The organism is Polyangium sp. 6x1 (genome assembly GCF_029946515.1).
Lineage (GTDB): Bacteria > Myxococcota_A > Polyangia > Polyangiales > Polyangiaceae > Polyangium.
In genome coordinates this window covers 57,672-223,526 of record NZ_JARZHH010000009.1, presented here as the reverse complement: position 1 = coordinate 223,526, position 165,855 = coordinate 57,672, and the positions used below count along the sequence as shown (strand labels likewise).

The window sequence follows — 165,855 nt, the reverse complement described above, 5'->3', positions numbered from 1 at the left end:
CGTTCGATGAACTGCGCATCGCGCAGTTCATCGAACCTCGGTCCAGGCCGCGCCTGGTCCGGGTCCAGGGGTGGACAACCCCTGGTCGGGTCCGGGGTGAAACCCCGGCGCTACGCTGTGGAGGGCCGACCGGGGCCCCCCACCGCGAGCGGCGCGATGATGTCCGCGACGCTCTTCGCGAGCAGCGGCGCCCCTGCCCCGCTCCGCGTCGATGCCTCGCGCAGCACCGGCTCCGCGATGAAGATCGCGAACGACACGTAGTCGTAGAGCCACTGCGCGAGCATCGGCTCCGCCTGGTCCGGGCCGACCAGCATCGCCACGTTCTCGATGATCTGCGCGTCGTCGAGCGTCCCGTCCGGCCGCGGCCCCGCGCGCATGAAGAGCGCGTCGTAGATGCCTGCGCCCGTTGCGAACGAGGCGAGGTGCTGCCGGACCTCGTCGCCTCGCTTCACGGCGTCGACCTCGTGCATCACCATCGACATCGCCTCGTTGAAGAGCGCCACGATCGCGGCCGGCCCTGTGGGCCGCGGCGCGCGCACCGTCACGCAGCCAGCTTGCACGAGCTGAAAGACCTGCCGCGTGACCTCGAACTCCCCCTGCCCCACCGCGCGGCAGATGTCGGCGACGGAGCGCACGCCGTCGATCGCCTCGTAGATCTGCACGACATCCCCCTCGCTCGGCGAAGGCCGATCCGGCACGCGATCCGGCACGTGCTCGGCGGATGGGATGCGCTCGCGGAAGTAGCGCATCTCGTCCATGCGCCGCACCGCTTCCATCAAGAGGCCGCTCACGCCCAGGTTCTGCCGCGACGTCAGCCGCGCCTCGTCGAAGCGATCGAGGAAGTAGAACATCCCGCTCTCGGCGCGCATCACCGCGTAGACGATCTCCTCGACCTGCCGGCCCATGAGCTGGAACAACGTCTCGCGCGAGATGTGCCCCATGCGCACTGCCATCTCGCCGAAGCGCACGTCGCCCGTCACGGCTTTCGCCACCTCTTGGAGCTGCTCGAGCGAGAGCGCGCCGTAGCGGTAGAGCATCTCGCCGAGCCGTTCTCCTTCGGCGCTCGAGTGCGCGCCCACGACGGCGCCGTGCTCGAAGAAGATGCTCCGGTTCGTCGCGCCGTCGTAGATCGCGAGCTCGCCGGTCCACGCGCTCTGGCCGATCATCGACACGATGTCGCAGAGCGCGCTCGCGCTCGTGATCTCGCCGCAGAGCCGCAAGCTCCCGGCCTCGGCCGCCTCCGCGCGACGCATGACGACCACGTGCGCGGGCGCCGGCATCAGTCGGAACGCGCCTTGTCGCGCGCGCATTCGCTGGCTCGCCAGCTTGCCGACTGGGTGCGCCGTACCCGTGCCGTCCACGCGCACGAGATCGTGGCCGTCCTCGCCCATCTGCTCGGTTTATAGCAGGACACGAGCGGGACATGCCTCGGCATTCCGCGGGGATGGCCATGCTACCGTGCTCCCCGTGACCGCCTCCCCCGATCCGATCGCCTCTCCCCAGGCGCTCACGGCTGCCCTGGGCGGGGCCCGCTACCTCAGCGACCCCGCCACGGCCCTCTCCCTCTGGCTCGCCCTGCGCATGGGGCGCCCGCTCATGCTCGAAGGGCCCGCGGGGGTCGGCAAGACCGACCTCGCCCGCGCCGCCGCCCAGGCGCTCGGCCGTCCGCTCGTCCGGCTGCAGTGTTACGAGGGCCTCGACGAGGCCAAGGCCCTCTACGAGTGGGATTACGCCAAGCAGATGCTCTACACGCAGCTCCTCCGCGACGCGATCGCCGCGGAGACGCACGGCGCGTCCATCGCGAACGCCGCGCAGATCGTGGCCAGGAGCGAGGCGTCCTTCTTCACCGAGCACTTCCTCCTCTCCCGCCCGCTGCTCGCCGCGATCCGCAGCGAGGCGCCCGTCGTCCTGCTCATCGACGAGGTCGATCGCGCCGATCCCGAGTTCGAGGCGTTCCTCCTCGAAATCCTCTCCGAGTTGCAAGTCACGATCCCCGAGCTCGGCACCTTCCGCGCCAAGCACCCTCCGCTCGTGCTGCTCACGACGAACGCCACGCGCGAGATGACCGAGGCGCTCCGCAGGCGATGCCTGCACGCCTTCCTCGACTACCCGTCGTCCTCGCGCGAGCTCGCGATCCTGGAGCTCGTCGTTCCGGGCATCGATCACACGCTCGCTGCGCACCTCGTCGCGTTCATCGGCGAGCTGCGCAAGATGGACCTCCGCAAGGCGCCGGCCGTGAGCGAGACCCTCGACTGGGCGCGCGCGCTCGTCCTGCTCGGCAAGAGCAAGCTCGATCCGGACCTCGCGCGCGACACGCTCGGCCTCTTGCTCAAGCACCAGGAAGACAAAGTCTCGGTCGAGCCGCGCCTCGACACGATGGTGAAGTCCACGGCTTCGTCGAGCTAGCGCAGCTCCGCGACCTTCTCCCCGAAGAGCTTCTCCAGGCGCGCCAGCATCTCGTCGCTCGGCGTCACCGTGAGATCACGCCCGAGCGCGAGCACCGCCTCGGCCCCGTCGTCGAGCTGGATCAAGAGGTGCACCGGGCAAACGCCGCGGCTCGACGCAAGCACGTCCCGCAGCTTGCCGATGTGATCGCGCGTCGCCTTCCGGGCCTGCACGCGGATGCGCACGCTCTTCGTTTCGGCGCGGATCGCGTCCGCGAGCGGCACGACCTCGTCGAGCATCAGCGTCGGCTCCCGCGGCGCGGCCTGCTCGTCCTCGGCGCCCTCCTCCACCTGCGGAAAGCTCACCTTGCCCGAGACGAGCACCGGCTCGTTGCCCTGCAGGATCGTGCCGTACGTCTCGATCTGCTTGTCGCGCACCTTCACCTCGACACGACCGCTCGTGTCTTCGAGGTGGAAAAACGCGATCTTGCCGCCGCCGCCCTTGAAGATGCGCTCGCGGTACCCCTCGACCATCCCGGCGACGCGCACCTTCGACCACGGATCTTTATGTGGCAGCGCGCTCGCCGCGATCACCTCGAAGCGACTGAGCTCCGTGCCGTACCGATCGAGCGGGTGCCCCGAGACGTAGAAGCCGAGCGACTGCTTCTCGCGCACCAGCATCTCGCGCAGATCCCACGGCTCGCACTGCGGGTACTCGTCGAGCTTCTGCTCGGCCTCGGGCGCCGCCTTCGCGAAGAGGCTGAACAGAGATCCTTGCCCGCGCTCGCGATCCTTGCTCGCGCTTCGCGCGCGTTCGAGCGCCTGATCCAGCGCGGCGAACGCGCGCGCCCGCGTGACCCCGCGTGGCAAGAGCGTCGCGTCGAACGCCCCCGATTGCGTGAGCGCTTCGAGCACGCCCTTGTTCACACGCCGCGCATCGACGCGCTGGGCGAAGTCGAACAGATCGGCGAACGCGCCGCCCGAGGTGCGCGCTTCGAGCACCGCCTCCAGCGCCGACTCGCCCACGCCGCGGATCGCGCCGAGGCCGAAGCGGATCTTCGGATCGTACGGGTCGGCGTCCTTGATCTTGCTCGGCGCCTTCCGGCCGACCTTCTTCGTGGCCTTGCCCGGCTCGCTGTAGACGACCGAGAAGTCGATGTTCGACTCGTTGATGTCGGGCGGGAGGATGTCGACGCCCCAGGCGCGGCCCTCCGCGATGATCCGCACGACCTTCTCGATCTTGTCGCGGTCCGCGGTCATCAGCGCGCAGAGGAACTCCACCGGATAATGCCGCTTGAGGTACGCCGTCTGGTACGTGATGAGCGCGTACGCGGCCGAGTGGCTCTTGTTGAAGCCGTACCCCGCGAAGAACTCGAGCAGCCCGAAGATGGTATCGGCGTCCTTCTCGGACACCCCTTTCTTCAAGGAGCCCTCGACGAAGATGGACTTCTGCTTGGCCATCTCCTCGGGCTTTTTCTTGCCCATCGCGCGGCGGAGCAGGTCGGCGCCGCCGAGCGTGTAGCCGGCGAGCTGCTGCGCGATCTGCATGACCTGCTCCTGGTAGACGATGACGCCGTAGGTCGGCTTGAGCAGATCGTCGACGAGGTCGTGCATCTTCGCGATGGGCTTGCGCCCGTGCTTGCAGTCGACGAAGTCCTTCACCATGCCCGTGCCGAGCGGGCCGGGGCGGTAGAGCGCGACGGCGGCGACGATGTCTTCGAAGTTCGTCGGGCGCAGGTCCTTGAAGAGCTGCTGCATGCCGCTCGATTCGAGCTGGAACACGCCCGTCGTCTCGCCCGACTGCAGGAGGTGGAACGTCTCCTCGTCCTCCAGCGAGACCGCGTTGATGTCGAACGCCTTGGCCGGTGTTGTCCCCTTCTGATCGGGCCGCGCGCGGATGAGCCGCACCGCGATGTCGATCACGGTGAGCGTCTTCAGGCCGAGGAAGTCGAACTTGACGAGGCCCGCCTGCTCGACGTCGTCCTTGTAGTACTGCGTGACGAGCGCCTCGCCGTTCCGGAAGCACGGCACGTGGTCCCAGAGCGGGCCCTCGCTGATCACGATGCCGGCCGCGTGCATGCCGGCGTGCCGCGTCAGACCCTCGAGCTTCTGCGCCTGCGTGAGCAACTCGCGCACGGAGGGATCGCTCTCCATGTGCGCCTTGAGCTTCGGCTCGATCTCGATCGACTCGGGGATCGTGTACGTCTGCCCCGGCCCCTTCTGCGGGATCAGGTTCGCGATCTTCTGCGCCTCGGCGGGCGGGAAGCTCATCGCGCGGGCGACGTCCTTGATGACGCTCTTCGCCTTGAGCTCGTGGAACGTCGCGATCTGCCCGACGCTATCCTTGCCGTACTTCTCGGCGACGTACCGGATCACCTCGTCGCGCCGATCCATGCAGAAGTCGACGTCGAAGTCCGGCATGCTCACGCGCTCCGGGTTCAGGAAGCGCTCGAAGAGCAGGTTGTACGGGATCGGATCGAGATCCGTGATGCGCAGCGCGTACGCCACGAGCGAGCCCGCGCCCGAGCCGCGGCCCGGTCCCACCGGGATCCCCATCTCCTTCGCCTGCCGGATGAAGTCCCAGACGATCAGGAAGTAGCCGGGGAACTTCATCCCGATGATGACGTCGAGCTCCATGTCGAGGCGCTTGCGGTACGCCTCCTGGTCGACGGTCTTGCCCCCGCGTTGGAACTCCTCGAAGCGCTTCGTCAGCCCCTCGTGCGAGACGTGCCGGAAGTACGAGTTCGTATCGAACCCCTCCGGCAGCGCGAACGTCGGCAGCATCGGCTGCCCGAGCTTCAGCTTGAGCCCCGCGCACCGCTCGGCGATCTCGAGCGTGCTCTTGATGGCCTCCGGGTGGTCGCGGAAGACGTGCGCCATCTCGTCCGGCGACTTGAGGAACATCTCGAAGCTCTGGTGATGCGCCGCGAACGCGTCCGCATACGAGCGGTTCGCCGCGATGCACGACAGGTAGAGATGCCCCTCGCCGTCGTCGCGGCTGCCAAAGTGCGCGTCGTTCGTCGCCACGATCGGCAGGCCACGATCCTTCGCGAGCCGCGTCAGGATCCCGTTCAGCACTGGCTGCTCGACGAGCCCGTGATCCTGCAGCTCCACGTACAGGCTGCCCGGCTCGAACGCCTCGACGAGCCGACCCATCGCGGCGCGCCCTTCCTCCTCGCCCTCCTCCAGCACGCGCTGCGCGAGCACGCCGCCCATGCAACCGGAGAGGCCGATCAGGCCCTTGTTGTTCTGCGCGATGAAGTCGAGCGACACGCTCGGCGCAGCTCCGCTCATGGGCGTCACGTGCCCCTCGGACACGATTCGAACGAGGCTCTTGTAGCCTTCGAGGTTCGACGCGAGCAGCACGAGGTGATCGACCGGCGCGTCGTCGTTCTTGCCGCTCGGGACCTCGCTGCGCGTGGTCCGAGGCCGCGCGACGTTCACCTCGCAGCCGAGAATGGCGCCGACCTGCGCGTCCTTGCACGCCTTGTAGAGCTGGATCGCGCCGAACATGTTGCCGTGATCGGTCAGGGCAACGGCGCGCATCCCGAGCGCCTTCGTCTTGCTGACGAGGTCCTTGATCTTGAGGGCCCCGTCGAGCAGCGAGTACTGCGAGTGGACGTGGAGATGAACGAACTCGGCTGCCACGATCGATCTTGCCTCGGAGTTTCAACGGCTCGGGCGAGCTCGCTTCAGGATAGGCGCGCGTCACGAAACGAGGCGCGTCTTCGTGATGCTTTGCGTCGCTCGTGAAGCTGCATCGTACGGCTTCACTCCTGTCGTGTGCGCTGCGCTGCGCTCTGTGACGCTCTTGTGAAGCGGCTGCGCCCTGGCTAGCATGCGCCACATCCACGGGCACTCGACTAGCTGCCGTGCGCTTGACGACCCTCGCTCGGGTCCGGGAAAGTGAGTCAGGTTTCTATGCTTCGCACTCGTCTTCTCACAGCCGCGTTCGCGGCGACTTCTCTCGCGGTCCTTGGCTGCGGTTCCGATTCTGGCAACGGGAACCAAAATCCCCCGCCTCCGCCTCCCGAGGATCCCGTGGGTCTCGCGCCCCCGGAAGAGACCGCTGGTGCGGCGGCCTGCGAGGGGCCGGGCAAGGTGATGGCGATGAGCCAGATCTTCCTCGGTGACACGAAGCGTGACGGTACGTCCGATCCCACGAACGGCTGGAAGAGCTTCGGCTACGATCTCGACGGTCGTGCCACGACGAAGGCGTCGGTCGGCCTGTGTAAGCCGCGCGCGGGCGGCTCGCCCGCGGCCGTGTATCCGGACGGCGAGGAAGGCCGGGACAACTCGTTCGGCAAGAACATCCTGCCCGTCATCCTCGGCCTCTCGAACGACCTCAGCGTGCAGGCGAACCAGGCGATCGCGGACGGTGAGTTCACGATCATGCTCGACATGTCGACGCTCGGCACGTCGGCGGACTGCAACAGCCTGTCGACGAAGCTCTACGGCGGCGCGAACCTCGGCGCGACGCCGAAGTGGGACGGCACCGACCCGTGGCCGCTCCTGCCCGAGCTCCTGAACGACACGTCGGATCCGACGTCGGCGAAGATCGTCTTCCCGAAGAGCTACGTCGTGAAGAACACGTGGGTCTCGGGCACGAAGGGCACGGTCAAGCTCTCGCTCTCGATCAGCGGCTTCACGATCGCGCTCGACATCAACAGCGCGGTCATCACCGTGGACCTCGACGCCGATCGCAACGGCGGGACGAACGGCACGATCGCCGGCGTCATCGAGACCGAGGCGCTCATCAGCGAGATCTCGAAGGTCGCGGCGGCGTTCGACGAGTCGTTCTGCGATCCGATGTCGCCGACGCTGCAGAGCATCTTGAACCAGATCCGCCAGGCGTCCGACATCATGAAGGACGGCACGCAGGATCCGGCCGTCGAGTGTGACGGCATCTCGATCGGCCTCGGCTTCAACGCGAAGACCGTGCAGCTCGGCCCGGTGGCGATGCCCGGCGAGCCCCCGCCGGATCCCTGCGCCCCGATGCCGTGAAAGCTCGCGTCGGACACGAGGGGCCGGCCCACCGCACGGCCCCTCGTCGCCCGAAGTGACCGTTGGAGATCGAAAGAGTCGAGAGCAGAGGGCGCATCCGGCGCACGCCAGCGGGGGGAAGGGCGTGTGAAACGGCTGCGCCCTCTGGTTTGTCAGGGGGGTTCGTCGAGGAAGGGGGGACCGGGAGCGTCAGCGGCGGGAACGTGCCCGGGTGAGCCGTTCGGCCCGCGTAAAACGTCGAGGAGCAGGAAGCACGACGCGTAAGGCGTACGCGCGCTCCGACGTTGGGTGGGGGGTCGAGAGGCGAAAGAAAAACTCCAAACCGCCTGAAGAAACCTGATAGAAGCGCGTCCAAGACCCCGTTCGGCTCGACGGCTGCCTGCACGCCGGTGAACCATGGCTTGGCCGCGGCCCGTGCTTCTCGGAGGAGATCAATCTCTATGCAAAAGTTCCTGGCTCCCGTTCTTTGCACCGTGCTGATGGTTGGCGCCCTCGGCGCGATGACTGGCTGCACGGCCTCTGCGTCCGTGGGTGGTGGTGCGGAGACGCCGCCCCCGCCCCCGCCGCCCCCGCCGCCTCCGCCGCCCCCGCCGCCCCCGCCGGCCGCGGCGCCCGCGCCCGAGGTCAAGATGGAGGGCAACAAGCTCCTCCTCCCGGGTGCCATCGTCTACAAGACGGGCAGCGCCGAGCTCGATCCGGTCAGCTTCCCGATCCTCGATCAGGTGAAGTCGTACCTCGACGCGAAGGCGAACGTGACGCTGCTCCGCATCGAGGGCCATACGGACTCGGACGGCGACGCGGCGAAGAACCTCGACCTCTCCGCGCGCCGCGCCCAGTCGGCCGCGAAGTACCTCGTCGGCAAGGGCGTCGATTGCAAGCGCCTCATCGCGGTCGGGTTCGGCGTGACGAAGCCCGTCGCCGACAACAAGACGGCCGAGGGCAAGGCCCAGAACCGCCGCACCGACTTCATCAACGCGGCGATCAACGGCAAGCCCATCATGAAGATGCCGGTCGACGGCGGCGCGCCCAAGGTCCTCGACGCCTGCGCGCCCTGACGCTCCCGCGTCTCCCCTCGCCCGCGCTCCCGCCTTCCTGACGCCCTCCTTCTCGCTCCCAACCCGGACCCCGGGGTGAGGCGAAACCAGCCGCCGAAAACGCTGGCCAACCCGCCCCGGGCCCATCATCCCTTCATGGCCATGCGCCCGCTCGTCCTCACGTCGCTGCTCCTCGGCTCGTCGCTCATCTTCGCGACGGGGTGTGATCGCTCCTCGCACGACGTGCGCGAGTGGAAGGCGACGGATCACGATCAGCCCCTCGGTCAGCAACCCGGGCAGGTCGCCGCGCGTCCGCAGGGCTCAGCCGCGCAGGGGCCCGATCAGAGCCTCGTGGAGATCGCCTGGCAGCGCAACTGCGCGAGCTGCCACGGCCAGCGCGGCAAGGGCGACGGGCCACAAGGCCCGATGATGCGCGCCCCCGATCTCACGCGCTCGGACTGGCAGGCGCAGGTGACGGACGAGCAGGTGGCCGAGGTCATCCGCAAGGGCCGCAACAAGATGCCGCCGTTCGGTAACCTGCCCGATCAAGTCATCACGGGCCTCGTCGGCCGCATCCGCGCGAACCGCTCGCCTTGATCCGCGCCGCGCGTTGACTTCCCCTCTCCCGCTCGTCACGTTGCGCCCGATGCAGCCGCAAACGACGACGGACGAGGAGACGCAAGCCGAAGCCGAAGGCGCGGCCAAGCCCCTGTTCGCGCCTTCGCCGCGGAGGCGGCAGCTCCTGTCGTTGCTCCTGCTCGCGGGCGCCGGCGCGGCGGTCCTGTCGCTCGCGCCGCACTGGCCCAAGGAGCGCTCGATCGATTTTCGTCTCGACGGCGAAGTCGGCACGGTCGTCGGCTTCGACGTGACGTGGTCGCGGTCCGGCGCGGAGGCGGAGCCCGTCAGCGGCAGCTCCTTCCGCTTCGAGCCCGGGCGCGCGCCAAAAATCGTCCACACGACCGTACACTTGCCGGACGGTTCGTATGCACTGGACATCCGCGTCGACCGGGCGGATCGCAGCGACTCGATGCAGCGCACGCTGAAGCTCGGCGACGGCGATCGGATCACCGTGCCGCTTCGCTGAGGCAGGCCGCGTCCTTCAAGCATCGCCTGCGTCTTCCGGGACACGGTTCGCCGGTCTAGAAACGACCTACAAAGCCGACGTCAACCGCACGAATCCGTTCGGTATTTCAACGTTTGTACCCGTGGTGCTTCGTGCGGGAACGGAACGTGTGACGAATTCGCTTGATGCGGCGCCCCAGACACCGCTACTTCTTGGCCCGTTGGCTTGGGGTGTGGCAGCTTATCCTACATGCTCTTATCTGTCGCTGATGAGCGCACCCTGTCGTTTCTGGACAGGGGCAGCGCCGCAGCGCCGGAGGGCGATCCGAGGGACGGGTCGCCTGCACTGATGGAGGACCGATGAAGATCACGCCCTGGTACCTGGCCGCTCTCGCCCCCTTCGCCGCGATCGGGTGCAGTGGTGCATATCTCGGGCACGCGGCCGTCGTCGTCCTGACGATCGGCATCTTCTTTGGCACGCTCTCGCTCGGCCGGACGCCGAACGCGCCGCCCCCCTCCCCGCCAAACGCGCGTGCATGAACGCCGCTCGCTTCGGCGCTGTTAACCTCGGGTCATGACGTACGACACCGTCGGCTCCCTCAAGGGCCTCGACGAGTTCTCCTTGATGGATCTCGAGGCGGTGCGTCTCATCCTGCGAGGCGACTCCGTCGTCGACTGGCACCGGCTCCACGTTCGCGACGAGGAAGAGGCGCGCTCGCTCCTGCGAGCACAAGAGTTCCGACCCGAAGAGCCCGCCGATCGCGCACGACTCGAGGCGATCAAAAACGAAGCGATCGCCTATCTCCGGCGGCACTTCGAATTCCCCATCCCCAAGCCCGTCGCCCGATGCTCCGTGGAGGAGCTCCTGGTGCTCGCCTCGGGCAAGGGTCACAGGCAGCTCTGCGCCTGCACGATCCTGAAGGCGATGCACATCATCCATCACCTCGAAGGGCGTGAGCTGCTCTTCTCGATCCCGATGTCCGACCAGGATGTCTTCCACCTGGTGGAGGAGAAGGTCTACCGGATCGTGGGCGGGATGCTCGCAGCCGGCTTCCCCATCACGGAGTTCATCGGCGGGCGGAAAAACAAGGACTCGCTCTACACGAAGCTGCTCTCGAAGACCGACACGACAGCAGCAGCGATCTACGACAAGCTGCGGTTCCGGATCGTGACGCGGGAGGCAGACGACATCCTGCCCATCCTGCTCTACCTGTCGGAGCGGCTGTTCCCGTTCAACTACGTCGTGCCTGGGCAGAGCACGAACACAATCTTTCACTTCCGTAGTTACTGCGAGCGTCACCCGTTCCTACGCATGCTGCTCCGAGAGCTGCAAGCAGGCGTGGAGGACGGCCTGACGCTCAGCAACAACACGTTCAGCGATCAGAGCTATCGCGTGATCCACTTCGTGGTTGATCTCCCGGTGCGGCTACCCCCCGAGATCATGGAGCTCGCGCCGCCAGCCGCGTGGGCACTCGGCCCAATCGTGTTCGTGTTGTGCGAGTTCCAGCTGATCGATCGCGAGACGGAAGCAGCCAACGAGCTCGGAGACGCGAGCCACGCCAAGTACAAGGAACGGCAGAAGGTCGCCGTGATGCGTCGGTTGAAGCTCGGCGGGCGAGCTCCCACGCGCGTTCCTGTGAAGCGGAATCGCTAGGGAAGCGTAGCGCCGGGGTTTCACCCCGGACCCGACCAGGGGTTGTCCACCCCTGGACCCGGACCAGGGCCAGCCCTGGACCTCTGGGCATCGACTGCGCGAAGCGCAGTCGATGCAGGGAAATTTTGCTAGGTGTCCGCCCCCTTTGCAGGGCTAGCCCTGGACATGCAAAAACCGCGCGATGCGCGGTTTTTGCCACGGGCCGCGTCAAGACCAGCGACGATCTTGCCCGTCAAGGCGGCAGCGTTGGCGTGTCTGCTGGAGGGGCCGCGTCGCCGTCTTGGCTGGCAACGCTCGGTTCGGGTCTTGCCACGGGCCCGTCGTAGAAACCGCGCATCGCGCGGTTTCTACGCCCCCGGTCCAGGCCGCGCTTGGTCCGGGGTGCCGGGGGTGGACAGCCCCCGGCTGGGGTTTGGGGCAAAGCCCCAAATCTCCCGCCAGGGGCCGAGAACGCGTGATCAGGTACGGGTCTTGAGGCCCTCGCGATCGAGCACCACGATGCGGCGGCGGTCGACCTCGATGATGCCTTTGCGGCGAAGCTCGCCCAGGGTGAGCGTGACGGTCTCGCGGGTGGAGCCGATCATGCTGGCCATCTCCTGGTGCGTGAAGGGCGCCGAGATCAGGACGCCGCGCGGATCGGGGATGCCCCAGCGCTGGGCGGCCTTGAGCAGGAACTCGGCCAGGCGCGCTTCCACGTTGCGGAAGAGCATCGAGGCGAGACGCTCTTCCGTCTCGGCGTTGCGCTCCACGAGCGCGCCGACCAGCGCGTTCGCGAAGGCCTGATCCGAGGACATGAGCCCGCGGATCGTCGCGATCGGCACGACGAGCGCTTCCACGTCCTCCGTGGCGATCGCGCTCTCGCGGTGGTTCGGCACGCCGCCGAGCGCGGCCTCGCCGAGGAGGTCGCCCGCGCCGCGGTAGCCGAGCGAGAGCGTGTGGCCTTCGTTCAGCGCCCGGACCAGGCGGACGCGTCCGCTGCCGAGCATCACCACCGAGTTCGCGGGGTCGCCCTGGGTCACCAGGGGCCGGCCGCGCGTCACTCGCTGGATCGTACCAGCGTCGGCCAGGAGGGTCTGCGACGCGGGCGAAGCCGCGCTACCGACCGCACCACGCCGCAAAATCCGCCGCTTGCGTGCGTCCGGATCGAGCCCCCCGTCGTTGCCAACCGCGCCGGAACGAGCCGGGACGTTCGGTGCCATCGCATCCTTACCCATCATATCGAGACTGCTCCTCTAGGTGCGTTTTTCGCCGTGCGGGCCCAGAAAAAGAACGCGGCGTGCGTTGACATCTCCGAAGTACGGCCCGTACCTTTCGGGGGCCGAAGCCCCAGCCGAAGAACCCAAGTCGGCGGGGATCCGGTGCCCCGCTCCCCTGAAGCTACGGATCGTTGGATGCGCCTCTTTAGCGGTAAAATTGCCCCTCTCAGCGAAGAAATCGTCAAAACCCTGGCGGACAACGGGGAGATCGAGTGTGAGGACCGAAAAGAGGTGGTCCGAGACCTGGAGTCCGTCTTTTCTCAGTACCTCGCGACCGAAAAGGAAGTGATGGACAAGTCGAAGGCCACGCTCGAGTCGCGCGGCCTGCCTCCCTCGGAGCTCGGGCGGATCCGGAAGATCATCGCCGAGCAAAAAGGGATCAAGATCGGCGAAGACATCCTCGACTACTTGCTAGACCAGTGCATCGAGATGCTCATGCACTCGGGCAACGTCGACGAGGTCTACGGCCAGGATCACGACCTCCGGCGTCGCATGCGGCCTGTGCTGAAGAAGTACCTCGCGGCCGACGATGAGCTCGACGCCGAGGTCCGGAACAAGATGAAGAACCTGCAGGAAGGGACTCGGACCTGGGAGGTCGAGTACCAGAAGATCAAGAACGAGATCCAGCGCCGCAAGGGCCTCGTTTGAGGGGAGAGTAGAGACCGATGGGCTGGATTCCGAAGGTCGAGCAGAAGCGCCACTTCTGCCACAAGTGCAAGAACGAGCTCGTCTTCGAGGTGAAGCTCCAGCGCGCCGACACGTGTCCCCACTGCGGCGTCGACATGCACTGCTGCAAGAACTGCGAGTACTGGGATCCGTCCGCGCACAACCAGTGCAAGGAGCGGATCGCCGAGTACATCCCTGATCGGGAGAAGGCGAACTTCTGCACGTTCTTCACGTTCAAGAACGGCGTCCCGGAAGATACGTCCGCGCAGATCGCCAAGTCGAAGTCCCGCCTCGACGATCTGTTCAAGAAGAAGTAACTCGCGAGCGCCCGCGCGTTCGAGCATCGAATCGGGCATGTCCACGCCTCGTTACCTGGTCACCGGCGGCGCCGGCTTCATCGGCAGCAACATCGTCGCGGCGCTCGTCGCCGCGGGCGAGCGCGTCCGCGTGCTCGACAACCTCGCCACGGGGATGTGGGAGAACCTCGACGGGATCTCCCCTTCCTCCGCGATCGAGCGCATCGAGGGCGACATCCGCGACCCCGAGGCCGTCGCCAAGGCCGCCGCGGGCGTCGAGGTCGTCTTCCACGAGGCCGCGCTCGGGTCGGTGCCGCGCAGCGTCGAGGACCCGGTCACGAGCGACGCCGTGAACGTCGGCGGCACCGTCACCGTGCTCGACGTGTCGCGCCGCGTCGGGGTTCGCCGCGTCGTGTTCGCCGCGTCGTCCTCGGCCTACGGCGAGACGCCCGTGCTGCCGAAGCGCGAGGACATGCAGCCGATGCCGCTCTCGCCGTACGCCGTGACGAAGCTCGCGTGCGAGAGCTATTGCCGCGTCTTCTCCTCGATCTACGGCCTGGAGACGATGTGCCTGCGGTACTTCAACGTCTTCGGTCCGCACCAGACGCCCGAGGGGCCGTACGCCGCGGCGATCCCGCGCTTCGTCGACGCCGCGCTCGCAGAAAAGCCCATCCGGATCTTCGGCGACGGCGAGCAGACGCGCGACTTCTGCTTCGTCGACAATGCCGTGCGGGCGAATCTGCTCGCGGCCGGATCGCCCCGGAAGCTCGCCGGCGAGGTCGTCAACATCGCGGGCGAGCGGCGCGTGTCGCTGAACGCGCTCTGCGTCGAGATCGGCCGTGTCCTCGGACGGACGCTCGCCGTCGAGCACGGCCCGCCGCGGCCGGGCGACGTGCGGCATTCGCTCGCGGACGTGAGCCTCGCGCGGGAGATCCTCGGGTACGAGCCTTCCGTGCGGTGGGAGGACGGCATCGCGCCGACCGTCGCGTACCTGGAGGCCCTGCGGGCTTCCGGTCCGGCCGAGGCGGCTCGGCGGGCGGCCGAAAGACGCGCGCAAAGTGCGCAAGAGAATGCCGTTCGTACGGGTGCTGCAACTAACGTTGTTGCACTCTTTCGGTGAGCGACGTATCCGGCAGAGCCATGCGGAGCATGACGGGGTTCGGGATCGGCGAGGTGAGCCTCGGAGAGGGCCGAGTGCTCGCCGAGATCCGCTCCGTCAACCAGCGCTTCCTCGACGTTCGGACGCGGCTGCCGCGAGAGCTCGCCGAGATCGCGCTCTTCGCCGAGCAGGTGGTGCGCGAGCGGCTGCGTCGCGGACGTGTCGAGCTCGTCGTGCGCACGGAGGGGCCGGTGCTGACGGCGGCGACGCTCGACGTGGCGCGCGCGCGCTCGGCGTTCCGTCAGCTCCTCGCGCTGCGTGACGAGCTCGCGCCGGGCGCGGAGCTGCCGCTCGCGTTGCTCTCGGCCGTGCCGGATCTGTTCATCCCGCCGGCGGGGCCGGAGCTCGCCGCGGTGCGCGACGCGGTTCGCCGCGCGATCGAGGCCGCGATCTCGGCGATGGACACGATGTGCCGGGCAGAAGGCGAAGCGCTGCTCGCGGATCTCTCGGGGCGTTGTCAGGCCTTGCGGCGCCTCATCGAGGCGATCGCTTCGCAGGCGGACGGTCTGCGCGAGGCGGCGCAGCGGCGCATGCACGAGCGGCTCGAGCGGCTGCTCGCGAGCGCGGAGCTCACGGTGGATCGAGGCAGGCTCGAGCTCGAGCTCGCGATCCTCGTCGACAAGAGTGATTTCACCGAGGAGCTCACGCGCTTGCGGAGCCACCTCGATCAGCTCGAAGGCGTGCTCGCGGCGAGCGGGGGCGAGCCTGTGGGGCGGCGGCTCGACTTCCTTCTGCAGGAAATGGTACGCGAGGCCAACACGCTCGGCGCGAAGGCCCAGGACGCCTCGGTCAGCCAGATCGTCGTCGGCATCAAGGTCGAGCTCGAGCGCCTCCGCGAGCAGGTGCAGAACGTCGAGTGACGCGCGCACGCGCCAAGGCCCCAACACCCCAGCACGAGACCGAAACGAATGGTGAGCGACTTCCTCCTCCTCATCGTCTCCTCCCCTTCCGGGGCGGGCAAGACGACGCTCTGCAACCGGCTGCGCGCGGAGTTTCCCGACCTGCGTTTCTCGGTCTCGCACACGACGCGCAAGCCGCGCCCGAACGAGGTGGACGGGCGCGAGTACCACTTCATCGACAAGGACGCGTTCGATCGGATGATCGGCGAGCACGCCTTCGCCGAGTGGGCGCCGGTGCACGGCAACTCCTACGGCACGAGTGTCGCCGAGATCGAGATCGCCAAGCGCGAGGCGCGCGGCGTGCTCTTCGACATCGACTACCAGGGCGCGCGGCAGATCAAGGCGCGCATGCCCGAGGCCGCGTCCGTGTTCATCCTGCCGCCTTCCCTCGCCGAGCTCGAGCGCAGGCTGCGCGGCCGCGGCACCGAGGACGAGCCGACCACGCTGCGCCGTCTCCGGGCGGCGAAGGGCGAGATCGAGCACTACGGGTTCTTCGACTACGTGATCGTCAACGACGACCTCGAGCGCGCGTACGACCAGCTTCGTTCGGTCGTGTTCGCCGAGCGCTGCCGTCGCGGCCGGCACGCGCTGCTCTGCGAGCAGATGCTCGCCGAGGGGAAGGTCGGGGCGCCCGCGTGAGCCACGTCCTCGGGGTGATCGGCGGCAGCGGCGTCTACGCGCTCGAGGACCTCGAGGACGTCGAAGAGGTCGACGTCGAGACGCCGTACGGCCCGCCGAGCGACGTCGTGTTCCGCGGCCGCGATCGTGAGTCCGGGACGACGCTCCTCTTCTTGCCGCGTCACGGCCGCGGCCATCGACTCTCGCCGACGGAGATCAACTACCGGGCGAACGTGTGCGCGCTGAAGAAGCTCGGCGCCACGCACCTCGTCAGCGTGAGCGCGGTCGGATCGATGCGCGAGGAGATCCCGCCGGGAGATCTCGTGATCGTCGATCAGTTCATCGACCTGACGAAGCGCCGCACGAGCACGTTCTTCGAGGGCGGCGTCGTGGCGCACGTGGCCTTCGCCGATCCGGTTTGCCCGCACCTCTCGGCCGCGCTCGCGGATGCCGCGGCGCAGGCGATCGAAGGCACGCAGAAGAAGGTCCACCGCGGCGGCACGTACGTCTGCATGGAGGGGCCGCAGTTCTCGACCCGCGCGGAGAGCCATCTCTATCGGAGCTGGGGCGTGCACGTGATCGGCATGACGGCGATGCCCGAGGCCAAGCTCGCGCGCGAGGCGGAGCTGCCTTACGCGCTGCTCGCGATGTCGACCGACTACGACTGCTGGCACGCGACCGAAGAGGTCGTGACGGTGGAGGCGGTGATCGCGGTGCTTCGGGAGAACGTGGCGTATGCGCGACGCGCCCTGCGAGGTCTCTCGCGTACGCTCCCCGATCCCACGACGAGCCCTGCGCACGGCGCGCTCACGAACGCGGTCATGACCCGACGTGATCTCGTACCCGAGCAGACGCGGGCGCGGCTGTCGTGGCTTTTGCCGGATCTCTCATGCTAGAAGGGGCCGCCGTGAGCACGTCTTCGCCGATTCTCATCGTTGGATCCATGGCCTTCGACGATCTCGACCTGCCCTCGGGCAAGGCGCGCGACGTCGTGGGCGGCTCGGCCACGTACGCCGCCATGACCGCGTCGGTGTTCGCGCCGGTGCGTGTCGTCGCCGTCGTCGGGGACGACTTTCCGGAGCACGTGCTCATCGCCATGCAGGCGCGCGGCATCGACACGCGCGGCATCGAGCGGGCGAGCGGAAAGACGTTCCGCTGGGCGGGCCGGTACGATCAGGATCTCGTCCACCGCACCACGCTCGACACGCAGCTCAACGTCTTCGCCGACTTCCGCCCGCGCCTGCCCGACGCGTACCGCGACACGCCGTTCCTCCTGCTCGGCAACATCCATCCGGCGCTCCAGCTCGACGTGCTCGAGCAGGTGCGCGCGCCGCGCCTCGTCGTGGCCGACACGATGAACTTCTGGATCACGGGCGAGCCTGCGCTGCTCGCGTCGATGCTGAAGCGCATCGACGTGCTCATCGTGAACGACGAGGAGGCGCGGCAGCTCTCGGGCATCCACAACATCCGGCGCGCGGCGCGCGACATCCTCGCGCGCGGCCCGAAGCGCCTCGTCATCAAGCGCGGCGAGCACGGCGCGCTCCTCTTCGACGAGGAGGGCGTGTTCGCGGCCCACGGCTTCCCGCTCGAAGACGAGGTCGATCCGACGGGCGCGGGCGACTCGTTCGCGGGCGGCTTCCTCGGCTACCTCGCGACGCAGCCCGAGGTCACGCCGCTCGCGCTCCGGCGCGCGATGGTGCACGCGACGGCGACGGCGTCGTTTTGCGTCGAGGCGGTAGGCACGGGGAAGGTCGGCGCGCTCGTGCGCGACGAGGTCTCCGGGCGCGTCGCCGAGATCCAGAAGCTTTACGAGTTCGGCGCCAGCACGATGTGATCCGCCCGCTCCGCCCCGCGCGGAGCGGGTGCCGTCCGTGGTACTCTGCGCGCTCCTTTTTGCGTGGAGGAAACACGGATGCGCTTTTCGAACGTGGCCGCGTCGCTCGCGGCCTTCGGGCTTTTGTCTCTCGGTGTCCTCGGCAGCGGCTGCGGCGGCGATGAAAATCCGCCTTCTCAGCCGCCTCCTTCGGGCGCGAACTGCGCGCTCACGGCCGAGTGCGTCACGGCCGATCCGACGTGTATCGCGAACGTCGACAACGCGGGCAAGACGGAGTTTGGCCTGCGCATGTCGCAGATCATCATCAGCAAGCCTGCGACGCTCGCGGCCGCGAGCTTCATCGGCAAGACCGTCGCGAGCGGCGTCGCGCTGGCCGACAACAAGTGCAACCTGGGTGGCACGGGCACGTTCTCGTGGCTGCTCCACTTCGACGCGATGTCGAACACCGTCTGCACGGGCGGCGCGAAGCCCGTCGCGAACCCCGCGGACGGTTATACGTTCGTGAACGAAATGATCAGCGGCTTCAACATCACGCCGATCAAGTTCTCGAGTGATCTGTCCCAGGGCTCGTTCGAGGTGGCTGAGGGGCAGGACATCATCGTCCCCGTGTACACGGCCGAGGGCGGCGAACCGATCCTCCTGCCGCTCAAGAAGGCGCGGATCCTGGACGGAAAGCTCTCGTCCAACAACAACTGCGTCGGCAGCTACAACGCCGAGGGCCTCGATCCGCTGAACCTCTGCAAGCCGTACCCCGAAGAAAATCAGTTCACGTTCAACAACGCGGGCAAGATCGAGGGGTACATCACGCTCGAGGACGCGGATGCCGTCGAGGTCGATCTCGCGAAGAAGTCGCTCTGCGCGCTGCTCACGGGCAAGGACGACGGCGCCGCGCCGATCGCGAAGTGCGTGCGCGATGCGGGCGGAAAAATCGATTACAAGGGCGACTGGTGCCACGCCACGAACGCGGCCGCGGACGCGATGTGTGCCGACGCGGTGCAGCTCGGGGCGGAGTTCGCGGCGAGCGCGGTGAAGATCAACGGCGGCTGTCCGCTCTGACGCGGGAACGTCCCGTCCGTCACGCTTGCGGCGTGCGCGGTAGGACGCGTACGATCGTGCATATCCGGTGAAAAACGGCCTCTCGTGCGTGCGAGAGGCCGCCATCGGTGGCGCTTTCGGAGGTCTTCGCCATGCCTCGCTTTCTAAGACATCTCATCGGGATCATGGTCGTGATCCTCATCGCCGGCTGTGCCGGTGGTGGTTGCTCGAGCGGATGCTCGGGCTGCGGAATGACGCCGCTCCCCGGCGGTTTCGATCCCCAGGCACGGATCGAAAACGCTGGCTCGGTGCGGCTGACGGATTCTGGGCTCACGTTCCTCGAACAGAACCTCGGGCCTCTGGCCAAGAGTCTCCTTGGCGGTAGCGGGAACGGCGGCATCGTCACCTTCCCCATCCCCTCGACGAGCGGCTCGACCGCGGGCATCGGCTACGACGTTTGCCCCGACGGCCCCAACGAGAACTCGAACCCGCCGAAGTGCGTCGCCGAGATCGACGTCGGCAACGCCCAGCTCAACATCGACACGGCGAACCCGCACAACATCAAGATCACGGGCCCGCTGCCGATCCGGCTGCAGGACTTGCCGCTCGACATCTCGTACTTCGGCATCCCCGACAGCGCCACCGGGCGCCTGACCGGCAACGGCTGCACCACGCCGTCCGCGTTCGCGAACATCGATCTGAACGTCGACATCTCGATCGAGGTCGACACGAACGCGGCGCACTCGCGCCACGGCTACTCGCGCGTCAAGGTCAACGCGCTCGAGGTCAACGAGACCCAGCTCCAGGACTCGCTCGAGTTCTGCGGCGGCGGGTTCTCGAACTTCATCCTCAACACGATGAAGGGCGTCATCTTCGATCTGCTCGTCGGCGAGCTCATCGGCACGCTCTCCGAGACCATCGAGCAGCAGCTCTGCCAGCAGGCGAACCCGGATCTCAACCCCTCCTGCCCGCTCGGCACGAACGACGTGGGCGGCGTTTGTCGTTATGGAACGGCCGAGAGCGATGAGTGCGCCTCGATCATCCTCGGCACCGACGGCCACCTGGACCTCGGCAGCGCGCTCGCGAGCATCTCGCCGGGCACGAAGGGCGGCCTCGACATCCTCTTCGCCGTCGGCGGCGCGGGCCAGCGGACGGACAACAGCGGCTACGCGTGGGGTGATCTCAACCCGGTCGCGGGCGGCGCGACGCTCGGCATGTACGGCGGCGCGGAGCCCACGCCCATCTCGCAGTGCGTGAAGTTCTCGAACATGGACGTGCCGACGGGCATCCCGGTTCCGGACGAGCTCGTGGGCAACACGGTGAGCGACTGGCCCGCGGGGCTCGCGGGCCCGCACGTCGGGATCGCGCTCTCCGAGCGGTTCGCGAACTACGCGCTGAACGGCATGTACAACAGCGGCTTCCTCTGCCTCGGCATCTCCACCGAGACGGTGCCGCAGCTCGCCTCGGGCACGCTCTCGCTGCTCGCGTCCTCGCTCAGGGACCTCGGCCTCCAACGTGACCCGCAGCAGGTCGCGCTCGTCGTCCGGCCGGGCCGTCCGCCGACGGCGACGTTCGGCAACGGCACGGACATCAACACGGATCCGCTCATCCGCGTGAAGCTCGAGCAGGCCTCGTTCGACTTCTACATCTGGTCGACCGATCGCTTCATCCGCTTCATGACGGCGACGTTCGATCTCGACGTGCCCGTGAACCTCACGGTCACGCCGGACGGCCTCTTGCCTGTGCTCGACAAGATCGGCGTGTCGAACGGCGTGGTCACGAACTCCGAGCTCCTCAAGGAGGATCCGGCGGTCATCGCGGGCGCGCTCCAGGGCCTCCTCGGCAGCCTCGGCTCGCAGTTCCTCGGCGGCATCAGCGCGATCGATCTCGCGGACGCGCTGAGCTCGGTCGGCCTCACGCTGACGATCCCCGAGACGGTGGAAGGCAAGGGATCGGCAGGCCTGCGCAAGCTCTCGAAGGGCAGCGACAGCTTCCTCGGCATCTTCGCGACGCTCGGCGTGGGCCAGGCGTCGCCGATCGCGCCGAACCCGGGCTCGGCGGCGAAGGCCGAGCCGATCGAGACGGCCGTGCGCGTGATCGAGAAGAAGCTCGATCGCGAGGGCTTCCGCCTCGGCACGGTCGACGAGGAGAACGCGCCGATCGTGACGCTGCAGCTCTCGTCGCCGAGCGACACGGGCGCGGTGCCCGTCGAGTACTCGTACCGCGTCGATCACGGCATGTGGAAGCCGTTCACGCGTGAGCGGACCGTCGACGTGCGCGACGAGTGGCTACGTCTGCAGGGCAAGCACACGGTGAGCGTGCGTTCGCGCATCGTGGGCAAACCGGAGACGCTCGACGCGACGCCGGCCGAGATCGACGTCGTGATCGACGCCGAGCCGCCCGTGATCGCGGTCGGCGAGGTGCAGGAAGGCAACCGCGTCTCCGTGGACGTCCGCGACATCGTGGGCGGCGGCGGCGAGTCGCGCGTGCGCTACCGTCTCGACGGCGGCGCGTGGTCTTCGTGGAAGCCTGCCACCGAGCTCGGGATGGTCGATGTGGGCGAGTCGGCCGAGATCGACGTCGAGGCCGAGGACGCCGAGGGTAACGTGGCCGAGGCATCGCAGGCGCTCATCCGTGGTCGCGCGCTCGTCACGGGCGAGGGCTGCGGCTGCGCTGTCGTCGGCGACGATCGCGCGCAGGGCAAGCCGATGTGGATCGTCGGCCTCGCGCTTCTCGGCGCGGTGATCCGGTTCGGCCGTCGCCGCTCGCCGAAGGCCGCGGCTGCGAAGCCCGCGCCGGCTGCTGCTCCTTCGCGTCGCGCTTCGTCGCGCCGCACGATCCGCGCGCTCTCCGGGCTCGCGTTCATCGGCGCGGCGGGCTCGTTCGCCGGCTGCAGCTGCGGCGGCGACGACAGCGCGATCGCGGGGAGCGGATATACCTGCGTCGCGCCGGCCTGCACGACGCTCGACCCCGGGCTCATCGGCGCCTACACGTCGGTCGCGATCTCGGGCAAGTCGATCTGGGTCGCCGGGTACGTCGAGGCGGACTGGGCGAACGAAAACAGCTGGGGTGATCTCGTCGTCGGCACGTGGAACGGCGAGAGCGGGAGCGTCGGCTGGTCCGCGATCGACGGTGTCCCCGCCGAGCCTGCGGTCGATCCGGCGAAGTTCAACAAGAACGGCTTCCGCGGCGGCCAGCTCGAGTCGGGCGACGACGTTGGCACGTGGACGAGCATCGCCACGGCCAGCGATGGCAACCCCGCCGTCGCCTACTACGACCGGACGAACAAGGCTCTCAAGTTCGCCCAGCGCGTGGGCGGCGCCTGGAACGTCATCACGGTCGAGCAGAAGAAGCAGGCGGACATCGGGCGGTACGCGAAGCTCATCATGGCGGGCGGCGACAAACCCACCATCGCGTACCTCTCGATCGAGCCTGGCAAGGACGGCGCGGTCTCGTCGAAGGTCCGCCTCGCGACGTCGACGAGCGCGACGCCGACAGCCGCGGACTGGACGTTCGAGGACGTGGCCGTCGACGAGGCCACGCCCTGCCGTGCGTACAACTGCGCGAGCGGCGACGTCTGCGTGCTGGAGACCGCTCGGTGCCAGGCGAAGCTCTCGGACTGCGATCCGAAGTGCGGATCGGGCTCGGCGTGCGTGGACGTCGGCGGCACGGTGCAGTGCTCGGACACATTGGATCCGGCGAAGATCGACACCTACCCCGAGGCGGTGGGCGACTACATCTCGCTCGCGCAGGATCCCGCGGGTGGCCTCGGCATCGCGTTCTACGATCGCATCCGGGGCAACCTCGTGATCGCCTCGAAGAACGCGGGCATGTGGCAGACGACGATCGTCGACGGGCAAGCGGCCGACGGCACCGACACGGGTGACATGGGCATCGGCGCTTCGCTCTTCATCGACGACAAGGGCGACTGGCACCTCTCCTACGTCGACGGTTTGTCCGAAGGCCTTCGCTACGCGCAGGTCACGAAGGGCACGACCGTCAAGTTCACGGCCCTCGTGGACGACGGCCTCACGGTCGACGGGACGACGAAGTTCGACGACGGCCAGCACCTGGTCGGCGACGACTCGGCGATCTACGTCGGCGCGAGCGGCGCGATCCACATCAGCTACCAGGACGCGACGGCCGGCAAGCTCCGGTACGCCGTGGGCACCCCGACGGGGGATCAGGTCGACTGGAAGCTGCGCGCCTTCGATCAGGACGGCTTCGCCGGCGCGTTCTCGCGTCCGATCGAGGTCGACGGCAAGCTGATGCTCGTCAACTGGTGGCGTCGCCTCGACGAGGCGGGGCCGCGCGGCGACGTCGCGATCGTCTCGCCCTGAACGACGACGAGGGCGCGCTCTTCGGGGCGCGCCCTCGCGTTCCATGCTTGGGGCTTCGAGTCGCCTTCGGCGCCCTACGCCCCAAACCCCGTTACGCCGCAGCGATCTCCGCGGCCGTCTCCAGCAGCATCTCGCGCGTCGCCGGGCCGTTCACCCGCGCGCGCTCCGAGGCGACGAGCTCGAGCAGCTCCTGCTTCGTGGCGACGCCGGAGTCGAGCAGCGCACGCATGTATCCGTCGACCGCGCCCTGCGCCTTGGCGAGCTTCGTGTAGCTCGCGCCCGCGCTCTGCGCGCGGAGGGCCTCGTTCAACATCTGCTTGAGCTCCGCCAGCATCTCGCCCTTGCGTCGCATGAGACACCTCTCCCGATCCGGCAGGCTGCCGCCTCGGCCGCGCACCACGCGCAGAGGCCTTTGGGGTCGGTCGTCGCCCACCCGGCCGCGCCACGCGCGCCGGATCGCCGGTACACGACGTCCCCTATCCGAGGCGCGCGCGTCGGGCCAAATTCGTGATCGTTTTTCCGAGGAGGGTCGGCGCAGCCGTCAGGACGACGAGCTGCTCTGCAAGAGACGGCCGAGCGCGCTGTCGGCGAGCGTCGGGTCGAGGCGGCCGAGCGCGACCGCCGGGCCCTTCTGCGGCACGAGCACGACGCGGCAGCGCCCGCGCGAAGCGGGCATCAGGTTCGTGAGGGCGAAGTCGATCGCGATGGAGACGGCCACGAGCAGCGCGCCCATGCCGAGCAGATCCGGCGAGCCGGCGCGCGCGCCGTCGACGAAGAGCGAGATGCCCACGTAGCTGCCGATCGCCAGCGCGAAGAGGCCCGCGTACATGGCGAGCCGCGGATACCGCACCTCGCGGGCCACGCGCGTGAGCCCCTCGACCGGGAAGACCATCTCCCGCTCTCGCACCGTCCGTCCGAGCAGCTCCGTCTTCGCCAGCACCGTGATCGAGCGCGGCGAGACCCGCATCTCCGCGGGGCAGCGGTACCGGAGCACGAAACGCCCGAGCAGGCGGGCGAGCGGCACGAGGAAGAGCAGCCCCGTCACGGCGAGCAGCACGAGCGCGACCGGGCCTCGCGGCGGCGGGACGAGCTCGCCGGCGGCCGCGGCGGCGCCGGGGCTCCGCGCCTCCTGGAGGAGCGCGCGCACCACGGGATCACGCGCCTCGGCGGCGAGCGTCCGGGCCTCGTCCCGCGCGGCCGACGACGAGCTCGCGCCGAGCGCCGCGGCCACGACGAGTGCCCCTGCGCGCCCCACGAGCGCCGCGGCGCCTTCGTCCGCCCTGCGCACGAGCGCTGCGGCTTCTCGCCAGAGCCCGTCTGCCTTCGGCCCGAGCGCAGCATCTACAGCGGAGAGCGCGTCGAGCGGCGTGTGCGCGGCGATCCACGCGAGCGCTTCGACCACGCGCCGCTCGGCCTCGACGCCTTCGGGCGGGGCGAGCGCGATGCCGCGGGCGAGCAGGGCCGACAGGAGGGTGCGCGTCGCGGGCCCCGTGGGCTCGTTCGGGCTCCTTTCGAGCGCGGCGAGCACGTTGCCGAAGGGGGTCTCGGCGTCCTCGGTGGAGAGCCCGAGCCGGGAGGCGGCGTCGCGGGCCCCGTCGGGCAGCGAGGTCCTTCGCTCGTCGGCGCAGGCGAACGCGATGGCGTGGACGAGGCGGGCCAGATCGTCGCCGCGCGGATGGCCGGCGAGCTCGGCGAGGACTTCGTGAGGCTTTTGGTCGGCGGGCATGGCAGGGCGTGCTCTGTCGCGCGTCGCGCGCGGGTCGACTTAACCGAACGCGCGCGCCCTGGCTAGTCTTCCGGGCTCTTTCGAAGGCGCGTCTGTGGGGCGAGCGTGCGTCAGGGCGCCTTTTTCCCCGCCTCTTCCGCGGCTTTCGCTTGTTTCGCGAGCTGCTGCTCGACCGCGCTCATGATGTATTTGAGCTGCTTGTTCGTCACGTGCGTGGTGGCCCGGACCAGGTCCCCCTCGGCGACGAACGGCGTCGGCCCGAGGACCTCGAACCGGCCGATGAACGGGATCTCGACCTTCCGGAACCCCTCGACGACCGGCCCGAGCTCCCCGGCGTGCTTCTCGGCCGAGGCTGCGTCCTTGTCTTGCGCTTCGAGGAGCACGTCCGCGCCGCCGTCGTCCGTGGGCGTCACGGAGAGCCGCATCCACTTGAAGGTGTCGGGGATCTGGAAGGGCAGGCCTTTGAACGCCCGGTGCGGCGTGACGATCGAGAGCGCGATCCCCACGCCGCTCGACTTGTTGAAGCCCTTCGTCGACTTCACCTTGGCGAGCTCGCCCTTCGCGTCGGCGGGCATCACCACGAGGATCCGTTTGCCCGGGACGAGCGCGAAGATGCGCTCGCCCTTGTCGGCCTTCGCGATCGCCGCGGGCACGGGCGAATCGTCGAGCCAGTGGCCCGGCGGATCGCTGCGCTTCACGATGGAATCAACCGCGCCGCGGATCTTCGGCTCGGGCACGTTGAAGTCCATCACGGCGACGACCTTGCGCGAGTCGCGGAACTGCGGCCCTGCGATGAGCAGGTGATCGAGGTCGCGGATCGGATCGATGGGCGTGTCCTTGAAGAAGGACTGCCACTGCGGGATCCCCACGAGGATCCGGCTGAACCAGGTCCCGAGCTCGTGCTTGCGGATCCTGTCGCCGGCGATGAGCACCTGGACGTTCGGATTTTTCGAAGCGAGATCCGCGGGCGAACCCGCCGCCGCGAGCGGATCCTTGAGCTTCGGGCCTCCGGCATCCGCGCCCGCGTCGGGCATCTCGGCGACGGGCACCGGTGCCGCTGCATCCGCGCCTGCGTCCGGCTCTGCTTTCGCGACGGCCTCCGCGTCGACGCCCGCGTCGGGCAGCTCCGCGATCGGCGCGCCTGCGTCGTGCGCCTCCATTCCACCATCCGTGGCGAGCGGCTCCGCATCGGCAACCCCTGCGTCCTCTGGGCCTGCGTCGCTTACGCCTGCGTCCTCGGCCTCTGCGTCGGGGCCTGCGTCGGGCGCTTCTGCGTCCGGACCTGCGTCGGCCGGCTCCGTTTTTTTCTTGGGCTTCGGCTCGGCTTGCTTCGTGGGTTCGGCGGCGGGATCGGGCTCCGCGGCGGCGGGCTCGGGGTCTGACGCGGGCGCGGGCGCTCGGGTTTCTCCGGGCACGAGATCGAGATCGATCGGGATCACGACCTCGCCCTCCATGTCGACCATCTCCACCGGATCGCCGAGGAGCAGCGAGAGCCAAGCGAACAGACGCGTCGGGAGCAGCGGCAAATGCAGGAGCAGCGCGATCGTCAGGGCAACCACGAAGGCGCGTCGCGTGGTCGCACGAAGCCGCGAGAGGGCCGTGGCCGGCGCTTCTTTCGTGTCTGTACGGCCACGGGGCTGCGTCCGCTGCTCCACGGCCCCTACGGTAGCAGCGCTGCGCCGGGCGTCATCGGGCCGAGCGCTTCGTGGCACGTTCCTTTCAAGCGGCTTTCATCTCCCTTTTGCAGAGAACTGGATCGACGATGCAGGACCGGGTACGAAGACCCCCGAGCCCGTCTGTTCGAGAAGACGAGGCGCAATTTTCGGCGATGGGAAGCTCTCCAGTGGATCGGCCTCGGCGTGAACAAGATCGGCCCCGCGTGGCGATGAACTCCCGCGTGCCGGCGGGTCGCGAGCCTGCGCCTCCTCCTCCCGAGGGGAAGGCGCCCTCCACGCTCGCGGCGAGCGCGCTCGGCTTCGCGGTGGCGGCGGGCCTCGCGGGCGCCGTCGCGTGGGCAAGCGGCTGCCATGGCGATGCGCCGCCTGGCGCGTCCGTCGACAAGCCCACGCGCACGAGCCAGCTCCCCGCCCCTCCCCCGACGACGCCCCCGGCCCCGAAGGGATCCGCGCGTGTCGCGACGGCCGTCCCGGCCGACACCCGCGACGCGGGCGCCGACGCCGCTGCGGACGCGAGCGCGGAGGTCGCGGAGGCCGAGAAGCCGTACACCGGCCCGCTCCTCGGGGCGCTGGCGGTGCAGACGCCGGTCTTCCCGACGATGGAGTCGGGCAAGAAGCGGCTCGGTTACATCCGGCTCGGCGGCAAGGTCCCGGTCGATCCGAACCCCACGAAGAACGCCTCGTGCCAGCAGGGCTGGTACCGCTTGCTCGACGGCGGCTACGTCTGCGGCAAGTACGGGACGACGGATCTGGCGAACCCGCAGGTTCGCATGGGCATCACGTCGCCCAACCTCGAAGAGGTGCTCCCGTACCGCTACGCCTACAACACGGCGCACGGCACGCCGCTCTACCGATCGGTCCCCTCGAAGGAGGACATGATCAAGTACGAGCCGTACCTCGAGATGGCGAAGAAGGCGCGCCGCAAGAAGAAGGCCGACGAGGAGGCCGAGAGCGCGAAGGACGAGGCGGCGAAGGATCAGACGGCGTCGGCCGCGGCGACGCCTTCGGCGAGCGCGTCTGCGGCGGGCGACACGGCGGCTGCGCCGGCGGGTACGGAGGGCGCACCGAGCGCGCCTGCGCCCATGCCTTCGGCCGAGGTCGCGGCGATGCTCGACGCGGGCGCTGCGGTCGAGGAGCCGGCGAAGCCCTGGTGGCAGCAGCTCGAGCCGGGCAAGCCCGTCAACGTCACGCTGAAGGAGCTCGAGAGCGAGGCCGACGGCACCGTCGCCAAGCGCATGGTGAGGGGCTTCTTCGTCGCGGTGGACAAGACGTTCGGGTGGAACGGGCGGCTCTGGTACAAGACCACGGCGGGCCTCGTCGCGCCGAGCGACCGCATGTACATCGTCAAGCCGCCGACCTCGCAGGGCATCGACGTGCCCGAGGGGGCCAAGCAGGTCGGCTTCATCCTCGCGACGAAGTCTTCGAAGTTCGAGATCGACGACGAGCACAAGAACGTGAAGGTGAAGGGGCCGGCGCCTCGGTTCACGGCGGTCGGTCTCACGGGCGTGACGGCGACGGTGAAGTCGGTCGTCTACCGGCAGACCACCGAGGGCTGGTGGATGAAGGGCGTCGACGCCACGTACACCGAGCCTGGTCCGCCGCCGGCGGATCTCGCGCCGGGCGAGAAGTGGCTCGACGTGAACCTCACGCGGAAGACGATCGTCGCGATCGAGGGCGACAAGCCCGTGTACGCGGCGCTCGTGTCGCCGGGGCGCAAGTCGACGAACAAGGCGAAGGATCACTCGACGATCAAGGGCACGTTCCGGATCCGCGAGAAGCACATCGCCACGACCATGGATGGCGACGGCACGGTGGCGGGCGATCTCCCGTACAGCATCGAGGATGTCCCGTACGTCGCGTACTTCGAGGGCTCGTATGCGCTGCACGGCGCGTTCTGGCACTCGAACTTCGGCCGGGAGATGAGCCACGGCTGCGTGAACCTCTCCCCGCTCGACGCCAAGAAGATCTTCTTCTGGGCCGAGCCTCGCCTCCCCCGTGGCTGGCACGCGGTCTGGTCCACGCCCGAAAATCGCGGCACGCTCGTGGTCGTCCACGAATAACCCCCGAAAAACACAAACCCCGGCCTCCCTGGTCCCCCTGGACGTATCTCCCGAGCCAGCAGCCGAGACGCCGGGTAGGCCCGAACGAAGCGAAGCGGAGTTGAGGGCCGTAGGGTGTGGGCCATCGAGCCCACACCCTCCTTAACAACTTGACTTGGGGCGGAGTGTCGAACAGTTGTTGAGGCCGTCATGGACCAGTTCTCGGCCCACCTCGATCGCGGGTGGGATCTCGTACAGCGTGGGGATACCCGCGGCGCCGAGGCTTCGGCGCGCCGAGCGCTGGAGCTCGATCCCAACTCCCCCGAGGCTCACAACCTCCTCGGTTACGTCGCGGCCCTCGAAGGGGACGGCGAGGAGGCGATCGAGAATTACCGGCAGGCCATCGCCCTCGACGATACGTACCTGGAGGCGATGCTCAACGCCGCCGAGGTCTACATCCACCCGCTCGGCGAGTACGACCAGGCGATCGAGATGTGCGACCAGGCCCTCGATCTCGCCGAGGTCGACGAGGAGATCATCGACGCGCTCCTCCTCAAGTTCGATGCCCTCCTCGCGAAGGGGGACACGGACGAGGCGGCGCGGGTCGTCGAGCGGATTCCGAGCGGGCCTTATGACAACCCGAACCACACGTTCCTCGTCGGGCGCGCGCTTTACGAGATCGGGCAGACGGAGCGGGCCGCGCGGCTCGTGGAAGAGGCGGCGATGAAGGATCCGCGGCACGTCGAGGCGTACTACTACCTCGGGCTCGTACGGGACGAACGCGGCGACATGCGCGGCGCGACGCAGGCTTTTTTGCATGCGCGCGAGCTCGACATCGAGATGGGCCTGCCGCCGTGGGCGCCGGGACGCGAGGCGTTCGCCGGGCTCGCGCAGAAGGCGATCGCCGGGCTGAATCCGGTCCTGCGTCGTTACGTGGACGCGGCCGACGTGTACGTCTCCGATGTCCCCGGCATGGAGCTCGTGGCGGAGGGCGTCGATCCGCGGGCGCTCGTCCTGCTCGATGGGCTCGTCTCCGACGAGCTCTCGCGCGGCGGACGCGCGGACGCGCCTTGTGCGCGGATCTTCGTGTATGCCATCAACGTCGCCCGGCTCGCGGGCAGCGTCGAGGGCATCGAGCGGGAGATCAGCTTGGCGCTCGAACGCGAGATCACCGCGACGTTCCTCGAGGCCGAGCAGGCCGAACGCCCGGAGAGCGAGCTCAACTGACGGGCGGGGATCGTTCGCGATGAATGCCCCCGCCGAGAGGCCCAAGAGGCCCGTTTCCGCCCGAAGGCGCGGCCGCACGGTCGCCGGGGCGATTTATTACGGCATCATCGGCGCCACCTGCCTCGCGGGCACCATCCAGATCTCCGTCCAGGTGTTCTTCACGGACCACCCCCCTTCCCCGTACGGCGGCTGTCACGAGGGGCTCCGGGCCCTCGTCGGGTCCGTCGATCGGGCGCGGGCGGCGGCGCCCGGTACGGACGGCGAGGACGGGGCGATCGCGCGCTTTCGGGCGGCGCTCGAGCCCGAGTGGCAGTACTTCGACGGCGTCTCGACCTCCTGCAAGGGGTCGGCGAAGGACGAAGGCGCTCTCGACGCCATCGAACGGCTCCGCTATGCGGAGGAACATGCAGCGCGGCGGGAGGCTTCGGACCTGGCCCCGCTGCGGCGCCAGGTACAGGAGATCGTGAACACGGATCTCGCCCAGGCCGGCGCACCCCCCAAAGGCCCCTGATATCCAGAGCGGCGACGAATGACAGACCAGAATCCCACCTCCCAGGGCGCGAACGCCTCCGAGGCTCGCACGAGTGATCCCACAGCGGCCGGCCAGGCAGCCGCGACCGCGCCGACCTTCGACGTCCTGCCCCTCTCGGCCGAGCTGCGCGAGACGCTGGCCGAGATCGGCTACGTGAACCCCACGCCGGTGCAGGTCGCCGTGTGGGAGCCCGCGACGCGCGGGCGCGACGCCGTGGTGCAAGCGCGCACCGGCACCGGCAAGACGGCGGCCTTCGGGCTTCCGATCGTCGATCACCTCGTCAAGCGCTCGGCCGCGAACGTGCAGGTCCTGGCGCTCTGCCCCACGCGCGAGCTCGCGCTGCAGGTGACGGCCGAGATCGAGCGGCTCGGCAAGCGCAAGGGCGTGCGTGTCGTGCCCGTGTACGGCGGCGCGCCGATGCCGCGCCAGATCGACGCCATCGCCGCGGGCGCGCAGGTCATCGTGGGCACGCCCGGCCGCGTGCTCGATCACCTGCGCCGCGGCACGCTCGATCCGAAGACCATCCGCCTGCTCGTGCTGGACGAGTGCGACGAGATGCTCTCGATGGGCTTCGAGCGCGAGCTCAGCGCGATCCTCGAGCGTTTGCCCGAGAACCGCCAGACGCTCCTCTTCTCGGCCACCTTGCCGCCCGACATCGAGCGGATGGCGAAGAGCAAGCTCAAGAACCCCGAGTTCGTCACGCTCTCGGGTGATCACATCGGCGCGCTCTCCATCGATCACTTCGTGTACATGGTCGCGGGCGACAAGCTCGGCGCGCTCATCCGCGTGATCGAGGTCGAGAACCCGGAGAGCGCGGTCGTCTTCTGCAACACGCGCGACGAGACCGAGCGCGTGGCGAACGCGCTGCAGCGCCAGGGCTTCGACGCGGACTGGCTCAACGGCGACCTGCCGCAGTCCGATCGCGAGAAGGTCATGAGCGCGACGCGCGAGGGCCGGCTCCGGTTCCTCGTCGCGACGGACGTGGCCGCGCGCGGGATCGACATCTCGCTGCTCACGCACGTCATCAACTACGACTTCCCGCAGGACGCCGAGGCGTACGTCCACCGCACGGGCCGCACCGGGCGCGCGGGCCGCACGGGCACCGCGATCTCGCTCATCGCGCCGCAGGACATCGGCGGGCTCTACCTCGTCCGGCTCACGTACAAGATCCGCCCGATCGAGCGGCAGATCCCGACCGAGGGCGAGCTCAAGACGCGCGCCGAGGCCGACCTCGTCAGCATGCTCGCCGAGGCGTTCGCACCGAAAGGTACGCACCCGGACGATCTCTCCCTCGCGCGGCGCATTCTCTCGCACGACGGTTCCGAGCGGATCCTCGCGGGGCTCTTGCGCGATCACCTGGGCGCGCGGCCCACGGCCAAGGACGAAGCGGCCGCCGCGCGGCGCGCCGGTCCCGCGCCGAAGCGCGTCGAGGCGGCCCCTGCCCCGGCGAAGGCCGAGACGAAGCCCGCGCGCGAGCCGCGTGAAGAGAGGCCGCGCCGCGAGGAGCGTGAGCCGCGTGAAGAGAAGCCGCGCCGCGAAGAGCGCGAGCCGCGCGCGTCGAGCGAAGAGCGCGCGCGCCGCGAGGAGCGCGAGGAGCGGCCGCGTCGGGAGGAGCGTGAAGAGCGCGCCGCCGGCGAGGAGCGTGAGCCGCGGGAGTCGGGTCGTCGTACGCGAGGGCGTCGCGAAGGTCGGCCCGAGATGCCGCGGCCGGTTCGCGCGCGCGGCGGGGAAGAGGTCGCGCCGACGCCCGTCAGCGCGGCTGATCCCTTGCCGCCGCCGAAGGCGCGCGCGGCGGCTCCGGTGCGTCACGCCGACTTCACGAGCTGGCAGCCGCCGGAGGAGGAGGGCGACGACGAGCCGATCCTCGGCGACGCGGCGGTCTCGGGCCCGCGTGACGTGGCGCGCGAGGTCACGCGCGAGATTGGTCCGGACGAGACGGATCCGGGGCGCCCGCAGGAGGGTTCGTCCGGGGACTACGCCGAGGTCTTCGTCAGCGTGGGCCGCCGCGACGGCGTCCGCGCGGCCGACCTCCAGGCGCTCTTGCTCGACCAGATCGGCCTCGACAAGTCCGATGTCAAGCGGATCCGCGTCCGCGAGCGCAACGCGTTCGTCAGCGTCCGGCGCACCGAGCTCTCGCGCGCCGTGGCCGGCTTGTCGGGAGCGACGCTTGCCGGTCGCACCGTGAGCGCCGAACCGGCGCGGGAGCGCGGCGGCGCGGGCGGCGAAATCGACGCGGACGCTGCGGGCGCTGTCGAGCCCTGAGCAAAATTCGCGGCGATCTCCGCCCTTGGTCGACACTCGGGACGCCGGATCACCACCGGCGTCCTGCTCTCCAAATACCCCGCTGGCGGAGCGCGCGCGAAGGTCGTATCCCCTTGGATATGGCGCGGCGCGGATGGGAGGACGAGGTCGGGCGGCTCCGGCAAGAGGTCGACGGCGCGATCGCCGAAGGCCTCGGCGTCGAAGACATCCTCCCTCTGCTCGCGCGCATCACGCGCATCGCCGAGCCGGGCAGCGTGCCGTGGGTCGCGGCGCATCGGCAGCTCGCCGAGCTCGGCGTCGAGCACGACCCTTGGCGCGCGGCGCTCTTTGCTCGCAAGGTCCTCGCGCATGACGGCCGGGACGACGGCGCGTGGGCGGTCATGGGCCTGGCGCAGTCGCTCTTGCGAAACTTTCGGTATGCGGCGCGCGCCTACGAGCGGGCCCTCGCGCTCTCGCCGGACAACCCCTGGTACGCGCACAACCTCGGCCACCTCTACGACGTGGCCCTGGGCCGTCCGCACGACGCGCTCCCCTTGCTCGCGAAGGCCAGCGAGGCGCAGCCCGAGGAGGCGGACATCGCCGCGAGTTACGCGCACGCCCTCGCGCGCTCTGGCAAGCTCGTGGCCGCCAAGCGTGTGCTGAAGCGCGCCATCCGGCGCGGGGCCACGGCCGATCAGATGGCGCTCTGGCGCTGGCTCGACGCAGGCGCGCCGGAGACCGCGGAGGCCTCGGGCCGCGAGCGGCGCGGCAAACCGAAGAAGCAGCGGGCGCGCCAGCGGCCTTCCGCGCGCGACTGACTGCTGCTTCGACCTCGCTTCCTTCTTGTCGTCGCGCGCGTGGTGGTACATCGATGCCCCCATGCGTCCAGGCCGAGCCCGCGTCTCTCTCCTCTTGCCGTTGCTCTCTCTCGTGGCGCTCTCGACCGCCGTCCCGGTCGCGGCGCAACAGCCCGATCCACGTGCGCCGGCCGCGCCACAGGCGCCGGCCGCGCCGCAAGCCCCGGCGACGCCGCCTCCGCTCACGGTCGAGGATCCGCTGCTCGCGGCGATCCCGCCCGCGCCGAAGACGCTGAACACGTGGCGCGAAGCGGTCACGTTGATCGAGACGCGCGCGCCGGATCTGCGCATCGCGGAGGCCGAGGTCGCGCGCGCGGAAGGAGCGAGCCGCGTGGCGCTCGGGCGCGCGCTGCCGACCTTGACGGGGAACGGCTCGTTCACGCACCACATGGTCCGCACGACGCGGGAGTCGGTCTCTTGCAACATCTCTATCCCGGTGGGCGGCGGGCAACCGCTCACCCTCGGCGTGCCCGTGACCTCGGCGGCGGATTGCCCTGGCGGGCCGGCCAGCGCCAGCGTCACGGAGATCGTCACGCCGCCGAGCCCTGTCTTGAACTTGCAGCTCACCGGGCGCGTCCCGATCCTGTCGCTGCGCAACTGGTACGCCATGGGCACGGCGAACCTCGGCGTGGACGCGGCGCGGGCGAGCTTGTCGGATCGGCGGCGGCTCCTGCTCGCCAACATCGCGAGCGCGATCGTGAACATCGTGACGGCGGAGCGCACGAGCGAGATCAACCGAAGTGGACTGCGCACCTCGCTCGAACGACTCGAGCTCACGAAGCGCAGGGCGCGCCTCGGCACGGGCACGCAGCTCGACGTTGTGCGCGCCGAGCAGGACGCGAACCTCGCGCGGAGCCAGATCGTGCAGAGCGACGAGTCCCTCAAGCGCGCGCGTGAAGCGCTCGGCCTCGCGCTCGGCGACACGGTCCCCTACGGCGTGCCGCCGACCATCACGCTCGACGACATCCAGCAGAGCGTGCGCTCCACGTGCAGCGCGGGCAAACCCGAGGATCGCCCCGACGTCATCGCCGCGCGGACCCAGCTCAAGGTGGCCGAGCGTCAGGTGAACGAGTCGCGCCTCGGCTTCCTGCCCACGATGGACGCGACGACGCAGTTGACCTGGACGAACCAGCAGCAGCTCCAGCTCAACATCCCCCGGTACACGTGGACGATCGGCGCCGTTCTCACGGTCCCGATCTACGAGGGCACGCGCTACGGCGAGGTGAAGACCAACCGGGCCGCGGTCGAGAGCCAGAAGGCGCGCGTCGAGGCGGCCGAGCGCCAGGCCCGGCTCGACGTGCAGCAGGCGATGCGTTCCGTCGAGGTGCAGGAGCAGGCCCTTGCGATCTCTGCGAAGGCCCGCGAGCTCGCGCAGGAGACCGCGCGGCTCACGCAGGTCGCGTACGAGGCCGGCACGGCCACGAGCTTCGAGCTTGTCGACTCGGCGCAGCGCCTTCGCCAGGCGGAGCTCGATCTGGCCGTCCGCGAGCTCGAGCTCATCCGGGCCAAGATCTCCGCCCTGCTCTCGGCGGCCGTTTGCGACGGCTGACAGGGGCGCCCGCGGTTTTCCTCTTTGCCCGAGACAGCCGATTCGGATCGCTCCTATCATCGCGTCGCCCGCTCGCAGGGGGGTGCGCGCTCGCGTGACGCGGCGCGACGACGGCTCGTTTTGAAGGAGAATCCGCCATGGCCAACATGCCGCCCTCGGGTGGGGGGTATCCCCCGGGAGGTCCGCCCGGCTATCCGCCGCAAGGCTATCCTCAGCAGGGAGGCGCTTACGGCCCTCCGCAGCAGCCGCAGGCGGGGTATGGCCCGCCGCAGCAGCCCGGGTACGGTCCGCCGCAGCAAGGAGGCTACGACCCGCAGCAGCAGCAGGCCGGGTATGGCCCGCCGCAGCAGCAGCAGGCGGGGTATGGCCCGCCGCAGCAGCCGCAGGCCGGGTATGGTCCGCCGCAACAAGGAGGCTACGACCCGCAGCAGCAGGCGGGGTATGGCCCGCCGCAGCAGCCCGGGTATGGCCCGCAGCCGGGGATGGGTGGACCTCCGATGGGCGGGGATCCGCAGCAGGGATATGGGGGTCCGCCGGGGATGGGGTACGGCCCGCAGCCCGGGATGCCGATGGGCGCGCCGCCGATGGGCGCTCCGATGGGCGCGCCGCCGATGGGCGTTCCGATGGGCGCGCCGCCGATGGGCGCTCCGATGGGCGCGCCGCCGATGGGCGTTCCGATGGGCGCGCCGCCGATGGGCGTTCCGATGGGCGCGCCCATGCCGCAGCACACGCAGGGCGGCGGCTTCCAGATGAACATGCTCAAGGTCGTGGGCATCGGTGTCGCCGTGGTCGTGGGCATCATCGGTCTCGGCGGGTTCGCTTGGTACGGCGCCACGCACCCTTCGGTCCGCATCATCAACGTCACGGGCAAGGACGGCGTGACCGTCACGCTCGACGGTGAGGAGCTCGCCAAGGACCTGAAGAACGCGCCCACGGAGAACGCGGCGGTCGTCGTCACGAAGAACGTGGCGAGCGGCCCCCACAAGCTCGAAGCGAAGGACGCGAGCGGCAAGGTCCTCGAGAGCTTCACCTTCGAGTTCAAGTCGGGCACGAACGGCTACGTCTACGCCCCCGGCCGCACGGCCGACTCGAACACGTGCTTCATCGTCCAGACGGACGAGTACAAGACGATCAACGTCGGGCTCGGCAACAACAACCGCTTCAAGGCCCTCGACCGGACGAAGAACATCTGGGAGCTGCCCACCACGATCGAGTTCTGGTTCCAGGACACGCCCGACAGCGTCGAGATCAAGACGAAGAAGGGCCAATCCTCGAACAAGACCGTCACGAAGCGCGCCCTCCGCCAGGCCGCCTGCGACGACCCCGACTTCATGGATTGATCAAGAGGGGGCCGGCTCGGGCCGGCCCCCTACGCGCGCCGCGCGGGCGGCGCGCTACCCCAGCGTATGGCTGCTGGTTCGGTGGCTGCGCTCCCGGGTTCCGCGTGGCGCGTGTCCGCGGTATAGAGCGCGGACCGATGGAACGACTTGCCAGTTACGTGTCAGGCGCCTGGGTTCACGGCTCCGGCAAGGCCGCCGCGCTCGTCAATCCGACGACCGAAGAGCCGATCGCGGAGGCCAGCACCGAGGGCATCGACTTCGCACGAGCTCTCTCGTTTGCCCGCGACGTCGGCGGCCCTGCGCTCCGCGCCCTCTCGTTCGCGCAGCGCGGCGAGCTGCTCCTCGCCTTGTCCCGCGCCATCCACGCGAACCGCGACGCCCTGATCGAGGTCGCCATCCAGAACGGTGGCAACACCCGCAGCGACGCGAAGTTCGACATCGACGGCGCCTCCGGCACGCTCGCGTATTACGCCGAGCTCGGCAAGCAGCTCGGCGACGCTCGTTTCCTCGTCGACGGCGAGGGCGAGAAGCTCGGCCGGAGCCCTCGTTTCTTCGGCTACCACGTCCTCGTCCCCCGCGCGGGCGTCGCGGTGCACATCAACGCCTTCAACTTCCCCGCCTGGGGCCTCGCCGAGAAGGCCGCTTGCGCGCTGCTCGCCGGCATGCCCGTCGTCTCCAAGCCGGCGACGAGCACCGCGCTCCTCGCGTACCGGATCGCTCGCCTGTTCGTCGATGCGAACATCCTCCCCGCGGGCGCCTTCTCCTTCATCGCGGGCGCGCCCGGCGACATGCTCGATCACCTCGGCGGCCAGGACGTCCTCGCCTTCACCGGCTCCGCGGACACCGGCGCGCGCCTCCGCGCCATGCCTGCCGTCGTGCATGGCTCGGTGCGCCTCAACATCGAGGCCGACAGCCTCAACACGGCTGTCCTCGGGCCCGACGTCGCCTCGGGCTCCGACACGTACCGCATGTTCCTGCGCGAGGTCTCCCGCGACATCACGCAGAAGGCTGGGCAGAAGTGCACCGCCATCCGCCGCATCCTCGTCCCTTCGGCGATCGAGGCCGAGATCAAGGACGAGCTCGTCAGCTTGCTGCGCGACATCAAGGTCGGCGACCCTGCCCTCGAAGGCGTCACCGTCGGCCCGCTCGCGACGGCCGCGCAGCTCCGCGACATCCGCGCCGGCATCCAGAAGCTCTCTGCGGAGGCCTCGATCGTCCTCGGCGAAGGCGCGTTCGAGCGCGTCGGCGCGCAGGACGGTAAGGGCTACTTCGTCCCGCCCACGCTGCTCCACTGCAAGGATCCCGATGCGGCGCGTGACGTCCACCAGCACGAGGTCTTTGGCCCCTGCGCCACGATCGTCCCCTACGACGGCTCCTCGGCTCGCGCGACGGACCTCGTCCGCCGCGGCGGCGGCATGCTCGTCGGCTCGGTGTACAGCGACGATCGGGCCTTCGTCACCGACATGATCTTCGGTTTGTCCCCGTACCACGGTCGCCTGTACTTCGGCAGCGAGAAGATCGCCGACCAGACGCCGGGCCCGGGCACGGTCTTGCCGCAGAGCGTGCACGGCGGCCCTGGCCGCGCGGGCGGCGGCGAGGAGCTCGGCGGACGCCGCGGCCTCGCGTTCTACTCGCACCGCGCGGCGATCCAGGGCGCGCGGCCCATCCTCGAAGCCGCGCTCGATCTGAAGAGCTGACAGCGCCTGCTACGGCGCCGCGTCGTCACAGCTCGGATCGTCCGCCGCTGCGAGATCGAGCGTCCAGACTGCCGTCTCTCCGCCCATCGATCGCCCCACCCCGACCGTCAAAAAATCCCCGTTCACGAGGACCGGCTGCGTCCCTGTGTCCGCGGCCCACTGGTCGAGCGTCGCCGAGGCCACGGCGTTTCCCTTCGCCAGGAGCTCGGCCATCCCGATGCTCCCGTCGCACGCCACGGAGAATCCGGCCTCACAAGCGCGCGTCACCGCCGTGGATCCGTCCGGCCCGATGTCCTTGAGGTAACCCTTGTCCCGCATGTCGTCGCTGTGCGCCGACGCGGACTGGTTCAGCGTCGCGCAGACCTTCAAGATCGGCACGCCTGCCTTCGTGCGCATGTCGTTCAGCCGGCCGACGAGATCGCTCTCGATGGCGTCCAGCGGATTCGCCTGGCTCACGCTGTCGGCGTACTCGACCGTCGAGCAACCCAGCGTCCATGGGGCGAGGCCGAGCGCTGCGAGGACGGGCAGGATGGGCCAAACGGACCCGCGGAACGAAGCCAAGCGGCACATTTTCACCATGCGGGGCATCTTATCGCGATAGGCTGCCGGATGTTCCCGTTCGTATGAGCACCGCCGCGGCCCTCATCGGAAGCACCCTGGCAGGTCGGTTCCGGATCACCTCGTTCCTCGGCGAGGGAGCCATGGCGACCGTGTACCGCGGCGTGCAGGACGCCGACCCGCGCGAGGTCGCGGTCAAGGTCATGCACCCGGAGCTCGCGCGCGACACCACGTTCGCCAAGCGCTTCCGCCGCGAGGCCAAGGCCGCCTCGCGCTTGAACCACCGGAACACCGTCCAGATCATCGATTACGGCGTCGACGGGAACGTCGCCTACATCGCGATGGAGCTGCTCCAGGGCCGCGATCTCTTCGAGATCCTCTCGATCGAGCGGCGCCTGTCCGAGGCGAGGGCCGCGCGGATCTTGATGGAGGTCTGCGACGTGCTCACGGTCGCGCACGAGCAGGGCGTCGTGCACCGCGACTTGAAGCCCGAGAACATCATGATCCTCGGCCAGCCCGACGCCGCCGGCCGCGAGCGCATCAAGGTCCTCGACTTCGGCATCGCCAAGATCCTCGACAAGGAGCTCAAGGAGCCGAAGGAGGGGGAAAGCGCAGACGCGGCGCCCATCAGCGCCGCGCCGAGCTCCGCGATCACCACCGTCGGCGTCATCGTCGGCACGCCCGAGTACATGTCGCCCGAGCAGTGCCGCGGCGAGTCCGTCGACCCGCGCAGCGACATCTACGCGTGCGGCGTGCTCCTCTATCAGCTCGTCACCGGCCAGATCCCCTTCAGCGGCGACTCCATCATCGACATCGCCTTGAAGCACATCCGCCAGCCGCCGCCGCGGCCGAGCCACGCCACGCCCTTCATGCACAAGGGGCTCGAGGCGATCATCCTCACGGCGCTCGAAAAGTGGCCCGCGCAGCGGCAGCAGAACGCTGCCGAGCTCAAGGCCGCGCTCGAAAAGGTCCTGCCGGAGCTACGCACCACGCCGCATCGGCTCGGCGGCACCGCGCGCGACGAGGCCGGGCCGCTTCCTCCCTCGCGCCGCAACATCGCGGAGGTCCCGGTCGAGTCGGTCCGCGTCGCGCACGCCACGATCCCCGAGCAATCGACGCTCCCCTCCGAGCAGCTCACGGTCAAGCGCAAGGCCCTCAAGCCCATCGCCCCGGCCGACGCCGATCACGACACCGATCCCGAGGGCGGCAAGACCTCGAAGGAAGGCGTCATCATCCGCGTCCCGGCTGACGCCGAGCCCGTCCTCGGCTCCTCGCCCACGATCCCCGCCGCGCCGTCGGTCACGGACACGCTCGCGACGGGCCGCGAGCCTCCGCCGGGCGCGAAAAAGCCCTCGTCGCCGAAGCCGCCGATGGTCGTGACCGTGAAGGCCGACGACCGGACGAAAAAGCCCGCGGCGGCCCCGCTCGCCACCGACAAACCTCGCGCGGCGTCACGCAAGAAGAAGGGCGGCACGAGCTTCTGGCTCCTCGTCCCGATCGCGGTCCTCGTGGGGATCACGGTGGGCGCCGTCGTGTTTTTTCTGACGCAGTGAACGCCTCGACGTCGGCCCCATGTCGGGCTTCGACAGCGACAAACTCGATCGCGCGTCCTTCCCCGACGGCTGCCACGCCTCGAACTTCCTCGTGAGGCCTGCACGATTCTCTGACGCGCTCTTTACGCGCTGCGTTCTTCCTGGATACACTGGAGACAGTGGCTGAAGAACCGCACCCGTCGAGCCTCTTCTCCGGGTACCCGAGCGCGCCCGGCACCTACGACGAGCTGCTCGAACCGGGCGGGCACCTGCGCCTCCCCTTTCGACGCGCGCTCGCTCCCCTCGCCTCCACCTCGCCCGACGCGATCACGCGCTGGCAGGGCCTCGCCGAACGCGCCCTCCTCAACCAGGGCGTGACCTTCTCCGTCTACGCGGACTCGCGCGGCACCGAGAAGATCTTCCCGTTTTGCCTCATCCCGCGCCTCGTCTCGGCCGAGGATTTTTCCCACGTCGAGCGCGGCCTCGAGCAGCGCGTGCGCGCGCTCGGCATGTTCCTCGACGACGTCTACGGCGAGCAGCGCATCCTCGCCGAAGACCCGCTCCTCCGCGACCTCGTCCTCGGCGCCAAGCACCACCTGCCGATGCTGCGGGGCCTCCGTCCGCCGGGCGGCGTGCGCATCCACGTCGCGGGCATCGACCTCGTGCGTGGCCCTGACGGCGTCTTCCGCGTCCTCGAAGACAACCTCCGCACGCCCTCCGGCGTCTCGTACGTCCTCGAAAACCGCATCGTCTCGAAGCGCGTCTTGCCGAAGGTTTTTGAAGAGGCCCGCGTGCATCCGGTGGAGCACTACCCTGCGCGCCTCTCCGAGGTCTTGCGTTCGGTCTCCCCTGCCCCGCACGACGACACGCACGCCGTCGTGCTCACGCCTGGCCCTTACAACTCCGCGTACTTCGAGCACAGCTTCCTCGCCCGCACGATGGGCCTCGAGCTCGTCGAGCCCGCGGACCTCTACGTCGACGACGATCGCGTCTTCCTCCGCACCACGCGCGGACCACGCCGTGTGCATGTCATCTACCGCCGCATCGACGACGCCTTCCTCGACCCCGAGGCCTTCCGCCCCGACAGCCTCCTCGGCGTCCGCGGCCTCGTCCGCGCCTACGCGAAGGGCAACATCGCGCTCGCGAACGCCCTCGGCAACGGCGTCGCCGACGACAAGGCCGTCTACGCCTTCGTGCCGCAGATGATCCGCTTCTACCTCGCCGAGGAGCCGATCCTCGCCCAGGTCCACACCTTCGTCTGCGCCCGCGACGAGGATCTCCGATACGTCAGAGACCACCTCGATCGATTGGTGGTCAAATCGGTCGACGAGGCAGGCGGCTACGGCATGCTCATGGGCCCCACCGCCTCGGCCGCCGAGCGCGACGCGTTCCGCCGCCGCATCGAGGCCGATCCGCGCCGCTTCATCGCGCAGGAGCGCCTCGAGCTGAGCACCTGCCCGACGAGGGACAGCGCGACGGGCGCGCTCGTGCCACGCCGCGTCGACCTCCGCCCGTACGTCCTCACCTCGCCCGCGGGCCCGTGGGTCTTGCCCGGCGGCCTCTCGCGCGTCGCGCTCGTGCCGGGATCGTACGTCGTCAACTCGAGCCAGGGCGGCGGCTCGAAAGATACGTGGGTGCTCAAAGCAAGAGATTCGGGGAGGAACGACCCATGATCGCCCGCGTCGCCGACCACTGCTTCTGGCTCGGTCGTTACCTCGAACGCGTCGACTGCACCGCGCGTGTCCTCCACGTGACGCTGCACCTCTCGCTCGACGCCGAGCTCGGCCCCCGGCAGTGCTGGCTGCCCGTCGTGATCGTCTCCGGCGAGCGCGAAGCCTTCTTCGCCAAGCACGGCGAGGAAGCCGCGGCCGACGGCGAGCTCGTCCAGAGCTACATGACCTGGGACGAGCAGAACTCCGTCTCGCTCGTCCGCTCGATCGCCGCGGCGCGCGACAACGCCCGCTCGATCCGCGAGGTCGTGAGCCTCGAAGTCTGGGAGACGCTGAACGAGCTCTACCTCTGGTCGCAGAGCCCCGCCGCGCGCGACGAGTACGCGACGAACCGTTACGCCTTCTACCGGACCATCCGCCGCGCCATCGAGCTTTGCCGGGGCCTCTTGCAGAGCACGATGCTCCACGACGACCCGCTCGACTTCCTCTCGCTCGGCCTCTTGCTCGAACGCGCCGGCCACTCGGCCCGCATCGTCGACGTGCACCACCACGCGCTCAGCAAGAACGAGGCGCGCCTCGAGGTCGTCGAGACCGGCGTCTGGCTCTCGATCCTGCGCTCGTGCTCCGGCAAGGAGCCTTTCATGAAGCGACACCAGGGCCGCGTGACGGGCCCCGCGGTCGCCGCGTTCCTGATCCTCGAACCCCTCTTCCCCCGCTCCGTCCGGCACGCCGTCGCCGAGGCCCACGCCCGGCTCCTCTCGATCCGTCCCGCAGGCGCGCGTGATCTCCCCGGCGAGCGCACCCTCGCCCGCCTTGGTGCGCTCGACGCGTGGCTCGCGTCGCAGACGCCCGAGACGATCCTGCCGATCCACGACCTCGCGACGTACGTCGTCTCGGAGACGGCCGGCATCTGCGAGGAGATCGGCCGCGAGCTGCTCGGCTACGGGGGCGGTTCCGCCGTATCCTGACCGCATGCCGAACCTCCTCGCCATGTCGTTCGAGGGCGAGCTCGCGCCTTGTTTCGACCTGCGCTGCCTCCACCCGGGCTCGACGCGCCCGCCCGATGGCTGGGGCCTCGGCTACTACCCGGGCGGTGAGCCCAGCGCCTCCGTCCTCAAGGAGCCCGCGCCCCCGCACGGATCCATCCGCAGCGAGCTCGTCAAAGCCTGGGAGCACCTCGAAGCCTCGCTCTTCGTCCTCCACATCCGCACCGCCACGTGGGGCGCGATCAGCGACGCCAACACCCAGCCCTTCTGCCGCAGCTACGCCGGCCGTGACTGGCTCTTTTCCCACAGCGGCAGCCTCCGCCACCGCCTCGAACGTTCGAACACCAAAGGCCTCTTCGAACCCACCGGCTCCACCGACAGCGAGCTCGTGTTCTGCGAGCTCCTCGCCTTCTTCGCGCAGAACGGCTGGCGCAGCATCGGCGACGCCGATCCCTCCGCCGTCCGCGCCTTCTTCGAGCGCATGGCCGAACACGGCAGCATGAGCTCCGTCCTCACCGACGGCCGTGATCTCCTCGCCTACGCCGACGCCCACGGCGAGGGACGCCTGCACCTCGGCACCGTCCGCCCGCCCTACGAAAAACTCGTCCTCGAAGACGCCGATCTCCTCCTCGATTTCGGCCGTCGCGGTGTGAGCGCGCAGAAGGGCGTCCTCGTCGCCTCGAACCCCCTCGAAGGCACCGGCGCCACCTGGCAGGCCATGTCCCCGGGGCAGCTCCTCGTCGTGCGGCAAGGCGCCCTCCTCGTCGACATGCCGCCCGGCGCCGCCCCTGCTCCGCGCGCCGCCGGCCGCGAGCTCCAGCGCCCCGCGCCCGCCGAGCCGCGCCGCTTGTCCATCGTCCACCGCACCTCGTACCACTACGACAAACCCGTCGGGCGCAGCTCGCATCTCCTCCGCCTCACGCCGATCCACGACCGCCTGCAGACGCTCCACGGCTCCACCATCACGCTCTCCGTCGACGGCAAGCAGCGCGACTACGACGACGTCTTCGGCAACCGTGCGCGAAAGATCGTGATCGAGCAGAGCTACACCGAGCTCGTGATCGAGGCGCGCTCCGAGGTCAGCCTGCTCGACACCGAGCCCTTCGGCCTGCGCCCCTTCCACGCGCGCAGCACCATCCCGCTCGTGTGGATGCCCTGGCAGCGGCAGGTTTTGCAGCCCTACCTCCTGCCGCCCGAGCTACCCGAGAGCCAGCTCGAAGTCCTCGCCCGCTACGCGATGACCTTCGTCGAGCGCAACGACTACGACCTCGTCGACACGCTCATCGACCTGAACCAGACGATCCACCGCGACTACCTCTACCAGAAGGGATCGACGAGCCTCTCGACGACGCCCTACGAGGTCTACACGCGGCGCACCGGCGTCTGTCAGGACTTCGCGAACCTCTTCATCTGCCTCGCCCGCCTGCTCAGCGTCCCGGCGCGTTACGTCTGCGGCTACCTTTATACGGGCCCGAAACAACCGAACCACGTCATGGCCGAGGAGTCACACGCCTGGGTGCAGGTCTACCTGCCCGAGGTCGGCTGGAAAGGCTTCGACCCCACGAGCGGCGTCGTCACGCAGACCGATCACGTGCGCCTCGCCGTCGGCCGCAACTACGTCGACGCGACCCCCACCTCGGGCACGATCTACGTGAGCGGCGTCCGCGAGACGCTCGACGTCGCCGTCCACGTCACGCCCGTCGACTAACCAGCGACCGGAAACATCAGCCGCAGCCGCGTCCCGCGCCCCGGCGCGCTCTCCACGTCGATCCGCCCGCCGTGCGCCGACACGATGCTCTCGCTGAGCGAGAGCCCCGCCTCCGCGCCCGGCTCCGCGCCGCGCCCGCTCCCGGACACCTCCAAGCAGACCATGTCCTCGCCCGCGGGCGCGAGCACGACACGCACCTCGTTCGCCTTCGGATCGCCCTCGGGCAGCGCGCGCACCGTCCGCAGCAAGACGTCCACGAGCGCGAGCGCGACGCGCGCCGGCTCCCCCGCGACGAGCGGCACATCGGCCACCTCGGACGAGAGCCGCGCGCGCGTCTCGATCGCGCCGCTCGTGAGCAGCACCGCGGCCTCCACCACGCGCTTGATGTTCGTCCGCGCCGGCGTCCCCCGCGACGCCTCGCCGAGGATCCGCATGTCGCGCACGATCGTCGCGATCCGCTTCGCCCCGCTCGCGGCCTCCTCGAGCGCCTTCGCCACGTCCGCGCTCTTCGTCGCGCCGAGCGCCTCGGCCACGAACTTGATGTTGCCGATCAAGTACGAGAGCGGATTGTTGATCTCGTGCGACACCCCCGCGGAGAGCGCCGCCGCCGTGGCGAGCCGCGCCTCGGCCTCGCGTTGCCGCTGCTCGGTGATGTCGCGCAAGACCGACACGAGCAGCCGCTCCTCCTTGCGCACCGCGAGCAGCGCCCGCTTCTCGGCGAGCACACGCCGCGAGCCATCGGGCGCCGTCAGCGTCACCTCGCGCTCGTCCCCCGTCTGCGGCCACCGATCCGGCCTCCCGCCCTTCGGCGCAGGCTTGAGCGCATCCGCCGACTGCCCCAGGACCTCCTCGCGCGATCGCCCGAGCAGCGCGCAGAAAGCGCGGTTCGCGATGGTGATCCGCCCCGTGTCGTCCTCGACGGACAGCGGATCGGGGATCGCATCGATCACCGCGAGCCGCGCCTCGGCCTCGAGCTTCTCCTGCTCGGCGTGGATCATCTGCGTGATGTCACGCGAGACCGTGACGAGCTCCTCGATCACGTCGGTGCGAGGATCCCGCACGGGCCGGCTGATCGTCTCCAGCCACGCGTACTCGCCATCCTTGCGTTGCAGCCGGATGATTGCGCCCGCGACCTGCGCGCCCGCGTCGAGCGCGCCGAGCGCCTCGAGCAGCTTCGAGACATCCGACGGATGCAGGATGTCGAGGATGCTCGACCCGAGCAGCTCATCGGGCTCGTAGCCGAGGACGGTGCGACAAGCCGGCGAGATGTAGAGCCGGACGCCGCCGGGCGAGAAGCGCGCGAGGATCTCGGTCGAGCTCTCCGCGAGGTGCCGAAACCGCTGCTCGCTGCGCTCGGCATGCCGAAGAGCATCCCCGAGCATCGCGGCCCGCACCGCATCCTTCTTCCGCTGCGCGACACGCCGAAAGAGCAGCCCCACGCGCGACGTGAACAGGCTCTCGTTGCCCGGCCAGAGCATGAAATCATCGACGCCCTCGTCGCAGAGCACCTCGACGTGCTCGGGCGTCGCGGCCAGCGCGAGGACGACGGGCCCGCCGTCCGCGGCGCTCCGGAGCGCACGACAAGCGGCCATGATCGAAGCGAAGTCCTGCTCGTCCTCGGACGAGACGAGCACGGCGATCCCGGTCCCCGCGCTCGAAGCCGCCGCGACCTCCAAGGCAGGAACGACGGTCACGTCACTGCACTGATCCCGAAGCAACCGTTCGATCGGCTGCGGATCAGCCTTGGAAGAACCGACGAGCAAAGCCTTCATACGCGAAAACCCCGCCCATCCTGCCACACTTTTGGGGAGGGTGTCGCCCTCGATGGGGCGACACCCTACGGCCCTCACTTCACTGCGTTTCGTTCGGGCCTACCCGGCGGTATGGCTGCTGGCTCGCTGGGCAGGGTTGCGAGGGGGTTGGGGGCGTCGTGTTGGGAGGGGTGGGCGTTTTTCGGGGTCAGGGGGCGGTTTGGCGGCTGGCTCGTTCGGCGAGAGCGGCGACGACTTGACGGATCGCATCCGTGCCGGAGGTGGCGGGGATCACGTAATCGTCGGTTGTGTCCGGGAATCGTTGTCTGTCGTCGATTCGCAGCCCTGCGAGCTCACCGCTCCAGCCTGCGATCTCCACCGCCACGACGATTCGATCGTGGATCCAGCCCATGGCGATTTCGGAGAGCGTGCCCGCGCCCCCGCCAACGGCGACGATGGCATCCGCGTGCGCGACGAGCGCATTCCGCAAATGCCCGAGCCCGGTCGGAATCGCGATATCGACGTACGTATTGGCAGCACGCGGGTCGTGCCCCGGAAGGATCCCCACGGTATCCCCCTCCCGATACCGACTCGACGCCCGCGCGCCCCGACAAGCCGCCTCCATGACGCCCCCGAGGCCGCCCGTGAGGACCCGAAAGCCCACCTCGACAGCCGCACGACCGGCCTCGAAAGCAGCTTCATACGCAGGAGACCCAGGGAGCGCGGTGCCGTCACCGATGATGGCAAGGAGGGGGCGGGGCATGGTCAAAACCCGTGCGTTTCGAGGTAGCAGCCGCACATCGAGGAAAAGGGTGCGTCCGGCTGCGCGAAGCTACGCAAGAGCGAAAGCTCTTCGCTCGTCAGCGTCTTCCGGCCGGACTCTATCATCCTGTCCTTGATGGCGTCGACGACCTTGAGCAGCGATTGGAGCCGCCGGATGCGCTTGAGGTCCAGAGTTTCACGGCTCAGGCCGTATTTCTGGATTGTCCGGAGTCCCGTTGCAGACTCGTTTTTCGCACGGATGATCTCGTCGTCGAACGCCAGGTGTTCCTCGGGGCGAACGCCTTCGCGGCATGGATCGACGCAATCGTGGGGAGGAATATGCCGCGCCCGGTTCCACTTCCCCTTGTGCTTCTGGAGCACTTCGGGCTCCGCGGCGCGCTTGATCGCGATCAAGAGGCCTTCTCACGCAGCGCGGCGAGCCGCTCGTTGATGTCGAGGTACGAGAAGTAGTCGGGGTTTCGCCTCTTCAGCTCCGCCTCGATCTCTCGCCTTCGTTCCTCGTCCCCCGTCTCCACGGCCTGCTTCCGCACCTCGATGAGCTCCGTCATGTCCGGCCCGAAGGGCTGCGTCTCTTCGAAGGCCGAGGAGAGCAGGATCTCCTCGATGGGCTTGTTCTCGTAGTGCCGGGACTCGTCCTCGACGACGCAGGTCTTGCGGTCGCGATCATACCGGCAGACGAAGACCTTCGCGCCCGGGACCGAGGCCACGATGAAGGGCGAGTGCGTGGTGGCGATGATTTGCAGATTGGGGAAGATGCGAAGCACGTCGCGCAGGAAACGCTTTTGCCAGCGCGGATGCAGGTGGTTCTCGGCCTCGTCGATGAGGAGGAGGCCCGGCGTCTTGCAGAGGTCCTCGGCGTGGGTCTCGCGGAGGACGTGGACCGCGTACATCTTGCCGAGTAGCGAGATGAGGTGCTGGACCAGGTAGGCGTTGCCGCTGCTCAGGTTGGCGAGGGGGACGAGCTGGCCGCTCTGGCGGACCATGGGGGTGAAGTCGCGGCGGGCGACATGGCTGAGCTCGCCATCGAGCAGGCTGACGCGAAAGATGTAGCGCATCGTCTCGTAGAGGAGATCGCCATCCGCTTTCTCCTTGGGATCATCGCTGCTGCGCAGGTAATCGAAGTGGCAGATCAGCTCGGTAACGGTGGCGTTGCGCTGAATTCCGTTCAATGACCCAATGAGAAAGCTTTTGGGGTCTTGTCGTGCGAGTTGCTGAATGGCGAACCCGTCGCTTGGCTGAGATGAGCGCCAAAAGTCGACGACCCAATTCGGGGCCGGACGGTTGCCGTTAACTTGTGTAGGGAGGTGCGCTAAGTCGGCGTCGTTTGTATGAAGGGCAAAGTGTTGCGGACCCACCATGACCTGGGTCGTGGAGGTGACGACTCGTCGACGCTCCTCCGCGGTGACGGTCATCCCTAGCCGAAATGGTATTCCCGGTCGAGTGAGCGAGCGTTCGAGCGCCGCGTAGCCCATACCGTACAACCCGCGTATCGCATCCACAAGGATCGTCTTCCCCGTCCCATTCTCGCCGGTGATGATCGCTACCGGCACCTCCCCCTCCTCGCCCGTCAAAAACTCGAGCTTGGCATCATCGAAGGGGCCGATGTTCTGCAGGGACAGGTCGAACAGTCGCATGGCGCTCCGCCTGGGAGCCTAGCACCCTGCCGGGTCGTCCTGGCAAGCATGCGGCGCGCCAGCTTCCACCCGTCTCCGGTTGTCAACCGATGTGTGGTCACACACCGGATCCGTTGCGTGCGGGGCGCAAACGGAGGTCTGAACGACCGGAAGAGTGTCGTCGCCCGGTCCAAAGAGCCGAAAGGACGCCCCGAACCCCGTCTGCACGCGTTGCAAACGCCGATCGGAGCGCCCCGAACCCCGCCTGCACGCGTTGCAAGCGCCGATCGGAGCGCCCCGAAACCCGCCTGCAAGCGTTGCAAGCGCCGAGCGGAACGCCCCGAACCCCGCCTGCAAGCGTTGCAAACACCGATCGGAACGCCCCGAAACCCGTCTGCAAGCGTTGCAAGCACCACTCGGACCGTTCGGATCAGCCTTTGCACGCGTTGCAAGCGCCTCCTGGCGCGTCTGAACGCCGCTTGGCCGCCTACGCCGTGTCCCGCCCCACGGTCCAGGCCAGCGCCCGCTCCCGGAGCCCCCGCAAGAACACGTCCTTCGCCTGCGAATACGACGAAAACATCGTCGCCCCGGCCTCCACGGCCTCCCGCTTGTGCCGCGCGTACGCCTCCACCTCCGCCGGATGGCTCCGCAGATAATCGCGCACCGCGAGATTCGTCTCCCAGAACGGCCCCCCGTACGCCGTCACCGCCACGTTGAAATGCGGCGGCGTCCCACGTTTTCGCAGGTAGATCCGCTCGGCAACGAAGATCTGGCCAAAGTCCTCGTACCCGATCGCGACGAGCTTCGCGACGTGCGGCTTCGCTTCCTGTAAATCGGCCACGCCGACCAGGATGTCGACGATCGGCTTCGACACGAGCCCCGGCACCGCCGCGCTCCCGAACGGCTCGATCGCCCGCACGACCGGCCCGAGCGCCGCCCGCACCCGCAGAGATTCCGCCTCGTAGTCGAGGGGCCAGCGCGGATCGTAGGCGACGATCGAGATCGGCTCGTCGATGTCCCCGCGCATGGCCCCTCCCCTCTTTTGGCTACCCCTTCGCCGGCGGCGCGGCCGGCACGAGCCCGACCTTCTTGTACACCTTCGACAAGGTCTTCCACGCCCGCGCCCGCGCCTTCTCCGCGCCTCGCGCGAGGATCTGCTCGAGCCCGGCCTTGTCTGCCATGACCTCTTGATAGCGCTTCTGGAACGGCTCCAGCGTCGCCACCACCACGTCGGCGACCTCCGACTTCAGATCGCCGTATCCCTTCCCTGCGAAATGCGCCTCCACCGCCTCCACCGGCTGGCCCGTCAGCGCCGCTTGAATGGTCAGGAGGTTCGACACGCCCGGCTTCTTCTCGACGTCGTAGCGGATCTCCGTCTCCGAGTCCGTCACCGCGCGCTTGAACTTCCGGCGAATCACGTCCGGCGTATCGAGCACCGCGATGTAGTTGTCCGGGTTCGGATCGCTCTTCGACATCTTCTTCGTCGGTTCCTGCAGGCTCATGATCCGCGCGCCGACCTTGGGCACGAAGATGTCCGGCGTCACGAACGTCTCCGAATATCGATGGTTGAAGCGCTGCGCCACGTCCCGCGCGAGCTCGAGGTGCTGCTTCTGATCGGCCCCGACCGGCACCAGGTTCGCCTGGTAGATCAGGATGTCCGCCGCCATCAAGACCGGGTACGTGAACAGACCCGCATTGATGTTCTCCTCGTGCCGGGCCGACTTGTCCTTGAATTGCGTCATGCGCGACAGCTCGCCCGTGTACGTCATCGTCCCGAGCACCCACGCGAGCTCGGCGTGCTGCGGCACGTGCGATTGAATCACGATCGTCGACGCGTCCGGATCGATCCCGCACGCAATGTATTGCGCTGCGAACGACAGGCAGCGGTTCCGGAGCTCTGCCGGCACCTGCGTCACCGTCAGCGCGTGCAGATCGACGACCAGGAAGATGCAGTCGTACTGCTGCTGCAGCTCGACCCAGTTCTTCAGGGCGCCCACGTAGTTGCCGAGCGCGAGCTGGCCGCTCGGCTGGATCCCCGACAAGATGACTGGCTTCTTGGGCTGCTGGGTCGACTCGCTCACGCGTGCCCTTTATCGCCGGCTGCCCCGCGCGTCAACCCCTCGCCGTCCCGCTTATCCGGCGATCCCGCCATTCGCCCTTGCTCCCTGCGGGTGGCCCCTCTACCCTCCGGGCGGACGACGATGCGCGCTCGGGATTTGCTCGAATCCAAGGCAAAAGACGAGGTCTCGCGGGCCATTCGGGCGCTCGAAGCGAAGACCTCCGCCGAGGTCGTCGTCGTCGTCCGCGCCGTCTCCGGCCACTACCGGCATACCGATTGGCTCGTCGGTTTCGTGCTCTCGCTCGTGGCGCTTTGCGTGTTTCTTTTTCACCCCGCGCCGTTCGACGACGACCTCCTGCCTGTCGAGATCCTCCTCGTTTTCGCCCTCGGCGGATCCCTCTCGGCGAACGTCCCGCCGCTCCGGCGCGCGCTCACGTCGCGTCGGCTCATGGCCGAAAACGTCCGGCGCGCGGCCTGCGCCTCGTTCGTGGAGCGCGCCATTTCCCGCACCCGCGGGCGCACGGGGCTCTTGGTCTACGTCTCCACGTTCGAGCAGCGCGTCGAGCTCGTCGGGGACATCGGCCTCGATTTCGAGGCGCTCGGCGACGATTTCGCCGCCGCGCGGCGGCGCATCGAGGCATCGGTCGAGCAAACGGGCGGGCTCCCGGCGTTCCTCGCGGCGCTGGCGGAGCTCGGCGACGCGCTCGGGCGAACGCTCCCGCGCGCCGAGGACGACGAAAACGAGCTCGCGGACGAGGTGAGCGCATGAAACGAACCAAGCGTTTCGCGGCGCTCGTCCTCGCGGCCGGCATTGGCCTCGCCGCGCCGTTTATCGTCGACGACGCGGCCGCGCGCCCAGGCGGAGGGCAAACCTTCAGCGGCCGAAGCAGCTCGTCGTCCTCGTCATCGTCCTCCTCTTCGAGCTCGAGCCGCTCCTCGTCCTCGTCGCCGTGGAGTGGCTCGTCCGGGAGCCGCTCGTCCTCGTCCTCATCGCCGTCATCGTCCTCGGGATCGAGCTCGTCCAGCGGCGAGCCCGCGGGCTTTTCGGGCCCATTCGCGCTCGTCGTGCTCGTCATGACGGTCATTTTCGTCATCGCGAGCAACATCCTCCAGAAGCAACGCGAGGCCGAGCGCGGCTGGGAATCGAGCCGGCCGGATCCCGACGAAGAGCGCCCGCGCCCGGCCCGACAGCGCGAGCGCGAACGAAAACAGGCAAAAGCGGAGAAGGCGCGCCGGCGAAAGAACCATCCCGCCATCGAATCCGCGCTGCTCGCCCTCGGCAGCAAGGACACGAATTTCTCGCGTGTCCTCTTCGAAGATTTTCTCTACGCGCTCTACGCCGAAGTCCAGGCCGCGCGTGGCAAGGGCACGCTCGACGCGCTCGGCAGCTACCTCGCCGAGGGCGCGATCGCCGCCTATTCGCCCTACCCTGCGTCCGAGGTCCGCGACGTCGTCATCGGCGCGATGCGCTTCGAGGCGGTCGTCGCGCAGAGCGAGCCCGTCCGTCGGATCGAGCTCGTGGTCGGCTTCGAGGTCAACTACACGGAGGTCTCGGCCGACGGCGAACCGCAGAGCTACTGGATCTCCGAGAAATGGCGCCTCGTCCGGGATCCCGACGTGAAATCACGTCCCCCCGAGAAAACGAAGCTCTTCGGCTGCCCGAACTGCGGCGCGCCGCAGGACAAGGCCATCGGCGCGAAATGCCCCTACTGCGGCGTGGTCGCCTCCACGGGCGAGCACGACTGGACGGTTTTCTCGATCGACATCGAGGCCCGCGAGCCCCGCGGCCCCATGCTCACAGGCACGACCGAGGAAGTCGGGACGGACCTACCGACCGTCGTCGCGCCAGACATGAAATCAAAATGGTCCGCGCTCAAAAAGAAGGACCCAGAGCTCCGCTGGTCCTCCTGGAAATCGCGCGTGGAAGCCATCTTCCAAGCCTTTCACGAGGGCTGGTCGAGCCAGAACCTCGCCATCGTCCGCCCGTACCTCTCGGACAACCTCTTTCAATCGCAGCGATACTGGATCGACACCTACCGCAACCAGAAGCTGCGCAACATCACAGAGGACGCGCGCATCGTCTCGATCGACCTCGCCCGCGTCCTCTCCGACACGTATTACGACGCCGTCACAGTACGCGTCTTCGCCTCATGTCGCGATTTCACGCTCGACGAGGACGACAAGGTCGTTGCCGGCAGCAAAACAAAGGAGCGCGTCTACAGCGAATACTGGACGCTCCTTCGCGGCGCCGAGCGACGCGGCGCCCCGCGTGTCGATCCCGTCTGCCCGAACTGCGGCGCCCCGAACGCCGAAATCAACATGAGCGGCGCATGCACCCATTGCAGCGCGCACGTCACCGCCGGCGAATTCGACTGGGTGCTCTCGCGAATCGAGCAGGACGAGGTCTATCGAGGGTGAAGGCGCCGCGCTGGGGCGTTGCCCCAGGCCCCAGCAGGGGCTGTCCGCCCCTGCACCCGGACCAGCGCCCGCGCTGGACTGAGGGTCGATGAACTGCGCTCCGCGCAGTTCATCGAACAGGCCGAATCAAGACGGGCAACGACCCTGCCAGGCAAGACAGCGGCGCTGACGGTTCAGCCGGCGATGCGGTCCCACCGGCCTGTGGGAAGAACTGCGCATCGCGCAGTTCTTCCCCCTGAGGTCCAGGGCTGTGCCCTGGTTCGGGTCGAGGGGCGAACAGCCCCCGCGGGGCCCGGGGCAGAGCCCCGGCGTGGCGTTTCCAGGATCAATTGATCCCGCAGATCACCTTCCCGTTTGCCTCGTCTTTGTTGTTGCCGTCGTTGCACTCTTGCACTGTGTTTTGCGGATCGACCACGGCGTAGATGAGGACGAGCAGGTTGGGCGGGAAGTTCGACATCTTCGAGGTCAGCATCACGCTTTGGCCGGGGTCGAGCGGGCCTGCGATGGTTTCCTCGTGGATGGGCGTGCCGCCCTGGTTGGGATCACCTGCGTAGAATCGCACGAGGATGTTGCTCGCGGGCGCTGAACCCTCGTTGTAGACCGTCGCGGAGACCGTCGGGGCCGGGCATGAGCCCTCGTTGGCTGCTCCGACGTCGATGCGCAGATCCGGCTGCACTTGGCCCGGCGCTACCATCGATTCCAGGGTGTTGTTGTCCTCGATGCATTCGCGCTCCTGATTCGTGTCGTCCACGACCACGCGCACCTTTTCGGGCAGCGTACCCGGCGAGTTGTTCGTCGCGTCGTAGCTCACCGTCACCAGGATCGACTGCCCCGGCTCCAGGCTCGTCCCGAGCACCGCCGTCAGCGGCGTCTGCGCCGCGTCCGCATAAAGCGGCTCGCTTGGCATTCCGTTCATCCATTCGCCGTAGAAGCCGACCACCACGCCTGGGCCTACGCGTACGTCGCCGTCGTTGCGAATCTCGACGGTGATGTCGAGTTTTTTCGAGAGCTGCCCGCAGGCGGCGTCCGGCGACGACATCTGGATGCCCGGGATGTGCAGGTCCGGCGCCACGCCGAACGAGCGCGGGTTCGAGCGGTAGGTGTTGTATTCGCGACCATTGTAGAGCTTCCAGCTCTCCGGCTCGAGGGCCGGGATGGCGCCGCTCTCCAGCACGTTCGTCACGTGGTAGGCGTGCTGGTTCCAGATGCGCCGCGCGGGCACCCACGTGTCGCTCGTGTCGCCCCAGACGGCGATGCCGTTCGGATAGTTGAAGCCTACCGAGCACGAGCTCGAATCGTTGTTCGAGCAGAAGACGATCTCCGCGTTGCCGTCGTTGTCCACGTCGGCGATGACCGGGTTTTCCGTGCGCGTGCGGCTCGGCGAGTGCTCCTTGAAGAGCACGGCCGACGTCGTGCCGTCGTAGATGCGGAACCAGCACTCGTCGTTGTAGATGACCTCGGCTGCGCCGTCGCCGTTGAAATCGAAGACGCTGGAGGCCGTCACGCGGCTCGAGTCGTCCTCCGTGATCCGCTGCCAGCCGTTGTGCAGGCACACGCACGAGCCCTTCGCCGTGTTGCAGACGGCGCCTGCGCTGCATTCGGCGTCCATCGTGCAGGCTGCGCCGGGGGCGCGGGCGGGGTTCGGGTTCGCGGCGGCGTCGCTGATTCCGGTTGGCCACGCCGGGCAGCTCGCCGACGTCGCTTGCAGATCGATCATCATGTACCGCGTGCCGAATGCGGTGCCGATCTCGGGGAAGCCGTCGCCGTCGAAATCGTCGACGTTCGGCGCGCCGCCGTTGTCGCCCGCGCCGAGGTTCGTGAAGCGCCGCTGCGTGCCGGTCTCGCCGTTGTAGATCGCGAGGTAGCCGCGCGAGATCAGGATGACCTCGGGCTTGCCGTCGGGCGCATTGCCGGGGCCCGGCGCCGCGGCCTCGTCTGCGCCGAGGATGTCGGCCACGGCGCAGAAACCCTCGCGTTGCGTGTTCGGCACGGCCACGGCGCCGTTCACCGCCTGCGCGTCCCAGACGACCTCGAGCTGGCCGAGGCAAAATGCGCTCATGTCGCCCGCCGCGCAATCCGCGCGCTTCGTCACGCCGTTCGGCGGCGTGGGGAACTTGTAGACCGTGCTGCCCGCGACGATCTCCTGCCTGTTATCCCCGACGAGGTTCGCCACGCAGGAAATCGCGCCCTGCCCGTTGTTGCCGTTGATCGTGAGCGTGCCGGCGAACCTGTCGACGAACACGAGCTTGTTCGTCACCGGATCCTTGCCGAGCGTGAAGACGAACCGGCCCACGACGATCTCGGCGAACCCCTTGCCGTCCACGTTCGCGAGCGTGATCGCGGGGACGTTGTACCCGGCCGAGGGCAATTGATTCACGGCCGTCTGCGCGATGATGTCGCCCTTGTTGTCGAGGATGGCGACGCCGCCCGTCGACACGCCGGCCACGACCTCCGTGGGCATCACGATCTCGGGCACGCCGTCGTTGTCGAGATCGCCGGCCGCGAGCGAGCCCGTCGAGTTCGCGATGCCTTGCGTGTTCACCCACGCCTTGTTCAGCGGATCGCCCTCGTGCCAGACGTTCGTCCCGGCGTTGGCGAAATAATCTTTGCCCTTGTTCGGGCCGCCGCCGTGGATCGCGCGGACCACGCCGTCCTCGTCGGCCAGCGTGCTGTGGTACGTGGTGAACACGATCTCCGGGAAATCGAGCTCGTTGATGAGGCCGTCGCCGTTGTCGTCGTCGAGGTTCACGACGAGCGGCGTCATGCTCACCTGCGCCGAGCCTGCGAACGGCGCATTGACGGCCACGTTGTTCGGCGTGACGCCGGTGCCGCCCCACTGGATCTCCTTCTTCGGCAGGACCTCCGAGAACGGCACGGGCGGCAGCGTGCAGGTCGCGGGTTTGCCCGTGCCGACGCATTGACCGACCTCGCAGGCCGTGTTCGGCGGGCAATCCCAGTCGTCCTCGCAGGGGCACGACGCGTCGCCCATGCCGGGGTCGGTGCACATGCTCATGTAATACGAGGTGCTTCCGCAGGTGAATTGCGCCGTCGTCCCGCTGCCGTTCGCGTCGCAGGCGTAGAGCTCGTTCCCCATGCACGTCGTCGTGCCGGGGACGCAGGCGTCGTCGACGCAGATCGTGCCATTGCAATACTGGCTCGCCGGGCATTGCACGTCCTGCGTGCAGGAGATGTCCTTGCAGAACGCGCCGCCGCCGGGCGTGATCTCGCAGATCTCGGTCGCCGAGCAGTTCAGCATGCCGCAGTCGTTGTTCACGCAGCCGGGCATTCCGTCGGGCAGCACCTCGCAGTGCTGATCCGGCGAGCACTGGATGCCGACGCACAGGTCGGGGCCGCCGCCCTGGCCGCCCTGGCCGCCGGCGCCGCCGGGGCCGGCGAGGATGATGCCGCCGTCGCCGCCGTCGCCGCCAGAGCCGCCGAGGCCGCCCTGGCCGCCGGAGCCGCCGCTGCCGGAGGGAGTTCCCGTGGTTTGCTGCGTGGCCTCGCCGCCGCAACCGGCGGACAGCAAGGCGAGCAGCGGGAGCGCTGTCAGGAGAAAGGTGCTCGATCGTCGCATGACCGAGCAGGATATCGGAACGAAGCGTCCGCGGAAATCGAGAAGAGGCCGCGTACAGCGTGACGCGGCGCCCGTGGCTCAAGGTACGGGCACGATGCTCATCCAGTTCAGCATGGTGTATTCGTCCTGTTGCCCGGCCTCCATCGTGACGTTGCCGTCGTTCACCTCGACGACGATCGACGCGACCCGGTAGGGCTCGGCCGGCGTCGTGGCCACGGAGTCGAAGAGCGGCTGCCCCTCCACGATGACACGATTTTTCTCGTACGTGCCATCCTGCCAGCCGATGGAGACCGTGACCTCGTATTTGCCCTTCGCGATGTCCCAGTTGAACGTGTCGGTGCGGCCGTAATCGTTGTAGATCACGCTTTTCTGGAGCTCGGAGACGGGGGCGTCCGCGAGGTATTTGTAAAGCATGATCCCGGGATCGCCGATGTACGGGCCGGACCAGCCGTAGCCTTTTTTCGCGTCGTAGCCCTCCCAGCCGATCTTGAGCCATTCGTGGCCGTCCACCACGAGCGGATTTGCGGTGGGCTCGCCGTTCGGGTCCTGGAAGTTGATGTAATAGGCGGCGCGCGGGTGGGCGCCTTCGGGCGTGGAGTCGAGCGTCGGGCAGCCGTTGACCTTGCCTTCGAGGTAAAGGCCGAGCTCGTCGCGCAGGTGCGCGAGTGCGGACGCATCGCGCGTGAACGAGGTCGGCGACGACACCACGCTCGCGGCCGAGAGGTCGCAGCCCGCGGCTTCATCCGGCGTCTTTGGCATCGCGCCGCCGGCCGCGAGGAGCAGGTATTCGAAGTCCTCGGCGCCCTCCCGCAGGAGCTCCCACCGAATGCTGCTCACGAGCGCGCCGTCCTCGGGCGGATAGAGGAGAAACCCGTCGCCGTTCTGGTTCGTGCCTTCCGGCCGCGGATTCTCGTAGGGATCGCTCCCCCAGCCCGTGACCGAGTAATAAGCGAACCCGCGGATCCGGTACTTCCAGGCGGCCCAGTGGGCGATGCGCGTCTCGATGCCGGGATGGTCGATCGTGATGGGGTTGAAATGCGGCGGGAGGTCGCCGTAGAGGAAATACCACCACACGGTCTCGCCGAGCGCCTGACGTGTCTTGGCGTAGTCGGGATCGAACTCCGAGAGGTTGGCCCACCAGAGGTCGTAATGACCATTCCCGATCGAGGCGTGCTCGGCGATCTCGGGCTTCGGCTCCTCGCTGACCGCGATTCGCAGGTTCGGCGCGGCCTCCTTGGCGAGGTTCGCGAGGAACGCGGCGATGTCGTAATCGTCCGGGCCCTGGGGCTCGTTCTGCACGTAATAATACCCCTTGTCCTGCCAGCCCTTCGCCACGAGGTAGGCGTCGATCGCGGCGAGCAGCTTCTGCCACTCGGCGTTGTACTCGGGCGTGCCGAAAGGGTCGCTCCCGCGGTCCTTGCCGCAGAACGTCTGCGGCCGCGGCGTGGAGTTGTTCACGAACTGCATGATCTCGAACGAGGGGAACCCGACCCCGTTCCACCCCGTGCCGTCGATGTACGCCGGGCCGAGCTGGGAGAAGTCGTACGCATTGTTCTCCTCCACGAAAGATCCGGTCGCGCAGTCGTAATTGATGCCGCCGTTGTAATTGAGCCCGGCCGGCCAGGCGACGCTGCTCGGGACGAGGCGGTGCTCGTAGAAGAAGTCCTTCAGCGCGCGGACCTTCTCCAGGCTCTCGCTGCCGCCGAGCGACTCGAAGCTCGCGTTCCAGTTGCCGTCGAAGCCGATCTCCTTCGGCAGCTCGAAATCGTAGACGTGGAGCGTGACGGGGATGTCCTCGGCGCCGCCGGCGGTCGTGACGGTGAGGGTCGCGGTGTAATCGCCCGCCGCGGCCCCGGGCGGGACGCGGACGGTGATCCAGAACGGCTGGTTTTCGCCCGCGGAGAGCTCGTGCGAGGCGCCGAACGTCGTCGGGTGGAGCGGATCCGGGACGTAGGGGCTCACGATCGACGAGGGATCCGAGGGTTCGGTGATGCGGACGTAGCCGACGCGGTGAATGCGGACGTCGTCGAGGGTGCCGGGGCCCGTGAAGGATGTGAGCTTCAGCGACGCGGGGCCGGCGGCGTCCGGGCGGACGATGATCTGAAAAGGTTCGAGCTCGTTCTTGGCCGCGGAGATGCGGATGCCGTCCCCCGTGCTGGAGGGCGGCGTGGCCTCGCGGAGGATCTTGTCCATGGGCGTCGCGGTCCAGAGCGTCGCGCCCGCGGGCGAGGGCAGGACGAAGGCGCGATCGCCGGACGGCGTACAATCGCTGCAAGGCGGGAGCGGGGGCGGCTTTTCATTGCCGCCGGGCGGGCCATCGGGCGAGCCACAAGCGAGGAGCGGGAGCGCGAGCCAGGCGAAGCGAAGACGGGGCATCGGGACCTCCGCCCCGATGGTACGGCGGACTCGCGGGAAAACGCGAGGGATCGCGCTCCCCCGCCCGATCACGTTCCGCCCTCTGCGCGTCTCTGCTATCACTCGGCCCGCTCGCCCTGCCCGCCCCCTCAGAGCGCCGTGCGTTTCACCTTGAAAAACCTTTTTTCCCTGGCGCTCGCCCTCCTCGGCGGCGCGGGGCTCCCCGCTTGCGGCGATTCCGCCTCGGCCCCCGCGGATCTCGCGGCCGCCGCGCGTCCCGCCGAGCCGCTCCCTCCCCTGCCCTCGCTGCCCGACGGCCTCACCGTGCGGCTGACGCCGCGGCCCGATCGTGGCGCGCTCGACGTCGAGGTCCACCTCGTCGGCCCCGAGGCCGCGCGCGCGAAGGAGCTCGCCATCGCCCGCTCGTGGGCCGGCATCGACGGCATGGCCGCGCTGCGAGGGATCCGCGTCCGCGACGGCGAGGGCCTCATCCCGACGCAGCCCGGCCCGGACGAAGGCCCCGATCGCACGCTCGTGCTCGGCCGCGCCCCGACCTCGCACCTCGCGATTACCTACGGCGTCGCCTCCGCGCCGAAAGACGCCGCGCGCTTCGCCTTGCACCTCGATCGCGAGCGCCTCTCCGGCGTCGGCCACACGTTCCTGCTCCTGCCCCGCACGAGCGATCCGCTCGACGTGCACGTGCAGATCCGGCCCGGCGCCCTCGCCCCCGGCGCTTCGGGCGCGAGCTCGTTCGGCGTCGGCGACGACGTCGAGGATCACCGCGCGCCCGCCGATCTCGCGAATGCGGTGTTCCTCGCGGGCCGGCTCCGCACGCTCGACGCGTCCGAGAAAGAGCGCCTCGTCCTGCTCGGACGACCGGCCTTCGAACCCGAGGCGACGCTCGCGACGATCTCCCGCGCCCACGCCGCGCTCGCGCGCCTCTTCGGCGGCGCGCCGCGATCCGGCGGCGAGGCGAGCGACGATTTTTCCTACCTCCTCGTCGCCGAGCCCGGGCTCGGAAAGGGCCACGACGGCGCGTTGCTCGGCCGCTCGTTCGGGCTCTGGATCGGCGAAGAGCGGCCCTTCGACGCCGTCGTCACGATCGCCGCGGCCCACGAGCTCTCGCACCGCTGGATCGGCGGCGCCGTGCGTCTCGTCGCGGACGGCCGCGAGCAAGTCTGGTTCTCGGAAGGGTTTTCCGTCCATTACGCGCGGAAGATCGCGCTCGCGGAGAAGCTCATCGGCGGCCGTGATTTCGCGGCGGATCTCGAGCGCACGCTCGTGAGCGCGGAGGCGGATCTGCCGGCGCACGCGCGCTCGCGGAAGGACTATCAGCGCGGCGCGCTCTACGCCGCGGCCCTCGACGCGGCGCTGCGAAAAACGTCGGGCGGGGAGCGGTCCCTCGACGATCTCGTGCGCGCCTTGCTCGATCGCGCCGCCGCCGAGAAGACGTCCGAGCTACCGGTCTCGGCGCTCGGAGAGCTCGTCGCGCGCGAGCTCGGCGCGGCGCGCGGCGAGGAGCTCGATTGGGTCATGGTCCGCGGCCACGGCGAGATCACCCTGGACGAAAGCGCCTTCGGTCCGTGTTTCCACCGCGCCCGTACGAAAGCGAAGGTCTACGAGCTCGGCTTCGACGAGGCGAGCCTGCGCCGCACGCCCGCGATGATCCGCAACCTCGTCGCAGGCTCGGCCGCCGCGCGCGCGGGTCTCGAAGAAGGCGCGCTCGTGCTCTCGTCGAAGGTGCCGGCCGGGCGCGACGACGACACGGACGAGCCCGTGGAGATCGTCGTCGCCGACCGCGGCCGGGGTCGCAAGATTCGTTATCTGCCCGTGGCCGAGCGTCAGGTCGTCCGCTGGGCAGAAAAACCGCGCTGCCGCGATTGAAGCGCCCATCGACGGAGAGCCCGGACCGGGCGTACCATCGCCCTGCCATGACAAACCCGGCCCCCGACGCGCCGCCTCCGGAGGCGAACGCGTATGCTCCCCCCACGGCCCCGCTCGGCGAACCGCCCGTCCTGCGCGCGCCGGACGCCGTGACGCCCGCCCAGCGAATCGCCGGCGGCCTGCTCATCGTGAACGCCGCGCTCGTGCTCATCGAAGCGGCATTCCTGCCATCCGATCCGGACCCGACGCCCCTCACCTCGCCCGGCCGAAGCATCCTGCCCGCGATCATCGACATCGTGATCGGGATCTCTTTGCTCTCCAACAATCGGAAGTTCTTGCCGTGGGCGATCGTGCGCGTCGCGTTCGGGCTCGTCGTGCTGACGGCCCTGCTCGCGTTCAAGGATCCGTTCCTCGCAGTGATGCAGGTCGTGGTGAGCGGCTCCTTCCTGCTCCTGCTCATCGGGGACGCGGGCAAACCCCGCATGGCCGTAGGTGGCGCGCTCTTCGGCCTGTACGCGCTCATCAGCGTGCTCGGCCTGTCGGCAACGCTCACCGGCACGAACCCGATCGCCGGGCTCATCTGGACCGCGCGCGGCGACATCGAGACAGCACCCGCAGGCGTGGTCACGGGCAACGCGTCGCACTATCGCCTCCGCGCGCCCTCGGATCGCTGGCACCTGCGCAAGCCCGAGGCAGCGAAGAAGGACAACCCGCTCGCCGATCGCTGGATCTCGCGGCCCGATCTCGACGCGCACGTGATCGTCATCGCCGAGAAGGTGCCAGGCATGCTGGTGCTGCCAGAAGCGCTCGCCGACGCAGTGATCAAGAACGCGAAGCTCGCCGCGACGACCTTCGAGCTCGTCGGCCGCGCGCCCCTGCGCACGCACCCGGAGAACGGGCGCATGGTGCACACGCGGTCGAAGACGAGCGGCATCGAGATCGAGTCGCTCACAGGCGTGGTAGCGACGTACGAGCACGGCTACCAGATCCTCGCATTCGCGCCGAAGAAGGCATTCGCCGAGGCCGAGCCCGATCTCCGCGCATTCGTGGAGTCCTTCGAGCTGCCGACGGACGAGAAGCCGGGCCTTCCCGCCGACGCCGAAGCACTCCCCCCCGGCAAGCTCAAGGGCGTGGCCGCAGACTACACGCTGACGCCGCCAAGCGAGGTCTGGGCCCTACGCAAGCCCGAGGCCGCGAAGAAGGACAACCCGCTCGCGGATCGCTGGCTGGTTCGTCCGGACAAGGACGCGCACATCTTCGTGGTAGCCGAGCACGCCCCCGGCGCCGTGGTCGACCTGGAGAAGTACGTGGACGCCGTGGCAAGCTCGGTCCTCGACCGCATGCACGGGACAATCGACGCACGCGAGCCCTTGCGCACGGACCCGAAGAACGCACGCCTGCTCCACGTCCGCGCCGACACGGAAGAAATGAAGCTCGAGTACTACTACGGCCTCTTCGCCCGAGGCGATCGAGCATTCCAGGTGATCGCATTCGCCCGCGCCGAGGTCTTCCCAAGCGTGAAAGACGAGCTCCTGAAGGCGATCGAGGCGTTCGAGATGCCGCCCGAGAACACGGCCGCGAGCACCAAGCGCTGAGGTAGCATCGCGGGCGCGATGACCAAGCCTGCTCCGGATGCGCCCTCGCCCGACGACGAAAATGTGTACGCCCCGCCGGTCGCGCCCGCGGCGCAGCCGGCCGCGGGTCGGAGCGCCGCGCGGGCGACGCTGGGGCAGCGGCTCGCGGGGGCGTGCCTCATCGTCAGCGCTGCCCTCTGGCTCCTCGAATCGCTCCTCGGGGGGCGTGGGCTCTTCGCGGGCCCGTTCACGACGCCCCTGATGCGCGCGTTTCCGGTCCTCCTGGACGTCAGCCTCGGCGGCGCGTTGGTCCTCGGACTTCGCCGGGTGGCGTGGCTCGCCGGCGCGCGTGTCGTGCTCGTGCTCGCCTCGTGGACGTTCGTGCTCGTCGTGCGGGATCGCATGACGGCGGTCCCCGGGATCGTGCTCGGGATCGCCTACCTGCTGCTGCTCGTGCGCGACGCGGGCAAACCACGGATGGTGGTGGGCAGCGTGTTTTGGGCGCTCTGCATGCTCCTCGACGTCATCGGGCTTCGCGCGGCCGTGACCGGGAGAAACCCGATCGCCGCGTTCGTGCAGATCCGCGCGGGGGAGATCGAGCCCGAGCCGGTGACGGTCGTGACGGGCGAGCAGTCGCATTACCGGCTGCGCCTGCCGTCCGGGGATTGGTTCCTCCACACGCGCGCGTCGACGCAGCAGGAGGGGCCCCGAGCCGACCGCTTCCTCTCGCGACCCGACGTCGACGCGCATCTGCTCGTCCTCGTCGAGAAGGTCCCCGGCACGCTCCTCGCGCCGAACGGGCTCGTGCAGGAAGTCGGGCAGATGGAGAGGCGTGATGCGGCGAGCGAGCTCGTGCGTTCCAAGGCCATGCGGGCCCATCCGGAGGAGGGCGTGCTTCTCTGGGTCCGCAAGACGAAGGCGGGGGTCGAGACCGCCAGGCTGATCGCCGTGGTGGCGACCTACGAGTGGTCCTTCAAGCTCATCGCGACCGCGCCGAGCCGGATCTTCCCCGAGATCGAGGCCGAGCTGGAGGGCATCCTGGAGTCGTTCGAGCTGCCGACCGACGAGAAACACGGCCTGCCGCCCGAGGTGGAGCCGCAGCCCGTCGACGTGGTCGAAGGCGTGGCGGCGAAGTACAGGCTGAAGGCGCCGGGCGCGCGCTGGTTCCTCCGCAAGGACGAGGCCGTGAAGAAGGACAGCTCGCTGGCCGATCGCTGGCTCGTGCGTCCGGACAAGGACGCGCACGTGCTCGTCATCATCGAGGACCTGCAGGGCAAGGACGTGGATGTCGATGCCTACACCGACGCGGCCGTTGAGCTCATCGAGAAGGAGCTCAAAGGCACGGTCAAATCACGCATGCCCGTCCTCACGCACCCGGAGAACGGGCGCGTCCTCCGCGTGAGCAGGGAGGAGCAGGGAGAGCACGAGATCGAGTCTTACTACGGGCTCTTCACACAAGCGGGACGCGGGTTCACGGTGATCGCCTCCGCGACGAGCGAGCGCTTCCCGAGCGCCGCGCCGGATCTCGTCCGGTTGATCGAGTCGTTCGAGCTGCCGCGCGAAGGCATGGTCGAAACGCGCTGACCTCTCACTTCGGCGCTGTCGTCACCACGACGCGGTGCCCACGCGCGAGCGTCTTGCGCAGCGTCGTTCGCATCGTCTGCACGCTCATCTTGTCGAGCTCCTCGATCAGCGCCTCTGCGGCGCCGGGCGCGAGGGCCTCGCGGATGCGCGCGCTGTTCGCGAACTTGGGCGCGTTTTCCACGACGGGCCCGCGCTGGCTCGCGATCTCCTTCTTGAGCCCGGCCTTCAGGTGCGCGACGGCGTAGGCGATCTCCACGCTGGTCGGACCTGCCTGGACGAAGGCGTCGATCTCCGCGTCGAGCCGCGGCTCCACGGCCGTGAGATCGTGCGGCACGGCGGGCACGACCTCCACCACGGCCACGCTTGCGCGGCTTCCTGCGTCGAGCATCGCGCGCACCTCGGAGGCGTAACCTTTTTCGACGAGCGCGCGATCGAGCCGGCCTCCTTTGGAGCTCGAAAGGATCCACATCGCCACGCGCATCGCGGCGTGCTCCTTCACGTCTTGCTCGCCAGGCGCGATCCAGCCGTAGAGTGCCCGCGTCGCGGGGACGTTTTGCTCCACGGTGAGCCGCTCTTCGCGCGGGTGCGGGCCGATGGGCAGTGCGTCGGGGGCCGCCGTGGGCAGCGTGGCGAACACGCGCTTTGCGAGGTCCTCGATCCTTGCGCGGGTCACGTCGCCGATCACCGTGACCGACGCGCGTGTCGGGTTGCGCTCGGCGGCCATCGACTCTGCGAGCAGGAGATCCCGCGCCACCGCTGCGTCTTCGCGGGCGCCGAGCACGTAGCCTTCGAGCGCGTGGCCGGTCGGGAAGAGCGCGTCGCCGAGCGCGAGCCATGCAGGGCCGTACGCCTGCGATTCGAGCGCGCGCCGCCGCGGCAGCGCCGAGAACCGACGCAGGCTCGCGAGCTGCGCGCCTGACGTCTCGCCGAGAAGCAGCCGGAGGCGCCCTGCCGTGAGCTCGAGGCCGAGGTCGAGATCCCGCTTGCCCACCGTGATCGTGTGCCGCGTCTCGCCTGCTCCTGCCTCGCCTGCGGGTTCGCTCGTGCCCGCGATCTTGCCTTCGTCCGGCGCGATGCGGATCGTGATCGCCACGCGCGGCGCCGAGGCGTCTTCGCGCACGCGCACGGCCACGCCGTTCGGCAGGACGAACCGCTGGAAGGGATCCGGCGGCGGCTCGAGCCGCGCGGCCGGGATGAAGCCGAGCTGTTTTTCGAGGGCTGCGCCGCCGAGGCCCTTCGCGGAGGCCGAGGGCGCGCGCCGCTCCTCGGCGGCGAAGACCGCGAGCGGATCGTCGGGTCGGTTCGGCTGCCATCCGACGCCGCCGCCGATCGAGACGAACGGCAGTTTCGCGCCCATCGGGCCGAGGCTCGCCATGCTCAGCGCGGGCGGGCCCTGCCCCGGGAGGCCGAACTCGGGCAGGCGGTTTTTCCCGATCGGCGACGGGCGCGGCGGCAGCGGACCGTCGTCGTCGTCGCCCTCGTCCACGCCGGGGATCGTGGGCGCGCGCATCGCGCTCGCGTGCTCCGCGACGGGATCGGCGCTCGGATCGTCGACGCGCTCGTGCTCCAGGTAGGCCGGGAACGCCGCGAGCGTTTGCTGCACGCGCTCGGCGGGCAGGTGGATGATGTAATCGCCGCCGAACGGCGGGGTCCGATCGCGCAGGAGCTCGGGGTTGTACTCGCGGAGCAGGCGCGTGGGGATGCCGGCGGAGCGCGCGATCGTGCGCAGGCGCGTGCCTTCGGGCACGGCGATCTCGCCCATCTCCAGCGACGGATCGGCGTGGAAGCCGTCGAGCCCGAAGCGCGCGCGGTTGTTCGCGACGATCGCGAAGGCCACGATCTGCGGCACGTAATTCGCGGTCTCCTCGGGCAAGAGCTTCTGCTGCGCGAGCTCGGCGAAGCCGACGGGCGTCTGCGGGGCGCCGGGCGGGCGCGTCTCCGCGACGCGCGCCATGCCGCGGAGGACGGTCTCGATCCCTGCGTTGTAGGCCGCGAGCGCGAGATCCCAGCGGCCGAAGCGCTCGTAGAGGTCCCGCAGGTGCGCGACGGCGGCGACCGTGGAGCGCCGGAGGCTGCGGCGCTCGTCGACCCACTGCGATTGATCGAGGCCGTAGAGCGCGCCCGTCTCGGGCATGAACTGAAAGAGCCCGGCCGCGCCCGCGGGCGAGACGGCGCGCGGATCGAAGCCACTCTCGACCGCCGCGAGCCACACGAGATCCTCGGGCAAACCCGACTCGCGCAGGGAGTGCTCGATCATCGGGCGGTAGCGGCCGCTCCGCTGGTAACGATCCCCGAAGATCGCGCGGCCGCCGTCGGTCTTCGCGAAGAAGCGCACGAAGCGCATGGTGCGGCGCGTGACGGGGATCTTCAGATCCGGCATCGCCAGCGTGGCGAGCGCCGCGCCTTCGGGATCGTCGAGGTCGCTGTCCTGCGCCTTCTCGAAGTCCTTGGCGATGGCCGCGTCGAGCAGCCGGCTCTCCTCCTCGCCGGGCATGCGTCGGAGGGCCGGAGCGACCGGGTCCTCGGTCACGGGTTTGTCGAGGAGCGTGGGATCCCGGAAGGCGCGGTAGCCTGCGGAGAGCGAGGCGCGCATCGAGGGCGAGGCGAGCGCGCCGAGGACCCCGGCCACGCCGAGCAGGGCCCCGGAAAGCAAAAGCGCTCGCCTGACGCGCGGCTTCATCGCGGACATTGTTCGACAAGTCCGCGCGGGGGGAAAGATCGTTTCGTGGAGCCGGCCTGGTCGCGTGTTCTGGGCTCGGTTCGTATCACCCCTCGTCGAGCGAGGCTTCCAGCCCCTCCCCGCGTTTCGTCGTCTCCGCCGCCTCCCTCGCGCGCCGCCCGTCCGGCACGCCTGCGCGCGTGATGCATCGACGACGTATCTCGTGCATGGGGCGGAACGTGGAAGGCGTCGTTCCGGGGCAAACGCGCGCGCGCCGAGACGCCCTGGTCGGCCGTGCGCTTTGCCGCCGATCGACGCGCTTGCCCGGGTTGCGACGCGGCGCGCCCGGAGTACAGATTTCCCTCCGCAACGCGTCACGTCGGAGGGGGGCATGGCGTACCGGATGGAGGACCTGATCCGCGGGTCCATGCGTGGTGGGCTCATTTTCGGGTACATCCCCGCGTCGCCGGATCACGCGTCGCCCGTGATGTACAAGTCCGCCCTGCTCGCCGAGATGGCGCGCATGCAGGCGTCCGGGCTCGTGGCCGAGACGTGCATTTCGAGCGAGCTCGACGACCTCGACGAGGCGCGGATGGCGCCCGGCATCACGCTCTGCGGCCTCGTCCCCGATCGCGTCGGGCCGCAGGATCTCGAGCGGATCCTGCGCTGCGTGAAGAGCGACGACCGTCCCTTCTTCTCGAAGCGCTTCCGCGCCGATCCCGGCAAGCACCGGAAGAAGCCGCCCTCGCTCGCTCCCCAGCAGCGGTCGAGCCTGTTCGAGCTCTTCCCCGAAGTGCACCAGGATTTCGTGCTCTTCATCGCGCACGAGCCGCGCGTCGCCGATCTCTTGCGGCTCTCCGCGCACGCGAGCTCGCCGCTCTTCGACTACCGATACCACTACCGGATCGTCGATCTGGCCTGAACGTTCAGCGGATCATGCAGGTCTCGTTCGCGGCGATGCAGGTGCCGAGCTTTCCGCTGCTCGCGCCACAACAGTTGCCAGTCAAACAATCGTCGTAGGTGAGGCAGCCGGAGCCCTTCGGGCACTTGAGGCCGAGCATGCCGCAGGTCGGGCCGCCGCAATCGACGCCGGTCTCGTCGCCGTTGAGGACGCCGTCCGCGCAGTCGGGCGCCGCGCCGCCGCTGCCGCCGGTGTTACCGTCGCCGCCGCTGCCGCCAGTGTTTCCGCCGCCGCTCGCGCTTCCGCTGCCGCTTCCGCTCCCGGCTCCGCCGCCGCTTCCGACGTCGTCTCCGTCCGCCGTGCATGCGGCCGCAGTGACGAGGAGCGCTGCGAGGCCCCACCCGAACGCCTTGCCCATTCCCCGTACTCTCCCGTGGTGATCGCCGCGGACGGAAACGCGCGGACGAGCCTACCATGAGGCTCTCTGCGCGAGCCGTTTTCATGAGAGAATCGAGCGATGGACGAAACGTTCCGCCTGCACGTCCGCGCGCTCGCGGCCGAAGGCAAGGGCGAGGCTCTCGCGGGGCGCACGTTCCTTCCGCTCGTGACGCTCGACTCGGGCGCGCGCGTGGGGATCGACGGCGAAGGGACGTTCGTGCTGGCGAGCGCCGAAGGCGACGCGATCACTCCGTACAGCGCGGAAGATGCGCATGTTTTCCACGAGGTGCTGGAGTGGAAACGCGACGCCTTCGATGACAAACTCGAAGAAGCCGGACGCGCGCTCGGGTTGCCGGAGCTCTCGGTTTCCCTCGCCTTCCCGGCGTTCGGCATCGTTCGCGCCGTGCTCGCGAAGAACATGCACTACACGACCCGCCTGGCGCTCGCGTGGCTCCTGCCCTCGGAGCTGCGCCAGATGCAGGACGACATCCGCCGCGTGACCGAGGACAAGCAATTGCCTACGCCCCTGCGGGATTTCGCGCGAAGGCTGCTCGTCTCGCCCTGACGCGCTTTTCGTCCCGAACTGCGCGAGGCCGCGCTACTAAGGTTCAGCGTTCGTGAAGGAAAGGAATCCCATGCCCGAGCCGTCTACGCCCCCGCCTCCGGGCCTGATCAGCGAGCAGGACGTGGAGCAGGAAATCCAGCGCCTGTTCCTCGCCCAGGCCGGATCGGGCCTCGTCATCCGCGTCTACGGCGAGGAGGGCGGGACGGCCGAGAACATCGAAGCCTTCCGCGAGATGCTCACGTCGCTCCGCATGTACGACTACGGCTCCGCAGCCGGCGACGTGCTGGTCGACGCGCCGAACCGCCAGATCCTGACGCGCGCGCTCTCCGTGCTCGCCCGCGAGCAACACCAGAAGCGCATCCTCGATCACGTCCTCACGACGTTCGGCCGGCACCTCATCGATCCGCTCGCGCTCATCCTGGACACGACGCCCGAAGGCACGCTCATCTCGCGCCTCAGCGTCCTCCGTGACGTGTTCCTCGCGCAGATCGTGGAGCTCAAGCTCACGCAGGAGTCGCAGAGCATGCTCTCGGAGGACCTCCGGCGGCTGCTCACGGACGACTACCTCGCGATGGTCGCCGAGCACGAGGAGCGAGTGCAAAGGCCGCGCGTCCGGCGCCTGGCGCAGCAGATTTTGCGCCTCGTCGGCTCGACGTTCCACAAGGCGCTCCGCGGCTGGCCCGAACACGCCGAGCGGATCGCCTCGATGGTTTCGCGCCGCATGCACGGCAAGGTGCAGCTCCGCGAGGTCCCGACGCTGATCCGCGATCAGATCTGCCACGCGATCGAAGAGTTCCTGTGGGTCGAGACGGCGAACGAGATCGAAGGCGCGCTGTTCTCGCTGTTCACCGAGCACCAGGGCGTGATGAACGAGCCGCCACGCGAGCTCGATCGCGCGCTCTACCAAGAGTTCGCCCAAGCCTGTTGGGAGATCATCGCCGAGTACTGCTGAGCGGTGAGCCGTTCGGGTCTGACGCCTCGGCACGGCGTTCGCATAGCGCCCGACTGCGAGCGTGCTGTCGATGCGCGCTCGTCCGCTCGACGTCGAGGTGCCCGTGATCCGCAGTTGTCCGTCTTGCCAGACGAAAAATCGCATTCCCCCCGATCACCTGAGCGACACGGGTCGCTGCGGCGCCTGCAAATCCCCGCTCCCGCCGCTCGCCGAGCCCCTAGAGGTCGACGCCCGGGAGTTCGGGGACATCGTTCGAAGCGCGAAGGTGCCGGTCCTCGTGGACTTTTGGGCCCCCTGGTGCGGCCCCTGCCGCATGGCCACGCCCGAGGTCACACGCGCCGCCTCCCAGCGCGCCGGCAAAGCGATCGTGCTGAAGGTGAACACCGACGAGCACCCCGAGCTCGCCACCCGCTACGGTGTCCGCGGCATCCCGCATTTCGTGGTCCTCCGCGGCGGCGAGGTGCTCGTCTCGCAAGCCGGGCTCGTCCGCGCCGCACAACTCGTCGCCTGGATCGACCGCGCGAGCGGAGCAGGACCCCGGCGCGCGCACGTGGCCTAGCGCAGATTTCTGCCTAGACTCCGCCGCATGAGTGGAGCCCTCCTCGACGGGAAAGCCCTGGCGCAAAAAGTGCGTGACGAGGTGCGCGCCGACGTCGCGCAGTTCGTCGAAAAGCACGGTCGTCCGCCCGGCCTCGACGTCATCCTCGTAGGCGAGGACGCAGCAAGCGTGGTCTACACGCGCAACAAGGAAAAAGCCTCGAACGAGGTCGGAATGCGCGGGCGGCTGCACCGGCTGCCCGCAGAGACGAGCGAAGCAGAGCTGCTCGACCGAATCGCCGCGCTGAACGAAGACGAGACCGTCGACGGCATCCTCGTGCAACTCCCGCTGCCAAAGCACATCCGCGAAGATCGCGTGATCGACGCCGTCTCCCCGGCAAAAGACGTGGACGGCTTCCACCCGATCAACGCCGGTCGTCTGGCCACGGGCAAGTCCTCCCTCGTGCCGTGCACCCCAACAGGATGCATGCGGCTGATCGCAGAGGCGGGGCGCTCCCTCGAAGGAACACGCGCCGTCGTCGTCGGCCGAAGCAACATCGTGGGCAAACCCATGGCAATGCTCCTGCTCGGAGCAAACGCAACCGTGACGATGGCGCACTCACGCACGAAGGATCTACCCGCCGTATGCCGCGAGGCCGACGTGCTGGTCGTCGCCGTGGGGCGCGCGCGCATGGTGAAAGGCGACTGGATCAAGGAAGGCGCCGTCGTCATCGACGTGGGCATGAACCGCGACGAAGCCGGCAAGCTCTGCGGCGACGTCGACACAGACAGCGCGCGGGCACGCGCCTCCTTCATCACCCCCGTGCCCGGAGGCGTCGGCCCGATGACGATCGCGTGTCTGCTCCAGAACACGGCGCGCGCGGCGTGGGCGCGGAAGGCGGCGGCTGGCTGAGGGCGTGGCGCCGGGGTTTCACCCCGGACCCGACGAGGGGCTGTCCGCCCCTCGACCCGGACCAGGGCCAGCCCTGGACCTCTGGGCATCGACTGCGCGAAGCGCAGTCGATGCGGGGAAAGTTATTCAAGCTGTCCGCCCCCCCTTTGCAGGGCCAGCCCTGGACCCTTTGGGGAAGAACTGCGCGATGCGCAGTTCTTCCCACAGGCCGGTGGCAAGACCGTGGAGGTTGGTCGCACGCAGGGCACGTCGCCAGTCGAGATACGAACGCTGCCGTTTTGGCTGGCAAGGTCGTTCGTGGTCTTGCCACGGGCCCGTCGTTGAAACCGCGCATCGCGCGGTTTCAACGCCCCCGGTCCAGGCCGCGCCTGGTCCGGGTCCAGGGGTGGACAACCCCTGGTCGGGTCCGGGGTGAAACCCCGGCGCTACGCTGCCCAGCAGCTAGAGCCTCTGCGCGTACGTCATCACGAGGTACATGACCGTGTCGCTCGCGTCTGGGTTTCGGTACACGTGCGGCACGTCTGCTTCGAAGACGATGGCGTCGCCGGTCCCGAGCATTCGTTTTTCTGCGCCGATCGTCATCTCGCAGCGGCCTGCGTTCACCACGAGGTTTTCGACCGTCCCTGGCGGGTGTGGATCGGCGCGTTCTTCGGCGTGGGGCGCGAGGCGTAGCTCGTAGAACTCCACGCTGCGTGGCCGGTCCATGGGGAAGAGCGCGCGGGACTGGAAGGAGCCGTCGATGCTGCGCAGCACGCGGGCGCGTGCGGCGGGCAGGACCATCGCTCCGGGGCCGGATTCGGGGTTGATGAGGGCGGAGAAGGGCACGTCGAGTGCTCGTGCGATCTTCCAGAGCACGCTGATCGTTGGTGTGCTCTGGCCGAGCTCGATTTGTCCGAGCATCGCGCGGCTCACGCCTGAGGCGCGGGCGAGTTTCTCCAGGGAGAGCCCGCGCTCGGTGCGTAGCCGCTTCAGGTTGCCGCTGACCACGGGCGCGATGTCGGCCGCGGCTTCTCCTGGCGGAGGAGCGGCGCTCTCTTCGGGCGTCTCCTCGGCTGGCTTTGCGGGCGTTTCCTCGTCGAGGACGTCTTCTGCTGGCCGCGCCTTGCCCTTCGTCGCTTTCATCGGGGCGCGTACTTTCGGGGATGGCCCTGATCCCGTCAAGGATACGTCTACAACACGAACGCCCCGACCGTCGCTGCGCCTGCTTGGATCGGGAGCTGAATGGTGAAGCCTTGCTGGGCTGCGTCCGTGAGCGTGAGCGTGCGTTGCTCGGCCGTCTGGGGCGCATCGACGTCGAAGACCAGGATCACGCCGGCCGTGCCCGTCAGGTTCGTCTGGTTCGAGTAGAGCCCGACGCCGGTGTCGTAGACGATCTCCGCGCCTGGCAGCGGCGTCGTGAGCGTCACGCCGGAGAGCGGTTGTCCGTTGCGCGAGAGCTTGATGATCAGGTGCGCGCGCGCGGTGTCGATGACGAGCGGCGCGGGGAGCGTCCCTGCGATCGACGAGAGCACGTTGCGATCGACGACGGGCAGGGTCACGGGCCCCGAGGAGGGCACGCGCACCGCCGAGTGCGTGGACAGGATGCCTGTTGCTCCGATGGTTTCGTCGCGAACGAAGATCCACGGCGTCCCGCTGATCACGGAGGGCAGGCTGAAGCTCGTCACCATGTCCCCGTAGGGCGCTTCGAGGGGCATGCCCGTGCTCGACGTGGCGAAGATCGTCGAGGCGCCCGCGTAGGGGCCGATCTGCGAGAAGCTCGGCTCGTTCAGCACGCCCACGTTACCGGTGACGTCGTTCGAGAGCGTCCCGCCTTCGCCCCCCTGCCCGCCTGAGCCGCCGCCGCCGCCGGTGGCGCTGCTGCCGCCGCTCGGGTTCACGCAGCCTGTGCCGGTGCAAGGAGGCCGCGGGTCGAGATCGGTCTCCGAGGACCCGCACGCCGCGGCGACGAACACGAGGCTCCCGAACATGGAGGCCCGGAGAGCGAGGGAAAGCGAAGAGGGCTTCGTCATGGGGCCAGGATAAGCGCTTCCCGGGCGCGGCAAAATGCCTCGCGGGGCGAGCGCTTGGATCCAGCGAGGACGATCAGCTCGCGGTCGCCGTCTTGGCGGCCGGGGGGGCCGGAGGCGGGGTCGCGGAGGCGCGGCTGCGCTGCTTGTGGAGGGCGAAGGCGAGCCCGCAGAGCGCGAGGCCGATGAGCTGGGAGGTCGAGAGGTTGAGCAGACCGCCGCGATCGTCGGCGCGCAAGAACTCGAGCAGGAACCGGCCGATGGCGTAGAGCGCGAGGAACGCGACGAAGACCTGGCCGTCGTAGCGCTTCCGGCCGTGGACGTAGAGCAGGCAGAAGGCTGCGATCGCGAACGAGACGGCCGACTCGTAGATCTGCGTCGGGTGCACGGGGTGCGAGACGTGGTTCATCCCGGGCAGCTCGTGCAGCTTCCACTGCGCTTCGCTCGCGGGGCTGTTCGCGGGGAACGAGAGGCCGAGCGGGCCGTCCGTGCGCACGCCGAAGCAGCAGCCCGCGAGCAGGCATCCCATGCGCCCGAAGCCGAGCCCGAGCGGCACGGCGAACCCGGCCATGTCCGCGGCTTTCCAGAACGGGAAACGATCACGCTTCAGCAGGTAGAGCGCCATCAGCGTCGAGCCGATGAACCCGCCGTAATACGCGAGCCCGCCCTGCCAGAACTTCGCCCACGCAAAGCAATCGGCCGCGGGCGGATGACAGACGCCGCGCGCCGCGTCCCAGACCCCGCGTGCGACGCGCTCTTCCGCGCCGAATGGGTACCAGCCGAAGAGGTTGAATCCCGAGCCGCGCGGGACGAGCTGCGCGCATTGCGCCTCGTTGTACGGCCAGTCGACCTTCGTCGGGTCCGTGCAGAGGTGCACGTAGTCCCAGAAGTAGCCGTCCGCGATGACGTGCAGCAGGCGCCCGCCGACGACGCCCATGAGCAGACACGCGAGCCCGAGATCGACGACGACATCGGGATCCTGCCCGATTCGCCGCGCCCACATGGATCCGAGCGCCGTGGCGAACAGGAAGCCTGCGAGCAGCAGGCCGAAATAGGCCGGGAACCCGATGTCGAGGTAGAAGACGCGGAAGAGCTCGGGTCGCATGGCTCCTTCAGGAAGAGGCTTCTTCGGCCTTCTTCGGCGGCGCGCTCTTCTTGCGCGACGTGAACATGTCGACGCCCATCAGGATGACGCCGGCCACGATCGCGATGTCGGCGATGTTGTAGGTCGGCCAGTGGTACTCGCGCATCGGACCCGAGATCTTCTCGACCAGCTTGTCGAGGCCGGTGCCGTTGCCGATGTACATGTCGATGAAGTCGATGACGTGCCCGTAACGGATGCGGTCGACGAGGTTGCCGAGCGCTCCGCCGAGCACGAGCGGCAGGCCCCATCGGAGTGCCGTCTGGTTCGGGGCGAGCTTGCGGTAGAGCGAGACGATGAAGGCGATCGCCACGATCGACACGAGCACGAAGAACGGCCTGCGCACGTTCTCGCTCTCGTTCTGGAGCAGGCCCCACGCGCCGCCGCGGTTGTGCGCGAGCGCGAGCGAGAGGTAGCCCTTGATGAGGTCGACGCGGGCGAACGGCTTGTCGAGGTTCTGGACCGCCCACCACTTGCTGCCCAGATCGAGCGCCAGCGTGACGACCGCGACCACGGCGAGGAAGACGTACGAGGCGCGGTACGGCGGCGCGGCCTTGGGGGCCTCACCCGCCCCGGTCTCCGGGGCCTCCGCGCTCGGCTCGTTCGCCCCCTCGCCCGCGGCCCCGGCGGCCTCTAGCTCCTCGGATTTCTCTTCCGTCATGGTCTTCGCAATGGTGCGCCAGGGGGCGCGCCGATCTTTCCGTAGCGTGTTCGGCGGTACCCCGAGGCGTGTCGGCTGTCCAGTGTCGAATTGCCTCTACGCCTCTCCTGGAGGCAGGGGCGCGTCGGGTGCGGGGCCCGCGGTCAAGGGCTCGGCCGGCGGCACGGGCTCGCCCGATCCACCGCGCGTCTTGCGCGACAGGAACGTATCGAGGGCCATGAGCGCGACGCCGGCGACGATGGCGATGTCGGCGACGTTGAACGTCGGCCAGTGCGTCTCGCGGCCGTTCCGGATGATGTAGAAGTCGATGAAGTCGATGACCGAGCCGTAGCGGATGCGGTCGACGAGGTTGCCGATCGCGCCGCCGAGCGCGAGGGGCAGGCCCCAGCGCATCGCCCACTGATCGCGGTGGATCCGGCGGTAGACCGAGACGATGAAGACGATGGCGGCCGAGGAGACGAAGAGGAAAAACGGGCGCCTTAGGTTCTCCGGCAAGCTGCGGAGGAAGCTCCAGGCTCCGCCCGGGTTCAGCGTGTAGATGAAGTCGAAGTGATCCTTGATCACCTCGATGCTCTTCGAGCGGCCCTTGTCTGCCCCGGACAACGCGGCCTTCGCCCATCCCTTCGAGGCGAGATCCGCCGCGGCGGACACGACCGTGATCACGGCCAGGAAAAGCATGGAGGGACGGTAGGCGTCGTTCGGGGGCGCCTCCGCGCGCTTTTCCTCGGCGTCGTGTCCGGTCATGGGGTCGCCCATGTGTACGCGATGGGCCATGGACCTGCAAAGCAGCCCAGAGGGGCTCCTTGTTCCTTGGGGCGTGGTGGCGCACCGCGGTACATCCGTTTAGTATGCGCGCCATGCCGCTGCCGCCGTGGAAGCAGCCCGTGGGCGTCGATGCCGTGATCGAAGGCTGGCTCGCCTCCGGGTACGTGCGCCCTTGCCTCACCGCCGATCGGGCCCTGCCCGCGTCCGAGGGCGACTACCGCGAGATCCCCGCCGATTTGCCCGACGCGCTGCGCCGCGCCCTCGCCTCCCGCGGGATCACGCGGCTCTACGCGCACCAGGCCGAGGCGCTCACGGCCGCGAAGGAGCGCAAGCACGTGGTGGTCGCGACGCCGACGGCGAGCGGCAAGAGCATGTGCTTCCACCTGCCCGTGCTCTCGGCGCTCATGGCCGATCCCGACGCGAGCGCGATCTACCTCTACCCGACGAAGGCGCTCTCCCGGGACCAGGAGGCCGGGGTGCAGAAGCTCATCCGCGACGCGGGGCTCACGATCCCGGCCATCGTCTACGACGGCGACACGCCGGGCGACGCGCGGCGCGCGGCCCGCGAGCGGAGCCCGATCGTCATGACGAACCCCGACATGCTGCACGCGGGGATCCTGCCGCATCACGCGCACTGGGCGCGGACGTTCCAGCGGCTCAAGTACGTGGTGCTCGACGAGCTGCACACCTACCGCGGCGTCTTCGGATCGCACGTGGCGCACGTGCTCGCGCGCGTGCGGCGCGTCGCGCAGTTCCACGGATCGGATCCGATCTTCCTCTGCGCGACGGCGACGATCGGCAACCCCGGCGAGCACGCGTCGCGGCTGCTCGGCGTGCCGGAGGATCGGATCCGCGTGGTCGGCGAATCGGGCGCGCCGCGGGGCGCGCGGCGGCTCTTCGTCTACAACCCGCCTGTCGTGAACGCCGAGCTCGGCGTGCGCGCGAGCACGCTGAAGGCGTCCGTGCGCCTCGCGGTGGATCTCATCCGGGCGCGCGTGCCGACGATCGTGTTCGGCCAGTCGCGCAACTCCGTCGAGATCATGCTGAAGTACCTGCGTGATCGCGTGGGCGACGAGGTCGGGCCCGATGCGATCATGGCGTACCGCGGCGGCTACCTGCCGGAGACGCGGCGGCGCGTGGAGCACGGTCTACGGGAAGGAGAGATCCTCTGCGTCGTGGCCACGAACGCGCTCGAGCTCGGGATCGACATCGGCGAGCTCGACGCGGTCGTCTGCGCTGGCTACCCGGGCAGCATCGCGGCGACGTGGCAGCGGTTTGGTCGCGCAGGACGGCGCGGCGGCACGAGCATCGCCGTGATGGTTGCGAACTCCACGGCGCTCGATCAGTACCTCGCGACGAACCCCGAGTACCTGCTGCGCGGCGAGATCGAGCAGGCGCGGATCGATCCGGAGAACACCGAGATCCTGATCCAGCACCTCAAGTGCGCGGCGTTCGAGATGCCGTTTTTGCGCGGCGAAGACTATCGCGGCATGGACCCCGAGAACACGGAGGCGGCGCTGCGTTTCCTCGCCGGGCACGGCGTGGTGCACGAGTCCGAGGATCGATTCCATTGGTCGACGGACGCGTACCCGGCGAACCACGTCAGCCTGCGGACCGTGGGCTGGGACAACTTCGTCATCATCGATCGCGCGCAGGGCAAGGTCCTCGCCGAGCTCGACTTCCGCTCGACGCACACGATGCTGCACGAGCAGGCGATCTATCAGCACGACGGCGAGCAGTACCAAGTGGAAAAACTCGACTACGAGAACCACAAGGCGTTCGTCACGAAGGTCGAGCCCGACTACTTCACGACCGCGATGACGAAGCGAAAGGTGGCCGTCATCGAGGAGAGCGCGCGCGCGCCGCTCGGCAGGGCTCTGACGGGCTGGGGCGAGGTGAGCGTCGTGGAGAAGATCGTCGGGTACAAGAAGATCAAGTTCCACACGCACGAAAACACGGGCTACGGCGACGTGCGGCTGCCCGACATGCAGATGCACACGACGAGCTTCTGGCTGACGGTGCCGGAGGAGGTGTGCATGGAGCTCGGGCTCGGGCGCGCCGCCGCGATCGAGGGGATGCGCGGGATCGCGGTCGCGCTGGAGACGGTCTCGACGCTCGCGCTCATGTGCGATCCGCGGGACATCGGGCAGACGCTCGGCGACGGCGGCGACGACGAGAACCTGCCACCGCAGGCGTCGGGCGGCCCGCATGCCGGGTTCGATCCGACGATCTTCCTCTTCGACAACGTGCCGGGCGGCGTGGGTTTGGCGGAGCGGATCTACGAGGCGGCGCACGAGCTCGTGGCGCGGACGCGGCAGCTCGTCTCACGGTGCACGTGTCAGTCGGGGTGCCCGATGTGCGTGGGCGCGACGAGCGGAGACGGGATCCGGAAGAAGGCGGCGCTGGGGCTACTCGCCTCGATCTTTCACTGAGTCAATCGTCGCGCCCCGTCGCGTCGTCGTCGTCGTCTCCGACGTCGGCGACGCGCGAGCGGTCCTTCGTGAGCGGCGGGTAGAGGTTGTCCACGAAGGCCTCCGAGACGACCCCGGCGATGCGCGTGTCCATCTCGGACAGGTGTGCGCGTAGCTCCGCGATCGCGAGCTCCAGCGCGGCCTTCAACGTGCGCTGACGCGGCAGCGCTTCCCGTTGCATCGTGGCTTCGGCGGCCTCGACGGCTTCGAGCCCGCCGGCCCTCGCGGGCTGCGAGAAGCGCGCCGCGCGGATCGCGCCGCGGTAGCGAACGCGCTCGCGCTCCAGGAAATCGCGGTAGCCCTTCACCGCGCCGGAGAGCTCCTGGATGCAGTTGTCGAGCCGCGTGAGCTCCTTGCGCAGCGCCTTCTTCGACTCGCCGTCGAGCCCGCTGTGCTCCACGTGCGCGGCCAGCGTCGCGTAGATCTCGCGCGCCCACCGGAGATGACGGAGCCCCGAAGCGCCTCGCGTGAGTTTGTCCACGGCCCGTCGCTCCCTTCCCTCAGCAGGGCTTCTTCTTGTTCTTACCCTTCAGCTTCTCGCGCATCTTCGGACAAACGTCCTTGATCGTGCCGCTCTTGTCCTTGTACGCGGCCTTCATCTTCTCGAACTCGTCCGCGTTCTTCTTCTTGAGATCCACCTTCTCGGCCGGATCGTCCTTCAGGTTGAAGAAGCGGTAGCCCGCGTCGTCGCCCTCGGAGATGAGCTTCCAGTCGCCGCGCACGAAGGCCCGGCGGCGATCGTTGTCGCTCGTGCGCGGAAGATCCTGGATCACGTCGCGCTTCTCGGGATCCTTGCCGTAGAGCTCCGGCACGAGGCTCGTGCCCTGCATGGCCGGATCCTTCGGCTGGCCGAACATCTCGAGGATCGTGGGCGCGAGGTCGACGCCGCTGCGCGGCTCGTCGATCTGGCGCGCCGTGATGCCCGGGGCGCGGATGATGAGCGGCACGTGCGTGAGCACGTCCCAGAGCTCGAAGCCGTGGCGGTACATGCCGTGCTCGCCGAACGCGTCGCCGTGATCACTCGACACGATGATCGCCGTGCGCTTGCCCCACTCCTGCGAATCGACGAACTCGAAGAGCTTGCCGAGGTTCTGATCGGTGAACGTGACCTCGGCGTCGTACTTGTCCCGCGTCGACTTGCCGTACGGGCCGATGCCGTCGTGCGGCATGTACTGATCGTGCGGATCGAGGAAGTGGAACCAGGCGAAGAAGCGGCCGCCCGTGTTCGCCTTCTCCGAGAGGATCTTCTTCGCGAGATCGACGTGCTGCGGGCTCGTGACGTTCTTGTCCGTCGTGTTGTCCACGGACAACCCCGGGATGATCTCGTAGACGTCGAACCCCTGCCGGAAGCCGGCCTTCTGGTCGAAGTAGAAGTGCGCGTGCGCGGTCAACGTGCGCACGCCGGCCTTCTGCAGGAGCTCGGGGAACATGAGCACGCTGTCGGGGTAGTTGCCGAAGAAGTAGCCGCTGCGCTCGAGCTCGCTCGGATACCGGCCCGAGAGGAAGCCGCCGAGGCTCATCGCCGTGTACGAGGAGACGGCATAGAAGCGCGAGTACGAGACCGCGCTCTTCGCGAACTTCGTGAGCACCGGCGCGATGTCGCGCGGGTAGCCGAGCCAGGGCATGTCGGCCCGCAAGCTGTCGACCGTGACCACGAGGACGTTGAGGTCCTTGGGCAGCCCCGTCGCCTTCGCGTCGGCCGGCGCGTCCTTCGGAGCCTCGGCGGCGCTCGCAGCAGCCGGCGCCGCGCTCGCAGCGGGCGCGATCGAGACGGCCGGCGCAGCAGCGCTCGTGGTCTCGGCGGCAGGCGTCGCGGCGGGCTTCGGAGGCTGGGATTCGCCGTTCTGGGTGCAGGCAGCGGAGGCCCCGAGCAGGGCCAGGAACGCGGTACTTCGCAGAGCAGAGGGCATGGCGCCGGCTACTTACCCCCGTTCGTGCCGGACGGCCGCGAAAACCGCACATTTTGGTGTAAGGCCACGTATCCTCGCGCGTTCGAGGCAACGAATGAGCCGCTTTTCTCACTTTCGACTGGGCGCTGTGGGTGGGTTTCTCCTTCTGGCCTCCGCACTCCCCCTCGCGGGATGTGCGCGGGGGCCGGATGTCGCCAGCGGTCTCGCGCTCCGGCGCGTGGTCATCTACCGCAACGGCGTCGGGTACTACGAGCGCGCGGGCCACGTGGACGAGGCCGAGGTCGCGTTCAAGGTCCGGACCGAGCGCATCGGCGACTTCCTCGCCACGCTCGCCGTGATGGAGCAAGGCGGGAGCAGCGTGCGCAGCGCGTCGTTCCCGGTCGAGCTCGACAAGGACAAGGACGACGGCGACAGCGAAGAGGAGGGCGAGGACAGCGAGGCCGAGCCGCCGATGCCCGAGCCTCGGTACGGCATGCCGATGCCGCCGCAGCCGCCGAAGCCGCCGAAGAAGAAGAAGGGCGACGGGCGCGAGACAGTGCGGCTGACGCTCGACGGCGAGGAGCACGATCTCGTGGTCGGCTACGTCGCGGAGACGCCGGTCTGGCGGCCCTCGTATCGTCTGGTGATCGGCAAGGCCGAGAGCGCCGGTTCAGGGAAGGCGGACCTGCAGGCCTGGGGCATCGTGCAGAACCAGTCGGGCGAGGACTGGAAGGGCGTGCGGCTCTCGCTCGTCGCAGGCGCCCCGCTCGCATTCCAGGCGACCCTCGACAAACCCGTGGTGCCGCCGCGCCCCGTGGTGACGGATCAAGGCGAGGTGATTGCATCCGTGCCCGTGGGCGAGACGAGCCTGCCCACGATGGCGCCCGCACCTCCGCCTCCGCCTCCGCCAATGGGCGCGTCGCGAACCGAAGAGCCGGGCGACAGCCTCGAAGGGCTGCTCGCCGAGGCCGAGTCCGCGAAGGAAGAAGCGGCGATGGACGGCGATTTCGGCGGCGAGGGCCGCGGATATGCGGCGCCGCGCTCATCGGCGACGCGCGCGGCGCCCACGAAGAAGGGCCGCGTGGCGGCGAACTACGGCGGCGGATATCCGGCCACCGGCCAGGCAGCCGCGCCCGCGCCGTACCAGCAGGAGATGCCGCCCCCGGTGACGCCCTCGAACCCGCGCAACGTGAACGCACTCGCGGCCGTGGCGATGGAAGGCGGCACGACGCGCTACGATCTCCCCTTCGCCGTCGACATCCCGAACAAGAGCGCGACGATGGTCCTCTTGCTCGCGCAGAGCGTGCCCGGCGAGGCGATCTTCCTGTTCTCGCCGGACGGCGGCGTGCGCGACTCGTTCTCGCATCCGTTCCGCGTCGCGCGCTTCACGAACAACACGAAGGGCATCCTCGAAAAGGGCCCGATCGCCGTGTTCGACGGCGGCGCGTTCCTCGGCCAAGGCATGGTCGATCCGCTGCCGCCCGGAGCCGTCGCGACCGTGCCGTTCGCCCTCGAACGAGGCCTCGCCGTGACGACAGATCGCACGGAAGACGAGCTCAGCGCGCGCCTCGCGAAGATCGAGGCGGGGCAGCTCTACATCGAGCGCGACTGGGTCTACCACACGAAGTACACGATCAAGAACGGCACGGACTTCGACGCAAAGACCCTCGTGAAGCACGCGCGGATGCCCGGCACGCGACTCGAAAACCCGCCCAAGGGCACCGAGGACAACGTCGGCACGGGCAGCGCGCTCGTCCCGCAGGCGACGCCGAAGCGCGGGACGAACGTGCTCGACGTGGAGGAACGTCGCAGCTTCACGCGCCAGGTCGACGTGCTGTCGCAGCTCGCCGACGACGCCGTGAAGGCCTACATGAACGACGCGCGCGCCGACAAGCTCGTGGTGGCAGAGCTGAAAAAGACGTGGGAAGCGCGCGGCAAGCTGCGGACGGCACTCGACGAGCGAAACAAGCTCACCTCCGAGCAAAACACGCTGGAGCGCGAGAGCGAGCAGCTCCGAAGAAACCTGAAGGCGATCGAGAAGATCAAGGACGACCCGCGAGACACGGTGTCGCGGCAAAACACCGAGAAGATGCGCCAGGACTTCACGGACCGTCTCGGCAAGGCCTCGACGCGCCTCGGCGAGATCACGAAGCGTCTGACGATCCTCGAGATCGAGGTGAACGAGCAGTCCGTGCGTCTGCGCGATCTGCTCGCCTCGATCAAGCTGGAGAAGGCGCTGCCGACCCCGTGACGCGCGCGTGAGCGGGGCGCGCGCGGCAAGCGCCGTGTGTCGCCCCCTTCCCTTCTCAGTTTCGTTCCACAGCGTAGCGCCGGGGTTTCACCCCGGGCCCGACCAGGGGCTCTTCGCCCCTGGACCCGAACCAGGGCACAGCCCTGGACCTCAGGTGGATCGACCGCAATGCGGTCGATCCAAAGGTTGGGATTGCCTTTTCAGGCCTTCGAGGCCTTCGACGAGCCCGGCGCGCGCGACGTGCCCGCGTGCGTCCAGGTCCGCTCCGCGCCGAGCGCAAGCCAGGTCATCTCGATCGTTTGCTCTCCAACGACCGCGCCAACCTTGTCCCCCCACGCCGCAGGCTCGGGCAAGGAGAGGCTCTTCTGCCCCTTCAAGCCGTCGAGCGACGCAGGCGGCACCTCGAACGTCGCGATACCTTCACTCGCCAGCGCAGCGACCGCCGTGCTCGGCACGAAGGGAGCAACGACAGCACGAAGCGCAGGCAGATCGATCGTCTTCTCGACGACCGCGCGGACCTCGTCGAGGGAGCGGAGCACGACCACGACTCCACCCGCGATGGGCGGACCGCCGGGCGTCGCCTGTACCTCCGCAGGTTTGCCGTTCGAGGCCTGCCGCGACGCACCTTCGATCACGTCGAGGACGAGCGACCCCTTCCACGACGCCGGCGGCGGCAACGCAGGAGACTTGCCCGCCGCCGCGCCCTCGCCCTTCTTGTCACGCAGCACGAGCACGTCGTCCGTCGGCAGCGCGCGCGGCACCGTCACGCGCACAGGGCGCTTGAACGAGCGCGGATCCCCGACGGTCCCCGTGGCCACCGCATACGCGAGCGTCTCGGCCGAGGCCACGACGAACGACGGCACGCCCGGGACGCGCGGCGCAGGCTCCGCCGTGCGCAACGAGATCGTCCCCGCCGGCGGCGGATAAAGCTCGCCCGTCACGACACGCCGATCAGGCTCGATGATGCGCGCGCCCGTAGCCACGAGATCCACGAGCGCGCCCGACTGCGCGAGGACCTCGAGCACCTGGCGTGACGGCGGCGCCACGAGCAGATCGAGCCGCGAAGGAACGCGCTTCGACTTGAGGAGGAGCGCAGCCGCGAGCATGTCGCGAAGGGTCACGCCCGAGTCGCCGCCAAGCACGACCTGACCCACGGGTTTGCCCGCGAGATCCCGCACCGGACGCACGACGCCCGCCTCATCCATGAGCAGCGGATCCACAGTGCTGAGATCGAGCGAGACGACCTCCTCGCACGGCGCGCCCGGATCGGGGACGAGAGCGCGATGCGCCTTGGAGCGGCGCTGATCCCGGAGGAACACCTCGGTCTTCTCGTCACTCACGAACAAGGCCGCAGCAGCGCCGACCTGCGGCGCGATGCCGCAGAGCACCGCGCGCTCCGCGACCGAGAGCAGGCGCGCGCTCGGGCCCGCGAACTCCAGCACGACGGGCGCGTGATGCTCGGCCTCGATGCGCCGAACGATCTCGTCGATGCCCCGGCGCAAGAGCTCGAGCGCCACGTCGCGCGCGCACACGAACGGGCGCACGCGGCCCGAGAGGTGGATCTGCACGCTGCGCGGCGGGCGCACCCAGGTCGAGCCCGTCGCGAGGGCCTGGCCGAGCTGGCTCGGAGAGACCACGAGCGTCAGCATCCCGACCCCGCCGACAGGGGCGAGGCGCGCGTCGTCCGTGAGCGCGAGCCTCGCCGGCGCGGCGAATCGCTCGAGGTGCACGGGCGCGGGGAAGCCGATGCCGCCGCGGGCGATGGGCACGTTGTGCGCCGGCAACTCCGGGGAGACGGCTTGCGGCGCGCCAGCGGCCACGTCGGCGAGCGCGCGCGCGTCGGTCACGCACGTACCGTCGTAGGCCACGGCCATCTCGACCGGCGTCTTCTTCATCCCGGCCGAGAGCGCCTCGCCGAGCGCCCGGTTGGGCGATCGCGAGAGGATGATCTGATCGACCTTGACCTGGACCAGATCTCCTCGGAGCTGCGGATCGGCGGCGCGTCCCGCGAGGATCTTCTGGGGCATCGTGCGGGGGGGATCCCCGGCTCGTGCGCGCATTTCTTTGGGCCGTCCTTCTCGTTCGGATACGTGGGGACAAACCAGGTGCCACCGCGATGGGTCGGTGAACACGTAGCCGCGACGCACGTTAGCCGCTCGGCGGGACGAGGGTCAAGCGCCGGTGAGGGCGGGCCCGTAGGTGCGGGAATGGCCCGGTTGGGTTCGGGATGCAAGAGGCAAAAGAGGCTCCCCCGAGACTGTCAGGACGATCGGAGGACGGAAAGAGCGGCCGGACGGACGGATGTCCCTGGGTGCCAGGCCGCAAATTCGAGGCTCTTCGAACGAACCTCCCCTTTCTTTTTCCCGTCCGCCTCGGGTTTCGCTAAGGTTTCAGCCCATGTTCCAGAGCGTCCTCAAGGAGGTCGTCGAAGGCACGGAGGGTGGCATCGCCAGCCTCCTCATGGATTTCGAGGGCATCCCGGTCGACAGCTACTCGAAGCCCGACGCCCCCTTCGACATCAACACGATCGGCGCGGAGTTCAGCGTCGTCATCAAGTCGATCCAGCGCGCGGCCCAGATGCTCGAAGCCGGCGATACCGCCGAGATCGCCATCCAGGCCGCGAAGGTGACGACGGTCATCCGCGTGCTGAACGAAAGGCATTTCGTCGCCGTGTCCGTGCGGCCGGACGGCAACGTCGGCAAGGCGCGGTACATGCTGCGCGTCAAAGCGCCGGTGCTGCTCAAGGACATGTGAGCAGCTCGCCAAAGCGCGTCCTCGTGGTCTCGGGGCCGAACCTCGACAGGCTCGGCAAGCGAGAGCCTTCCATCTACGGCACGACCACCCTCGACGACATCCACAAGGCCGTCGAGGAGGTCGCCCGGAGCGAAGGCGTCGACGTTTCGTTCCTGCAGTCGAACCACGAGGGCGAGCTCGTGACGGCCATCGGCCGCGCCGCGGACGAGGGCTTTCACGGCATCGTCATGAACGGAGCCGGACTCACCCACACGTCGGTCGTCCTGCACGACGCCATCCGCGCGAGCGGTCTACCCGTGGTCGAAGTGCACATCACGAACACCGCGGCGCGCGAGCCGTTCCGTCACCACTCGATCACCGCCGGTGCGTGTCTAGGCACCGTCGCGGGCTTCGGCCCTGCGTCGTACGTGCTGGGGTTGCTGGGCCTCGTCTACCACCTGCAGCAAAGCGGTCGTTGACGTCCAGCGTCACGCCGTCGACACCTCGAAATCTCCTTCCTTTTTGCCATCCTTCCGCTAGAAAGCACCCGACTCCGGCGGGTCGCTTTCACGGCAGAGGGACCCCCACCGCGCGGGAACGGATTGGCATGAACATCGACCTCAAGCAGCTCCGGACGCTGCTTCGCGTCCTCGAGAAGCGCAACGTCACCGAGTTCGAGTTCGAGGACGAACACGTGCGCATTCGGCTCGCGCGCGGCGTGGGCGGCCACGCGCGCGTCGTCGCCTACGAAGAGCGCCCCGAGGTCGTGCCCGGCGCCCCGCCGCCCCGCGCGGCCGAGCCGCCGAAGGCCGAGAGCGACGAGAAGGTCGAGTACGTCACCTCGCCCTTCGTCGGCTCGTTCTACCGCTCCCCTTCCCCCGACGCGCCGCCCTTCGTCGAGGTCGGCAGCGCGATCCGGAAAGGCCAGGCGCTCTGCATCGTCGAGGCGATGAAGCTGATGAACGAGATCGAGGCCGACTGCGACGGCACGCTCGTCGAGATCCTCGTCGAGAACGGCAAGCCCGTCGAGTTCGGTCAGAGGCTCTTCAAGATCCGGCGAGCATGAAGGCCGCCGCAGGGAGGTAGGCGTCTTGTTCGGCAAGATCCTCATCGCCAACCGCGGCGAGATCGCGATGCGCGTCCTGCGGGCATGCCGCACGCTCGGGATTCGCGCGGTCGCCATCCACTCGGACGTCGACGCGAGCGCGCCGCACGTCCGCTTCGCCGACGAGGCCGTGTGCGTGGGCCCGGCCGATCCGCGGCGGAGCTACCTGAACATCCCGCAGATCATCGCCGCGGCCGAGATCACGGGCGCGGACGCGGTCCACCCGGGCTACGGATTCCTCTCGGAGAACGCCGAGTTCGCCGAGCTCTGCCGGCGCTGCGGCCTGACCTTCATCGGCCCCACGCCCGAGGCGATGCGCCTCTGGGGCGACAAGGTCCGCGCGCGGGAAGCCGCGAAGAGGTTCGGTTTGCCCCTGCTGCCGGGCACGACCGTGCTCCGTGACGGCGAGGACGCCGCGGTGCAGGCCGCGCGCATCGGCTACCCCGTGATCCTCAAGGCCGCGGGCGGCGGTGGTGGTCGTGGCATGCGCGTCGTGCGCGACGACAGCGAGATTCGCCGCGCCTTCGAGACGGCGACGAGCGAGGCGCAGGCGGGCTTCAAGAACCCGGACGTCTACCTGGAGAAGTTCGTCGAGGAACCACGGCACATCGAGCTGCAGGTGCTCGGCGACGGTCATGGCCACATCTTCACGTTCGGCGAGCGCGAGTGTTCCTTGCAGCGCCGGCACCAGAAGATCATCGAGGAGGCGCCGAGCCCGGTCATGACGCCGGACAAACGCGCCGAGCTCTCCGAGGTGTGCACGCACGCGCTCAAGGAGACTGGCTACACCTCGCTCGGGACGCTCGAGTTTTTGATGGATGAGCGCGGGAATCTCTACTTCATGGAGATGAACACCCGCGTGCAGGTCGAGCACCCGGTCACGGAGATGGTGACGGGCATCGATCTCGTGGAGAGCCAGATCCGCGCCGCCGCGGGTGAAGCGCTCACGCTCCCGAGCGGCCGCTCGCTCGGCCTCCGCGGGCACGCCATGGAGTGTCGGATCAACGCGGAGGATCCGCGCACGTTCGTCCCCTGGCCGGGCCTCATCACCGAGTACCTGCCGCCCGGCGGCGGTGGCGTGCGCGTCGACTCCGGCGTCTACGGCGGCTTCCGCGTGCCGAACAACTACGACCCCATGCTCGCCAAGGTGATCACGCACGGCGCGACCCGCGCCGACGCGATCGCTCGCATGCGCTCGGCGCTCGACGAGTTCATCATCGGCGGCATCCGCACGAACATCCCGCTCCACCAGGCTCTTCTGCGGGATCCCGACGTGGTCGCCGGCAAGATGTCTACACGCACGATCGAACGACTCCGATTCTAGGGAAAGCACGGACGAGCCGGACAGGCGTGAACGAATCTCGACGAGTCCCCTTCAATCGTCGGGGTGGCTCCCCCATATTTCATCGCTAAAGACAGCTGTCACGACAGGAACGCTGGTGATGCAAGACGGTCTGCAAGTCGACTTCTCCTCCTGGGTGAACGCCACCTCCGAACCCTCCGAGCTCGTGCTCGGCGAGCCTGGGTTCGTGTACGCCGATCTCTTCGACGCGGGTCGTCTGGCCGAGCTGACGGGGCGGTTTTACGCGTACTTCGAGGCCGCGGATCCCACGGGGTACGAGCGGTTCTCGAAGTACCGCGCGTGCCAGGGGAACGGCATGAGCGCCGAGGAGCTTTCGGAGGCCTTGCTCGCCGGCGCGCCGCACCTGTCCCGCTTCGTCGCGCGCCTGTTCGGCGTGGAGCGCGAAGTGGAAGCGCTCGCCGCGGGCGCCGAGGAGCGCTCGCCGCTCTGGGCGTTCAAGAAGGATTTTGCGAAGAAGCGCCTCTTCAAGGCGGGCGCGGGCAAGGCCTGGAAAGGCACGGCCGTCGAGGCCGCGCACGCGGCGCGGCGCGCGCTCGCGGCGGTCGGCGCAGAGTCGAGCCGGCTCGAGTGCGGCTCCGAGGTGGAGGAGCTCGCGGTCGCGTCGGCGACGCTCGCGCTCGTCGCGATCGACGAGGTCGCGCGCAAGGCCGCGAAGGCGGGCGGCGCCTCGTGGACGCCCGAGCTCCACGAGAAGGCCGCGAAGGTGCGGGCCGCGCTCGTCGCGGATCCGATGCTCGTGCAGGTCGCCGCGGGCGCCGTCGCGGTCGCGGGCGACGCGCCCACGGACGCGGAGGACGGCGCGGTCGTCGCGTTCGCGCTCGACGCGGTGGAGGCCTGGCTCGCGGCGCGGCGCGCCGATCATCACGATCCGGCGCGGCGCTGGTCCTCGCTCAAGGCCCCGGCGAACCTCGATCACAACCAGCTCGTCCAGCTCCGCCGCGCCGACGACAAGCTGCCCGAGCTCTTCGTCGGCCCCGAGCACGAGCGGCGGCACCGCGACGGCTTCGTCCTCACCGATCGGCGCGGCAGCGCGCGCGAGGTCGAGAGCGAGGTCGACTACTGCCTCTACTGCCACGACCGCGACAAGGACTCGTGCTCGAAGGGCCTGCGCGACAACAAGACCGGCGCGATCAAGCCGAACCCGATCGGCGTGGCGCTGAACGGCTGCCCGCTGCACGAGAAGATCAGCGAGATGCACGTGATGCGGCGGAGCGGTGACTCCATCGCGTCGCTCGCGCTCGTCTGCATCGACAACCCGATGCTGCCCGGCACCGGTCACCGCATCTGCAACGACTGCATGAAGGCGTGCGTCTACCAGAAGCAGGAGCCGGTCAACATCCCGCAGATCGAGACGAGCGTGCTCACGGACGTGCTCGGTTTGCCCTGGGGCTTCGAGATCTACGGCCTGCTCTCGCGCTGGAACCCGCTCAACGTGAAGCGGCCGCATCCGCGCCCGTACATCGGCAAGAACGTGCTCGTCGTGGGCCTCGGGCCCGCGGGCTACACGCTCTCGCACCACCTCGCGCTCGAAGGGTTTGCCGTCGCGGCGGTCGACGGCCTCAAGATCGAGCCGCTCCCCGTCGAGCTGACGGGAGATGCCACGCGTCCTCCGCGGCCGGTCAAAGAGTACAAAAAACTCTACACCGAGCTCGACGAGCGCATCCTGCTCGGGTTCGGCGGCGTGAGCGAGTACGGCATCACGGTTCGTTGGGACAAGAACTTCCTGACGGTCCTCTACGTCACGCTCGCCCGGCACCAGAACTTCCGCGCCTACGGCGGCGTGCGGTTCGGTGGGACGCTCGATCTCGACGACGCGTGGAAGCTCGGCTTCGACCACGTCGCGATCGCCGCGGGCGCGGGCCGCCCGACGATCATCCCGCTCAAGAACAACGTCGCGCGCGGCATCCGCAAGGCGAGCGACTTCCTCATGGCCCTGCAGCTCACGGGCGCCTACAAGCGCTCGTCGCTCGCGAACCTCCAGGTGCGGCTGCCCGCGGTCGTGATCGGCGGCGGCCTCACGGCGATCGACACCGCGACCGAGCTCATCGCCTACTACATGATCCAGGCGGAGAAGACGGACGCGCGCGTGGCGAAGCTCATCGCCGAGCGCGGCGAGGCGCAGGTGATGGCCTCCTTCGACGAGGAGGAGCGCGAGTTCGTCCTGGAGCAGCGCGCGCACGCCGCGCAGATCCGCGAGGAGCGCGAGAAGGCGCAGCGCGAGGGCCGCGCGCCGAACCTGCAGAAGCTGCTCGACGCGTGGGGCGGCGTCTCGCTCGTCTACCGCAAGCGCGTGATCGACTCGCCGGCGTATCGCCTGAACCACGAGGAGGTCGCCAAATCGCTCGAGGAGGGCGTGCGCTACATCGAGAACATGGCGCCTGTCGAGGCGGTGCTCGACGAGCGCGGGCACGTGCGCGCCATGATCTTCGAGCGCCAGAAGGTCGACGAGGCCGGCAAGTGGACGGCGAGCGGCGAGATGGTGGAGCTCCCGGCACGGAGCGTCTGCGTCGCGGCGGGCACGAGCCCGAACGTGATGTACGAGAAGGAAAAACCCGGCACGTTCGCCTTCGACAAGAAGAAGCAGTACTTCCAGCCGCACAAGGCGTTCATCAACGACGCAGGCAAGCTCGAGGTCGAGGCCGTCGCGGATCCGCGCGAAGGGTTCTTCACGAGCTACAGCGACGGCGCGCACGCGGTGAGCTTCTACGGCGACAACCACCCGCACTACGCGGGCAGCGTCGTGAAGGCGATGGCGAGCGCGAAGGACGCGTACCCGCATGTGGTCTCGCTCTTCGCGAAGGACATCGATCGCCTCGGCGAGGAGCCGCAAGCCGCGCGGGACGAGCGGCGGCGCGCGCTCTACGCGAAGCTCGACGACGACTTCAAGGCCGTCGTGGTGAAGGTCGAGCGCCTGACGCCGACGATCATCGACGTGATCGTGCGCGCGCCCGCCGCGGCGCGGAAGTTCGAGCCCGGCCAGTTCTACCGGCTGCAGAACTACGAGGCGTTCTCGAAGATCGTCGACGACACGCGCCTCGCCATGGAAGGCATCGCGCTCACGGGCGCGTGGGTCGACAAGGAGAAGGGCCTGCTCTCGCTCATCGCGCTGGAGATGGGTACCTCGACGCGCCTGCTCTCGTCGCTCCGGCCGGGCGACGAGGTCGTCGTCATGGGTCCGACCGGCACGCCGACCGAGATCCCCACGGGTGAGACCGTGCTGCTCGCGGGCGGCGGCCTCGGCAACGCCGTGCTCTTCTCGATCGCGAAGGCGCTCAAGGCGAGTGGCGCGAACGTCGTGTACTTCGCGGGCTACAAGAACGGCGAGGATCTCTTCAAGCAGGAGGAGATCGAGACCGCGACGGATCAGGTCGTGTGGTGCACGGACGCCGGCGTGGAGATCGCGCCGCGCAGGCCCGCGGATCGTCACTTCCGCGGCAACATCGTGCAGGCGATGAAGGCCTACGCGGAGGGCGCTCTCGGCGGCGAGATGTTCAAGCTCGCGCAGGTGAGCCGCATCATCGCGATCGGATCCGATCGCATGATGAACGCGGTGCGCGAGGCGCGGCACGGCGTGCTCGCGCCGCACTTGAACCCGAAGCACGTGGGCATCGTGAGCATCAACTCGCCGATGCAGTGCATGATGAAAGAGGTCTGCGCGCAGTGCTTGCAGCGCTGGGTGGATCCGGAGACGGGCAAGGAGCAGTTCGTTTTCACCTGCTACAACCAGGACCAACCCATCGATCGCGTCGACTTCAAGAACCTGTCGGCGCGCCTCCGCGCGAACAGCGCGCAGGAGAAGCTCACGAACATGTGGCTCGATCGGCTCCTCGCGAAGAAGCCCGATCTCAAGCGGATCTAGGAGCCAGCGCGCCGTGCACACGCTCGCCGAGAAGGTGCTCGCCCGGGACATGCGTGGCACGGCCCGGGCTTGCCGTCTGGCCGACGATCGCTCCGGGGATTATCTTACGGTCCTGAAGGATCTGTTCCCGCACACGGGCCGCGCCTGGACCATCGGCGTGACGGGCAACCCCGGCGCGGGCAAGAGCACGCTGACCGATCGGCTCATCGCCGTCTTCCGCAAGCAAAGCAAGCGCGTCGCCGTGGTCGCGATCGATCCGACGAGCCCGTTCTCCGGCGGCGCGATCCTCGGCGATCGCATCCGGATGCAGGCGCATTTCAGCGACCCGGAGGTGTTCATCCGATCGCTCGCGACACGCGGCGCGCTCGGCGGTTTGTCGCGCTCGGCCGCCGACGTGATCCGCGTGCTCGACGCGTGGGGCGCGGACGTGATCCTCGTGGAGACCGTCGGTGTCGGTCAGGACGAGCTCGAGATCACGCGCACCGCGGACACGACACTCGTGGTGATGGCGCCCGGGCTCGGCGACGACGTGCAGGCGATCAAGGCAGGGCTGCTCGAATGCGCGGACGTGTTCGCCGTGAACAAGGCGGATCGCGAAGGCGCGGACGCGGCGGTGCGGGACCTCGAGCTCATGATCGCGCTCGGCGGTGAGGTCGTGAAGGCGGGCGTGCACAGCCGAGGGCACGCGGCGGGCACGCTCGACATCCAGAAGCAGGTGGTGCGGCACGACGCGCACAAGTGGGTGCCGCCCGTGGCGCGGACCGTGTCGACGCGCGACGAGGGCGTGGCCACGCTCGTAACGCAGCTCGAAGCGCACCACGCGTGGCTCACGGGCACGGAGGCCGGCGCGGCGCGGCGGTTCGAGCGGTTGCGCGAGGCGATGCGCACGCAGCTCCGCGAAGCGCTGCTCGACGCAGCCATGGTCGAGCTCGGCAGCGCGCTCGACGAGGCTGCGCTGGCCGTCGCAGAGCGGCAGACCGATCCGTACACCGCGGCCGAGCGGCTCGTGACCGCGTTCCGCGGCCGTTAACCCCGCCCGCTCCCCTTCCCTTTCGCAGCCGCTTTCTTCGGCGCGATCCGCGTCGCTCCGCCGCGCTTCACGACGACGGTATTCGCGGCCGTCTTCTTCGGCGTTGCCTTCTTGGTCGCCTTCTTCGCCGCGGCCTTCTTCTTCGGCGCTGGCTCGATGACCACGGCCGTCCGCTTCCTCGGCGGCTTGCGCCCCACGTTCTCCGCCGCGAACGCGCTCGGGCACACGTCGTTCACCCCGCACGCGGCACACGCGGGCTTCTTCGCGAAGCAGACCCGCCGCCCGTGGAAGATCAGGACGAGCGACAGCATGTTCCAGTCTTCCGGCGGGAACAGCGCGCAGAGCGCCTTCTCGATCGTTTCGGGCTTTTGCTCCGTGGTCCAGCCGAGCCGCTGCGAAAGCCGCTGCACGTGCGTGTCCACCACGACACCCTCGGGCCGGCCAAACGCGACGCCGAGCACCACGTTCGCCGTTTTTCGCCCGACGCCCGGCAGCTCCACGAGCTCGGCGAGCGTGCGCGGCACCTCGCCCCCGTGCTTCTCCACGAGCTTTTTCGCGAGCCCGACGATGTTCTTCCCCTTCTGGTTGAACATCCCGAGCCGCTCGCGCAGGAGCGCCGCGACCTCGGCGACCGGCGCGCTCGCGAGCGCGCGCGCGTCGGGCCAGCGGGCGAACAGCCTCGGCGTGATCTGATTGACCAGCACGTCCGTCGTCTGTGCGCTCAGCACCGTGGCGACGAGGAGCTGGAAGGGGTCCACATGGTCGAGCTCGCAGTGCGCGTCCGGGTGGATCACGCGCAGGCGCCTGAAGGTCTCCTGCGCGCGCGCGCGCGGCTGGTTCGTCGCGGTCATGCCTCGGGTCCCGGTTGAAATGGCCATCGCCCCGCGATCTCGCTCGGTACGAGCGCATCGGCGGGGCGATGGTTTTACCTTCTGGAACCCCTTGTGGAAAGGGGTCGCGTTTGTCCAGGGACTAGCTCACGAACGCGCGCTTGCGGGTCTCGTACTCGTCGAGGAGCTTCTCCACGCTGGAGAGGGCGTTCTCGACCGCCTCCTGCACCATCTGGAGCACGGTGGTGGCCGAGCCCTTGAGCGCCTCGTAATAGCGCTGGCGCTCGGTCGAGTGGATGATCGACGGCGGCAGGCCCGAGCGGATGAGCAAGAGGTTCATGAACAGCCGCGCGACCTTGCCGCTGTCCGACTGGAAGGGATAGACGCGCAGGAGGTCGTAGTGGGCGCGGGCCGCGATGCGCAGGCCATTGCGGGTCTTGCGCGTCTCGGGATCGTTCAGCCAATCCACGATTTGCCGCACCTTGTAGGCGATCTTGTCCGGCGGCGCATACTCGTGGAAATACAGCCGGTGCTGCGGGATGTCCTTGCGATACTTGACGGTCTTGATGTCTCCCTCTTCCGGATGGAGGATGAGGTAGATCTTCTTGATCACGTCGATCGTAATGGGCAGCTTCTTCTTGCCGTAATCACGGACGAACTCGATCGCCTCCTTGTGGCGGCGAATGTCGTCGTAGGTCGGCTGAAGGTTCGTGTCCGAGACCGGCGGCGCATACCCGGAGAGCGCCGTCCGTAGCTCCTCGAACGTGTACACGACGCCCTCGAGCGCGCTGTCGTGGAAGATCCACGACATGTCGAAGCGGTCCGTGTAGTTTTTCTGGAACTCCTCGCTTTGCGAGGTCAAGCGCTTTTCGATGACCTCGGAGCGCTCCTCGATGCTCGCGCGGCGCTGCGGAGGAAGGAGCGGCAAGGGAAGCGCCACGACCCGGGGCGCAGGCTCGCGCACCGCGATGAGGCGGCCCTCGCGCGGCTTGTCGGCCTTGAGGAGCTTGCCCTCCTTGCCCTTCTTCTTTTCCTTGGCGCCCTTTTCCTTGGCGCCCTTTTCCTTGGCGCCCTTCTCCTTGGCGCCCTTCTCCTTGGCGACCGGCTCACGCTCCTCCGCCGGCCTCTCCTTGGCGGCCTTGCCCTTCTCCTTGAGCGGGAGGGCCTTGGCCTTCTCCTTCGGCGTCGGGGCCTTCTCGGCCTCCTTCTCCTTGCGGGCCTCTTTGTCCTTCTTCGCCGCCTTCGCCTTCCGGAGGGCTTCCTTCGCGGCGAGCCGCTCGGCCTCCTCCGCCTCACGCGCGGCGCGGGCCTTGGCGGCGGCCTCGGACTTCTTGGCCTCCCTCGCCTCCCTCGCCTCGCGCGCCTCCCGGAGCTCGGCCTTCTTGCGGGCCTTCTCGACGGGGCGGGCCTTCGGGGCGGGACGTGCCGGGCGCTTCGGGCGGGCCGGCTTGGCGACGCGCTTCGCCGGGCGAGCCTTCGCGACCGGGCGCGCAGCGCGTTTGACCTTCGGGAGCGCGGCCTTCTTCTTGCGCGAAATCGCGCGGGCCTTTTGACGCTCGACCGCGCGGGCGGGTTTGCGCGCGACCTTCTTCGACTTCTTCTTCGCGATCGCGCGCTTGACCCTCTTCTTCGCCGGGCTCTGCGCTTTCCGGACCGGCGCGCGTTTGGCCCGGACGACCGCCGCCTTTTTCCTCGGCTTTGCCGCCGCCTTGGCCTTCTTGGCGGCCGCGCGTTTCTTCACCACCGCCACGCGTTTCGTCGCGCGCGCGGCAGCGGCCTTGCGGACGGCCTTCTTCGCAGCTGGCTTCGCTCGCTTGGGGGCCTGCGCTCGCGGCTTCTTTTTGAGCTTCGCCGCCGCGGTTTTTCGGGGCGGGGCCGCGCGCCGACTCGCCTTGGCTCGGGAAGCTGCCTTCTTCTTGGTGTTTTTGGCCAATTTACGGGTCTTTTTAGCCGCCATGGAGCGTGATTCCAGCGGTCGCTCGGAGATCCCCCCGCGGCGACACGGCACGATGAGTCTGTCGGGCCCCTCGAGGCCCGTGCGACGGGGCGTGAGGGTAGCAACCAAGGATTTTGCCCGTCAACCGCTGTTCTTGCACGAACGGCGCGGCCGCGTCGCCTCAATTCGTACGCCCGGGCCCGAGAACGCGCGAAAGGGCCGCCCCGAACCCCGGGATCGGCCCCTTCGCGCAGCCTGGACGATGTCGTTTCAGCCGTCGATGTTGATGCCGAGCTTACGACGGATGGCGAAATAGTCCTCGCTGACCGAGAACAGGACGAGCTCCTTGAGGCGCTCCTTCTGGGGCACGGCGCTCGAGGCGTCGTCGGTGGCCTTGATGAGTTCCTGAGCCATCTCGAGGTCGTTCGCCACGATGAAGCCCGCGCGGTCGGCCGTGAGGTCGACGCCCGCGACCCACTTCTTGAGGTCGATCGCGCCGGCCTGGAGGAGCTTCGTGACGGCGCTCGCGAGCTCGTCGCGCCGCGGGCCCGTGATCACGGCCTCGATGACCGCGAGGTTCTCCTTCACCGGACCCTCGATGTCCTTGGAGATCGGGAAGTTCGGGGAGATGAGCTTGATCGCCGCGAAGAGCCACGCCCGGAGCCCCGTGCCCGTGGGGACGAGGTACCGGAGGTACATGCCGGGCCGGTAGTACGTGAGGTGGCGGCTCGCGATGAACGCGCCCATCTGCGGGGGGACCTCCGTGGCGAGCGCGGCGGCGCCGAGCACGATCGCGGGGGTGTGCGCGTGGAGGAACGAGAGTCCTCCAGGATCCATGGGATTCTGGAAGCAGATGGGCAACTCGAGGCCGAGCACGCCGGCCGCGAAGACGATCGTCTGCGAGAGCGGGTACGGGTGCCGCATGAGGTCGATGGCGTAGGCCATCTGGTAGCCGAGCGCCTCGAGCGGCTGGCCGTTCTTCATGATCACCGCCGGCTGGATGACGGCGAAGACGTTCGTCAGCAGCGGGTCGGCGTCCGCGTGCGTGAGGTTCGCGAACCAGTCCTCCTCACCGAGCGGGACCTGCGCCGCGGCGGCCGTGTCCGAGCGCATGCGCTTGAAGAAGCGCTCCTCGTCGGGCTCGGCGAAGCTCATCAGTGTGAGCGCCTGGCAGAGGCAGTACGCGGAGTCGGCTTTTTTCGACTCGGTGTAGAGCTTGCGCAGGAGCTTGTAGGGCTCGGGGCGGTAGGGGTTGCGACGGAGCAGGATCGCCTGCGCCGCCACGGCCTTGTCGAGGTACTGCGCGGGGTCGCTCGCGTAGAGCTTGGCGAGCAGCTCCTCGCGATCGTGGTTCTCGGGATCGAGCGTCTGCGCCGCTTCGTACGCGTCGATCGCGTCCGCGATGGCGCCGAGCTTGTCCTTGTAGAGCGCGCCGAGCTTCTCCATCGTGGAGAGCACCTTCGCCGTGTCGTTGCGCTCGGTCGCTCGCTCGAGGTCGACGCGCACGAGGCGCTCGACGCCTTCCCAGTCGCTCTTCTGCTCGCGGACCTCGATCGCCTCGGCGAGGGCCTTGTCGAGCGTGGGATCGAGCTCGAGGACCTGGTCGTAGTACTCGATCGCCTTGTCCGCGTCGCCGAGCTGACGCCAGCTCACGATCGCGGCGGTGTGCATGTACTTCGCCTTCTGCCGCTTGTCGTCGATCTTGCCCGCGAGCTTGATCACGACCTCGATGAGCTTCGACCAGTCCTTCTCCTCGCTGTAGAGCTGCATCAGCTTGGTCAGGATTTTCCGATCGTCCGGGCGCTCGTCGAGCGCGGCGACGTAGCTCTTCGCAGCGCGGGTGCGATCGCCGAGCTGCGCCGCCATGATGTCGCCGACGTCGAGGAGCAGCGCGACGCGCTCGTCGCCGCTGACGACGTCGATGCGGCGCATCTTGAGGCGGATGACCTCCTCCCAGTCCTTCTTCGCCTCGTAGAGGCGCACGAGCGCCGCGATCGGCTCGGGGGCCTCGGGCATGAGGTCGGCCGCGTCGAGCAGCGGCAGCACCGCCTCCTCAACCTCGCCGAGCGAGAGCCGCGCCTGGCCGAGGTAGAGCATCGCCTCGGCGCGATCGACCGGATCGAGCTTGTCGGCAAAGCGGTTCGTGAGATCGACGTAGAGCGCGGCGCTCTCCTTGTACTGCTTGGCGTCGTAGCGGACCTTCGCCGCGCGGCGGATCGCCTGCGGGACGTCAGGCGCGAGCCCGAGCAGCGTCGGCAGGACGGAGACGGCCTTCTCGGTCGATCCGATCTTGCTGAGCGCGTCGATGTAGTGGCTGAGCACGTCGAGCGCGAGGTCCTTCGGCATCGCGTCGGAGCGGTTCGCCAGCGACTCGAAGTGCTTGGCCGCCTCGACGAAGCGAGACGCGCCGAAGGCGATCTCGCCCGAGACGTAGAGCGCCTTCATGTTCGTCGGATCGAGGTCGATCGCCTTCGTCGCGGCGACCTGCGCGCGCTCGGTGTCCTTGAGCTTCTCGTGCAGGAGGAAGGCCATCTCGCCGTAGTGGCGCGCCTTCGCGAGGTTGCCCTCGGCGGCCTCGATCTCGCGGCCGAGGAGCTCGACGGCGCTGGTCGCGTCGCCGCGCGCGAGGTAAGCGGCGCGGAGCGCGGTGGAGGCCGCGACGTTGCCAGGCTGGGCGTCGAGGGCCTTCTTGTAACGCTCGATCGCGCCGTCGCGATCGCCCTTGTCGTCGAGCAGCTTGGCGGCGCGGATCCAGAGATCGGCGCGCGTCTCGGGCGTCGTGGCCTTCACGGCGAGCGACTCGATCGCGGAGAGCGCGGCGAGCGCGTCGCCGGTCGCGGCGCGGACGTTCGCGAGCGATTCGAGCGCGCCGCCGTGCTGCGGATCGATCTCGATGACCTTCTCGTACGCCTTGGAGGCGCGCTCGGGCGAGCCGACCTGCTCGACGAGGACGCGGCCCATCGCGAGGAGCAGCTCGATCAGGCGCTTGTCCTCGGTGACGATGCGGAGGAGGCGCTCGTAGAGCGAGACGACGTCCTCCCAGCGCTCGAGCGCTCGGTAGTGGCGCATGAGCGCGGTGAGCGTGCCCTCGTGGGCCGGGTCGATCTGGAGGATCGCCTCGTACGCCTCGGCGGCCTTGCCGTGATCGAGGAACTGCTCGTCGTGGATGCCGGCGAGCCGCTCGTAGAGGTTGATCTTCTGGCGCGGCGTCGCGCTGATCGCGATCTGCTTCTCCAGGTTGCCGACGAGCTCCTTGTAGCGGCCCGTGCGGTTGTAGATGCGATCGAGGCCGCGCAGCGCGGTGAGGCTGTGCGGGTCGACGTCGAGCGCGGCCTCGTAGCGGCGCGTGGCCTCGCCGAGGTCGTTCAGCTGATCTTCGTAGAGCTCGGCGACCTTGCAGATCGCCTCGACGCGGGCCTCACCGCGGAGCGCGTCGGCGCGGCGCTCGAGGATCTTCGCGTAGCCGGCCCAGTCCTCCAGGCGGTGGTAGATGCGGCCGAGCGCGTCGGCGGCTTTGTCGTTGCTCGGATCTTCCTGGAAGATGTGCTCGAAGAGATCACGGGCGCGCGAGGCGTCGTTGAGCCGCGTCTCGAGGACGTCGGCGGCCTCGGCGCGGATCTCGCGGGAGCGCTCGGGCGTGGCGGCGCGATCGGCGCGGGTCTGGAGGATCTGGCAGAGCTCCTGCCACTGCTGCGCGCGGCGGTAGAGCTGCGCCATGCCGTCGAGCGCGCCGTCGTGCCCAGGCTCGGCCGAGAGCACGGCCTGGAAGCAGGGCAAGCCCATGTCGGGCCGCGCGATCTTCTCGGAGTACCAGCGGCCGAGCAGGTTGAAGAGCGCGATCTTGGCCTCGGTCGACATCTCGGCGCTGGTCGTCGCCGTGCTGAGGATCTGGAGCGCCTCGGCCCAGACCTTCATGTCGCTGCCGGCCGCGCGCTCGAGATCCTTCGCGTAGTCCTGGCTCTGCGGGAGGATGGAGAGCGCCTGCGCGAAGGCGAAGACGCCCTGCTCGACGTCCTCGAGCTCGCGCACGTAGAGGCGGCCGATCTCGTTCAGCGCGCGTGCTCGCGCCGGCGGATCCTGCGCCTTCTCGCTGCGCTCGAGGAGCATCTCGACGACCTCCTCGTGCTTCTGGAGCTGACGGCGCACGTCTTCGAGCGCGCTGAACGCGACGTCGTCGTCCTCGTCGAGCTCGACGATCTGCTCGAGCACGCCCTCGGCCTTCTCCAGGTCCTTCGCGACGTTCTCGTAGGTGCGGGCGGCGCGGAAGAGGAGCTGTTTCTTCAGCTCCGCGGCCTTGATCTTCTCGCCCGCGCTCTCGCCCTCGTCGACCTCGGAGGCCGCGATGACGAAGGCCTCGGCGACCTTGTGCGGATCGGCGCCGTCACGCGAGGCGCTCTCCAGCGCGAGGGCCGAGTCGTGATCCGTGGGATCGGCGAGGAGCAGGTCGGCGAGGTCGTTGATCTCCTCGTCCGAGAACGACTTGCCCTTGGGCGCCTCCTCGGCGCTCTTGGCGTTGGGATCGACGAGATCGAGCGCGCCGCTCACGCCCTTGGGGCGCGCGCTCGGGTTCTTGTCGAGCAGGCGCGCGATGATCTCGTCGAGCTCCTTGTTGACCCAGCCCTTCGGCGCGACCGTGGACGCCGCCGGCGCCTCGCGGACGAGGTGTGCGGCCGCGACGTCGGCGCCGGTCTCGCCGGCGAACGGAGGCTTGCCCGCGAGCAGCTCGAAGAGGAGGGCGCCGAAGGCGTAGATGTCGCTCTGCGCGTCGAACGCGCCGCCGCGGATCTGCTCGGGCGAGAGGGCGCGCGCGATCGCGGGGACGCCGAGCGGCCCGCCCACGACGGCGCCGAGGCGATCGCAGCCGGCGTCGAGGAGGTACGCGCGGACCTTGCCGCCTTCGCCGCGGCCGACGAGCACGTTCTCCAGCTTGATGTTGCCGTGCACGACGCGCGCCTCGTGCAGCGCGGCGAGGGCCGAGAGGACGGCGCGGACGATCTCGCGCGCCTCGTTGATGTGCAGCGCGCCCGTGCGCGTCACGCGCGCGCCGAGGGGCTGGCCGTCGACGGGCGCGTACGCGACGTACGCGCGCCCCGAGACGACGCCGGCTTCGAGCGACGCGGGCAGGCCTTCGTGCTGCACCTTCGCGGCGAGCCGGACGGCCGTGAGGAAGCGCTGCACGGCGCGCGGCCCTCCCGCGGCGTCCTTGCGAAAGACCTTGAGGATCCGCTCCTGGGGCTTCTCCTCGCCGTCGACCTTTCGCGTCGCCGCGTAGACGACGGCGCGCGGGCCCTCGCCGATCTTGCGCGTCACCGTGAACGCGCCGAACGCCTCGCCTGCCTTGATCTCGGCGTCGGCTCCGGTGCCCTTCTTCGCGAGCTCTCGCAGCTTCGCGTCGGCCTCGGGCCGGAGGGCGAAGATCGCGTCGAGCAGCGCGCCTTCGGCGTCGTTCTCGAAGCAGCGATCCGTGAGCGCGCGCGCGAAGGATGCCTTCGAGACGGCGCCTCCCACCTGGGCCGGATCGAGCCCGAGCAGCTCGCTCGACAGCGCGGTCATTTCATCGAGCGAGAAGAGGCGCTCGAGCTCACCTCGGACGATATCGATCGACATGCAATCTCCTCGGATCCTTCGCGCGGGCGTCCTCGTCTGGTCATCGTTCGTTCCAGAAGAACCGACCAGGGCGTCCGCAGGCGGGCGTATGCTAGCCAAAGGTCCGGTCGTTCGCGAAGAACAACCGATCCAAAAAAGTGTGAGCTTTCCGGACGACGCGAGCCCGGAAAGTTGACCGGCCGCCCCCGGCCATGGCAGGGAGGGAGACGTGCGTCGACTCACCTTGGCGATCGAGCGGGTTCTGCCGGTCGGGATCCTCGTCGTGGCGGTCATCGGGGTCCCGGTGATGATCCTCTCGCCGGAGGGGCTGCCGCGGCTGCGGGGGCTCGAACGGGAGCTCGAGCAGGTGGAAGAGGAGAGCGCGGAGATGCACCGCGAGATCGACGCGCTGCGGGGCCGGGTCGAGCGGCTGCGGGACGATCCGACGGCGGTCGAGCGCATCGCGCGGGACAACCTCGGGCTCGTGCGACAGACCGAGGTCGTCTTCCAGTTTCCCGCGTCGCGCTGAGGGTCCAAGGGGCCCCCGGCCAACATAAAGAGTGATATCGTTCGCGCCGTGTCGGTCGAGTTGGGGCGACGCCTGATCGCGGCGAACCTGGTGACGCGGGAGAAGGTGCAGGCGGCGCTGCTCCTGTCGGTCGTGCGGGGTATCCCGTTCACGCGCGCGCTCGTGGATCGCGGGGCGATCACGGAGGCGGAGCTCGACGAGGAGATCGCGCGGTACGCGGGGCCCGGGCTGAGGCACGTGCAAGGCGCGCCGGATCTCGTGGCGAAGCTGCCGCGCGCGATGTGTCGGAGGCTCTGCGCGCTGCCGACGCGGCTCGATCCGTTCACCGGGACCGTGGACGTGGCCGCGGCCGATCCGCTGGACACGCACATCGAGTCGGAGATGTCGTTCCACCTCGGCGCGCCGGTGCGCGTGCTGCGCGCGCCGATCGGCGCCGTGGAAGAGGCGATCCGGCGGATCGAGCTCACGGCGGCGCAGCCCGAGGCCCCGAAGAAGCTGCGAGGCCGCCGCATCACGCCTGCTTCGCCCTACGGCGCGCCGCAGTCGTCGATCCCGCCGCCGCCCACGATCAGCACGCCGATCCCGCTGGTCAAACGCGTGCCGGAGGGCGGCGACGCGGACCCGACACAAGCGGCCACGCCGGCGACGCGGCGCGGTGCTCCAGGGACGCTGCGCGGAGCCGCGCCGGTCGAGCGTATCCTTCGTTCGGCGTTGCCCGCGACGAAGCCCGCGGCGGCGCCGCCGACGAGCACGGACGATCCGCCGCGCGTGTCGTTTCCTTCGACGCCGCCACCGGGGCCGGCCTCGGTGCCGGCGCCGCTCGCCGTGGCACCGCCCGAGCTCACGGCGTGGCGCGGCGCGACACGTCCGACGCTCGATCCATCGGTGTTTTCGCGTTCGCCTTCGAGCGACGGCGGAACGGCGCCGCGTGTCGTGGGCGATGCGGCGAGCGCGGAGAAGGCCGAGCGAGCGGCGGCGATGTGGACGACGCACGACGCGCCCGTCTCGCACGCGCTCGCGCCCGCGCTCGGGGGACCGATCGCGGAGTCGCCCGCGGGGCCGAACTCGTTCGCGCCTGCGCCGTCGGCGCGTCGTGGCGGCGTGTCGGTGCCGCCGCCCGCGATGTCGCTGCCGGTGCCCGTGAAGGGTCAGGTGAATGCGCCTGCGCCTGCAGTCGCGCTGGATCCCGACGAGGAGGAGCCGCAACGCCAGACGTTCGTCGGGCCGCCTCCCCTGCCCTTTCCGGATCCGAGCGCGATCCTCGGGGCGCTCGCGCGCGCTGCGACGCGGGACGAGATCGTGTCGCTCGCGCTCGGCGGCGCGGCGCTCTTCGCGCGTCGCGTGGCGCTCTTCGCGGTCAAGCGCGACGGGTTCCATGGATGGACCTGCAACGAGGAGTTCGGGGACGAGGAGGCGCTGCGGGCGCTCTCGATCCCGCACGACGTGCCGAGCGTGTTCGCGACGGCGACGGCGACGTCGATCTATCTCGGGCCCGTGCCCGAGACGCCGGCGCACGAGGGGCTGCTCGCGGTGATGGAGCGCGCGAGCCCGGACGTGGCGGTCGTGGCGGTGCGCGTCGCGGGGCGGCCGGCGGCGGTGCTCATGGTCGACGATCTCGGCGACACGTTGACCGGCACGCGCAGGATGGATGAGCTCGCCCGCGCCGTGGGCGAGGCGCTCGCGCGGCTCTTGTCGGCGCGCGGGTAGACGAACGTCGAGGACGACGAACGATGAAGAGCGACGACCGAGCGGAAGGCCAGGCGAAGGAAGAGTTCGAGAAGCGGCTCGCGAAGGCGCGCAAGGCGGCGAGGCCGCGCGCGGCGCTCCTTTCGGGGCCGCCCGGATCCGTCGGCGCCGACGCGGACGATCTCTACGACGAGGAGACGCTCGAGCGGCTCGGCTTCGATCCGGCGCGGGAGCTCGGCTACCCGGGGATGCCTCCGTTCACGCGCGGCGTGCAGCCGAACATGTACCGCGGGCGCCTCTGGACGATGCGGCAGTACGCGGGGTTCGGCACCGCGGAGGAGTCGAACGCGCGCTACCACTACCTGCTCTCGCAGGGACAAACCGGGCTCTCGGTCGCGTTCGATCTGCCGACGCAGATGGGGCGCGACTCGGATCATGCGCTCGCGGCTGGCGAGGTGGGGCGCGTGGGCGTGGCGATCGACTCGCTGGGCGACATGCGGCGGCTGCTCGCGGGGCTGCCGCTCGACACGATCTCGACGTCGATGACGATCAACGCGACGGCGGCGGTCCTGCTGTCGCTCTACATCGCGGTCGCGGACGAGGCTGGGGTCCCCAGGGACAAGCTGCGCGGCACGATCCAGAACGACATCTTGAAGGAGTACGTGGCGCGCGGGACGTACATCTTCCCGCCGCGGCCTTCGATCCGGCTCATCAGCGACATCTTCGCGTTCTGCTCGAAGGACGTGCCGCACTGGAACACGATCTCGATCAGCGGCTACCACATGCGCGAGGCGGGCTGCGACGCGGCTCAGGAGATCGCGTTCACGCTGGCCGACGGGATCGCGTACGTGAAGGCCGCCGTCGAGGCCGGGCTCGACGTGGACGACTTCGGCGGGCAGCTCTCGTTCTTCTTCAACGGGCACAACAACGTGCTCGAGGAGATCGCGAAGTTCCGGGCCGCGCGCAGGCTCTGGTCGTCGATCATGCAAGAGCGCTTCGGCGCGAAGACGGACCGGGCGCGGGCGCTCAAGTTCCACTGCCAGACGGCGGGGATGACGCTGCTCGCGCAGCAGCCGATGGTGAACGTGGTGCGCGTGGCGATGCAGGCGCTCGCCGCGGTGCTCGGCGGTTGCCAAAGTTTGCACACCAACGGATTCGACGAGGCGCTCGGGTTGCCGACGGCGGAGGCGGCGACGCTGGCGCTCCGGACGCAACAGGTGATCGGGTACGAGTCGGGCGTGACGGACTTCGTGGATCCGCTCGGCGGCAGCTACGTGGTCGAGGCGCTGACGACGCGGCTCGAACAGGCGGCGCGCGAGTACATTCGCAGGGTCGACGAGCTCGGCGGGATGGTCTCGGCGATCGAGCAGGGCTACGTGCAGCGCGAGATCCAGGCGGCGGCGTATCGCTACCAGCTCGAGATCGAGGAGAAGAAGCGCGTCATCGTGGGCTTGAACGAGTTCGCCTCGGAGAGCCCGCCGGTGCCGGTGATGAAGATCGATCCGCGCATCGAGCGTGAGCAGGCGGAGCGGACGCGCGCGTGGCGCGCCGAGCACGAGGGTCCGAAGAAGAGCGAGGCGCTCTCGGTGATCGATCAGGCGGCGCGCGAGACGAACAACCTGCTGCCGCCGATCCTCGCAGCGGTGAAGGCAGGCGCGACCGTGGGCGAGATCAGCGACGTGCTGCGCGCCGTCTGGGGCGAGCACACCGAGATCCTCACCATCTGAAGCGCTGCATGGGTCTCATCTCGATGGCGCTTCGCTGGGGCTTTGCCCCAGGCCCCACCAGGGGCTATCCGCCCCTGGACCTGGACCAGCGCCCGCGCTGGACCGAGGGTCGATGAACTGCGCATCGCGCAGTTCATCGAACGGGCCAGGGCAAGACCAAGAGCGCGCTTGCCAACCGAGACAGCAGCGCTGAGGGTTCAACGGGCAACGCGGTACCAACGGCCTGTTGGAAGAACTGCGCGAAGCGCAGTTCTTCCCCCAAAGGTCCAGGGCTGGCCCTGCGAAGAGGGGGCGGACAGCTTAAAAACTTTCCCCGCATCGACTGCGCTTCGCGCAGTCGATGCCCTGAGGTCCAGGGCTGGCCCTGGTTCGGGTCCAGGGGCGAACAGCCCCTGGTCGGGACCGGGGTGAAACCCCGGCGCCACGCTTCAGCCGAGAATCACGTATCGCCGGGATCGTAGAGACCACGCTTCTTCAACAGAGCGCGGAGGTGGTTGCGCGCGACATCGGCCTGGCGTGAGGCTTTCGAGAGGTTGCCGCCGCAGCGCCGGACGAGGGCGTCGAGGTAGGCGCGCTCGAAACGATCGATGGCGCGGGCTTTGGCCTCGGCGAAGGTTCCTTGGAGATCGAGCGGCTCTCGCTCGGCCTCGCTCCCTCGGAAACCGAAGCCTTCGCCGGCGAGATCGTTCTCCGTGATGGTCCCGTCCTGGCAGAGCGCTGCTGCGCGCGCGATCACGTTGCGCAGCTCGCGCACGTTGCCTGGCCACTTGCGCAGCGTGAGGCTCCGCAGCGCTTCCTCCGTGATGGAGAGCGGGCGCTCGGAGGTGGAGAGCTCTTCGAGGAAGTGGCGCGCGAGCAGGGGGATGTCTGCGGGGCGCGCGCGGAGCGGCGGTAGGAAGACGCGCGCTTCGGCGAGGCGGAAGTAGAGGTCTTCGCGGAAGCGGTGCGCTTCGATCTCGGCGCGCAGGTCGCGGTGCGTCGCGGCGATCAGGCGGAAGTCCACCGGGATGATCTCGTGGCCGCCCACGCGTGAGAACGTGCGGCTCTCGAGGACGCGGAGCAGCTTCGGCTGCAGGTCCATCGGTAGCTCGCCGATCTCGTCGATGAAGAGCGTGCCGCCGTGGGCGCGCTCGAACGTGCCGATGTGCCGCGCGTCGGCGCCGGTGAATGCGCCGCGCTCGTGGCCGAAGAGCACGCTCTCGGCGAGCGTTGGCGGGATCGTCGCTGCGTCGAGCACGACGAATGGGCCTTCGCGCCGCGGTGAGTGCTTGTGGATTGCGCGGGCGAGCTCTTCCTTGCCCGTGCCGGTCTCGCCCTGGGCGAGCACGGTGAGCTGGCTCGGCGCGACTCGCTCGAGCGTCGCGAAGAGCTCGCGCATCTCGGCGGATACGCCGATGAGTCCGCCGAAGCGGCCGCCCTCGCTGCCGCGCTCGGGCTCGGCGCGATCGTCGACTTCGAGGCGGACGAGCGAGTCGCCGATCTTGAGCAGCGCGCCTGGGCCGAGCTCGGCCTCGTTGAGGCGGTGCGGTCCGAGCCATGTGCCGTTCGTCGTGCCGAGGTCGCGCACGAGCACGCGGCCTTCGGGCCTGCGTTCGAGCTCGAGGTGCGTCGCGGAGATACGCGGGTCGGGGATGACGAGGTCGTTGGTCTGGTGCCGGCCCACGGTGGCGCGGGCCCGCGTGACGAGGAGCGTCTTGCCGGCACCCGGTCCCTGGGTGACGACGAGGCGCGCGACGCCACCGCCTGGTTTGGCCGGGCGGGGCGCGATTTCGGTCGCGGGAAGCTTAGGGGAAGCGGTTTCGCTCACGGTCCGCCCGGAGGGGTATCATGAACGGGCACCGCGTACTCTAGAAACCCGCCTCGTTCACCTGCGTGAGGGGCTTGTTGCCGCCTCGCGTCGTCGTGACCGCGGGGCGTGTGGGTGGAACGGAGGCTGAAGAGGCGGCGGCGCTGGTCGTTTGCACCACCGGGCGCGCCTCGTGTGGGGTCGACGTCGCGGCAGGGGCTTGCGTGGGGCCTGGCGAGGCTTTGGCCCGAGGATCTTGCTCCTGCGTGGTCGGCGCGGCGTTGCCGGTCGTGGGCTTCGAGGGGGCGAGCTGCGCGGCTGGGGCTTGGTTTCGCGTCAAGAACGTGGCGGCCGTCGCGCCGAGGATGACCGCGCAGGCGATGAGGAGTGCGCCCGCGACGGGGCGGGATCGCCGCGAGGTCGGCGTGGGGCTTTCGACCGGGATCGCGGCGGGCATCGGCGCGGGAGAGGGTCTTGGGGAGGCCGCGATCGTGGATTTTTTCCCTTCGGGAGGCGGAGGCTCGGCGGGGGTCGGATCCGCGGCGGCCGAGCAGAGCGCGGTCTGGAGGGCTTCGGCCATCTCGCCGGCGTCCTTGAAGCGCTCGGCGCGATCGGTGACGAGGCATCGATCGACGAGCTTCGCGAGCGCGGCGGGCACGTCGCTCGCGACCTCGGCGAGCGCGGGCGCGTCCTTGCGGCGGATCGCGGTGAGCACCGCGTTTGCGTTCGGCGCTTCGAAGGGTCGCCTTCGCGCGAGCATCTCGTAGAGGATCACGCCGAGCGCCCACACGTCGCTGCGCGCGTCCACGTCCGGGTCGCCGAGCGCCTGCTCGTAGCTCATGTACTGCGGCGTGCCGAGCACTTGGCCCGTCGCCGTGAGCGTCGCGCAGAGCTCGGGATCTGCGGCCGCCGCGCGCACCTTGCTGATGCCGAGATCGATGATCTTCGGCACTGCTCCCCCGCCCTCTCGGTGCAGGACGATGTTGGCGGGCTTGAGGTCCCGATGGACGATCCCCGCGCGATGCAACGCCGCGACGCCGCGGGTGATCGCGAGCGAGATGCGGCCCGCTTCTTTCCAGTCGAGGGGCGGATCGCGGGTGATGCGATCGGCAAGCGTCTCGCCGTCGAGCAGATCGAGGACGAGGTAGAGGAAGCCGTCGTCGGTCTCGCCCACGTCACGCACGCCGACGAGGTGCTCGTGCCGTGCGAGCGCGAGCAGGCGCGCCTCTTTCATGAAGCGATCACGCACCTCGGTGCGCCATCCGGCTGCGTCGAGCGAGATCGCCTTGATCGCGACCTCTCTGCCGGAGTCGCGATCTTCCGCGACCCACACCGTGGCCATCGCTCCCTCGGCGAGGGGGCGGACCAGCGCGTAACGCTCGGCGAGGACGCGGCCGATCTCCACTCCCCGAAGGAGTATCACACGCGCCTCGTTTCCGGGGGACGCGCGCTCTCCCGAATCGCGCTTCGGGCTCGGTCAGTCCGAGGCCATCGGGGCGATCACGATGCGATCGTCCTCGGTGCTGTCGAGGGCCGCCTCCACGACGACACGGACGCCGCCGCAGGCGAGCTCGAGGACCCGCGGCGCGCGCGTGCGCTTCCGGCATGCGGGATCGTCCGAGATCCGCGCCGAAAATTCGCGTCGCACGAGCTCCGTCGCGCGGGAGACGCCGGCCGCTCGACCGCTCGGATCTCCATGATCGATCGCCCGACCGCTCACCGTCTCTTCGAGGCGCACGAAGAGATCAGGCCCGCCGATCGTGACGCGCCGCGGTCGGCCGCGCGCGTCCTCGACGACCACGACTTCGACAGTGGCTTGACGCTCCTCCGTGCCCTCGCCCTTCGTGACCTCGTACGGCAACTCGAAGAGCTTTGCGCAGCGCATCTCCTCGCCGCGGGCTTCGTCGTTCCACGAGCACCTGGGCCACGGGAGCGAGAGGCTCCATGGGACGAGGAGATCGGCTTTGGCCTCGGAAAGAGGTCGCGCGAAGGCGTCCGGGTCGATCCACGCGCGGAGCGACGACGTGATCTGCTCGCGCGCGGCGCCTCGCAGGCCGGCGATCCTCGCGAGGCGATCGTTCGTGCCCACGACGGTCCGATCGAAGCCGCCTTCCGCGCTCGGGCCCTTCTCGGCGATCCGCTCGAGCTTTTGCCGCGCCTCGGCGGCGTGCGGGCCGCGCGGGAGCGCCGCGAGGTAGACGTGCAGGCCGGCGGCGGTGTCGCGGTGCTCCTCGAAGTAGAGCGGCTCGGCCATCGCGTAGAAGGCGCGCACCTCCGTTGCGAACGCGCCGTCGGGGTACTGCGCCAGGTAACGCGCCGACGCGACGATGCGCCCTTCGAGCGTCGGCGAGACGTGCGTTTTGCGGAACGCGCTGTACTCGCCCGCGGACGTCGTCACGGGGCGGAGCGCGGCGCAGCCCGAGGCGAGAGCGACGAGCGCCGCCGCGAGGACGATCCATCGGGCGAAGGCGCGCTGCGCCTGCGTCACGGCTTCGCCTCCGGCGGACAGAAGTTGCACTCGGTCGAGATCGTCGAGCCCTGATCCGCGACGAAGCTCGCGTACGTGTCGCACGAGGTCGCTTCGAGCGCGCGGAGACAAACCTCGCCGTCGTGCGCGATGGGGTAGCAGCCCTCGGGGAAGGATTGCGCGGGCTGCATTGGATCACAGGCGCGCGTACACGCCGCCGTGGAGAAACCGCACGCGGCGCAACGCGCGCAGTCGACCGCGGCCTTCTCGCGGAAGAACGTTGCGGCGTCGAGATCCGCGGGCGCTTCGCCGCAGCTTCCGATGTCGCCCACGGTCGGCGCGGCGACGACGAGGACGAGCGTCGCGGCGAGGCGCATGATCTCGGCGCGGCTGATCGCGCGGCGCCGCTCGGTTCGAGCCCGCGTCACGGCAGAAACTCCACGTCGACGATCAGACCGAGCGAGGCCGAGAGCACGGGGTACGCCGGGTATTTCTTTTCCCACGTGCTCGCGCCGTAGAACAGGCTGCCCGCCACGTCGAGGACGAGCCCGAGCCCGCCGGTCAGTAAAAACGCGCCGCCCCCCGCGGCCGTGAGGCCCACGTTCGGATCCGGGGAGAGCAGGATTTCCGGGCCGGCTCGTCCGTACGCGAGCCATCGACCCGGGCCGCGGTACATCAGGACATACCCGGGGGTGAGCACGGTTTGCCCGACGCCGCTGAGCGCGAACGTGAGCCCGAGCATCCCTCCGTGCTGGAGCCCGTCAGGCGGCCCGAACGCGAGCGCGCCCATGAGCGTCGTGTACGGCGCGGTCGCGCTCGGCGACTCCGCCGTCGCGCCGAGCTGCGTGGCCAGCCGATACGGATTGTTGAAGCGAAGCCCGCCGCCGAACGAGAGCCCGGCGAGCGCACGCACGTAACCCTTCGGCGGCGCCGACAGGGCTTCGTAGAGGAGCGCTCGCCTCGATTCGGCCGTTCCTTGCTGCGCCGGCGCGCCTTCGGCGGCGATCGCGGCCCCGGCCCACGCAACGACACACCCGGTCGTGAACGTCGTCACGAGGGCCGTCGAACGGCGAGGCCGCGGGCGTTTTTCGCGCATGCTGGGGCCCTCGGGTCTTACCGCGTAACGTGCGTTCTTCGCACGTCAAATCACGCGCGCGACTCTTGCATTCGGGCCGAGCGTGAACAGCAACAAACCCCTCAAGCCGGCCCGATCCGGGGCGAAACACGTGCGGGCGGCTGCCCCGTCCACCCAGGCTCCGCCCCCCGCATCGAGCGTACGCAGCAGCGAACACCGCCACGGCGACGCCCTCTCGCGACGCCCGGGAATGTCGTTCGACGAGAGAAGCCCGCGTCCCGTGCTCGAAGATCTCGACGAGTTCGCCGCGCCGCCTCTGCCGGGAAAGGTGCACCCGGCCGACGCGATGGACGAGCCCGTGCACACGCTCGACGACAGCGATCGCGTCTTCCGCCATCACCCGAACGAGCCCATCAGCGAAGGGTTTTCGTTCGATCCGGACAACGCCGACGCGGCCGCGGATCTCGCGGGTGATCTCGGCGCCGAGTTCCTCGAAGGCGCGACGCGCGGGCGCGACATGAGCGACGTGATCTTGTCGGACGAGGGGCAAGACCTCGAGACGCCGTTCCTCGTCGAGGAGATCGGCGCCGAGGCCGAGGACGTGTACTTCTCGGAGGACGAGCGCACCGGCATGGAGGACGCGCTCCGCGAGCGGACCAAGCCTGCGTCGCGCAAGCGCGCAGGTCCCACGGAGTGAGCCGAGGGCGCTACGCGCGGGCCTTCTTCTTGCGCGCGGCGCCCTTCTTCTCCGGCTTCGCGGCCGCGAGGATCTTGCGCGCCAACGTCGAGACGCCCACGCCCTCGGCGCCTCGCTCCATCCACGCGAGCCGCTCGTACGGCGCCGTCGTCGGCGCTTCGAGCGGCCACGGCCGATCCGCGCGTGCGCGCAGCACGAGCACGTCGAGCTCGCGGTGCGTGAGCACGTGCTCGACACGCCCCACCTCCGTGAGCTTCGCGTCCGCCGCGAGGCCCGCGCCCGAGAGCGAGGGCTTCGCGTCTTCGGCCGTCCGCGCTTCGACCATCGGCGGCTCCCACAGCCCGCCGAAGAGCCCTCCCTCCTTGCGCCGCGCGAACAAGAAGCGCCCCTCATGCTCCACCACCGCCGCGACCATCGCCACGCGCGGTGACGCTCGTTTCTCGCCCACGATCGGCAGCTCGCGCTCCCTGCCCTGCGCGCGCGCTGCGCATGCGTCACGCACCGGGCAGATCAGGCATGCTGGGTTTTGCGGCGTGCAGATCGTCGCGCCGAGCTCCATCAGCGCCTGGTTCCACGCGCCAGGCTCCTCCCGCGGGACGAGCCGCTCCGCCACGCGCCAGATCCGCTTCAACCCCGCCGTGCTTTTCACGTCGTCCTCGATCGCCTCGAGGCGCGCGATCACCCGCGCGACGTTGCCGTCCACGAGCGCCGCGGGCCTGTCGAACGCGATGCTCGACACGGCGCCCGCGGTGTACGGGCCGATCCCGCGCAGCTTCCTGAGCTCGTCGGCTTCCGCGGGGAACACGCCGCCGTGCATCGAAGCGACCTCCTGTGCGCAGCGATGTAGCTCCCGCGCGCGGCGGTAGTAGCCGAGCCCGCTCCAGAGCGAGAGCACCTCGTCGAGCTCGGCGGACGCGAGCGCGCGCACGTCCGGAAACCGCTGCAAGAACCGCTCGTAGTACGGGATCACCGTCTCCACGCGGGTCTGCTGCAGCATCACCTCGGACAGCCAGATCGCGTACGGATCCCGCGTCCTGCGCCATGGCAGATCCCGCGCGCTCTTGCGGAACCAGCCTTTGAGCTCCACGGCGAGCACAGCCTCGCGCGGCGTCTCTTCCCCCGCGCGGCCCTTCGTTTTTTGCTTCAAGCGTCTCGGCAGGCGCGCTCGACCTCGTCCGGCGCCTTCGGGATGTCGGCCGTCAGGTTCTCGTAGCCCGTGGCCGTGACCAGGATGTCGTCCTCGATGCGGATGCCGATCCCACGGTACTCCGCGGGCGCCTTCTCATCGTCCGGCGCCACGTAAATCCCCGGCTCGATCGTGAACACCATCCCCGGCTCGAGCGGGCGCGCCTCGCCGTCGCGGTAGTAGTGCCCCACGTCGTGCACATCCATGCCGAGCCAGTGGCTCGTGCGGTGCGGGTAGAGCCGCTTGTACGTCTCTTTCTCGATGATCTCGTTCACGTCGCCCGAGAGCAGACCCTCGCGGACGAACCCCTCGACGAGCGTCCGCACCGTGATGTCGTGCAGCGCGTCCACCGTCACGCCCGGCTTCACGGCCTCGATCGCGGCCATCTGCGCGGCCAGCACGATCTCGTAGAGCCTCCGCTGCACGGGCGAAAACGTCCCGTTCACGGGGAACGTCCGCGTCACGTCGGACGCGTAGTACTCGTACTCGCAGCCCGCATCGATGAGCAGGAGCTCTCCGTCGAGCAGCTTCTTCCGGTTCGCGTGGTAGTGCAGGGTCGTCGCGTTCGCCCCCGCGCCCACGATGGGCGTGTACGCCGTGCGCTCGGCGCCGTTCCTCCGGAACACCTCGCGGATCAGCGCCTCGACCTCGTACTCGTGGCGACCCGGCGCCGTGAGCCGCATCGCGTTGAGGTGCGCCTCGCGCGTGATCGCCGCGGCGCGCCGCATGAAGCCGAGCTCCGCTTCGGACTTCACCGCGCGCATCTCGTGCAACACGTCGCCCGGCTCCACGATCTCCGTCGGCCATGTCTTCTTCGTCCGCGTCCCTTTCAGCCGGAGGAGCTGGATCGCGCGGAGCACGCGATCGTCGAGGGATCGGCTCTGGCCGAGCCGGTAGTAGAGCCTGTGGTAGCCCTGCATGTAGTCGATGAGCTTGTCGTCGAGCTCGTCGATGGTGAACGCCGCGTCCGCGCCGAACTCCGCCTTCGCGCCCTCCACGCCCGCGCGGGCCCCGTCGTACTTCTCGCGCTCCGGGTCACGCTTGCGGACGAACAGAACCACCTTGTGCTCCGGGTGCTTCGGGGCCAGAAGGAGCACGGCGTCGGGCTCGCCGAAGCCCGTGAGGTAGTGGAAATCGGAGTCCTGGCGGTACTCGTGGTGGACGCTGTTGTTGCGTATGAGCTCCGGCGCCGCCGGAAGGACGAGCACACCTTGCAGTCGCTCGAGCAGTTGTTTACGGCGTTCGGCGAAGAGGTTCATCGAGCGGGGACTCTAGCGCAGAACCTTGGCCGGCCAAACCCGCCGCGCGCCCTCGCCCGACGCCGCGCGCGCCTCCTCGCTGCCCTCACGTGCCTCGCCCTCCTCACCGGCTGCCGCGAGCGCCCGCGCCCCTGGGACCAGGCCGGCGGTGCAGCGTCGGCCCCCGACACGCCGCCCCCGACCCCGCCCCTGCCAAAACTCCCACCCTCGATGCTCGGTGAGGCCCCGGCCGATCCCGACGGCGGCGCCGCCGAAGCAGGCGCGGGCCCCGCCCCGCGTGACGAGGACCCCATCGCCTCCCCCGTTCGTGTGGGTGGGCCGTGGATTCGTTGTTACGGAAACTTTCGTCTGGAAGGCGATCCGCGGAAAGATCTCACCCGTTTGACCATGCTGTGTGGTCCAGAAAACGGGATGCGACGGCTCACGAAGGAGGCGGTCGAGGGGCAGGTCGCCGAGGGGGGCCGGCCCGTGCCGTTTCCGCTCGAAGCGAAAAAAGGCGAGTGTTATCGAATATTTGCCGTCGCGGATCCCGGCGTGACCGACCTCGACGTCGTGGTGCGATCGAGCCGAGGCACGTCGATCGCCGCGGATCACGGCGAGGATCGGTGGCCCATCGTCCAGCCCGATCGGCCGTTTTGTCCCCTGGAAGACGATACCCTGACGGTGGAGCTTGCCGCCCGGCGCGGAAAAGGAAAGGTCGTCGCAGAGGTTTGGGCGCTGCGTGTGTCGATGTCCGATTGACGAAGGCCCCCTTCCTGACTAGTGAGCCGGCGGATGGGCGACATCGACGATCTTCCGAACCGTGAAGAGGCGCCCGAGGGGGAGAAGCCAGAGACAGAGCGGCGGCGCACGTTCGACCGTGCCATTCCCGACCTGCTCAAGCGCGCCGTGGAGCGCGCCGTCGAGACCGGCGTCGGCAAGCTGAGCGAAGGCCCCGACACCCTTCGGCATTTCGTGGGGGACATGAAGCTGCCGAAGGAGGTGTTGAACTACCTCTACCAGCAGATCGACGACACCAAGACGGGGCTCTACCGCGTCGTCGCGAAGGAAATCCGCGACGTCCTCGAGCACACGCAGTTCGCCGACGAGCTGACGAAGGTGCTCACGAAGCTGTCGTTCGAGATCAAGACGGAGATCCGCTTCGTCCCGAACGACGCGCGCCCCGCCGAGAAAGCTCCGGCCGACGAGCCGGACGCCGAGGAGCCGGAGGAAGGCGCAGAAGCGGCGCCCGAGGGGCAGAAGGGTCTGCCGAAGCCGTCCGTCTCCGCGCACGTGACGGTCAAGGACCGAGGAAAAGAGACGCGGCGCGAGCGCAGAAGACGCGAGGGTACGTGATCACGAAGAAGCCGAAGACCGGTGGCGAGATCGATTCTTATTGCACGAAATGCAAGCTTGACCTGACTCACCGCATCATCGCCATGGTCGGCGACGAGGTGAAGAAGGTCGAGTGCAAGACGTGCGGTTCCCATCACCTTTACCGCCGCCCGAAGAGCGAGAAGCTCGCCCCGCTGGCGCCAAAGACCAAGGCCGCCTCGGCCACGAAGCGTGAAGGCGGCGAGGAGCGCAAGACCTCGGGCGCCCGCGCGAGCGCAGCCGCGCAACGCGAGCGCGACCAGACGATGCAGTGGGAGCACGCGATCGCCGGGCAGCCCATGGGCGCCTTCAAGCCCTACCGCGTGACGCTGACGCTCGGCCCGGGCGAGCTCGTCCGTCACCCGAAGTTCGGCGACGGCGTCGTCGCCCGCGTGATCGATCGCGGCAAGGTCGAGATCCTGTTCAAGGACGGCCCGAAAACGATGGCCCACGGTCAGGTCGTCTGAGGCGCGCCACACACGCCTCCGCTTGGGTCCCGAGCTCGTCCTGGGCTACCCTCCCCGCCCCGTGACCGCCCCCGAGACAGAAAAGAAAAAGAAGCCGCGACGCTGGCGACGGCGCGCGGCCATCGGCCTCGGCGTCACGCTCGTCGCAGGGGGCGCGACCTGGTGGGCGATCCACAACGTGCCAGGCTTCGGCCCCGCGCTCGCCGACGGCGTGCGCGCCGTGCTCGGCCCCTCCGTGGTCGCGTGGATCGAAGACACAGCCTACGGGCTCGCCGACCGCGTGAACGTCTGGCGTCACGGCGACGAGGCCCCCGCAACGTTCTGGGAGGCCCCCGCCTCAGCCGCCCTGCCCGCCGCGTCTGCTCCCGCGCCCGAGGTCGTGCCCGCAAAGGCCGACGTCGCCGACGCGTCCGCACCCGAGGCCCCAAGCTTCCCTCCGCCGCGCTTCGAGCCGCCCTTCACGAACGTCGCAGCAACAGGCGACGGGACATGGCTCGTGATGCAAGAGGGCAGCCGCGCAGGCGAGCCGCCCGTGATGGTCAAAGCCGTGGTGCACCCCGATCCGAAGCGTGGCTTCGCCGCGGTGGCCGTGGTCGCCATGGACCTCACGCGCGTCGCCATCCGTCTCGTCGCAGGCACGACCGAGCCCGTCTCGCAAAACGTGCCGCTCTCCGAGCGTCCCGGCCTCGTGCCAGCCACAGAGCACCCAGACCTCGTCGCAGCCTTCAACGGCGGCTTCAAAGCGCTGCACGGGCAATACGGGATGATGATCGAGGGCAAGACATTCCTGCCCCCGCGCGACATCGCCTGCACCGTGGGTCTCTACCGCGACGGCGCAATCCGCATCGGCACCTGGCCGACCCTCGCGCCAACGGAGGCGCAGATGGCGGCATACAGGCAAACGCCCGCATGTCTCGTCGAAGGCGGCGAGCTCAACACGAAGCTCACCGAGTACAACAAGAACTGGGGCGCGACCGTCAGCGGCGAGACCGTGATCCGCAGGTCCGCGATCGGCATCGACGCGGGAGGTCACACGCTCTTCTACGCCCTCGGCGAAGCCGTCACGGCGCAATCCTTGGCGCGCGCGATGAAAGCCGCAGGCGCACGCGACGCCGCGCAGCTCGACGTGAACTACGCCTACCCACGCTTCCTGCTTTTCGATCACCCCCCAGCCGCCGAGCGTCGCGTCGCCTCCTCCCTCGTGCCACACGTCGACTACCGCGCAGGCGACTACGTCAAGGACCCATCCCCGCGCGATTTCTTCTACGTCACGCGCCGCAGCAAGTGAGGTTTGTCCCTCGGGAGGCGTAGCGCCGGGGCGCTGCCCCGGGCCCCGCGGGGGCTATTCGCCCCTCGACCCGAACCAGGGCCAGCCCTGGACCTTACGTGGAAGAACTGCGCTGCGCGCAGTTCTTCCAACAGGCCGTTGGGACCGCGTCGCCGGTTGAACCGTCCGCGCTGCTGGCTTGGCTGGCAGGTCGTCGCTGGTCTTGACCCGGCTGTTCGATGAACTGCGCATCGCGCAGTTCATCGACCCCGAGTCCAGCGCTTGCGCTGGTCCGGGTGCAGGGGCGGACAGCCCCGCTGGGGCCTGGGGCAAAGCCCCAGCGAAGCGCCTCCCCGACGAGCGTTCGGCCGGACGAACTACGCCTTCGGCCGCGCGAGGTTTTCCTTGAGATCGATCCACCACACCGGCGCGCCTGCCGCGGGCTCGCCGCCGGGCGGACCGACGCTCACCTCGACGCGGATCGGACCCACCGCGCGCATGTAGATGCGTTGCCCGACGGCTGTCGCGCCGAGCTTGCAGATTGCGATCTCCACGCGCGGATCGTCGGCTGCGACCTCGCCGTCGTCTTCGGCGCGCATGTACAGCACCTCGACGTTCGGCTTCGTGCAGGCGCCGACCTCGCGCCACACGTCGTACTCCACCGACGGATCGAGCACGTCGGCGAGCTGGCCGTGACGGTTTCGGCCCACGCGGTACTTGAACGCGTCGCGCTTCTCGGCGCGCACGCTCGCGCCGATGCGTTCGAAGCGCATTGCGAGGGCGCCGAGCGCGCATGCCGTCTTCACGGTCGGCGCGCCGAGGTTCAGCCGATCGGGCTCGATGAAGCGGTGGATCTTCACGTTCTTCGGCAACGTCGCCGTCAGCTTGTCGAGCAGCGCCGGGTGCATGCTCATGCGACCGCCGAGCATCACGCGCAGACCGTCGTACGGATCTGGATCGCGCCCGATCTTCTCGAGCGCCTTCTCCAGGCCCACGCGCACCTCCTCCACCGCCTCGGAGAACCAGCCGTCGATCTCCGCTGCGATCGCTTGCCGATCCACCTCGAGCGGGAAGTCGAAGAACGGACCGTCGAGTGTGGCGAGCTTGATCGACTTCGGCAGGCGCACGTCGCCGCCTTCGAGCAGCGGCCGGATCGCGTCCTTCAGGACCTCGGCGTTCGCGCGTCCTTCCGGGCTCGCGACGAGCAGGTGCTCGAGTGCGCCCACGGGCGTCTCCTCGCTTGGACGATCGAAGGGCACGCGCGCCGCGCCCACGCTCGCCTCCGCGGCGACGTAGAGCCGGTAAGCGAGCCTGTGCAGGAGCCGCTCACCGCCGAACCACGGGATGCTCGTCGGCTCGAGGTACTCGATCATCCGCTCGTGGCCGCCCTCCATCTGCTCGTCGGGTTTGGCGTTGCGGAACAGACCGAAGACCACGCCTGTCTCGCTCGCGCCTGCGTCGATCGCCACGAAGGGCACCGGATCGGGCTTCGGCTGCACGGCGAACGCGCGGAACGCGAAGGCCGCGAACGGGATCGCCGCGGGGCCCGCGTCGACCACGTTCAGCATGTCCATGTCGTGGAACTCGAGCATGCCGGCCGGCAGGCTGCGGAAGATGCCGCGACGCACGGCCACGAGCGCGCTCTTGCGCCGATCGTCGTTCCAGCCCGACGGCATCGCCACGAGGTAACGCGTGTGGATGCCGCGCGTCCTGTGGTTGACGTGCAGGCCGATGTAGTAGGCGTAGAGCTCGATCGGATCGAACGGATCGTGCGCGCCGATCCCGTCCTCGTCGATGATGGGCGGCGCCGGCTTCTTGAGCGTCTCTTGCGTCTCGGGATCGCCGCGGCCGCGCAGCGAGATCTTTTCTTTCCGGTCCACGCGCTCGCGCAGCATCGGCAGGTGCGTCAGCGTCGCGGCGCCGAGCGCGAGCGACTCCTCGGCGCCTCGCTTGCGCGTCGCGCGCGCCGCGTGCCCGATCGTCACCTCGCCCCAGCGCGTCATCGGCAGGATCACGCGATCGCGCCATGCCTTCAGCGTGCGGCCGAGCTGCTCGAACGAGATCTCGCTCGGGTTCTCGTAATCGGCGGAGACCACGGGCGCGCTCGTCGCGCCGATGCGCACGAGCTCTGGCGCGCTGCGATCGCCGCGCAGGGCGACGACCGTCGTGCTTGAGCCGAGATCGATCGACACCCACTCCTTGAGTACGTCGTGCTTCGGATCGCGCCGCTTGATCTCCGGCGGCACCGCGTCCTTGTCCGTGCGCCCGATCCGCCGGTGGATGCCGACGACCTTGCCCTGGCGCAGGATCGCGATCGCCGTCTGCCCCACGTACCGCGCGCCGTTCCAGAGCCCGGCCGAGGGATCCGTGAGCAGGTGCCCCTTCACGCAGGGCAGGTTCGCCACGACCGTCGGGAACAGATCGGCGAGGTGATCACTCGACGCCGTCCCGTCGTACCTCTCCACCTTGATCGCGGGGCTGTAATAGTCCTGCGCGCCGGCGCCGTAGATGCGCGGCGTCGTCTGGATCAGCTTGAGGTACGGGACGGGCGAGGTGTGTTCGTCGAGCCTGTACTCCTGGTACTGCTTCGTCCATCCGATCTGGTTTTCCATCTCGGGGCCGATGCGGGGCACGCTCGCGTTCATCTCGGTGCCGAAGTAGAGGAACTTCGTCGGCGCGCCGCCCACGTACGCCGCGATCCGCACCTCGATGAACGACTGCGAGGCCGGCAGCGGAGGCAGCGGGATCGTGTAATCGAGCACCAGCGTGGTGGACCAGGGCTGATCGAACAGGCGCGACTCCCACCGTGTCACCAGCGTCGGAAAGGCCCTCCCCTCGAGCGAAGTGAGCCTCTCGGCTTCGCGAAGGTGGGCGTCGTCGATCGACAGCTCGTAGAGCGACATACGGGGGCGACCTTAACACGAAGACGCTTCCCGTCGGCAAAGGCCCTGTGCGGCATCGGTCGTGCGCCACCGCGGCCCGCCCTCACCCCCTGCCTTTTCCCCTTCCCGCCTCCTGGGCTCGCGCCCGGCACCCGTGGTAAGCTCGAGACGTGTTGGATTCCTTCCGCTTCTCGCGAGCGACGATCCGATGACCCTCACCCCCGGCCAAGTCATCGACGAAAAGTACCGCATCGTCCGCCTCCTCGGGACGGGAGGGATGGGCGCGGTCTTCGAGGGCGAGAACACGCGGATCAAGCGCCGCGTCGCCATCAAGGTCCTGCACGCGAGCGTCTCCGGCTCGGGCGAGACCGTCGCGCGCTTCGAGCGCGAGGCCCAGGCCGCAGGGCGGATCGGCTCGGAGCACATCTGCGAGGTGCTCGACCTCGGCGTTCTCCCCGACCAGTCGCGCTACATGGTCATGGAGTACCTCGACGGCGAGACGTTGAGCGCGCGGATCAAGCGCTCCGGCCGCCTCGCGCCGGCGCAAAGCATCCCGCTCATGGCGCAGGTCCTCGACGCGCTCGGCGCCGCGCACGCCGCAGGGATCGTCCATCGCGATCTCAAGCCCGACAACATCTTCATCCTGCCAAACAAGGCGGGCCGCACCGACTTCATCAAGATCCTCGACTTCGGCGTCTCGAAGTTCTCGCAGATCGGCGGCGAGGAGATGAACGTGACGCGGGCCGGCTCGGTCGTCGGCACGCCGTACTACATGTCGCCCGAGCAGGCGCGCGGCATGGCCGTCGTCGACGCGCGCAGCGACATCTACGCACTCGGCGTCGTGCTCTACCAGGCGACGACGGGGCAGGTCCCCTTCCGCGCCGAGACGTTCAACGAGCTGCTCTTCAAGATCGCGCTGGAGCTGCCGCCTCCGCCACAACAGTTCGTCCCGGACCTCGATCCCGAGTTCTCGCTGATCATCCAGCGCGCCATGGCTCGCGAGCAGGCGCACCGCTTCCAATCCTGCGCCGAATTCAAGGAGGCGCTCCTCGCCTGGCAGGCCAGCCGTGGCGGACCGAGCATCCTTCCCGGCCCACGTCTGCCGACGCAGCCGCCCGGCGTGCTCACCGCCCCGAACCCACTGACCGCAACGCCGCTGCCCGGCATGATCCCCGGCGTCGGGATGATGACGCCGCAGCCCGGCGTGCCCGGCATGGGCACGACCGGACAAACCGGCACGTCACTCGACGGATCCCAGGGCACGGCGAACGCGTGGGGCAACACCTCGGGCGCAGCCGCGCCGAAGCCCTCGCGCGCAGGCGCGGTCGTGGGCGGACTCGTCGGGGTCGTCCTGCTCGCAGGCCTCGGCGTCGCCGGCTACCTGATGCTCGGCAAGAAAGACACGACCCAGGCCGGCGGATCGATCCCGACCACGAGCGTCACCCCGCCCATCCCGACGACCGCCGCCACGCCAGCCACGCCGCCGACGAGCGCCGTCGAGCCGAACCCCACGCCACCGGACACGGCGGAGCCCGCCGCGAGCGCGGCCCCAACCGCGACGACGACGACGGCGCCCCTCGGGACCGCGTCGACGAGGCTCGGCGGTCCCATGCCCAGGCCCTCCGCGACATCAACGAACAAGCCGAACAAGGGCGGGACGACGGGCGGCGATTTCGGGTACTGAGCGAGTCTTTTTTGGGGGGCGCCGCGCCGGGGCGCTGCCCCGGGCCCCGCGGGGGCTGTTCGCCCCTCGACCCGAACCAGCGCAAGCGCTGGACTCGTGGTCGATGAACTGCGCATCGCGCAGTTCATCGAACGGGCCAGGTCAAGACCACGAGCGACCCTGCCAACCAAGACAGCATCGCTGACGGTTCAGCTGGCAACGCTGTACCAACGGCCTGTTGGAAGAACTGCGCGCAGCGCAGTTCTTCCAACAAAGGTCCAGGGCTGGCCCTGCCAAGAGGGGGCGGACAGCTTGAAAAACTCTCCCCGCATCGACTGCGCTTCGCGCAGTCGATGCCCTGAGGTCCAGGGCTGGCCCTGCCAAGAGGGGGCGGACAGCTTGAAAAACTCTCCCCGCATCGACTGCGCTTCGCGCAGTCGATGCCCTGAGGTCCAGGGCTGGCCCTGGTCCGGGTCGAGGGGCGGACAGCCCCTCGTCGGGTCCGGGGTGAAACCCCGGCGCCACGCCGTGACCTAGAACCGCCCGACGAGCCCCGCGCTGTTCGGCGCGACGTACGGCACGACGCTCGCGCCTGCGGGTTTGTCCTGCTTGCTCCCGATCAGGAACAACGCGACGCCGGCGCCGGCCAGCGCGGCGCCTGCTGCGAAGCCTACGACCGCGCCCGTCCCGCGCGAGGCTGCTGCCTCGTCGAGCGTCGTGATGTTTGCCTGTTGCTGCGCGGGGCACGGCTTTGGACAGGCCTTGAATGCGTCGTCCGCTTCCTTCGACTTGTTCACGAACATGACCGTGAAGATCGTGCCCGCGATGATCCCTGCGCCGCCGAGGCCCATGCCTGCGATGCCCACGTACTTCAGCGGGCTCTTGCCCTGCGGTTTTTCTGGGCCGATCGGCCCGACCACTCCGCCGGTTTGTCCGCTGCCGTCGGGTTGTGCGGCGCCTGCTGTCGGCGCCTCTACTTCGAGCGACACTTCTTTCTTCTCGCCGTCGCCGAGCGAGACCTCTTGCGTCACGGGGCTCCGCCCGGCTGCGGTCGCGGTCACCATGTGTTTGCCCGGATCGATCGGCCGGTGCACACCGATGAGCGCGGACGTGACGCCTTGCTCGTCGAGCTTGACCGTCACCTTCGACGGATCGGCTGCGCCTGGCCCGGTGAGCACGATGCGCAGCGAGCCGATGCGGGGCTCGATCGCGGCGAGCTCGGTCTTTGCGTCTTCCTGGGCTCGCTTGAATGCGGCGGGCGCGCTTGCGGGCAGCTCCTCGCGGATGATCTTGAGGAACGACTCCCGTGCGGCGACCAGCTTGCCGAGACCGACCTGCCCGCGCCCGATCAGCAGCAGATGCGGCGGCGCGTGGATGATCGCTTCGGCGCGGCTGAGGAGATCGATCGCCTCGCCGTAGTTCTTGTTTTGCAGGGCCTCGGCGCCTTGTTGCGCCAGGGATCGCGCGGCGGCCTTCTCCTCGGCCGTCTGTGACGAAGCAGGCCGGGGCGCAAGCAGGGCGAGCGCGACGGTGGCGGCGGCGGCGAGCGGAGTGAGACGATGGAGGCGCACGGGACGTAATCTCCTCGATCTCCGACCCTACCACACGAGCAGGCGCATCGAGCAAATCCCGCGCCGCGCGTCCTTTGTCCGCGAGACCGCCCACGGCGGCATTGCTTTCGCATGGGCGGAACCCATGAAAACCCCGTCCCCCCGCCTGGTCATCGTGAGCGCGCGCGCGCCGTTCGTGAGGACGTCGAACGGCATCGCGCGCGCGCCGGGTGGGTTGATCTCGGCGCTCCTGCCGCTCATGCGCAGGTCGCGCGGCACCTGGATTGCGACGGGCGCGGACCGGGACCCTTGCGACGCGAGCGAGGTGCCGTTCCGCGTTCGCGCCCTCTCCTTGCCTTCGGAGATCCGCGCGGCCTGGTATGCGGGCGCCTCGAACGGCGCGCTCTGGCCGCTCGCGCACGGCTTCCTCGAGGTGTGTCGTTTCCGCGCCGAGCAGGCACGCGCTTACCTGGAGGTGTGCCGCGCGGCCGCCGACGCCGCTGCTGAGCACGCTCCGCGGCATGCGGTCGTGTGGGTCCACGACTACCAGCTCGCGCTCGTCCCTGCCCTGCTCCGGGCGCGGAGGCCCGACCTCACGATTGGCTTCTTCTGGCACATCCCGTGGCCCGCGGCCGAGAGCTTGCGTGTGCTGCCCTGGGCTGCGGAGCTCGTCGAGGGGATCCTCGGCGCGGATCTCGTGGGCCTGCACGTCCCGCGTTACGTGCGCGCCTTCCACGACACGCTCGACGAGCTCGGCGTCGCGTACATGAGCGAGGGGTCGAGCATCGTCGTCCCGAAAGGCGAGCGAACGGCGCGGATCGAGACGTGGCCGATTGGCGTCGACGTCGAGGGCTGGGCCTCGCTCGGGCGTGATGAGAACGTGGCCGCCGAGGCCGAGCGCATCAGATCGGATCTTGGTGGCGGCCGCGTGCTCGTCTCGGTCGATCGCATGGACTACGCGAAGGGCATCGTCGAGCGGCTCGAGGCCTTCGAGCGGCTGCTCGAGCAGAGCTCCGAGGCCCGCGAGCGCGTGACGCTCGTGCAGATCGGCGTGCCGAGCCGCGAGACGGTGGCGGCGTATCGCGAGCTCCGGCAGCGGATCGAGGCCACGGTCGGCCGCATCCAGGGCCGCTTCGGCAGTCCACGCCGCAAGCCCGTGCACCTCTTCGCGCGGACCCTCGACGCGACCGAGCTCGCCGCGTACTACCTCGCGGCCGATGCTGCGATCGTCACGCCGAAGCGCGACGGCATGAACCTCGTCGCCTTCGAGTACGTCGCGACGCGGCCGAGGCCGAACGGCCGGCTCTTGCTGAGCACTTTCGCGGGCGCGGCCGACGTGCTCTCCGAGGCGCACCTCGTCAACCCCTACGACGAAGACGGACTCGCGTCGGCGATCGCGGACGTGGCCCTCGCGCCGGAGACGGCGAGCGACAGCGCGCGCATGGCTGCGCTGAAGACCAGGGTCTCCCGGCTCTCCGTCGAAACGTGGGCGTCGGGCTTCCTCGCGCGGCTCGAGCAGGTGACGGAGGAGCGCGTGCCTGCGCGGGAACGGCAGATGCGCCTCGCTGCGTCCGCGCCGGTCTCACGCGCGCGCTGACGAGGGCGCGTCGTGCGCGGACGGAGCGGCGTGATCGGGGCGCACGAGGGGGGATGGCACCGGACGTGCTGAACCTTCGGGCCTCATGTCCAGCACGACACGCCATACGAATGCAGGCTCGGAGGGCAAGGACCCCGAGCGATCCAGCGCGACGCGATCCCTCGTCGAGGCCCCGGTGATCCCCTCGATGGGGCACGTGTTCCGCTGCTCCCAGTGCGGCCGCGTCTTCCTCGTCGTCGCCGCAGAGGGCGCGACGGCTGCTCCTCGATGCGCGTGCGGCGCCGAGCTCGTCGCCGGCACGTTGCCCGCGGGCGCGCACGAGATCCAGGTGCGCTTGCGCTCCAAGCGACGAGGGGCGTCACGCCGCGCGCGCTCGCACGATGAGGTGATCGATCAAGGCTACGGCCCCTCGCACGGCTACGGCCCAGGGCACGGCGGACCCACGAGCCCGGGCGACGCGCCTGCGTGCGGGACCGAGAGCACGCCACCTTGTGATTCGGGGCTCTCGGACATCACGGGTGATCCGGAAAAACCCTGAGATCCATCTTGCTCCGGCGGCGTGCACGGTCTGCCCGGCACGCAGGGTGCATCGTGTGAATGCGGGCGGACGTCCTCGCGGCGTAACCCCGCCTGCGCGGCACGACGAGTGCGCCGCGCGTGCCGCGCGAGAGGGAGGTAGGAGAGCATGTCGATTCTGCTCTGGATTCTGTTCGGTCTCGTCGTTGGCGTCATCGCGAAGCTCCTGACGCCGGGTCGTGAGCCCGGAGGGTTCGTCATCACGGTGCTTCTCGGCATCGGCGGCGCGCTGCTCGGCGGCTTCCTCGGACGCATGCTCGGGATCTACTCGTCGTACCAGTCGACGGGCGGATTCATCATGTCGATCATCGGCGCGATCCTGATCCTCGCGATCTACAACGTCGCCACGAGTCGTCGCACCGCCTAGAGCCGCGTTCCCACCGTACGTGGCTCGGAGGCGCGCCCCGCGGCGGGTAAAGTCCCGCGCGGGGCGCGTTTCATCATTTGGAGCACGAACCTTCTCCAGAGGGATCGAGGTGCGACGTCGTCGCCTTCGATCGCACGGACGTGTCGCGCGCCGGGGCGATCCTCTCGGGCAGCGTGCTGCCGCGCGCGGCCGCCGCGACGAGCAGGCCCATCACGAACGCGACCACGAGCGGCACGAGGCGCGGAGAGAAGGCGCGGCTCCGGAACAGCGGTGGAGCCGCGATCACCGTGTCGGCCTCGTCGATCTGCACGGGCACCTCGGGCCGCGTCGCGTCGCACCGCGCGTTCGTCGCGGAGACGATCTCCCCGGGCTCGCGCGCCACGCTCCGCGCGCGCAAAAAGCCTTCGGGCCGCGTGTCCTCCGCGGCGCGCTCCTCGATCGGCGAAGACCTCGCGGGCGACGTCGTCGGCCGGGGCGACCTCGGCTCGGGCCACGTGTCCGGCGCGCCGGAGAGCTCGCCTTCGTAGACCTCGCGCGCGAGCTCCGCGAGCTCCGCCAAGGCCACCGATCCGCCCTCGTCGAGGAGCTCGGAGCCCGCTCTGCGGAGCGCCCGCTCCATCGCCGCCGCGCTCTCGAACCGGTCGCGCGGATCCTGCGAGAGCGCGCGCTGCACGACCGCTTCGAGCGCGGGTGGGCAATCCGAGCGCAGCGCCGTGAGCGGCGGGATCTCGGCGTCGAGCGCTTGTCGGATCATCTCCACGTCCGCGCCGCGCCGGAAGAGCGGGCGCCCCGTCAGCATCTCGAAGAGCACCACGCCGAGCGCATAGACGTCGCCACGCGCGTCGAGCGGTTGCCCGCGCAGGTGCTCCGGCGCGATGTACCCCATTTTCCCCTTCACCAGCCCCGGCAGCGTGTCGCGCGGCACGTGCGCGCTCGTCGTCTTCGCCACGCCGAAATCGATGAGCTTGATCTCGCCGTCGACGGACACGAGGATGTTCTGCGGGCTCACGTCGCGATGGACGAGGCCGATCGGCACGCCGTCGTCGTCCTCGAGCGCATGGGCATGCGCGAGCGCACGCGCGGCCGCGGCGCCGACCTCGATCACCGCGCGGAACGGGAACGATCGACCGGTCGCCCCGAGCACGCGCCCGAGCGTCGCGAGGTCGGGGCCACGCACGTGCTCGAGCACCAGGTGCTCGCGCCCTCGGTGCGACACGAAGTCGTAGAACCGCACGATGTTCGGGTGACACAGGCGCGCCGAGATCCACGCCTCCCACGCGAACATCTTCACCACCGACGGCGAGGCGCGGAACTCGTCGCGCAGCCGCTTCACGACCACCGTGTGCTCGATGGCGTAGAGCCCTCGCCGCCTCGCGAGGAAGATCTCCGCCATCCCGCCGCTGCCGAGCTGCTCGACGAGCTCGTAGCCCCCGGCGCCCATCGGCAGCCGCTCCGGCAAGCTCCCGCGCGAGCCAGGTTTCGACGCGGGGAAAGGCCACCTCGCCGACGCGGACATCGCCGCGCGCGACCGCCTGTCCATCGTGCGTACTCGGGTCGGACCGCGATCGCGCCTCCGCCTTGGTCGCACCTTGTGCTCACCCCCCTCCGCCACGAGACCATCTTGGCGCAAGCTCCCTCGCTCGCCAGCGGCATTCGTTGGCTCGCTTGCTCGATCCACGCGCGAGAACGAGGCGGGACGGCGCGCGATGTTCGTGTTGATGCGCGCGCCGTCCGCGGAGTGCGTCACGCGCGCGCGTTCCACGCGAACGAACGCGCTCCGTCCGCTCTTGCCGTGCCTCACGTCGCCGCGGCTTGTCGATCCTTCTCCGGCTTGCGCCGCGCGAGCGCGCGGACCTCCGCGATCGTCACCACGCGGAGCGCGAGGAGCAGCGCCACGTGCGTGATCGCGCCCGCGATCACCGCGGCCCAGAGCCCCAGCATCTTCAGCGCGAAGAGCGCGACGAGCGTCATCGCCACCGTCGCGATCGTTGCACCGAAGAGCCGCCCGATCGGCGCCTCGCGCACGTAACGCAGCACGAGCGTCCCCGTCGCCATCAGCATGCCCACGGACGTCACGAGCGCCGCGAACGCAGCCCCGAGCGCGCCGTGCCGCGGCACGAGCCACATGTCGAGCGCCACGTTGGCCACGAGCGCCGGCCCGAGCACCGCGCCGAGCTGCCGCTCGCCTTTCGACGCGAGCAGCGGCAGCGCCGCGACCTGGAACGCGAACGTCGCCGGCACGTGCCACGCGAGCACGCGGAGCACGTCCGACGTGCCTGCGAAGTCGCGCCCCTCGTACACGAGCGCGACCACGTCCGGCGCGACGAGGCTCACGCCCGCAGCGAGCGGGAGCCCGAGCGCCGTCGCCACCACGATCGCCGTCCGGAAGAGTTTTACGAAGCCCGGCTGATCGTGCGCGTAGAGCCGCATCCCAGCCGCGAACGCCGCGCCGAGCACGAGATCGGAGAGCAGCTCGAGCTGCTCGATGAGGACCCACGCCGCGCTGAACACACCGACCGCCGACTCGCCATCGAGCCAGCGCAGGATCACGCGATCGGCCTGCCGGATCACGCCGAGCAGCGCGCCGATGAGCCCGAGCGGGATGCTCTTCTTCGCGATGGCCACGAGCTCGCCGAGGCCCACCTCGACGCGCGGCTGATAAAGCCGCGTCCGCAGGAAGTGGTACGTCAACGCGAGCTCGATCGCGTTGCCGAGCGCGAGCACGCCTGCCGCCGCGACCACGCCGAAGCCCGACGCGACGAGCGCGACCGACAAACCGATCACGAAGAGCCGCGCGCCGAGCTCGACGTACAGGATGTACTGGAAGCGCTCGTGCGCCTCGAAGCTCAGCCACATCGTCGTGTAGAGGATCGTGGCGAGCTGCGACGCAGCCGCGATCACGACGAGCGTCGCGCCCTCTCCCGAGCGCGTCGCCACCGTGAACAACGCCGCGCAGAGCAGCGTCGTCACGCCCATCGCGCCACGCACGACGAGCGCCGATCCCAGGTGCCTCGGCCCGAGCTCCGGCGTCACCGCGATCTCGCGCGCGAGATACCCACGCACGCCGAGCCCCGCGACGACAGCGGCCATCGACGCGATCGCGAGCGACGCCTGCAGCTCCCCCCACGCAGCCACGCCCAGCCGACGCGCCAGGTAGCCCACGTAGACGACGCTCAGGACGGCCATGATGGCCTGCTTCACGATCATCAAGGCGGCGTTCCACGCCACCCTCTGTCCCTGGTGCATCCTGCGCGCCCCCGCCCTGCGACAGCGATCCAACGCTTCGATGCTCGACCCTGCCGGGCGCGCGCGCGAGGTGCTTCAGGAGCACAAAAGCAGCGTGGCGGCCAAGGCCGCCACGTTTCCTGCTTGCGTGGTGTTTTCCCGGGACACCACGACTTCTGCTTTGGAGCGGGACACGAGGCTCGAACTCGCGACCCTCAGCTTGGGAAGCTGATGCTCTACCAACTGAGCTAGTCCCGCGAACTGCGAACGCATGTCTAGCCAATCCCGCGGAGCTTGGCAAGCCCCTCGGCGCGCGCAAAGTTTCTGCCCCGGCCGACGACGGGACGTCCGCATCCCTCCTCGATCCGCGCGCCCGAACCCCCGCGCCGTTCCGACCTGTATTAACTTCGCTCCCCGTGCCTCCCGCTCGTCCCAGCTTGTTCGCGGCAGCGCTGTTCGTCCCTTCCCTCGCCCTCGCGACCGCGAGCGGCTGCGGCGGCCCTCAGGCAAACGCCAACGGTACGCCCGCGCAGAGCCCCGAGGTCGAGTGCCCGGACCCCATCGGCACAATCCCTCGCGAGAGCTGCACCGAGATCGCCGACGACTTCGGCTCCTTCGACGTCACGAGCTCCCTGAAGCTCGCCGGCGCGAGCCGCGGCGCCGAGCAACGCATCGAAGCAATCCGCGCCGCCGCCGATCTCGCCGCGAAACTCAAGGAACGCCGCGTCGCGCTCTGCGAGTCGTACAACACGTGCAAGACGAAGCCCGCCGATCACGCGTCCGAGGATCAACGCCTCGCAGCCCTGATGAAGGAGCTCATCGATCTCTGGGACGCACGCAAGTTCCTGAACGCCGATGACGTCGCCCGCTTCCGCGAGGGCATCACGAAGATCGACGGCAAGCTCGACGGAAGAACCGCAGCCCCGAGCCCCGACGGCACCGCGACGCCCATCCCGGGCAAAACCACGAAGAAGACGGTGCGCGGCGAAGCTCTCGCGCGGATCGAGGGCGCAGGCCTCACGTTCGCGACGACGGGCGGCAACGTCACCATCAGCTCGACCGCCGCAGGCACACACGACGCACTCCGCGCCGCCGCCGAGGAGCTGCGCGGCGGAGGCGGCCGCATGCGCGTGCGCATCTTCGGCTCCTACACACCCTCGACGCCTCCACTCATCGCAGCCGGCGACGATCTCACCATCCGCTTCAAGTACCGCGCAACGCAAGCAGGCGATCTCCACGTCGCCCTGCGCTCCCTCGAGGACCCCGACGCCGTCGAAAGCACCATCGTCTTCCGCGTCGCCGCAGGCACCGGAACCGAGAGCACGACGCTCACCGCCACACCCGGCTCGAGCGGGTTTTACGTGGGCCTCGGCGCCCGCGGCGCCGGCGCCGTCGAGTTCGACGACGTAGAGCTCGTGCGCCAAAACGCCGTGATCGCCACAGCCCGCGCCGAGTCCGCAACCGAACCGCACCTCGCATCGAACTGCACCACAAACAAAAAGAAGCCCCTCGCCGGCAAAGCCTCCTTCCTCTGCGAGTCAGGCGACGGAGACAAACTCGTCCTCGGTCAACCGAAGGGCCACCTCTACCTCGCCCTCAAGACGCCCACAGGCGAACGCGCCCGCATCCGCACCCTCTCCCTCGAAGGCGGCCGCAGCCTCGACCTGAACGGGAAAGAAGACACCGAGCTCGTCGTCGGCCTCGAAGGACCAGGCTCCGCAACCATCCAGTCCATCGAGCTGTTGCCCGTCGGCGGGGAGTAGCACTGGGGCGTCGCCGCCGGGGCGCTGCCCCGGACCCCGCGGGGGCTGTCCGCCCCTCGACCCGGACCAGGGCCAGCCCTGGACCTCTGGGCATCGACTGCGCGAAGCGCAGTCGATGCGGGGAAAGTTTTTAAGCTGTCCGCCCCCTCTTTGCAGGTCCAGCCCGCGAGCTTGGGTGGAAGAACTGCGCTGCGCGCAGTTCTTCCAACAGGTCGGTAGGACCGTGTTGCCCGTTGAAACGGCAGCGCTGCCGTCTTGCTTGGCAGGATCGCCCGCGGTCTTGACCTGGCCCGTTCGATGAACTGCGCATCGCGCAGTTCATCGACCACGAGTCCAGCGCTTGCGCTGGTCCAGGTCCAGGAGCGGACAGCTCCTGGTGGGGCCTGGGGCGAAGCCCCAGCGAGGCGCCCCCTAGCTCTCGTTTGCCGCGGGCAGCTCGCGCGCCGTCATTGGCGGAAGCGTCTTGGCGCGTGCGCGGGGGTGGGAGGTGGTGGGGGCTGCGTCTTTTTGGAGGAACGCGAGCACGCTTGTTGGATCTGCCTCGGGCACGATCCAGGGCAGTGCGCGGAGTTCCAGGTCCTCGGCTGGTAGCCAGCGCAGGCTCCGTGTGATCAGGACGACGCGGTGACCTCGTGTGCAGAGCTCCTTGGCGAGCCTTGCTGCGCCGCGCGGTGCTGGTGGCAGATCTAGACAAACGAGGCAGAGATCGAAGGGACCGCTCTTTGCCCATGAGCGCGCTGCTTCGACGGAGTATGCCTCGACCAGCTCGACATCCTCGATCAGTGGCTCGAGGCCTTGGACGAGTGCATCACACGTCGAGAGCCGCGGATCTCTTGCGACCAGGATCCGGCAGCTCCGCTGTCCGACGTCCGTTCTTGTCTCGATCATCGTCGCTCGGAACCCCCCACGTGCCCCCATATTCCCGTCCCTCCCGAGAAGCGATCGACTTCACGGTCGAGCGTATCCCTCTTGAGGGAACTTTCGTCAGGCTTTATAAGCGCCGCGGGCGAATCACCGGCCGAGCTGAGATCCCGCACGTTCGGGACGGCTCGCCGACGCGGGAGATCCATGAGCCAGTTCAGCGTGCAGAGCCGATGCGAGTGCCAGGCGATCCTGCTTGCGACGCTCGATGAGAAGCGTCACGTCGTCGTGGGGACGGCGTCGCGGGGGCGGGCGCGTGAGGTCGCGCCGGCCCACAGCATCGGGGCTTCGGGCGAGCGCTTCGACATCGGGTGGGCTTGCCCCTTCTGCGGCCGCAACACCCTCCGCTCGTTCCATGTGGGCGCTCTGCGCCCCGTCAGCGCTGCTTCCTGAGGGGGACGCCTCACGTCCCCCTCTCGGCCAGGCAAAGCCCGGCCGATTCACCCCCCGAGGCGATCTCGCTGCGCGAGCTCGCGCGCCGAATTCTTCGGCGCCCTAACAGGACCGCAGCTCTGTTTCGAGCAGCCGCGCCGTCACCTCTGCGCGTGTCGCCTCGCCTGCCCGCTGCCGCAGCCAGCGCGCGTGGGACAGCGCCATCGCTGCTTCTTCGTGGCGACCTTCGTCCGACAACAGCGCGCCGAGCAGCGTGAACGTTCGCGCGCGCCACTCGTCGTGCGAGCATGCCTGCCGCAAGAGCACGATCGCGCCGCGCGCGTCCCCGCGCTGACGCAGCTTCCGCGCCCGGTGGATCAATGCCTCGACGGGGTCGAGCTCGCCTTCTGGCCGATGCTCCGTCCGTTCTTCGCGGACGACGACGGGGCCGCGCACACTTCGACCACCCTTCCGGCTCATGGCGGACCTTCCAGCAGGGCCCGTTCCAGCTGGCGGCGCCGGGCTCAGGGGGGGTTCCGCAAACGTCGCGCGTGAAAATTCATGCTCCTGTGCATCGACCGCATCGCGGTTGATGCATCAGAGGTCCAGGGCTGGCCCTGGTTCGGGTCGAGGGGCGAACAGCCCCTCGTCGGGTCCGGGGTGAAACCCCGGCGCTACGCTGTGGAACGACTCTCAGGACGACTTCATCGTCCCGAACACGTAGTCCCAGAGCGGCGACGAGACGCCCCAGCGTGCGGGGGTGCCGGTGTGGTGGTGGATCATGTGGTGGCGCTTGATCCACTTGCCCCAGCGCGAGCTCATCCGGAAGTGGTGGATCGCGTAGTGGGTGCCGTCGTAGACGAGGTAGCCGGACCCGAAGCCTGCGAAGAGCGGATCTGCGAGCACGGGGCCCACGATCGCGCGGAACAGCAGGTAGAACGCCACGCCGAGCGGGATGCTGGCTCCGAGCGGAAACACGAGCCGATCTGCGTCCTGGGGGAAGTCGTGGTGGACGCCGTGCAGGACGAAATGCACCCGCCGCTGCCAGAGCTTGGGCCCTACGTAGTGGAAGACCCAGCGGTGCAGGACGTACTCGGCAAACGTCCACGCGAAGAGGCCCAGCAAGCCGAGCGACAAACCGACGCCCAGCCCGACGCCGTTCTCGTAGGCACGGAACGCGAGGTAGCTGTAGACCGGGATCCAGAACACGAACGGCGTCGCCGGGTGGATGCGGGAGAACCGCTCGATGAGCGGGGTCTCGAACATCCGGCAGGTGGCCGGCTTCGACGATCCGACGCGATCCGGGGCCATGGAGACCATGGCCCCGACTCCTAACGCATTCCGGAAAGAATCGCCAGAGTACGAGAAGACGCGCAATTCCTGCCGAATCGCGAGCTAACGCACCTTTTCGCCGCCCCCGCGCCAGCGCGGGACGAGGTCTGGGAAGCGCGGAAGCCGCTTCGACGAATCTGGGAGAGATTTCGCGAGCTTGTGCTGCGGAGTCGAGGTGCGACGCGAGAGATGCGGAGCGCGAAAAATTCCTCGCGTCCCACCTGAGGGACGCGGGGCAACGGCTCAGAAAGAGGCCTCGTAGAGCGCGCGGAGGTCGTCCCGGGTGCAGGCGCGCGGGTTCGACTGGTGGCAGGCGTCCTGGAAGGCCAGATCGGCGAGCCGGTCGAGGTTCGCGCGTGGCACGCCCGCCTCCGAGAGCGTCGCTGGCAAGCCCGTCCGCTCGCGCAGCCGGCGCACGGCCTCGACACATCCGGCCGGGCTCGCCTCGCCGCCGAGCAGGACCGAGACCTCCGCGAGCCGTGCCCCCGCGACCTCCGCGTTGAACGCGCACACGGCCGGCAGGCAGAGCGCGTTTGCGAGGCCGTGGTGTGTCCCGTGCTCGCTCGACAGCGGATGCGCGAGCGAGTGACACGCGCCGAGCCCCTTCTGGAACGCGACCGCGCCCATCATCGCCGCCTTCATCATCCCGCCGCGCGCCTCGAGGTCGTCGCCGGCCTTCACGGCCCGCTCGAGGTAGCGCCCCACGTGCCGGATCCCTTCGAGCGCGATCCCGTCCGCCATCGGGTGATCGCCCTTCGCCACGTACGCTTCGAGGCAGTGCGTGAGCGCGTCGATGCCCGTCGCGGCCGTGAGAAACGCCGGCATCGAGCGCGTGAGCTCGGGATCGAGGATCGCCGCGTTCGCGAGCAGGTGCGGCGAGAAGATGACGGTCTTCCGGTGGTTCGCGTCGAGCGTCACGACGCCCGAGCGCCCGACCTCGCTGCCCGTGCCGGCCGTCGTGGGCAGCGCGAGCATCGGCGGCACGTTCGCCGTGATGTGCCGGTCGCCGCCGATCGCGTCGTCGTACTCGGCGAGCGGGCGGTGGTGGTGGATGCCGAGGCGCACGAGCTTGCCCACGTCGAGCGGCGAGCCGCCGCCGACTGCGATCAAGAGGTCCGCCCCCGCGTCCTTCCACGCGCGCACGCCGTCGTGCACGTTCGCCTCGATGGGGTTGCCGAGCACGCCGTCGAAGACCGTCCACGCGATCCCCGCCTCGCGCAGCGACGCTTCGATCGGCGCGAGCAGCCCCGCGCGCACGACGCCCTTGTCCGTCACGACGAGCGCGTGCTTGCTGCCGAGCCGGCTGGCTTCGGCGCCCGTCTGCTTCGCTGCACCCGCCCCGAACACGATGCGCGTCGGGAAGCTCCAGATCGACAGGTGTCCCATGCTCTTGCCGCCTTCGTCCTCTCAGATCGACTCGAAATACCGCGCGAGCTCCCAGTCCGTCACCGCGCGCTCGCTCTGGCGCACCTCCCACTGCCGGGTGCGCACGTAGTGATCGACGAACCCTTCGCCGAGGATCTTCCGCATGCGCTGGCTCTCCGCGAGCAGCGCCGTGGCCTCGGCGAGCGTGCGCGGCAGCCGATCACGCCCCTCGCTGCCCTCGCCCGCGTTGCCCGTGATCGGCGCGCCCGGCTCGATCGCGTTCTCGATGCCGTGGATCCCCGCGCCGAGCGTCGCCGCCATCGCGATGTACGGGTTGATGTCCGCCGCCGCCTGCCGCACCTCGACGCGCGCGGACTTCGTCCCGGCGCCCACGATCCGGAGCGCGGTCGTGCGGTTCTCGAAGCCCCACGTCGCCGTGAGCGGCGCCCACACGCCGGGCACGTAGCGCTTGTACGAGTTGATCGTCGGCGACACGAGCGCGGTCATCTCCCGCAGACACGCGATCTGCCCGCCGATGTAGTGGCGCATCAGCCGCGAGATCCCGCCCTCGGACGGCGGCCCCTGGAACACGTTCTCCCCCTCCTTCCAGAGGCTCTGGTGCAGGTGGCCGGAGGAGCCCGGCAGGTTCGCGTTCCACTTCGCCATGAACGTCACGCTGAGCCCGTGCTCGTAGGCGATCTGCTTCATCGCGACCTTGAACAGCGCCGCCTTGTCCGCCGCGCGCAGCGCGTCGTCGTACCGGATCGCCGCCTCGTACACGCCCGGCCCCGTCTCCGTGTGAAACCCTTCGATCTCGATGTCGAAGGCGCGCATGCCGTCGAGGATCGCCGCCACCAGGTCCTTGTTCTGGCCCTCGCGCACCCACGAGTACCCGAACATCCCCGGCGTCAGCGATTCGAGCTTCTGGAAGCGTTTTTCGTGCAGCGACGCGGGCGTCTCTTTGAACAGAAAGAATTCGTACTCGGCCGAGAGCTTCGGGTGATAGCCGAGCGACTCCGCGTGCGCGATGACGCGCTTCAGCGCCGATCGAGGGCACGCCGGGTGCGGGCCGCCATCCGCGTCGCGGAAGTCCGCGAGCATCGCCACCGTGCCCGGCTCCCATGGCACGAGGCGCTTCGTCGACGGATCGAGCACCGCGTGCGCGTCCGGATACCCCGTGTGCCAGCCGGTCAGGCGCGCGTTGTCGTAGAGGACATCGCCGATGTCCCATCCGAAGATGACGTCACAGAACCCGAATCCACTCGACAGCGCCGAGCGCAGCTTCTCCATCGAGACGTACTTGCCTCGCAGCACGCCATCGACGTCGAACCCGCCGATCTTCGCACGTCGAACCCCCCGCCCTTCGAGCTCCCCCAAGAGCTCGTCGTACGACGCTCCACCCATGCCCCACCCCTGCCGCAGTTCGTACCACAGCTTCGCGGCGTGCGCGGGGCGCTACGGGCTCATTCGATGCGCGCGGGAGGTTCGTCCGCGACATGCTCGAGGTCGCTCTTGATGCTCGTCCCGCCGAGATCGACGAGGATCGCGCCGGGCCCCTTTCGCTTGGCTGCGTCGAGGGCGGCCGTGGCGCGGCCGAGTACGTCCGCGGCGCTGTCGGCCGACGGCGGCTTCCAGACGGCCACGCCGACGCTCAACGTGATCGCGTAGCCCGCGTCCTTCGCCGCGGCGGTCATCTGCGCCGCGGCGCGGGTGAGCACGCTCTTCACGGCAGCGCGATCCACGCAGGGCAGGAGCACGGCGAAGTCGTCGTCGCCCCACCGCGCGACCACGTCGTATTGCCTGCGCGACGCGCGCAGCGCTTGGCCGAGCAGCCGCAGGAGCGCGTCGCCCTTCTCCCTGCCGAGCGCCTCGTTCACCGCGCCCATGCCGTCGACGTCCACGCGTGCCACGGCGTACGAGTCCCACACGCGTTGCGCGCGCCGATGCTCGCGCTCGCACTCCTCCTCGAAGCGACGCCGGTTCGCGAGCCCGGTCAGCGCGTCGACGAGCGACACCTCGTCGAGCTTGCGCGCCATCGCCAAAGACGCGCTCTGATCGCGCACGACGTCGATCCGCCCGTGCACCACGCCGTCCTTCACCACGGGCGCGCTCGTCCACACGAACGCGCGCGCCGGCGGTCCCGCGATCTCCAGCGGATCGATCTCCACGCGTGCTGCCGAGAGCGCGCCCTCTTCGAGCGCCGCGAGCGGGCCCTCGAGCTCGGGCGCGCTCTCCCGGATCCGCGCGAGCAGGCTCGCGCGCGTTTGCCCGATGCACGACCCCGGATCGAGCCCGAGCAGCGCGGCCGCGCGTCGCCCCGCGGCGCGGCAGACGAGCCCTTCGTCGAACACGAGCACCGCCTCGTCGAGGACGTCGAGCAGCGTTTCGAGCGCGAGGTCCAGGGGGGTGATCGAGGGCAACGACATCGCGTTGCAGGGTACCACCCGGGGCGCGGTCCGGCCCAACTTCGAGGCTCTGGATCAGGGCGCGACGGAGAGCGTGCGTCGCGACAAGAACCGGAGCAGGTCTTCCTCGCGCCCCTTGGGCCAGCGCCGGTGGAGCGCCGTGCCGACGATCTTGGTGCACTTCTTGTCGAGCGCGCACGAAGGCTCCTCGGCGTTCGCCGCGCCGAGGCGGAGCGCGGTTGTCTCGGCGGCGATCGCGTCGCGCGCGCGGAGCCAGCGCTCGACGGAGGCGCAAGGCGCGATCTGATCACACGCTCGGTACATCACGAACGCCGGCGGCGGCGGACCTGGGCACGACCACGCGGCGCGCGGCGCGTCACTGCCGTACGTGGCGAACGCCGCGACGCGATCGGCGCGCATCATCGCGTACGTCGCGGCCATGTGCCCTCCGTGCCCGGCGCCGACGGCGTAGATCCGGCGACGATCGACGTGTCCACGTGCCGTGAGCACCGACACGAAGTGGTCGGTGGTGGCGACGTCGACGTTGTCCTCGCCGGTGTAGTCGACGTCGAACATGGCGCCCTCGCGGTTGCCGTGCAGGGCGCGGCCTTGCGGGGAGAGCACGAGGAAGCCTGCGTGCGCCGGGTCGCCGGTCAGATCGAAGCGGGCGGCGAGCTTGCGGAGCGAGGTCTCCTTGTCGACGCTGCGCGGGTTGTCGCCGGCGTCGTGGAAGAAGACGATCAGCGGCACGGGCGCACGTGTCTCGATGCCCTTGGGCGTGATGACGCACGCGTAGCGCGGCGCGCCTGCGGCGTCCTGCCATTCGAGGACCTCGGCGCCGGGGCAAGGTGGCCTTCCGAGCGTGCGCTTGATGTCGCGATCGGGCAGCCCGTCGACCGCGACGCAGCTCCCTTCGGTGGGCGGGCGCGTCACGGGCTTGGCCGCGGCCGAAGCGGTCAGGGTGGGAACCGGCGCGGCGCCGCCGTCTTTGCGCCCCGCATCCCTGGCGCTCGCGTCGCTCGCGGCGGCGTCGGGGGCGGCCGCGTCGCGATCGAAGACGCCGAGCAGATCACCGCCGTCGACATCGGAGGAAGGCAACGAGCAGCCCGCGCCGAACAAGGATGGGATGGCGAGCGGCGCGGCGAGAGCGAGCGCGCAGGCGAGGATCCGGAGCCGCACGGGCGACACTCTAGCCAAGAAGAGCGCTCCGCGAAGCGTCAACGCACCGCGAAACGGATCCGGGTGCGTTGAGAGAAAGGGAAACGTGCCGGGATGCGGACGCGGGGGGCGTTGAGAGAAAGGGAAACGTGCCGGGATGCGGACGCGGGGGGCGTTGAGAGAAAGGGAAACGGTCCGGGAGTCGGATCCGCGGGCGTTGCGACGACGGGAAACGTGTCGGGGTTCGGAAGCGCGGAGCGTTGAGAGAAAGGGAAACGGTCCGGGATCCGGATCTGCGGGTGTTGCGACGACGGGAAACGTTCCCTGCTGCGGAAGCGGGGGTCGTTGAGAGAAAGGGAAACGCTCGTTGCAACGAAGTGCGGTGCGTTTCCACGCCTGGAAGGCAGGTTCAGGCGGTGGGCAGGCCTTCGAGCCATGCCATCGCCTCATCCAGGGACAGGACACGGTTCGCTTCCCGGAGGGCACGCCACTCTTCGCGCAGGTCGCTCGTGATGACCCGGGCTGAAGGATCAGGCTCCACGAGGAGGGAGATGAGCCAGTCCGTGGTCATGGGCATGTCGCCGGGTGGAACTTCGAACCCCTTGCGGAGCATACCGCCGAGCGTCCTCTGCTTTGCCTGTTCCCACGCTGCGTGTGTCGGATATCGCTCGTAGAGCGTATCGGCCCATGCCGCGGCGCGTGTCTGGTCGAGCTCGAGCTTCGCTAGCTCGATACCGAGTTGCTCCAAGAAGTCGTCGAACCTCTTCGGGGAAAACGCAGCGCCGGTCGAGACACGCATCTGGCGCCGCCGCTCCAGGTAGACCTGCGGGTGGATCACGAGGGTCACGCCCTTCTCGCGCGCGAGAAGGGCGATCTTCGTCAGATCGGCGACGCTGCGCGCGCAGTTCGTGTCGATCCAGAGCTGCATCGGCTACTTCGTCTCGTCCGTGCCGGGGAACCCCAACATCTTGTCGAGCTCTGGAGCGGTCCACGCTTCCCAGCGCCCCTTCTCCTCGGAGCGCAGGAACCAGAGGTAACCACCTGCTTGCAACCCGAGGTTGTCGAGCATGATCTTCGGCAGCTTCGTGTAGCCCTCCGGCGTGACCCACTGATCTTCGGCGCCACGCGCGCGTGCACGCTCGCGGAGGTCGGCGCCGACGAGGTCGGATGGTTGCCGCTCGACCGACGTTGCTCCCTCCGGCGATCGGCTGAAGCGAACCACCTCGGGCCCATCGAAGATCGGGACGTGGCTCTCCAGGATGATCTGGTCGACGAGCCCGCTCCGCACCTGCTCGCGTAGCACGTCGCGGAGTAGCTCCTGGTAGGTTGGATCGAGGCTGATCTCCGGCTCCTCGATGGCCACGATGGCCGCGCGCGACGTGAGTACGGCGGCGCAGAGGGCCACGACCTGCTGCTCACCCGAGCTCAGCTCGGAGACCCGAAGGATCTGCTTGCCGCGGATCTCGAAGCGGAGATCGGCACCGCCGTCGGGCATGCGCAGGATGTTGACCTCGCGGCCTGAAAGCGTCTTGAAGCGGGATATGAGCTGCGTGAAGGCGCGCCAGCGCTCCGTGTCGAGAGGGTCGAGGGAGGTGGCGAGATCGAGGAGACGTTGCGCGAGAGAGTTCGAGAGGGGGCTTTCGGGCGCGTCGGATCGAGGCCTGGAGTTAACGCCAAGGCGGTGCTCGCGCCGGCGTGCGTCCAGGCGAAACAGTGGCCGGCTGCCCGGACCATGGGGGGCATCCAGAAGGTTGACGAGAGAAGCCCAATCCTTGCCGTCATCACCCTCTCCCTCCATCGAGATCGAGCACTGGTTGCCGACGGGCGTCAGACGGACCGCGTACCGCGCCTGGCCGTTTTCCAGTTGGACCTCGATCCGGAGAGGTTCACGAACACCAGGCGGCCAATCTCGGGAGGAGACCACGAGCCCGGAGTAGGCACCCTCGAATCCCCAGCCGACGACCAGCGTGTCCTTCGGGCCGGGATGGAGCAGCCAAGTGATCGCCGCCCGAAAGAACAACTCCAGCGCCGCCAGCGCGTTCGACTTCCCGCTCCCGTTCCCCCCGTGGAACACCGCGACCTCGTCCGCCGCGCCTCCCGGCGACGCGAGCGGGATCTCGGTCGGGCCGTGGAACGTGCGGAAGTTCTGCACGACCAGCCGGGAGATGCGGAGCGACGGCGTGGCGCGGGAGGTCACGCGCGAAGCAGAGCAACGGCCGGAAACCGGGTCAAGATGCAACCCCCGCCGACGCCTCCCCTCCGTCCGCGCCCTCGCTCTCGAAATCGCCGTCCCCCCACCTTGAAAGACCAGGCTGACTGGCTAGGTTGCCCCGACTCATGGACCTCTTCGACGGCATCCTCGGCGCCCTTCTCCTTGCTCTCGTGGCTTTCCAGACCTGGCTCACGGTCCGGGTCTTCAAGAGCCGCCTCTTCGAGCGCAAGCAGAAGATCCTGCAGGCCCAGCTCATCTGGCTCCTGCCCATCATCGGCGCCGGCCTCGTCTTCACGGTCCTCATGGAGGAAGAGCGCAGCCACAAGCCGCCTCCCTCGCAGCTCTCCTGAGCTGACTGGAAACTTCCGCGACCACCCTCCCCCCTCGCGCTCGATCCGCCCCCGGATCGCCCCCATTGTAACGACCACCCGCGGCTCATGTTGAGTGGTGCTGGCGTTCGGCGCTAAGGTGGCGCCGATGTCCATCACGCCCGGTACACTCCGAGCCGAGTTGGAGGCGCGTCGAGCCTCCGGACGCACCTTCGATCTGAAAGAGTCGCTCTCTGTCCTCGTGCCGCTGTGCACCGAGATCCAGGAGCTGCACCGCGAGGGCAAAGCGCTCTTCGTTCACCCCTCCGCCGTCCTCTACACGGGCAGCGCCGTCAGCTTGCTCGAGGACAAGGCCGAGGCGCTCCCCGTGCTGCCGTCCGATCGCGCCTGCATCGCGCCCGAGTCCCGCAAGGGCACGCCCGGGGACGCGCGCGCGAGCGTCTTCAGCATCGGATCCATCCTCTACGAGATGCTCACCGGCGGCAGCGTCGGTCCGGGCATGAAGCGGCCCACGGACGTCGTGCCCGACCTGCCCGCCGCGCTCGAGATGATCCTCGGCAAGGCGCTCGTCGCCGACGCGAAGCACCGCCCCGCCGATCTCGGCGCGCTCGCGCAGGCGCTGCACAACGTCGCGCCCGGCGCCTCCGTCGCGCCGCCGCCCACCGACGCGGGCCTCGACGACGGCGTCGAGGTCGACGTCGCGATGTCCCTGATCCCGCCGGCCACGACGACCGGCGGCGTCGCGATCCCTGCGGCTCCGCGGGCCCCGAACATCCCCGGCGCGCCCGTGGTCGCGCCCGCGCGGGCCGCTGCGCCCGCGCACGATGGTCCCTTCCCCATCGCCGTCGTCCAGGCGCCGCAGGTCCGCAACGCCAACGATCCCACCCAGCGACTCGCCGACCTCAAGGCCGCGCTCGAGTCGGATCCGCGCCCGCGTTACGTCGTCATCAAGGACGGCATGGATCACGGCCCGTTCTCTGCGGTCGAGGTCTTGCAGCAGATCGCCACGGGCAACTTCACCGGCGACAACCCCTTGCGTGACTCGATCCTCAACGAGGAGAGGTTCATCAAGGACTGGGAGCAGTTCGCGCCGTACGCCGAGCAGGCGAAGCTGAACCGCGACATCAAGCAGGAGAAGAAGAACCTCGAGGCCGTCGTCGTCGCCGAGCGCAAGGGCACGCAGTACAAGGCGCTCATCGGCCTCGCCGTGATCGGCGTCCTCGGCGCGGGTTTCGCGGGCTGGTTGCTCAGCGTGCGCGGCAGCAAGAAGGAGAACAAAGAGGTCCAGGGCGACAGCGTCGTCGCGGTCGAGGTCGACGCTGGGCTCGGCGCGGGCAAGTCCGGCCCTGCGGGTGGCGGCGGCGCGATTGGTGGTGGCGGCGGCGGCAAGTACCCCGTGCTCGGCGGTGGGATGAGCTGCGAGGGCGCGCGCTCGAAGTACATCGAGGACTACAGCAAGGATGCGCCGCCCGACCTCAGCGCGGGCTCGTTCGGCAACGTGCTGAATCGAGGCAACTACCTCAACGCGTGCAGCGTCCCCTCGTCGACCGAGGTGAGCATCTGCGCGGCCATCCAGAACGGGCGCGCGGTGGGTGTGACGGTCTCGTCGAAGCCGTCGAACCCGGGCATCAACTCGTGCATCGCGGGTCAGGTGCGCGCTCTCTCCTTCCCTGCGCATCCGCGCCTCGACGTCACGACAACGACGTTCGCTGCGAACTAGGGCTTGCGGCTCGGGGTTCGTCACCACGTCCCATGACCGAGCCGTTCATCCGCATCGAGGACATCACGAAGAGGTTCGGCGCGCGGACCGTGCTTCGCGGCGTGAACCTCTCCATTCCGCGCGGTTGCCTTTACGGCCTCATCGGGCCGGGTGCGTCGGGCAAGAGTGTCTTGCTCAAGCTCATCACGGGGCTCTATCGGCCGGATGCGGGGCGCATCCTCGTCGAGGGGCAGGACGTGCATGGGATGAGCGAGCTCGAGCTGCAGAAGTTTCGTCTGCGGTTCGGCATGTTGTTCCAGAACAACGCGCTCTTCGACTACATGACGGTGGGCGAGAACATCGCGTTTCCGCTGCGCCGGCTCTTCAACTTGGCCGAGGACGAGATCGCTGAGCGGGTGTCGGAGCGGCTGCGCGTGGTGTCGCTTCCTGGGTTCGAGGAGCGTTTGCCGGCGGGGCTCTCGGGTGGGCAGAAGAAGCGCGTGGGTGTGGCGCGGGCGACGATCACGAAGGCGGAGATCGTGCTCTACGACGAGCCCGCGGCGGGGCTCGATCCCGTGACGTCGCAGCGGATCTTCGAGCTCTTGCGCGACGAGCAGCGCGCTGCGGGGGCGACGGTGGTGATGGTGTCGAGCGATCTCGATCGGCTGCTCACCGTGACGGATCGCGTCGGCATGCTCTACCGCGGGCGACTCGTGTTCGACGGCACGACGGAAGAGGCGAAGACGAGCGAAGACCCGTACGTCCGCCAGTTCGTCCACGGGCTGACGGAAGGGCCGCTCTGAGCGTAGGCCGTCGCGCCGGGGCGCTGCCCCGGACCCCGCGGGGGCTGTTCGCCCCTCGACCCGAACCAGGGCCAGCCCTGGACCTCTGGGCATCGACTGCGCTTCGCGCAGTCGATGCGGGGAAAGTTTTCAAGCTGTCCGCCCCCTCTCTGCAGGGCCAGCCCTGGACCTTTGGTGGAAGAACTGCGCTCCGCGCAGTTCTTCCAACGGGCCGATGGCAAGACCATGGAGGTGGGTCTCGAGTCGGCGACGGTCACGTTGCCCGTCGAGCCGTCGGCGCTGCGGCCTTGACGGGCAAGGTCGTTGCTGGTCTTGACCTGGCCGTTCGATGAACTGCGCATCGCGCAGTTCATCGACCCCGGGTCCAGCGCTTGCGCTGGTCCGGGTCCAGGGGTGGACAACCCCTGGTCGGGTCCGGGGTGAAACCCCGGCGCTACGGCCTCACACGAAGTGAAACCACTGCGTCGGATTCTCCCGCAGGAACGCGCCGAGCTCGTCCATCAAGCGCTGCGCGGCCTTGTCGAGGTCGCTCGCGGTCGGGCGGCGGGGGACGTGGATTGGGGGGAGGACTTTGGCTTCGTAGTGCATGAAGCCGAGGCGGCGCGTGAAGACGGGCATGATGGGCGCTCCGCTCAGTGCGGCGATCGTCAGCGGGCCCTCGGGGACCTGGAAGGGGGCGCCGCAGAGCGTGACCGTGCGCGCGCGCATGCCGGGGGGGACGCGGTCGATCTGCATCGCGACGACGTCGTCTTGTTGCAGGTGGCGGAGCAGCGGGAGGGCGTCGAGCGCAGTCTCGCCGATGTGCACGACCTTGACGCCCGAGCGCGCGCGTAGCTCGTCTTGCATCGCGCGTGCTCGCTCGTCGCGCTCGCGGGCCATCACGACGACCACGTTCTTCGCGCGCACCTTGTGCAACATCGGGCCCGCGACCTCCCAGCCGCCGAGGTGCGCGGTCGCGATGACGATGCCCTTCCCAACGGCTTCGCAGGCCTCGTAGTTGTCGACGCCGAGCGCGTTCGAGAGCAGCCCGAGGGCGCGGCCGCGCGGGGTGCCGAGCAGCATCGCCTCGGTCATGCAACTCGCGTAGTTCGTGAAGACGGCTGCGATGTCGGTGAGCTCTTCGAGCGGAGGACGCGGGCCGAGGATGCGGCGGAGGTTCCGGCGCACGCAGGCGCGCTTGTCGTGGAGGCCAGCGGCGAAGGCGGGGCCGAAGAGCAGCGGGCCGTAGCGGAGGAGGGCTTCGGGTCCGCTCGTCACGGCCTTCACCATGAGCTGGCGGAGGAAGGCGGAGTCGGAACGGAGCTCCTCTGCAATTTTTCGGACGCTGCTCGACATGGGGAGCTCTCCGGCAGCATTAGCAGCTCGTCGCGAGATGTCAGGGAGAACGGAGGGCGCCGCGGCGGCCGGAGCGGACGCGGAGGCGCAGGCGGCAGCGAAGGCGGAAAACGATGTCGATCCTGCGCGCGAAGGCGGCGCATGTGTACAGGTGAAACCGGTGCATGTGTGCAGGGAAAAGGGTTTGCCCGGTGGTTCGTCCGGGCGTTCCGTCACGCTCGGATAGGGGTTTTTCCCACCTGACGGGGCGAACCCGACCCCAAAAGCGGGTTCATTTCGAGGGGGATCTCACGGTAATGGTGGGGCGAGGGGGAAAACCATGAAGCTCTTGCTGGTCGATGATCAGAATGTCGTACGGGAATCGCTGGCCAAGGCCCTGCGGGACGAGCCTGACGTGACGCTCGTCGTAGAGGCAGAGAGCGCACGCGACGCGCTCTCCCAGAAGAACCGGCAACCCTTCGACGTCGTCGTGATCGAGCTGTCACTCGCAGACCGCTGCGGGACCGAGCTCATCCGGCAACTCAAGTCGTTCGGCGAGACGCGCGTGCTCGTACTCTCCACCTTCCGCGACGAGTTCCGCGTAGGCGAAGCGATGCGCGCAGGCGCCGACGGCTACCTGTCGAAGCGCTGCCGCATGAAGGAGCTCATCGACGCAATACGAACCGTCGCCAAAGGCCGCACCGCCGTCTCACCCGACGTGAGCGCAGCCATGGTACGCGCCCTCCAACGCCGCGACGCAGCCCGCGGCGACGTCCTCGCCTCCCTCTCCGAACGCGAACGCCAAGTGTTACGCCTCCTCGCGATGGGCAGCAGCGCAAAGGAAGTCGCCGCCCACCTCGCCATCAGCGTCAAGACCGTCGAAACCCACCGCGCCCGCCTCTGCGCAAAAGTCGCCACCCACAGCGTCGCCGACCTGACCCGCCTCGCCGTGCGAGCTGGGCTGATTGATATCTGACGTCTTGGCTGGCGGCGTCGCGCCGGGGCGCTGCCCCGGGCCCCGCGGGGGCTACGCGCCCCTCGACCCGCGCCAGGGCCAGCCCTGGACCTCAGGGGGAAGAACTGCGCGATGCGCAGTTCTTCCCACAGGCCGATGGCAAGACCATCGAGGGCGTCTCACGCTTCGACGGGCCTTGCCAGTCGAGCCGTCGGCGCGGCTGTTTTGGTTGGCAGGGTCGCCTGTGGTCTTGACCCCGGCTGTTCGATGAACTGCGCTCCGCGCAGTTCATCGACCCCCAGTCCAGCGCGGGCGCTGGTCCGGGTCCCGGGGCGGACAGCCCCGGGTGGGGCCTGGGGCAACGCCCCAGCGAAACGCCCCCCAGCGCAACGGCCCCCAGCCAGCTACCTCGCGCTCACGCCTGGCAGGCGCGCGCCGCCGGTGGGATCTCGTAGTCGCGGAATTCGAATGGATCGCCGAGGCGGCCGTCCATCGCGGCGCGGGCGATGTTGTACATTTCTCGGGCTGTCACGTAATGCACGCGGAAAGCTTCTTGCTTTGCCAGCCATGCGAGGCCCTCGTGAAAGCGGCGTTGTGGGGTGCCGAGCAGGCTCTCGGCTTCGCGCTCGGGGGCGCCGTGCGTCGAGAGTTTTACGAAGACCCATTCGGGTTTGCCGCGTACGGACACGCCCTGATCGATCCAGCTTCTTAGCCGTGACAGCGTTGCTGGGTCGCGGGATGTCAGGGCGCCTGCGTCGATTCGGAGCGGCAGCCCTGGGCCTTGCCGCAGGGATAGCGCGAGGGGGCCTTGCATGCAGAGAACGCGCTCCATGCGCCCGTCGCCTACGCTTGCTGGGCGCCCGCGTTCGTGGGCTTTGCGCTGCTTCACGTCGCCGGAGGGATAGTAGATGCTGTTCACGATGCGCGGCTGCGTTCGGTCTGGCGCGGATGGGAAGGTGAAGTCGGCGTAGCAGCCGAGCTCGTGGAGCAGGTCGAGCTCGTCGTCCACGCCGCAATGGGCGCCGTCGGCGCGTGAATTGGCTAGACACCAGTTGCCGTGGATGAAGGACCATCGGTCTGCGCCGCGCACCCGTGGTACGAGGCCGTGGCGGCCGAGGGATGCGAGTGTCTCCTCGAACTTTTCGCGCAGCGTGCTCCGCGTGTCTCGGTCGTGGTGCAGGTGCACCTCCACCTCGCCGAGACCCATCGCCACGAGCTCTGCGATGGGCTCGACGAGGGGGGGAGCGTACTGGTCGCCTGGGTAAAAGAACGTGTGCCGTGGGGGCCGGCCGTTTGCGTCGCGGCAGGATGCGGCGAGTGCGGGATATCCGCGCCGCCATGTGCCGACGCGGGCGAGGCCGCGCGAGAGCGGGGCTGCGCCGGGGGCTTTGGCGTCGCCGGTCCAGAGTGGCTCGAAGTGATCGCAGATCGCTACGAGCACGTGCTTCGGCCGCGCGACCTCGCCGAAGACGAGCCGCTCGACGCTGCGGACCAGCCGCGCCTCGGCCCAGCTTCCCATCCAGGGTGCGAGCTTTTCGGCCCATGGCGCGATTCGGCCCGCCACTGCTTTTTGCGCGGCCTCTGCCTTCATGCGCTCGCCCTCCCCTTTGGCGTGCGTCCTTCTGGGCGCACGTCGTTCAGCACGACGCCGAACATGCGCCGGTCGCCGAGCTGCTTCGCTGCGCGCGACAGCTCGCTGCCCTTCGTCATTCCCGCGCGGGCGAGCAGGATGCAGACGTCGCTCACGTCCTCCAGCACGTTCGCGTCTCCGGAGTTGAGCACTGCGCAGCCGTCGATGACCACGTAATCGTAGGTCTCCTTCAGCGCGCGCACGGCCCCCTCGAACCACGTCGAGTGCAGCGCCGTCGGGAAGGCTGCTTCCGTCGCCGGCTCGGCGAGCACGTAGAGCGAGGCGCCGATGCGCAGCACGCTCCAGGGCTCCCACCGACCGCTCATGTGCCGGCGGAGCTGCCCTGAGAAGCCCATCTCCTCGGGCACGCGCAGGCCTAGCATCGAGGCGAGCCGCGGCCGACCGAGGTTGCCCTCGACCAGCACGACGCGCGCGCGCTCCGCTTCGGCCAACGTCATCGCGAGCCGCGCTGCGACGGCGCTCTTGCCCTCGCCGATCCCTGGGCTCAGCACGCTCACCACGAGCGGCGCCTCGCCTCGCCTCTGCTCCAGCCGGTGCCGCAGCACGCGGAGCGCGCCGAGCACCGCGGGGGGCGCGCCTCGCACGAGCTCGAGCGCCCCTTCGTTTTCTGGGTCGAAGGGCATCCCCACGACCTCGACCTCCGGCGCGAGCATCATCGCGCCTGCGTCGGGGTCCCGCAGCGAGAGCGCGGCTGGCTCGCTCTCCGCCGGCTCGTCTGCGGCGTCTTCGTCGACGAGCTCGGCGGGCGGGTCCTCGGCCGGCGGCTCCTCGGCCGGCGGCAGCTCGCTCTTCGCCTTCGCGAGGTAGTCCGCGAGCGTCGCGCCGTAGGGCAGCGTTTGCATGCGGATTCGCTTGGGCGGCAGAGGCTCGTCCTCGATCACCGGGCCGGACGGCGGCGCGCCGAGCGGCATCACGCAGGGTTCGTCGGAGAGCGGCGCGTCTGCGTCCTCGAATCCGATTTCAATGGATCCGCTGTCCGGCGGCCGGCTCTTCGGGCCTGGGTCTTCGGGCCTTCGGGACGACGGCGGCGGCGGCTCCCAGGATTCGCGTTTGGCGAGCGCGGTGCTCGTCTTCGGCTCCGGGATGTGCGGCACCGACACGAGTAGCGGCGGCTCGCCGAGCGCTTCGACGTCGCCCTCGTCGAGGATCGTCTCGCACAGGAGGACGCGCGCGCTCGCGTAGCCGAGCGCGAGGAACAGCGCGACGAACGATCCGGCGAAGAACACGCGGCCGCGCCCGCGATCCGGCTTCACCGGCAGGTATGCCGGATCCGCCACGACGAGCGCTTCCTGGGCTTCCTCCTCCGCGGCCGACGCGGAGAGGCTCGCGCCGCGCTCCTTGTCCTGCACCTTGCGGAAATGGTCGCGGGCACGCTCCAGATCGAGCCGCAGCTTGTGCCACTCGGTCTCGAGCTCCACGATTTCGGGATCCGTCGTCTCGGTGGCGGGCGCCGTCGCCGTGCCCGTGCGCGCTGCCGTCCCGGTGTTCGGGCCCGGGCTCGTGTTCACGGCCCTGCCGCGCGGCGCGGCCGTCCTGCGGGCCGAGATTTGCGCGGCGATCGAGCGGCGCTCCTCCTCGAGCACCGCGCGGCGCGCCGGATCGATCCCCTCCCCCTCGGCCGGCGCCGGCGCGACGCCGCCCGATCGCAGGAGCTCCAGCGTCTTTTCGGCCGTGACGAGTGCGCTCCGCGCGCGCGTCACCTTCGATTGCGCCGAGATCGCGTCCGGGTGCACGGGCGTGACCTTCTGCAATTTCGTCGCGAGATCCGTCTCCGCCGCGACGAGCGCGGCCGCGGCCGCGTCCCTCTGTTTTTGCGCGTCCGTCAGGTTCACGGGCAGCGGCGGCGGCGCGCCCGGTTTGCCCGGGCCGGCGAGCTCGGCGTCGATCTGCGCGAGCCTTTGCAAGAGCCGCGCGAGCACCGGATCCACGGGCGCTTTTTCCCGGGCCGCCTGGGGCGCGCGGTTCGCTGCGCTCGGCTGCGGGGCCGGCGTCGCCGCGCCCGGCTGCGGGGCCGTCGGGGCGTAGGGCGAGTCATTGATGCCCCACGTGAATTGCGGGTGCTTGGCGAGGAACCGCGCGAGCGCGCGGCTCGCGTCCTCGACGGCGTGATTGGCCTCGTCGAGCTCGCGGCGCAGGACGTCGTGGTTCAGCGCGGCCGTCGTGAGGTTGTCTTTGCTGTAGTCGCCGATCATCACCTCGGCGATGCGCCTCGTCACCGACTGCGCCGTGGCCGGATCGTAGTGCGAGAACGACAGCGCGAACGTGTCCTGGGTGCGCGCGCGGAAGGAGACGTTTTTCTGCATCTCCGCCACGGCCTCGAGCATCGATTTTTCCGCGAGCTCGGGATAAAGATCGAACTCCTGGATGATCGACGTGAGCGTGCCGCGCGAAAGGACGATCTCCTTCAATCGCGGGCCGAGCCGCGCCGCGCGTTGCGCCGCGCTCTCGCCCTCCCGCCCACCGCGGACGACCTCGCGGTACACGACCGTCGTTTCGCTCCGGTAAATGCGCTTCGTGGAGAGCGCGAGCAAGAGCGAAGCGACGACCAGCGCCGCGGCGATGGCGATTGTGCTCCGCGCGTACCTGCGCGTTCGTTTCATGAGGACGACGAGCCGCGCGAGGCGCTCGCGCGGTGTGCTCTCGGTGCTCAGGCGGACCATCTGCTCCCTCCACGCTCGGGCGCGAGCAGCCTTCCGGCAATGAACATGCTCGGCGCCTCCTCGCCCCGTTCGTTTGTCGAGAACATACAATTCAACCCATGACGTGCAGAACGGCCCACACGATCGGGAAGAGCAAGAGGCAAGCTGCGCAGACCGTCGCGGCCTCGCGGGCGCCGATGTGCACCGAGAAGCGCGGGTCCTCCGCGCGCGCGGCCTGGTAAAGCGCCGCGGAGGCGCCCAGCATCATGTAGAGAAACTCCTTGTACGACCACGACAGGAAGAAGATCCCGACGTATGCCCCGATGAGCGAGATCGCGATGGCCGGCGCGATGCGACGGAGATCCGCGTCCACGTCGTACGAGCCGAACCAGAGCTTCAAGGGGACCTTGATGGCGCCGTAGAGCACGAGGGAGAAGAGGCAAGCCCCGATGATCCCCGTCTCCGCCGCCGCGAGCAGGTAGCTGTTGTGGGCGGTGAGGCCGCGCGTCGATTCGTCGGCGAACTGGCCGACGCCGAAGCCGATCCCCTTGGATTTGCGGATCATCGTGAGCGCCTCGGCCACGAGATCGAGCCGTTCGTCCGCGGAGGCCTCGGCCTCCGCCCCGCTCCGACCGCCGAGCATGAGCACGGGCGGAAACGCGATGCAGCCAATGACGACGCCGAAGACACCCGCGCGCCGGATGAACGCGAGCCCCATCACGACGAGGAAGACGAGGACACCCATGCGCGACTGGGAGAGGACGATCATCACGACGAACGCGAGCGCGATGAAGAGCGCCGGGACGACACGGAAGATGGACCCGATTGCGGAGAGAAATCCGTCCGTGAGCAGGATCGGCAGCCGGAGCGACGCGGCCGTCGGCTTCTGGTTCGGATCCCGGGACGAGCGTTTTCGTTCGGCGAACGCGAGCGCGAAGGGCAAGGCCATCACGGCGGCGAGCGAGAGCTCGTTCGGATCGGCGAGCGTGCCGCGATAACGTACGCGGCCCCCGATCGTGGCCGTGCCGAACGGACCGACCCGCTCGCAACGGTAATTCACGTCGGGCAGGCCGTCCTTTCGACAATCGAGCGCGTTCTCGCAGCCGCGCCCGTCGTACTGGAGCGCGCCTTTGCCTTCCCAGTCGCCCTTGTCGGCGATCATGCATCCATAGGGGCCCTGCGACTGGGCGAGCGCGACGCCCGTGGCGAAGATCATGCAAAGGAGCAGCGTCCAGGCAAATCGCCGGAGCCCCTTCGTCGTGCCCAGGCCGAGCGCGATCACGCCGAAGATGCAGAGCACGATGGCGAGCTCCGTCCCCTCCGTTTGCAGGACCGCGGGCCTGCGCACGAGCGTGACGAGCGCTCCCCACAGGAAAAACGCGAGGACGAACGGGGCGTGGGGCGGGAGATCGACCCGGGCACGACCCCGCAGGACGTCCGCGACGAATGCCACGGTGAAGAGGGCGAACACGATATAGAGGAGCGGCAGCCCGGCGAGGGCCGGCACGAACTCCTGGGGCTTCAAGACGACGAGCGCGCAGAGCACGCACACGATGATCGCGGCCATGTCCCCCGAGGGCGCGCCTTCGATTCTGCTTTTCGCGGCGCGCGGCCTCTTTCGTAGCAGGCGACGGCGCTCCGAGCATTCGGGATCACCCTTTGCCACGGGTGGGCGTGCTCGTCGGAGGAATGCGATGCATGTGCACGAAAAGAAGAGAATCGCCCGGGGCGTGAAAGGACGATTCGTGCGGGGATGCCTGGCCCTCTTGGGGCTCGTGGTCTCGGCGAGCTGCGGCGGCGCGCGCCCGACATACGATTACACGACGGAGCTGCGCGTCATGCGGACGTACACCGTCGGCGCCGGGGACGTGCTCGAGGTGCGCGTCTGGCACAACGAACAGCTGAGCCGCAGGGTCACGGTGCGCCCCGACGGTTTCGTGACGCTCCCGCTCGTCGGCGATATCGTTTGTGGTGGAAAGACCGTGGAGCAGATCAGCAAGGAGATCACGGCGAAGGGCCAGCAGTTCTACACGGAGCCGCTCGTCGTCTCCGTCGAGGTCGCGGAGCTGCACAGCTATCGGATTTACGTGCTCGGCGAGGTCACGCGGCCGGGCGAGTTCACGCCGACGGGGCAAGTCACGGTGCTGCAGGCGATCGCGCTCGCCGGTGGATTCACGCGGTTCGCGGCGCCGAACGAGATCGTGATCGTGCGCAAGGACGCGCACGGCGAGCGGCGGATCCCGTTTGCGTTCACGGCCGTCGTGAAAGGCGGCGATCTTCGTGAGAATTTGCCGCTCCTGACGAATGACACCGTTGTCGTACCGTAGCGCACCTGGTCATTCGAGAGTGCACCCCGACGTTCCAGCCGAGGTGCATGATTCCGACAAAAAGCCGTCGTTGTGGGCGAATCGTAGTGAGATTCACCCATTACGGACATTTTTCGGCGTCGACACAGATCGGTATTGACACCAATCACGAAAAAAAGGAAGGTCGGCAATCCCTGGGGTTCCGGGACCCGTCCGCTCCGACCTTTTTTTGTCATCGAGGTGTCAGCCCATGCGTAATCGTCGCCTTGCCACGCTCGCTCCCCTGACGTTCCTCCTCGCCGCCTGCGCCGTGGATGGCCAGGACGTCGAGAATCAGGCCGCTTCGCAGGACGTCTTTGCCAACCGCGACGAGCAGGCGATGAAGCTCGCCGGCGATCTCGGGGTCGAGCGGGTCGCGGAGCGAGAGATCGCCCGGGGCGCCGGCGACCTCAAGGTCGAGCGCGTGCACATCGACCAGGCCGGCGAGGCCGTCACGCGCGTCGCGCAGTCGATCGACGGCATTCCGGTCTTCGCTGCCAACGCCGTCGTCGAGCTCAATCACCGCGGCGAGGTGAAGCAGGTGCACGATTACCTCGAGCGCAACCTGCGCGTCGAGCCGGCCACGATCTCCGAGGCCGAGGCGATCAAGATCGCCTACGGCGCCGTGGACGGCGTGGTCTCGCGCACGAAGAAGGCGGACCTGCAGATCCTGCCGCGCAAGCAGCTCGGCGCGGTCGTGACGCACCGGATCCAGCTCGAGGCGACGAACCACGACGGCACGCCCTCGATGCCCGTGATCTTCGTCGACGCGCGGACGGGCGAGGTCGTGAACAGCTACGACAACCTCCAGACCGCGAAGAACCGCAAGACGTACACGGCGGGCAACAAGACGACCCTGCCCGGCACGCTCGTGCGCTCCGAGGGCCAGGCCGCCGTCTCCGATGCCGTCCTCAACGCCGCGCACGACAACGCGGGCATCACGTACGACTTCTACTTCAACAACTTCGGCCGCGACAGCTACAACGGCTCGGGCGCCACGCTCACGTCGAGCGTTCACTACAGCAACAGCTACGTGAACGCCTACTGGGACGGCACGCAGATGGTGTACGGCGACGGCAACGGCACCGACTCCTCGGCGCTCACGGTGCTCGACGTCGTGGGCCACGAGCTCTCGCACGCGGTCACGGAGTACGGCTCGGGCCTCATCTACCAGAACGAGTCCGGCGCGCTGAACGAGGCGATGTCCGACATCTTCGGCGCCTCGATCGAGGCCTACCGCGACGGCGTGGTCTCGGGCAACACCTGGAAGATCGGCGAGGAGTGCTGGACGCCGGGCACGGCGGGCGACGCGCTCCGCTACATGAATGACCCGGCGATCGCGGGCGATTACGACTACTACCCGACGCGCTACACGGGCACGTCGGACAACGGCGGCGTGCACTGGAACTCGGGCATCGCGAACCTCGCGTTCTACCTCGCGGTCATGGGCGGCTCGCACCCGCGCGGCAAGACGAGCAACGTGGTCGCCCCGCTTTCGTCGAACGCGGTGGAGAGCATCCAGAAGGGCGCGGCGATCTTCTACAAGGCCAACACGTCCTGCCTCGGCGCGAGCGCCAAGTTCAGCGACGCGCGCTCCTGCACGGTCGCCGCGGCGAACGAGCTCTACGGCGCGGCCGCGGCCACGACGATCGGCGACGCCTGGACCGCGGTCGGCGTGGGCGCCGCTCCGACGTACGCGCTGATCGGCCAGGTGAACAGCATCTCGGTCGGCTCGAAGAAGTGGAGCACGGCGTATACGCAGGTGACGCCGGCCGGCTCGAAGGCGCTCAAGATCGAGATCTCCGGCGGCACGGGCGACGCCGACCTCTACGTGCGCTTCGGCAGCGCGCCGACGACGTCGGCCTACACCTGCCGCCCGTACCTCTCGGGCAACAACGAGGTCTGCGAGTTCGTCCCGCCGCAGAGCGGCACGTACTACATCAAGCTCTACGGCTACTCGGCGTCGTCGGGCATCACGCTCAAGACCTACTCCGCGCAGTGAGCGGCGCCGGGCGCGCGTTGCCTGGGCAAAACCTGGGCACGCGCGCCCCCCTTCATTCCACCCCGAAGACCTTCTTCACCTCGTCGACGGGCGTCTCCAGCCACCGCGCGCCCATCTCGTCGTTGCACGAGAGCGTCCGCGAGATCATGCGATCCACGTAGAGCATGCCGCGCAGGTGATCCACCTCGTGCTGCAGGATGCGCGCGGGCCAGCCCCTCGCCTCCCAGCGCAGGGGCTCGCCCTTCTCGTCGAACCCCGTCACCTCCACGGAAAAGTGTCGCTCGACGAGCGCCATGTAGCCCGCGACGGACAGGCAACCCTCGAAGTAGGTCGCCGTCTCCTCGCCGATCACGCGCAGCTCGGGGTTGAAGATGACGGTCAGCGGGAACGGGGCGCGGCCGCGGTCTTCGCGTTGCTCTTTCGTGAGGCGCGCCATGCGGGCGTGATCGTCCTCGAGCACGATCACCTGAAGGCCCACGCCGATCTGCGGGGCGGCGAGGCCCACGCCGGGCGCCTGGCGCATCGCCTCGACCATCTTCTTCACGAGCAGGCGGCTGTCGCGGCTCTTGATCTGATCCCTCTCGACCGGCGCGGCGACGGCGCGGAGGACGGGGTTACCGGCTTGCACGATCCTGGGCTTCGACATCGGGACGCGGGATCGTGCCCTCACCCGCGCGTCGGGCGCAAGGAACCGGCCACGCCGAGCAAACGCGACGCCCCGCGGCCGAGCTTTTCCGCCGCGCGGCTCTTCCACGTCGCTTCGGGCAAACGGGGCGAAGGCTCGGTCCAGGCGAACGCGTCGAGCCACGCCTCCCAGGGCGGCCGCCGGAGCACGCCGCCGAGGTCGAAGAGCGTGAGATCCTCGATGCCCGCCGCGCGCGCGATGGCCACGTCGTCGGCGAGCTCCGTGGCCGAGCGGTACGTCGCCTCGTCGCCGAGCGCGCCCTTCCCCACCGCCCCGAGCGACACGCCCGCCCGCGCCCCGAAGCGCGCCGCGGCGAGGCGGCAAAAAGACGCGAGCAGGGGCCGCACATCGTTGCGGGTCAAAAGGCCACGCGAATAGCCTTCGAGCAACGTGGTGTAGACCATCACGCTCGCATGATCCCAGGGGATGGAGCGGACGGGCGTGCCGAGCCATCGTTCGAGCCCCGACATTTCGTCGTCAAACAGAACGAGCGGGATCACCGCGGCCGAGACGCGGATCGGCGTGGGGACGCGCGCGCGCAGATCCCGCACGAGCGCGCCCAGGATCGCCTCGCCGTGGTCCGGCGGGGGCGCGCTCCTCGCCGGCGGGCTGGGGGGCGCGCGGAACCCGAGCATGCGGCGGAGCCGGTCGATCGGCGGCTCGAGATCGAGGGCGATCTCCTCGGGCAGCGCGGAGGCCCGGTCGAGCTCGTCCACGAGCGCGCGGACGTACGAGGCGAACCGCGCCGCGTTGTCCACGCTCGCCCAGCGCCCGGCCGCGTCCGCGAGCATCGGCCAGACCGCGAAGGAGAGGCCCGCGTCCCTCGCCGCTCGCGCGAGCTGCACGAGATGGGCGCGCGGGCCCGGCTGCGCCGCGACGATGAGCCCGATCTTCCGCTGCGCGAGCGCGGCGAGCACGGCGGGCGACGCGATCTCGGCGTGCGTCACCATCTCGCACCAGATTCGCAGACCTCGCGCGGCCGTCATCCCCTCCGAACCCTCGACCCGGGTGGTGCGGATCGATAAACTCTACGGCCATGAAGATTCTCTACGGGGTGGTCGGCGAGGGCATGGGGCACGCGATGCGGTCGCGCGTGGTGCTCGAGCACCTGGTCGAGCAGGGGCACGAGATCGAGATCATGGCCTCGGGGCGGGCGGCCGAGTTCCTCACGAAGCGGTTCGAAGGCGTGAACAAGATTCACGGCTTCCACATGATCTACGAGGAGAACCGCGTTCGTCGTGGCAAGACGTTCTTCTCGAACGTGACGCAGGGCGCGGCGGGGTTGCCCAAGAACATCGCGGCGTACTTCGAGCTCATCCAGGCGTTCCGCCCCGAGGTCGTGATCAGCGATTTCGAGTCGTGGACCTACCTGTTCGCGAAGACGCACGGGCTGCCCATCCTGTCCGTCGACAACATGCAGATCATCAACCGGTGCACGCACGGGCCCGACATCATCCGCGGCGACGAGGCGGACTTTACCGTGACGCGCCTGTTCATCAAAGGAAAACTGCCGTTCTGCGACCATTACCTCATCACGAGCTTTTTCCGCCCGCCGATCCGCAAGCCGAGGACGACGCTCTATCCGCCGATCCTGCGCCCCGAGATCCTCCGCGCGAACCGGCGCGCGGGCGAGCACCTGCTCGTCTATCAGACCGCCGAGGGAAATGACGCGCTCGCCGATACGCTCCAGAAGACCGGGCTCGAATGCCGCATTTACGGCATGCGCCGCGGCATCCAGGAGGAACAGGTCGAGGGCAACCTCCGGTATCGGCCTTTCAGCGAGGACGGGTTCATCGACGACCTCGCCTCGGCCCGCGCCGTCATCGCGGGCGGCGGCTTCACGCTCATGGGCGAGGCCGTTTTCCTGCACAAACCCATGCTCGCCGTCCCCATCCGCCACCAGTTCGAGCAGGTCCTGAACGCGCGGTACCTCGAGCGCGAAGGGTTCGGCCGCGCGGCGCACTCGCTCGCCGATCCGGCCACGATCCTCGATTTCGTGAAGGTCGTCCCCGCATGCGCGGAGAAGCTCGCGGCGTATTCGCAGAATGGAAACCAGGATCTCTTCGACGGCATCGACGCGCTGCTCGATCGGGCCGCCGCGGGCGTGCTCTCCTGATCAGAAGAAGTAGCGGAAGGCCAGGCGGCCGCCGAGGGCGCGCGCGGGGGGGCGCGGCGTCGTCGTGTCCCCGGCGGCGCGCCTCTCCTGCGTGAAGCCGTACGTCCCGACGAACCCCAGCGTGAGCGCGTCGCGCCCCGTGTAATACACGCCCGCCGCGACGCGCTCGGTCGTGTAGGCCATCGGCGCGCCGCCGAGGAGATCGGCATTCGGGCGATCGAGGCCACGGTTTTCGCCGCGCTCGAGCCCCGCTTCGAGCATCGCTCCCACGGGCGCGATGGGCGCGAGGTCGACCGAGGCCGCGACGGACGCCCCATAGGCGCGCGGCGCCATGCGGGCATCGAGGTTCGGGCCGCCGTGCAGGCGCGTATCGAGCGCCTCGCCCCCGAACGAGGCCTGCATGCCCACGTGCTGCCCGAACGACTTCGCCACGCTTGCGCGCGCGTGGACGCCGAAGCTCCGCTCGTCCACGCGCAGTGCCCCCGCCCCGTCGAAGGTCGTGAACGCGCAGCCGAGATCTCCGGCGCGGAGGCAGCGGATGCGCGCCGGATCTCGCATGGCCGCGTCCGCCTCGCGCATCATGGCGTCCACGAGGCCGGACGGTCGGGCGCGCACCCCGCCGGCCATGATCAGGCCTGCGCGCAGGCCGACCGAGAGGCCGAGCACCTCGCTGTGCAGGACCTCGAAGCCGAGGTGCGGGCGGACGTCGTAGCCCGTGCGGCCGCCATAGAAATAGGTGGACGCCGGGTCGCCGCCGACGGTCATTTGAAATGCCGCGCGCGCCCCGATTTCCGCGCCGCGCACCGGCGCGATTCCGACGGCGAGCCGCTCCTCGAACAGGAAAAGCGTCTGGCCGTCGCGGGCGGGGAGCGGCAGGCGCAAGGGGGCCGTGGGCGTGGCGAAGGCGCCGTCCTGGACGCGGAGGCCCATCGAAGTGTCGATTCCGACGTGGCTGGTCGTGAACGGGCCTTCGAGCAGCACGGGCGGCTGGAATCTGTGGCCTTCGAGGGTGCGCGCCGCGGCCCCGCCGCCGTATCCGCCCTCGGCGCGCACGGTGTTCGCGGCGAGGAGCGCGGCGAGGGCCGCGGCGCAGGCGATCACTTGACGCGGCAGGCCTTGGTGCTGGTGCCCGTCACGCCGTTGCAGGACTCGCTCGCGGCGCAATCCGAGTCCTGCGTGCAGACCTTGAGGCACTGCGGCTCCGGGGCCGTATCGCTCGGTTTTCCGCAGATCGCGTCGTCGACACATTCGTCCGCCGCTCCCTCGGTCTCGCATGGCTCCCCCACCTCTGCCGCGGAGCATGCGAGCAGAACGGTCGTGAAGGAAGCGAGGGCGAGCGCGACGAGGCTATTTTTGATCATGAATGTCTCCTTTCGACAGGGCGGTCAGACTATCGTCCTGGCTCCGTCGCGTGCTCTCCTTTTCTTTCGCGAACCCGCAATTTTCTGGTCACATCGATGACCATCACGCGCGCTCCGCCACCGAAACGAAAGATGGCTGTCCTTCGCGTGAATCATTCAATGATCGTCCGCGCCCGGTGTCGCCCCGCGCGCGTCGGCAATGGGCGCGCGGTGATCCGGCAGAGCGCGTGACCCTACCCCGCGCGGCGGATCCCGCCCGACGGGCGCAGCCGAGGGTGGGGCGGGAGAAACGGAGCGGCCGGGCCAGCACGGACGGACCGGCTTCCGTCAATGGATTGTCGTCGGCGCGGAGGCGGTCGGTCGCGGCTGCATTGGCTCCGACGCACCGCAGCGTCAGCTCGCGCGCGTCTCCGTTGGATCGGGCAAATCCCTACTCTTCACGAATTTGTGACAATTGTCACACTCACGCTGCGGAAGAGCTCGTGGCACGAAAAGAACCGAGGGATCCCGCGAGGAAATCTTTCCCATCCTGGTCGCGTTAAGCTACCCTCCCCGCATTGGAGATCGTCCGACTCTGCCCATTCAGCGTCGCCACCGTGGTGTGGGAAGAGCGCCCTCGGGGCTATCGCCTCACGATCGGGGTGAAGGCGACGTTCACCTTGGCACCGGGCCAGGCGATCCTCGCGCCCAAGCAAGACACGGCTCACGGCGATATCTCCTGGGATCACAACCCGCAGGCGGCGCTCTTCGCGCCGAGTGATTTCGTCCCGTACAAGCCGAAGATCGACGTCGCGTTCTCGGGCCGCGCCTTCGCCCCCGGCGGCATGCCGACCGAGATGCTCGTGCCGCGGCTCCGCGTGGGGCATTTCGAGAAGTCGCTGCGCGTCTGCGGGCCACGCGTGTGGATGCCCGGGCACACGGGCAACCTCCGGCCGAGCACAGCGGAGCGCTTCTCCGCGATCCCGCTCCGCTACGAGCTCGCCGTGATGCAAGGCGAGAACATGAGCGGCATCCCCGCGGGCGCCGGGACCGCAGGCTGGCCCTTGCCGCGCATCGAAACGAGCGAGTCGTGCCCGCCGAACGCGACGCCCGGCTTCGGTCCGCTGCCGATTCGCTGGCGCGCCGAGCACCGCGGCGCCCCGGACGAGGCCGTCACGTTCGCGCGTCGTATACGCACCGAGCACGCGGCGGCGCCCGAGGAGCTCCCCTTTTCGATCTTCAACTGCGCGCCGATCGAGCAGCAGCTCGACGAGCTCGAGGCTGCGCCGAACATCGTGCTCGAGCACCTGACGCGCAAGGCCCCGCGCTTCGAGTCGCGTTTGCCGAACATCCGCCCGCGCGTGTTTTACGCGCACCAGGGCTCGGCGAAGCCGTTCGAGGTCGACCTGCGCCTCGACACGATCTGGATCGACGGCGTGCGCCTCGTGGCCGTCGTGACCTGGCGCGGATCGACGCCGGTGTCCGAGCCCGACGAGCACGCGCTCGGCAGGATCATCGTGGCCTCCGAGAGTCCCGAGATGACCGTGAGCCTCGAAGACGTGGAGTCGCCCCCCGTCGCGCCCGAGGATTCGAGCCCGCGGCCGATCCTGCCGCGTCCGTTCGAGGGCGAGATCGCCGAGGACGAGGGATACACGCTGCTGCCGACCGCCCCCGTGCATGCCTCACCGGTGGAGTCGGCCCCGCTGCCCGTGGAGCCGCTCGCGCTCAGCGGAGGCGGCCTGCCCGCGCGGCCTCGCGACAGCTCGGTGCCGATCCCGCCCTCGGGCGAGCGGCTCATCGAGGATCGCGCGTCATCGAGGTTCATCGTGGACGCGGCCTTCCCCGGGCCGAGCCAGCTCGTCGAGCGCGCCGCGCGCGGGGAGATCGAGGACGAGAGGCCCGCGCACGTCGAGACCTCATGGGAGGCGGACGTTTGGCCCGGCGATACGGCCTCGATGCGGCTCGCGCCCCCGCCCACGCCGAAGAGCGTGCAGAGCAGCGAGCACACCGCGGGCGAAGAGGAAGACGATCCGGCCGACCGCGCGCCCGCGACTGCGCGCACGGGCACGTCGAGCCCGCCGCCGGCCGAGAGCTTCGGCGTGCTCACGGAGCGCGAGTCGATCGTGCCGCCGACGCTGGTGCCGAGCACGCGAAAGACGGGCACGCTCGCGCCGCCGCCCACGTTGCCCGGCGGGGCCCTCGCGGCGAGCGGACGGCTGCTCGACGCGCCGCCCAATACCCAGCGCGCGCCCGCGCCTTTGCCGTGGTCCGAGCCGAAGGGATTCGTGCCCAGCGCGGGAGCAGCCTCCACCACGAGCGTGCCGCCCGCCTCGCCGACGGAGAACGCAGCCTTTTTCGCGGCGGCGTCGACGGTGGCGTCGTCCGGCCCCCTCCAGCCCTCCGCGCCGATCACACCGCCGCCGAGGACCTCGGTCGTATCGGTCGAGACCCCGCGCCCATCGGGCGAGCGTCGCCGGCCCTCGACGTCGAGCATGGCCGCGCCGCTGCTCATGGCCGCAGACCTGCCGCTCGAGAACTGCGCAGCCGTGGCAGCTCGCATCGATCGTCGCCCCGAGGAGCGCGCGCGCATCCTGTCGGAGATGGGTTTGTCCGAGGCGCGCTGGGTGTCGACCGAGCGGACGTGGGTGACCGCAATCCGCGCCGAGACCGAGCAAGGTCGGTGCGAGCTCAGGCTTGCCTACGATCGAGCGTACGTGCAGCAGCTGGAGATCGAGCGAGGCGCGCTGGAGATCGCCGACTACGCGCGGCTGATGTTCTCGGTCGAGCACAGCGACGCCGACGTGGTGCTCGCGGAGCTCGGTCTCGCGCGCGTTTGCCTGGTGCGGATCGAGCGCGTCTGGCAGGAGCGCATGGAAGCCGATCCGGCTTTCCGCGCGCGCGTGCGGGAGGCGCTCGCGTCGGCGCGCAGGGCCTACGCGCGGGTGCAGCCCGAAGGTCGCGGCAGCGCGACCTACGCCGAGGCTGCCACGCCCTCGCGGCCGCGCTCGAGCGATCGATAGTCACGCGACGAAGCGAAGATTGACGCCTCGCCCGCCGGCGCAACGTGAGCTGCGGGAGGCGAAGATGAACGCACCGACCGCGATCCTCGCCGCCGCGAACCTCTTCGCGGCGCAGGTGGTGGAAGAGACGGCCAGGCCCACGACCCGATCGCCATGGTTCTGGGTGGTCCTCTTGGCGATCGCCGTGCTGGCGCTCGCCTGGTACCTCCGGGCAGGGACCATCGGCCGTAGGCCGTAAATTGCATCGACCGCACCGCGGTCGATGCACCAGAGGTCCAGGGCTTGCCCTGGTCCGGGTCCAGGGGTGGACAACCCCTGGTCGGGCCCGGGGTGAAACCCCGGCGCTACGCTACGGCCGCGCGTAGTTCGCGCGCCGACCGGCCCAGGGCGGATCATCCGGCTCGATGCGGACGAGCACGACCGTGATGTTGTCGCGTCCGCCGTTCGCGTTCGCCGCCTCGACGAGGCGCGTGCACGCCTCGGTGAGGATCGCGTTGTCGCGCACGATGAAAGCGATCTCCTCGTCGGAGATGAGGCCGTGCAGGCCGTCCGAGCAGAGGATGAAGACGTCGTTCGGCTCGACGCGCTCGGCGCGGAGATCGACGTCGACCGTGGGGCTGATGCCGAGCGCGCGCGTGATGACGTTCTTCGGCAGGTACTTGAGATCGAGCTCGGTGAGATCGGGCCGCTCGAGCAGCGCGTCCGAGATGAGCGAGTGGTCGCGCGTGAGCTGCTTGAGCTCGTCGCCGCGCAGGCGGTAGCAACGGCTGTCGCCCGCGTGGGCCACGAAGAAGGTGCGATCGTCCGGCGCGTACGCGCCCGCGACGACGGTCGTGCCCATGCCGCGATGCAAGCGCGAGTCGTCGGCGCGCGCGTAGATCTTCGCGTTCGCTTCGAGCACTGCGGCGCGCAAGCGCTGGCCGACGGTGACGTCGGGCTTGCACTCGTTGCGGAAGTACTTGGCGATGGAGCTCGCGGCCATTCGGCTCGCCACCTCGCCGGACTGATGCCCACCCATGCCGTCCGCGACGACGAACACGTTGAACTCCGGCAGAAGGATGAAGCGATCCTCGTTGTGGTGCCGCTGTCTGCCCACGTCGGATAGGCCTGCCGCGACTGATCGCATCCGCCAGGTATTGTACGAACATTTCCTGGCCGACGAACAGGTCCTAAGCTTGCTCCCCATGCTGGAGCTCGTCGTCGACAACCCCTACACCCTCGACGTGGCCGTAAGGCGCCCCCTCGCCGAAGCCGGTGAGGTGGACCAGGCCCTCGACGCCGCCCGGGCCGCCGCCCGGGCCTTCGCCTCCACGCCCGTGAAAGACCGCGTGGCGCTCTGCCTCGCGGCCATCTCCCGCATGGAAGAGCGCGCCGACGCCATCGCAGCCGACATCACGGCCATGATGGGCAAGCCCCTGCGTCAAGCGCGTGGCGAGGTGGGCGGGATGGCCAAGCGCGGAAGGCACATGGCGAGCATCGCCGAGGCATGCCTTGCAGACACGGTCTTGCCGCCCGTGGAGGGTTTCGAGCGGCGGATCGCGCGGGCTCCGCTCGGGGTCGTGTTCAACCTGCCAGCATGGAACTATCCGCTGCTCACGGCCGTGAACGTGGTAATCCCGGCCGTTCTTGCAGGCAACGCGGTGATCCTGAAGCACTCGCCGCGGTCGCCGCTCTGCGGAGAGCACTTCGCCGACGCACTGCGTGATGCGGGGGCGCCGGCCGGGCTCGTCCAGGCGCTGCACTGCGATCACGAGGCGGCAGGGCGCATCGTGGCCGATCCGCGGGTGGATCACGTGGCCTTCACGGGCTCGGTGGCCGGCGGGCACAAGGTGTACGCCGCAGCGGCAGCGGCGCGTTTCGTGGACGTGGGGCTCGAGCTCGGCGGCAAGGACGCGGCCTACGTGGCAGCAGACGCAGACCTCGACAAGGCGATCGAGAACATCGTCGACGGTGCCTGTTACAACGCAGGCCAGAGCTGCTGCGCCGTCGAGCGCGCATACGTGCACCGGAGCCTGTACGAGAAGTTCGTCGAGGGGTGTCTCACCCTCATGAAGACCTATCGTCTCGGCGATCCCATGGCCGCCGAGACGAACATGGGCCCGATCGCACAGCCGCATCACCCAGCGTTCATCCAGAAGCAGATCGACCGCGCCGTCGCCGCCGGCGCGCGTGTTCTCTTGGGAGGCAAACGAACGAGGGTCGACGGCCGCGGGCGCTTCTTCGAGCCCACGCTGCTCGTGAACGTCGATCAACGGATGGACGTGATGCGAATCGAGACGTTCGGCCCCGTGCTGCCCATCGTACCCGTGGACTCGGACGAGGAAGCCGTGGCCTTGGCGAACGACAGCGATCTCGGCCTCACAGCGAGCATCTGGACACGCGATCGAGAACGCGCCGAGCGGCTCGCAAAGCAACTCGAAGTAGGCACTGTCTACATGAACCAGTGCGACACGCTAGACCCCGCCCTGCCCTGGACCGGCGTCAAAGACAGCGGCAAAGGCTCGAGTTTGTCCACGCTCGGCTTCCTGCATCTCACACGGCCAAAGGCGCTGAATTTCAAGCTGTGAGCGCGGAGCGGGGCGTTGCCCCGCACCCCAGCAGGGGGTTGTCCACCCCCTGCACCCCGGACCAAGCGCGGCCTGGACCGGGGGCGGAGAAACCGCGCGATGCGCGGTTTCTCCGACGGGCCCGTGGCAAGACCACGAGCGGGCTTGCCAGCTGAAACAGCAGCGCTGCCCGCCTTCAGCAGACACGTCGGCTTGGCTGGCCAGCCCGTTGCCGGTCTTGCCACGAGCCCGTTCGAAGAACTGCGCATCGCGCAGTTCTTCGACCTTCGGTCCAGGCCGCGCCTGGTCCGGGTCCAGGGGTGGACAACCCCTGGTCGGGTCCGGGGTGAAACCCCGGCGCTACGTTGCCGCCTCGAACTGGTACGTCGCGCGCTCGGCGCCTTCGATCTTCACGACGACGCGGGTCGACTCCAGGTGCACGATGGCGTGTGCGGCGGCGGGACGGCCGGGGGCGTCTTCGTCGAGGTTTTCGATGAGGCTTTGCAGCGTGATGAACGGGATGCCGTCGATCACGTCGAGGTGGTTCCAGTGCAGGTGGCCGTTGAAGACGGCTCGTACGAGGCCGCTTTCGCGCAGGATGGCGCGGAGGGCGCGACGTTCCTCGACGAGACAGATGTGCGGCGCGCCTTCGAACCAGCGGTTGCCGCGGAGGTCTTGGTCGGCTGCGCTGTGGTGCATGAGGACCACGGTTGGGGCGCTTGTGCTGGCGAGATCTTCGCGCAGCCAGCGGAGTTGATCTTCGCCGACGGTCACGTCGCGATCTTTGCGCTCGCGTGTGTGGAGCACGATGAAGTGGAAGCCGCCTCGATCGAACGAGTGGTAGAGGCGATCGAGGTCGGGGCGTTGCCAGACCGAGAGCAGCTCTGCGGGCGCGAGGTGCGCGGTGTCGTGGTTGCCTGCGACGTTCACGAGCTCGGCTTGTGTGCCTCGAAGGAGGTTCACGCAGGCGGTGTAGCGGGCGAGGTCGGCGTCGTGGTCTTCGTCTTCGATGTCGTCGCCGAGGTTCACGACGAGGTCCGGGTGAACGACGTCGTTCATGCGGGCGACGAAGGCCTTGGTGAGGCCGGGGGCGCTGCGCGTCAGCTTGCGCAGCTTGCCTGCGAATCCAGCTTCGGGGCCGAAGTGGAGATCGGTGATCAGGCTGAGCGTGAGCATGCCGAACTCACTTCTTGTCGTGCTTCGAGCCGCCGAGGCAGGGCGGCGACTCGAAGCCGGGGGCGCCTTCGGCGTCGAACTGCGCGGGTGTGAGTGCGCGGAGCGTGAGTGCGTGTAGGCCCGAGCGTAGCTCGTCGGCGAGGGCCGTGTGCACCTTGCGGTGCCGGTCGATGGTGCCGAGGCCTTCGAAGACGGGGCTCACGATGAGCACCTTGAAGTGCGTCTCGGCGCCCTTGGGCACGTTGTGGTTCTTGCTCTCGTTCTCGACCGTGAGGACCACGGGCGCGAGGGCTTCGGAGAGCTTTTGCTCGATTCGCTCTTGGCGCGACACGCGGCGAGCTTAGCCCGGATTTCGCATCCCTCCCATCCCGCTCGGGCCTGGGTTACAAAGGCGCGATGACACGCTTCCCGCATGCTTTCTTCGCGCGCATCCAGCGCGCCTCGGGGCGCTCGCTCGTCCTCTGCGCGGCCCTGCTCGCTGGCTGCACCGACGAGAGCGACGACTCCAGCACGGCGACGACCGAGACCGACCCGCCCACGATCTCCCTCAAGAGCCCCGCGGATGGGGCCTGCATCTCGATTGGCGAGGCGCCCGACGTGCGGATCCCGTTCGTGCTCGAGGTCAAAGCGCTCTTCCTGCGGCCGCCTGGGCTCTGCGGGGCGACGGCGGCGTGTGGGCACCTCGAGCTCTCGGCGAACGGCAAGGTGGTGAACCGTGGATCGGGGACGGTCGTGGAGCTCCCGATGATCGGCGTGGCGGATCGGTACGGCACGTTCGATGTGGAGATCGTCGTCGTGGATGACGCGGGTGAGCCGCTCCAGGGCGGCGAAGGGAGTGTGCTTCGCGTGAACCGGACGATCACGACTGCGCCGTCGTGCGATTCGGGCGGGGGTGCGTGATGCAGGCGCGACGCGAGGGGCCCGGGAAACGAGCCGTGCGCGCGGTCGTCTCCGCGATGGCCTTGATCCTGGCTGCCGGGAGTTGCGTCGCGCCGCCTCCTCCGAAGACGACGGCGACGTCGGGCGTCCGCTGCGACAAGGATGCGCTCGCCACGTGCGAGGGCGCGATCGCAGCGGCTGCGCGGGAAGAGCGGGATCCGACGGCGTTGCTCGATGCGTACGCGGCGGCGCGGGCCGAGCGCGACGCCGCCGACCCGTGGGCGTCGCTCTGGCGTGACGCGAAGTCCGAGCCGAAGATGCGCGGCGCGAAGTCGGTCGTGCTGCGCGAGCAGGATCCTCCGTCGCTGCGGGTCTCCGAGCGCAAAGGTGCTGTGGAAATCCGGACCGGGCCGCTGCCTCGGCCGGCGTCGATCGACGCGGCGGCGCTGCTTGCTGCGATGGGAACGTCGCTCGGCTGGGAGACGATCGCGCGCATCCGCGTCGACGCGAAGACGTTGACGGAGATCTTCCCGAACGATCCGCTCCGTCCTTTCATGGCCGGCTTGCCGCCCGTCGTGCAGGACATCCTTTCGCGGGATCCCGAGGCGGTCCTCGATCTGGATCTGGAGATCGCGCAAGCCGTCCGGCGCACCGCCGAGCATGCCGCGAGCTTCCGCTACGTCGACGCGGCTGGCGAGGCCGAG

The 165,855-nt window shown here is 69.1% G+C and carries 130 protein-coding genes and 1 tRNA gene (1 of these 131 cut by a window edge); 72 read left to right on the top strand and 59 right to left on the bottom strand.

The features are described from left to right. Positions 1 to 110 precede the first annotated feature (110 nt). Positions 111 to 1,391, bottom strand: a complete 1,281-nt coding sequence (locus QHF85_RS12420; RefSeq protein ID WP_281327353.1) for a DUF4388 domain-containing protein — start codon at positions 1,389 to 1,391, stop codon at positions 111 to 113. 76 nt (positions 1,392 to 1,467) lie between these two features. On the opposite strand from QHF85_RS12420, the gene QHF85_RS12415 reads away from it, so the two are divergent. Next, positions 1,468 to 2,406: a MoxR family ATPase gene (locus QHF85_RS12415; RefSeq protein WP_281327352.1), complete on the top strand. Its 939-nt coding sequence runs from the start codon at positions 1,468 to 1,470 to the stop codon at positions 2,404 to 2,406. On the opposite strand, the gene dnaE is transcribed toward QHF85_RS12415, so the two are convergent. Continuing rightward, the gene (gene dnaE, locus QHF85_RS12410) at positions 2,403 to 6,032 is read right to left on the bottom strand and encodes a DNA polymerase III subunit alpha (RefSeq protein ID WP_281327351.1); all 3,630 of its coding nucleotides are present in this window, start codon (positions 6,030 to 6,032) and stop codon (positions 2,403 to 2,405) included. The genes QHF85_RS12415 and dnaE overlap by 4 nt on opposite strands. A gap of 393 nt (positions 6,033 to 6,425) precedes the next feature. Here dnaE and QHF85_RS12405 point away from each other — a divergent pair, with 393 nt between their 5' ends. From QHF85_RS12405 to QHF85_RS12380, 6 genes are all read left to right on the top strand, one after another. Continuing rightward, positions 6,426 to 7,388, top strand: a complete 963-nt coding sequence (locus QHF85_RS12405; RefSeq protein WP_281327350.1) for a hypothetical protein — start codon at positions 6,426 to 6,428, stop codon at positions 7,386 to 7,388. Between the two features lie 440 nt (positions 7,389 to 7,828). After that, positions 7,829 to 8,443 (top strand): OmpA family protein, encoded by a 615-nt coding sequence (locus QHF85_RS12400; RefSeq protein WP_281327349.1) that lies wholly within the window; start codon positions 7,829 to 7,831, stop codon positions 8,441 to 8,443. Between the two features lie 141 nt (positions 8,444 to 8,584). Then, on the top strand, positions 8,585 to 9,019 hold the full coding sequence (locus QHF85_RS12395) for a cytochrome c (protein ID WP_281327348.1): 435 nt from the start codon (positions 8,585 to 8,587) through the stop codon (positions 9,017 to 9,019). A 13-nt stretch (positions 9,020 to 9,032) separates the two neighbouring features. After that, complete coding sequence (locus QHF85_RS12390; RefSeq protein ID WP_281327347.1) at positions 9,033 to 9,506, top strand: hypothetical protein; 474 nt, start codon at positions 9,033 to 9,035, stop codon at positions 9,504 to 9,506. Between the two features lie 338 nt (positions 9,507 to 9,844). Beyond that, positions 9,845 to 10,024 carry a hypothetical protein gene (locus QHF85_RS12385; RefSeq protein WP_272423088.1) on the top strand — a complete coding sequence of 60 codons (180 nt, stop codon included), beginning with the start codon at positions 9,845 to 9,847 and terminating at the stop codon, positions 10,022 to 10,024. 34 nt (positions 10,025 to 10,058) lie between these two features. Next, positions 10,059 to 11,138, top strand: a complete 1,080-nt coding sequence (locus QHF85_RS12380; RefSeq protein ID WP_281327346.1) for a TIGR04552 family protein — start codon at positions 10,059 to 10,061, stop codon at positions 11,136 to 11,138. A 458-nt stretch (positions 11,139 to 11,596) separates the two neighbouring features. Here the strand turns inward: QHF85_RS12380 and QHF85_RS12375 are convergent, their stop codons facing one another. After that, positions 11,597 to 12,178 carry a Crp/Fnr family transcriptional regulator gene (locus QHF85_RS12375; RefSeq protein WP_281327345.1) on the bottom strand — a complete coding sequence of 194 codons (582 nt, stop codon included), beginning with the start codon at positions 12,176 to 12,178 and terminating at the stop codon, positions 11,597 to 11,599. Between the two features lie 351 nt (positions 12,179 to 12,529). On the opposite strand from QHF85_RS12375, the gene QHF85_RS12370 reads away from it, so the two are divergent. The 9 genes from QHF85_RS12370 (at position 12,530) to QHF85_RS12330 (ending at position 23,241) form a co-directional block, all read left to right on the top strand. Next, the gene (locus QHF85_RS12370; protein WP_136929694.1) at positions 12,530 to 13,042 is read left to right on the top strand and encodes a DUF507 family protein; all 513 of its coding nucleotides are present in this window, start codon (positions 12,530 to 12,532) and stop codon (positions 13,040 to 13,042) included. 17 nt (positions 13,043 to 13,059) lie between these two features. Then, the gene (locus tag QHF85_RS12365; RefSeq protein WP_281327344.1) at positions 13,060 to 13,377 is read left to right on the top strand and encodes a hypothetical protein; all 318 of its coding nucleotides are present in this window, start codon (positions 13,060 to 13,062) and stop codon (positions 13,375 to 13,377) included. A gap of 37 nt (positions 13,378 to 13,414) precedes the next feature. Then, positions 13,415 to 14,476 carry an NAD-dependent epimerase/dehydratase family protein gene (locus QHF85_RS12360; RefSeq protein ID WP_281327343.1) on the top strand — a complete coding sequence of 354 codons (1,062 nt, stop codon included), beginning with the start codon at positions 13,415 to 13,417 and terminating at the stop codon, positions 14,474 to 14,476. A 20-nt stretch (positions 14,477 to 14,496) separates the two neighbouring features. Next, positions 14,497 to 15,375 carry a YicC/YloC family endoribonuclease gene (locus QHF85_RS12355; RefSeq protein ID WP_281327342.1) on the top strand — a complete coding sequence of 293 codons (879 nt, stop codon included), beginning with the start codon at positions 14,497 to 14,499 and terminating at the stop codon, positions 15,373 to 15,375. A 48-nt stretch (positions 15,376 to 15,423) separates the two neighbouring features. After that, the gene (gene gmk, locus QHF85_RS12350; protein WP_281327341.1) at positions 15,424 to 16,053 is read left to right on the top strand and encodes a guanylate kinase; all 630 of its coding nucleotides are present in this window, start codon (positions 15,424 to 15,426) and stop codon (positions 16,051 to 16,053) included. Beyond that, on the top strand, positions 16,050 to 16,928 hold the full coding sequence (gene mtnP / locus QHF85_RS12345; RefSeq protein ID WP_281327340.1) for an S-methyl-5'-thioadenosine phosphorylase: 879 nt from the start codon (positions 16,050 to 16,052) through the stop codon (positions 16,926 to 16,928). The genes gmk and mtnP overlap by 4 nt, the downstream gene beginning before the upstream one ends. Positions 16,929 to 16,939: 11 nt before the next feature. Continuing rightward, positions 16,940 to 17,866, top strand: coding sequence for a PfkB family carbohydrate kinase (locus tag QHF85_RS12340; protein WP_281327339.1), 927 nt, complete (start codon positions 16,940 to 16,942; stop codon positions 17,864 to 17,866). Between the two features lie 78 nt (positions 17,867 to 17,944). Beyond that, positions 17,945 to 18,922, top strand: a complete 978-nt coding sequence (locus tag QHF85_RS12335) for a hypothetical protein (RefSeq protein ID WP_281327338.1) — start codon at positions 17,945 to 17,947, stop codon at positions 18,920 to 18,922. Between the two features lie 131 nt (positions 18,923 to 19,053). Continuing rightward, complete coding sequence (locus QHF85_RS12330) at positions 19,054 to 23,241, top strand: hypothetical protein (protein WP_281327337.1); 4,188 nt, start codon at positions 19,054 to 19,056, stop codon at positions 23,239 to 23,241. Positions 23,242 to 23,332: 91 nt separating this feature from the next. Here the strand turns inward: QHF85_RS12330 and QHF85_RS12325 are convergent, their stop codons facing one another. From QHF85_RS12325 to QHF85_RS12315, 3 genes are all read right to left on the bottom strand, one after another. Beyond that, a complete protein-coding gene (locus QHF85_RS12325; RefSeq protein WP_281327336.1) occupies positions 23,333 to 23,593 on the bottom strand; it encodes a hypothetical protein in 261 nt (86 codons plus the stop codon). 189 nt (positions 23,594 to 23,782) lie between these two features. Then, positions 23,783 to 24,967: a hypothetical protein gene (locus QHF85_RS12320; RefSeq protein WP_281327335.1), complete on the bottom strand. Its 1,185-nt coding sequence runs from the start codon at positions 24,965 to 24,967 to the stop codon at positions 23,783 to 23,785. A 110-nt stretch (positions 24,968 to 25,077) separates the two neighbouring features. Continuing rightward, positions 25,078 to 26,622 carry a hypothetical protein gene (locus QHF85_RS12315; protein ID WP_281327334.1) on the bottom strand — a complete coding sequence of 515 codons (1,545 nt, stop codon included), beginning with the start codon at positions 26,620 to 26,622 and terminating at the stop codon, positions 25,078 to 25,080. 230 nt (positions 26,623 to 26,852) lie between these two features. Between QHF85_RS12315 and QHF85_RS12310 the strand changes: the two genes are divergently transcribed. The 8 genes from QHF85_RS12310 (at position 26,853) to QHF85_RS12275 (ending at position 38,125) form a co-directional block, all read left to right on the top strand. Beyond that, positions 26,853 to 28,703 (top strand): L,D-transpeptidase, encoded by a 1,851-nt coding sequence (locus QHF85_RS12310; protein ID WP_281327354.1) that lies wholly within the window; start codon positions 26,853 to 26,855, stop codon positions 28,701 to 28,703. A gap of 189 nt (positions 28,704 to 28,892) precedes the next feature. Then, positions 28,893 to 29,909, top strand: a complete 1,017-nt coding sequence (locus tag QHF85_RS12305) for a tetratricopeptide repeat protein (protein WP_281327333.1) — start codon at positions 28,893 to 28,895, stop codon at positions 29,907 to 29,909. 19 nt (positions 29,910 to 29,928) lie between these two features. After that, complete coding sequence (locus tag QHF85_RS12300; RefSeq protein WP_281327332.1) at positions 29,929 to 30,420, top strand: hypothetical protein; 492 nt, start codon at positions 29,929 to 29,931, stop codon at positions 30,418 to 30,420. Positions 30,421 to 30,438: 18 nt separating this feature from the next. Further along, on the top strand, positions 30,439 to 32,703 hold the full coding sequence (locus QHF85_RS12295; protein WP_281327331.1) for a DEAD/DEAH box helicase: 2,265 nt from the start codon (positions 30,439 to 30,441) through the stop codon (positions 32,701 to 32,703). Positions 32,704 to 32,822: 119 nt separating this feature from the next. After that, a complete protein-coding gene (locus QHF85_RS12290; RefSeq protein WP_348652730.1) occupies positions 32,823 to 33,500 on the top strand; it encodes a tetratricopeptide repeat protein in 678 nt (225 codons plus the stop codon). Between the two features lie 61 nt (positions 33,501 to 33,561). Beyond that, complete coding sequence (locus QHF85_RS12285; protein ID WP_281327329.1) at positions 33,562 to 35,088, top strand: TolC family protein; 1,527 nt, start codon at positions 33,562 to 33,564, stop codon at positions 35,086 to 35,088. Between the two features lie 137 nt (positions 35,089 to 35,225). Continuing rightward, a complete protein-coding gene (locus QHF85_RS12280; protein WP_281327328.1) occupies positions 35,226 to 36,428 on the top strand; it encodes a hypothetical protein in 1,203 nt (400 codons plus the stop codon). 137 nt (positions 36,429 to 36,565) lie between these two features. Continuing rightward, complete coding sequence (locus QHF85_RS12275) at positions 36,566 to 38,125, top strand: 3,4-dehydroadipyl-CoA semialdehyde dehydrogenase (protein ID WP_281327327.1); 1,560 nt, start codon at positions 36,566 to 36,568, stop codon at positions 38,123 to 38,125. A gap of 9 nt (positions 38,126 to 38,134) precedes the next feature. On the opposite strand, the gene QHF85_RS12270 is transcribed toward QHF85_RS12275, so the two are convergent. Further along, complete coding sequence (locus tag QHF85_RS12270; RefSeq protein ID WP_281327326.1) at positions 38,135 to 38,704, bottom strand: CAP domain-containing protein; 570 nt, start codon at positions 38,702 to 38,704, stop codon at positions 38,135 to 38,137. Between the two features lie 44 nt (positions 38,705 to 38,748). On the opposite strand from QHF85_RS12270, the gene QHF85_RS12265 reads away from it, so the two are divergent. The 4 genes from QHF85_RS12265 to QHF85_RS12250 all read left to right on the top strand — a co-directional run bounded on the left by QHF85_RS12265 (position 38,749) and on the right by QHF85_RS12250 (position 44,579). Then, entirely contained in the window at positions 38,749 to 40,236 is a 1,488-nt protein-coding gene (locus QHF85_RS12265) for a protein kinase (protein ID WP_281327325.1), read from the top strand. Positions 40,237 to 40,394: 158 nt separating this feature from the next. Then, positions 40,395 to 41,888, top strand: a complete 1,494-nt coding sequence (locus tag QHF85_RS12260) for a circularly permuted type 2 ATP-grasp protein (RefSeq protein WP_281327324.1) — start codon at positions 40,395 to 40,397, stop codon at positions 41,886 to 41,888. Beyond that, entirely contained in the window at positions 41,885 to 42,853 is a 969-nt protein-coding gene (locus QHF85_RS12255) for an alpha-E domain-containing protein (protein ID WP_281327323.1), read from the top strand. The genes QHF85_RS12260 and QHF85_RS12255 overlap by 4 nt, the downstream gene beginning before the upstream one ends. Positions 42,854 to 42,857: 4 nt before the next feature. Next, the gene (locus tag QHF85_RS12250; RefSeq protein ID WP_281327322.1) at positions 42,858 to 44,579 is read left to right on the top strand and encodes a class II glutamine amidotransferase; all 1,722 of its coding nucleotides are present in this window, start codon (positions 42,858 to 42,860) and stop codon (positions 44,577 to 44,579) included. Here the strand turns inward: QHF85_RS12250 and QHF85_RS12245 are convergent. The 6 genes from QHF85_RS12245 to trpS form a co-directional block, all read right to left on the bottom strand. Next, positions 44,576 to 46,273, bottom strand: a complete 1,698-nt coding sequence (locus tag QHF85_RS12245) for a PAS domain-containing sensor histidine kinase (RefSeq protein WP_281327321.1) — start codon at positions 46,271 to 46,273, stop codon at positions 44,576 to 44,578. The genes QHF85_RS12250 and QHF85_RS12245 overlap by 4 nt on opposite strands. Positions 46,274 to 46,538: 265 nt before the next feature. Continuing rightward, positions 46,539 to 47,093: an LOG family protein gene (locus QHF85_RS12240; RefSeq protein ID WP_281327320.1), complete on the bottom strand. Its 555-nt coding sequence runs from the start codon at positions 47,091 to 47,093 to the stop codon at positions 46,539 to 46,541. A gap of 2 nt (positions 47,094 to 47,095) precedes the next feature. Next, a complete protein-coding gene (locus QHF85_RS12235; protein ID WP_281327319.1) occupies positions 47,096 to 47,506 on the bottom strand; it encodes a hypothetical protein in 411 nt (136 codons plus the stop codon). Continuing rightward, positions 47,503 to 48,747, bottom strand: a complete 1,245-nt coding sequence (locus tag QHF85_RS12230; RefSeq protein WP_281327318.1) for an AAA family ATPase — start codon at positions 48,745 to 48,747, stop codon at positions 47,503 to 47,505. The genes QHF85_RS12235 and QHF85_RS12230 overlap by 4 nt, the downstream gene beginning before the upstream one ends. Before the next feature lie 466 nt (positions 48,748 to 49,213). Beyond that, positions 49,214 to 49,753, bottom strand: coding sequence for a GrpB family protein (locus tag QHF85_RS12225; RefSeq protein ID WP_281327317.1), 540 nt, complete (start codon positions 49,751 to 49,753; stop codon positions 49,214 to 49,216). A gap of 19 nt (positions 49,754 to 49,772) precedes the next feature. Beyond that, positions 49,773 to 50,807, bottom strand: coding sequence for a tryptophan--tRNA ligase (gene trpS / locus QHF85_RS12220; RefSeq protein WP_281327316.1), 1,035 nt, complete (start codon positions 50,805 to 50,807; stop codon positions 49,773 to 49,775). Between the two features lie 120 nt (positions 50,808 to 50,927). Here trpS and QHF85_RS12215 point away from each other — a divergent pair, with 120 nt between their 5' ends. Then, on the top strand, positions 50,928 to 51,554 hold the full coding sequence (locus tag QHF85_RS12215) for a hypothetical protein (RefSeq protein ID WP_281327315.1): 627 nt from the start codon (positions 50,928 to 50,930) through the stop codon (positions 51,552 to 51,554). Continuing rightward, positions 51,551 to 53,203, top strand: coding sequence for a TIM44-like domain-containing protein (locus tag QHF85_RS12210; RefSeq protein WP_281327314.1), 1,653 nt, complete (start codon positions 51,551 to 51,553; stop codon positions 53,201 to 53,203). The genes QHF85_RS12215 and QHF85_RS12210 overlap by 4 nt, the downstream gene beginning before the upstream one ends. Positions 53,204 to 53,528: 325 nt before the next feature. On the opposite strand, the gene QHF85_RS12205 is transcribed toward QHF85_RS12210, so the two are convergent. Together QHF85_RS12205 and QHF85_RS12200 are read right to left on the bottom strand one after the other, a co-directional pair. Beyond that, positions 53,529 to 56,777, bottom strand: coding sequence for an FG-GAP-like repeat-containing protein (locus tag QHF85_RS12205; protein ID WP_281327313.1), 3,249 nt, complete (start codon positions 56,775 to 56,777; stop codon positions 53,529 to 53,531). 78 nt (positions 56,778 to 56,855) lie between these two features. Next, the gene (locus tag QHF85_RS12200; RefSeq protein WP_281327312.1) at positions 56,856 to 59,153 is read right to left on the bottom strand and encodes a glycoside hydrolase domain-containing protein; all 2,298 of its coding nucleotides are present in this window, start codon (positions 59,151 to 59,153) and stop codon (positions 56,856 to 56,858) included. Positions 59,154 to 59,291: 138 nt separating this feature from the next. On the opposite strand from QHF85_RS12200, the gene QHF85_RS12195 reads away from it, so the two are divergent. From QHF85_RS12195 to QHF85_RS12185, 3 genes are read left to right on the top strand one after another with little or no spacing between them, the layout of a single operon-like run. Beyond that, the gene (locus tag QHF85_RS12195) at positions 59,292 to 61,016 is read left to right on the top strand and encodes a hypothetical protein (RefSeq protein WP_281327311.1); all 1,725 of its coding nucleotides are present in this window, start codon (positions 59,292 to 59,294) and stop codon (positions 61,014 to 61,016) included. A gap of 47 nt (positions 61,017 to 61,063) precedes the next feature. Further along, complete coding sequence (locus QHF85_RS12190) at positions 61,064 to 62,611, top strand: hypothetical protein (protein ID WP_281327310.1); 1,548 nt, start codon at positions 61,064 to 61,066, stop codon at positions 62,609 to 62,611. An 18-nt stretch (positions 62,612 to 62,629) separates the two neighbouring features. Next, positions 62,630 to 64,174, top strand: coding sequence for a hypothetical protein (locus QHF85_RS12185; protein ID WP_281327309.1), 1,545 nt, complete (start codon positions 62,630 to 62,632; stop codon positions 64,172 to 64,174). A gap of 4 nt (positions 64,175 to 64,178) precedes the next feature. Here the strand turns inward: QHF85_RS12185 and QHF85_RS12180 are convergent, their stop codons facing one another. After that, the gene (locus tag QHF85_RS12180) at positions 64,179 to 66,854 is read right to left on the bottom strand and encodes a transglycosylase SLT domain-containing protein (protein ID WP_281327308.1); all 2,676 of its coding nucleotides are present in this window, start codon (positions 66,852 to 66,854) and stop codon (positions 64,179 to 64,181) included. A gap of 370 nt (positions 66,855 to 67,224) precedes the next feature. On the opposite strand from QHF85_RS12180, the gene QHF85_RS12175 reads away from it, so the two are divergent. Beyond that, on the top strand, positions 67,225 to 67,755 hold the full coding sequence (locus QHF85_RS12175) for a hypothetical protein (RefSeq protein WP_281327307.1): 531 nt from the start codon (positions 67,225 to 67,227) through the stop codon (positions 67,753 to 67,755). Positions 67,756 to 67,759: 4 nt separating this feature from the next. Here QHF85_RS12175 and QHF85_RS12170 read toward each other — a convergent pair whose 3' ends face one another. Then, entirely contained in the window at positions 67,760 to 68,152 is a 393-nt protein-coding gene (locus tag QHF85_RS12170; protein ID WP_281327306.1) for a hypothetical protein, read from the bottom strand. A gap of 99 nt (positions 68,153 to 68,251) precedes the next feature. On the opposite strand from QHF85_RS12170, the gene QHF85_RS12165 reads away from it, so the two are divergent. The 4 genes from QHF85_RS12165 to folD all read left to right on the top strand — a co-directional run bounded on the left by QHF85_RS12165 (position 68,252) and on the right by folD (position 71,139). Further along, the gene (locus QHF85_RS12165; protein ID WP_281327305.1) at positions 68,252 to 68,737 is read left to right on the top strand and encodes a hypothetical protein; all 486 of its coding nucleotides are present in this window, start codon (positions 68,252 to 68,254) and stop codon (positions 68,735 to 68,737) included. A gap of 70 nt (positions 68,738 to 68,807) precedes the next feature. Further along, positions 68,808 to 69,689, top strand: coding sequence for a hypothetical protein (locus QHF85_RS12160; protein ID WP_281327304.1), 882 nt, complete (start codon positions 68,808 to 68,810; stop codon positions 69,687 to 69,689). Positions 69,690 to 69,759: 70 nt separating this feature from the next. Further along, positions 69,760 to 70,248: a thioredoxin domain-containing protein gene (locus QHF85_RS12155; protein WP_281327303.1), complete on the top strand. Its 489-nt coding sequence runs from the start codon at positions 69,760 to 69,762 to the stop codon at positions 70,246 to 70,248. Positions 70,249 to 70,275: 27 nt separating this feature from the next. Beyond that, positions 70,276 to 71,139 carry a bifunctional methylenetetrahydrofolate dehydrogenase/methenyltetrahydrofolate cyclohydrolase FolD gene (folD, locus tag QHF85_RS12150; RefSeq protein ID WP_281327302.1) on the top strand — a complete coding sequence of 288 codons (864 nt, stop codon included), beginning with the start codon at positions 70,276 to 70,278 and terminating at the stop codon, positions 71,137 to 71,139. Between the two features lie 441 nt (positions 71,140 to 71,580). On the opposite strand, the gene QHF85_RS12145 is transcribed toward folD, so the two are convergent. The 5 genes from QHF85_RS12145 to lspA (QHF85_RS12125) form a co-directional block, all read right to left on the bottom strand. Further along, a complete protein-coding gene (locus QHF85_RS12145; RefSeq protein WP_281327301.1) occupies positions 71,581 to 72,261 on the bottom strand; it encodes an XRE family transcriptional regulator in 681 nt (226 codons plus the stop codon). A 47-nt stretch (positions 72,262 to 72,308) separates the two neighbouring features. After that, the gene (locus tag QHF85_RS12140) at positions 72,309 to 73,148 is read right to left on the bottom strand and encodes a hypothetical protein (RefSeq protein WP_281327300.1); all 840 of its coding nucleotides are present in this window, start codon (positions 73,146 to 73,148) and stop codon (positions 72,309 to 72,311) included. Positions 73,149 to 73,221: 73 nt separating this feature from the next. Continuing rightward, a complete protein-coding gene (locus QHF85_RS12135) occupies positions 73,222 to 74,250 on the bottom strand; it encodes a prolipoprotein diacylglyceryl transferase (protein WP_281327299.1) in 1,029 nt (342 codons plus the stop codon). 7 nt (positions 74,251 to 74,257) lie between these two features. Further along, on the bottom strand, positions 74,258 to 74,947 hold the full coding sequence (gene lspA / locus QHF85_RS12130) for a signal peptidase II (protein ID WP_281327298.1): 690 nt from the start codon (positions 74,945 to 74,947) through the stop codon (positions 74,258 to 74,260). Between the two features lie 96 nt (positions 74,948 to 75,043). Beyond that, a complete protein-coding gene (gene lspA, locus QHF85_RS12125) occupies positions 75,044 to 75,691 on the bottom strand; it encodes a signal peptidase II (protein WP_281327297.1) in 648 nt (215 codons plus the stop codon). Positions 75,692 to 75,804: 113 nt separating this feature from the next. Here lspA (QHF85_RS12125) and QHF85_RS12120 point away from each other — a divergent pair, with 113 nt between their 5' ends. After that, positions 75,805 to 78,144, top strand: a complete 2,340-nt coding sequence (locus tag QHF85_RS12120; protein WP_348652729.1) for a DEAD/DEAH box helicase — start codon at positions 75,805 to 75,807, stop codon at positions 78,142 to 78,144. A gap of 1 nt (position 78,145) precedes the next feature. On the opposite strand, the gene QHF85_RS12115 is transcribed toward QHF85_RS12120, so the two are convergent. Further along, the gene (locus QHF85_RS12115; protein WP_281327295.1) at positions 78,146 to 78,664 is read right to left on the bottom strand and encodes a hypothetical protein; all 519 of its coding nucleotides are present in this window, start codon (positions 78,662 to 78,664) and stop codon (positions 78,146 to 78,148) included. 19 nt (positions 78,665 to 78,683) lie between these two features. Next, complete coding sequence (locus QHF85_RS12110) at positions 78,684 to 80,093, bottom strand: sulfatase (protein WP_281327294.1); 1,410 nt, start codon at positions 80,091 to 80,093, stop codon at positions 78,684 to 78,686. A gap of 217 nt (positions 80,094 to 80,310) precedes the next feature. On the opposite strand from QHF85_RS12110, the gene QHF85_RS12105 reads away from it, so the two are divergent. Beyond that, positions 80,311 to 82,323 carry a DUF4139 domain-containing protein gene (locus tag QHF85_RS12105; RefSeq protein ID WP_281327293.1) on the top strand — a complete coding sequence of 671 codons (2,013 nt, stop codon included), beginning with the start codon at positions 80,311 to 80,313 and terminating at the stop codon, positions 82,321 to 82,323. Between the two features lie 200 nt (positions 82,324 to 82,523). Here the strand turns inward: QHF85_RS12105 and QHF85_RS12100 are convergent, their stop codons facing one another. After that, positions 82,524 to 84,350: an aconitase family protein gene (locus QHF85_RS12100; protein WP_281327292.1), complete on the bottom strand. Its 1,827-nt coding sequence runs from the start codon at positions 84,348 to 84,350 to the stop codon at positions 82,524 to 82,526. A gap of 370 nt (positions 84,351 to 84,720) precedes the next feature. On the opposite strand from QHF85_RS12100, the gene QHF85_RS12095 reads away from it, so the two are divergent. The 6 genes from QHF85_RS12095 to meaB all read left to right on the top strand — a co-directional run bounded on the left by QHF85_RS12095 (position 84,721) and on the right by meaB (position 92,413). Then, positions 84,721 to 85,077, top strand: a complete 357-nt coding sequence (locus QHF85_RS12095; RefSeq protein WP_153817438.1) for a hypothetical protein — start codon at positions 84,721 to 84,723, stop codon at positions 85,075 to 85,077. Further along, positions 85,074 to 85,535 (top strand): type II 3-dehydroquinate dehydratase, encoded by a 462-nt coding sequence (gene aroQ / locus QHF85_RS12090; RefSeq protein WP_281327291.1) that lies wholly within the window; start codon positions 85,074 to 85,076, stop codon positions 85,533 to 85,535. Before QHF85_RS12095 ends, aroQ begins: the two co-directional genes overlap by 4 nt. Positions 85,536 to 85,663: 128 nt before the next feature. Next, the gene (accB, locus tag QHF85_RS12085) at positions 85,664 to 86,122 is read left to right on the top strand and encodes an acetyl-CoA carboxylase biotin carboxyl carrier protein (RefSeq protein WP_281327290.1); all 459 of its coding nucleotides are present in this window, start codon (positions 85,664 to 85,666) and stop codon (positions 86,120 to 86,122) included. A gap of 25 nt (positions 86,123 to 86,147) precedes the next feature. After that, positions 86,148 to 87,485, top strand: coding sequence for an acetyl-CoA carboxylase biotin carboxylase subunit (accC, locus tag QHF85_RS12080; RefSeq protein WP_281327289.1), 1,338 nt, complete (start codon positions 86,148 to 86,150; stop codon positions 87,483 to 87,485). A 118-nt stretch (positions 87,486 to 87,603) separates the two neighbouring features. Further along, positions 87,604 to 91,383, top strand: coding sequence for an FAD-dependent oxidoreductase (locus QHF85_RS12075; RefSeq protein ID WP_281327288.1), 3,780 nt, complete (start codon positions 87,604 to 87,606; stop codon positions 91,381 to 91,383). A 13-nt stretch (positions 91,384 to 91,396) separates the two neighbouring features. After that, positions 91,397 to 92,413, top strand: a complete 1,017-nt coding sequence (gene meaB / locus QHF85_RS12070; protein WP_281327287.1) for a methylmalonyl Co-A mutase-associated GTPase MeaB — start codon at positions 91,397 to 91,399, stop codon at positions 92,411 to 92,413. Here meaB and nth read toward each other — a convergent pair. From nth to QHF85_RS12055, 3 genes are all read right to left on the bottom strand, one after another. Next, positions 92,410 to 93,264, bottom strand: a complete 855-nt coding sequence (gene nth, locus QHF85_RS12065; protein ID WP_281327286.1) for an endonuclease III — start codon at positions 93,262 to 93,264, stop codon at positions 92,410 to 92,412. The two genes, meaB and nth, sit on opposite strands and share 4 nt — an antisense overlap. 121 nt (positions 93,265 to 93,385) lie before the next feature. Next, positions 93,386 to 95,251, bottom strand: a complete 1,866-nt coding sequence (locus tag QHF85_RS12060; RefSeq protein ID WP_281327285.1) for a Fic family protein — start codon at positions 95,249 to 95,251, stop codon at positions 93,386 to 93,388. A gap of 198 nt (positions 95,252 to 95,449) precedes the next feature. Next, positions 95,450 to 100,786, bottom strand: coding sequence for a serine/threonine-protein kinase (locus QHF85_RS12055; protein WP_281327284.1), 5,337 nt, complete (start codon positions 100,784 to 100,786; stop codon positions 95,450 to 95,452). Between the two features lie 208 nt (positions 100,787 to 100,994). Here QHF85_RS12055 and QHF85_RS12050 point away from each other — a divergent pair, with 208 nt between their 5' ends. Genes QHF85_RS12050 through QHF85_RS12040 form a run of 3 tightly spaced genes read left to right on the top strand, consistent with a single transcriptional unit; the run spans position 100,995 to position 104,707 of the window. Further along, positions 100,995 to 101,294, top strand: coding sequence for a septum formation initiator family protein (locus QHF85_RS12050; RefSeq protein ID WP_232379981.1), 300 nt, complete (start codon positions 100,995 to 100,997; stop codon positions 101,292 to 101,294). A gap of 48 nt (positions 101,295 to 101,342) precedes the next feature. Further along, positions 101,343 to 103,001, top strand: a complete 1,659-nt coding sequence (locus tag QHF85_RS12045; RefSeq protein ID WP_281327283.1) for a hypothetical protein — start codon at positions 101,343 to 101,345, stop codon at positions 102,999 to 103,001. A 23-nt stretch (positions 103,002 to 103,024) separates the two neighbouring features. Further along, positions 103,025 to 104,707, top strand: a complete 1,683-nt coding sequence (locus tag QHF85_RS12040; RefSeq protein WP_281327282.1) for a methylmalonyl-CoA mutase family protein — start codon at positions 103,025 to 103,027, stop codon at positions 104,705 to 104,707. 439 nt (positions 104,708 to 105,146) lie between these two features. Here QHF85_RS12040 and QHF85_RS12035 read toward each other — a convergent pair whose 3' ends face one another. Genes QHF85_RS12035 through QHF85_RS12015 form a run of 5 tightly spaced genes read right to left on the bottom strand, consistent with a single transcriptional unit; the run spans position 105,147 to position 110,056 of the window. Continuing rightward, complete coding sequence (locus tag QHF85_RS12035; RefSeq protein ID WP_281327281.1) at positions 105,147 to 106,514, bottom strand: sigma 54-interacting transcriptional regulator; 1,368 nt, start codon at positions 106,512 to 106,514, stop codon at positions 105,147 to 105,149. Positions 106,515 to 106,554: 40 nt separating this feature from the next. Continuing rightward, positions 106,555 to 107,916, bottom strand: a complete 1,362-nt coding sequence (locus QHF85_RS12030; protein WP_281327280.1) for a serine/threonine-protein kinase — start codon at positions 107,914 to 107,916, stop codon at positions 106,555 to 106,557. A 54-nt stretch (positions 107,917 to 107,970) separates the two neighbouring features. Then, positions 107,971 to 109,011: a hypothetical protein gene (locus tag QHF85_RS12025; protein WP_281327279.1), complete on the bottom strand. Its 1,041-nt coding sequence runs from the start codon at positions 109,009 to 109,011 to the stop codon at positions 107,971 to 107,973. Continuing rightward, on the bottom strand, positions 108,978 to 109,388 hold the full coding sequence (locus tag QHF85_RS12020) for a hypothetical protein (RefSeq protein WP_281327278.1): 411 nt from the start codon (positions 109,386 to 109,388) through the stop codon (positions 108,978 to 108,980). Before QHF85_RS12020 ends, QHF85_RS12025 begins: the two co-directional genes overlap by 34 nt. Continuing rightward, positions 109,385 to 110,056, bottom strand: coding sequence for a hypothetical protein (locus QHF85_RS12015; protein ID WP_281327277.1), 672 nt, complete (start codon positions 110,054 to 110,056; stop codon positions 109,385 to 109,387). Before QHF85_RS12015 ends, QHF85_RS12020 begins: the two co-directional genes overlap by 4 nt. A gap of 259 nt (positions 110,057 to 110,315) precedes the next feature. Between QHF85_RS12015 and QHF85_RS12010 the strand changes: the two genes are divergently transcribed. Beyond that, positions 110,316 to 110,732, top strand: coding sequence for a hypothetical protein (locus QHF85_RS12010; RefSeq protein ID WP_281327276.1), 417 nt, complete (start codon positions 110,316 to 110,318; stop codon positions 110,730 to 110,732). 10 nt (positions 110,733 to 110,742) lie between these two features. Here the strand turns inward: QHF85_RS12010 and mutY are convergent, their stop codons facing one another. Next, entirely contained in the window at positions 110,743 to 111,879 is a 1,137-nt protein-coding gene (gene mutY, locus QHF85_RS12005; protein WP_281327275.1) for an A/G-specific adenine glycosylase, read from the bottom strand. After that, entirely contained in the window at positions 111,876 to 113,177 is a 1,302-nt protein-coding gene (locus tag QHF85_RS12000; RefSeq protein ID WP_281327274.1) for an aminopeptidase P N-terminal domain-containing protein, read from the bottom strand. The genes mutY and QHF85_RS12000 overlap by 4 nt, the downstream gene beginning before the upstream one ends. Positions 113,178 to 113,588: 411 nt before the next feature. Between QHF85_RS12000 and QHF85_RS11995 the strand changes: the two genes are divergently transcribed. From QHF85_RS11995 to QHF85_RS11980, 4 genes are all read left to right on the top strand, one after another. Next, entirely contained in the window at positions 113,589 to 113,918 is a 330-nt protein-coding gene (locus QHF85_RS11995; protein WP_281327273.1) for a hypothetical protein, read from the top strand. Between the two features lie 33 nt (positions 113,919 to 113,951). After that, positions 113,952 to 114,512: a hypothetical protein gene (locus tag QHF85_RS11990; RefSeq protein WP_281327272.1), complete on the top strand. Its 561-nt coding sequence runs from the start codon at positions 113,952 to 113,954 to the stop codon at positions 114,510 to 114,512. After that, positions 114,509 to 114,997 carry a hypothetical protein gene (locus tag QHF85_RS11985; protein ID WP_281327271.1) on the top strand — a complete coding sequence of 163 codons (489 nt, stop codon included), beginning with the start codon at positions 114,509 to 114,511 and terminating at the stop codon, positions 114,995 to 114,997. The genes QHF85_RS11990 and QHF85_RS11985 overlap by 4 nt, the downstream gene beginning before the upstream one ends. A 61-nt stretch (positions 114,998 to 115,058) precedes the next feature. Further along, entirely contained in the window at positions 115,059 to 116,285 is a 1,227-nt protein-coding gene (locus QHF85_RS11980; RefSeq protein WP_281327270.1) for a phosphodiester glycosidase family protein, read from the top strand. A 356-nt stretch (positions 116,286 to 116,641) separates the two neighbouring features. Here QHF85_RS11980 and QHF85_RS11975 read toward each other — a convergent pair whose 3' ends face one another. After that, positions 116,642 to 119,167, bottom strand: a complete 2,526-nt coding sequence (locus QHF85_RS11975) for a hypothetical protein (RefSeq protein WP_281327269.1) — start codon at positions 119,165 to 119,167, stop codon at positions 116,642 to 116,644. Positions 119,168 to 119,354: 187 nt separating this feature from the next. Between QHF85_RS11975 and QHF85_RS11970 the strand changes: the two genes are divergently transcribed. Further along, positions 119,355 to 120,830: a serine/threonine-protein kinase gene (locus tag QHF85_RS11970; RefSeq protein ID WP_281327268.1), complete on the top strand. Its 1,476-nt coding sequence runs from the start codon at positions 119,355 to 119,357 to the stop codon at positions 120,828 to 120,830. Between the two features lie 512 nt (positions 120,831 to 121,342). Here the strand turns inward: QHF85_RS11970 and QHF85_RS11965 are convergent. Then, on the bottom strand, positions 121,343 to 122,380 hold the full coding sequence (locus tag QHF85_RS11965) for a hypothetical protein (protein ID WP_281327267.1): 1,038 nt from the start codon (positions 122,378 to 122,380) through the stop codon (positions 121,343 to 121,345). Between the two features lie 124 nt (positions 122,381 to 122,504). Between QHF85_RS11965 and QHF85_RS11960 the strand changes: the two genes are divergently transcribed. The 3 genes from QHF85_RS11960 to QHF85_RS11950 all read left to right on the top strand — a co-directional run bounded on the left by QHF85_RS11960 (position 122,505) and on the right by QHF85_RS11950 (position 124,899). Continuing rightward, entirely contained in the window at positions 122,505 to 123,956 is a 1,452-nt protein-coding gene (locus QHF85_RS11960) for a trehalose-6-phosphate synthase (RefSeq protein ID WP_281327266.1), read from the top strand. A gap of 85 nt (positions 123,957 to 124,041) precedes the next feature. Beyond that, positions 124,042 to 124,494 (top strand): hypothetical protein, encoded by a 453-nt coding sequence (locus tag QHF85_RS11955; protein ID WP_281327265.1) that lies wholly within the window; start codon positions 124,042 to 124,044, stop codon positions 124,492 to 124,494. Between the two features lie 147 nt (positions 124,495 to 124,641). Further along, positions 124,642 to 124,899 (top strand): GlsB/YeaQ/YmgE family stress response membrane protein, encoded by a 258-nt coding sequence (locus QHF85_RS11950; protein WP_281327264.1) that lies wholly within the window; start codon positions 124,642 to 124,644, stop codon positions 124,897 to 124,899. A 73-nt stretch (positions 124,900 to 124,972) separates the two neighbouring features. Here QHF85_RS11950 and QHF85_RS11945 read toward each other — a convergent pair whose 3' ends face one another. From QHF85_RS11945 to QHF85_RS11935, 3 genes are all read right to left on the bottom strand, one after another. Beyond that, positions 124,973 to 126,439, bottom strand: a complete 1,467-nt coding sequence (locus QHF85_RS11945; protein WP_281327263.1) for a serine/threonine-protein kinase — start codon at positions 126,437 to 126,439, stop codon at positions 124,973 to 124,975. A 257-nt stretch (positions 126,440 to 126,696) separates the two neighbouring features. Continuing rightward, a complete protein-coding gene (locus QHF85_RS11940; protein WP_281327262.1) occupies positions 126,697 to 128,127 on the bottom strand; it encodes an oligosaccharide flippase family protein in 1,431 nt (476 codons plus the stop codon). A 179-nt stretch (positions 128,128 to 128,306) separates the two neighbouring features. Further along, positions 128,307 to 128,382 (bottom strand) — tRNA-Gly (locus QHF85_RS11935). Positions 128,383 to 128,540: 158 nt separating this feature from the next. Between QHF85_RS11935 and QHF85_RS11930 the strand changes: the two genes are divergently transcribed. Further along, positions 128,541 to 129,887, top strand: a complete 1,347-nt coding sequence (locus QHF85_RS11930; RefSeq protein WP_281327261.1) for a hypothetical protein — start codon at positions 128,541 to 128,543, stop codon at positions 129,885 to 129,887. Between the two features lie 1,068 nt (positions 129,888 to 130,955). After that, positions 130,956 to 131,201, top strand: a complete 246-nt coding sequence (locus QHF85_RS11925; RefSeq protein ID WP_281327260.1) for a hypothetical protein — start codon at positions 130,956 to 130,958, stop codon at positions 131,199 to 131,201. Positions 131,202 to 131,303: 102 nt separating this feature from the next. Here QHF85_RS11925 and QHF85_RS11920 read toward each other — a convergent pair whose 3' ends face one another. The 8 genes from QHF85_RS11920 to QHF85_RS11885 all read right to left on the bottom strand — a co-directional run bounded on the left by QHF85_RS11920 (position 131,304) and on the right by QHF85_RS11885 (position 139,637). After that, positions 131,304 to 131,660 carry a hypothetical protein gene (locus QHF85_RS11920; protein ID WP_281327259.1) on the bottom strand — a complete coding sequence of 119 codons (357 nt, stop codon included), beginning with the start codon at positions 131,658 to 131,660 and terminating at the stop codon, positions 131,304 to 131,306. Positions 131,661 to 131,873: 213 nt separating this feature from the next. Beyond that, positions 131,874 to 132,500 carry a sterol desaturase family protein gene (locus QHF85_RS11915; protein WP_281327258.1) on the bottom strand — a complete coding sequence of 209 codons (627 nt, stop codon included), beginning with the start codon at positions 132,498 to 132,500 and terminating at the stop codon, positions 131,874 to 131,876. Between the two features lie 255 nt (positions 132,501 to 132,755). Continuing rightward, positions 132,756 to 133,898, bottom strand: a complete 1,143-nt coding sequence (locus QHF85_RS11910; protein WP_281327257.1) for an iron-containing alcohol dehydrogenase — start codon at positions 133,896 to 133,898, stop codon at positions 132,756 to 132,758. 21 nt (positions 133,899 to 133,919) lie between these two features. Continuing rightward, positions 133,920 to 135,281 carry a glutamine synthetase family protein gene (locus QHF85_RS11905; RefSeq protein WP_281327256.1) on the bottom strand — a complete coding sequence of 454 codons (1,362 nt, stop codon included), beginning with the start codon at positions 135,279 to 135,281 and terminating at the stop codon, positions 133,920 to 133,922. Between the two features lie 59 nt (positions 135,282 to 135,340). Continuing rightward, positions 135,341 to 136,303, bottom strand: a complete 963-nt coding sequence (locus QHF85_RS11900; RefSeq protein WP_281327255.1) for a GGDEF domain-containing protein — start codon at positions 136,301 to 136,303, stop codon at positions 135,341 to 135,343. Positions 136,304 to 136,357: 54 nt separating this feature from the next. Then, on the bottom strand, positions 136,358 to 137,461 hold the full coding sequence (locus QHF85_RS11895; RefSeq protein WP_281327254.1) for a hypothetical protein: 1,104 nt from the start codon (positions 137,459 to 137,461) through the stop codon (positions 136,358 to 136,360). 388 nt (positions 137,462 to 137,849) lie between these two features. Next, the gene (locus QHF85_RS11890; RefSeq protein WP_281327253.1) at positions 137,850 to 138,368 is read right to left on the bottom strand and encodes a hypothetical protein; all 519 of its coding nucleotides are present in this window, start codon (positions 138,366 to 138,368) and stop codon (positions 137,850 to 137,852) included. Positions 138,369 to 138,371: 3 nt separating this feature from the next. After that, the gene (locus tag QHF85_RS11885) at positions 138,372 to 139,637 is read right to left on the bottom strand and encodes an AAA family ATPase (protein WP_281327252.1); all 1,266 of its coding nucleotides are present in this window, start codon (positions 139,635 to 139,637) and stop codon (positions 138,372 to 138,374) included. A gap of 140 nt (positions 139,638 to 139,777) precedes the next feature. On the opposite strand from QHF85_RS11885, the gene QHF85_RS11880 reads away from it, so the two are divergent. The 3 genes from QHF85_RS11880 to QHF85_RS11870 all read left to right on the top strand — a co-directional run bounded on the left by QHF85_RS11880 (position 139,778) and on the right by QHF85_RS11870 (position 142,483). Continuing rightward, positions 139,778 to 140,002: a hypothetical protein gene (locus tag QHF85_RS11880; RefSeq protein ID WP_281327251.1), complete on the top strand. Its 225-nt coding sequence runs from the start codon at positions 139,778 to 139,780 to the stop codon at positions 140,000 to 140,002. A 127-nt stretch (positions 140,003 to 140,129) separates the two neighbouring features. Further along, complete coding sequence (locus QHF85_RS11875) at positions 140,130 to 141,701, top strand: hypothetical protein (RefSeq protein WP_281327250.1); 1,572 nt, start codon at positions 140,130 to 140,132, stop codon at positions 141,699 to 141,701. 32 nt (positions 141,702 to 141,733) lie between these two features. After that, entirely contained in the window at positions 141,734 to 142,483 is a 750-nt protein-coding gene (locus QHF85_RS11870) for an ATP-binding cassette domain-containing protein (protein WP_281327249.1), read from the top strand. Between the two features lie 441 nt (positions 142,484 to 142,924). On the opposite strand, the gene QHF85_RS11865 is transcribed toward QHF85_RS11870, so the two are convergent. Next, positions 142,925 to 143,818, bottom strand: coding sequence for a lysophospholipid acyltransferase family protein (locus QHF85_RS11865; RefSeq protein WP_281327248.1), 894 nt, complete (start codon positions 143,816 to 143,818; stop codon positions 142,925 to 142,927). A gap of 319 nt (positions 143,819 to 144,137) precedes the next feature. Here QHF85_RS11865 and QHF85_RS11860 point away from each other — a divergent pair, with 319 nt between their 5' ends. Further along, positions 144,138 to 144,773, top strand: a complete 636-nt coding sequence (locus QHF85_RS11860) for a response regulator transcription factor (RefSeq protein WP_136934646.1) — start codon at positions 144,138 to 144,140, stop codon at positions 144,771 to 144,773. 394 nt (positions 144,774 to 145,167) lie between these two features. On the opposite strand, the gene QHF85_RS11855 is transcribed toward QHF85_RS11860, so the two are convergent. From QHF85_RS11855 to QHF85_RS11845, 3 genes are all read right to left on the bottom strand, one after another. Then, the gene (locus QHF85_RS11855) at positions 145,168 to 146,343 is read right to left on the bottom strand and encodes a hypothetical protein (RefSeq protein WP_281327247.1); all 1,176 of its coding nucleotides are present in this window, start codon (positions 146,341 to 146,343) and stop codon (positions 145,168 to 145,170) included. Beyond that, a complete protein-coding gene (locus tag QHF85_RS11850; protein ID WP_281327246.1) occupies positions 146,340 to 149,063 on the bottom strand; it encodes a hypothetical protein in 2,724 nt (907 codons plus the stop codon). Before QHF85_RS11850 ends, QHF85_RS11855 begins: the two co-directional genes overlap by 4 nt. A gap of 91 nt (positions 149,064 to 149,154) precedes the next feature. Next, complete coding sequence (locus QHF85_RS11845) at positions 149,155 to 150,609, bottom strand: O-antigen ligase family protein (protein WP_281327245.1); 1,455 nt, start codon at positions 150,607 to 150,609, stop codon at positions 149,155 to 149,157. Positions 150,610 to 150,772: 163 nt separating this feature from the next. On the opposite strand from QHF85_RS11845, the gene QHF85_RS11840 reads away from it, so the two are divergent. Continuing rightward, positions 150,773 to 151,369: a polysaccharide biosynthesis/export family protein gene (locus QHF85_RS11840; protein ID WP_281327244.1), complete on the top strand. Its 597-nt coding sequence runs from the start codon at positions 150,773 to 150,775 to the stop codon at positions 151,367 to 151,369. Between the two features lie 229 nt (positions 151,370 to 151,598). After that, entirely contained in the window at positions 151,599 to 153,389 is a 1,791-nt protein-coding gene (locus QHF85_RS11835) for a M4 family metallopeptidase (protein WP_281327243.1), read from the top strand. Between the two features lie 52 nt (positions 153,390 to 153,441). Here QHF85_RS11835 and def read toward each other — a convergent pair whose 3' ends face one another. Together def and QHF85_RS11825 are read right to left on the bottom strand one after the other, a co-directional pair. After that, positions 153,442 to 154,035 (bottom strand): peptide deformylase, encoded by a 594-nt coding sequence (def, locus tag QHF85_RS11830; RefSeq protein WP_281327242.1) that lies wholly within the window; start codon positions 154,033 to 154,035, stop codon positions 153,442 to 153,444. Between the two features lie 20 nt (positions 154,036 to 154,055). Continuing rightward, the gene (locus QHF85_RS11825; protein WP_281327241.1) at positions 154,056 to 155,060 is read right to left on the bottom strand and encodes a hypothetical protein; all 1,005 of its coding nucleotides are present in this window, start codon (positions 155,058 to 155,060) and stop codon (positions 154,056 to 154,058) included. A gap of 50 nt (positions 155,061 to 155,110) precedes the next feature. Between QHF85_RS11825 and QHF85_RS11820 the strand changes: the two genes are divergently transcribed. Next, positions 155,111 to 156,190 carry a glycosyltransferase family protein gene (locus QHF85_RS11820; protein WP_281327240.1) on the top strand — a complete coding sequence of 360 codons (1,080 nt, stop codon included), beginning with the start codon at positions 155,111 to 155,113 and terminating at the stop codon, positions 156,188 to 156,190. On the opposite strand, the gene QHF85_RS11815 is transcribed toward QHF85_RS11820, so the two are convergent. Next, positions 156,191 to 157,291 (bottom strand): hypothetical protein, encoded by a 1,101-nt coding sequence (locus QHF85_RS11815; protein WP_281327239.1) that lies wholly within the window; start codon positions 157,289 to 157,291, stop codon positions 156,191 to 156,193. Next, a complete protein-coding gene (locus tag QHF85_RS11810) occupies positions 157,288 to 157,551 on the bottom strand; it encodes a hypothetical protein (protein WP_281327238.1) in 264 nt (87 codons plus the stop codon). Before QHF85_RS11810 ends, QHF85_RS11815 begins: the two co-directional genes overlap by 4 nt. 557 nt (positions 157,552 to 158,108) lie before the next feature. On the opposite strand from QHF85_RS11810, the gene QHF85_RS11805 reads away from it, so the two are divergent. Continuing rightward, positions 158,109 to 160,550, top strand: coding sequence for a DUF2169 domain-containing protein (locus QHF85_RS11805; RefSeq protein WP_281327237.1), 2,442 nt, complete (start codon positions 158,109 to 158,111; stop codon positions 160,548 to 160,550). 64 nt (positions 160,551 to 160,614) lie between these two features. Beyond that, positions 160,615 to 160,788 (top strand): hypothetical protein, encoded by a 174-nt coding sequence (locus QHF85_RS11800; RefSeq protein ID WP_281327236.1) that lies wholly within the window; start codon positions 160,615 to 160,617, stop codon positions 160,786 to 160,788. 111 nt (positions 160,789 to 160,899) lie between these two features. Here the strand turns inward: QHF85_RS11800 and QHF85_RS11795 are convergent, their stop codons facing one another. Further along, entirely contained in the window at positions 160,900 to 161,676 is a 777-nt protein-coding gene (locus QHF85_RS11795) for a Stp1/IreP family PP2C-type Ser/Thr phosphatase (RefSeq protein WP_281327235.1), read from the bottom strand. A 58-nt stretch (positions 161,677 to 161,734) separates the two neighbouring features. Here QHF85_RS11795 and QHF85_RS11790 point away from each other — a divergent pair, with 58 nt between their 5' ends. Further along, positions 161,735 to 163,117, top strand: coding sequence for an aldehyde dehydrogenase family protein (locus QHF85_RS11790; protein WP_281327234.1), 1,383 nt, complete (start codon positions 161,735 to 161,737; stop codon positions 163,115 to 163,117). Between the two features lie 339 nt (positions 163,118 to 163,456). Here the strand turns inward: QHF85_RS11790 and QHF85_RS11785 are convergent, their stop codons facing one another. Both QHF85_RS11785 and QHF85_RS11780 read right to left on the bottom strand, forming a co-directional pair. Beyond that, positions 163,457 to 164,272 (bottom strand): metallophosphoesterase, encoded by an 816-nt coding sequence (locus QHF85_RS11785; protein WP_281327233.1) that lies wholly within the window; start codon positions 164,270 to 164,272, stop codon positions 163,457 to 163,459. Between the two features lie 7 nt (positions 164,273 to 164,279). After that, positions 164,280 to 164,603 carry a BolA family protein gene (locus QHF85_RS11780; RefSeq protein WP_281327232.1) on the bottom strand — a complete coding sequence of 108 codons (324 nt, stop codon included), beginning with the start codon at positions 164,601 to 164,603 and terminating at the stop codon, positions 164,280 to 164,282. A gap of 65 nt (positions 164,604 to 164,668) precedes the next feature. Here QHF85_RS11780 and QHF85_RS11775 point away from each other — a divergent pair, with 65 nt between their 5' ends. Both QHF85_RS11775 and QHF85_RS11770 read left to right on the top strand, forming a co-directional pair. Continuing rightward, complete coding sequence (locus tag QHF85_RS11775; RefSeq protein ID WP_281327231.1) at positions 164,669 to 165,172, top strand: hypothetical protein; 504 nt, start codon at positions 164,669 to 164,671, stop codon at positions 165,170 to 165,172. After that, positions 165,172 to 165,855, top strand: partial view of a hypothetical protein gene (locus QHF85_RS11770; RefSeq protein WP_281327230.1) — the 5' portion only. It continues 3,663 nt past the right edge of the window; 684 of the gene's 4,347 nt are visible here — the first part of the coding sequence; it begins with the start codon at positions 165,172 to 165,174; its stop codon lies beyond the right edge, outside the window. Before QHF85_RS11775 ends, QHF85_RS11770 begins: the two co-directional genes overlap by 1 nt.

What these genes read in the sequence shown, in the direction of transcription:
- QHF85_RS12310 (WP_281327354.1), top strand. Translation starts at nt 26,853, where the DNA reads ATGAACTCCCGCGTGCCGGCGGGTCGCGAGCCTGCGCCTCCTCCTCCC.
- folD (WP_281327302.1), top strand. Translation starts at nt 70,276, where the DNA reads ATGAGTGGAGCCCTCCTCGACGGGAAAGCCCTGGCGCAAAAAGTGCGT.
- QHF85_RS12285 (WP_281327329.1), top strand. Translation starts at nt 33,562, where the DNA reads ATGCGTCCAGGCCGAGCCCGCGTCTCTCTCCTCTTGCCGTTGCTCTCT.
- QHF85_RS11860 (WP_136934646.1), top strand. Translation starts at nt 144,138, where the DNA reads ATGAAGCTCTTGCTGGTCGATGATCAGAATGTCGTACGGGAATCGCTG.
- QHF85_RS12420 (WP_281327353.1), bottom strand. Translation starts at nt 1,391, where the DNA reads ATGGGCGAGGACGGCCACGATCTCGTGCGCGTGGACGGCACGGGTACG.
- QHF85_RS12180 (WP_281327308.1), bottom strand. Translation starts at nt 66,854, where the DNA reads ATGAAGCCGCGCGTCAGGCGAGCGCTTTTGCTTTCCGGGGCCCTGCTC.
- QHF85_RS12395 (WP_281327348.1), top strand. Translation starts at nt 8,585, where the DNA reads ATGCGCCCGCTCGTCCTCACGTCGCTGCTCCTCGGCTCGTCGCTCATC.
- QHF85_RS12000 (WP_281327274.1), bottom strand. Translation starts at nt 113,177, where the DNA reads ATGAACCTCTTCGCCGAACGCCGTAAACAACTGCTCGAGCGACTGCAA.
- QHF85_RS12295 (WP_281327331.1), top strand. Translation starts at nt 30,439, where the DNA reads ATGACAGACCAGAATCCCACCTCCCAGGGCGCGAACGCCTCCGAGGCT.
- nth (WP_281327286.1), bottom strand. Translation starts at nt 93,264, where the DNA reads ATGACCGCGACGAACCAGCCGCGCGCGCGCGCGCAGGAGACCTTCAGG.
- QHF85_RS12360 (WP_281327343.1), top strand. Translation starts at nt 13,415, where the DNA reads ATGTCCACGCCTCGTTACCTGGTCACCGGCGGCGCCGGCTTCATCGGC.
- QHF85_RS12320 (WP_281327335.1), bottom strand. Translation starts at nt 24,967, where the DNA reads ATGCCCGCCGACCAAAAGCCTCACGAAGTCCTCGCCGAGCTCGCCGGC.
- QHF85_RS12370 (WP_136929694.1), top strand. Translation starts at nt 12,530, where the DNA reads ATGCGCCTCTTTAGCGGTAAAATTGCCCCTCTCAGCGAAGAAATCGTC.
- QHF85_RS11900 (WP_281327255.1), bottom strand. Translation starts at nt 136,303, where the DNA reads ATGTCGTTGCCCTCGATCACCCCCCTGGACCTCGCGCTCGAAACGCTG.
- accB (WP_281327290.1), top strand. Translation starts at nt 85,664, where the DNA reads ATGAACATCGACCTCAAGCAGCTCCGGACGCTGCTTCGCGTCCTCGAG.
- QHF85_RS12385 (WP_272423088.1), top strand. Translation starts at nt 9,845, where the DNA reads ATGAAGATCACGCCCTGGTACCTGGCCGCTCTCGCCCCCTTCGCCGCG.
- QHF85_RS12400 (WP_281327349.1), top strand. Translation starts at nt 7,829, where the DNA reads ATGCAAAAGTTCCTGGCTCCCGTTCTTTGCACCGTGCTGATGGTTGGC.
- QHF85_RS12255 (WP_281327323.1), top strand. Translation starts at nt 41,885, where the DNA reads ATGATCGCCCGCGTCGCCGACCACTGCTTCTGGCTCGGTCGTTACCTC.
- QHF85_RS12230 (WP_281327318.1), bottom strand. Translation starts at nt 48,747, where the DNA reads ATGCGACTGTTCGACCTGTCCCTGCAGAACATCGGCCCCTTCGATGAT.
- QHF85_RS12140 (WP_281327300.1), bottom strand. Translation starts at nt 73,148, where the DNA reads ATGACGAAGCCCTCTTCGCTTTCCCTCGCTCTCCGGGCCTCCATGTTC.
- QHF85_RS11890 (WP_281327253.1), bottom strand. Translation starts at nt 138,368, where the DNA reads ATGCAGCTCTGGATCGACACGAACTGCGCGCGCAGCGTCGCCGATCTG.
- QHF85_RS12290 (WP_348652730.1), top strand. Translation starts at nt 32,823, where the DNA reads ATGGCGCGGCGCGGATGGGAGGACGAGGTCGGGCGGCTCCGGCAAGAG.
- QHF85_RS11950 (WP_281327264.1), top strand. Translation starts at nt 124,642, where the DNA reads ATGTCGATTCTGCTCTGGATTCTGTTCGGTCTCGTCGTTGGCGTCATC.
- QHF85_RS11785 (WP_281327233.1), bottom strand. Translation starts at nt 164,272, where the DNA reads ATGCTCACGCTCAGCCTGATCACCGATCTCCACTTCGGCCCCGAAGCT.
- QHF85_RS12225 (WP_281327317.1), bottom strand. Translation starts at nt 49,753, where the DNA reads ATGCGCGGGGACATCGACGAGCCGATCTCGATCGTCGCCTACGATCCG.
- QHF85_RS12160 (WP_281327304.1), top strand. Translation starts at nt 68,808, where the DNA reads ATGCCCGAGCCGTCTACGCCCCCGCCTCCGGGCCTGATCAGCGAGCAG.
- QHF85_RS12305 (WP_281327333.1), top strand. Translation starts at nt 28,893, where the DNA reads ATGGACCAGTTCTCGGCCCACCTCGATCGCGGGTGGGATCTCGTACAG.
- QHF85_RS12325 (WP_281327336.1), bottom strand. Translation starts at nt 23,593, where the DNA reads ATGCGACGCAAGGGCGAGATGCTGGCGGAGCTCAAGCAGATGTTGAAC.
- QHF85_RS11810 (WP_281327238.1), bottom strand. Translation starts at nt 157,551, where the DNA reads ATGATCAAAAATAGCCTCGTCGCGCTCGCCCTCGCTTCCTTCACGACC.
- QHF85_RS12240 (WP_281327320.1), bottom strand. Translation starts at nt 47,093, where the DNA reads ATGCCCCGCCCCCTCCTTGCCATCATCGGTGACGGCACCGCGCTCCCT.
- QHF85_RS11850 (WP_281327246.1), bottom strand. Translation starts at nt 149,063, where the DNA reads ATGGTCCGCCTGAGCACCGAGAGCACACCGCGCGAGCGCCTCGCGCGG.
- QHF85_RS11790 (WP_281327234.1), top strand. Translation starts at nt 161,735, where the DNA reads ATGCTGGAGCTCGTCGTCGACAACCCCTACACCCTCGACGTGGCCGTA.
- QHF85_RS12075 (WP_281327288.1), top strand. Translation starts at nt 87,604, where the DNA reads ATGCAAGACGGTCTGCAAGTCGACTTCTCCTCCTGGGTGAACGCCACC.
- QHF85_RS12215 (WP_281327315.1), top strand. Translation starts at nt 50,928, where the DNA reads ATGCGCGCTCGGGATTTGCTCGAATCCAAGGCAAAAGACGAGGTCTCG.
- QHF85_RS12355 (WP_281327342.1), top strand. Translation starts at nt 14,497, where the DNA reads ATGCGGAGCATGACGGGGTTCGGGATCGGCGAGGTGAGCCTCGGAGAG.
- QHF85_RS11845 (WP_281327245.1), bottom strand. Translation starts at nt 150,609, where the DNA reads ATGGCCGCGATCATCGTGTGCGTGCTCTGCGCGCTCGTCGTCTTGAAG.
- QHF85_RS11820 (WP_281327240.1), top strand. Translation starts at nt 155,111, where the DNA reads ATGAAGATTCTCTACGGGGTGGTCGGCGAGGGCATGGGGCACGCGATG.
- QHF85_RS11925 (WP_281327260.1), top strand. Translation starts at nt 130,956, where the DNA reads ATGAGCCAGTTCAGCGTGCAGAGCCGATGCGAGTGCCAGGCGATCCTG.
- QHF85_RS12210 (WP_281327314.1), top strand. Translation starts at nt 51,551, where the DNA reads ATGAAACGAACCAAGCGTTTCGCGGCGCTCGTCCTCGCGGCCGGCATT.
- QHF85_RS11835 (WP_281327243.1), top strand. Translation starts at nt 151,599, where the DNA reads ATGCGTAATCGTCGCCTTGCCACGCTCGCTCCCCTGACGTTCCTCCTC.
- QHF85_RS12145 (WP_281327301.1), bottom strand. Translation starts at nt 72,261, where the DNA reads ATGAAAGCGACGAAGGGCAAGGCGCGGCCAGCAGAAGACGTCCTCGAC.
- QHF85_RS11825 (WP_281327241.1), bottom strand. Translation starts at nt 155,060, where the DNA reads ATGACGGCCGCGCGAGGTCTGCGAATCTGGTGCGAGATGGTGACGCAC.
- QHF85_RS11960 (WP_281327266.1), top strand. Translation starts at nt 122,505, where the DNA reads ATGAAAACCCCGTCCCCCCGCCTGGTCATCGTGAGCGCGCGCGCGCCG.
- QHF85_RS11775 (WP_281327231.1), top strand. Translation starts at nt 164,669, where the DNA reads ATGACACGCTTCCCGCATGCTTTCTTCGCGCGCATCCAGCGCGCCTCG.
- QHF85_RS11855 (WP_281327247.1), bottom strand. Translation starts at nt 146,343, where the DNA reads ATGAAGGCAGAGGCCGCGCAAAAAGCAGTGGCGGGCCGAATCGCGCCA.
- QHF85_RS11800 (WP_281327236.1), top strand. Translation starts at nt 160,615, where the DNA reads ATGAACGCACCGACCGCGATCCTCGCCGCCGCGAACCTCTTCGCGGCG.
- QHF85_RS12175 (WP_281327307.1), top strand. Translation starts at nt 67,225, where the DNA reads ATGGCGTACCGGATGGAGGACCTGATCCGCGGGTCCATGCGTGGTGGG.
- QHF85_RS12155 (WP_281327303.1), top strand. Translation starts at nt 69,760, where the DNA reads ATGCGCGCTCGTCCGCTCGACGTCGAGGTGCCCGTGATCCGCAGTTGT.
- QHF85_RS11970 (WP_281327268.1), top strand. Translation starts at nt 119,355, where the DNA reads ATGACCCTCACCCCCGGCCAAGTCATCGACGAAAAGTACCGCATCGTC.
- QHF85_RS11990 (WP_281327272.1), top strand. Translation starts at nt 113,952, where the DNA reads ATGGGCGACATCGACGATCTTCCGAACCGTGAAGAGGCGCCCGAGGGG.
- QHF85_RS12250 (WP_281327322.1), top strand. Translation starts at nt 42,858, where the DNA reads ATGCCGAACCTCCTCGCCATGTCGTTCGAGGGCGAGCTCGCGCCTTGT.
- QHF85_RS11975 (WP_281327269.1), bottom strand. Translation starts at nt 119,167, where the DNA reads ATGTCGCTCTACGAGCTGTCGATCGACGACGCCCACCTTCGCGAAGCC.
- lspA (WP_281327297.1), bottom strand. Translation starts at nt 75,691, where the DNA reads ATGACCGGACACGACGCCGAGGAAAAGCGCGCGGAGGCGCCCCCGAAC.
- QHF85_RS12335 (WP_281327338.1), top strand. Translation starts at nt 17,945, where the DNA reads ATGCGCTTTTCGAACGTGGCCGCGTCGCTCGCGGCCTTCGGGCTTTTG.
- QHF85_RS12185 (WP_281327309.1), top strand. Translation starts at nt 62,630, where the DNA reads ATGACCAAGCCTGCTCCGGATGCGCCCTCGCCCGACGACGAAAATGTG.
- QHF85_RS12170 (WP_281327306.1), bottom strand. Translation starts at nt 68,152, where the DNA reads ATGGGCAAGGCGTTCGGGTGGGGCCTCGCAGCGCTCCTCGTCACTGCG.
- QHF85_RS11915 (WP_281327258.1), bottom strand. Translation starts at nt 132,500, where the DNA reads ATGGTCTCCATGGCCCCGGATCGCGTCGGATCGTCGAAGCCGGCCACC.
- QHF85_RS12100 (WP_281327292.1), bottom strand. Translation starts at nt 84,350, where the DNA reads ATGCCCCAGAAGATCCTCGCGGGACGCGCCGCCGATCCGCAGCTCCGA.
- QHF85_RS11955 (WP_281327265.1), top strand. Translation starts at nt 124,042, where the DNA reads ATGTCCAGCACGACACGCCATACGAATGCAGGCTCGGAGGGCAAGGAC.
- QHF85_RS12265 (WP_281327325.1), top strand. Translation starts at nt 38,749, where the DNA reads ATGAGCACCGCCGCGGCCCTCATCGGAAGCACCCTGGCAGGTCGGTTC.
- def (WP_281327242.1), bottom strand. Translation starts at nt 154,035, where the DNA reads ATGTCGAAGCCCAGGATCGTGCAAGCCGGTAACCCCGTCCTCCGCGCC.
- QHF85_RS12200 (WP_281327312.1), bottom strand. Translation starts at nt 59,153, where the DNA reads ATGCCCCGTCTTCGCTTCGCCTGGCTCGCGCTCCCGCTCCTCGCTTGT.
- QHF85_RS11865 (WP_281327248.1), bottom strand. Translation starts at nt 143,818, where the DNA reads ATGTCGAGCAGCGTCCGAAAAATTGCAGAGGAGCTCCGTTCCGACTCC.
- QHF85_RS12095 (WP_153817438.1), top strand. Translation starts at nt 84,721, where the DNA reads ATGTTCCAGAGCGTCCTCAAGGAGGTCGTCGAAGGCACGGAGGGTGGC.
- QHF85_RS12110 (WP_281327294.1), bottom strand. Translation starts at nt 80,093, where the DNA reads ATGCCCTCTGCTCTGCGAAGTACCGCGTTCCTGGCCCTGCTCGGGGCC.
- QHF85_RS12365 (WP_281327344.1), top strand. Translation starts at nt 13,060, where the DNA reads ATGGGCTGGATTCCGAAGGTCGAGCAGAAGCGCCACTTCTGCCACAAG.
- QHF85_RS12330 (WP_281327337.1), top strand. Translation starts at nt 19,054, where the DNA reads ATGCCTCGCTTTCTAAGACATCTCATCGGGATCATGGTCGTGATCCTC.
- QHF85_RS12300 (WP_281327332.1), top strand. Translation starts at nt 29,929, where the DNA reads ATGAATGCCCCCGCCGAGAGGCCCAAGAGGCCCGTTTCCGCCCGAAGG.
- QHF85_RS12120 (WP_348652729.1), top strand. Translation starts at nt 75,805, where the DNA reads ATGCCGCTGCCGCCGTGGAAGCAGCCCGTGGGCGTCGATGCCGTGATC.
- QHF85_RS11945 (WP_281327263.1), bottom strand. Translation starts at nt 126,439, where the DNA reads ATGGACAGGCGGTCGCGCGCGGCGATGTCCGCGTCGGCGAGGTGGCCT.
- QHF85_RS12165 (WP_281327305.1), top strand. Translation starts at nt 68,252, where the DNA reads ATGGACGAAACGTTCCGCCTGCACGTCCGCGCGCTCGCGGCCGAAGGC.
- QHF85_RS12270 (WP_281327326.1), bottom strand. Translation starts at nt 38,704, where the DNA reads ATGGTGAAAATGTGCCGCTTGGCTTCGTTCCGCGGGTCCGTTTGGCCC.
- QHF85_RS12275 (WP_281327327.1), top strand. Translation starts at nt 36,566, where the DNA reads ATGGAACGACTTGCCAGTTACGTGTCAGGCGCCTGGGTTCACGGCTCC.
- QHF85_RS12380 (WP_281327346.1), top strand. Translation starts at nt 10,059, where the DNA reads ATGACGTACGACACCGTCGGCTCCCTCAAGGGCCTCGACGAGTTCTCC.
- QHF85_RS12190 (WP_281327310.1), top strand. Translation starts at nt 61,064, where the DNA reads ATGACAAACCCGGCCCCCGACGCGCCGCCTCCGGAGGCGAACGCGTAT.
- gmk (WP_281327341.1), top strand. Translation starts at nt 15,424, where the DNA reads ATGGTGAGCGACTTCCTCCTCCTCATCGTCTCCTCCCCTTCCGGGGCG.
- QHF85_RS12135 (WP_281327299.1), bottom strand. Translation starts at nt 74,250, where the DNA reads ATGCGACCCGAGCTCTTCCGCGTCTTCTACCTCGACATCGGGTTCCCG.
- QHF85_RS11905 (WP_281327256.1), bottom strand. Translation starts at nt 135,281, where the DNA reads ATGGGTGGAGCGTCGTACGACGAGCTCTTGGGGGAGCTCGAAGGGCGG.
- lspA (WP_281327298.1), bottom strand. Translation starts at nt 74,947, where the DNA reads ATGACGGAAGAGAAATCCGAGGAGCTAGAGGCCGCCGGGGCCGCGGGC.
- QHF85_RS11880 (WP_281327251.1), top strand. Translation starts at nt 139,778, where the DNA reads ATGGACCTCTTCGACGGCATCCTCGGCGCCCTTCTCCTTGCTCTCGTG.
- QHF85_RS12015 (WP_281327277.1), bottom strand. Translation starts at nt 110,056, where the DNA reads ATGCGCGAAAAACGCCCGCGGCCTCGCCGTTCGACGGCCCTCGTGACG.
- QHF85_RS11875 (WP_281327250.1), top strand. Translation starts at nt 140,130, where the DNA reads ATGTCCATCACGCCCGGTACACTCCGAGCCGAGTTGGAGGCGCGTCGA.
- QHF85_RS12040 (WP_281327282.1), top strand. Translation starts at nt 103,025, where the DNA reads ATGAAGAGCGACGACCGAGCGGAAGGCCAGGCGAAGGAAGAGTTCGAG.
- QHF85_RS11870 (WP_281327249.1), top strand. Translation starts at nt 141,734, where the DNA reads ATGACCGAGCCGTTCATCCGCATCGAGGACATCACGAAGAGGTTCGGC.
- QHF85_RS12205 (WP_281327313.1), bottom strand. Translation starts at nt 56,777, where the DNA reads ATGCGACGATCGAGCACCTTTCTCCTGACAGCGCTCCCGCTGCTCGCC.
- QHF85_RS11910 (WP_281327257.1), bottom strand. Translation starts at nt 133,898, where the DNA reads ATGGGACACCTGTCGATCTGGAGCTTCCCGACGCGCATCGTGTTCGGG.
- QHF85_RS11795 (WP_281327235.1), bottom strand. Translation starts at nt 161,676, where the DNA reads ATGCGATCAGTCGCGGCAGGCCTATCCGACGTGGGCAGACAGCGGCAC.
- QHF85_RS11920 (WP_281327259.1), bottom strand. Translation starts at nt 131,660, where the DNA reads ATGAGCCGGAAGGGTGGTCGAAGTGTGCGCGGCCCCGTCGTCGTCCGC.
- QHF85_RS12280 (WP_281327328.1), top strand. Translation starts at nt 35,226, where the DNA reads ATGGCCAACATGCCGCCCTCGGGTGGGGGGTATCCCCCGGGAGGTCCG.
- QHF85_RS11995 (WP_281327273.1), top strand. Translation starts at nt 113,589, where the DNA reads ATGCGACGGCTCACGAAGGAGGCGGTCGAGGGGCAGGTCGCCGAGGGG.
- QHF85_RS12055 (WP_281327284.1), bottom strand. Translation starts at nt 100,786, where the DNA reads ATGTCGATCGATATCGTCCGAGGTGAGCTCGAGCGCCTCTTCTCGCTC.